Genomic DNA, 183,920 nt, shown 5'->3' on the forward strand with positions numbered 1-183,920 from the left:
GCGATCGCCAGTAGCGACAGCAAGCTGATCGCAAAGCGCATGGATGAGATCAACTCGACGAAGGTTGCAAGCCAGCGCCGATTGGTTTTCAGTTGTACACCTGTCGTGCTTATGGTCATGGTCTTTTGGAATGCAAAAGGGGCGGCTTCAGCCACCCCTCGGAACGTTGTTCGGACTGGATCTCAGTTTATTTTAGCCCGGCAATGTAATCGGAGACTGCCTGCATTTCGTCATCGGACAGACGCTTGGCAATGGTCGTCATCTGTACGCTGTTCTTGCGGGTGCCGGCGCGGAAACTGGTGAGCTGCGCCAGTGTGTACTCCTGATGCTGACCACCAAGTCGTGCGAATTGTGCAGGGATACCTGCACCGTTCGGACCATGGCAGGAAGCGCAGGCTGGAACATTCTTTTCAGCGATGCCACCACGATAGATTTTCTTGCCTGCTTCGACGGTATCCTTGTTCTTTGCCGCACCTGGCTTGGCGACCTGCGCGTCAAGGTAGGCAGCGATATTTTTCATCTCATCGTCGGTCAGCGCTTTGGCAATCGTGGTCATGATTGCATTGTTGCGATCAGGACCTTTGAAATTCATTAATTGCTTGTACAGGTAGGCTTCATGCTGACCCGCCAGCTTGGGGTTTGTTGCTATCGCTGAATTACCGGCAGCGCCGTGGCAAGCGACGCAGGCTGGAATGTTACGCGTTGCATCACCGTTGGTGTAGATGGACTCGCCTTTGACAGGATCGGCCTTGGCAGCTGGCACAGCGTCAGTTGCGTGCACTACCGACGACAAAGCCAGAGCAGCGATAAATAATGATTTCACGACGGGATAAAAAACTCGATTCATTCAAACACCCTGAGACTTAATATTAAAATGCTGCCCTGATGGCGACGGACTTGCTACTATTGCGCACCTCATTGTAGAAGCAAAGGCGGCGTAGCGCTTAGCCGCCCATTGTACAATAGCTTGCTGGCATTTCGCCCCTACCACCGTATTTTCTGTTCACTCTATGTCCCAACTCTGGCAAGCCCGTTTTTTCACCACGGTGAATCATCTCCGTGATTTGCCGACTACGCAAGTTCCTGAAATTGCCTTTGCAGGCCGTTCCAACGCTGGCAAGTCAACGGCAATCAATATCCTGTGCAATCAGAAGAAGCTCGCCTTTGCGTCAAAAACGCCAGGCCGCACGCAGCATATCAACTATTTCTCGATTGGTGGCGCGCAGATTAATCAGCATCGCAAAGACGTCACTAAAGTTGATGAAATCCGCGCCCTGCTGGTCGACTTGCCTGGCTACGGCTATGCTGAAGTCTCTGGTTCAGCCAAGCTCCACTGGCAGGAATTGCTGGGCGATTACGTACAGCGCCGCGAACAACTTGCCGCACTGGTGCTCATCATCGATGTCCGCAGACCGTTTACTGATCTGGATATCCAGATGCTCGAATGGTTTGCGCCAACCGGCAAGCCTATCCACTGCATCCTGACCAAAGCCGACAAGCTCAACCGCAATGATGCTGCGAACGCACTGCGTCTTGCACGCGGTATTCTGTCAAGCTATCTGGATGCTGAAGGCAAGCCGTTCCCGTTCACGGCGCAACTTTTTTCCGCGCTGAAGAGAACGGGGCTGGAAGAAGCCGATGCGCGAATCTGCTCCCTGGTTGGCCTCACAACCGAAGCAGTTTTACCGACGGCAGAAATAGCTTCAGATGACACCGCACCGATCGGCTAAGCGCTGAGTGGTCGAAAAAAACCCTGGAGAAAGGGGAATATCTCCAGGGTAAAAATGCCTTATCGCAATCATCACAATTATCGATACGGCCCCGCTCAGGGAGGAGAAGCGGGAGGCAAAAAAATTACCTGCCGTTTTGAGGCTATTCCAGAATAAAAGTTCCGGCCACAAGCCGAGCGGATCTGAAGGTGCCCGATCACCAGAGCGAGCCCATTTCTGCGCCACGATTAATCGACACGTCAACCTTGAGCCCACATCATGTCTACTCTCCTCAAACCCAGTCAATTTCCGGCCATTCGCATGCGTCGCATGCGCAAGGATGCCTTTTCGCGTGCCATGATGCGCGAAAATGTGCTGACCGCCGCGGATCTGATCTATCCGGTATTCATTCAGGAAGGTCGCAATCAACGCGACAAAGTGACCTCGATGCCTGGCGTCGAACGGCTGTCGATTGATGAGTTACTGGGGGTTGCCGAAGAATGTGTGGCACTCGGCATACCTGTGCTTGCCTTGTTTCCGGTGATCAGCAGCTCGTTGAAAACACCGGATGGCATCGAGGCGACGAATCCCGACGGGCTGGTACCACGTGCTGTCAGAGAGTTGAAACGTCGCTATCCCGAGCTGGGCATCATGACGGATGCGGCACTCGACCCGTACACCAGTCATGGCCAGGATGGCGTCATCAATGCTGCGGGCTATGTGCTCAACGATGAAACCTGCGAACTCCTCGTGAAACAGGCACTCACGCAGGCAGCAGCCGGGGTCGATATCGTCGCACCGTCCGACATGATGGACGGGCGAATCGGCGCGATCCGGAACGCGCTCGAAGCTAACCAGTTCATCCACACACGGATCATGGCCTATTCCGCGAAGTATGCCTCGGCGTTCTACGGTCCATTCCGGGACGCGGTTGGTTCGGCAGCCAATCTCGGAAAAAGTGACAAGGCGACTTATCAGATCGATCCGGCCAACAGTGACGAGGCGTTGCGTGAAGTGGGACTGGATCTGGCGGAGGGAGCAGACATGGTCATGGTCAAGCCAGGCATGCCGTATCTCGACATCGTGCGTCGTGTCAAAGACGAATTCAAAGTGCCCACGTTTGCCTATCAGGTCAGTGGTGAATACGCGATGCTCAAGGCCGCGGCTCAGAACGGCTGGCTCGATCACGACAAGGTCATGATGGAGTCCATGATCGCCTTCAAGCGGGCTGGCGCCGATGGCGTACTCACTTACTTCGCCCTGGACGTCGCGCGACGGTTAAAACTCGGGTAATTGCGTCATGCGTGTGGAGCGGCCCGTAACTGGCCGCTCCCAGTCGCCGCTTTGCCAACGTGCGCTGTACAGGAAAAGCATTCCATGGATTTTTTTCATATTACGACGGACCACGTTACGCAGTATGTCGCGTCTCCGACATCGCTACCGGAAGACGGCTTTCTGTGGATCGACGTCACCAGAGAGGACATCGCTCCCAATATCGAGGCGTGGCGCGACGAGATTGCCCGCGTTACTGGTGTAACCATTTTTGACCTGCATTTATCCGATGTGATGAATCTTACGCATTCATCGTATTTCGATTCGACGCACGACTACGACATGGTCGTCTTTCGTAAGTTGGCGCTGCCGACTAACACTGCCGCTGCCACCGATCTGCCGGCGCCGCGAGAGAATAAAGACGACACCGGACGAATTCCATCCGCGCTCAAGAAGCTCCTGACGCATCCAGTCACATTCATTGTTGCAGACCAGCTGCTCATTACCGTCCATGCCCGGGATGCCCGCACCATCAATACGGCTCGGGCAAAACTACTCGACTACAGGCACCAGAGCAACGGGAGTAGTCCCCGCAACGGTCGCTTGCCGGCGTCACCGCAGGAATGGATGTTGCGGTTGCTAAATCTGATGGTGGATCAATATCTCGACCTGAGACAGCCACTCACTGTACAAATCGACCGCTGGCAGCGTGCGCTATTGAATCCGCGACGTCCGTTCAACGACTGGCTTGCCTTGCTGGATGCACGTATCGCGTTGAGGAAGCTAGACCACTTATGCGAGGAACAACACGACGCGTTGCAGGAGTTGCGGGATCAGTTGATCGATACGTATCGGGAGACCGACAATGACCGTACCAAGGACCATCTGCTGGTACGGGTCAACGATGTCATCGAACATGTCGGCCGCGTATTGAATCACGCACGTCGGCTGGAATCGTCGCTTGAGTCTGCGGTACAAATCCATTTCTCGGCAATGTCGCATCGCACTAGTGAAATCATGCGCACGCTGACGGTCATCACCGCGTTATTCATGCCACTCACTCTGGTTACCGGAATATTCGGTATGAATTTCGACGTGATGCCGCTCTTGAAGAACAAGGAAGGCTTCTGGCTAACGATGGGAGGAATGGCGGTAATCGTAGTGGGACTTCTGCTGTTTTTCCGACGCAAGCGCTATCTTGATGAGTAACCAACGAGTATAAAAAACGCAGCCGCGGCTGCGTTGGATTGCCAGACATCCTATTTGTTCGGCTGGGGCGTCATCCGCAAATACGGGGTTGCGGCAGTAAAGCCTTTCGGATATTTCTGACGAATGACTTCCGCGTCCTGAATTGACAAGGGAATGATGACGTCGTCACCATCGCGCCAGTTGCCAGGCGTCGCTACGGTGTAGTTATCGGTAAGCTGAAGCGCATCGATCACTCGCAACACCTCGTCAAAATTGCGCCCGGTGCTCATCGGATACGTCATCATCAGTCTGATCTTCTTCGCCGGATCGATCACGAACAACGCACGGACCGTCATCGTCTCTGACTGGTTCGGATGGATCATGTCGTACAACGTCGAAACAGACTTGTCAGCATCTGCAATAACAGGGAAGCCGACAACCGTTTTTTGCGTTTCTTCAATATCCTTGATCCATTGCACGTGCCGATCAGCAGCATCCACCGACAGAGCGATCGCCTTGACGTTACGCTTGTCAAATTCTGGCTTGAGTTTGGCGGTTAGTCCCAGCTCCGTCGTACACACTGGTGTGAAATCAGCCGGATGGGAAAACAGCACCACCCAGGATTTTCCAGCCCAGTCATGAAATTTAAGTCGCCCAATTGAACTATCCTGTTCAAAATCCGGTGCAACGTCACCTAATCGTAATGTCATAACAGTCTCCTCGAATAAGAATTTCACTATCACGCCTGCCAAGGCGTTTTTAAAAAAATACTAACGAATGTCGAAAACAATCACGCCGTCTTGCTTACCATTGGCAATTATTCTGCCCGGGGTAATGACACACTAAATCGCTCGGCGTTTTGGTATCCAATTACCCGCGTTCCTGATAATTCTTCGCGGTTACGGAAGAAAATAATGCCTGGCGGACCAAACAGTCCGAACCGTTTGAGCAATGCCTTGTCATCGACATTGTTGTCAGTCACGTCAGCCTGCAGCAGCACCATTTGCTCAAGACGAGGTTGAATTGCCGGATCTGCGAACGTCAGTTTCTCCATTTCTTTACAGGACACGCACCAATCTGCGTAGAAATCCAGCATCACCGTCTTGCTACCGGCTTTCTCTAATGCCGTATTGAGTTCAGCCAGAGATTTCACCTTCAAGAAGGTAACTTTCACGTGCGGAGTCGATGACAAATGCGCAAGAGGAGCAAGAACGTCGCGACCACCGCTGGCAACACCAACCAATTGCATCAAGCCAAATGCAGCAAATACCATCCCGACACACTTAGACATCCAGCCAGAGCGCTTTTGGGTCAGCAAATACATGCCGTACCCGATCCCGATGAGGGCCCAGGCCAACATTTGCACCACGGGAGTTAGTACCGGGCTCACCATCCATAAAGCGACTGCGAGCATCAATACGCCAAAAAATTTCTTAACCGACTCCATCCATGCGCCTGCCCTCGGCAACAAAGTGCCGGCAGACAAACCGAGCAAAAGTAGTGGCACGCTCATGCCAACCGCCATCGAAAATAGCGCCCCGCCACCGATCAAAACATCACGGGTTTGACTGATATACACCAGTGCACCAGCTAACGGCGCAGCGACACAGGGACCGACGATCAGAGCTGATAGCGCCCCCATAATAAAGACGCCAACTAACTTTCCGGATCGCTGGTTGCCTGACGCCGATATCAAGTGCTGCTGGAAAACTGTCGGCACCTCCAACGCGTAGACCCCAAACATCGATAACGACAGTCCCACCATCAGAAACGCAAAGCCCGATAACACCCATGGATTTTGTAGCGTCGCTGACAAACCTTCGCCGATCAACCCAGCCGCGACCCCTAGCGCCGTGTAGACAACCGCCATGCCAAACGCGTAAGTTGCCGACAACAGGAACCCACGCCCTCGGCTAACTCTCACACCTTCGCCAATAATAATGGATGACAAAATCGGGACCATCGGTAGTACACAAGGCGTGAAGGACAGGCCCAGACCCAACAAAAAGAACAGTGGCAGAATCAAAATCAATCGACCACTCTTGAGCGCCGACTCGATCCGCCCCGATTCTGTCGACGATGATGTCGCCACTGACGGTGTGACCGACGGGGGTCCGTTCGGACCGGTGCTACTGCTAGCGCCTGAACTCAATCCAGAGAATAGCCCCCCCGAGCCTGCACCGAGTCGAGCGACGCTGTCCATGGGTGCGTAACAAAGCCCCGCGTCTGCGCAACCCTGGCCCGTGGCGGTGAAGGAAAACCCGCCAGCAGCTGAAAACGGGACCAGAATCGTTACTGAAGTTCGGTAGGTTTCAACATTTTTTTGAAACGTTTCATCAAATTTCACCTTTCCCGGTGGGAACTCCGCATTTTTCAACGTCGCCTGGCCTGCCTTGAATCGAAAGTGATCCCGATACATATAGTAGCCATCCGCAATTTTATAGCTCACTGCTATTACACCAGGGGAAAGAATTTCTGCTGAAAACTGGAAGGCCTTCTCGGGCTCGAGATACTCATCAGCAGCGAAAGCTACTGGTGGCGTGTAGGAGCATATAAGAATCAGACTACACCATAAGAAATGACCTAACCGTCGGTAAAGATTGACTAGCATTAACACTTTTCCAATTTGATGAGTTATCGCGGAGTAAATAAAACGAGATCGAAGCAAGCAAATTTCTTCTATCGCGCCATACTCGCACAACAGGCGAGACTGCGCTCGCGACGCCACGGCGATGAACCTGACGCCGACACTGATGGCCGAAGCCAACTGCGCGCAAGCCAATGGGAAAGCGGACTATTCCCCAGATGAGACATAAGGACAGCAGCGTATAAAAAACAAAAAAGCCAGGGATCACCTGGCTTTTTTATGTTCTTTAACGCAAAAGAAATTATGCAGCTTCTTCCATGTCGACAGCTTCTGTTTCGTCCGGACGGTCCAGCAGCTCGATGTAAGCCATCGGCGCGTTGTCACCAACGCGGAAGCCCATCTTCAAGATGCGCAGATATCCACCATTACGATTGGCATAACGCGGACCCAGTTCGGCAAACAGCTTGACGACCATTTCACGATCGCGAAGACGGTTAAAAGCGAGGCGCTTGTTTGCAAGCGTATCGGTCTTGCCCAGAGTCAGGATTGGTTCGATGACACGACGCAGCTCTTTAGCCTTCGGCAAGGTCGTTTTGATTGCTTCATGACGCAACAGGGACACTGTCATGTTGCGCAGCATTGCAAGACGGTGGGATGATGTGCGATTTAATTTACGAAGACCGTGACGATGACGCATAGTAAAACCTTTCAGTTATCAATTAAATCCAGCTCTTCGATCGACAGGGCATGTTGCCTGGTCGCGGGCCGGTAGTGTGTTCATAAAAAAGCCGAGGCCATATTATGGACCCCGGCAGTACCAAATAACAGCTTATTTTTCCAGGCCGGCTGGTGGCCAGTTTTCGAGCTTCATGCCCAATGTCAGACCGCGGGAAGCCAATACTTCCTTAATCTCGTTCAACGACTTGCGACCCAGATTTGGCGTCTTCAGCAACTCGTTTTCGCTACGCTGGATCAGGTCACCGATGTAATAGATGTTTTCGGCCTTCAGACAATTCGCTGAACGCACCGTCAACTCAAGGTCGTCTACCGGGCGCAGCAGGATCGGATCAACTGAAGGAGCACGCGAAGGCGCCTCGGCAGCGGCTTCCGTTCCTTCAAGAGCCGCGAACACATTCAACTGATCGACAAGCACACGAGCCGATTGACGAATCGCTTCTTCCGGTGAAATAACACCGTTTGTCTCGATGTTGATTACCAACTTGTCCAGATCAGTTCTTTGCTCTACACGCGCCGACTCAACGAAGTAAGACACACGACGAACAGGAGAAAACGATGCATCCAAAATGATGCGACCAATCGTCTTGTTGGTATCTTCCGCCAAGCGACGGACGTTTCCTGGCACATAGCCACGGCCTTTTTCGACCTTGATCTGCATGTCAAGCTTACCGCCAGCGGTCAGATGCGCAATCACGTGCGAAGGGTTGATCAGCTCAACATCGTGCGGAAGGTCGATATCAGAAGCAAGTACCTCGCCCTCGCCTTCTTTTTTTAACGTCAACGTCACTTCATCGCGATTGTGCAGCTTGAATACGACACCCTTCAAATTCAACAGCAAATCGACGACGTCTTCCTGCACGCCATCCAGCGAAGAATACTCGTGCACGACACCAGCGATTGTCACTTCTGTAGGCGCGTAACCAACCATGGACGACAAGAGGACACGACGCAGCGCGTTACCTAATGTGTGGCCATAGCCACGCTCGAAAGGCTCCATGACGACTTTTGCATGACCTGCGCCCAGCGCTTCAACTTCGATAATGCGTGGCTTTAACAAACTATTCTGCATGAAATGTCCTTTTCAATACCCCCGGCTCATTACACCGGTAAGGCTGACGGCAAGACCAAAAGGCCCACTGAAAATCAGTGGGCCATCAATAATCTATTAACGGGAATACAGTTCGACGATCAGCGATTCATTGACATCGTGAGCGATTTCGCTACGATCAGGAACAGACTTGAATGTTCCTTCCATCTTCTTAGGGTCAACTGATACCCATGTTGGCATGCCAATCTGCTCGGCCAGTGACAGCGCTTCAACGATACGCACTTGCTTCTTTGCTTTTTCACGAACAGCAACGACATCGCCAGCTTTGACTTGATATGAAGCGATGTTGACCACGATTGCGTTGACTGTGAATGCTTTGTGCGAAACAAGCTGACGCGCTTCAGCACGGGTGGAACCAAAACCCATACGGTAAACAACGTTGTCCAGACGAGCTTCGAGCAACTTTAACAACGTCTCGCCAGTATTACCTTTGCGCCGATCAGCTTCGGCGAAGTAGCGGCGGAATTGACGCTCCATCACACCGTACATGCGCTTTACTTTTTGTTTTTCACGCAGCTGATTGCCGTAGTCGGAAGTACGCGCACCAGAAGTGCGGCCATGCTGACCTGGCTTCGAGTCAAGTTTGCATTTTGAGTCCAGCGAACGACGAGCACTCTTCAGAAAGAGGTCCGTACCTTCACGACGGGAAAGCTTTGCCTTAGGGCCAATATAACGTGCCACGGTGATTCCTTTGAAGTATGACGCCCCTGAGAGAAGTAACCTTCCCTACAAAAGCGCTAGTCTGGTTTTCATGCAACCAAACGGTGGGCTTAATAACGAAAACCGCCAAATGATTTGGCGGTAGGTCACACAGTCTAACAGAACAGAATCAAATACGACGACGCTTCGGAGGACGGCAGCCGTTATGCGGAACAGGAGTCACATCCTGAATCTGGGTAATTTTGATGCCCAGATTGTTCAGCGCACGAACTGCAGACTCGCGACCAGGTCCAGGGCCCTTGATGCGAACTTCAAGATTCTTCACACCGCACTCAACTGCAACCTTGCCAGCCGCTTCAGCAGCAACCTGGGCAGCAAACGGAGTCGATTTACGCGAACCCTTGAATCCAGCGCCACCTGACGTTGCCCAAGACAACGCATTACCCTGGCGATCGGTGATCGTAATAATTGTGTTATTGAACGACGCGTGGATGTGCGCGATTCCCTCAGCAACATTCTTTTTAACTTTTTTACGAACGCGCGCAGCAGCGGCGTTGTTTGGGGCTTTTGCCATGATTATTTCCTTGAATCCATCAAATCAAACAAGTGTCTGATTATTTTTTCAGCGACTGTGCTGCCTTACGAGGACCTTTGCGAGTACGCGCGTTTGTGCGAGTACGCTGTCCGCGGCAAGGTAAACCCTTACGATGGCGCAAACCGCGGTAGCAACCCAGATCCATCAATCGCTTGATGTTCATGGATACTTCACGCCGAAGGTCGCCCTCGACTACAAACTTGGCGATTTCGTCACGAAGTTTCTCAAGTTCGCTGTCGTCAAGATCTTTAATCTTCTTAGTAGAAGGAACACCCGTAGTTTCGCAGATTTTCACTGCGCGCGGGCGACCAACACCATAAATTGCCGTTAAGCCGATTACGGTGTGCTGATGATTTGGGATATTTACCCCTGCAATACGTGCCATTCGTTATTCCTCAATAAATAACGTTAATTAACCTTGGCGCTGTTTATGGCGCGGTTCGATGCAAATGACACGAACTACGCCTTTGCGCTTGATGATCTTACAGTTGCGGCAGATCCGCTTAACTGATGCGAGCACTTTCATATTAGCCCTCTCTCTTTCAGTTCTATATAAAATTTAAAACTACTTGGTTCTAAAAACAATGCGTGCTCTGCTCAGATCATAAGGCGTCAGCTCAACCGTCACCTTGTCGCCAGGAAGAATGCGAATATAGTTCATACGCATTTTTCCAGAAATATGACCCAGAACGACATGCCCGTTTTCTAACTTGACTCGGAAAGTCGCATTGGGCAGATTCTCAAGAATCTCGCCTTGCATTTGTATTACGTCGTCTTTTGCCATTCGGTATGCTCGGTCTCCTGGGCGCTTAGCGAGTCGGAATTCCGCCCTTGAAATTCGCTTTACGAAGCAGTGATTCGTATTGCTGCGACATGACGTAGTTTTGAACCTGCGCCATAAAATCCATCGTTACCACCACGATGATCAATAAAGATGTCCCGCCGAAATAAAACGGAACCTTGTATTTTGCGACCAGAAACTCCGGCAACAGACATACCAACGTTATGTACACCGCACCTGCAAGGGTCAACCGCGTCAGGATCTTGTCGATGTACCGCGCTGTCTGATCACCTGGACGAATACCCGGAACAAAAGCCCCACTCTTCTTCAAGTTGTCAGCCGTTTCCTTGCTGTTAAAAACCAGCGCGGTGTAGAAGAAGCAAAAGAAAACAATTGCAACTGCATACAATAACGCATGTATCGGCTCGCCCGGCGCCATCGACGCTGAAAGATCCTTAAGGAAGCGGACAAATGGGTTCGTCGTGTCGCCAGATGTGAACCAGCTCGTAATCGTCGCTGGAAACAGGATTATCGATGAAGCGAAAATAGGAGGAATTACACCAGCCATGTTCAACTTCAAAGGCAAATGGCTGCTCTGTCCACCGTAGATCTTGTTACCGACCTGGCGCTTCGCGTAATTGACCAAGATCTTTCTCTGGCCCCGCTCAATGAACACGACGACAAACGTTACGGCCGCAACGATCAGACAAATAAAGATCGCCGAAAAGGCGTTCATGGAGCCGGTACGAACCAATTCAAACAACCCGCTCAGTGCCGTAGGCAAACCTGCCGCGATACCTGCAAAAATGATGATCGATATACCGTTCCCAAGGCCACGCTCTGTAATTTGCTCACCGAGCCACATAAGAAACATCGTTCCTGTGACCAGAGTGACGACGCAAGTGAACCTGAATGTCAGACCAGGATCCAATACCAGACCGGCTTGAGACTCTAGCGCCACCGCAATGCCAAGAGCCTGAAACAGAGCAAGAAACAATGTTCCGTATCTTGTGTACTGAGTGATCTTTCGGCGACCCGACTCACCCTCTTTTTTCAATGCCTCAAGTTGCGGCGAAACGATCGACATCAGTTGCATGATGATCGACGCCGAAATGTACGGCATGATTCCAAGAGCGAACACGGTAAAACGCGACAACGCACCACCTGAGAACATGTTGAACATTCCCAGAATCCCGCTCTGGTTCTGTTTGAACAGTTGCGACAGCTGGAGAGGATCGATACCAGGAACCGGGATGTGCGCTCCGATTCTAAACACCACCAATGCCGAGAGCAAAAACCAGAGCCGACCCCAAGGAAAACCGCTTGAGGCACTCTTAGCAATCTGAGGACTAGTTGCCAATTACAGCTCCAATCAAACTGGGAGATTACGCAACGGAACCACCAGCGGCTTCAATAGCAGCCTTGGCACCTTTGGTGACGATCAAGCCTTTTACGCTAACACCCTTGGTAAGGTCACCAGAAAGAATGACTCGAACCACACGTGCGAGATCAGAAATGACGCCAGCTTGCTTCAAAGAGAGAATATCTACTTCGCCAACAGGCAAGCGCTCCAGATCCGATAAACGGACTTCGGCCTTGTAAGGCGTAGCAAGCGATTTGAAACCACGCTTAGGCAAACGCCGCTGCAGAGGCATCTGACCACCCTCGAAACCAACCTTGTGAAAGCCACCGGCACGGGACTTTTGTCCCTTGTGTCCACGACCAGCCGTTTTTCCGATACCGGAACCAATTCCGCGACCAACACGACGCTTGTAGTGCTTGGCGCCGTCTGCCGGTTGAATACTGTTCAATTCCATAATTTTTCCTATTCGTAAGCAAAAGCCTACGAAATGACTTTTACGAGATATGAAACCTTGTTGATCATGCCGCGAATCGCAGGCGTATCTTCGAGTTCCGACACCGAATTAATTCCACGCAACCCAAGTCCTCGAACAGTAGCGCGATGCGTCTCGCGCGTCCCGATCAGTCCCTTGACCAACGTTACCTTTACAGTATTTGTCATAGCATTCACCTTAGCTCAGAATATCTTCAACTGACTTGCCGCGTTTTGCAGCGATGTCAGATGGAGTATTCATTTTGGCCAGGCCATTCAACGTTGCCCGAACCATGTTGTACGGATTCGTTGAACCATTTGACTTGGCAACAACGTTGGTTACACCCATCACTTCGAAAATAGCGCGCATAGGGCCGCCTGCAATAACGCCAGTACCCTCTTTTGCTGGTGCCATCAGAACAGATGACGCACCATGCTTACCCGTTACGGTGTGCTGAAGAGTACCGTTTTTCAAGGTGACCTTGATCATCTTGCGACGAGCTTCCTCCATCGCTTTTTGCACGGCCACTGGCACTTCTTTCGATTTGCCTTTGCCCATACCGATGCGGCCTTCTCCATCGCCAACTACTGCAAGTGCGGCGAAGCCCATGATCCGACCGCCCTTGACCACTTTGGTCACGCGATTAACAGCGATCATTTTCTCGCGCATGCCATCATCTGGCTTTTCGCTTTGCATCTTGGATTGCATTTTTGCCATGATGAATTTTCCTTAGAACTTCAGACCAGCTTCACGAGCCGCTTCGGCAACTGCCTTGACACGGCCGTGGTATCTAAAACCCGAACGATCGAACGCAACTTCTGCGATTCCAGCCGCAAGAGCCTTTTCTGCAACACGCTTGCCAACCAGCGCAGCAGCGGCAGCGTTGCCACCTTTGCCAGACTGACCGGCCAGCTCAAGGCGGACTTCAGCCTCGAGCGTTGAAGCCGATGCAAGTACAGTTGCATCCGAGCCGATAACACTTGCATAGATGTGCTGGTTGGTCCGGTGCACAGCGAGGCGAGTTACTTTTAACTCTGCGATCTTTGCACGGGTTTGGCGTGCGCGGCGCAGACGTGATTGTTTCTTATCCATCGTCAACCCCTATTACTTCTTCTTGGTTTCTTTAATTGTTACCACCTCGTCCGAATAACGGACGCCCTTGCCTTTGTAAGGCTCAGGAGGGCGGTAAGCGCGGACTTCGGCGGCAACCTGACCAACGCTCTGACGGTTGATTCCCTTAATGAGAATCTCAGTCGGCGTTGGGGTCACACACGTAACACCCTCAGGCATTTCATGCACAACCGGGTGCGAGAAGCCAAGCGACAAATTCAACTTGGCACCTTGTGCCTGGGCACGATATCCCACGCCGACCAAATTGAGCTTCTTTTCGAAACCCTTGGTCACACCGGTAACCATATTACCGACAAGCGCGCGCAGCGTTCCCCACATTGCATTTGCTTCACGGCTCACATCAGCTGCAGTAAACACCAGTGAACCGTTGACGTTCTCGATCTTTACCAGACCGTTGAGCGACTGGATCAGTGTACCAAGCGGACCCTTGACGGTGATCGCGTGATCGGAAATGATCGCCTCGACACCGGCCGGCAGTGCCAATTGCATTTTACCTACTCGTGACATCTTGCACTCCTTAGGCGACGTAGCAAATAACTTCGCCACCGACACCGGTTGCGCGCGCTTTGCGGTCTGTCATGACGCCTTTAGGAGTGGAAACAATTGCCACACCCAGCCCGTTCATGACGTTAGGAATATCATCCTTGCCCTTGTAAATGCGTAGCCCGGGACGGGAAACGCGCTCCAAGCGCTCAATAACTGGACGACCAGCGTAATACTTCAAACCGATTTTCAGTTCCGCTTTGCCATCTGCTTCGGCAACAACGAAATCTTCAATGTAACCCTCGTCCTTCAGGACGTTGGCAATTGCAATTTTGACCTTGGACGACGGCATGGATACCGAGGTCTTCTGCACAACCTGCGCATTGCGGATACGGGTCAGCATATCGGCGATAGGATCGCTCATACTCATTGCATATTCTCCTATTACCAGCTTGCTTTTGTCATACCGGGAATCTCGCCACGCATGGCGACTTCACGGAGTTTGATACGGCCCAGACCGAACTTGCGGAAAGTGCCACGTGGACGACCAGTCAACGCACAACGATTGCGTTGTCGAGTCGGAGCCGAATTGCGCGGCAGTGCCTGCAGCTTCAGCCGAGCTTCGTATCGCTCTTCATCCGACTTTGATTGGTCATCAATGATTGCCTTCAACGCAGCACGCTTACCGGCGAATTTCTTCACCAGGTCTGCACGCTTTTGTTCGCGGTTAATCAATGCGAGCTTTGCCATGGCAACCTCAGTTTCTAAACGGGAATTTAAAGGCGGCGAGTAGCGATTTCGCTTCGTCGTCGGTCTTGGCTGTGGTGGTAATGCTAATATTCATACCACGCAGCACATCAATCTTGTCGTACTCAATCTCGGGGAAAATGATCTGCTCTTTCACGCCGATGTTGTAGTTACCGCGACCGTCAAACGCACGACCCGAGATACCACGGAAATCGCGCACACGTGGCAGAGCCACCGTGACTAGCCGATCGAGAAACTCATACATATGAGCGCCGCGAAGAGTAACCATGCAACCAATCGGGTAACCTTCACGGATCTTGAAACCCGCAATTGCCTTACGTGCTTTGGTCACTACAGGCTTTTGACCCGCAATTTTCGTCAGGTCACCGACGGCATGCTCGATAATCTTTTTGTCAGCGATCGCCTCGGACAACCCCATGTTCAGAGTGATCTTCAAAATACGAGGGACTTCCATCACCGACTTGTACGAGTACTTGGCGGTCAGATCGGCAACAATTTTTTCTTTGTAGAACTCTTGGAGACGGGCCATGATCTTTAAACCTTTACAGCTTCACCGCTGGACTTGAAAATGCGAACGAGACCGCCGTCGACAGTTTTAAATCCCACACGGTCAGCTTTGCCAGTTGCCGCGTTAAACAGCGCAACATTCGACACATGAATTGGCATCAGCTTATCAACGATGCCGCCAGTGATACCAGTCATCGGGTTGGGCTTGGTCGCTTTTTTAGCGACATTCACTCCATCAACCAGGACGTGCTCAACATCGACGCGCTTCAGAACTAGTCCGCGCTTGCCTTTGTCCTTGCCAGCCAAGACGATAACTTCGTCGTTTTTCTTAATCTTATCCATCGTTACTCCTTACAAAACTTCAGGAGCAAGGGACACGATTTTCATGAACCGCTCAGTGCGCAGCTCACGTGTCACAGGCCCAAAAATACGCGTGCCAATTGGCTCGAGCTTTGCGTTGAGCAGCACCGCTGCATTGGTATCAAATTTCACCAATGAACCGTCCTGTCGACGAACGCCTTTAGCTGTACGAACCACGACTGCGTTGTAGATCTCGCCTTTTTTGACGCGACCACGAGGCGCTGCAACTTTCACAGTAACCTTGATCACATCGCCAATTCCCGCGTAACGACGCTTGGAACCACCGAGAACCTTAATGCACATCACTTCGCGCGCGCCGGTATTGTCGGCTACTTCTAGCCGGCTTTCAGTTTGAATCATAATATTTTCTTTCCCAACTTAACCCGAACAATCCGCACAATGCGGCATTACGGTCAGTCTTGGTCCCGCCAGGAAATCCATGTAGGACTCGCCTGATTGGGTGGACTATTTCCAAAACCTCGAACTTTATGTTCACCTAATTCCTACCCTGTAAGTAGGAAGTACTGCGAAGTCCAGCATTATGTCACCATTATGCTGGACTTACAACTACTGCTTAAACTATTTGTGCTGCTTGAACTACCCGGGTTACTGTCCAGGCCTTAGTCTTGGAAATCGGACGGCCTTCCTGGATTTCAACCGTATCACCGGTTTTGGCCGCATTAGCCTCATCGTGTGCATGGTATTTGTTTGAACGCATGATGATTTTCCCGTACAGGGGGTGTTTAACATGACGTTCGATTAGCACAGTTACTGTCTTGTCCATTTTGTCAGACACCACTTTGCCAATCAGCGTGCGCTTGAGCGCTACTTTCACTGGATCGTTCATTATTTGGCGTCCTTCGAATTCATGACAGTTTTTACACGAGCAATATCACGGCGTACTTTTTTAAGCTGAGACGTATTATTCAACTGTTGAGTGGCAATCTGCATACGCAGACCAAATTGCGCCTTCAACAGTGCATTCAGTTCAATTGTCAAAGCCGCTTGATCCTTGCCCTGGAGTTCAGACGTTTTCATATTCACTCCTTTTATTGGCCGACTTGACGAACGACGAACGTAGTCAACAGCGGCAATTTAGCAGCCGCAAGACGGAACGCCTCGCGAGCCAATGTTTCATCGACGCCATCCATCTCGTACAGCATCTTACCTGGCTGGATTTCGGCAACGTAATACTCCGGATTACCTTTACCATTACCCATCCGGACTTCAGCCGGCTTTTGAGAAATCGGCTTATCCGGGAAAATACGGATCCAGATCCGACCGCCACGTTTAATGTGACGCGTCATTGCGCGACGTGCAGCTTCGATTTGGCGTGCCGTAATGCGCCCGCGACCGATCGCCTTCAGGCCGAACTCACCGAAAGACACTGCTGTCCCTCTTGAATGCGAAATACCTTTGTTACGACCCTTTTGTTCCTTACGGTACTTCCTGCGTGCTGGTTGCAGCATGATTATTCTCCTGCTTTCTCAGCCAAAGCCGGAACCACTACATCAGCAGGACCGTCAGGCTTTTTTGCACGAACACGCTTTGCTGCGGGCGATGCACCAGGAGCCGTAGCACCAGGTTGACCATCGGGACGCGCAGTACGTGGACGTGAGCTTGGTTTTCCATCATCGCGACGCGGACCACGACGCTTCTTGTCTTCGTCCGAAACGACATCGATATTTGGGGTTTCACCATTTGCCAGGCGATCGCCTTTATAGACCCAGACCTTGATACCAATGATGCCGTAGGTAGTCAATGCCTCGCCAAAGCCATAATCAATATCGGCACGCAGCGTATGAAGTGGCACGCGACCTTCGCGATACCATTCTTTACGAGCAATTTCGATACCATTTAGACGACCAGACGACATGATCTTGATACCCTGAGCACCAAGCCGCATCGCATTTTGCATCGCGCGCTTCATAGCACGTCGGAACATAATGCGCTTCTCAAGTTGCTGGGCGATCGAGTCAGCGATCAGTTGTGCGTCAGTCTCTGGCTTGCGAATTTCTTCGATGTTCACGTGCACCGGCACGCCCATCATTTTCGCGAGCGCTGTCTTCAGCACTTCAATGTCTTCACCTTTTTTACCGATCACGACACCTGGGCGTGAGCTGTAAATCGTGATCCGTGCATTTTTTGCAGGACGTTCAATAACGACGCGGCCTACGGACGCGTTTTTCAGCTTGGTTTTCAGGTATGCGCGAACTTTAAGGTCTTCGATAAGCATAGTGGCAAAATTTGCATTGCCAGCATACCAACGTGAACCCCAGTTGCGAGTAACGGATAAACGAAATCCTGTTGGATGTATCTTCTGTCCCATCGTGACCCCTTAGTTACCGACAGTCACATAGATGTGACAGGATTGTTTCGAGATACGATCACCACGGCCTTTTGCACGCGCTGTAAAGCGCTTCAAGACCGAACCTTTTTCGACATATATAGTTGTAACTTTCAACTCATCAATATCGGCACCGTCGTTGTGCTCTGCGTTAGCAATTGCAGACTCAAGCACGCGCTTGATAATCACAGCGCCTTTTTTAGGGCTGAATTGCAAAATGTTTAACGCTTGATCGACTTTTTTGCCACGGATAAGATCGGCAACCAGACGGCCCTTTTGGGCCGAGAGGCGCACACCGCGGAGGGTAGCTTTAGTTTCCATCATCGGACCTTATTTCTTAGCCTTCTTATCGGCTGCGTGACCCTTGAACGTCCGGGTCAATGCGAATTCACCAAGTTTATGGCCAACCATGTTTTCAGAAACATAAACCGGCACGTGCTGCTTGCCGTTATGCACCGCAATCGTCAGACCGATAAAGTCCGGCATGATTGTCGAGCGACGTGACCAGGTTTTAATTGGCTTTTTGTCTTTGATCGCCTGCGCAGTCTCAACCTTCTTCACAAGGTGGGCGTCACAGAACGGCCCTTTTTTCAATGAACGTGTCATTTTTTATCCTTATTTCTTGCCGCGGCGCGAGATGATCATTGACGTGGTGCGCTTGTTGCGACGCGTCTTCTTGCCCTTGGTTTGCTGACCCCATGGCGAAACTGGGTGACGACCGGCAGCTGTCTTACCCTCACCACCACCGTGTGGATGATCGACCGGGTTCATGACCACACCGCGAACGGTAGGACGGACACCGCGCCAGCGCATTGCACCGGCTTTACCGATTTTGCGCAGGTTATGCTCGCCGTTACCGACTTCACCAACAGTTGCACGGCACTCGACGTGCACGCGACGCACTTCCCCTGAACGCAAGCGAACTTGCGCGTAGGTACCATCACGTGCCATCAGCACCACACCGGCCCCGGCAGTACGAGCCATCTGTGCACCTTTACCAGGCAGCATTTCGACGCAGTGCATCGTCGTACCGACTGGAATATTGCGAATTGGCAAGCAATTTCCCGACTTGATCGGCGCTTCGGAGCCGTTCATCAGCTGATCGCCGATTGCCATACCCTTGGTAGCAATGATGTAATGACGCTCGCCATCGGCGTAGCACAACAAAGCAATATTGGCAGTCCGGTTCGGATCGTATTCAATACGCTCGACCTTTGCAGGGATACCATCCTTGATCCGACGGAAATCAATGACGCGATAATGCTGCTTGTGTCCACCACCGATATGACGGGTGGTGATATGGCCGTTGTTGTTACGACCGGCACTTTTCGATTGTGCTTCGATCAAGCCTGCGAATGGACGACCCTTGTACAGATCGGCATTGACAACCTTGACCATGCCACGACGGCCAGGTGAGGTTGGTTTGACTTTAACGAGTGCCATTATTTAGCCTCCTCGGTGAAGTTGATTTCCTGACCAGGCTTGAGGCAAACGAATGCACGGCGCGTATGATTGCGGCGTCCATTGAATTTACCCGAGCGCTTTTGTTTACCTTGGCGATTCGCGACCTGCACGGACTCAACCTCGACTTTGAAAAGCAACTCAACCGCTGCTTTTACTTCAAGCTTGGTTGCGTCGGGCATGATCAGAAAAACTACTTGTTCATTTTTCTCGGCGACGAAAGTTGCTTTCTCCGAAATTACTGGAGCCAACAGAACCTTCATCAAACGCTCTTCGCTAAATTTCAGATTCGCGCTCATGCCAACATCTCCTCAATCTTGGCCAATGCAGCCTTGGTAATCACAATTTTCTTGTAGAACACCAATGACACTGGATCAGCGTGACGCGGCTCAACAATCAGCACGTGCGGCAAATTGCGGGAAGCAAGCAGCAGGTTTTCATCGATGCTGTCAGCGATAATCAACACTGACTCCAGCAGGCCCATTTCTTTCAACTTCACCGACAACAGTTTGGTCTTCGGAGCCTCGAGAGCGATCTCTTCAATCACTGACAGACGACCTTCACGGGCCAGCTGCGACAGGATCGAGCAAAGACCAGCGCGATACATCTTCTTGTTAACTTTGTGCGAAAAGTTCTGGTCAGGCGAATTAGGGAAAATCCGACCGCCGCCACGCCACAAAGGTGATGACGACATACCAGCACGGGCGCGGCCCGTACCTTTTTGACGCCAAGGCTTCTTGGTGGTGTGATGAACTTCTTCACGATTTTTTTGCTTGCTGTTACCACTGCGAGCGTTGGCTTGATAGGCAACGACGACCTGGTGGATCAGCGCTTCATTGTAGTCACGACCGAAAACTGTATCGGGCGCAGCCACATCGGAAGCCGCTTGACCTTGGTCATTAAGGAGCTTGAGTTCCATTGATTAAGCTCCTTTCTTGGCTTTAATTTTTACGGCAGGCGATACAACAACCTTGCCATTTTTTGCACCAGGCACGGCACCTTTGATCAGCAACAACTGACGGTCGGCATCAATGCGGGCGATTTCGAGGTTCTGGGTCGTGACAGTCACGTCACCCATGTGGCCGGTCATGCGCTTACCAGGGAAAACTCGACCTGGGTCCTGCGCCATTCCGATGGAACCTGGCACATTGTGCGAACGGGAGTTACCGTGTGTGGCGCGACCCGAGCTAAAGTTGTAACGCTTGATGACACCGGCGTAACCCTTACCAATCGAGATGCCTTGCACATCGACTTTTTGACCAACTTCAAAGAGACTCGCAGCAACGATATCGCCAGCTTTCATTTCTAAAGCTTTAGTGGCATCGATACGAAATTCTTTAAGAACGGTACCAGCTTCAACGCCTGCTTTGGCATGATGCCCAGCAGATGCTTGATTGACACGCGAAGCACGTCGGTGACCGAATGCGACCTGAACAGCGGAATAACCATCTGTTTCAGGCGTTTTGATTTGAGTGACACGGTTGTTAGAAACGTCGAGTACGGTAACCGGAATTGAATCGCCGTCATCCGTAAAAATACGCATCATACCAACCTTGCGACCAACTAGGCCAAGGCTCATTGTTTTCTCCATTCCCGCCTACGATTGGGCAGGGCTGTTGTTTGTACTACTAAATAACGTAGGGGAATTTGGTAAAACCACATTCCCCTACCGAAGCCGGAAATTATAACTGCAGTCTGATTCTTCTACAACAAATAATTCGAGAAATCGACATACCTCAATAATTTAATTATTGCAATTTAATTTCTACGTCTACACCTGCTGGCAGATCCAGTTTCATCAGTGCATCGACTGTCTTGTCCGTAGGGTCGACGATGTCCATCAAGCGAACATGCGTACGAATCTCGAATTGGTCGCGCGATGTCTTGTTGACGTGCGGCGAACGCAAAACGTCGAAACGCTGGATACGGGTTGGCAGTGGCACCGGACCCTTGACAACTGCACCGGTACGCTTCGCTGTTTCGACGATTTCCAGTGCAGACTGGTCAATCAGACGATAGTCGAATGCTTTGAGGCGGATGCGGATTTTCTGGTTTGGGCTAGACATGATGATCCTTAAAAGAACGAGCCGCGAATGATCTCATTCGCGGCGATATGCCACCTATGCAAATAGGCAGCCTGGGGAATTACTCAATAATTTTTGCAACGACGCCAGCACCAACGGTACGACCACCTTCACGGATGGCGAAGCGCAAACCTTCTTCCATCGCGATCGGGTTAATCAGCATAACCGTGATCGACACGTTATCGCCTGGCATGACCATTTCTTTGTCTTTTGGCAACTCGATCGAACCGGTCACGTCCGTGGTACGGAAGTAGAACTGTGGGCGATAGTTGTTAAAGAAAGGAGTATGGCGGCCGCCTTCGTCTTTCGACAGAACATAGATCTCGCCGGTGAAATGCTTATGCGGCTTGATCGAGTTCGGCTTCGCCAATACCTGGCCCCGCTCGACGTCTTCACGCTTGGTACCGCGCAGCAGCACGCCAACGTTATCGCCAGCTTGACCCTGGTCGAGCAATTTCCGGAACATTTCCACGCCCGTGCAGGTCGTCTTTTGTGTGTCGCGGATGCCGATGATTTCCAGCTCTTCGCCGACTTTGACAATGCCGCGCTCGATACGCCCGGTCACAACGGTACCGCGACCCGAGATCGAGAATACGTCTTCAACTGGCAGCAGGAAAGCACCGTCAACTGCGCGCTCTGGCGTTGGAATATAGGTGTCGAGAGCGTCGGCCAGCTTCATGATTGCCTGCTCGCCCAACGGACCTGTATCGCCTTCCAGTGCCAGCTTGGCTGAACCCTGGATGATCGGCAGGTCGTCGCCTGGGAATTCGTACTTGACTAGCAGTTCGCGCACTTCCATTTCGACCAACTCAAGCAGCTCGGCGTCATCCACCATGTCGCACTTGTTCAGGAAAACGATGATGTACGGAACACCAACCTGACGCGCCAGCAGGATGTGCTCGCGGGTTTGTGGCATCGGGCCGTCTGCAGCTGAACACACCAGAATGGCGCCGTCCATCTGTGCAGCGCCAGTAATCATGTTTTTCACATAGTCGGCATGGCCTGGGCAGTCAACGTGCGCATAGTGGCGCGCTGCTGTTTCATATTCGACGTGCGCGGTGTTGATCGTGATGCCGCGTGCTTTTTCTTCCGGTGCTGCATCGATCTGGTCGTAGGCTTTTGCTTCGCCGCCGAATTTCTTCGACAGCACGGTAGCAATCGCTGCCGTCAGCGTGGTCTTGCCATGGTCGACGTGGCCAATTGTGCCTACGTTTACGTGCGGTTTGGTCCGCTCGAATTTACTCTTTGCCATTTTTTTCTTCCTTCAAAAAGAACGATTTATCTATCTATGCTGTGGCCCGCCATTGAATCTGCGGACCACCCAAACTTGATTATTTGCCTTTGGAAGTGACAATTGCTTCGGTCACATTCTTCGGCGCTTCCGCATAATGCTTGAATTCCATCGTGTAGGTTGCGCGACCTTGGGTTGCTGAACGCAACGACGTCGAATAACCGAACATTTCCGAAAGCGGCACTTCTGCCTTAATGATTTTGCCACCGCCGCCGGCAATCTCGTCCATGCCCTGCACCATTCCGCGACGTGATGACAAGTCACCCATTACCGAACCGGCATAATCTTCAGGCGTTTCTACTTCAACCGACATCATAGGCTCAAGGATGACCGGGCTAGCCTTGCGGCAACCGTCCTTGAACGCCATTGATGCTGCCATGCGGAAGGCATTCTCGTTCGAGTCTACATCATGGTATGAACCGAAAAACAATGTTACTTTTACGTCGACTACCGGGTAGCCGGCCATTACGCCTGCCGTCAATGTTTCGCGAACACCTTTTTCAACTGCAGGGATGTATTCGCGTGGGACGGTACCGCCCTTGATTGCGTCAACAAATTCGAAACCAACACCTGGCAATTGCGGCTCGATTTTCAGAACCACGTGACCGTACTGACCGCGACCACCGGACTGCTTGACGAATTTGCCCTCAATCTCTTCGCAAACTTTGCGAATCGTTTCGCGGTAGGCAACTTGCGGCTTACCGACAGTTGCTTCGACACCGAACTCGCGACGCATACGGTCAACGATAATTTCCAGGTGCAACTCACCCATACCGCCAATGATGGTTTGACCTGATTCCTCATCCGTCTTGACGCGGAAAGAAGGATCTTCCTGGGCCAGACGATTCAAAGCCAGACCCATTTTTTCCTGGTCTACTTTGGTTTTCGGCTCAACGGCCTGAGAAATCACTGGCTCAGGGAACACCATCCGCTCAAGGGTGATGATTGCCGAAGGATCACACAAGGTCTCACCAGTGGTAGCGTCTTTCAGCCCAACCGCAGCTGCGATATCGCCTGCATGCACTTCCTTGATTTCTTCGCGCTGGTTTGCATGCATCTGCAAAATACGTCCGAGGCGTTCTTTCTTGTTCTTCACCGGATTGAAAACCGTATCACCGGATTTGATCATGCCTGAATACACACGGAAGAAAATCAGCTGGCCGACGAACGGGTCCGTCATGATCTTGAATGCCAATGCCGAGAATTTCTCGGTGTCTTCTGCTTTGCGTACGACTGGCAGGTCATCTTCGTCCAAGCCCTTGACTGGCGGGATGTCAGCAGGTGAAGGCAGGTACTCGATCACGCCATCCAGCATTGCCTGAACACCTTTGTTTTTGAACGCCGTGCCACACATCATCGGGACGATTTCTGCAGCAATGGTCCGTTGACGTAGTGCCGCCTTGATTTCAGCTTCCGACAGGTCGCCTTCATCGAGGTATTTATTCATCAGTTCTTCGGTCGCCTCAGCGGCCGCTTCGACCATTTTCTCGCGCCATTCTTTGGCTTGCTCAACAAGCTCTTCAGGAATTTCGCGATAGTCAAACTTCATGCCCTGCGAAGCGTCATCCCAGTAAATCGCCTTCATCTTGACCAGGTCGACCACACCAAGGAAGTTCTCTTCGGCGCCGATAGGGATCTGAACAGGAATCGGATTCGCTTTCAGGCGAGCACGCATCTGATCGTAAACTTTGAAAAAGTTCGCGCCGGTACGGTCCATTTTGTTGACGAATGCCAAACGTGGAACACCGTATTTGTTAGCCTGACGCCAGACAGTCTCAGACTGGGGCTGGACTCCACCGACTGCACAGTAGACCATGCACGCACCGTCTAGAACGCGCATTGAGCGCTCGACTTCAATCGTGAAGTCGACGTGGCCTGGCGTATCAATAATATTGATGTGATGCTCAGGGAAGTTGTTAGCCATACCTTTCCAAAAACAGGTAGTTGCAGCGGAAGTAATCGTGATTCCGCGCTCTTGCTCCTGCTCCATCCAGTCCATGGTGGCCGCGCCGTCATGAACTTCACCGATCTTGTGATTTACACCGGTGTAAAACAGTACGCGTTCAGTCGTCGTGGTTTTACCTGCATCAATGTGAGCAGAAATACCGATGTTCCGATAACGCTCAATGGGGGTCTTGCGGGCCATAGTTAATCCTAAATCTTTTTAATGAACAAAACCGAGCGCCATCTATTCAATGTGCCCGGCCTCGAACAAGTTACTTTATCGATTTACGCTGCGTGCTCATGGCAACAACGCCGATCGGTTGATTAGAAGCGGAAGTGCGAGAACGCCTTGTTCGCTTCTGCCATGCGATGCACTTCATCGCGTTTTTTCATTGCACCGCCACGACCCTCAGCAGCTTCAAGCAACTCTCCACCCAAACGTTGCGGCATCGATTTTTCGCTACGCTTGTTTGCAGCTTCGCGCAACCAACGCATCGACAACGCCATGCGACGTACAGGACGGACTTCAACTGGCACCTGGTAGTTTGCACCACCAACACGGCGCGACTTCACTTCAACCAGCGGCTTGCAGTTACTGATCGCAGCAGAAAATACCTCGAGGGCATCTTTTCCCGATTTCGCTGCAATGTGCTCGAACGCACCATAAATGATGTTTTCAGCAACCGACTTCTTACCCGACAACATCAGCACGTTGACGAACTTGGCAACATCAACATTACCAAACTTTGGATCCGGCAAAATATCCCGCTTGGGGACTTCACGACGACGTGGCATTTCGATTCCCTTCAATCTTCAGTTGAATGTGCATCTCATTGGAGATCACATTCGCGGACAGCCATCATAGCTACCCACTTACTCGGCCCAGATGGGACCGACACAGGCTCCGTGACAATTCAACGGAACAATTAATATTACTTCTTGCCAGCCTTGGCACGCTTGGTACCGTACTTCGAACGCGACTGCTTACGATCCTTGACGCCCTGGGTATCCAGTGCACCGCGAACCATGTGATAACGCACACCCGGCAAATCCTTGACACGGCCGCCGCGCAGCAGTACCACACTGTGCTCTTGCAAGTTATGGCCTTCACCACCGATGTACGAAATAACTTCGAAACCGTTGGTCAAGCGTACTTTGGCAACCTTACGCAAAGCCGAGTTTGGCTTTTTTGGGGTTGTCGTATAAACGCGCGTGCAAACGCCACGTTTTTGCGGGCTGTTTTCCAGCGCCGGCGATTTGCTCTTGACGCGTGCGGAAACACGCGGCTGGCGAATCAGTTGATTGATGGTTGGCATCGCTCTAAACCCAACTAAAATACTTCTATGAATAGATCCCGAAAACGGTTGTCCGGGGACTTTAAACTTGCGCTACGAGTACTTGGCTCGCTACGATCTCTTCGATTTTGGCAACACCTTGCGGCCTGCCAAACCTAACTTGCGGATAAAATCGAGAACTCGCGAGTATAGGCTCAGCTTATTCAGACGTCAATCATAGTCTCCCGTTAATTTTAGGATGACTGGCGAACAAAATCAGCTGCGTGCGGCTCTGGCGCCGATATGATCGACCGAAAGGAAGTGCTCAGCGATGCGAACTGACGGGTACGAATGGTCACGACCTACGAAGAAAACTTCACACCGTCTATTTTTCCTGCAGATATTTTGCGGCGCGCAAAAATTGACCACACAAAAAAAACCGGCACCAGAAATTCAGGGTGCCGGTTTTTCGAGCAGGGAGATCTTATGATTCGCTGTCGGTGCTATCAATCACATCAGCCATCTGAGCTTCGAATTCCGCGTTACGAGCAACCTTCTCGGCTTGCAACAAGGCTGTACGCTCTTCGGCTTCCCACGTTTCTTTTTCCCGGCGTGCACGATGGAACGCTAGGCCGGTACCAGCAGGAATCAGTCGACCAACGATGACGTTTTCCTTCAGACCGCGCAGACCGTCGCGTTTGCCCATGATCGCCGCTTCGGTAAGTACACGGGTTGTTTCCTGGAACGATGCAGCAGAAATGAACGAGTCCGTCGACAACGATGCCTTCGTAATACCGAGAAGCACGTTTTCATATGTCGCTGGGATTTTACCCGCCGCATTGACGCGATCGTTCTCATCCAGCAATTCCGAACGCTCTACCTGCTCTCCGGTAATGTAATTCGCATCGCCGGCATCAACGATTTGTACGCGACGCAGCATCTGACGAACAATCACTTCAATGTGCTTGTCGTTGATCTTCACGCCTTGCAAGCGATACACATCCTGCACTTCATCCACGATATATCGGGCCAGTGCTTCAATACCCAGCAAGCGCAAGATGTCCTGAGGATCGGCAGGACCATCAACGATCATCTCGCCTTTATTGACTACCTGACCGTCATGAACCAGCACCTGCTTGTCCTTGGTAATCAGGAACTCGTGCTTGTTGCCATCCATGTCTGTAATCTCAAGACGCTGCTTGCCCTTGGTTTCCTTACCAAATGCCACAGTACCCGTGACTTCCGCAAGCATACCGGCGTCTTTCGGCGAACGCGCTTCAAACAATTCGGCAACACGCGGCAATCCACCGGTGATGTCACGTGTTTTTTGCGATTCGGTTGGGATACGCGCCAACACTTCACCGACAGACACATGCTGTCCGTCTTTGACGGTAATCAGTGCACCGACCTGGAATCCGATGGTCACTGCGTGCTCTGTGCCGGCGATCTTGACTTCTTCGCCTTGCTCGTTCAACAGTTTGACTTGTGGACGCACTGTCTTGCTTACCGAACCACGACGCTTCGCATCAATAACCACCATCGTCGACAGACCCGTAACTTCATCCACCTGACGTGCAACCGTCGAACCTTCTTCGACGTTCTCGAAACGTACCGTACCGGCATATTCGGTAATGATCGGACGTGTCAGCGGGTCCCAGGTAGCCAATGGGGTACCTGCCTTGAGCAGCAAACCGTCATGCACGCTTAACGTCGCGCCGTATGGCACTTTATGACGCTCACGCTCACGACCATGGTCGTCAGTTATCAAGACTTCACCTGAACGGGAAATAACGATCTGACCGCCCTTGCCGTTCGTGACATAACGCATGGTTGCCGTGAAACGCACAATACCGTTCGACTTGGCTTCCACCGACGATGCCACCGCGGCGCGCGATGCAGCACCACCGATATGGAACGTACGCATGGTCAGCTGGGTACCCGGCTCACCAATCGATTGCGCAGCAATCACGCCGACGGCTTCACCGGCGTTGACCAGGACACCACGCCCAAGGTCACGGCCATAACACATGCCGCACAGACCATAGCGAGTGTCACAGGTCAGCGGAGTGCGTACTTTGACCTCGTCTATGCCCAGACGTTCGATTTCCTCAACACCGTCTTCATCCAACAAGGTACCGGCAGGGAACAACGTTGCCTGGGTTTCAGGGTTGACGATGTCGTTAGCCGCGACGCGACCGAGGATACGATCCCGCAATGCTTCGATAACTTCACCGCCCTCGACCATTGCCTTCATCGATGCGCCATTTGACGTGCCGCAGTCGTCTTCGATGACAACCAGATCCTGGGTCACATCGACAAGACGACGTGTCAGGTAACCCGAGTTCGCAGTCTTCAACGCCGTATCTGCCAGACCTTTACGCGCGCCGTGTGTCGAAATAAAGTACTGCAACACGTTCAAGCCTTCGCGGAAATTCGCGGTAATAGGCGTTTCGATAATCGAGCCATCCGGCTTTGCCATCAATCCACGCATACCTGCCAACTGACGAATCTGTGCGGCTGATCCGCGGGCACCGGAGTCGGCCATCATGTAAATCGCGTTAAACGATTCCTGGGTCGATTCTGTACCGTCACGGCGAATGACGTCTTCAACCTTCAGTTGATCCATCATGGCTTTGCCGACGTCGTCACCGGCCTTGCCCCAGATGTCGACAACCTTGTTATAGCGCTCACCAGCGGTGACCAGACCCGACGAATATTGCTGTTCGATCTGCTTGACTTCCTGCTCGGCCGTCGCAATCAGCGTGACTTTTTGTGGCGGCACAAGCATGTCGTCGACGCAAATCGAGATACCAGCGCGAGTCGCCAAACGGAAACCGGATTGCATCAGTTGATCGGCAAACACCACCGTGGCACGCAAACCGCACTTGCGGAATGACGTGTTAATCAACTTGGAAATCTCTTTCTTTTTCAGTGCGCGGTTAAGCACGCTGAACGGCAATCCCTTAGGCAGGATTTCCGACAGGATTGCGCGACCAATTGTGGTCTCGTAACGGGTGACTGTCTTTTCGAACTCGCCGGTCTCCAGATTCTTCGGGTACTCGGTAATACGCACGGTCACACGGGAAGTCAGTTCGACTTCTTTGTTATCGTATGCGCGAATGACTTCTGACACGTCAGGGAACATCATTCCCTCGTTTTTGCCATTGATCTTTTCGCGGGTGGCGTAGTACAAGCCCAGCACGATATCCTGCGACGGCACAATCGACGGCTCGCCATTCGACGGGAACAAAATATTGTTCGACGCTAGCATCAGCGTCCGTGCTTCCATCTGCGCTTCAATCGACAGCGGCACGTGAACTGCCATCTGGTCGCCGTCAAAGTCGGCGTTGAACGCGGCGCACACCAGCGGATGCAACTGGATGGCTTTGCCTTCGATCAACACTGGCTCGAACGCCTGGATACCCAGACGATGTAAGGTTGGGGCGCGGTTAAGCATGACCGGATGTTCACGAATCACGTCTTCCAGAATATCCCAGACAACCGGCTCCTGGATTTCAACCAGTTTCTTTGCTGCTTTGATCGTGGTGGCCAGCCCCATCAATTCGAGCTTGTTGAAAATGAAAGGCTTGAACAGTTCAAGCGCCATCAACTTCGGCAAACCACATTGATGCAATTTCAGTTGTGGACCCACAACGATGACCGAACGACCGGAGTAATCGACACGCTTGCCCAGCAAGTTCTGACGGAAACGACCGCCCTTACCCTTGATCATCTCGGCAAGTGATTTCAGAGGACGCTTGTTGGCGCCGGTCATTGCTTTACCGCGGCGACCGTTATCGAGCAAGGAATCGACTGCTTCCTGCAACATCCGTTTTTCGTTACGCGTAATGATTTCCGGAGCGCGCAATTCCATCAGGCGCTTCAGACGGTTATTACGGTTGATGACCCGGCGATACAGATCATTCAAGTCGGAGGTCGCAAAACGGCCACCATCCAGCGGCACCAGCGGACGCAATTCTGGCGGCAACACTGGCAGAACTTCCATGATCATCCAGTCAGGCTTGATGCCTGAACGCTGGAATGCCTCAAGGACTTTCAGGCGCTTCGCGTATTTCTTGATCTTGGCTTCGGACTTGGACTCTTTGAGCTCCTGGCGCAGCATTTCAGCGTCGCGATCGATATCAATCGAACGCAGCAATTCGCGGATACCTTCGGCGCCCATGAATGCAGTGAAATCGTCGCCGTATTCTTCATACTTGGCGGCGTAATCGTCTTCGGACATGATCTGGCATTTTTTCAGCGGCGTCATACCTGGATCGGTAACGACGTAGGCTTCAAAGTACAAAACGCGCTCGATGTCCCGCAAGGTCATGTCTAAGACCATACCAAGGCGTGACGGCAGCGACTTCAGAAACCAGATATGTGCGGTTGGGGATGCCAACTCGATGTGACCCATACGCTCGCGGCGAACCTTGGCAAGCGTCACTTCGACACCGCACTTTTCGCAGATAACGCCACGATGCTTCAGTCGCTTGTACTTACCGCAAAGGCATTCGTAGTCCTTGATCGGACCAAAAATCTTTGCACAAAACAGGCCGTCACGTTCTGGTTTAAAGGTACGGTAGTTAATGGTTTCCGGCTTTTTTACTTCGCCGTAGGACCACGAACGGATCTTTTCCGGGGAGGCGAGACCAATTTTGATCGCGTCAAATTGTTCATTTTGCTGAACTTGCTTGAATAAATCGAGCAGTGCTTTCATGTATCACTCCAGGTTGGCGTGAAAAACGCGTGATGACTGACGAGGGTATGCCGCGACCGCTTGGCGACCCAGTTCGTATCGACGGGAGAGCCCTGATGTTGGTCAGAGTTCCGCTGATACCGGGTACGGTGTGACAGTTCCTTACTACTAGATAAGTTCTCTGGCTCAGTGCAAACTTACTGATATTCCAGCAGAAAAAAACGCAATGTTAATTGAAAACGGAGTTTGCACTACACGGATGTGTATTGCAAACTCCGTTTTTAGAAATTAATCCCGCTCGAGATCGATATCGATACCGAGTGAACGAATTTCCTTGACCAGCACGTTGAACGATTCAGGCATACCGGCGTCGATTACATGGTCGCCCTTGACCAGGTTTTCATACACTTTGGTACGACCATTCACGTCATCCGACTTCACGGTCAACATCTCCTGCAAGACGTACGATGCGCCGTAAGCTTCGAGTGCCCACACTTCCATTTCACCGAAACGCTGACCACCGAACTGCGCTTTACCGCCAAGTGGCTGTTGCGTCACCAGCGAATAAGGACCAGTCGAACGTGCATGCATCTTGTCATCAACCAGGTGATGCAACTTCAGCATGTGCATGTAGCCTACCGTGACCGACCGCTCGAATGCTTCGCCAGTACGACCGTCATACATCGTCACCTGGTTTTTCGACGGCGTCATACCGAGTTGCTTGGCAATGTGATCCGGGTAAGCAAGATCAAGCATGCGATGGATTTCTTCCTCGTTGGCGCCATCGAAGACCGGTGTCGCAAACGGCACACCATGCTTCAGATTAGATGCCAGCTCCAGGATTTCGTCATCGCTGAAACTATCCAGATCTTCGCTCTTGCCAGACTCGTTATAAATCACCGCGAGGAACTTGCGCAGCTCGATAACTTTGGCTTGCGCCTTCAGCATTTCACCAATCCGCAAGCCCAAGCCTTTGGCAGCCCATCCAAGATGGACTTCCAGAACCTGACCAACGTTCATCCGGGATGGCACACCGAGTGGATTCAATACGATGTCTGCCGGCGTGCCGTCAGCCATGTACGGCATGTCTTCGATAGGCACGATACGTGACACCACGCCTTTGTTGCCGTGACGACCCGCCATCTTGTCGCCTGGCTGCAGACGACGCTTCACGGCAAGGTAGACCTTGACCATTTTCTGCACGCCTGGTGGCAATTCATCGCCTTGCGTCAGCTTCTTGCGTTTTTCTTCAAAGGCAAGGTCGAACTGATGACGCTTCTCTGCAATCGATTCCTTGATGGCTTCGAGTGCTGCTGCGGCATCGTCGTCGGCGGGACGAATATCGAACCAGTGGTATTTGTCCAGGTCGGCAAGATACTCTTTGGTAATCTTCGCGCCTTTAGCCAACTTCTTCGGACCACCGTTCACGACTTTACCGACCAGTACACGTTCGAGACGCTGGAAACCGTCGCCTTCGACGATGCGCAGCTGGTCATTCAAATCAAGACGGTAGCGTTTCAGCTCATCGTCAATAATTTGTTGTGCACGTTTGTCACGCGGGATTCCTTCGCGCGTGAATACCTGCACGTCGATCACGGTACCAATCATGCCGGACGGCACACGCAACGATGTGTCTTTCACATCGGATGCTTTTTCACCAAAGATGGCGCGCAGAAGTTTCTCTTCTGGCGTCAGCTGGGTTTCTCCTTTTGGCGTTACCTTGCCGACCAGCGTATCACCGGCTTCGACTTCAGCTCCAATGTAGACGATGCCGGATTCATCGAGCCGTGCCAGCTGGTTTTCAGCGAGATTGGAAATATCGCGTGTGATCTCTTCAGCACCTAGCTTGGTATCCCGTGCAACAACCGACAGCTCTTCGATATGAATCGACGTGTAACGGTCATCCGCAACGACCTTTTCAGAGATCAGAATCGAATCTTCAAAGTTGTAGCCATTCCACGGCATAAACGCCACGAGCATGTTTTGACCAAGAGCCAACTCACCAAGGTCCGTCGATGCACCGTCAGCAATCACGTCATGCTTGGCGACACGGTCACCCACCTTGACGATTGGACGCTGGTTGATGTTCGTATTCTGGTTTGACCGTGTGTACTTGATCAAATTATAAATATCGACACCAACTTCACCAGCGGTTGCTTCTTCGTCGTTAACACGAATCACCACACGACCGGCATCAATGTAATCAACCAGACCACCACGCAAGGCTTGAACGGTGGTTCCGGAGTCGACTGCAACAGTACGTTCGATACCTGTTCCGACCAGCGCCTTTTCAGGACGCAAGCACGGCACCGCCTGACGTTGCATGTTGGCACCCATCAGTGCACGGTTTGCATCGTCATGCTCCAGGAACGGAATCAACGACGCTGCAACCGACACGATCTGACCAGGAGCCACGTCCATGTATTGCACGCGTTCCGGCGATACCAGAATCGTCTCGCCCGCTTCACGTGCCGAGACGAGCTCGTCTGACAGCTGACCAGTCTTGTCGATGGTCGCGTTCGCCTGAGCGATGATGTAGCGGCCTTCTTCGATCGCTGACAGGTAATCAATCTGGCTGGTGATCTTGCTGTCGAATACTTTGCGATACGGCGTTTCAAGGAAACCGTATTCATTCAACCGTGCATACAGCGCCAGCGAGTTGATCAGACCAATGTTTGGTCCCTCTGGCGTTTCGATCGGACAAACCCGACCGTAGTGTGTCGGATGAACGTCACGGACTTCAAAGCCGGCACGTTCCCGTGTCAGACCGCCAGGTCCCAGTGCAGAAACGCGACGCTTGTGCGTGATCTCGGACAACGGATTCGTCTGGTCCATAAACTGCGACAATTGCGACGAACCGAAAAATTCACGAATCGCAGCTGAAATCGGCTTCGAATTGATCAGGTCGTGCGGCATCAGGTTGTCAGCTTCCGCTTGACCCAGACGCTCTTTCACGGCGCGTTCAACACGCACCAGACCAGCACGGAATTGATTCTCCGCCAGCTCACCGACGCAACGCACACGACGATTACCGAGGTGATCGATGTCATCGACTTCGCCGCGACCATTGCGCAACTCGACAAGGATCTTAATTACGGCAAGGACATCATCGTTGGACAATGTCATCATGCCGGTCAGCTCATCGCGACCGATACGACGGTTGAACTTCATGCGGCCAACAGCCGACAGGTCATAACGGTCTTCGTTATAGAACAAGCCGTTGAACAGCGCTTCAACCGAGTCTTCGGTTGGCGGCTCGCCTGGACGCATCATGCGGTAGATCGCGACTTTGGCAGCCATCTGGTCAGCCGTATCGTCCATACGCAGGGTTTGCGAGATGTATCCACCCTGGTCGAGGTCATTGGTGTACAGCGTTTGAATATCAGTGACATTCGCTTCGCGCAAACGCGCCATCAGCTCTTCAGTCAGCTCGTCATTCGCACTCGCGACAACTTCGCCGGTATCAGAATCAATGATATTTTTTGCCAGGACGCGCCCGAGCAAATAATCTTCAGGGACCGTAATGTGCTTGATTCCAGCGGCTTCGATTTCACGGACATGCTTGGCGTTGACCCGCTTGTCTTTGGCGACGATCGATTTACCCGCCTTGTCGTTGATGTCAAAACGCGCAACTTCACCGCGCAGACGCTCACCGACGAATTCCATTTCGCCGCCTTCGGCGCGCAGTGCGAAGTTGTCGAAGACAAAGAAATTCGCGAGTATCTGTTCCGGCGTCATGCCGATTGCCTTCAGCAGGATCGTGACTGGCATCTTGCGGCGACGGTCGACACGGAAAAACAGAATGTCTTTCGGATCGAACTCGAAATCCAGCCATGAGCCGCGGTAAGGAATGATTCGGGCTGAGAACAGCAACTTGCCCGACGAGTGGGTCTTGCCGCGATCGTGTTCGAAGAACACGCCTGGCGAACGGTGCAACTGCGACACAATGACGCGTTCCGTACCGTTGATCACAAACGAACCAGTCGTCGTCATGAGTGGCAATTCACCCATGTAGACTTCTTGCTCCTTCATCTCCTTGACCACCGGCTTGGTTGGCGATTCCTTGTCAAGAATCACCAGACGCACTTTCGCCCGTAGCGGCGACGCGAATGTCAATCCGCGCTGCTGGCATTCCTTGACGTCGAACGGCGGATCGCCAAGAATGTACGAAAGAAATTCGAGACGCGCGAAACCATTGTGCGAGACGATCGGGAAAATCGAGGTGAAGGCCGACTGCAGGCCTTCGTTCCGGCGTTGCGATGGAACTTTGTCCGCTTGCAAAAAGCTAAGGTAGGACTCGAGCTGCGTCGCCAGCAGGAACGGAACGTTGTGGACGTTAGCGCGTTTCGCAAATGATTTACGAATACGCTTCTTCTCAGTAAATGAGTAGTGCATGAACACTCCGTGAGTGACAGGAAGGATGGACAGTTCAGACCTCGACAGCAACATGCGGTACCTGCATGCGCCAACAACGACGAAACCTCAAGTGACAACCCTGCTAAATCGAGTTACTTTTGTCTCCTATTTGCGGTGGCCCAGCATAGGTTGAGCACCATAAATTTGGAAACGACAAAGGAGCCAAAGCCGAACCCTTCCTGAAAAGGGTTCCGCGCTTTGACTCCGGCGCTGCAGAACTGCGCTGACGGACCGAGTTTACTTGATTTCGGCTTTCGCGCCTGCATCTTCCAGCTTTTTCTTGGCTGCTTCAGCATCAGCTTTCGATACTGCTTCTTTAACTGGCTTCGGTGCACCGTCAACCAGATCTTTAGCTTCTTTGAGGCCAAGGCCGGTGATTTCGCGAACAGCTTTAATTACGCCAACTTTGTTAGCGCCGAAATCGGTCAAAGTAACCGTGAATTCTGTTTGCTCTTCAACAACTGCTGCAGCACCAGCTGGACCTGCAACTGCCATTGCAGCTGCCGACACGCCAAATTTCTCTTCGAACGCTTTGACCATCTCGTTCAATTCCATTACTGACATCGCGCCTACGGCTTCGAGGATATCGTCTTTGCTAATTGCCATTTGAAACTCCTAAATTGTATTGATAAGTACATCTGATCAGTATTAACGCAAAACGTTGGTTCTTCCCGGTAGAAACTACCGGAAATATCAAGCAGCTTCGACTGGCGCTTCGGCTTCTGCCTCGGCGGTCGGTGCGGCTTCGCTTCCTTCGTTTTTCTTGGCTGCGAGTGCGGCCAAAGCGCGTGCAAAACCCGATACCGGCGCTTGCATGATCCCCAACAACTGGGACAGCAGAACTTCGCGGCTTGGGATACTGGCTAACGATGATACGCCTGCTTTATCAAGCGCTTTACCACCATAATTACCTGCCTTGATAACCAGTTTGTCGTTGGTTTTTGCAAAGTCTTGAAGAACTTTTGCAGCAGCAACGGCATCATCCGAGATTGAATAGATCAACGGACCGGTCATTTCAGAAGCAAGGCCAGAAAATGCAGTGCCTTCAACAGCGCGACGAGCAAGCGTATTTTTCAATACGCGCAAGTACACACCTTCAGCACGTGCTTTTGCACGCAGTTGCGTCAAGTGACTAACCTGGATGCCACGGTATTCGGCCACGACGATCGTCTGCGCTGTTGCGACTTTGGCAGAGATTTCGGCTACAACGGCCTTTTTGTCATTCAGATTGAGACTCACGGTCAACCTCCAAAAATGATACTCAGCTACTACATAACCGCGAGTGGTTACTTGCCTTGCATCGGTTCGAACACGGCGTCCGAAGTTAGGAGTTCCGACTGGCGTACCAGCTTAGAGACTACAAAACTTGTTCGGGCTCACCATCTGCGTTGGGAACTGCCTGGGCAGCGTTTTAACGGGAAGCATTAACAGCATGTTTCTCGCCCAACGGTCTTTGATTGTCTGAACGCACGCCAATACATTGACGTCCGATTCAGCCCAAAGATCTGCTCCGCGCCGACGTGGCACGGAGTCTTAAACTTTTACTCAGGCAGTCAACGATGCCTGATCAACACGCACACCGGCACCCATAGTGGATGACAGCGACACCTTGCGCAGGTAGACACCTTTGCTTGACGTTGGCTTTGCTTTGGTCAACGCATCGATCAACGCAACCAGGTTCGACTTCAGTGCTTCGTCGGTGAACGACTTGCGACCAATAGTTGCGTGAATGATACCGCCTTTATCAGTACGGTACTGCACTTGACCAGCTTTTGCGTTCTTGACAGCCGTTGCGACGTCAGGAGTTACCGTACCCACTTTTGGGTTAGGCATCAGACCGCGAGGACCAAGAATCTGGCCCAGCGTACCAACGATACGCATCGTGTCAGGTGACGCAATCACGATATCGAAAGGCATGTTACCAGCCTTGATCTGCTCGGCAAGATCTTCCATGCCGACGATGTCCGCACCGGCGGCTTTCGCCTGCTCGGCCTTTTCACCTGTCGCGAACACAGCGACGCGTACACTTTTACCTGTACCAGCGGGCAATACCACTGAACCGCGAACAACCTGGTCCGACTTCTTGGCATCCACACCCAATTGAACCGATACATCGATCGACTCGTTGAATTTTGCAGTTGCCAGCTCTTTGATCAGTGCTACGGCATTGTCAAAAGGATAGGCCTTGGTGCGATCTACTTTTGCCTTGATTGCTTTTACGCGCTTCGATAACTTAGCCATTAGATTTCCTCTACCGTGATGCCCATGGAACGTGCGGAACCGGCGATGATGCGCACAGCTGCGTCCATGTCAGCAGCCGTCAAATCCGGCCGTTTTTGAGTTGCGATTTCTTCCGCTTGCTTGCGGGTGATGCTACCAACCTTGTCGGTATGCGGCTTCGGCGAACCCTTGGTGATTCCGGCAGCTTTTTTGATCAGGATCGTTGCTGGCGGCGTCTTCATCACGAAGGTGAACGACTTGTCAGCGAATGCCGTGATCACGACTGGAATCGGCAGACCTGGCTCGAGACCCTGGGTCTGGGCGTTAAACGCCTTGCAGAATTCCATGATGTTCAAACCGCGCTGGCCCAGTGCTGGACCAATCGGAGGGGACGGGTTTGCTTTACCAGCTGGCACTTGCAGCTTGATAAAACCAATAATCTTCTTTGCCATTGTGGCTCCTTCGTAGGTGAGTGATAGCGCCTTTTTGATCGCAACTGCATTTTCGCGATTTACTAAGGCTCCTCTTTCAAATCCACCGGAATTCGTGCGTGATGCACAGTGTCCCGGCTTGACACATCAATACTCTGTTGGCAATCAACCGATTGCCTTGGTCGGGTTAAACTTTTTCGACCTGTCCGAACTCCAGCTCAACCGGCGTAGCGCGACCAAAGATGGTGACCGAAACCCGCACACGCGACTTCTCGTAATTCACTTCCTCGACGTTGCCGTTAAAATCAGTGAACGGACCGTCCTTGATACGAACCAGCTCACCGACTTCATACAAGACTTTAGGCCGAGGCTTTTCAATGCCTTCTTGCATCTGCTGCATGATTTTATCAACTTCATGCGGCGGGATAGGTGTTGGCTTGTTCGATTTACCGCCAATGAAACCCGTCACCTTGCTTGTGTTTTTGACGAGATGCCATGTTTCGTCGGTCATTTCCATTTCCACCAGCACGTAGCCTGGAAAGAAACGACGCTCTGTCACTGATTTCTGGCCGTTCTTGACTTCGATCACTTCTTCAGTTGGAACCAGAATCTGACCGAATTTATCATCCATTCCAGCGCGAGTAACCCGCTCTGTTAGTGCACGCTGGACGCTTTTCTCCATGCCAGAGTAGGCATGGACTACATACCAGCGTTTTTTGCTTGTCAGCGCCGTCACTGCAGCGCTTTCTGGCACTACAGGAGACCCTTCATCTGCATTTTCGCTCGTCATTTTTTCCAACCCAGAATTACGTCATACAGCAAAAATTCCAATAGCTTGTCTGTACCCCACAGAAAGAGCGCCATCACCAGTACGAAACAAAAGACAATCGCAGTAATCTGCATTGCTTCTTTACGTGTAGGCCAGACTACTTTTTTAGTTTCACGCACAGCTTCGCTGGCGAAATTCAAAAAATCTTTTCCAGGCGTGGAGGACCAGGCTATCGCAATAGCGACAAGAAGCCCGCACACAAGAGCGCTCGCACGCACCATGCCGGACTTGTCTGCCAGAACATAGAAACCAACTACACCTGCAATGACCGCACAGATCGCCAATGCGACTTTCAGCTTGTCGCTCGACGCGCTAACTGTTTGCACAGGTTGATTAGACATACTCTATTTACTTTCGGTACCCTACACCAGAATCGGTGGCAGGGGCGGAGGGCCTCGAACCCCCAACCTTCGGTTTTGGAGACCGACGCTCTGCCAATTGAGCTACGCCCCTACGTTTGAAAATGAGAACATGAAAACCGGTACAGTACGTTGCTTCCGTCTATACCGATCTCCATGCTCAGTTATTACTCAATAATTTTTGCAACGACGCCAGCACCAACGGTACGACCACCTTCACGGATGGCGAAGCGCAAACCTTCTTCCATCGCGATCGGGTTAATCAGCATAACCGTGATCGACACGTTATCGCCTGGCATGACCATTTCTTTGTCTTTTGGCAACTCGATCGAACCGGTCACGTCCGTGGTACGGAAGTAGAACTGTGGGCGATAGTTGTTAAAGAAAGGAGTATGGCGGCCGCCTTCGTCTTTCGACAGAACATAGATCTCGCCGGTGAAATGCTTGTGCGGCTTGATCGAGTTCGGCTTCGCCAATACCTGGCCCCGCTCGACGTCTTCACGCTTGGTACCGCGCAACAGCACGCCAACGTTATCGCCAGCTTGACCCTGGTCGAGCAATTTCCGGAACATTTCCACGCCCGTGCAGGTCGTCTTTTGTGTGTCGCGGATGCCGATGATTTCCAGCTCTTCGCCGACTTTGACAATGCCGCGCTCGATACGTCCGGTCACAACGGTACCGCGACCCGAGATCGAGAATACGTCTTCAACTGGCAGCAGGAAAGCACCGTCAACTGCGCGCTCTGGCGTTGGAATATAGGTGTCGAGAGCGTCGGCCAGCTTCATGATTGCCTGCTCGCCCAACGGACCTGTATCGCCTTCCAGTGCCAGCTTGGCTGAACCCTGGATGATCGGCAGGTCGTCGCCTGGGAATTCGTACTTGACTAGCAGTTCGCGCACTTCCATTTCAACCAGTTCAAGCAGCTCGGCGTCGTCCACCATGTCGCACTTGTTCAGGAAAACGATGATGTAAGGAACGCCAACCTGACGCGCCAGCAGGATGTGCTCGCGGGTTTGTGGCATCGGGCCGTCTGCAGCTGAACACACCAGAATGGCGCCGTCCATCTGTGCAGCGCCAGTAATCATGTTTTTCACATAGTCGGCATGGCCTGGGCAGTCAACGTGCGCATAGTGGCGCGCTGCTGTTTCATATTCGACGTGCGCGGTGTTGATCGTGATGCCGCGTGCTTTTTCTTCCGGTGCTGCATCGATCTGGTCGTAGGCTTTTGCTTCGCCGCCGAATTTCTTCGACAGCACTGTTGCAATTGCTGCCGTCAGCGTGGTCTTGCCATGGTCGACGTGGCCAATCGTGCCCACATTCACGTGCGGTTTGGTCCGCTCAAACTTGCTTTTTGCCATCTTGGACTCCTAACGATTTGAGAGAATGTTCAGGCACGCGCCTGTTCGACTTGTTGCTGCATAGAACGCATGCAAGCTTGAAACTGGTGCCCTTTACGTGGATTGAACACGTGGCCTCTCCCTTACCAAGGGAGTGCTCTACCACTGAGCTAAAAGGGCTACTGCGCAGACGACATCTGAGATCATCGACTACCAAAAACTGGAGCGGGTGAAGGGAATCGAACCCTCGTCATAAGCTTGGAAGGCTTCAGCTCTACCATTGAGCTACACCCGCGAGGGTCACCACTACTTCTGCATTCACAACCTGTTCGGCACTACTTGCGATACTTGAGCCTAGAATTCAGGCCATTTTTTTTGCAATACTGGTGGAGGGGGCTGGATTCGAACCAGCGTACTCGTAAGAGGGCAGATTTACAGTCTGCTGCCATTAACCACTCGGCCACCCCTCCGTGGGGAACCCCAAACTATATTGGAGAGAACGCCCATTGTCAATCATCACACCGCAATGCTTATCGACCTGAAACCTGTACAAGATTCCAAATTGCGAGGCGCATCATACTATGAAGTCGCAATGGCAATGCGCACTATTTTCAATATTCGTACGAAAAATTTTCACCGTACCAGCAGTCAAACGTTTCGCGTCGACGAACACATGCGTGCCACCCTCGCTGCGAAGAATGCGTGGTGCAAAATCGAACTGTTTATCAAAAACGGGTCTCTCGGGCAGCCCGCAAGAAGCTGTCAAGAATGGGAGTGCAGTCCAGCAGCTCAACGCCTCCTGCACGGTGAAATTCAGGGTGCCACTGCAAGCCCATGACGAAGGCAGCCTTGCGGTAACGGATAGCCTCAATAATGTTGTCCTCGCCCGAAACGGCCTCCACATTTAGTTCACGCCCCACATCACGAACGGCTTGGTGGTGAATGGAATTTACCAGCGGCGAGGTCTGTGTCGCAAACAGTTTGCGGAGAGATGATCCGTCAGGGAAGCGAACCGTGTGGCGGTTGCTGTCATACAAATCATTGACATGCGCAATCGCGGCGGGCACGTCGGACGCGATATCTTGATACAGCGTGCCACCAAAGGCCACATTGATTAGCTGGCATCCGCGACAAATTCCGAGAACAGGTTTATCCGCTTCGATAAATTCGTGCAGCAATTCAAGCTCGTACATATCTCTGGCGCGGTCTCCACTCCATTCCGGGCGGGTGGCTAGCTCGGAGTAACTCTGTGGCGATACATCCGCCCCACCCTGCAAAACCAGGCCGTCAAGGTGCTTGGCGTAATCACGTAGTCGGATATTGCTTGGGTGCAGCAGCCCGTTGGTATTGACTGTTGGAATCATGAAGACCATCACATCACGCGACATCACCCAGTGGGCAATGGATTCCTCAAGATACTGCAAGGTTTTGCCGCGCAATCCCTTTGCGCCAACCTCCGGATGAAAAATACGGGCGGACACACCGATTTTGAGCGTCCTGTGGGAAAGCTTTTTTCCGATCCGGTCAGTCAATGCGCGAATTCGTGCACCGAGGACGTTCAGGGAATGCGTCCAGGGTGTTTCGTTTTGCGCGCGCTCCCAAGGCAAGGGCTCGCGCAGTGCCGGTGGCGCTGTTGCACTCGAAAGGGGTGGATCCGCAGGGGGCGGGGATGAGGCGGTTGTATTTTGTTCTGGGGGAATGGGCATGTAGTCAATTTCGTGTGGGAAATCAGTAGACAGCGCTTAATACTAAATTATCCCGGCTGTCCCGTCTTTCTTCTCGATTGATTTTCACAGTGCGCAGACACACATAGATCAGAATAACAATGACTTACGGTGGCAGTGGCCTGACACGGGAGTCCATTGTCAGTTTCTGCAAACGATCGGTGAGGCGCCGATAGGTGTCGGGACTATTCATTTTCAAATAGGCCAGCCCATCAATCATTTTGTCGATAGATTGCTCGTCAGGTATGACCATTCCAGCTTTTGCAGCGTCAATTTGCTGCGACAGCGCCTTGAAGGCTGCCAGGGCGTGCCGCTCGTCCGGTGTTAGCCCATTGATCGGCATGTGGTTGATCAACACGCTCATGACGTCGTTCAAGCGCCCCAACTGGCGACCGTAGCTGGCAACGTTTTCAATAATATTTCGCTCCATCTCGGGATCACCAGATTTCATCGACACATTGAACAAGCCAATCTGACCGGATGGCTTGAATAAAAAACTCCAGGGATTGATGCTTTGTTGCAAGCTGGACGACATTAATCCGTCCAGCCATGGGTTGCCTGTCATGATAAATACTCCCTCAACATAGTGTCACTATTGAACGGAAATCAACGTCGGGCCTGTCTTTGCGCCCCCAATGCAATTAATACGCTGATACCTTGCGTGCAAGCGCGACTGCTTTTCGCACCGGATACAGCCTCGTTGTTGGCTGCGCTGATTCAAATTTGACATGGCGAATCTCAACGCATGAAGACATCGCCCAATATTTAGGTGTTTTTTTCCGCACCGCGTCGATCACATGGAAGTTTGAGGTTGGCATGCACTCCCAAGCTGCCGGGCAAGAGGCAAACCCATGAGCTACCCGGATCGTTGTATCGAGACAGCACAGAAACAGGCAAGTGCGACATACTTCGGCTCGCCGTAAATTCTGTGCGACGCCCATCACGCAGACAAAGCTGCGTCCTTGCCATAAATGCCGGGTTTTGCTGCCCTGCCACACCCCTACCCGAACCGGATTCATCCGCATCGAGACAACCATGGAACATAGCCTGCTCGTCAACGCCTTGATTTACCTCGTCGCTGCAGTAATTGCCGTGCCCATCGCGCAACGTCTGGGCCTGGGTGCTGTCCTCGGCTATCTGCTGGCAGGCATTGCCATCGGCCCGTGGGGACTCGGTCTGATCAATGAAGTCGAGGACATCCTGCATTTCTCCGAGTTTGGTGTCGTCTTGCTCCTCTTTCTAATCGGGCTAGAGCTCGACCCGCAGCGTTTATGGTCTCTGCGCCGTCAAATCTTCGGCTGGGGTACGGCACAAGTCGGCTTGATCACACTTGCGCTGCTTGTAGCCGGCGTCAGCCTTGGCGTCGACTGGCGCACCTCCCTCATCGCCGCACTCGGTCTCTCACTGTCTTCAACGGCAATCGCGCTGGCCACGCTGGGTGAGCGCAACCTGATGGCAACACCCGCAGGGTCTGCAAGTTTTGCCATACTGCTGTTTCAGGATATGGCAGCAATTCCGATGATCGCCATCGTCCCGCTACTCGGAGCAAGCAGTGCTTCGACACATGGCGGAAACTGGCTGGCAGCAGCGAAGGTCATCGGTGTCATCGTGGCACTGATCGTTGGTGGTCGCTATCTCGTGCGTCCCATTTTGCGCATTATTGCCAAAACCGGGATGCGAGAAATTTTTACGGCTTTTGCCTTGCTGCTTGTCATTGCCATCGGCTTGCTCATGCAATGGGTCGGCATGTCGATGGCACTGGGTACATTTCTGGCCGGCGTTTTGCTGGCAGACTCCGAATATCGGCATGCACTGGAAACCGATCTGGAGCCGTTCAAGGGACTACTGCTGGGACTGTTTTTTATTGCCGTCGGCATGTCCGTTGATTTCGGACTATTTCGCGCGCAACCGTGGGTCATCCTCGGATTGGTAACAGCATTCCTGTCGATCAAGACGCTGTTGCTGTACCTGCTCGCCAAGTGCTTTGGCATCCCGCGTGGACAACAGGCGTTGTTCGCATTCATGCTTTCACAAGGCGGCGAGTTTGCTTTCGTGGTGTTTGGCGCGGCGGCCACCGCCAAGGTTTTTTCTCAAGATATTGCTTCCCTGCTCGTGGTCGTGGTCGCACTGTCGATGCTGGTAACACCGCTGTTGCTGGTGTTCCATGATCGGATACTCGCACCCCGGCATCGCGCCGAATCACGGCGACCTGACGATCCGATTCAGCCACAGGACAATCCGGTCATCATTGCCGGCTTCGGTCGATTCGGCCAGATCGTCGGCCGCCTGCTACATGCCAACCGGATTGGCGTCACGGTGCTGGACCATGATCCGGATCAAATTGATTTTCTGCGTAAATTTGGCTGGAAGGTCTTTTACGGAGACGCCACCCGGATTGATTTGCTCACCATCGCAGGCGCCGCCAAGGCACGCGCTCTGGTGGTGGCGATTGATCAGGTCGAAGACAGCCTTGCACTGGTCGATGCCGTTCGCGCAGCGTTTCCCGACTTGCCGATTCTGGCACGGGCGCGCAACGTGACGCATTATTATGAATTGATGGATCGTGGCGTGACCGTGCTGGAACGGGAAACCTTCGAGGCCGCGCTGCAGCTGGGTCGACAGGTGCTGCATCAACTTGGTTTCGGTGCGTTCCAGGCGCGCCGGGCTGCGAACAAATTTCGCAACCACAACATCAAAACCCTGTTGGCGGTGTATCCGTTTTACAAGGATCAGACCAAGATGGTGTCGATGGCAAAGCAGGCGCGGGACGAGCTACAAGAGATGTTTTCGCGTGACGCCCAGCTGCGTGAAGGCGAGCCACGCGATCACTGACACTACGCCGTGGATGTGTGCACCGCTGGCCCGGATGCCCCCTCCGCTTTTGCAGCAGGAATGGAACCGACAACGACCATGCCGTATTTTTTCATGATTTTGTGATGCAAGCCAACCAATGATGACAACCGTGGATTGGCCGAATCAAGCCGGCGCGCGGTATCGATCAGTACTTTTGCCTGTTCGCCAAGTCGCTCGTCCCAGCCCAGATGGTCCAGATATTTGAGGATGGCGACCGCCGCGTTGAAAACAACTTGCGGATTCTCGGGTAATTTTTTGACGGCTTCCATCATGGCTGCAACAGCGCCGACATAATCCCCCTGGCGGGCTTTTTCTGCCCCTGAAGAAACCAGATCAACGACAATGCGCCGACTTTCCCTGGACGCACTTTCAGCCAGATCCGCACGTCCGGATTGCTCGAAGACGCTCATCGCTTTTGCCATGGCGGCACCGTTGGAAGCGTTATTCATGACGTCGACCATCACCTCGGAGGCGCTGCTGTCCATGTTATGGTCCAGACAGTTCTTTGCCAACATCATTTTCATGTCAGTCGACAAACCAACATTTTCGCGACACGCTTCGACGGCCTTGGTCAATTCCTCGCCGGCGCGCTTGTCGTCACCAGTCTGCTTGAACAGCATCGCGGCTGAGATCGCATGACAGGCTTTGCCCTTGCCTGTCCCGGACGACGATTTTTCGAGGTCCCGGATCAAGGTAGCAGCCTGGCTGGTATCGCCCTTGTGCACCAGCGTTCTGATTAAACGAACATGATCTTCGGGGTCGCGAAACTCCGAATAACGCGCTTTGGTAACGACCTGCTGAAACGCTTTTTCGGCAGTACCAACATCGCCGCCTTCCAATGCGACTTCCCCCAGTTTGCGCAACCGGCGCAGTGCATGGGGTGAGATGTCCACCGCACTTTGCAACACCGCCTGAGCGGACGATAAATTGCCGTTCGCTTCATGCGCCTTGGCCAGCCAGTCATAGGCATCCATGAATTGACTGTTCTCGGCAACCAACGAGACGAGCAAGGCCTCCGATTCGGCGAATTTTTCTTGCATGAATAATGTTTTTGCCAATCCCAGGCGGGCCCAGGCAACCGTACGCATTTCGCACAACATGACATAAAGCGGCTCTGCCAACTGGGGTGAGCCAACCGAAATATATAGCTCTGCCCGCAGCCGAATGAAATCGGCCAGATAGCGCGGCTCCTTTGTCTCGCCCTCAATGCAGGCCACAATCGCCTGATCACTGTCACCACGTTCCATCAAACGGTGAACCTTCTCGAATACGGCACGCTTTTCGACAGCACGGGTGATACGCTCCATCAGCGTGTCGGTGGTAAATGGCTTGAGAATATAATCCGTCGGTGCCAGCTCCGCAGCACTCACGACTTTTTCATAAGCGCGCTCCGCCGTCACCATGAAAAAAATCGTGGAAAGTGAGATCAGTTTATTGTGGCGTACGTCCTCAAGGAATTGTTGACCATCCTGGCCATCCCCAAGGTCATACTCGCACAAGATAATGTCGAAAGAGCGCGCCTGAAGCTGGCGGATTGCGGTTCCGGAACTCACGGCATGGTCAATTTTTTTTATTTCGCACAACGTCAGCATGTTGTGGAAATTGCCGCGCATGCCCGGTTGCGGCTCAATGATCAATGCCGTCAGGTTACGAAATTCTTTCATTTTTTCCTGACGATTCAAGAGACACGAAAACAATTCAGTATAGTACGTTGCTCATCCGGAACCAATTACAGAAGTTTCCGCCGAACATTTTTGTTTCAAATTCGCATATTCAGCGTCGCTGTTATTTACCAAAAATTCCAGGGCAAACCCTGTACACGCCAGCCCAACGACGCCACTGGACATCAGGCCAATTCAATTTTATCGGCAATACCTGGCCATGCTAACGTCCATCATGGTCACAGGTCCGAGGAGCAAACATGCAGATTCACACGCCATTCAATTGTTTCATGTTGATGTTAGGTCTTGCCTCAATACATCCTGCAGCAATGTCCGTTACACCGCAAAAACCAATCGCGCCAATTGCCACGCCAGCGACGCCTGTCATCGACCAATTTACGGTCAAGCCAGGTAACAAGACAGACCTCGGGACCGAACTCAAATTCTCCCTATTCGGTACACCCCGAGGTAAGGCCACCGTATCCATCGACGATGCGATCAAAGAACTTGCGCTTCAGGAAATACAGCCAGGCGTCTACGAAGGTACTTATACGCTACGCGCCATGGAAAACACCTCGGGTAGCATCAGTGCCATTGCCATGCTGGAGTCCGGCGGCACGACCGCCCAAGCCCGCCTGACCCAAGCGCCGATAAACGAAAGCAAGCCGCTTATCGCCAAAAACATTTCGCCGCGTGATGGCGAAACCGTTGTCACCAATCCGGTCTTGATTTCTGCAACATTCGATGACGTCGGCGGAATCGCCATCGATACCAAAACCGTCCGCATACTTCTGGCGGGCGAGGATGTCAGTCGCAATTCTGCAGTCACCCCGCAATTTTTCAGTTATCGCAGCGAGCTTCAGCCAGGTAATTACGTCGTCGACGTCAGTGCGAAAGATGTCGCTGGCAGATCAATGCGCCAAACCTGGTCGTTCAACGTGGCAGCAGTCGCCGTTCCCGTGACGACCGTACTTCCGATGCAAATTACAAGTCATTCGAACAATGCGCAAGTCGGCGCTGAACCCATTGAAATCCGCGGCCACACCGCGGCCGACACTCGATTGGAGGTACAGGTGCAGGCAGTAGCGGCAATTGCAGGCTTTTTCAGTCTGAGTCAGAAAGTGTTCACACAGACACTGACATCGGATGCGAAAGGAAACTTCGTCTTTGTTTTCCAGCCAAAAGTGACGGTAGCCGGCACGCGTTACGAAGTCACGATCAACGCCAGCAAAGCTGACTTGACCAAAGAGTTCAAGCTGAACCTATTTCAGCAAAAATAGACACGCCCTCACACATCGCCGATCACTGCCAGCACGCGCTCTACCGGATCAAGCAATGCAGCCGCCGCCAACCGGATCTGCTCGGTCATGTGTTGCAATTGTTCGATCTCCGCATTGGCTTTATCGATGCTGATCTTGATTTGCTGTACGAGTTCAGGAGTGCAAAACGCCCTGTTGCGGGCGGCGACCTCGACCAGATGAACGACACGGGCGCGAGTTTCAGCAATGTGCGAATTGGCGGTGGCCCGAAAGTCAGCTTCCAGCTCCAGCGCCGATACGCCCAGGGCACGACTGTCGTCGACCAACTCGCGGATCTCGCTGCGCGATCGTTCTTCTGAAAGAAGTACCACTTTTCTGGGATCGCGACGAGGTGAGATGTTTCCCTCGGCTGAGGCTGCCATACCAACCCTGGATTGCTGCAGAGTGAGCAATCGTGCTGTATTTTCTGAGATTTTTTTGAGCAGCAGCTCGAACAGAACGCGCTGCAATTCGAGTTGTGAGAAGACGGCGCCGAAAGCGGCACCACCATTACCTGTTGAAAGCATCGTCAGACCTCGGCTTTCCCCGCAGACGCGGCGTGGTTGATTTACGGTTTATTAATAGTAACTATCAGTATCAATAAAGTAAATTCAGCGGGCCTGATTTCCCTGACTATCGGTCTGGACAGCGCAATTTACAACGCGGGTGCGGCAGGCGCTGCCCGCATGCGCCATGCGGCGACGATAGCAACGGCACACAACACGGTCACAAACAGGAAGGTTTCATCGAAAGCGAGAATACGACCGGACGAGTCACTACCCGGCACCGCAGCACCGCCGCGATGACTTGCCAGTCGCCATTCCAGCACGATGCCAACCATGCTTACACCGATCGCACCACCCAGCTGGCGCAGAAAGTTGAGGGTACTGGCACCTTGCGCGATCAAACCGTGCTCGACCCCGCGCATGGCGCCCAGGCTCAAGGCTGGCAACACGAAACCCAGGCCGATACGGCCGATGATGGTCCATGCCACCAGCGTTAGATAGCTGGTTCCCGACTGGCCAAAAGACAGCAAACAAAAAGACACCGCCAGCAGGGCAAGACCGCTAGCCACCAGTCTGTTGGGCGGATAGCGGTCCGACATTTTACCTGCCAGCGGAATGGTAATTGCCAGCACAATTCCCGCTGGCAGCAATACCAGCCCAGCTCGCGACGGTGAATATTCCATCGCCATTTGCAGATACACCGGTACCAGATAGGTCGAGCCAAACAAGCCCATGCCATAGATGAACGCCACTACCGAACCCATCGCGAACTGCCGATAACTGAACAGTTTCAGGTTCATCAGCGGCGCCTCTGTGCGCTGTTGCCACAAGATGAAGCCGATGAAGGAGAGCAGGCCTGTCACCAGCAGACCAGCGGCAAGGCGCAGATCGTCATGCAGATGCACCAGGCCATTCAGGACAGTCACCGTGCACAGGCCGGCGAGTAACAAGCCGCGCCAGTCCAGCGCACGGACCTCACCCATCATCGGTGAATTGGTCGACAGATATCGACGGATCAATACAAGCACCACCAGGCAAAACGGTACCACCACGAAAAAAATTGATTGCCAGCCAAAATGTTCGACCAGCACACCACCCACGCTGGGACCCACCGCCGGTGCAAGCACCACGCCAAAACCGAAAATGCCCATCGCCTTGCCCTGCTCTTTCAAGTCGAAGGCACGCAAGATCACGATGGCGGGTATCGGCTGCAGAACACCGGAAGCGAGCCCTTCGAGCACTCGCATCGACAGGAGCATCGGATAATTCACACTGAAGCCACCAATGACACCACCGATCAGCAACGCCACGATCGCCACCGTATAGGTGCGTCGCAGACCATAGCGCAGCAGCAACCAGGGCGTCGTCAGCATCGACAGGGTCATGGCAAGCATGAAACCCGCTGACACCCATTGCGCGCGTTCCTGGCCGATATGAAAATGCTGGCTGAGGTCCGGGATGGCGACATTGACGATGGTCGAAGACAGGATGGATGCCATCGTCCCGATCATCACCGTCAGCAGGATTAGCCATTTGTGCCTGTCACCGTGGCGCAGGCGAAGTTCTTCAAAGGTGCTCGACATTACGCAGGTTTCATTTTAATAATTCGGCCGTCAGGATGACCAGTGCCGAGACGACAAGCGTGGAGCCGAATGGCAGACAGAAGGGAAAACCGAAAAGCGTGAAGCGCACGTCGCCGGGTATCCGGCCGATGCCGAGCTTGCTCAGCCACGGCAACAGCACCGGAAAAATGATCAAACCGACAAAAATCACAGCCACCCAGCGTATCATTGCATGCCTCTCAACAACGGCAAACCTGCCGAGTGGCCTATCTTAGCGGATCAATCGCATCACCACGAATAGCAACAGCGACAACAGGACCGTCGAGGCAAACGGCAGAAAGATATTCTTGCCGAACAAACGGAAACGAATATCGCCAGGCAAGCGGCCGAGACCGATTTTTTCGAGCCAGGGCAAGGCTGCCGATAATACGATCAGGCCCACAAAAATGGCAAGGAACCAGCGAATCATGAGGCGTCCTTCACAGGCGATGACTGCGGTCGTTGCGCACGAAGCGCTCCGGCAGACGCAGCTTCTTGCCAACCACCAGCACCTTGAACAGCTCGCCCATCTCCGCGGGCGACGTGAGTTTTTGCACGGCGTTGGCTTGCGGCAGATAACGACGACCATCCTCCGGCGCGGTGCGCAACAGCAGGTCGCCAAGACCCGCTTCCAGCAGAAATGAGGCCTGGCTCATGTACCCCAGCAGTTCCAGACCGCCTTCCACCGCCGCCGTCGCCATGGCGGTGAAATCGACATGCGCAGTAATGTCCTGCAAACCCGGCAGGAAAAACGGATCGCCATGGGCGTGGTGCCGGTAGTGGCACATCAGGGTGCCGTGATCGCGCTGGTCAAGATAATATTCGCGCGCCGGAAAACCATAGTCGATGAGGATGGCAGCGCTGCCCTGGCCCGATTCCTCGAAACCAGCACACAGGATCTCGGCCAATGAATGCATGAAACCGATGCCGACCGGATGCACCTCGGTGGCGTAGCCGACCGGCAGCGTATCGGCTTCCGGGATTTGTGCCACCAGTGCCGGATCGCACAAGTGTTCGCGGAACACAAAATTGCGCGCCGACAAACCGATGCCGCGCTCGCGCCAGCCATGCTCGGTCTTGACGACCAGATGGGTCGGCATGGCATCCAGTACTTCGTTGCCAATCACGACGCCGGCAAAGGCCGACGGAAAATGATCCAGCCAAACTACTTGCGGAAAGTCCTTGAGCATCTGCTGCTGGCGCGCACGCAACTCGCCGGACAGCTCCACGATCGAATACCGGTGTAACGAGACACCCAACGCGGCCAGTTCGGTCAACATGTCGAATGCCAGCTTGCCGGTGCCGGCGCCAAATTCGAGCAGTTGCGGCGCGGTCATTGGCAGCAGGTCGACGACTGCCCGCGCCAGCGTCGCGCCGAAAAGCGACGTGATTTCGGGCGCGGTTGTAAAATCTCCGTCTTTTCCCAGCTTGGCGGCACCGCCACTGTAGTAACCGAGATCCGGCGCATACAGCGCCAGCTCCATGTAGCGCGAAAATGAAATCCAGCCCGAATTGTGGCGGATATCATTGGCAATCAGAGTTTGCAGGGAGCGCGACGCGCACAGCGCGTCGTAAGAAGGTTCGGGCAGTTGCAATTGCATGGCGTTATGTAGACATCTCAGCTGAAGGCACAACACTATGACCACAAATCGACAAAAAGTTGCACTCATCACGGGTGCCGCCAAACGCATAGGCCGCACCATCGCGCTGGAACTCGCCGAGCGTGGCTGGGACATCATTGTGCACTACCATCGCTCCGCTGACGAGGCCGCTGCCACGGTACGCGAGATCGAATTGCTGGGACGGCGGGCCTACGCCCTGCAATGCGACCTGTCGGATGAAGACGCCGTGAAAGCCTTGCTGCCGGCGGCAGCGGCCCTGTTTGGCGAGCGCGGGCGACTGGCTTGCGTGGTCAACAATGCGTCGCTCTTCGAGAAAGATGGTGCTGCCGATTTTTCATTGCGCGTCCTCAATGCCCACATGCATGCCAACCTGGCCGCACCGATCCTGCTGGCGCAAGCACTGCATGCGGCCACGCCGGATGGCGAACAATCCGTGGTGGTCAATTTGCTGGACCAGAAATTGTTCAACATGAACCCGGATTTTTTGTCATACACCTTGTCGAAAGCCGCACTGCAAACAGCCACCACCATGCTGGCACAGGAACTCGCGCCAAAATTGCGGGTAGTTGGCGTGGCACCCGGCATCACGCTGATTTCCGGTGACCAGACTCAGGCAGCGTTTGAACGCGCCCACCAGATCACACCCCTTGGTCGCTCCAGCAGCGCCGACGACATCGCCGAAGCCGTATGCTACGTTGTCCACGCAAAGGCGATCACCGGCACCACCTTGCTGGTCGATGGCGGCCAGCACCTGATACCGCTGCAGCGCGATGTCATGTTTGTTGCCTGAACCAGCACCGGTATCCTCTACGACCTATTTCAACCCGTTCCACCAACGACTGCCACCATGCCCTCTTTCTTGTCCCATCCAGCCCTGACCGATTGCCGCCGCCTCTTTTTGCGCAACTATGAAGTCCTCATCAACATCGGTGTCCACGATTTTGAAAAGAAAGCCGAGCAGCGCGTGCTGATCAATGTCGACCTGTTTATTCCGCTGGAACTATCGACACCGAAGGGCGATCTGCTCGATGAAGTGGTCGATTACGATTTCATCCGCAGCACGATTTCAAAGCGTACCGAAGCCGGCCACATCCATCTGCAGGAAACGCTGTGCGATGACGTCGCCGCGGCCATGCTGCTGCATCCGAAAGTGCACGCCGTGCGCGTATCGACCGAGAAGCCAGATGTGTATCCGGATTGCGAATCAGTCGGTGTCGAAGTGTTTCGGGTCAAGGCTGTCTAAGTGAATACCATGAACACCATCAGCACCGGGCAGGACACAGCACACACGGCTGCAACGCTGGCCGATCCAGCGGAACTGGCGGCGCTGTCAGCCAGGCAACGCGAAAAAATTACCTACGAAAATAACAAGCTGCACAAACGCCTGTGCCGCCAGGTTGGTCAGGCCATCGGTGACTTCAACATGATCGAAGAAGGCGACAAGGTGATGGTGTGCCTGTCCGGTGGCAAGGACAGTTATGCCTTGCTCGATATCCTGATGACGCTCAAGCAACGCGCGCCGATCAACTTCGAACTGATCGCAGTCAATCTCGACCAGAAGCAGCCGAATTTTCCGGAACACATCCTGCCGGCCTACCTGACCGAACTCGGCGTGGCGTTCCATATCGAAAACCAGGATACCTACAGCATCGTCAAACGCGTGATTGCCGAAGGCAAGACCACCTGCTCGCTGTGTTCCCGTTTGCGGCGCGGCATTCTGTACCGCGTCGCCGATGAACTCGGGGCGACCAAGATTGCGCTCGGCCACCACCGGGATGACATCCTCGAAACCTTTTTCCTGAATATGTTTTTTGGCGGAAAGCTGAAAAGCATGCCACCAAAACTGCAATCCGACGACGGCAAGCACATCGTGATCCGGCCGCTGGCCTATGTAAAAGAAGCCGATACCGAACGGTATGCCGAGGTCAAGGGCTTTCCGATCATTCCCTGTGACCTGTGCGGCAGCCAGGAAAACCTGCAGCGCAAACAGCTCAAGAACATGCTGCGCGATTGGGACAAAAAGCATCCCGGTCGCACCGACAACATCTTTGCCGCGCTGTCGACGGTCGCGCCATCGCATCTGATGGACCGCAACCTGTTCGATTTCGCCGGGTTGGCGGTGACCGGCATGCCGGTGGCTGATGGCGATATCGCCTTTGATGACGAACCCTGCGCAACACCGACGGCGATGCCAGGCGTGATTACGTTGCATTCGGGCGACTAAAGCGGGCGTATCAGGTTTTTGCCTGCAACTCTTTGTAATGTTGCAGGAATAACCGGACGACCTTGGGTTGTAATGGACTTCTTATCCGAATGCCTCGCCGATCGCCCAAGGTGTCCCGCCATGAAACTCAACGTCTTCCCTTGTATTGCCCTGCTGGTATTGACCGCCGTGTCGACCCCAGCAAGCGCAGATCCGTCCGGTCGCGTCGGCCGGATTTCCGACACGCAGGGTGCTGTCACTTTTCGCAGCGCGGGGTACACAGACGCAGCGATACGCAACTGGCCCATCACCTCTGGCAACAGCCTCGCTACCGACACCGCATCCCGTGCCGAAATCCGGGTTGGTTCGGCTGCCGTGCGACTCGATGGCAATACCGATCTGGATATCGTGGAACTCGACGATACCCGCTTCCATCTGCGCATCCATCGCGGCAACGCAGTGATCCATATTCGCAATGCCGACCTGGCACGTGATGTCGAGATCGACACGCCACAGGGACGCATTTTGCTGTCCGAGCCGTCGCAACTGCGTATTGATGTGCGCGACGACGCGCCCGTCACGATGTTGAGCGTATTGTCAGGATCGGCCAGCTTCGATGCGCCCGACAGCCGATTTTCAATTGCTGCGGGCCGGCGCGCCGAAGTCGCGGGCAATGAATTGCGTGTGATTGAATTGCGCACGGCCTTGCGCGACGATGACTTCGACCGATGGAGCGCCCTGCGCGAGCGCAACGATGTGCGCTCGGTATCGGCCAACTATGTCTCCGCTGAAACCACTGGCTACGAGGAACTCGATACCCATGGTGACTGGCGCGTTACCAGTCTGTACGGACCGGTCTGGTCGCCACGCGTGATCCAGACAGGCTGGGCACCCTACCGCGACGGGCGCTGGACCTGGGTCGCGCCGTGGGGCTGGACCTGGGTCGACAGCGCGCCATGGGGCTATGCACCGTCCCATTATGGCCGCTGGGTGTGGCTGGATCAGCGCTGGGGTTGGGCACCCGGCAACGTGGTGGCGCGGCCGGTATGGGCGCCAGCTCTGGTTGGTTGGGTCGGCGGGTCAAGCCCGCAAAGGGCCTATGCGGTTGGCGTGGCACCTTCTGTGGGCTGGTTTCCGCTGGCGCCGCGCGAGGCCTATGTGCCGGCTTACCGGGTATCACCCCGCTACATACAGCAAATCAACACCACCATCGTCAATCATGTCGTGGTCAATAACAGCGTGCAGGTTTATCAGAACCGCAACGTCAGCAACGCCGTCACCGTGATGCCGCATGCCCGGTTCATTGCACAAAATATCGTGCAGTCCGCACCGCCAGACAACGATCGGACCCGACTGGCCCGTGCCGCACCCGCAGTGGCTGTCATGCCGCAGACCATGACGACTCTGCCATCGCCACAGCCTCTGCCGGCAGCGCAACCACCGGCAAGGCAACCTGATTCCGCAGCGTGGCAAATTGAACGCAATCAGCGCAGGGAGGCACGACAAGCACGCAATGCGGATGCGCTTCCCGATCAGGATCAGGCTCGCCGCCATCAACAATCCGGTCTGGAACGGCGCGAATCACCGCGACCATCGCCCCAGGTCGCTGCCACGCCAGCGATACAAACTGCCGTGGTGGCGGCGGCACCGCTGACTACCCGTCGGGTCGACGTACAGCGACCGGCAAGCCCGCCTGGACAGGTGCGCGAACACCGCAGTGAACGCGACAAACCGCAGCACCGGCACGACCATCCGGAGCGATGACTACCGCTTGCACTGACTTAGCTGGCGGCCACTGCCAGATCCGCCAGCATCTTTTGCACATCCTGTATTTTCCGCACTGCATGCGCTTTTTGCTGCGGCGTACTCAGGTTGGCCATCGCCACGACCAGGCCGACGGCACCCTCCGTGGATGCCTCGAAAAACGCCGCATTCTCGCTCCGCGCCGTGTGTTCGTACTGCGCGCTCACATGCTCTTTGAGCCAGCGCATGGCGACGTCACGGGCAGGTTTTTCGGTACGGATTTTTTTCAGTAGGGCGATCAGAATGCGCTGACGCCGTGTACGGTCGAGGCCGACCAGCTCGTTATTGAGTGGTCGCGCATCCGACACCCGACGGAGTTGTGCCTCCTGCTCGCGCGTGAAGTCACCGAACCAGTACTCCGCTTGCTTCATGGCTTTTTTGAAACGAAATTGTTGACGCTCCTCAATGTCTCCACGCAAGTAATCTTTACGATAGCTTTCGGCATTGGAAGCGAATTTTTTTTCGATCGTGACGATCTGCTCGGCATCCAGCGACAAGCTCAGATCGGCTAACGCCGGCAACGCCTGATCGAACATGATGACGGCACGTTTTTTCATGGCGGCGTATCGGGCCGTGGCAATCGTCGGGGTCAGATCACTTTGCAGGTCGCGCTGGACCTCACCCAGAAGTTGGGCGTAGTCCGGCAACTGGGTTTCACGATGCCAGTCAAACAGGGCATCAATCTGCGGCCGCACTTGCGACCGCTGTACCGAATCGAAGCCGACATAACTGTTCAACCACCAATAAGACAGCGTCTCGCCGTTATTGTAAGTAAGACGCAAAGCACTGCAACCAGCCAGGAGAAGGACCAGACCCAGAACGGCGACTTTCGACCGCAAGAAACGCGTATGACGCGTGTTAAGATTTTGAACTTTATTCAATCAGGCACCTATGAACGTTGTCATTCTGGCCGCCGGCATGGGAAAACGCATGCAATCGGCACTGCCCAAAGTACTGCACCCGCTGGCCGGCAAATCATTGCTGGCCCATGTCGTCGATACTGCCCGTACACTTTCGCCGTCGCGGCTTTGCATTATTTACGGACATGGTGGTGATGCCGTACCGGCTGCCTTCGACGCCACGGACATTGTCTTCGCCAAGCAGGAACCGCAACTCGGCACCGGTCACGCTGTCATGCAGGCGCTACCGTTTCTCGACGATACCACTCCGACGCTGGTCCTGTATGGCGACGTCCCGCTGACCACCAGTGACTCGCTGCGCCGCCTGCTTGCCTGCGCCGGCACCGACACACTCGGCATACTCACGGTCGACATGGCCGACCCGACCGGCTATGGCCGGATGGTGCGCGAGAACGGCCAGATCGTCCGGATTGCCGAACAAAAAGATGCCAGCGCCGACGAGCTGGCGCTGACCGAAATCAACACCGGCATCCTGGTCGCGCCAACCTTGCACCTGAAACGCTGGCTGGCGTCCCTCTCCAATAACAATGCACAAGGCGAGTACTACCTCACCGACATCGTGGCCTGCGCCGTGGCCGACGGTGTGGCGGTGCACTCGGCACAGCCCGGGGCAGTTTGGGAAACCCTGGGCGTCAACAGCAAAGTGCAGCTGGCAGAGCTCGAACGTGTCCATCAGCGCAACGTCGCCCACAGCCTGCTGGAACAGGGCGTCACGCTGGCGGACCCGGCACGCATCGATGTCCGCGGCACGCTCATTTGCGGGCGCGACGTCAGCATCGATGTCGGCTGTGTTTTTGAAGGGACGGTGGTCGTCGCCGATAACGTCCGGATCGACGCCCATTGCGTCATTAAAAACGCCCGCATTGCGGCCGGCGCACACATCAAACCGTTCTGCCATATCGAGGATGCCGTGGTGGGTGCTGCCGCCATGATCGGGCCGTATGCCCGCTTGCGTCCCGGCGCCGAACTGGCCGATGGTGTCCATGTCGGCAACTTCGTCGAAATCAAGAACAGCCAGCTCGGTGCCGGCAGCAAAGCCAACCACCTGGCCTATATCGGCGACGCCACCATAGGCGCACGGGTCAATGTCGGCGCAGGCACGATTACCTGCAACTACGACGGCGTCAATAAATTTCGCACCATCATCGAAGACGATGTCTTCATCGGCAGCGATACCCAGCTGGTCGCGCCGGTGCGGGTCGGCGCAGGTGCCACCATCGGTGCCGGCACCACCCTGACCAAAGACGCGCCAGCCGGCAAGCTGACCCTGTCACGCAGCAAACAACTCACCATCGACGGCTGGCAACGGCCCATCAAACAAAAGAAATAAGGGAACTCTCTATGTGCGGTATCGTCGGCGCAGTCTCCACGCGCAACATCATTCCTGTCCTGCTCGAAGGCCTGAAACGGCTGGAATATCGCGGCTACGATTCCTGTGGCGTCGCGGTACTCAATGGCGGCCTGCAGCGCGCCCGCAGCGTAGCGCGTGTATCCGAACTGGAAAGCCAGATCGCGCAGTCGGGCCTCGAAGGCAGCACCGGGATTTCGCATACCCGCTGGGCCACGCATGGCGCGCCGGTGACGTTCAATGCACATCCGCATTTTTCACCGGACCAATCGGGCGTCAACCGGATTGCGCTAGTGCATAACGGCATTATCGAAAACTACGAAGAAATCCGCACCGAACTGAAAGCGCTGGGTTACGTCTTCGAATCACAGACCGACACCGAAGTGGTCGCGCATCTGGTCAACCACCTGTATGACGGCGACCTGTTCGGCACCGTGCAGCGGTCGGTCAAGCGACTCACCGGCGCGTATGCGATTGCCGTGTTCTGCAAGGATGAACCACACCGTGTGGTCGGTGCGCGCTTTGGCTGCCCGCTGATCGTCGGCATCGGCACCAATGAAAATTTCCTGGCGTCGGATGCGATGGCGCTATCCGGCTCGACCGACCAGATCCTGTATCTCGAAGAAGGCGACGTGGTCGACCTGCAGCGCAATGCAGTACGCATCACCGACAAGAACGACCAGCCGGTCGAGCGCGTGATCCACACGGTGAGTGCCTATGCCGGTGATATCGATCTTGGCCCGTATCGTCACTACATGCAAAAAGAAATTTTCGAGCAACCACGCGCCATCACCGACACGCTCGAAGGCGTGCAGGGGTTCGTACCGGAACTGTTCGGCACAAGCGCCGGTGCCGTCTTCAAGGACATCGACGCGATCCAGATTCTGGCCTGCGGTACCAGCCTGTATTCCGGCATGACTGCGCGTTACTGGCTCGAATCACTGACCGGCCTGCCAACCCAAGTCGAGATCGCCAGCGAGTATCGCTACCGCACGCCGGCAGTCAACCCGAATGCGCTGATTGTCGTGATCTCGCAATCCGGCGAAACTGCCGACACGCTGGCCGCACTCAAGTATGCAAAAGAACTTGGCCACCGGCATTCGCTGGCGATATGCAATGTCGGCACCTCGGCGATGGTGCGCGAGACCGAACTGTCGTACCTGACACGCGCCGGCACCGAAATCGGCGTGGCCTCCACCAAGGCATTCACGACACAGCTGACTGCCCTGTTCCTGCTGACACTGACGCTGGCAAAAATGCGCGGCAGGCTGTCGGACGAGCAGGAACATGCCCATCTGAAAAACCTGCGTCACCTGCCCACCGCGATTCAAAGTGTGCTCGCGCTCGAACCGCAGATCATTGCCTGGGCCGATGCCTTTGCGCGCAAGGAAAATGCGCTTTTCCTGGGCCGGGGCATGCATTATCCGATCGCCCTGGAAGGCGCCCTGAAGCTCAAGGAAATTTCGTACATCCATGCCGAAGCGTATCCGGCCGGTGAACTCAAACATGGCCCGCTGGCACTGGTGACAGAAGAAATGCCGGTGGTCACGGTGGCACCGAACGATAGCCTGATCGAGAAACTGAAATCGAACATGCAGGAAGTCCGTGCCCGTGGCGGCCAGCTGTACGTTTTCGCCGATGCCGATTCGCATATCTCGTCGAGCGAAGGTCTCCACGTGATCCGCTTGCCCGAGCACTACGGTTTGCTGTCGCCGATTCTGCACGTGATACCGCTGCAATTGCTGGCGTACCACACCGCGCTGGCACGCGGCACCGATGTCGACAAACCACGCAACCTGGCGAAATCGGTGACGGTGGAATAACCAGGGAGGATGCTGACGTTCGGTCACTGCGGCACCGCCACATCCTGCTCGACGGCCGCACCAGTGAAGCATCCCGACACGGCGACCTGCTTCAGGCGGCTTCAGGTGTCGAGGATGTCACCGTCGTCGTGCATCGTTGGCGGCAGACCTGATTCGATCAGCAGGTCTCCTGTGGATGGACATTGCACAGGAGACCAAACTGCTCCCATGACACTTCGGCGAAGCTGGTCAATCACACCGCCTGCGGCATGATTGATCCTGCACAGACCGACTCAGACCGGCGTCGGTCGGCCCAGACCGTCCATCCGCCGAAAAGACAAACCGGACACGCCACCGCCTGCAGTAAAATGACAACGGCGAAACCGGCAACGCCAGACCCCTGTGGTCGGCAATCTTCCCGACACCCGGCATCGACCAGAGCCAACGCTTCCCGCGCAACGCTCTTCCGCCCAACTTTCACAGGCCCTCACGACCGACCGTGACTCCAGCACAACCACCTTCGGCACTGCACCTGCTGCTGCGGCAAGCCACCAAAGAACCGCATCACGTGCTGGATCACCACCCGCTGTTGTCGTCACTGCTCGCGCCGCAAGCAAACCTCAATCAGTACGGTGACGCACTGGCCGCGCTGCACGGCATGTACGCCCAGACCGAAGCAGCCATCCTCGGCTATCTGCAGCACTGTCCCGACCTGTTCGATTACCTGCCACGCCGCAAATTGCCGGCACTGGAAGCCGATCTGCACGTACTGAAGCGGATGCCGTATGCCATCACAACGCCCTGCCCTGCGATCGATTCGGTCGGCGCGTTGTTCGGCATGCTGTACACGGTTGAAGGCGCTACGCTGGGCGGCCAGTTCATTGCCCGCAAGCTGGGCACGGTGCTCGGCGACGGTTTTCCGCGGCAGTTTTATACGATCTACGGAGACCACGGGCAAAGTCAGTGGCAAGCGTTCCTGCACTGCGCAGACACCCGCTGCCCGCCCGAGCAACACGCGGCAGCAGCCACGGCGGCAGTGGCGCTGTTCAGCACCTTCAAGGCACATCTCGACACGTGCCAGCGCCCCATCGAGTCAAGCGTGCCTGGCTGATACACCTCTGCCACACAGCACGGCCGGCACTCTATTCAACGCGTGGAAACGCCATCCGCTGGTACCGTGGATCGTGCCAGAATGCGCGCTTTCACGGTAGGTAAATCCAGCAGGGCGCGGATCAGCAGTAGCGGTCGAATCGGTTTTTCGATGCAGGCCTGAAAGCCCGACTGCAGTGCGCGGATGTGGTCTTGCGGCCGCGCATAGGCTGTCACAGCGATTGCTGGCAAGCGCTGCTCGGACAACCCGATCCCGAGGCGCACCTGTCCAATCAGCTGATAGCCATCGGTCACCGGCATGCCGATATCGCTCAGCAGCACGTCAGGTACTTGCCGGCGAATTTGCTGTAACGCCTCGTTGGCGGATTGTGCCGTTGTCACTGTCGCACCGTGATCCGCCAGCAGGCGGCGACCGAGTTCCAGCACGTCGGCGTTGTCATCCACCAGCAGAACCAGCACCCCCCGTAGTTCGCCCAGATCCTCTGATGTCACCACGTTGCCTGGCCAGGAATTATCGGTGATATCGCGCGCCGGAGCCATCACCGGGCTGACGACCGGCACGACTCCCGAACTAGCCAATGGCAATATCGCCGTGAAGCAGGCGCCATGCCCTGGCCCTGCGCTGTAGACGTGGACCGCGCCACCGTGCAGTTCCAGCAGGTTCTTGACAATCGACAGACCCAGCCCCAATCCGCCATGCACCCGGGCAGAGCTGCCGTCGGCCTGACTGAACCGGTCAAACAAATACGGCAGGAAAGCCAGGTCGATGCCCTTGCCATTGTCGGTGACCGACACGAACACGCTATCGCCACCAGTGGCGAGAGTCAGCATGACCCTGCCACCCGGCGCGGTGAATTTAACCGCATTGGCCAACAGGTTCCAGAGGATCTGCTGCAAGCGCGCACTGTCGCCCAGGACCATGACCGGCGCCTCCCCCGCGAGTGCGAGATCGAGCGTGATGCCTTTGGTCAGTGCCGTTGGCGCGACGCTATCGATGGCTGCAGCCGCCGTGGCGTTGAGATCGAGCAGTGCGCTTTCCATGCGCAATTTGCCGGACACGATACGGTTCATGTCGAGCAGATCGCCGATCAACTCTGCCTGGTTGCTGGCGTTGCGGGCGATGACATCGATGCCCTTGCGGTACAACTCCGTGCTGGGCGGTGCGCGTTTGAGCAGGTTGGCCCAGCCCAGAATCGCCGACAACGGCGTGCGCAACTCATGGCTCAGCGTAGCCAGGAATTCATCCTTGATCAGCGCCGCCCGTTCGCTTTCGATACGCGCGGCGCGCTCTGCTTCGAGCAACTGTTCCCGCTGTTGTTCCAGATAACGCCGCTCTGTCACATCGTGGGTAATGCCGAGAATATTTTCAATCTGGCCGCCACCAGCACGATGCTCTGCCACTAACTGGCATTCGAAATACCGCAAGCCGGTCAAGGCCGGATAGTCAAAGGCGACCCGTTGGGTCTCGCCGGTCGCGAATACCTGCTGCATCGCCTGTTCCAGCAAGACACACATGACCTCCGGCATACCGAGTTCGCGATTGTTCTTGCCGATGAACTCGGCGGGCATGCGACCGGTGGCGCGGGTGACGGCCGCATTCACGAACACGTGGCGGAACTGGCGGTCGAAGCGTGTCAGGATGTCGGGCGAATTGTCGGTCAGGCTGCGCAGCTCGCTCTCTTTTTTGCGCAGTACATCCAGCCGTTCCCACGCGGCGCCCACCAGGCTTACCACCAACCCCATGAAATCACATTCCTCGGCCCCGAAGAACCGGTGCCCGCACGAAGCAAACGCCAGCGTGCCGATCACCCTGTCGGCGACCTGCAAAGGATACGACGCTAACGCTTGTACACCGAGGCCGCGCAGGATGGCCGTATCGGCATCATCGCTGTGTTGCATGTCACTGCGAAATACGGGTTCACCGCGCTCGACCGCTTTGCCGTACACACTTTGGCTGGTGTCGAATAACAGGAAATGCTGGCGTGTCTGATGGTTAATCCCGGCATCGGCATTGAGCCGCAACATCGGACCATGCGCGCCAGCCTCGACCAGATGACTAAAAAAGATATCGGCATGCACCAGCAGGCGCACCCGCTCGAACAGCGCCTCCATCGATTCGCTGGAGGCACCAGTCGCCGCGTGCTCGATATCGGCAATGACTTGCTGGCGCGCCCGTTCACGGCGCAGTTCAACCTTCATCGCATGGCGTTCGATGGCATTCTCGACCGCCCGTGTCAGGCTCTCGGTACCCAGCCATGACTTGCCGACGTAGTCCTCGGCCCCGGCACGCAGGACCTCCCGGTTCAACGCCATGCGCGACGAGCCGGTCAGGATCACCACCGGAACCAGGAGCGTGTTGTCGCTATCGCGCGGCAGGCTTGCCAGCACTTCGAAGGCATCGGCATCAGGCAAATCGAAATCCAGCACCATGCAGTCCAGCGCAGGCAACTGCGCACACAGGTGCAGTGCGTCGGCGGCCAGCGACGCTTCGATAAATTCGTAACGCCGGTGCGATCCCTTGAGTAGCGCCGCCTTGGCGTCGGCACGGTCATCGGGATTGTCGTCAACGAATAGAATTCGCCACGGTTGGCAAAGGGATTCGGTCATCGTGCAACTATCGTCGACGGCGGTACCAGCCAGTGCGCAAAAATGTCGGTCAGGATTTGCAGGCAATCGTCAAAACGCACCGTCTTGACATGGAAAGCATCCGCGCCGGCAGCCAGAAACGCGGCCTGGTCACGCGGATTGACACTCGCTGTAAAGACCACCACGGGCATCTGTCCATGTACCGGATGCTGACGCAGTTCCTGCAAAAAAGTCAGTCCATCGACACCGGGAAAGTTGAAGTCCAGCAGCATGAACACAAAGTCGCCGGGTGACGACGCATCGAGCATGCGCAACGCCGCATCGGTATCGATGGCATTGACGAACTGTGCCGTGACCTGTGCGAGCCGGGCCGCTACGCAGACGGTTTCAAAGTCGTCTTCAGAATCGTCGACGACCAGCACGGTGGGCTGCTGCAAATTACCGGGATTACGCACGGCGTCGTTCCGCCAGCACTACCGGCGGTCCTTCCAGCGTAAAGTAAAACGTCGTCCCGACACCCGGCGTCGAGTCGAACCAGATGCGGCCGTTGTGCTGCTCCACAAGCTTGCGTGCAATCGCCAGTCCGGCGCCGCTGCCGCCACCAAACGCGTCGCGCGGATGCAGCCGCTTGAAAATCTGGAACACCCGTTCCTGGTGCCTGTGCTCGATACCGATGCCGTTGTCGCGGACGTAGAACAGCAGCGCCTCCTTCTGCACCGGCGACGACGCCAGTGGCCATGGGGCCGCCGGGTTGATGTCCCCGGCATCGACATAGCCGATCTCCAGCAAGGGCGCGGGCTTGTCGTTGTACTTCACGGCATTTGAAATCAGGTTGGCAAAAATTTCGCGCGCACGGACCCGGTCGCACTGCACCACCGGTAGCGGTCGCGGCAGGCGCACCTGCACGCCGCTCTCGGTCAGGCGTGATCCCAGCATGTCGAGTGCCTCGCCCACCACGACACCGAGGTCGACCGGCTCGTAGTCGAGCGAGAGCCGGCCAACGCGGGCAAAGTGCAGCAGCGCATCCAGCAGGCTGTCCATGCGCACAGTCAGGCGCAGCAAGGTGGAGAAGCGTTCATTGGTCAGCGTGTCCGACGTGCCACTGGCATCGTTCTCTTGCTTGAGGTAATACGCATTTTTGTAAATGCCGCGCAGCGGCTCTTTCAGATCGTGGCCGGCGACATAGGCAAACGCATCGAGCTCGTCATTGCTGCGGGAAAGCTCACCGTTGAGCCGATCGAGTTGTTCGGCGCGTCCAACCATCAGGTCGCCTATCCATTGGCGCAACTTCAACGCCGCATCGATCTCTACCTGTTTCCAGGGCTGCGAGCGTCCGCGCACCTCCTCCTGCCAGATATCGAAACTGCGACGCGGCGTCAGGCGCATGCCGTTCGGGCCAGCCATCTGCGGCTTGTCGTACGGATTGCCACTCCAGGTGAATGTCTGCATTTGCTCAGGGCGGAACCAGATAATCAGGTCACTGGTGAGCGAACCCGATACCGCCACCGCCAGCATGCCGCTGGCCATGTCGGCAAATTGTGCCGCCAGCGGGTATGCCGCGCCGAGCGCATCGGTGACGACGATGCGCTTGCCATCCCGCAGCAACCGTTCACGGAGCCAGAGCGCCAGCTGTTGCAACTGAAATTCGGGCGGGGTGCGACCCACCACCAGCCACTGATCACGGCACAGTGTGGCGACACCGCTAGCCTCGATCCCATCGAGCAAACCTGGCGCGCCCTGCGTCAGCTCCGCCATGTCGCCGGTGCCCACCATGCGCGTCATCATCGCGTGATGCGTCGTGTCGATGCGCAACTGATACTGCGCGTGTTCGCGCGACTCGGCGGCGGCAATTTCCAGCGAGGCAATCTGGCCGATGAACTCGGCCGCAGCGCGCAGGTCGTATGGCATCGTCGTGGGTGTGTAGTTGTGGCAAACGATGAGTCCCCACAAGACGCCATCGCGCAGGATCGGCATCGTCAGCGTCGCCGCCACGCCCATGTTGGCGAGGTATTCGGTGTACATCACCGATGCACCGCGCAACGCGCAATAAGTCATGTCGAGCGGACGGCCCGAGGCCGGGTCCAGCAGCGGTACGATTTCGCAGAGTTCGGCGCTGGCGTCGGGCAAGGGACGGATGCTTATGCGCTTGAAAATTTCTCGTGCCGGCTTCGGAATGTCACTGGCCGGATAACGCAGGCCGAGCCACGAATGCAGATCGTCACGGTGTGCATCGGCCACGATTTCGCCGGACTCGTCATCATGAAAGCGATACACCATCGCCCGATCCAGCCCGGTGGCGCCGCGTACTTCCTGGGCGATGGCGTCGCAAAATCCGGCGAGCGAGGTACTGGCACGCAGCCGCGTCATGGTCTTTTTTACGCGCGTGTAGTAATCCCGGTCCGGCGCCGCCGCCGCGGTCTCACGGCCCGTCGGTTCCAGTTCGACGATCAGCATGCCACCCGACAGATGCACGCTGATGTCCAGCGGCGCATCCTCCGGTGCCATCCCCGGCAAACGCGTTGTGACTGCGTAGGTCGGATTGTTGACGAGCTCTTCGCCATCCAGCAGTTGCCGGATGCGCTGGGCCGGACCCGCACCGATGATGTCGGCCAGCGGCTGGCCTAGCGTGGCGTCCACCGCGCGCGCGGTCCAGCGTGCGCAATTTTCACTGACCTGGGTCACGATGCAGGTATCGGGATGCATTGCCAGCAACAAGCCATGACTCTGGATACAACCGGGGGTCTGCACCGGCTCGTCATCACAGCTCATGACGGAGACGCTATGGCGCTTGATGCTGTAGGGGAATGGCAGTTCGGTGGTTCGGGTCATTCGACGGTTCCAGTCGTTGTGTGCTGTGCGTACGGTGCGCAGGGTCACCCTGAATCAAGACACATGTCGACACCAGAAATCGCAGTTTTCCCGATCAGTTCAATGCGGTATTGGACTACCTGCCTTGGTCAATGAGTATTGCCCGAGATACATGCCAGTGGGACTTTTTCAACCTAGTGCGCATTGCATGAAAAGTCAGTCACTTTAAAGTATTTACGATCTATAGATTTCGGCTCGGCGATCGGAAGTGGCTTCACGTGACCCTCGGCACCAAGCCGGAGAGGATGTTACCTGCTTCGCGACCGCAACGATCAACCCAGCCACCGTCGTCGTGTCAAATCGATCACCGAGACCATGTTATACACTGAGTTCAGAACGACGCACTGTTAGCCTCAAGCCCATCTGTCATTCGCGCTTGATTGCCAACGACACTCGCGCCTCACCGCAGTCATTCGGAAAAATTTCATGAATCAACAATCTGCCAGTACTTGCTGCAGTCATCACGCTGTAACGACACCCACGACACCCACCACACCGGCGCCACCGGCCGACAAACCCTACACCGACCCGGTATGCGGGATGCACGTTGCGGCCAACCCTGAAAAAACGGTACGCCATGACGGCACCGATTATCATTTTTGCAGTCAGAAGTGCGTGACAAAATTTCGTGCCGATCCGCAGCATTACCTGACACCACAGGCAGTTGTGGCCATGCCGGCCGGGACCCTCTTTACCTGCCCGATGCATCCGCAGATCGAGCAGGTCGGACCAGGCACTTGCCCGCTGTGCGGCATGGCACTGGAGCCGCTGGAAGCCAGTGCCGACGAGGACACGACCGAACTCGACGACATGACCCGACGCTTGTGGATCAGCGTCGCTCTGACGGTACCGCTGATGGCGCTGACGATGGGCGACGAGCTGATGCCCACATCGTTGCACCAGATGCTGGGCATGACGTGGTTCAACTGGTTGCAGGCCATGCTGGCGACGCCGGTGGTGCTGTGGGCCGGATGGCCGTTTTTCCAGCGGGCCGCGGCATCGTTCGCCTCGTGGAACCTGAACATGTTCAGTCTGATCGGCCTCGGGACCGGTGCAGCGTTTCTGTTCAGCGTCGTGGCGCTGCTGTTTCCGGGCGTGCTGCCGGCGGCCTTCCTGATGGATGGCATGGCGCCGTTGTACTTCGAAGCGGCAGCCGGCATCACGACCCTGGTACTGGTCGGACAGGTGCTGGAACTGCGCGCCCGCGCGCGCACCAATAGCGCCATCAAGGCGTTGCTGGCGCTGGCGCCGAATACCGCTGTGCGACTGCGTGCCGATGGTACTGAAGAGGAAGTCGCGCTGGACCTGGTGGTTCCCGGCGACCACCTGCGAGTCAAGCCTGGCGCCCGCATTCCGGTCGATGGCGAAGTTCTGGAAGGCCGCTCCAACGTCGATGAATCGATGATCAGCGGCGAGCCCGTCCCGGTCGAAAAAACCACCGGCAGCAAGGTCGTCGCGGGTACGGTCAACCAGACCGGATCATTCGTGTTCACGGCGCAAAAAGTCGGTGCCGATACCCTGCTCGCGCAAATCATCAGCATGGTCAATACGGCCAGCCGGTCACGTGCTCCGATCCAGAAACTGGCCGACTCGGTGGCCGGCTGGTTCGTGCCAGCCGTGATGCTGGCGGCGGTGCTGGCGTTCGTGATGTGGACCTGGCTGGGGCCGGCACCGGCGCTGGCGCATGCGCTGATTGCGGCAGTCTCCGTGCTGATCATTGCGTGTCCGTGTGCGCTCGGGCTGGCAACACCGATCTCGATCATGGTCGGCATCGGTCGCGGCGCACAGCAAGGCATTCTGATCAAGGATGCCGAGGCGCTGGAATTGATGGAAAAAGTCACCGCGCTGGTCATCGACAAGACCGGGACGCTGACCGAAGGACGGCCACGTGCACAGGAGGTAGTGGCCGCCGAAGGCTTCAGCAATGAAGATGTGCTGGCAGCGGCTGCCGCGCTGGAAACTCACAGCGAACATCCGCTGGCGCACGCCATCGTGGAGTACGCCCAGGAGCAGAAGGTCCCGGTCAGCGCGGTCGAGGACTTTAGCGCCATCACCGGCATGGGCATCCGTGGCACGGTCGCTGGTCGCCGTGCAGCATTCGGCAATGCTGCCCTGATGGCGCAGGAAGGCGCCGACCTCGGCGTCCTGCAGGAGCGTATCGATGCATTGCAAGCACTGGCCCATACCGTGATGTTGCTGGCGATCGACGGCAAGCTGGCGGGCCTGATCAGCGTGACTGATCCGATCAAGGCCACGGCGGGTCCGGCCATTGCACAGCTCAAGGCGGCCGGACTGCGGATCGTTTTGCTGACCGGCGACAATCCGGCCACCGCCGCAGCCGTCGCCAGCCAGCTCGGCATCACCGAAGTCCATGCCGAAGTCATGCCCGAAGACAAATACCGTCATGTGCAGGCCTTGCAGGCCGAAGGCTGTATCGTCGCCATGGCAGGCGATGGCATCAACGATGCGCCAGCGCTGGCGCAAGCCAATGTCGGTATCGCCATGGGTACCGGCACCGAAGTCGCGATGCAGAGTGCCCGCATCGTGCTGGTGAAAGGCGACCTGTCCGGGATTGCCGAAGCCCGCTTGCTGAGTCGCGCGACGATGCGCAATATTCGCCAGAACCTGGTCTTTGCGTTCGGCTACAACCTGCTGGGTGTACCGATTGCGGCGGGCGTGCTGTATCCGTGGTTCGGGCTCTTGCTCAGCCCGATGATCGCCAGCGCGGCGATGGCACTGAGTTCAGTGTCGGTGATCACGAATGCGTTACGTCTGAAGGCCCGGGCGCCGGGTCAGAAATCCGCGTCCCCCGACCCGGCTTAATGGGTCAGCGATACAAAGAGCGGCGTCCCAGGCAAGTCGCTAACCACGTGGCCTGTCCCATGATCACATGGGATCTGGACGCAGGCTGTTAAAGCGATTCCAGAAACGCGATCACCGCAGCACGGTCGGTCACCGACAGTGCTTCGAACCGGGTACGACTATTGTTCGCTTCACCGCCGTGCCAGAGTACGGCTTCGGTCAGCGTTCGTGCCCGACCGTCATGCAAATAGCGCGCTTTGTCTGCGCCGCCTTGCACGAAGCGTAACGATCCGATTCCCCAGAGTGGCGCGGTGCGCCACATGGCCGCAGCAGCGTTGCCCTGTTTGAGGTTGTCGGCCAGGTCCGGGCCCATATCATGCAGCATGAAATTGCTGTACGGATGAATCACCTGGTTGCGCAATTCGCCTAGCGGATGGGTATTCCCGGTCTTGAGTGTCGGCGTGTGACACGCCACGCATTGGGCGTCGGCGAACAGCTTGCTGCCAGCCGCGATCTGCTGCGAATTGATGTCGTGGCCGGGCAGCGGCGTCACGCCGACCGGATAGCCGCTGCGCAAGCTACGCTGTGCCGGTACCGCAATCAATGCCATGTAATTCGATAGCGTCCTGATCTCGGATTCCGTGACACCGGCAGACCCGTCCGGGGTACGACAATCCGCTGCGCCGCGCTGGCAACTGCGCGACGGAAAGACCGGGGATGTCACGCCGATGTCCTTGATCAACGCATCGCCCAGCTGATGGCGCAGGCTTACCGTTTGGGCTTTCCAGCCGTAGCGGCCCAATCGTGTCTGGCCAGTTTCCGGATCGGTATTCCAGCTGGGGATGCCACGCACGCCATCGCCGTTGGTGTCGTTCGGATCGGCCAGCGCCAGCAAGGTGGATTCCGATAGCGCCTCGATCAATCCCATGCCGATTACCTGTGGCGCTTGTCTGACCGAGAAAAACGCGGGTATCGTGCTCTTGAATGCATAGACCGGCTTGACCAGTTCGATGCGTTCGCCTGATGGCAGGGCACGGACCGTGACGTCATTGCGTAGCAGGCTGACGCCGAAATCACTGGCGCTGGACGACAAGGCCAATTGCTGCACGTTGAACCCGTAATTGGGGTCCGCAACCTGCGCGCCAGCGGTACCAGCGGCTGCCGTCAGGACCGACATGGTCGCCAGCGGCGCACCGATGGCCGGTGCCACGCTGCGTCCGTTGCTGGTGTGACAGCCGATGCAGCGCGCGCCATTGAAGCGCGGACCGACCTGCCCGATGTGTGCCGAAAATACCGGATTGTCATCGGGATGTTCGGAATGCTTGCCGTCGATAAACGAGGTGTGGAACAGGCGGCGGCCACGGACAAATTCCCTGGTGTTGTCGATGCCAATATTGTTGGCCATTTGCTGGAACACCCGGTTTGCTTCATCGGAATAGTTGTACGACAACGTGGTCTGGCCACCCAGCAGAGTTGCCTCTGGCAGTGGCGCGGAATCCAGGCGTGGCTCGATGCCGTACCAGGGCTGGACACCGACGCCGACGACATAGAGCTGTTCGAACGAGTAATAGCGCGGACCTCCCCCATCGACCAATGCCTTGAAATTGGCGTCATGCGGCAGGAACGGAGCGGGTGCAAGTTCGATCCGGTCGCCAATCTTGAGCGGGCTATGGGGATCGGTACGCCAGTTGGCATCAAAATTCATGGTGCAATCGGCCGACCTGCCTTCATGGCAAATGTTCTTCCCACCCTCGGCGGCGTTCGGAAAATAGTAGTTCAGGTTCCAGCCGTAATCGAATGCATCGGCGTTCAAGCTACGGAACATGCTGAAAGTGGTGCCTTCGAAAGTGCCCTCGTTGACGTGCAGGCGAACTTCGATTTTTTTGCCGCCAGCGGGGATGCTGTCGCGAATTTCGAGGCCGAAGGTACGGTTCTGAAAATAGAAGGTGGGAAAGGTCAGGTAACGGCCCTGTCCCTTGTCTGCCTCGAACCACGATTCGCCGCGCTCGCGGGCATGACGCTCGGTCGGACGCATGCCGATCATCGTCACCAGCGTGCCATCCGCTTCCGTGTATTGAAGTCGTTCGCGGATCTGCGTGTCATCCGCAAACAGCGGTACGTAGGCCGGCGTGACCAGGCCCTGACCAGTGGTGCCTTGCGGAACCGGTGCAGCGACCGGAGCAGCTGCCACGCCCGGTGGTGGCGTCGGTGTTGTGCTTGCCTTCACCGGCTGCGGCGGCACTGCCACCGCAGCGCCACCGAGTTCGACGTACAGATCACCCAACTCGGTCAGTTCGCCATCGGCACCGAGCAAATTGGCATTTGGTACCGCATTGTTTCGGCCGGAGAACCAGGCGTAACGCGCCACCGCAGGTTCGCTTTCCAGATACTTGACGGCGGCAGTCATGTAAGCCCGTTGCACGTCGACAGTAATCTGCTCGTGCGGCCTGTCACCGCAGGCGAACTCGGTGATCCAGATCGGCTTGTTGTACTTCCTGAAACGATCGACGTACGCTTTTAAAGCAGGTACATCACAGGCATACCAGTGCACCGGAATGAAATCGATCTTGCAGCCAGCGCATGCCGCGAGGAAGGCATCGAGATAGGCCACCGGATCAGAGAAGGTCACGCCGCCCTCGGATACCGGGTCACCGCTGTAGTTGACTGAAGGCGAACCGATTTGCAGGTCCCTGGTCCTGGCGACGGATTCCAGCACGGGCCACAGCGCCGCTGCTTGAGTTGGCGTCTTGTTCGCCTGCGAGATGAAATTGGGTTCATTGAAGCCCAGCAGATATTTCGCGCCTTGCGGTATCTGCTGATTTAACTGCACCACGGTTGGCGTGCCGCCCCAGGCCATCGGCACGAAACTCACGTCCAGCGCTTGGTAGATTGATGCCACGGCAGTTTCCGGAGCGGGTGCCCAGTTAGCCCACCAACTGATTCCTTTCGACAGTGCTTTCATGTCGGCTGCCGAGTGAGCACCGTATGCAATGCCGCGCTTCACGCTTTTTGCAGCTAGCGCTGTCAGTGGGAGGGCTGCCGTAGCACTGTTACTGGCGCTTTCAGTCGCAGTCGGATTGGCAATTGCAGTGGGGTTGGCGGCTGCCGGAGGGTTGGCGGTTGCCGGAGACTGTCCGGTGGCTGGCGTTGCCGTTGTCGAACTTCCCCCTCCACACCCAACCATGCCCAGGATAATGGCGAACGGTAAGTAACGTGTGAATGACCAGGTTACTCGCGGCGGTTTGCGGTGTTGCATCGCGTACTCCTTGAATTAGCCGATTGGCATGCAGTGGATGTTCGCCACTCATAACCTTAAAGCACTACAAAGATACCGATAGTAGGTATTTGTACGGAAACGAATCTGACAAATCGCAAGTTTTTGCAATTTGCGCAAGGCAATCTGTTTTTACAGTACCGGATCAAATGCCGGCCGCAAGCGCGCAGGATGGCGCCTCAGCTGGCAACCCGGCATCGACAAAAACATGCGACCATCCAGCGCTCGATGACTCCCCGCAGAGCACCTGCACCCGCCATGGAACTCAATCCGCTCGACACCACCCCGCCGGCCTCTGCACGGAGCGATCGCGCCGCCTTGCGCCTGAACATGCTGGTGGCCATCACTGTGGCGGTACTCGCCACCTTCATGGGCATCTGCAAGGTCAAGGATGACAACATCGTCCAGACCATGCAGCAAGCCCAGGCCAACAAACTCGATCACTGGGCGTTTTACCAGGCACGTAACATCCGCGAAGAAGTCGCCAAATCGACACTGGTGCAACTGAAGCTGGCCGCACTCGGGCGAACCGGGACGGACCAAGCCGCCTACAACGCGGCGATCGCCAGTTATGAAAAAATCGCCATTGACCAGCGCCAGAAAAAAGAAGAATTGCGTGCCCTGGCCGACGACGACCAGAAGCAATACGACGGTGCGAATTTCCATGACGACCAGTTCGATCTGTCGGACGCTTTGCTGGCGATTGCGATCTCGCTGCTGGCGGTCACCGCGCTGACCCAGCAACGGTGGCTGTATGTCGCCGCGCTGGTGCCGACCGGATTTGGCATCGCCATGGGGTTGGCCGGATTGCTGGGCTGGAGCTTGCATCCGTCCGGATTGATCCGGTTGCTGTCATGAGCGGCACCGAATGGCAATGGGCGGACTTCGACCAGCTCGGCAACCGTGACGTGTACGCAATGCTGGCATTGCGCCAGCAGGTGTTCGTCGTCGAGCAGGCCTGCCTGTTCCAGGACATCGACCAGGCAGACCAGCCATCACGCCATTTGCTGGCATGGCAGGTGCACGACGGCGTGCGACAACTGGCAGCGTACTTGCGCTGCGTGCCGCCCGGAATCAAGTTTGCGGAAGCGTCGATCGGGCGCGTGGCCAGCGCGCCCTGGGCACGCGGCAGCGGACTGGGCCGGGAATTGGTGGCGCAGGGTGTCCAGCGCACGCTGCTGGCGTTTCCCGCCCAGGGTATCCGCATCGGCGCGCAACGCTACCTTGAGGCGTTTTATGCCAGCTTCGGCTTCGTGACCTGCACCGCGCCGTATCTGGAAGACGGCATCTGGCACATCGACATGCTGCATGCCGTGCAGACCAGCATCAGCTAAGTTTTTTCTGCCACATCAACGCGTCACCATGTTCGGCATCGAGCTGGTAACCGGCGTACCCCATCTTCAGATAGACCTGTTGCGCATGCCGGTTGCCCTGCAAGACTTCGAGCGTGATCTTGCAACAGCCACGCTCGCGTGCGACCTGTTCGATGCGCATCATCATCTGCTGCGCCAGGCCACGACCGCGAAAGGATGCGCGTACCGTCATGTCATGAATGTTGATCAGCGGCGCGCAGCGGAACGTCGAAAATCCCTCGAAGCAGTTGGCCAGTCCGACCGCCTCGCCATCGACAAAGGCCAGCACGCTGAAGGCGCCCGGCCGCGCAGCCAGTGCCGCAATCAAATGGCGCATCACGTCATCGTCAAGCGGCGTGGCGCCACCGAACGGGTCGCGGGCGTAATCATCGAGCAATGCCAGTACGGCCTGCGCGTCGTCGGGATCGTCATATCGGGCCAGTGCAATGCGGATGTCCGGGGTGGCGCTAGCGTCCGTCATCGGGTCACCACATCGCGAAACATTGGCGCGAGCCGCGCCAGCAAGCGGTTCTGCATGGCGGGTGTAACCCCTTCGCGATCCATCGCCAGTTGCAGATCCTCGACCAGCGCGTAAAACTGCGCAGCCGTGATATCGAGGCCGTCATGAATCGTCGCCATATCCTTGCCGCTGTACTTGCAGGCTCCACCACTGAGGTCACAAAACTGCTCGGCCAGCTTCTGTTTGAAGTGAACCATGTCGATATTGGGGTCCTGCAGACTGTTGCCGAGTCGTACATCCGCCAGCAACAATGGCACCAGCGTGTCGACCAGGCGATCGATTCCGCTTTGCCGGCCCAATCCCTGGAACAGCTCATCGGCGGCCCATGCGGGCGCGCCCATGGTCAGCGACGACAACAGCAGCAGCGTTGCCAGCCGGGATACAAACCAATTCATCAGAGGCCTCCTTGCAGGGATAGATACACGCCATTCTGGCGGCGCGGATTGAAGATCGTCAGGTCGCCCAAGGTGACCCACCCCAGCACCATCGAAAAATTCTTGACCGGGAAGTAGCCGACGAATACATCCGCATAGGCCTTTTCGGCATCGACCGACAGGTTATGCGGCTTCATGCGGTATTCGGCACCGACCACCAGCTTGCGGTTGACCAGATAGACCACCGAGGTTTCGAGCATCGGCTGATAACGGTCGTGCAGGTCGCCGCCAAAACCAAGCAATCCGAGCTGGTTCGCCTTGGTCGCACGCACCGTTGCATTCAATAACAGGCTTTGCGCCAGCAGTACCTTGGTCGCCGATAACGTGACGTCGATGCCGTGATTGCTGCGCGCACCCAGCTGGGTCACATCGGTCACACCCAATGCCTCCAGTCCATGTACGCCATTGTTGCGCTTGAACTGGATGCCCAGCGCGATTTGCGGCATTGCGCGGTCCTGGTCCACCAGCGCGTCGCCAGACAGCTTCAGCTTGAGGCCGACGATATCCTGGGTAATCGCGAGATCGGCCAGAGGCGCCTTGCTACCCTGCAGCTTCTGACTGGCCAGCGAGACTTCGAAGCGATCCGCGATGCCGATAGCGATGCCGGCCGAATCGATGGCGTAATCCTGGGTACGCACTCCCGTGGTATGCACGTTGGCGCCGTAACTGTCACGTGAACCGTAGCCGGTAATGAGTGCCCACGGCGTCAGGCCGCCGCCACCGGCACCCTCGATCTGGCTGGCACCACCGAGCGCCAGCAACCGGCCCTGATCGGGCATCGTCAGCGTCTGTGCCTGCGCCGGTGGCACACTGCCCGACAGCACGCTGGCTACCAGCACAGCCACCGGCACTCTACCCAGATAATTCCTTGTCATGCTGTTCCCGTTTTTCTATCAATGCCAGATGCGGAGCAGGCATCATAGGCCTGCTCATCCACCGTAATTATGCCGAATTTTCAGAATTATTATTCTTTCAAGCAATTAAAATCGTCCATCGCTCCTAAATCGACACGAATAGTCACGCTATCAACGCCATCGAAAGCCGCTGCCGATACGCGCAAGGGTTCGGATAGAATACTCACTGCCCTTTTTGCTGATGCCGCCCTCCCCCATGATAGAACTCGCTAACGATGACGCCGTCGCCACTTCACTAGTGATCACGAACGGATGAGTGCCGTCCAGTCGCCGATGATGGATTCGCTGTTACGACACATGATCGAGCTGACGGGTCAGCGCGACCACAATCTACTGGATGTCGCTATCATTTCAGCGGTGCACGAGATGCTCGAGGCTTCCCAGGTGCGGGTGCTGGACATCGTTCCTAGCGAGGAGGGCGACATGTTGCGGCCGCGCGCCTGGATCAGACACGGTGAAGTCATGGCGCAGGACGACAGCGGACAACCCGTAGCCGGCGGCACCCCCATGTCAGGGTATCCGGTGCTGATCGATTGCCTTGCGCAACGACTTAACCGGATCGAAGAAACCCGCGCTGATGGCGAACACGTCCTGTGGGTACCACTCTGGCAAGGTGACAAAGCCCCTGCCTGCCTGCAAATTTTCAGCACAGCGCCCTTCGCCGCCAGTACGCTGAACATGATGGAAGGCATCCTGAGCGTGTATCGCAATTACCAGAATCTGCTCGAATACAGCGAACGCGACTCGCTCACGGGACTGCTGAACCGCCGCACCTTCGACGACAAGTTTTCGCGCATGGTGTCCTTCAACCGTGCAGCTGACGAGGAACAGGCGCAGAGCCTGGAACGGCGCCATCCGGGCGATCTCGAAGGACAATGGCTGGCTGTCGTCGACATTGATCACTTCAAGCGCGTCAATGATCAATACGGGCATCTGTATGGCGACGAGGTATTGATCCTGGTGGCCAATCTATTGCGCTCGTCATTCCGGACTCAGGACCGGGTGTTCCGTTTCGGCGGCGAAGAATTCGTGGTCCTGCTGTGCTCGGTGTCGCTCACCGATGCGCGCAACGCGTTTGAACGCTTTCGCGCCAATATCGAAGCCCATTATTTCCCGCAGGTCGGCACCGTCACGGTCAGTCTCGGCTTTGTCGCCATCACTGACGAAACCCCCGTGGTCGTGCTCGGGCATGCCGATCAGGCGCTGTATTACGGCAAGTCGAATGGCCGCAATCAGGTGTGTTTTTATGATGAGCTGGTCGAACAGGGCTTGCTGCAGTCCGGCGTTGTCAATGCGGATGCGGAATTCTTTTTTGATGACGCGAATGACGATCAGATGCGTTGAAGCAGGTAAAAAAAACCGGCAGCTGATCGCTCAGACATTGATCGCCACCATCGATTGCATGTGGCAGCAATCCGTTTTGCAACTACCCCTGCAGCACCGGCAACTGCAGCATCGCTTCGAGACCGCCACCCGGTAGATTATTGAGCACCAGCGTCCCGCCATGGCTCTCGACAATATTGCGGGCGATCGTCAATCCCAGGCCGGTTCCGCCGGTATCGCGCGAGCGCGAGATTTCGAGCCGGAAGAACGGATCGAAGACCGATTCCAGCTGGTCCGGCGGCAACCCCGGTCCGGCATCACGAATCCGCACCACCACCCGTTCCTGTTCCCGCACTACCGACACCCGCGCCTGGCGGCCGTACTTTACGGCGTTATCCAGCAGGTTGGTCAGGCAGCGGCGCAGCGCATTCGGTTGCGCCATCACCACCACGCCGGACGGTCCGAGCAACTGCACGTCCTGGCCCGCATCGCTGGCGTCGGCACAGGCGCTGTCGATCAGCGAATCCAGATCCAGCCGCTGCAGCGGCTCCTGCGAATCCATGCTGCGCGCCAGCTCCAGCCCCTCGCGCACCATCGACTGCATCTGGCCCAGGTCATCGATGAGCTTGGTGCGCAATTCGTCATCGCCGACCTTTTCGAGGCGCAGGCGCAAGCGCGTCAGCGGCGTCTGCAAGTCATGCGTGATGGCTGCCAGCATGTGGGTGCGGTGTTGCACCTGACGCCGGATGCGTGCCTGCATTGCATTGAAGGCGGTGGCGGCCTGGCGGATTTCGGTGGGGCCGGTTTCGGGCAGAGGTGGCCGGTCGAGGTCACTGCCGAGATCGCTGGCGGCATCAGCCAGCCGGCGGATCGGGCGTGCGGTCATGCGCGCCACGAACCAGGCCAGCAAACCGATCAGGACAAAAAACAGGGCCAGATAGATCGTCGGCACGCCCATCACCGGACGCGTCTTGCTGCCCGGCTGCGGACCACCCGCACGCAGCTGCACCCGCAACAGCTGGCCGTCGCTCAGGGCCACCAGCACCACCTGGCAGTCCCCGGGATTGCTGCGTTCGAAACGCGGCAGGCGCATCGGACGCGGCTGGCAGCCAGCCTGCTGTTGCAACATGATCTGGCGATGCATGCCGAGCCGCGATCTGAGCAAGTCGACCAGCGCACCATCACTGCCACCGAGCGCCTCCAGGTCATCGGCCATCCCCGCTGTCACACCAAAATTGGCGGCGGTCTGCAGGATCACCGGCCGCACTTCGGGTGCGGCGTGATCCAGCGCCAGCACCAGTTGCTCGATCCGCTCGGCGGTATGACCAAGGCGCATCCCGTCGATGGCACCCGCGCGCTCGCGCTCGGCCAGCACGGCCGTGAGGCCGATCGCCACCAGTATCCCCGCCAGCAGGATCACGAAGACCCGGTTGGCGATCGACCCCAGCAAATTGTTCACTGCCGGCTCTCGATCGTGACCGTGGCCGACAAGACGTAGCCTTCGTTCCGTACGGTCTTGATGACGCGCGGCGTGCGGGCGTCATCGCCCAGTTTCTGACGCAGGCGGCTGATCTGGATATCGACCGAGCGGTCGAACGGATCGGCATCGCGACCGCGCGTCAATTCCAGCAATTGATCGCGGTTGAGGACCCGGTTCGGATGTTCCAGGAACACTTTAAGCAGGCGGAATTCGGCACCCGACAAGGCCACCACGGTGCCATCCTGCATCACCAGATGGCGCGCCATCAGGTCCAGTCGCCAGTCATCGAACAGCATGCTGTGCGCTTCGCTGAGTGCCATGTTGGGCGGCAGCGCATTGGTCCGGCGCAGCACGCTGCGGATGCGCGCAAACAGTTCGCGCGGCTCGAACGGCTTGGCCAGGTAATCATCGGCCCCCATCTCCAGGCCAAGGATCCGGTCCAGCGGTTCGCCACGCGCCGTCAGCATGATCACCGGCAAACTGGATTGGGCGCGCAGGTTACGGCACAGCGTCAGGCCGTCTTCGCCCGGCAGGGTCAGGTCGAGCACGATCAGGTCGATGCGCGCGGTATCGAGCATCTTGCGCATCTCGACACCGTTGCTCGCCGTGAAGGTGCGAAAGCCATTGCCATCGAGGTAATCCGCCAGCAAGGTGCGGATCTCGCGGTCGTCGTCGACGACCAGAATCTGAGTGGGATTGTCCATGGCGTGATTATCGCTATCGGAGGTCGCCACCAACAGGAAAATTTGTAGCGGCGGGTGACGGAGGCTGCGGCGGACATACTGCGTTACACGGGAACCGCCAGATCACAGATGGGCTGGAAAGCCATCCCTGTCAAGGTGGGCGCCGGACAGCAAACACAGTGACGGTGACATTGCCGAATCGTTGGGCTGCCAAGCTCAACTTGCGTCAACTATGCACCGACGTCCGATACTTCGCACCGACGAGATGTATTCGTCAATAACACAGGAGATTGTGATTGACGGATGTTGGGCTTGGCAGCCCAACAGTCAGTGGTTTGCGTGGGGAAATTTGCGGCCCAACGAAGATCTTGAAGGAGCGGACTGGAAAACCCGACGTAAGCAACTCAACTACGTCAGGATTTTCCTCCATCAACTCGGGGCACATCCTTGTCTGGTTCAGATGCATCACCCGGGTCCAATGCCTCATGTACCGCCTCAATGACGCTCTGCGCCAAATCAACGTCGGCATCATCTGTACGGTGTGTCCCGGATATTCGGACTGATGCGTCAAATCCGGATAGCGCCAGGCGGGGAGCGCGTCGGCCAGACCCGATCATGCTTTCAACAAGGATTGATTGCACCGGATTAATTGCAGTCAGTGTTGACAACCATTTATTCCCGTCGAAATCACGTTTTTTTGATTAGTCCTGGTTTTTTTCGATGAGATTTTTATCTTTTTCTGAAAAAATGATTACGCCAATGCGCTAGCTGTCGCAACCATCCACCCAGCATTCGCCCTATCCGCCAGCCCCCGCCATCGGTTATCCTCAACGCCTTCCGACATCACACCGAGACCAATACATGGCCAACTACGTCTACACCATGAACAAGGTGGGCAAGATCGTCCCGCCGAAGCGCCAGATCCTGAAAGATATTTCGCTGTCCTTTTTCCCCGGCGCCAAGATCGGCGTGCTCGGCCTGAATGGTTCGGGCAAATCGACGCTGCTGAAAATCATGGCCGGGATCGACAAGGACATCATCGGCGATGCCGTGCCAATGCCGGGCCTGAACATCGGCTACCTGCCGCAGGAACCATTGCTGGACCCCGAACAAACCGTGCGCCAGGCCGTCGAAAGCGGCCTCGGTGAAGTCTTCGAAGCCAAAGCCAAACTCGATGCGGTGTATGCCGCGTATGCCGACGAAGACGCCGATTTCGATGCGCTCGCCGCCGAACAGGGCCGGCTAGAAGCGATCATCTCGACCTCCGCCGGCGACAACCCGGAACAGCAACTGGAGATGGCCGCCGATGCGCTGCGCCTGCCGCCGTGGGATGCCAAGATCGGCGTGCTGTCGGGTGGCGAAAAACGCCGCGTGGCACTGTGCCGGTTGCTGCTGTCCAAGCCCGACATGCTGCTGCTCGACGAGCCGACCAACCATCTGGATGCCGAATCGGTCGACTGGCTCGAGCAATTCCTGCAGCGCTTCCCGGGTACCGTGGTGGCCATCACCCATGATCGCTACTTCCTCGACAATGCCGCCGAATGGATACTGGAACTCGACCGCGGCCACGGCATTCCGTGGAAAGGCAATTACAGCTCCTGGCTGGAACAGAAAACCAATCGCCTGAAACAGGAAGAAGCCACCGAATCGTCGCGCCAGAAAACCATGAACCAGGAACTCGAATGGGTGCGCCAGAATCCGAAAGGCCGGCAAGCCAAGAGCAAGGCCCGGCTGGCGCGCTTCAACGAATTGTCCGAGCACGAATACCAGAAGCGCAACGAGACCAGCGAGATCTTCATTCCGGTGGCCGAGCGCCTGGGCAATGAGGTCATCGAATTCAAGAATGTCACCAAGGCCTTTGGCGACCGCTTGCTGATCGATGACCTGAGCTTCCGGATTCCGGCCGGTGCCATCGTCGGCATCATCGGCCCGAACGGGGCTGGTAAATCGACGTTGTTCAAGATGATCATGGGCTTAGAGCAACCCGACAGTGGCGAAGTGGCGATCGGCCAGACCGCGCGCATCTCGATGGTCGACCAGTCACGCGATACGCTGTCGGATAACAAGACCGTGTTCGATGACGTTACCGGCGGCGCCGACATCCTCACCGTGGGTCGCTTCGAAATGCCGTCGCGGGCCTATCTGGGACGCTTCAACTTCAAGGGCGGCGACCAGCAAAAAATGGTCGGCACCCTGTCCGGCGGTGAACGCGGCCGACTGCATCTGGCCAAGACGCTGCTCAAGGGCGGCAATGTGCTGCTGCTCGATGAACCGTCCAACGACCTCGACGTCGAGACTCTGCGCGCACTGGAAGATGCGTTGCTGGAGTTCGCCGGCAGCGTGCTGGTGATCTCGCATGATCGCTGGTTCCTGGACCGGATCGCCACGCATATCCTTGCCTTCGAAGGCAATTCGCATGTGGCTTTCTTCGACGGCAATTACCAGGAATACGAAGCCGACAAGCGCAAGCGCCTCGGCGAAGAAGGTGCCAAGCCGAAGCGGATACGCTACAAGCCGTTGACGACGTAATCCTGCTGCCACGCCTGCTGCACTTCCTCCTGCGCTACCGGCCCCGTGCCGCTAGCGCAGACTTACCGACAGTGTGGTTGACCGTCCCCGAAAGTCCGATTTTTCATGTCCCGCTCCACCAGAAAACCTGCACGCCAGATGCCATTGCAACCCGATCTCGGCATGCCCGAACAGGGCTGGCGGCAGCGTCTCTACATCATCATTTTTGAATCCGATACGGTCGCCGGAAAGCGCTTCGATCTGATCCTGCTGGGCGCGATCGTGCTCAGCCTGCTGGTGGTGGCGCTCGACAGCGTGGCGGTGGTGTACCAGCGCCATGGCGCCGTGCTCGATGCGCTCGAATGGTTTTTCACGGCGCTGTTCACGCTGGAATATGTCGCACGTCTCGCCTGCGTGCGACGGCCGGTGCGGTATGCCCGCAGCTTCTTTGGCGTCATCGACCTGGTGTCGGTGCTGCCGACCTATCTGGCATTGGTCCTGCCCGGCGCGCATGCCTTCCTGGATATCCGTATCCTGCGCTTGCTGCGCATCTTCCGCATCCTGAAGCTGGCCGCCTACATCGAGGAATACCAGATGCTCGGCCAGGCGCTGGCAGCCAGCCGTCGCAAAATCCTGATCTTTCTGACCTGCGTGCTGATGGTGGTGATCCTGATGGGCACGATGATGTATGTGATCGAAGGCGCGGCCAATGGCTTCACCAGTATTCCCACCTCGGTCTATTGGGCGATCTCGACGGTGACCACGGTGGGCTTCGGCGACATCACCCCGAAAACCGATCTCGGCCGGGCGCTGGCCTCGGCCATGATGCTGCTCGGCTGGGGCATCCTGGCGGTACCGACCGGCATCATCAGTTCCGAACTGACGGCGCGGCGCTTTTCTACCCATGCACCGACGCGTACCTGCCCGGAATGCCTGACCGAAGGGCATGAACCGGCTGCGCGCTTTTGCAAGGATTGCGGCACGACCTTGTGAGCAAAAAACCACTCACACACAAGCGACTGTCCAGTGATGTGCATCCATGTATTAAATATTGTTAAATACACAAACATTGAATGGCATTCAGACAATAAAGTTGTACCCTTGGCAATCAATAGAAATATTGATTCCATGACATCGACAGGTCGGGTTTGGACGCAAGGTCGCCAGCAAGTTGACCAGGCGCTCGGGCCACACGGGTGATCCGAGCCGTGCGCCAGCACATTTCCAAGGGCAACAAAATGAAAACACGTCAATTGCTAGCGGCTGCCATCCTGGCCGCATTCTCCGTCGCGGCCACTGCGGGACCCACCTCCCCCACCACGTTCGACTTCTCGAACCTGAAATACAACGGTGGCAATGCCAGCTTCCTGCCCAATGAAGTCTTGAACACCGGTTACTGGAGATGCACCGGCGGCGACTTGTGCAGCTCCAATATCGATGCAAAAACCGCCCTTGGCGGCGACCTGAAATACACGCTCAATGGCATCACGGCAACGGCGACGGCCACGTATAACGGCGCGGTCGCCACCGTCATGCAGGATCACGAGGATGCCTACAATCCGAGCAAATACATCGGTGCGGGCCTGGGCGTGTATCACAAGACGGGCGACACCAGCGACGACAACGTCACCTTCGGCGAGACCCTGAAACTGACGTTCTCCAAAGTGGTCACGCTCAGCGGGATTTCACTGCGCTCCGACGGCCACAACACCACGTTTGATGCCAATTCCACTTTCGTCCTCAATGGCACGACCAAGCTCAAGCTGTCGCACGACATTGGCAACCTGTCGATGACGGGCAAGGTATTCACATTTTCGTTCGACAACTCTCTGCGTGCCAATTCGACCAAGCTGAGCGGCGACCAGTTCTATCTGGGCGGCGTGACGGTATCGGCAGTGCCGGAACCGGAAACCTACGCCATGATGCTGGCCGGACTCGGGCTGCTGGGATTTGCAGCGCGACGACGCAAACCGGTGGCCTGATCCCGCACTTCCTGCACCACTGACCATGCCGCGCAGCCCCAGGGTTGCGCGGCATGGTGTCTTTGCCAGCTTGTCACCAACGCCACGCCACTGCACCTGCCTCGCTGCGGCATAATGCAGGCCTCACCAGCACCCCTCTTTTCCTTCATGCAATCCACCGCCGTACCCGCACCAGCACGCACCCTGCTCAGCGAGCAAGTTGCGCTGCCGATCCTGTTCATCCTGCTGGGTTCACTGTTCGCCACCTGGGCGGCGCGTATTCCTGCCCTGCGCGATGCATTGCAGCTCAATGCAGCCGAGGTCGGACTGGTCTTGCTGTGCAGTGGCATCGGTGCGGTGCTGTCGTTTCCGCTGGCGTCGTGGCTGGTGTCGCGGCATGGCGCCCGGCGTGCGGCGCTGTGGTCCGGCATGCTGGCGCTGGCGCTGGTGCCGTGTCTGGCGCTGGCACCCCGCCAGGGCTGGCTGATGCTGGCGATGTTCGGCATGGGCGCGGGTGCGAGCTGCTTCGATGTCGCCATCAATGCCATCGGCGCCGAAGTCGAACGGGCCGCCGGACGCTCGATCATGTCGCTGCTGCATGCCTGGTTTTGCCTGGGTACGTTTGGCGGTGCGCTGCTGGGCAGCGCGATGGCCGGTTTGCAGGTCACGCCGTTGCTGCATTTCAGTGTGCTTTGTGGCGCGTTCGCGTTGCCGCTGTGGCTGAGTTACCGCGCCCTGCCGGCCGACCGGATCGATCCGGATCAGGAGCGCAAACATTTTATGCTGCCGCATGGCGCGCTGGTGACGCTCGGCCTGATCGCTTTTTGCGGTGCCATGATCGAAGGCTCGATCGGTGACTGGAGCGGCATCTATCTGACCGATCACCTCGGTGCTGCAGCGGGCGTGGCACCGCTGGGCTTTGCGGTATTTTCGGGAGTGATGCTGCTGGCGCGACTGGTGGGCGATCCGCTCAAGGACCGCTTCGGTGCGCGTCCGATCCTGGTCGTCGGCGCGGCAATCGCCACCGCCGGCGTGGTGCTGGTGATCGCGGCACCGCAACTGGCGTTGGCCTTTGCCGGCTTTGCGTTGCTCGGGGTCGGCGTGGCAGCGGTGTTCCCGTTCATCTTCAGCGCCGCCGGCAAGGAAGGTCCGAACGCACTGGCCGGGGTCGCGACGATGGGCTATAGCGGCGGGCTGATCGGGCCGCCGGTGATCGGTTTTCTGGCGCATGGCATGGGCCTGCAGGTAGCGCTGGGGTTCATCGGGGTACTGACGTTGATGGTGATGCTGGCGGCCGGCAAGGCGCGGCTGCTGGATTGATTTTTTCGGGGATGATGATGCTGAGTTCAACACAACTTGCCCAGTTCGGGCAGGACGGTTACCTGCTGCTGCGACAGCGTGTGCCGCTGGCGCAATGCGCGCAACTGCGCGAGGTCGTCGCGCAGCAATTGCAGGCGGCAGACGCGCCGCTGGAATACGAAACCGACGTCGGTTACGCCGGCGCCCCGGCCTCGCCGGATGCCCCGGGCGGTCGCACGGTGCGGCGCCTGCGCGGCGCCTGGAACCGGCATCCGCGCTTGCGGGAATGGGCGGCCGAACCGGCACTCGTGGCCACGCTGCAGCAGTTGTTCGGACAACCGGTCGTGCTGAATCTGGCGCATCACAATTGCGTGATGACCAAGCATCCCGAGTTCGGCACCGCCACCGGCTGGCATCGGGATATCCGCTACTGGTCGTTTGCCGACGCCAATCTGATCACGGCCTGGCTGGCACTCGGACCGGAATACCCCGGCAATGGCGGCTTGCAGGTCATCCCCGGTTCGCACCGCTGGCACATCACGCCGCAGCAACTCGACGACCTCGACTTCCTGCGCCCTGACCTGCCGGGCAATCAGGCTCTGATGGCACAAGGCATCTCGCTCACGCTGGCGGCAGGCGATGTGCTGCTGTTTCATAGCGGGCTGTTTCATGCGGCGGGTGCCAACCTGTCGGGCGAACAGAAATGGTCGGTGGTGTTTGCGTATCACGGACAGGACAATCTGCCGGTGCCGGGCTCGCGCTCGGCGGCTTCCGGGGAAGTCGCGCTGGAACAAAATTAAACGAAAAAAAACCTCCGGCATGACGCCGGAGGCTGAAATCCACATCGTTAGATGCGGGCAGGGAAGTGGTGCAGCGCCGAGTGATCAGCTACGCAGACTGGCGTCCGTCGATGGCGCGCCGTAGTACGTTTCAATCTGATTGATCCAGCCTGGATCGGCCATGTCGGGCCATTCATCGTTGTCGAAACCGGGTGCGTTTTCCAGCTTTTCCTTGGTGGCATCCAGGATAAAGCGCTTGTTCACCGTGTCGAGCGTGAGGGCTTTCCATGGCACCGCAAAGAGTTTTTCGCCCATGCCCAGAAAACCACCGAATGACAGCACGGCATAGGCAACGTTACCGCTGCGCATGTCGAGCATGATTTCCTTGATGTCGCCGAGTTGTTCATCCTGACGGTTATAAACGTCTTCGCCCAGCAGCGTATCGGCGCCCATTAATTCGGGACCGGGGCCTTTGCCGGCGCTGTTGTCATACATGCCTAATGTGTCGCGATCTGTGTAGCTCATGGTGTTTTCCTCCAGAAGAGGGCCAACGATAAGCTGCCCGGAGGGCCTGGTCTGTTAGATACCACACACAAGCGCACACACAAGCGCACACACAAGAGCGCACCCATTCCTGCCCGGAAATGGCCAATGCAGTCCCGCGCGATCAGATCAGCGAGAAGGTTGCGGCAGCTTCTTGTGGGCATCGAAGTAATACGTCATCCGCTTGCGCGGACTGAGGTAGGCATGCACCTCTTTCGACAACTGCGCCGGTTTCAGGCTGGCCACCACATTCAGTGCAGGCTCGTGTTGCAGGTCGAGGATGGTGGCTTCATCCTTCGGCACGGCGGGGTCATAAATCAGCACCCAGGGCCGCAACGGCTTGGCCGAATTGACCGACACCACCATGCCCAGCGTGTCATCCGATAACCGCACCACGGTGCCGGGCGGATAGATGCCCATGCAGCGGATAAACAGGTTCAATGGCGCAATATCGAACTGACCGCGCTGCTGCGTAAACATCTGCGACAGGGCTTCATGCGGGCTAAGCGACTCGGCCGGATTGTGCTGGTTGCACAGGTTATCGTAATCATTGACGATGGCCACCAGCCGCGCCAGTGGCGAAATCTGGTTGCCTTTCAGATGGGCCGGATAGCCGCTGCCGTCGACGTGTTCATGATGCTGTCTGACGATGTCCATGGCCTGTGCAGACAAGCCCAGCTTGGCCGCAATCACTTCGCCATAGGCGCAGTGCTGTTCCAGCAAATTGCGCTCGGCGCGGTTGTAGGGCTCGGTCTTGTGCAGGATGCGATCGGGGATCTCGCTCTTGCCGATATCATGGAACACGCAGCCGATGCCGAGCTGGCGGATATCGCTGGCTTGCATGCCAACTTCCCTGGCCAGCAGCATGGCCAGCACCGACACATTCAGCGAATGGAAATACAGGTCTTCGCCGATGGTTTTGTCGTTCATCAGGTGGATCGCAATATCCTTGTGCGAGAGGATCGAGTCGAGCATCTGGCTGACCAGTTTTTCGGCCCCGGCGCGTGCTTCCTGCGGCCGCGAAAACAGGTTGTTGCCGATCTCCTTGAGCGTACCTGCGGCCTCCAGGAACCGGGCTTCGCATTCCGCCGTTTCGGCCCGCTGCTGGCGGATGCGTTCGCGGCGGGCTTGCCGCTCTGCGGCCTGTTGCACTTCTTCCGGCGTGGGCGCCGGCGGCGCCGGTGTGGCCACGACTGGTGCGACTACCTTGCCCGGCAACGGCGCGACGTCGGATTTTGCCGGATCGATGCGGATTTTTTTCAGGCCCAGCTTCTGGATCGCCTTGATCTGAGCGGCGTTTTTGATCTTGAAATTACTCAGCGGAAAATCATGCTCCAGCCAGTTCATGTCCAGGCACACGTACAGGCCGACGCACAGGCGGTCGGCGCCGATGTAGCTGGTTGCCGCCTGGCTGGTGTCCTTGCCGGTGTCCTGTTCGTCGTTCATGGGTTCCTGACTAAGTGGCTGAATTGCCGGTCAAACCGGAGCGGCCTGCAGTACCTCGGTACGCTGTTCCAGCCAGGCCTGCGCCGCACCGCTCACATGCGGCAGCAAGCGTTCGCGCACGGTGGCGTGGTAGGCATTGAGCCAGGCCAGTTCATCGCTGCGCAGCAAAGCGAGGTCGAGGCAACGGCTGTCGATCGGGCACAGCGTCAGCGTCTCGAAGCGCAGGTACTCGCCGAACTCGGTGATCATCGCCGGCACATTGAGGACCAGGTTTTCCACCCGCACGCCCCACTTGCCCGGCCGGTAAATCCCCGGCTCGATCGAGGTGATCATGCCCGGCTCCATCGCGGTGTGCGGCTCCGGCATGGCCGAGGCAGCGATGACCTGCGGGCCTTCGTGCACATTCATGAAGTAACCCACGCCATGGCCCGTACCGTGACCGTAATCGATGCCGGCCGACCAGATCGGCGCACGTGCAATCGCATCCAGCATCGGCGAACGCGTGCCCCGCGGGAACTGGGTACTGCTCAGTGCAATCACGCCCTTGAGCACCAGCGTGACATCGCGCCGCTGCGCCGCTGACGGCTGGCCTATCGGCACGATGCGGGTGATATCGGTGGTGCCGCCGAGGTACTGGCCACCGGAGTCGATCAGCAGCAAGCCGTCGCCGGCGATGGTGGCATGAGCTGCCGGCGTGGCGTGGTAGTGCGGCATCGCGCCATTGGCATTGAAGCCGGCTATCGTGCCAAAGCTGGGGCACACGAAGCCGGGCCGGCGGGCTCGCGCAGCGGTGATGTTTTCATCGATCGTGAGTTCGGTCACCACCTCGGACCCGGACGCCAGCGCGGCATCCAGCCAGGCAAAAAATTCGCACAGCGCTGCGCCATCCTGCTCCATCGCCGCACGCACATGGGCCGCTTCGGCGTCGCTCTTGCGCGACTTGGCGAAGGTAGTCGGGTTGATCGCTTCGACCACCCGGATACCGGCGGGCACTGCCTGGCGCAAGCCGAGCGTGATGCGGCGCGGGTCCAGCAACAGCACCGCGTCAGCTGGCAACGCCGCCAGTGCATTGGCGGCATTCGCATACGGCGCCACATGCACGCCATCGGCTGCCAGCGCCGTCGTCACCTCCAGCGGCACCTTGCCTGCTGCCACGAACAGCGTGGCGTGGTGCAGGCCGACCAGCGCATGTGCGACAAAGATCGGGTTGTAGTTGACATCGGCGCCGCGCAGATTGAACAGGTAACCGATATCGTCCAGCGTCGACAGCACATGCCAGCCAGCGCCAGCGGCGTGCATCGCTGCCCGCAGCTCAGTCAGCTTGGTCGCGCGGGTCTTGGTGGCGTGCGGCGGCAGGTGTTCGTAGACCGGCGGCAGTGGCAACGACGGCCGCTCGGGCCAGACCTGATCCAGCAAATCGAGGTCGGTGCGCAGCACCACACCGCGCGCCTGCAACGCTTGCTCCAGCATCCGCGCTCCCGCCAATCCCAGCACAGCCGCATCGGCGGCTACCACCTGACCCGCAGTCATGTGCTGCGCCAGCCAGTCGATGTGCTGCAGGCTGTTGCCGGCGGGGATTTTCATCAGGCCGATACCGGTACCGGCCAGCTCGGCTTCGGCTTGCGACCAGTAACGGCTATCGGCCCACAGACCGGCGAAATCGGCGGTCACGATCAGCGTACCGACCGAGCCCGTGAAACCGGACAGCCATTCGCGGCCCTTCCAGCGTTCGGGCAGGTATTCGGATAAATGGGGGTCGGAGGATGGCACCAGACAGGCGTCCAGTTGATGATGCTGCATAGCAGCGCGCAATGCGTTGATGCGTTGATGGATGACAGAGCGGGAGGCGTGCAAGGTTTCCATGAGGCGAAGTCTGTGAATGGACAATGAACCATCATACAGAGGGCGCGTCGGGATTGCCTATCGTCAAGCGCGGGGGGTGTGGTTAGCGGGTGCGATCGGTGCGGGTGGCGCACCGACTTGGCTTGCATGTTGGCGTGTTGATCGCTGCGCTGGCAGGTAAAAATGAACAGAGTGGAGTTAGCATTACTGACCGGGGTTTATGCCCGGCGTCGTGGCCGTATCGGTAACCTGGTTTTTTCTAAGAAACTCTTTGACCTCTTTGGCTCCTTGCACAAGAGCGTCACGCTGTGCGACAAGGGTCCGTATCCCATCTTTGAATTTTGCTTTTGATGCAGCTTCGCTATCGGAAGACTCGTTGTTCGGTTCCTCCGACGCATTTTCAAATTCTGGTGTTTCGTCAATCAGAACTTTTAATTTCCCAACAACATCATTGATTTCTGTAATCTGCGTTTCGAAGTCTTCTAGCATTTGCGATAACATAACTGGATCCCTTTTTCTAATTGCGTTTTTAACTGAATTATTAATTTCAATTACGGCTGTATCTGACCCTCGTTCGCCAGATGACTCTCCATTACCAGATGACTCAACGTCTTGCGGATCCATGAACTCTTTAACAAAATTGATGACTGAAAGTTCGTCCATACCTTCAAGTGCCGCAGCGATTGCGAATTCGCGTTTTAAAAAGCGTTTTTGATCGCCCACGGAGTAAAGTGGTTCATCCCTCGAAAATAATTGCGCTCTTCCTTCAATTGGAATGAGCTCTTCATCCGACCTTGGAGTCCATTCCTTATCGCTTTTAATCGAATAATTATTACTCACAAATTTCATCAAAACTGGATCGATCAGTTCAGCGTCTACCGTTTTTGCGTCCGCTTCCCCCGAGCTTTCATCGAGCCATTTTTCGATTACTCGTTTTAAATCATTCGCTGACTTTCCTTTGCGGTTCGCCTGGATATACATAGGCAGATTCTGTATCCCTTTACTCTGAGATGGAGGCATAATTAAGCCGGAAGAAGGCTCCTCATTTTCTATCGATTTGACAACAGAATTTGCACCTGGTCCTGAAGACGCCGGATTTGCTTTCCCCACCATCAATCTCTCCTCGATACCGCAGAGCGGCCAATTTGATGTAATTCAACTCAGAAAATTCTACTTTACTATCTTAGAATTATTTATCACATTTTTTATTTCAGATTATAACTTCACCACAGGCGCTTGAAACTGCACTGAAACGCTTTCAACGACTATCTTCAAAAATTAATTCACACATAAGATACATGGAGCGTTTTAATTATATTACTGCAAAAAAAGAAGGTATTTCTACTCACTTGAACGACGATGCACTTTTGAATAAGCTCTATTTTCTATCTGACTTAGCCTTCATATAATCGGCAGCACTCGTTGGGAACAACACCTCTTTGTTCACTACCTGTTTCAATCTCGCTTCATCAGCTATCATTTTCTGACGAAGTCTTTTCAAATCTTGAACCGAATAATTATTCAACTGAACAGATTTATGAATGCGGCTTTCACTTTCAAACCTTTCGATTTCAGCGGCATACTCAGGATCCAGCTCTAAAAATTTTTCCGGCAAACTTGTGAGTATATTAAAATTTTCATTTACCTTATCAGTAGATAAATTTATCTCACCAATAAGCTGATTTTCTTCAACTTTTACCTCGGCACTTTTGTCATTCAAATAATTACTACCGATAATATTTTCAACTATTTCTTTTTCAGCATTCAGTGCCATTTCGCTCATTTTTTGGGCTTCCAAAGCTGCCTCAAGCGCATCTTGCGTTGTTCTTACGTTTCTTAAAGACTGATTCAATTCGTTTAAAGTTGTTACTGCTACATCTCCGTGGAGAGGGCTACCGCTTTCAAGCAATTTAGAGAAATTGCGCGGGATTTGTGGCATCGATAGCGCTTGCGCCGAAGGCAGGACGGTTAGCGCCTTCTTATTCATATCAAATACGATCATCTCGGCCTGAATATTTGCCAGGATCACCGTGTTCTTGAGCAAGAGCAAACGGCCTTGGCCCTCCAATACCGCACTATCAGACATTTTTTGAGTCAAACTCTGGAACGAATCCGCTATTGTTTTATCATCTGTCAGCTTGTTGATCAGCGCGTCCAAAGTTTTTATCTGATTTTGTTTATTTTGATCGAGTTGGCTACTCAAATCATCAGGCAAACTTAACCTAAGATTTTTGATATGAACCATACATTCGTCCAACATATTACCTATAGTCTCACTTTCTTTAATTAATGACTCCAGCGATGAATCTGGAGGCAATACGACTTTTTCCGGTATATGTCTCCCTTGTGATGGTGATGAGTCTATTAACTCAGGTAACACCGGCCCCGCATCATCAGCTTGAGGCGACGGTGTACCGGTTTGCATTTGTACGTTGTCCATAAAAAGAGAATCATCTCTTAGTACGGAAGTTTGACTTTCAAGTGAGTATTTTCTGCTAATACTAGTATCCGGTTTGTCAGTAACTGAAAAATATTTTGTGATTTTTGACTGATTAGTTGAATCTCGTTGATTTTCAGGATTTTTCTCTCCATCATCTATATTTGATGGCAATGCTGATTTTTTCGATACTGGCGAATCCTGACTTCCCCTAGGAGAATCATCAAGAGTCGCTTGGCTGGTTAGCGTCGGGGATTCGGCGATTTTTGTAAGTGTAGTTGTCGATGAAGGCTCACCGACAGCGGGCTGCACATTCAGGGCTTGTGCAATTATTTCGGCGCGCATCTGAGCTTGTTGCACAGCCGACTTATTGTTATATAAAGCAGTTAAGCGATTGGATAGATCGCTATCCGACGTCGGTGATGCACGATTCTTTAAAGTCGTTTCGTTATTTTTCACATCCATTTGATCGCGGATCAATGCTTTTTCAAATTCAAGATGGATTGGCTCACGCGGACCATTCTTCAAATCCAATAAAAGATTTTGGGTGAGTTGACTGTAATTCCATAACGTTTCATAGATATCCGCTATAGTTTCATGGATTAATTTTAATTTCGACGATTCCAGCGGCAGGCGTGATGTGCCGGCTTGATTTACTGTTGATTCATCAGCTTGAAAGTCTTGGCAATTTCCTACATCCGAAACGGGAGATTCGACACCCGGTTCCTGCACTGCTGCATTTACGTCGTCGAGATCCCATTCATGTGAGAATCTTTGCGAATTCGGAGATTCATTAAGGCCTAAATCGGTATTTTCACTGCTGTAACTTTCTACAGATTCAATATCATCTTTGTCGCTCTGTTCAAATTGCTGGGAGCGATCATGCTCGACACCGCTGCCTGTTACAGGAGATGGCCGCTGCGATTGATTATTTCGGAATATACCTGTTCGCGATTCAGAACCAATGTTGGATAGCGAAGATGATTCTGGCGCTGCAGGTGGCATGGCAGACTGCGCTGCAGATGGCGATTTAGGGCCTACTGCAGTAGGGCCTTCAGGTTGTGCTAAAGCCTGTACTGAAGCTACTACCGAAAGTGATCCAGCCACTACGTTAGCAAATGCGGTTGCGACTAAGGATTTGGCAGCTGCTGCAGCTTCGGTAGCGTCATCAACACTGGCATCGGAACCAACAGTTGCAGGGACTGCGGGCACGGCAGTCCCTGTGTCTGCACCTGTTTTTACAAGCTCCGCTTTGGAGAATTCCCCAACAATCCAAGCAAACCGATCCTCAGAGTGCTTACGATACTCCGCTTTACGTTTGCTTTTGAAATTACCTCTAAAATCAACATAAGCTTGAAAATTTTCGCTATTAACCTTTTTTAAAATAGTCGGATCAACCCTAACTTCTGCTATCAGTTGTTTTAGGTACTGATTAAATTTCTGTGACGCATCCTTGTATATTAATTTTTGCCGCCATGGAATTTCTTTTTTTAGTTTAAGTAGTTCATTAATTTCAGCATTTTCCTTGTTTTCAGCGCGATTGGCCGGGGGGGTTTCCGAACTTGCCGGGCTCTGCAAAAATTTCATCTCTATCGCCGCATATTTACCATCGATGAAACGTTTATCACCATCAATATTCGCTGCATTGCGAACCAACTCAACATAATCAATTTTGTAAAATTTTTCTTCCTCAATTTTTTTTTCGTCTGCAGGCAAACTATTGATCTTCTCACGGCAATTCATGATTGAATGTTCTACCAAGCCATAAACATCTTTTTCATCTAAATGATGCCTCACTGTATTGACAGTATCTTTCTTGTCATGGTCTATCAAAGCATCAAGAATACGCGCACAAATTGATAATTCGAGCTCATTTGGAAGTACTTTAGAGTCGGCTTCAAGATTAGACGGACACTTTGCCCAGATTTTTTCGAATGTTTCATCTTTTACGATTTCGCTGAAATTAGTTTCACTTGATAAAGCTACCTTTAGGTAAGCAATTTTTTTATCAATCCCTTCATTGCTTAACAGTGTAAAACTCACTGAGCGCGAATCCGGCGTCCCTTCGGCTACTGCCTGACCAAGAGGGAGATTTTTTTTTCCTTTTTGTAACGGTTTTGATGTCAAATTAGCTCTTTTTGAGTCAGAACTAGTTTGACTGTTGTCGCCTGGCATTTTTGAATTGGAATTCAAAAATAGATTAAATCTTGATCGTGCTTTTCTGAAAACTTGAGTAGCGCTGCCAAAAATATTTCTTTCTGTTTTCGAATCAATGCTCGCTGAAGAGTTTCGATCATTAGAAATAATCTGCTGATTTTTTTCTCGTTGAGTCAAAGTATGATTATCGGAAAGGCTTGATAGGTTACTGGATGATTTTGAAATCTGAGGCATAACTACTCCAAGTTGTGTACCCTAAGTGTCGACTGCACTGTGATGGCGATGAACTTAAGTGGCGTGATTGCCGCGTCAGTTCCATGCCAAAAAGACAATCTGAACGGATGTTATTGGTAAGGAAATATGTGCCCGCAAACTATCACCTGGGGCACCGAAACCAGGAGGTGCAATCGGATGTCTTCTGCGACGGGAGACAGATCAAGAGAAATAGTCCGTTATTTCGCGATGCAAACGACGAATGTACTCAGTGCGGAAAGCGAATAACGCATCAATACGGGGACTCACCGCATCAACAGAACCCTTACTCCGTATCCACCTTCCCCACCCGTCCAAGCTGCTGCATCACCCAACTAGTCCGCCGCTCCATCATCTGCGCAACTAGTTCCGAGTCCTTGCTACGCGCCGCCTGAAAAACGCCAGACCGCGCCATGCGTTGATCCAGCAACGGTAGTAATTTGGCTTCCTGCGCACCCGATTGCGTAACAACCGCCTTGGCAGCAGCCAGCTTTTTCTGATCAAGGCGTTGAAGGCTATCGAGTGCATGCGCCAGCGCACCCAGGCAATCCTGCTCGAATTTCAGGCTGGCAAGGATCTCGCCTGGTAGCAGGGCATGCAGGGGCCCGGTTTTCGGACTGAGTCGTCGGGTTGGACGAGAGAGTGCCTTGTGTTGTTGCAGTAGGGTATTGGTATCGTGTATCGCCGCGCGGACAACTTCGTTTGCATCCTCGGCAAGCTTGACCGCCGCCAGTTCCGCAGGGTGTGTTCGGGTGGCGCCAGCGAATTTCATGAATGCAACGCTGTGTAGCGGTGAGATAAGGGTGCTGCGGACTTGCTGTTCCATACGGCCGGGCGCCGAACGCGATGCCGTTGCCGCAGCGGATGTGGTCGGTGGCGCCGCAAGGTCCGAGGATGGTGATGATGGGGGTGTCGATTCCGCAGGGGAGGCTGACAGCCCGGGCAGGAAACGACCAATCAGCTTGCTGAGACCATTTGACATGACGTGTTTGCGCGAGGCCACGACAGGATGGCGACTCACAGGGGATAGTGATTAATACTTTTGAGTGACCAAACTAAAAGAACGGTTCCGTCGAGCCGGAGATTTTTTCAGAACCACAACGACGCGCTGAACACCGCATGCCCACCCGTTGCGCAGCCGTGTTGCAAGGTACTAATGCTTATATGTTGTGCCGCGATCCGTACTGCACTCGGAGCGGCACGCAGCGTCCATCAAATGCTATCCAGCCCGCGCCGCCGCAATCGCATTCCCCGCCCGACTCACCGCCTTGCGCCCCAGATGCTGCGAAATAAACTGCCCCGCATCGACCACCGCATGCAGATCAATCCCGGTAGTAATACCCAACCCCTGCATCAGATACAGCACATCTTCGGTAGCGATATTGCCGGTCGCTCCTTTTGCATATGGACACCCGCCAAGGCCAGCCACCGACGCATGGAAAATCGCAATGCCGACTTCCAGACTGGCATAGATATTCGCCAGTGCCTGTCCATAGGTGTCATGAAAATGTCCCGACAGCTGCGCCAGCGGAAACTCTTGCGCGGCGCGCTGCATGACAGCCTGCACGCGGTGTGGCGTGCCCACGCCGATGGTGTCGGCGATGTCGATTTCATCGCAGCCCAGTTCACGCATCCGGCTGACCACATCGGCCACGCTGTCCAGCGCGACCTCGCCCTGATACGGACAACCGAGCGTACAGCTGATGCTGCCGCGCAGGCGCAGGCCGTTCAGTTTTGCGGCAGCCGCGACCGGACGGAAGCGTTCGAGCGATTCGGCGATCGAGCAATTGATGTTCTTTTGCGAAAACGCTTCCGAGGCCGAACCAAAGATCACGACTTCATCAGCGCGCGCCAGCAGCGCCGCCTCGAAGCCCTGCATGTTCGGTGTCAGCGCCGAATAGAGTACGCCGTCGCGGCGCGCGATCTGCGCCATCACCTCGGTCGAGGTGGCCATTTGCGGCACCCATTTCGGCGAGACAAACGAGGCCGCTTCGATGTTGCTGAAGCCGGCACCGGTCAGCATGTCGACCAGCGCGATCTTGATGGCAGCGGGGATGGTCTGCTGTTCGTTTTGCAGGCCGTCACGGGGGCCGACTTCGACGATTTTGACGTGGGTGGGCAGGCTCATTTCAATATCCTTTCGTGCGGTCGACCAGGCCGGCAATCGGCTGGCCGCGCTCCATCTGTTTGAGTTTGGCGGCAATCTGGCGCACGCTGTCGCCGCGCAAGGTCAGTGCCGCGATGTGCGGGGTGATGGTGATGCGCGGCTCGTTCCAGAACGGATGGTCGGAGGCCAGCGGCTCGTCGCGGAACACGTCCAGCGTGGCACCGGCCAGATGGCCGTCTTCCAGCAAGTCCAGCAGATCGCGTTCGACCACATGCGCGCCGCGGGCAACGTTGATCAGGTAGGCACCCTTCGGCAGCAGCGCCAGCGTGGCGCGGTCGAGCAGGCCGGTGGTCTCGGCGGTCAGCGGCAGCACGCACACCAGCACCTGCGATTGCGCCAGGAAGTCATCGAGTTCCTCGGCACCCGCGTGCGAATGCACGCCGGGGATTTCCTTGCGGCTGCGGCTCCAGCTGCGCAGCGGAAAATCGAAGTGCGCCAGCGCGTCGGCGATGCGCGCACCCAGCACGCCCATGCCCAGTATGCCGACCGAAAAATCTTCCTTGCGACGCGGCTTCAGAAAGCGCCATTGATGGTCGCGCGCCTGCGCATTGAATTCGTCGAAGCGGCGGAAATAGCGCAGCACCGCATGCGTGACGTATTCGGCCATCTGTATCGCCATGCCGGCGTCATCAAGCCGGATCACGGGGACGCCGGCCGGCAGCGCATCGCCCAGTTGCAGGATGGCGTCGACACCCGCGCCGAGGTTGAAAATCGCCTTCAGCCCGGTGCGGCCCTGCAGCATCGCGGCCGGCGGTTTCCAGACCACCGCATAATCGGCCGGCGCGCTGTCGCCCTCGGACCAGACACGCACGTCTGCCAGCGGCAAGGCCTTGTGCAATTCGGCGAGCCACTGGTCGGCAGCGCCGCCGTCGGCATAAAACAGGATCTGCATGGAAGGCTCCTAGTGGGTGGCGAGGGTGGCGACTGCGGTATTGAACGACAGCAGTGGCGATCCTTCGGTGACCTGGTCGCCCACGGCATACAGCACTTGTTCGACCACGCCAGCGGCCGGGGCGGTGATGGTGTGTTCCATTTTCATGGCTTCCATGATCAGCATCGGCGCGCCTTTTTCAACCACATCGCCAGCCGCCACCAGCACGGCGACGATCTTGCCCGGCATCGGTGCGGTCAGGCGGCCACCTTCGGCTTCGGTTTCGCCGGAATGCGCCAGCGGGTCGGTCCAGGTCAGAGCGGCATGGCTGCCTTGCTGATAGACATGGAACTGCTCGCCATCGCGCACCACCGTGCCGCGCACGGTGCGTTCGCCCAGTTGCAGCGTGATCGCGTCGCCGACATGGCTGGTGATTGTCATGAGCGCGCTGGCGTCTCCCACATCGAGTTGAAAGCCATCACGCAAGTAGGTTGTACGCACTGCATGGGTGCCGGCGTCGTCCGTCAACTCCAGCGTGCGCTGCAGTGGCACGTTCATGCGCCAGCCATCGGCGCTGGCCCACGGACTGGTGGCACCGGATCGTTCGGACTGCAGCAATGCGGCAGCCGCCAGCGCCAACACTGGCAGGCTGGCCGCTTGCGGTGCCGGGAACAGCGCGGTCTGGTTGTGCTCGATCAGGCCGGTATCGAGCGTGGCGTTGGCGAACGGTGCGCTCTCGACCAGGCGCTTGAGAAAGGCGATGTTCGACGACAGACCGACGATCCGATATTGCGACAACGCCTCGCTCATCTGGCGCAGCGCAGCGTCGCGGTCCTTGCCCCAGACGATCAGCTTGGCAATCATCGGATCATAAAACGGCGAGATCGCATCGCCCTCGCGCACACCGCTGTCGATGCGCACCACGCTGTGTTCGCGCAGGTTGGTGGGCGTGCTGAAACTGATCGCATCGGGTGTGCCCAGATGACGCAGCGTGCCGATCGATGGCAGGAAACCCTTCTCCGGATTTTCGGCATAGATGCGGGCTTCGAGTGCGTGGCCGTTGATGGTCAACTGGTCTTGCCGCAGCGGCAGTGCTTCGCCGGACGCGACGCGCAATTGCCATTCGACCAGGTCGAGGCCGGTGATCATTTCGGTGACCGGATGTTCGACCTGCAGGCGGGTGTTCATCTCCATGAAATAGAACGAGCCATCCTGATTGGCGATGAATTCGACGGTACCGGCACCGACATAATTGACCGCCTTGGCCGCAGCGATGGCGGCGTCGCCCATGGCGGTGCGGCGCGCCAGCGTCATGCCGGGGGCCGGTGCTTCTTCCAGCACTTTCTGGTGGCGCCTCTGCACCGAACAATCGCGTTCGAACAGATACACGCAATCGCCCTGAGTGTCGGCGAAGACCTGGATTTCGATGTGGCGTGGCGCGCTCAGGTACTTTTCGACCAGCACCTTGTCGTCGCCAAAACTGTTGATGGCTTCGCGCTTGCAGGAGGCCAGCGCGGCCTTGAAATCGGCACTGGCCTCGACGATGCGCATGCCCTTGCCGCCACCGCCGGCGCTGGCTTTGAGCAGCACCGGGTAACCGATCTTATCGGCTTGCGTGAGCAGGAAGTCGGCATCCTGATTCTCGCCGTGGTAACCGGGCACCAGTGGCACGCCGGCCTTGTCCATCAATTCCTTGGCCGCGGATTTGCTGCCCATGGCGCGAATTGCTGATGCCGGCGGGCCGATGAAGACCAGACCGGCGGCGGCGCAGGCATCGGCGAAGCCGGCGTTTTCGGACAGAAAACCGTAGCCCGGATGGACTGCCTGCGCGCCGGTGGCGAGTGCCACTTCGATGATCTTGTCGGCTCGCAGATAGCTTTCCTTCGCCTCTGCCGGACCGATCCTGACTGCTTCGTCGCATAGCGCGACGTGGCGTGCATGGGCGTCGGCGTCGGAATAGACCGCCACGGTCTTGATGCCGAGACGACGGGCGCTGGCAGCGACCCGGCAAGCGATTTCGCCACGGTTGGCGATCAGGATTTTGGTGAACATGGTGGTCTCTTTGTTGTGGTTATTGTTTGGAATGTCTGGTGTGTTTCTGTACCTGTGTCATCGGGCGGTCGCAGCGGTCACGGTGCGCGACCATTGCGCTTCGTCGTTCTTTTCAACCATCTCGGTACACGACCATCGCGCTTCGTGGTTCGTTTTTGGGGTCAGAGTAATTTTCGCGATACCCCGCTGCGAAAAAAAACTCTGACCCCAAAAACTGCTGCTGTCGTACTTCGACCCTGCCCCAAAAACTGCTGCTGTCGTACTTCGACCGTCGCAAACCACCGAACGAGCCACCGGGGTCAGAGTTTTTTTTCGCGATGCCTTTCCGCGAAAATTACTCTGACCCCGCTGGCGGATTCCGGAGTACACGACCATCGCGCTTCGTGGTTCGTTTTTGGGGTCAGAGTAAATTTCGCGATACCCCGCTGCGAAAAAAAACTCTGACCCCAAAAACTGCTGCTGTCGTACCCCAACCGTCGCAAACCACCGTGCCAGCCACCGGGGTCAGAGTTTTTTTTCGCGATGCCTTTCCGCGAAAATTACTCTGACCCCGCTGGCGGATTCCGGAGTGCACGACCATCGCGCTGCGTGCGCCTTTTGCAAAAGTCACACAGCACGCGACAACATTCAATGGCACCCTTCCGCCTCGATCTTCGTCGCCCGCGTCCGCATCCCCAGCTTCGCCAGCAAGGCCTGGTCTTCCTCGACTTCCGGATTCCCGGTCGTCAGCAATTTGTCGCCATAAAAAATCGAATTCGCGCCAGCCAGAAAGCACAGCGCCTGCACCGCTTCACCCATCTGCCGCCGACCCGCCGACAAGCGCACCCGCGCCGTCGGCATCGTGATCCGCGCCACCGCAATCGTGCGTACGAATTCCAGCGGGTCGAGCGCTTCGGTGCCGTGCAATGGCGTGCCTTCAACCTGCACCAGATGGTTCACCGGCACCGACTCCGGATACGGCGTCAGGTTGGCCAGTTGCGCCACCAGCCCGGCACGTTGCAGCCGTGATTCGCCCATGCCGACGATGCCGCCGCAGCAGACCTTGATGCCCGCGCCGCGCACGCGACCAAGCGTATCGAGGCGGTGCTGGTAATCACGGGTCGAGATCACGTTGCCGTAGAACTCGGGCGCGGTGTCGAGGTTGTGGTTGTAGTAATCGAGTCCGGCATCCTTCAATTTTTCGGCCTGGCCAACACCGAGCATGCCCAGCGTGGCGCAGGTTTCCAGCCCCAGCGCCTTGACTTCGCGCACCATTTCTTCGACCTGTTCGAGGTCGCGGTCTTTCGGTTCGCGCCATGCTGCACCCATGCAGAAGCGTGTCGCCCCGTGCGCCTTGGCCTGACGGGCAGCCTCCAGCACGGTGGCCAGCGGCAGGATTTTCTGGGCAGTGACGCCGGTGTCATAGCGTGCGGCTTGCGGGCAGTAACCGCAGTCTTCCGGACAACCGCCGGTCTTGATCGACAGCAGCGTTGCCAGTTCGACTTCAGTCGGATCGAAGTGTTCGCGATGGATTTGCTGGGCCCGGAACAGCAGGTCGTTAAACGGCAGATTGAAGAGTGCGAGCACATCCTCGACCGGCCAGGTGCTGGCGACGATGGTCGGTGTGACGGCCTGAAAAGCCAGCGTGTGTGAAGTTGTGTTGGAAGTCATTGGATACAGATCCTGTAAGAGAGAGTCACGCTCAGGCTAACCAGCCCGGTTTGCGCTTCTCGAGAAATGAGCGAACGCCTTCGCGGCCTTCATCCGAAGCACGGATGGCGGCAATGCGCTCGGCGGTGTCGGCAATGAGCGCATCGGTGACGGGTGCGCCACCGATGTCGCGCACCAGCCGCTTGGCCTCGCGCACGGCATGCGGACTGGCCGACACCAGTGCCTTGACGATGGCAGCAACAGTGGCGTCGAGTTGGTCGGCTGGAACTGCTTGCTGGACAAAACCGATGCGCATGGCCTCGGCCGCATTAAAGCGTTCGGCGGTCAAAAAATAACGTCGAGCCGCATTCTCGCCCATGGCCTTGATCACGTACGGAGAAATCGTGGCCGGGATCAGCCCCAGCTTGACTTCCGACAGACAAAAATTCACATGATCAGCAGCCAGCGCGATATCGCAGGCGGCCACCAGCCCCATGCCGCCGGCGTAGCAGTCGCCCTGCACACTGGCCACCACCGGCTTCGGACAGAAGTAAATTGTGCGCAACATCGTGGCCAGGCACTGCGCATCGGCGAGGTTTTCGGTCGGGCTGTAGCCCGCCATCTGCTTCATCCAGTTGAGGTCGGCACCGGCACAAAAAGCGACGCCGCTGGCGTTCAACACAATGGCGCGCACGGTATCGTTGGCGCCGAGTTCCAGAAACGCGGTGGTGAGTTCGGCGATGCTGGTGTCATTGAATGCATTGCGCACGTCGGGACGGTTCAGCGTGACCGTGGCGACGCTGTCGGCATGGTTGACGAGGAGTGTGGAATAGGCGCTCATCATCACATCCGGAAGACGCCGAACTTGGTCTCGGCTATCGGTGCATTGAGTGCCGCGCTCAGGCCCAGGCCGAGTACCTTGCGGGTATCGGCCGGGTCGATCACGCCGTCATCCCACAGGCGCGCCGAGGCGTAATACGGATGGCCCTGCTGCTCGTACTGGTTGCGGATCGGCTGCTTGAAGGCTTCTTCCTCGTCGGCGCTCCAGCTGCCGCCCTTGCCTTCGATGCCATCACGCTTGACGGTGGCCAGCACGCTGGCGGCCTGATCGCCGCCCATCACCGAGATGCGCGCATTCGGCCACATCCACAAAAAGCGCGGCGAGAAAGCACGTCCGCACATGCCGTAATTGCCCGCGCCAAAACTGCCGCCGATGATGACCGTGAATTTCGGCACGGCGGCGGTGGCGACGGCGGTGACCATCTTCGCGCCATTGCGGGCGATGCCTTCGTTTTCGTATTTGCGGCCGACCATGAAGCCGGTGATGTTCTGCAAAAACACCAGCGGAATCTTGCGCTGGCAGCACAGTTCGATGAAGTGCGTACCCTTCAAGGCCGACTCCGAAAACAGGATGCCGTTGTTGGCAATGATCCCGACCGGCATGCCGTGGATATGCGCAAAACCGCACACCAGCGTGGTGCCGTAGCGCGCCTTGAACTCATCGAATTCGCTGCCATCGACGATGCGGGCAATGACTTCGTTGATGTCGAACGGCTTGCGGGTATCGACCGGGATCACGCCATACAATTCGTCGGCCGGATACTTCGGCTCGACGCTGGCGCGCAGCGCGCCCTGCGCGATTTTTTTGCGGTTGAGGTTACTGACGATGGTGCGTGCCAGCGACAGCGCATGGAGGTCGTTCTGAGCCAGATGATCGACCACGCCGGACAGCCGTGTGTGGACATCGCCACCGCCGAGGTCTTCGGCCGTGACGACTTCACCAGTGGCGGCTTTCACCAGCGGCGGACCACCCAGAAAAATCGTGCCCTGATTCCTGACGATGATCGATTCATCGCTCATGGCCGGTACATACGCGCCGCCGGCGGTGCAGGACCCCATCACCACCGCGACTTGCGGAATGCCCTTGGCCGACAGCGTGGCCTGATTAAAAAAGATGCGGCCGAAATGGTCGCGGTCGGGGAACACGTCATCCTGATTCGGCAGGTTGGCACCGCCGCTGTCGACCAGATAAATGCACGGCAAATTGTTCTGGTCGGCGATCTCCTGCGCGCGCAGGTGCTTCTTGACGGTCAGCGGGTAATAGGTGCCGCCCTTGACGGTAGCGTCGTTACAGACGATCACGCATTCGAGACCCGAGACGCGGCCGATGCCGGTGATGATGCCGGCCGAGGGCGCAGCGTTGTCATACACATTGTGCGCCGCCAGTTGCGAGAATTCGAGGAACGGCGTGCCGGGATCGAGCAGCATCATCACGCGGTCGCGCGGCAGCAATTTGCCGCGGCCGACATGCTTTTTGCGGGCATCGTCACCGCCGCCGAGGGCGATTTTTTCGACGGTACGCTTGAGGTCGTCGACCACTGCCTGGATGGCTGCGGCATTGGCCTTGAAATCATCGGCGCGGGGATTGAGTTTCGATTCGAGGATCATGATGCGGGTGTACTTTCCGGAAAACTGCCATCCAAATAAAACCAGCATCCCTCCTCGCGCACAAAGCGACTGACTTCGTGCAGGCGGTGGGCGCGGCCGTTGATCTTGTAGCGGGCGACGAATTCGACGATGGCGCTGTCGCCATCGGTGCTGCTGTTGCGGAGGGTCAGACCAAGCCACTGCGTGCTGTCGCCGGCGGTGGCCAGATCGGCCGGACGGGTGCGGGCGGCCCAGGTCGCGCCGATGTACTGCTCATCGTTGCGGGTGTAGGCGGTGTAACGCGAACGCATCAGCTGTTCGGCGTCCGGCGCGGGGATGCCGCCGTCGATGTAACGGCCGCAACAGCTGGCATAGTCGGGGCCGCCACAGGGGCAAGCCGGTTGGGCATTCATGGGGTGGTCTCCTTTTTTTGGGTCTTGCCGCTGTGAGCGGATTGGCCTCTGCAGGTTGAAACGGTTCAGGCCAGCGCCCGCCCGATCAGAATTTTCTGGATATCGCTGGTGCCTTCATAAATCTGGCATACCCGCACATCCCGATAAATCCGCTCGACCGGAAAATCCGTCACATAGCCATAGCCGCCATGAATCTGGATCGCATCCGAACAGACGCGCTCGGCCATTTCGCTGGCAAACAGCTTGGCCATGGCGGCTTCCTTCAGACACGGCACGCCGGCATCTTTCAGGCTGGCGGCATGCCAGACCAGCTGGCGCGCTGCTTCGAGTTGCGTGGCCATGTCGGCCAGCTTGAACTGCACTGCCTGATGCTCGTAAATCGTCTTGCCAAAACTGGTGCGGTCCTTGGCATACACCAGCGCCGCATCGAACGCCGCGCGCGCCATGCCGACGGCCTGCGCCGCGATACCGATGCGCCCGCCTTCCAGGCCCGACAACGCGATGCGATAGCCCTGGCCTTCTTCGCCGATCAGGTTGGCAGCGGGAATCCGGCACTCCTCGAACAGGATCTGTGCGGTATCCGACGAATGCTGGCCGAGTTTGTCTTCGAGACGGGCGACGATGTATCCCGGCGCAGTGGTCGGCACCCAGAACGCGCTGATGCCCTTCTTGCCGGCGTCCCTGTCGGTGACAGCCAGCACGATGGCGACGTCGGCATGCTTGCCGCTGGTGATGAATTGCTTGACGCCGTTGATGACGTAGTCGTCGCCCTCACGCACGGCGGTGGTACGCAGGCTGGACGCATCGCTGCCGGCATGCGGCTCGGTCAGGCAGAACGCGCCGAGCATGTTTCCCTGCGCCAGCGGACGCAGCCATTGCTCTTGTTGGGCCGGGTTGGCGTACATCATGCCGATGCTGCAGACCGGGCAGTTGTTGACCGAGATGACGGTGGAAGTGCCGCCGTCACCGGCCGCGATTTCTTCGATCACCAGCGCCAGCGCCACGTAGTCGAGACCGGCGCCGCCGAGTGCTTCCGGCACCGCGACCCCGTATGCCCCCAGCTCCGCCAGACCGCGCAATTCTTCTTGCGGGAAGTGATGTTCCTTGTCCCAGCGGGCGGCATTGGGCGCGAGGCGTTCCTGCGCAAAGCTGCGCAGTGCATCGCGGATCATCTGGTGTTCAGGGCTCAGGTGCATGGTGGTCTCGATCGTGGCTGTGGATGGGCGTGGTGCGCTGCGGTTACCAGCTCAGCGGTGCGCCGTCGTAATTGAAAAATTTGCCATTGTCGGCTTTGGTCAAACCGGCCAACGTGGCGCGGATGCCGGCAGCGCTATCCGCCACCGCCAGGTCGGCGCCATCGCCGCCCATGTCGGTGCGCACCCAGCCCGGATGCAGCGCGACGCAAATCGCGCCTTGCGCACCGAAGGTCAGCGCGGTATCGGCCAGCAGCGAATTCAATGCGGCCTTGCTGGCGCGGTACAGCCAGCCACCGGCATTGGTACGCAAGCTGATCGATCCCATCCGCGACGAGGTGACCGACAGGCGGCCATTGGCCCGCGCCACGGCCGGCCCGACCAGCGGCAGCAAACGCATCGCACCCAGCACGTTGGCGTGCATGACGGCATCGAAGTCGGCGTCGGTCGGTGGCTCCAGCCCGTCGGTGCGCGGGCCGTAAACACCGGCGTTGATCATGCCGATAGCGAGTTTTTCGGTTGCCAGCTTTTTGCCGAAGGCAGCACACTGCGCCGCGTCATTGACATCGAGCTGCACCACCTCGCAGCCGAGCGACTCCAGTTGCGCGCCATCCTGCGGCTTGCGCACGCTGGCAATCACGCGCCAGCCGTCGGCGCGGTACTGCCGCGCCAGTTCGAAACCGATGCCGCGCGAGGCACCGATGATCAGGGCGGTCTGCATGCTCATACCATCTCGATGGCGACGGCGGTTGCTTCACCACCGCCGATGCACAGCGTCGCCACGCCACGCTTGCCACCGGTTTTTTTCAGGGCGCCGAGCAGCGTGACGATGATGCGCGCACCCGATGCGCCGATCGGATGACCCAGTGCACAAGCACCGCCATGGATATTGACCTTGCTGTGCGGAATATCCATTTCGCGCATGGCGGCCATCGGCACGGCAGCGAAGGCTTCGTTGATTTCGAACAGGTCGACATCCTGCAGAGTCCAGCCGGTTTTCTTGAACAGCTTGTCGACCGCGCCGATCGGTGCCGTGGTGAACCAGTTCGGCGCCTGCGAATGGCGGGTGTGGGCGACGATGCGGGCAATCGGCGTGCAGCCCAGTTGCCTGGCTGTCGATTCGCGCATCAGCACCAGCGCAGCAGCACCATCGCTGATCGACGACGACGAAGCGGCGGTGATGGTGCCGTCTTTCTTAAAGGCCGGTTTCAGCGTCGGGATCTTGTCGATCCGGGCTTTGGTCGGGCCTTCATCCTTGTCGATGACGGTATCGCCATTGCGACCGGATACGGTGACGGGAGCGATTTCCCAGGCGAACGAGCCATCGGCCGTGGCGGCTTGCGCACGTTGCACCGAAGCGATCGCAAACGCATCCTGCTCGGCGCGGGTGAACTGGTATTTGTCGACGCACTCTTCGGCGAAGGTGCCCATCGAGCGGCCCTTGTCATAGGCGTCTTCGAGGCCATCGAGCATCATGTGGTCGTACATCATGGCGTGGCCGAGGCGGTAGCCGCTACGCGCTTTCGGGATCAGATAGGGCGCGCCGGTCATCGACTCCATGCCGCCGGTGACGACCACATCATTGGTGCCGGCCAGCAGCGAATCAACGCCGTACATCGTGGCCTGCATGGCCGAACCGCACATCTTGGTCAGCGTGACGGCGCCGGCTGACACCGGGACGCCGGCCTTGATGGCTGCCTGGCGCGCAGGTGCCTGGCCTTGTCCGGCCATCAGGCAATTACCGAAAATTACGTCGTTGACCAGGTCCGGGCTGATACCGGCGCGTTCGATGGCAGCGCGGATCGCGACAGCGCCGAGGTCGTTGGCCGAGACCGTTGAAAAATCACCCTGAAAGGCGCCCATGGGCGTACGTGCGGCACCGACGATAACGATAGGATCTTGCATGTTGGTTCTCCTGTTCAGGCAGCGTGCGCTGCGGGGGTTGTGGTGAATGAGATTGGCGGTTTGTAACTGAAGCGCAGTTCCTGCGGATACGGAAACACGTCATCGACATGGCCATCGAGGATGCGTTGCTTGTGGCCTTGCCAGTACGCGGCGGTGAGCAGGTCAGCGTGGTGCTTCATGAAATATTTACGCACGGTCGGATTGCCCAGCAAAAACGTGCCGAACTGTTCCGGGAAGACGTCGTACTTGCCGATCGGGTACCACGGCTCGGCCGACATTTCGTCCTCTTCATTGCGCGGCAGCGGGATCGTGCGGAAATGGCAATCGGTGATGTATTCGATTTCATCGTAATCGTAGAACACCACACGGCCATGGCGGGTCACGCCGAAGTTCTTGTAGAGCATATCGCCCGGAAAAATATTCGCCCGGATCAGTTCCTTGATGGCGTTGCCGTATTCCAGAATGCCATGTTCGACTGCGGCTTCGTCGCCGCATTTCTCGGCATTGCCGAGCCAGATATTGAGCGGGATCATGCGCCGTTCGATGTACATGTGATGAACGATGATGGTGTCGCCTTCTTCTTCGATCAGCGATGGTGCGACCAGCTTCAGTTCGGCCAGCAAGTCGTCATCGAAACGGGCGCGCGGAAACGCCACATCCGAATATTCCAGCGTATCGGCCATGCGGCCAACCCGGTCATGATTCTTCACCAGCACGTACTTTTCGCGCACCAGCGCGGGCGTGGTTTCCTTTGGTGGCGGGAACGCATCCTTGATGACCTTGAACACATACGGAAACGACGGCATCGCAAACACCACCATCACCAGTCCCTTGATGCCGGGCGCAATTTCGATGCGGTCGGACGAATGCTTCAGGTGCTGCAGGTAGTCGCGGTAGAACAGCGACTTGCCGTGTTTTTGCAGGCCGAGCATGGTGTAGATTTCGCTGCGCGGTTTTTTGGGCAGCATCGACCGGACGAACTGCACATAGCCGGACGGCACTTCCATATCGACCATGAAATACGCGCGGGTAAATGAAAACAGCACGGTAATCATCGCCGGATCGAACAGCACGGTATCAAGCACCAGCTCGCGTTTGCGATTGTGCAGAACCGGAATCACGAACGGAATTTCCCGATGACCGTTAATCCCGCGACCGACGATGTACGCGCCCTTGTTGCGATAGAACAGGCTCGACAGCACCTGAATCTGCTGGTTCAGCTCGGGCTGGGCCGCACCGAACATCTGCTGCAGGCGCAACTCGATCTGGCTGACATCGCGATCCAGATCGGCAAACGGACAATCCAGTTGATAGTCCGCCACCATGCGCTTGAGGGTGGTGTGCAGACCGTCCCGAACCGGGTAATACACCCGATAGGTCGGGGTCTGGTCGGTGGTCTCGATGTACTCGGTTGAAATCACCGGCCGCACGAAAATGAAATCGTTATGGAAATACGCGCGGTGCAGGATCTTGCAGCAGACCGAATTGAAAAACGTCTCGGCCAGTTCGGGTTGCTTGTGATCGGTCAGCAATCCGATGTAATGCAGCTTGACCTCGCGCCAGACCGCGTCGGTCAGTTCACCATCCTCGTATTCGTCTTCCAGTATCGCCACGCACTCGACGACCCGCTTGTCGTAAAACGCAATCCGCTCGCGCAACCGGGTTTGCTGCAGCTGCCACGCGCCACGTTCGAAATGCCGCTTCGCATCCAGGCTGGTGGCACGGAACAAGCGGTAATGCTTGTCGAAACCATCGAGGATCGTGCGGGCGATATCGAACGCGATTTGCGACGACAGCAGTTTGGGAAAAGCCACGGTCATGGGAAACTCCGGAGGGTGCAGGCGGGGACGATAGTGTAGCGCCGTGCAGCGGTGGCCGGGGATGTGAGCGTGCCAGTGCGGCGAGTATCGGATGACGTGATGGCAGGTGATCGTTGTGCGTGGGGATGTTGGGCTTTGCAGCCCAACCTACGACGACGCATTGTTGCGGTTGCGGTGGCGGTGGCGGTGGCGGTGGCGGTGGCGGTGGCGGTGGCGGTTGTCTTTGAAGTGGCCGTTGTCTTTGAAGTGGCCGTAGAATTCCGCATAAAAAGATCGCTGCCAAATATCGTGTCCGGGCAGGGGACAAGAGGGCCGCACTGTCTGAGCGAAGCGAGTTTGCGGCCCTCCCCCTGACCGGACACGATATTTGGGAACCCGAAGGGCAGCGGTCTTGCGGTCGCCTTTTTCTTGGTTACTTCTTTTTGGCGAAGCAAAAAGAAGTAACCGGCTGCCGGGCCGCCCCCGGCTTGGCCCCACGGAGCACAACCCGTTTCAGTTACCGAAGGACCGCACAGGAAGCTTGACGCATGTTGGGCTTCGCAGCCCAACCTACAAAGCCGAGGCACACGTTGGCCCTCGCAGCCCACCCGACAAAGCCGAAGCTCGCGTTGGCACCCGCAGCCCACCCGACAAAGCCGAAGCACGCATTGGCCCCCGCAGCCCACCCGACAGAGCCGAAGCACGCGTTGCGCTGCGAAGCCTGACCCAACATGCACAGGTGCAATCACCGCCCCCTCCACCCTACCGAGTTTCCGAAAACAACTCCCGCCCGATCAACATCCGCCGAATCTCGCTGGTCCCCGCCCCGATCTCGTACAACTTCGCATCGCGCCACAACCGCCCAGCCGGATAATCATTGATATACCCATTCCCGCCCAGCGCCTGTATCGTCTCCCCGGCCATCCAGGTCGCCTTCTCCGCCGAGTACAAAATCGCCCCCGCCGCATCCTTGCGCAACGCCCGCACCGCTTCCGGCGTGTGCGCCCGATCGCACGCCTGACCGACCGCGTACACGTACGCTTTGCACGCCATCATGGTCGAGTACATATCGGCGATCTTGCCCTGCATCAGCTGGAACTCGCCAATCGGCTGGCCGAACTGCTTGCGCTCATGGATATACGGCATCACCACATCCATGCACGCCTGCATGATGCCGAGCGGTCCGCCCGACAGCACCGAGCGCTCGTAATCGAGACCCGACATCAGCACATTGACGCCCTTGCCCAGACCGCCAAGCACGTTCTCGGCCGGCACTTCGCAATCCACAAAAACCAGTTCACCGGTATGCGAACCGCGCATGCCGAGCTTGTCGAGTTTCTGGGCCACCGAGAACCCCTTGAAATTCTTTTCGATCAAAAACGCGGTCATGCCGCGCGCGCCGGCTTCTAGGTCGTTCTTGGCATACACCACCAGCACATCGGCATCCGGTCCGTTGGTGATCCACATCTTGGTGCCGTTCAGAACCCAGCGGTCGCCCTTCCAGTCGGCCCGCAATTTCATGCTGACCACGTCGGAACCGGCGTTCGGCTCCGACATCGCCAGCGCACCGATGAATTCGCCGCTGACCAGCTTCGGCAGGTATTTGGCTTTTTGTTCGGCGCTGCCGTTGCGCTTGATCTGGTTCACGCACAGGTTCGAATGCGCGCCGTACGACAAACCGACCGAGGCCGAGGCACGCGAGATTTCTTCCATCGCGATGATGTGCGCCAGATAGCCCATGCCGGTGCCGCCGTATTCCTCGTCGACGGTGATGCCGAGTACGCCGAGGTCGCCCATTTTTCTCCACAGGTCCATCGGGAACTGGTCATTGCGGTCGATCTCGCCGGCACGCGGCGCGATCTCTGCGGCGGCAAATTGCTGGATGGTGTCGCGCAGGGCGGCGATGTCGTCGCCGTGATCAAATGTCAGGCCGGGCAGGTGGAGCATGGCGTCCTCGGGTTATCGGTTGGGTTCGAAGTCAGGGTCAACTGCAAGTCAGTGAAGCTGGCCCCGGATCAGGTTGCAAATAGTACAGTTAATTGACGTTAACGTAAACGTCAATCCAGCGGGTCTGTTTGTGCTGGCAGCTGCCCGGATTTGCGCGCCGCTTTTTTGATCGAGCGGCCTTCCAGCACCTTGCGGCATTGCAGTTCGTGCGCCGTGATTTCGGCCAGCGTGACGTCGATATCTTCACGCTGCATTTCGAGTGTTTCGCGGTGCCGGGCCAGCACGGTCAGAAAATGTTTCATCTGGGCGGCGGAGTCTTTTGGCGACTCGTACATGACGACCAGGCTTTTGATTTCGGACAGCGTCAGGCCGAGCCGCTTGCCGCGCAGCGTCAGTTTCAGGCGCGTGCGTTCACGTGCGGTGTAGACGCGGATGCGCCCGCTGGCCCCTTCGCGGGTCGGGCTGAGCAAGCCCTGGTCTTCATAGAAACGGATCGCCCGCGGGGTGATGTCAAATTCGCGCGAGAGTTCGGTGATGGTGTAGGTGGACATGGTGGCTAGTTTTGGGAAGGCAAGTTTTACGATTAGAATTAGCCGGTTCGATTTACGTTAACGTCAATCATTGTAGGCGACGACACGCTCCGCAGTCATGCCTCTTTTTACAGAAAAATCCGCCATGAATTCTCTTGAAGCCCAGCTCGATTATCCGTTCGCCGACACCTTGCCCGCCAGCGGCGAATTGCGCGATGTTGCCGCAGGCGTGCGATGGTTGCGGATGGGTTTGCCGTTCGCCCTGAATCACATCAACCTGTGGCTGCTGGAAGATGAATTCGACAGCGAGCACGGTCCCGTCAAAGGCTGGACCGCGATCGATTGCGGGATCGCCGATGACGCCACACGCGCCGCCTGGGAAGTGATTTTTGCCACCGGCCTGCGCGGCTTGCCGATCCTGCGGGTGCTGGCCACGCATTGTCATCCGGACCATGTCGGTCTGGCTGACTGGCTGTGCAATCGCTGGCAGGCGCCACTGTGGATGACCGCTGGTGAATACGGTTTTGCGCGGATGATGTCGGCCGGCCTGCCGGGTGTGGATGGCACGGCGATGCTGCCGCACTTCCAGCGGCATGGACTCGATGATGCCGCGCTGCTGGCGCAACTGCAGGGTCGCAAGAATTATTACCCGACGCTGGTGCCCGCCGTGCCGCTGGCCTACACCCGCTTGCAGGAGGGCCAGTCGGTGCGTATTGGTACCCATGCGTGGCGCGTCATCAGCGGTTTCGGCCATTCGCCGGAACATGCGTCGCTGTATTGCGAAGACCTGCAAGTGCTGATTGCAGGCGACATGGTGCTGCCACGGATTTCTACCAACGTGTCGGTATTTGCCATCGAACCCGAAGCCAATCCGGTGCAGCAATATCTGGACTCGCTGGCGAAGTTCGCCGACCTGCCGGCCACGACGCTGGTGCTGCCCTCGCATGGCAAACCGTTTCGCGGACTCGACGTGCGTATCCGCCAGCTCAATGACCATCATGCCGCCCGACTGGCGGAAGTGGTGGAGGCCTGCGCGACGCCGCAATCGGCAGCGCAGATCGTGCCGATGATGTTTCCGCGCGCGCTGGATGCACACCAGCTGACGTTTGCGCTGGGCGAGGCACTGGCGCATTTGCACAAGCTCTGGTTTGACGGGGTCTTGCGGCGGACCACGGGTACGGATGGCGTCTACCGGTTCGTGCGGGCGTGACATCACTTCGGTGCCGGATAAATCTATCGGGCTGAGAACGGCCAACCCGATCGCTGCCTGGTAACGCGCGCAGCAGCCTGCTCGGGGAACCATTGCAGTTGACACGGGTCATCAGATCACCGTCCGTCGACCTTGATCTCGGCATCACGTTGACAGCGTTGTTTACCCGGAAAATCACGGACGGTTAGCGCGAAATTGCAACTGAGAAATAATTCCAAAATAAAACTTTAGAGCTTACTATTGCAAATGGATTCTTGTTCCTGCAACGCGAATTTAACAATCCGCATTGCTTTTCGTGCAGGTATCGCCTGAACGATGGTCATGGTCAGCGAGCCTGTAAGCCCTTTTGTTGTGTGTTGACGCTGGAGAAAAAATGACATCCCTTTTCAAAGTCGCCGTCCTGACCTTGCCCCTGTTATTTGCCGCGCATGCCGGTGCTGCCGAACGCGGCACGGAAGCCGAAGCACAGGCGATGGTCGGCAAGGCCGTTGCCCTGATCAAGTCGGCTGGGCCCGAGAAAGCCTACAAGGCGTTTACCGAGCATCCGGATGGCACCTTCAAGGATCGCGACCTGTACATTTTTGTCTACGATTTTGAAGGTAACTGCATCGCACAGGGCGCCAATCCGAAAATGGTGGGCAAAAACCTGATCGCGATGAAGGACGTTGATGGCAATGCGTTTATCAAGGGCATGATCGATACGGTCAAGACCAAGAAAAAGGGCTGGTACGGTCCCTACAAGTTCAACAACGCCGAGTCCAAGTTGATCGAACAGAAGAAATCCTATTGCGAGCAGGGCGCTGGCGACACCATGGTCTGCGTCGGCACCTATCTGGCGGCGAAGTAAGCGTTCGAACCAGACCGGTCAACCTGCGCTCCCGGCAGGCTGACCGTGCAGATGCACTCGCAAGCGAATGACACGTTCGAGCAAGTCAATGTCGCAGTCAAGGATAGGCAACATGAATCTACATAATCTGCGCATCGGCGCGCGGCTCGGCATCGGTTTCGGCATTACGCTGGCGATGCTGGTACTGGTCATCGTTGCCGTGGGCACGATCAGCGAACGCAACCGCGATCGGATGACGACCCACCTCACGGCCACCAACACCAAAGCCAATCTGGCTGTTGCCATGAAAAGCGCGTTGCTGGAAGGTGCAGTTGCCATGCGCAACGTGGGTCTGCAGTCGGAAGTAACCGCCATGCAGGAGGAAGCCGAGCGCGCCACGCAGCAGCGCAAACGCTATGTTGCAGCACGCGACAAGCTGACCGCCACCGGCCTGTCGGATAGTGAAAAAAATATCCTCGCGAACATCGAAGTGCTGGATCAGAAAATCCAGGCATCATTTTCAGAAGCCATCGGACAAGCGCTGGCATTCAATGCCGAGGGCGCGGCCAAGGTAATCGCGGTCAACATCGAACCCCCTAGCCGGCTGATTCTGGCCGACATCAACAAGCTGGTCGACCTCCAACTGGTGGCGACCCAGCAAACACTCGATGCGACCGTCGCCGATGGCAATGCGTTGCGTCTGCTGATGGGAACGATCGGCGTGATCGCGCTGGCGATCGGTCTGATCTGTGCCTGGGTTCTTACCCGTAGCATCACCCACCCGCTGCGCGATGCGGTCGCAGTGGCACGCCGGGTCGCCGCCGGTGACCTGTCAGCCCAGGTTGTTGTCAGCGGCAAAGACGAGATCGGTGAACTGCTGCACGCGCTCAAGGAAATGAACGACAGCCTTGCCAACATCGTCGCCGAAGTACGCACGGGCACCGACACCATCGCCACGGCATCGAGTGAAATTTCGGCAGGCAACCTCGATCTGTCCTCGCGCACCGAGCAACAGGCTGCCGCGCTGGAAGAGACGGCTTCGTCGATGGTGGAACTGACCACGACCGTGAAACAGAATGCCGATAATGCGCACCAGGGCAATGTGCTGGCAGCCAGCGCATCGGCCGTCGCGGTGCAGGGCGGTGCCGTGGTGGCAGCCGTGATTCGTACCATGGGTGCCATTACCGAGTCGGCTCACAAGATCGTCGACATCATCGCCGTCATCGATGGCATTGCCTTCCAGACCAATATCCTGGCATTGAACGCTGCCGTGGAAGCTGCCCGGGCCGGTGAACAGGGCCGCGGGTTTGCCGTCGTCGCCGCCGAAGTCCGCAACCTGGCACAACGCAGCGCGACTGCGGCCCGTGAAATCAAAGCCCTGATCGGCGACTCGCTGGAGAAAGTCGACGCCGGCAGCAAGCTCGTCAACCAGGCCGGCAGCACCATGGCCCAGGTGGTCACCAGCGTCAATAGCGTGACCGACATCATGGCCCGTATCGCGCGCGCCAGCCAGGAACAGAGCACCGGAATTGAACAGGTCAATCAGGCTATCGGCCAGATGGATCATGTCACCCAGCAAAACGCCGCGCTGGTCGAGCAGGCCGCTGCTGCAGCGGCATCGATGCATGACCAGGCCGCCTCGCTGGCCGGTGTGGTGAGTGTCTTCAAGGTCGACCGGATTGCGGCAGTCGCGCCACCGGTGCAGCGACTGCAAGCCAGACCGCCGGCACGCGCATCCCGGGTAGCACCAGCCACCCAGCGCAAACTGGTGCCGCAGGATGCCAGCGACGATTGGGAACAGTTCTGACGTGCCACCGCCGCCGTCGCTACCGACCGTCGCGGTGGCAGACGATTCTGGCAAAGAAAATGCCGTTTAATTCCTGAAAACAATGCGGACGGAAAACGGATTCGGTTACCTCTGCGGTTACCTCTGCCTACCTGCGAAAAAATAATTGTTTTTGCCGAATTGTTTGCGCTCTTGTCGTGTCACAGACAGGCAACCTCGTTGCATCCGTGATCACTGTCAAGGGGCATACCGTGCAAGAAGAATTCATCAGGCAATCCGGGTTAACCGACATCAATAGCTACCCGCAATGGGCCCGCAACATCCTGCAGGCGACGCAGGAAAAAAAGCGCCAGGTCGTCCACCATGACGTCTTTGCGATGATGAAAGAGGGTCGTCTGCCATCGCGTGCCATGCGCAATTTTCTGATTGCAGGCTGGCCGGTCATTGAACAGTTTCCGCAGTACATGGCCGTCAATTTATGCAAGATCCGCTATGGCCGCTCGCGCGGCGAAGACCTCGCCCGCAAATACCTGCTGCACAATATTCGCGTGGAGCAAAACCACGCCGACCACTGGGTGAACTGGGCCACCGCATGCGGTGTCGCGCGCGCAGAGTTGCTGACAGTCACGGCCCCAATCGAGAGTCTGGCCCTGAGCCATAGTTGCTGGCATACCTGCGAACGTGATTCGCTGGCCACCAGCATGGCCGCCACCAACCTGGCCATCGAAGGCGCGACGGGTGAGTGGTCGACGCGGGTGTGCGCATCGACCGTGTATGAAAACACGTTCGATCAGGACGTACGCCACAAGGCCATGCGCTGGCTGAACATCCACGCCCGGTACGACGACACCCATCCCTGGGAAGCGCTCGATATCATCTGCACCCTGATCGGCAACGTCGCCATACCGAGCTACCAAAGCTTGCTCGAACTGCGTGTCGGGCAGAGTTATGACTACATGACCATGTCGCTGGACCAATGCCTTGCCCAACCCAAAAAATAAGGAGATTCACCAGCGTTGCATGACCACGCTCCCGCCACGGTGAAGTCAGTCCGCCATGCAACGTTTGCGCAATCTGGATGACAACGCCGACGGCACTTGTCCGAAATCAAAAGCCGTGCCCTTGCGAATGCTACTTTCGTCGCAGGTGTTCTGTTCCGGATGTACGTGATGCAGTACCGGTTGCTGGCGGTGACGATCAGGCAAGGAGGAATCATTTTGCATCCCCAAGTAGAGCCCGCAGAGACAGCGCAGACATCGGAAACCGCTGAACGCAGTCGCCTCGACGCACTGGACAAATATCGGATCCTTGATTCCGAACCGGAGGCCCGCTTCGACGATATTTGCAGACTGGCGGCGCTCGTCTGCGCGGCACCCACCGCGTTCATCGGCTTCGTCGCCGAGCATCGGGAATGGTTCAAGGCCAGGTCAGGCTGGCACATTGATGAAATCAACCGTACCGATTCGATCTGCAACGATGTCATCGCCAGCAATGACATTGCCATCACCATCATCGAAGACACGCTGCTGGATCCGCGCTACTGCGACAAGGCGCTGGTCATCGGAACGCCGTTCATTCGCTTTTATGCAGGCGCGCCGATACGCACCCGTGAAGCGCATGCGATCGGTGTTCTGTGCGTCATCGACAAAGTGCCACGCACCTTGTCGGCCGAACAGAGCGCGGTACTTGGCATGCTGGCCAGGCAAATCGAGGCACTGCTGGAACTGCGCCGCAATATCGTCGAACTGGAAGCCGTGATTGCCGAGCGTGATGATGTCCAGGGCTTGCTGCTGCAGGCACACGGCGATATCGAGGCCACCCTGGCCGAATTGCGCCGATCGGTCGAAGCGACCTATTATCTGATGCACACGAAAGCCAATGCAACGATCGACGGCATCCAGCTGTCGCAGTATTTCGACACCGACTTTCCGGGGATTTTTTTCATCATCAACGCGCAAGGGTGCCTGGCAGGCTGGAACAAGCGTGTCGAAGAGGTTACCGGCTACTCGCATGATGAAGTCCAGCATCGCCGTGCCATCGATTTTTTTGATACCGACGAATTGAAAGCGGTCGTGCAGGGCAAGATCGAGACCGCATTCGAGGAAGGCAGTGCCGATTTCGAGGCCAACCTGATGACCAGGAGCGGCGTCAAAATTCCGTACTATCTGGCCAGCGCGCGCGTGGAAATCGAAGGCCAGCCCTACCTGTCCGGCATGGGCATTGACATCAGCGCAACCTATCGCTCCGAAGAAGCGTTCGAGTTGCGCAACCGGGCGATGCAGGCTTGCCAGAATGCCGTCATCATCACCGACCTGAATTCCCGCGTCGAATATGTGAATCCGGCTTTCGAGACCATGACCGGTTACGCCAACGCCGATATCCTCGGCAGGAATTGCAGTGTCCTGCAACGCGACGATACCGAACAACCCGAACTGGACAATTTGCGTCAGGCCGTGCGGGCCCAGACCGAAGGCAGCGCGGTCCTGCGCAATTACCGCAAGAACGGCGAGTTGTTCTGGAATGTGGTGCACATCGCACCGGTGCGCAATCATGCCGGCATCGTCATGCATTTTGTTGGCGTGCTCAATGACGTGACCGAAATGAAGCTGTATGAAGGACAACTGGAACATCGCGCCAACTTCGATGCGCTAACCCATCTGGCGAACCGCAATTTGCTCAGGGATCGTCTGCGCCAGGCCATCATTCATGCTCAGCGCCATAAAAAAATCGTCACCGTGGGCTTTGTTGATCTTGACAATTTCAAGCTCATCAACGACCGGCACGGACACCATGCCGGCGACGAAGTGCTGCGGACGGTAGCCGATCGCCTGAAGGCCTGCATCCGTGCCCAGGATACGGTGGCGCGCTATGGCGGCGACGAGTTCGCGTTTGTCCTCACGGAACAGGCCGGTGAAGACAATGTCGCGTTCCTGATGCAGCGCCTGTTACGTGCCATCGCCCTGCCCTTCATGGTCGGTCAACAGACCATGAAGGTCAGTTGCAGCATCGGGATCAGCCTGTATCCGCGCGATGGTCTTGATAGCGACACCCTGCTGCGGCTTGCCGACGTGGCGATGTATCGCGCCAAGGAAAGCGGACGCAACACGTTTCAGTTTTATACCAGCCAGGTCAACCAGAAAGTCCTCGATCGAATCACGCTGGAGACCCGGTTACGACACGCTCTGGAAAATAACGAATTTCAGGTGGAATACGAACCGCTGTTTAATCTGAAGAGCGGGCTTATCGTCGGTGCCGAGTCACGGCTGATCTGGACACCGACCGACAGCAAGGCGGTCGAGCCCGCCGAATTTCTCGCACTGGCCGAACAGACCGGCCTGATTGTGCCCATCGGTGAATGGATGATTCATCGCGCCTGTCTGGACAACAAGGCGTTGCAGAAAAATGGCCTGCGCCCGATCCGCGTCGGCGTCAAAATTTTCGACTCGCAGTTCAATTCGGCCGGCTTGCGCAAGGTCATCGACCACGCGATCACGATGTCGGGCATGGACGCACGCTATCTCGAACTCGATGTGACCGAAACCCTGCTCATGCAAAACCCGGACGCGTCGATCACACTGCTCGCCGAATTGAAGGAGTGCGGCCTGCAGCTGACCGCCGATGATGTCGGCAAAGGCTATTCGAGCCTGGCGTATTTGCCACGATTTGGACTGGATCGACTGACCATAGCTGCGTCGCTGGTCAACGACATCGGCGGTGATCCGGAGCAGGCACGCGTTGCGCGGTCGGTCATCTCGCTAGGGCACAGCCTGAACCTGATCGTGATGGCAGAAGGTGTACGCAGCGCCGAACAGCTGGCGTATCTGAAGGCAAACGATTGCGACGAAATCAAAGGTGAACTAGTCGGCCCGGCGCTTCCGTTCGACCAGTTGAGTATCCTGCTGCAGCAAGATCAGCGCGTTGGCATGGCATAAACCAGATCACCACTATCTGTGGAAGGGGTCGATGCAAATGACTGGTGGCGCGCGCTCGCTCCACTCACTGGAACGACAGCGTGCTTGCAGTACTCAGGCCAGACGAGGATCAAAACGGCAAGACAACACCGCCACTGCGCGCCCCATTGCGGCATGGATGTCGGCTTCCTTGTACACCGACTTTCTGATGAGGCTGCAAGCGCATGAAATGCCTATTCATCGTTTGTTAAACGTCCGCCAGATTGACTCCTCTGCTGTTTTTTCAGTCTGGGAGTTGATTTTCCGCTGGGTCAGCGAACGAAAAACCGGTTACAAGAATTTTTGAACTGATTATTTTAACCAAATAGCTTATGTTCGCTTGCGAACATAGCAAGCTTGCGCAAGCTTGCGTCTCCGAATTGTGCAGTTTAACCTTCACTGGATGGGTGCAATAACGTTGTTCAGCTGGCAGATGTAGTAAAAAAACCAACCCGACAATCAGCGCAATTCCGGGCCCGACAACAAAAAGTTATCAGCCAAAACAGGTTCCTGCTTCGCAGAGACTGACTGAAACAACATGATATGGAATAGCCCGACGTGATGAAAGCATCTATCGAACGAGAAGATTTTAGCGAGCGCTTGCAGCTTGCGTTGCGCAACGCCGACTATTCGCCAGACAGCCCAACGCAGCTTGCGCGAGAGTTCAATGTTCGCTTCACTGGCGGACCCATTACCGTCCACGCCGCGCGCAAGTGGTTAGGCGGAGAAGCCATTCCGACGCAGGAAAAACTGCGCACGCTGGCACAGTGGCTCGGTGTGCCAGCAGAGTGGCTGCGCTTCGGTGGCGGCGACGCAAAACCCGGTGAGCCCTCCGAGATGACGGCGCGCTTTGAATCGGCCGACGTCAAGCTGATCGCCGACCTGCAGCGCCTCGATGAAACCCACCGCACCATCGCACGCGAGATCATTCGCTTGCTGGTACGGGTCAATCGGCCAGGCTGACCTGATCGACCCCTTTGCCAGTGCCGGGCATCAGTCCCGGCACGGTTCGCAGCAGGGAGTGCCTGAACCGGCCGGGATGGGTTCAGGCCTCCCGACGCAGCTGTTCCAGGTACCGCATGCCAGCAATCGCGCGGCTGCCGTACCACGACAGCATTTCTCCATCCACCAGCAATACCGGTTTGCCGATCTGGCGCTCGAGGCTGTCCGCATGTGCCTCGCTAAAACGATACGGTTCGCTCGACAGGAGTACCAGGTCGATTCCGTCGTTGAGCTGGTCTGACCAGTCGAACGCCGGATAGCGCTGGACGCTGCCGGGCACTGCCACTTGCACCCAGTCGATCCGGGCCAGCATGCGCGCGATGTAGGTGTCTGCGGATACCGTCATCCAGGGATCTTTCCAGATGCAATACAGCACCCGCTGCGGCCTGCCTGCGCCCAGTGCGGCAGCGGCTGCCTCGAACTGCGTGCACAGCGCTTCGGCGCGTTCGCTGCAGCCGAATATCCCGCCCAGCATCCGGTACAGTGCCAGGTTGTCGACCGGCGCCAGCGGATGCGTGACGACCACGTGCGGAATGAATTGTGCGAGGGCGTCGACGGTCGGTTTTTCGTTTTCGTCGATATTGACGATCAGATGAGTCGGTGCCAGCGAACGGATTTTTTTGGTGTTGACATCCTTGGTACCGCCCACCTTGGCAATCGTGCGTACGGTCTCGGCAGGATGGATGCAAAAGCCGGTCCGGCCCACCAGCCAGCTGGCCAGGCCGAGATCGCACAGCAGCTCGGTAATCGATGGCACCAGGCAAACGATCCTGGGCGGGTGTGCCGGGTCCACGGCGGCGTGTGCAACCCCGGCCGAGTCAATGAACAGCATGGTCACTACGCGCCTTGTGGGGTGCTTTGGAAAAGGCCAGGTCATACAGCGCACGGGGCATGAGCCGCAACAGTCTGGCGACGATGGCCATCTGCCACGGCAGTACCCGATACCGGTTGCCGGCGGCAATCACGGCGAGCGCCTGTGCCGCAAATTGTTCAGCGGGCATCAGAAAAGGCATCGGATAGGCATTCGCCCGAGTCATCGGTGTATCGATATAGCCCGGTGCAATGGTGACGACGCGGATGCCGCTGTCGCGCAATTCGACCCGCAGGGATTCGCAATAGCTGATGACGGCGGCTTTCGAGGCACTGTAGGCACCTGCTCCCGGCAAGCCGCGAATGCCGGCCAAGCTGCCGATGCCGACGAGTCGCTGGCCGGGACGCGGTTGCGACTGCATGGCCGCGATGAACGGTGCGAACGTGGCGACGGTTGCGATCAGGTTGGTGTCGATGACGCGCTGGAATACGGCCAGGTCGGCCGCCTGGTCGGTCAGGGTTCCGACCGAGATACCGGCATTGGCGATGACGATATCGATACCGCCCTGCGCAATGAAGTCCTGTGCGGCAGCCGCCAGCGCAACATGGTCAGTCACATCCACCGGATAGACCCGGTGCTGCGCGGCATTGGGCAATGTGGCGACCAGTTGCTCCAGCAATTCGCGCCGTCGTGCAACCAGACCAAGCTGGGCGCCTTGCTGCGCATACTGCCGCGCCAGGGCAGCGCCCAACCCGCTCGATGCGCCGGTAATGAAGACGCGTTGTGTGCTCATGGGCACTCCGGTGATGGTTGAAAAAAGCCCGCGCTCTTGCGAGTTGCGGGCTTGCTTGCAGGATCAATTACAGGCCTGACTTCGTGCTGATTCAACAATCGCCGGCAGATTATTTTTTGGCTGGTGCCGCAGTCGCCTTGTGTTCGGCCTGCGCCTTGGCGACCAGCGCGTCCATCACCTGCAGGGTGGCGGATGCCAGTACCGGCTCGGGTTGGCGGCCGCCCATGGCGGTGCCGACGATCGATGGCGACGTGATGTACTTGCCGTCAATGGCGACTGTTGGCACGCCATCGATCTTGTAGGCTTCCTGCAGACTCAGCGCGCGCTTGACCTTGCTTTGCATGCCGAAGGAATTATAGGTATCGGCAAACTTCTGCTTGTCGATGCCCTGCTTGCCGATGAAGTCGAGGATGGTTGCATCGGTGTCGATCGCCTGGCGCTCGACGTGAATGGCATTGAATACCTTGCGCTGCATCTCTTCGGACTTGCCCATCGCTTCCAGTGCGTAGTACAGCTTCTGCTGTGGTACGAAGGATTCGCGGAAGCTGATCGGGACACGCTTGAAGACGATATTGTCGCCTTGCTTTTTGACCCATTCAGCCAGCGACGGCTCGAATGCGTAGCAATGCGGACAGGCGTACCAGAAAAATTCCGTGACTTCGATTTTTTTGCCGCTCTCGGTAGGCTGGGCACGCTCCAGAGTGCGGTATTCGGCGCCGCTTTGCGGGGCGACCGGACTGGCGCTGGCAACGGAGGCGGCCAGGCCCAGCGTCAGACCAAGGCCCAGCGTGGCAACCAGACGGGGAAAGGATGTCGTGAGACGTTTGGTGAATGTCGTGAATTTAGCGATGCGCATATAACTCCTCAGGGATTTTTCGGGGTGCGAACGACGGCAACATCGACGCCGTTATCAGTCAGTTTGCCGCGGATACGGTTCATCGTGTCGAGCTGGCTGAACGGGCCGATCCGGACCCGGTAGAACGTACCGTTATCGCTCGGACGCTCGGTAATGCGGGCTTCAAATCCGAGCAGGGCCAGCTTGGCACGGGCATTTTCTGCATCGGCCTGTTCACGGAACGCGCCGGCTTGCAGGGTATAGATCCATTTGTCGTCACCATCGCCCTTGGCCTCGGGCGCTTGTGCCGGCTCGGGCTTGCGACCTTTTTCAGCGACCGGCGGCAGGCTGGCTTCCTTGGCAGCTGCGTTTTTTTCGGCTTGCGGATCTGCACTGTTGGGTGGTGTCGGTGCAGGCGCTGCCAGCTCGCGTGCCGCTTCCCTGGCAGCGGCCTTGTTGCCGTACAGCGGCTTGTTCGGATCGCTGGCCTGCGCCGGCGTGAGCTCGGAGCGGTCGGTCTTGGTGACCTTGTTCAGGAACGGCAAGGTGGTTTTGTTGATGGTCAGTGCGACCCCGACTGCAATGCCGAGGCCCACGATCAGGCCAAGGATCAGGCCGAGCAGCGTGCCGCCGGTTTGCTTGCCGAATTGCTTCATGGATGGAGTCTTCATACGTGGAGGTTACATCCTCAAGGGTGCGGAAACACCGATCAGTGACAGACCGTTACGCAATACCTGGCGGGTGGCCAGCAGGAGTGCCAGTCGGGCCATCCGGGTTGGCAGGTCGTCGACCAGTACGCGCTCGGCATTGTAGTAGCTGTGCAGTTCGCCGGCCAGATCGCGCAGGTAGAACGCGACCTGGTGTGGACCAAGTTCGTCGAGCGCATGTTCGAGCGCCTCGGGATAGTCGGCCAGACGGGCCAGCAACGCGGTTTCACGCGGAGCGGTCAGCGGCGACAGGTCGACGCCGTCCAGCGTGGCTTCGTCGCCGCCCCACTGGGCCAGCACCGAACAGATCCGGGCATGGGCGTACTGCACATAGTAGACCGGATTTTCGTCAGACTGCGCCTGAGCCAGATCGACATCGAAAATGAACTCGGTATCGGCCTTCCGTGAGATCAGGAAAAACCGCACCGCGTCGCGGCCGCGGGTCAGGTCGCGTGGCTGGCCGATCTGCTCCGGTGCGACTTCGCCGCTGGACCATTCGATCAGGTCGCGCAACGTGACGTACGAACCGGCGCGCTTGGAGATCTTGACCTCTTCGCCGTTCTTCATCACGGTCACCATCTTGTGCAGCACGTAATCGGGATACCCGGTCGGGATACCGAGATCGACCGCCTGCAGGCCGGCACGCACGCGGGCGATGGTGCCGTGGTGGTCGCTGCCCTGAATGTTGATCGCGTTGCCGTAGCCACGCTCCCACTTGACAATGTGATAGGCCACATCCGGCACGAAATACGTGAAGGTGCCGTCGGACTTCTTCATGACCCGGTCCTTGTCGTCGCCGTAGTCGGTGGTACGCAGCCACAGCGCGCCATCCAGTTCGTAGGTCTTGCCGGCCTTGATCAGGGTATCGACGGCAGCCAGTACCTTGCCATCGCCGTACAGCGACGATTCCAGATAATAGTTGTCGAATTTCACGCCGAAGGCCTGCAGGTCCAGGTCCTGTTCATGGCGCAGGTACGCCACGGCGAAATGGCGGATCGCCTCCAGATCCTCGACATTGCCGCTGGCGGTGGCCGGTTCGCCATCGCTGGCCGAGACGGTTTTACCGGCCAGGAAATCGAGTGCAATCTCGCCGATGTAGTCGCCGTTATAGGCGGGCTCGGGCCAGTTTGCGTCACCCGGCTTGAAGCCGCGGGCGCGTGCCTGGACCGAGGTCGCCAGCGTGGCGATCTGCACGCCGGCGTCGTTGTAGTAGAACTCGCGCATCACGTCATAGCCCTGGGCCTCGAACAGTGCCGACAGCGCATCGCCGAGCGCGGCCTGGCGTCCATGGCCGACATGCAGCGGACCGGTCGGATTGGCGGAGACGAATTCCAGCAGCACCTTGCGGCCGACACCGAGCGCACCGCGACCGTACTGGCCGGCTTCCTGCAGCACCGTGCGCACCACTTCCTGACGCGCCGCCGTGGCCAGGCGCAGGTTGATGAAGCCGGGCCCGGCAATCTCGACCGCCTCGATCAGGCCATCGCGGGCCGGGTCGGCCAGCAACGCGGCAACCAGCAGCTGCGCCAGTTCACGCGGATTTTTTTTCAGGGGCTTGGCCAGTTGCATGGCGATATTGCAGGCGATGTCGCCGTGGGCCGGATCACGCGGACGTTCCAGCACCACGGTCGGTTGCAGGTCGGTGCCGGCGACCAGAGGTGCCAGGGCGGTGTGGAACAGGTCGACGATGCGTTGTTTTTGGAGAGCGAGCATGGATGAGTGGGGTCGAATGAGGGACAGCGAACCGGGTGCCGCTGTCATGAAAACACGGACTCTGATTATACCGACGCGACTGTCAGCTGCCTAACTTGTCGCGGCAGTATGTTTCCAGGAAGCGCTGCAGCTGGAACGCCTGCGGCAACCAGGGCTGGTCGGACAAGGCCGCCGGGTTCCGGAAGACGTAAGTCTGGACCATGATCGTGTCACCGGATGTGGTGCTGGCGGCAACGCGAATACGGCGATAGCCATCGCCCTCGAAATGGTCCAGCGCCGCCAGGTCAGCCGCATCCACGTTCAGATACACCAGGCCATCGACGCTGCCACCCGGCCGAGGCGTGATGCCCGGATAGGTATCGCCGCGCACGGCATAGCGCTGATAGTCGGCGATGCGGGCCGGTTCGGCGATGTACTCGCCGCGGACTACGCGCTGCCAGACGACGGGGAACATCAACGAACCGTAGGTGAATACATGGACTGGCATGGGGATTTTGGCGAATGGGCGAGTGACTATTTTGCCATGCCGGGAGCGGTGAATAGGGACGGGAGCGGTAAATAGGGACGGGCGTGGTCAACATGAATGTTGGGCTTCGCATCTGGCACGTTGAGGGTAGGTGTTGGGGCGGGCACCGCAGCTCGTCACCATTCATGCGCGCTTTGCGCGCTTCCACGGAGCGGATGCCTGTTTGTTTCAAACGCAAACCAGCTCGCGCTAGCGTGGCGGCCTGACGTAGGGCGCTGCGATTTCCGCCTTCATTCGATATCCGACGCTCCCCGCCAGGCCCATCGTATTTTCTGCGGTCCGTGAACGCGCGATTTCCAGCGTGCCACTGACCCACACGGTATCCATCATCTGTACATTTTGCAGCGGCTTGTCTGCGAAAACATGGATGATTTGATTGGCAGGTGGTGGCGGCGTGTGTATGCATGCCCCAAAGTAGGGGACCAGCAAAAATTCATTCACCTTGCCTCGCTCGCCCTCCAGGGGAACGACAAAACCCGCGATACGAATGCGTGCGCCGTTCATGGTTGGTTCGGTGGGCGCGCTGTCCCACTCGTCGCGCAGTTTTTGCAGTGCATCCATTGCGCGGGGATCGGCATCGTTCAATTCTCCTACGGTGGCGTTCAAGGTTTTCATGGGGTCCCATCCCTTTGGTGCCAGAGCGAACCACGACACTTCCTTGAATGGCGCCTGTGACGCTGACACAGATGTTACGGGCTGCTTTGGCGGTGCCGTTTGCAAACGCTCGCCGATACGATAATTGGTATTACTGCCATCGAATGCTCCTACTGCAGCGCGCGTACGCTCGGTGACATTGGTAGCCAGCGAGGAAACGAACCTGACCAGCCCCGGAGTCATTCCTGCTCCCATGCCCAATACCAGTCCCGACATCACCAGCAATACCAGCAAAATTAAAAGTCGTCTCATCACAGCTCCTATAATCGCGGCGTCAAGCCATCGGCAAGTGACAGCCTGTAGGCGCAATATCCCGGCACCAGACTCACCAGAAGACCGGTGCCAATCACGGCGCCCAACAGCGGCAGCTCGTTCGCCGCCAGCAAAATTGGCTGAATCATCAGGCCGTAGTGGGCCTGCACAAGCGGTGCGCCAAGCATGGTGGCAAGGTCCAGTAGCGCCACCCCCAGCAAGGTGCCGATAACCGTCATCACAAGGCTTTCCAGCATCAGCATCAGAAACACGTCACGCGGCCGTGCACCAACCGAGCGCAGGATCGCAAGCTCTCGACGCCGCTCGGCGAGGCCCGCCAGAATCACGGCAACCAATCCGCTCAAGCCCACCAGCACCACCAGCGCCGAGACGGCGAACAGTGTCTTCTCAACGATGCCGACCACCTGCCACAACTGATCGAGCGCGACACCCGGTAGCACTGCCAGCAATGGCTCTTCAGTGGACTCGTTGATGAAGCGCTGCATCTTGAACACGCCGGCGCGGCTTTTAAGGCCAACCAGTGCGGCGGTAATCTGTTTTGGCGTGAGGTCGAACTTGCGCACATGGTCGGCCGGAATCGACAGGCCGGGTAACTGCGCGCCCCCTTGCCAGTCGAGATGGATGGCCTCCATCGCTTCCAGACTGATGTGCGCAGTACGATCGATGGGCGTACCGGTACGACTCAGGATGCCCACTACCGTGAACGGTTTGTCCGCATGCTCGCTCAAACCGTTGTCGTTACTACCGTGGTTCAACGTGATTTTGTCGCCAAGCCGGTAGCGCAGCCGTTGCGCTATTTCTGCGCCGAGCACCACATCGAACACGCTTTCAAACTGTTTGCCTTCGACAAACGACAGCGGCCGAGAAGCCCCGTAGCGAAAGTGCTCGAAATACGCTGATGACGTGCCGAGTACCGGGAATCCGTGATGCGAGTCTCCTAAAGACAGAGGAATCGCCCACGCTACCGCTGGATGCGCGGCGATGCCCTGGAAACTGCGCCAGCCAATATTGTTTGTTGCTGCGCCGATCCGGAATACCGAATACAGCATCAATTGCACCGGGCTGGTCCGCGCGCCAATGACGAGATCGGTGCCGGACACCGACTGCGCAAACCCTGTGCGAGCATCGTTCCGGATGCGCTCGACCCCGACCAGCATCATCACCGAAAGCGCAATCGCAACCAGCGTCAAGCTCAGGGTCAGGCGCCGATTCCAGGCGCTTTTCAATGCAATCGCGTAGAGATGAAGCATTAGTTGCTCTCCTCGATCACCGCGCGATTGAGATCGGGCAGTGCCACTTCGCGCGTGAAGTGCGTCGCCAGCCGATGGTCGTGGCTGACGAATAACAAGGTCGCTTGCGCGGCGTCGCATTCGTGAAAAAGCAAATCCAGAAAATCTTTTTGTCGCGCCGCATCCAGCGACGACGTCGGCTCGTCGGCGATGATCATTTCCGGTCGCCCGATCAAGGCTCTTGCAGCGGCGACGCGCTGTTGCTGGCCGACACTCAAGCTGGTGACCGCGCGATCACGTAGTTCCGGGCCGAGACCCAGCTGCCGGAGCAAGCGGCTGGCTTCTTCCCGCACGGTCAAACCCGCGGCGGTGGCGCGCGCTCTGCGTCGAGTCGAAAACCAGCAAGGCAGCAACGTATTCTCGACTACCGACAAATAAGGAATCAGATTGAATTGCTGGAAAATGAAGCCAATGTGATCGACCCGAAAGCGGTCACGTGCGCTGGCCGACAGCGCCGTGAGATCGGTGTCGAGCAGACGTATCGTGCCTTGCTGCGGCGCCAGTACCCCACCCAGCAACGCCAGCAGCGTGCTTTTGCCGCTACCGCTCGGACCGTGCAGAAAAACCCGTTCCTCCGCAGCGAGGGCGAAGTGCGCAATATTTATACACGGCACTGACACGCCCGGCCATCCGTACGACAGGGCATCGAGCATCAGGATGGGGTGATCAGACATTGCGCATCACCAGAACAGGCGACGTTGTTTCGGCGTCAGTTTCGCAGCTGACTGGCCGCGCGGCCCGACTACTTGTACATCGAGTTGATGCAAGCCGGAAAACGCATTGAACAAATTGACGTTCAGATCTTTTAAAGCGGCTGGCATGCGGCAATGGAAGCTGACTGCGAATTCGATCCCGGCGTGTTCGCCATCTTTTTCGGCGCCACCTTTTTCGGGTACTCCGAGCTGCAACACCGGCGCCGTGAGTTGCACCGGCCCCGCCGTGCATTGCGCTGCCGCCGTCAAGGCAAACAACTTTTCCGGTTGACGCAGTTTCTCAATCATCTGCTGCACTGCCTGCTTTTGCTTGTCGGTGTCAGGCGCACGTTCGAAGCCGAGCAGATTGCCCAACGGGCTGTCCAGATCGATTGATACGGTGTTCTGATCTTGTGTCACTTGCAGCATGGCCAGGCCATGTACGTGGGCACCAGGTTCAGCCGAAAACGCCTGGGTACTCGCCATCAAGGCCATCAAACCAAGTCTGATTATCGATTGCTGCGTCATCGTGTTTTTTCCTTTCAATACCATCGTATTTTCTGCATCGGGCTATGCACGCAGCGTGACAAACGGTGGCGCGACGGCTCCCGCTTGCTGCATGACGTTGAATCTTTTTGCGACGTTGCCTGCGCCAGACGCAGCGCGAAGTCGGTCACGTCAATCAGAGAAACCATCATCACATCGTCCAGCGAACTGACATTGATGTGCGCCATCATCGTCTGCCTGATTCGGCGTTATGGCAGCGATTAACCATCGCTTCTACCCACGCAGCATCGATCTCACCAGCATGTTTTGCGCAGATGCTGCGGTCGGCATGCAACAGTGTGGTGTAGGGCAACACCCCGTTGACATTGCCGAAGCGCGCCAAGATGCCGCGTGGCTCGGCTGGCGCATGCAATAGCTGTACGGGCGAACGCAATGCCCGCGCTACCGACTCTGGAGCGGTCAATGTGTCCGATGGCCGCTGTACCGCAACGGCCATCACACGCACCGAGCCGGCGTGTGCAAGCCCGGCCAGAACTGGCATTTCACGCACACATGGTGGGCAGTCGCTACGCCAGAAATTGATCAACGTCGCTTGCGCCGGCAATCCGGAGAGGCGAACGAACCCGTGCTCGCCGGCCAACTCGAAGTCCATGGACGGGGCCACTGCCTGCGCACCGCCAAAACTGCAAGCGGCAAGCACAGCACACGCAACCCGGCCCCTTGTTCTATGCAGGCTCACAGGGCAAACTTCACGCCGGCGTACACGAAGCGACCCCGGTTCGGCCCCCAGATGTGGGTCACATCAAGCGCGCCGCCGCGATCAACCCACAAAAAACTTTCCTTGTCCGATTGCTTGAAATCGAACAGATTATCCAGGCCAACGAATGCGCTCCAGCGCTTGTTGACGCGATACTCGCCGCGTAAATCGACCACCCAGAAGCTCGGACTACGGTCACGCTTCGGCGTTCCGTCCAGGTTGTATCGGGGATTGTTCGCGTAGTCGTAAAACCTCGCCAGATCTTGCGAGCCAGTCCACGTTGCGCGGGAAAATACATCCCACGGACCGCTGGCATAGTCGAGTCGCAAATACACACGTTTGTCGGGGCGCGCGAACGCAAGTGTGCCGGGATCGAAAGAGTAGCGGGTTCGCTCCAATCCGAGCGTGCCTTCCAGCGCGGACGTGATCTTGTAGGTCGCGGTCACATCGCCGCCAAGCAGCGTGACCGGATTGTCCGCCGAGGTGAAGCGCGTGACTGACTGACCCGTCACCGGATCAGTCTGGTTCGGGTCCAGCAGCGCCATGTCGTGGATGCGGTTCCAGTTCACACTGCCGACCCACGACAAACGATCAGCCGCATACGCCAGGGTGTAGGACGCGTTGTGCGACACCTCCGGCTTGCTGATCTGGCGGTCCACTCGTGTGGTGTCGAGAATGCCGTGGTCCTGCTCGAAGAAAGAGGTCGGTGCGCGAAATCCCTTGCCGACAGCAATACGACTGTTCAAGTGCTCGTCATGGTTCCACAGCAAATTCAGGCGCGGACTGGTGATGGTGCCGAACACGTTATGTTTGTCGATGCGCACCGAACCGTTCGCCTCCAGCTTGCCATCGAACAGGCTGTGGTATGCCTGTAAAAAGACACCCGGGGTGCGATAGACGTAATTGTCGATGCCGTCGTTGCGCATGCCATCGCTGCTTTGGCCCTTGCTGTTCAAATTTTCATAACGATAATTGAACCCGCCAGTCACCAGGGTCTCGCCTAACGGCTGCTGTGTGCTGAGCTCGACATAGGTCTGCCTCTGGTCCGCAATGTACGTGGATTTTTCATAGAAAGAATCCTGTCGATGCTTGGCGTAGCCGAACGCTAAACGCATGCTGCCCTCGCCAAGCCGCTTCACGCCGCTGGCAATGAATTGCGTACGATCGGTGAAAATGATTTCCGACATGCCGGCACGGCCATCGTTGTAGACCGTCCCTGATTGACCGTTCGACAGGGTATCTGGTCCGGCGCCATCTGGCGTTACCCAGCCGCGCGAATCGGGCGAACCGTGCGCTCCCTTCGACCAGTCAAACGGGTTTCCGGCGCCATCGCCCTTGATGCCGGCGGCGTCGCGGCCCAGCGCTCCGCCGTTGCGTTTTTCGCTCACCACGTCCAGCCTGCCACGCACCTTGAACCCGCCTAGGTCATCGGCAAAGAACCCAAGCCCGCCGAGATTGCGTCGATAGCCGCTGTATTCCGAAATATCGTTGCCGTCGCCGTCGACGGTATTGTGTTGATTGCGGCTGACATTGGCGGTGACTGCCCCGCCGGTGAAGACGCGCGCGCCGAACCAGGCTGACTGCAGCTGCCCGTAGGAACCGATCTGCTGCGTGTACTGCAGCTCGTTTGTCATGGGACGGCGCGTGACGATATTGACCGATCCGGACAACGCCTCAGGTGCGATCAGGCTGGCCCCTGCACCGCGCGCGATATCGATGCGTTCGATGCCGCCCAGGCTGACACTGTCCAGACCATACGCCGACGACACCGATGAAAAGATCGGAATGCCGTCGATCATCACGGTGGTGTACCGTCCCGGCAAATTGTTCAGTACGACGTTGCGCACATTGCAGATCGAGCATTCGGTCTGCATCGCAATACCGGGGCGTTTGTCGAGCGCCTCTGTCAATGTGGTGGCACCGCTTTTTTCGATGTCACGTGCGCTGATGGTTTCGGTGGTGACGACGTCTTCACGCAGGATTGTCTTTGCCGTGGGGCGCTTGCTGGTGACAACGACAGGCTCAAGCTGCTGATCATGTGCCCGTACCGGAAGTGAGAATCCCGCGATGAGCGCCAGCGCCAATGGTCTATTTAAAAAAAATCGTCGCATCATATGCAATCTCTCTTTCATTTCGGGGGCGCTGCCACGCACAGGAAAATCAGCCATCTGCTGCCCCCTCGTTTTGTTTTTGTCGATTTCTGCGGGAATGCGCCGGGCGGGGAACGAATCAAAAAATCGTGCCCGTTCTTGCGGAAGAAACGCCATCCCGGCAGCGGTTATCGACCCTCGTTGCGTCGTCCTTCGCGCAGCTGAAAAACCAGCTCGCGCTGCCACTGACAAGGCGTCGTTTCTTTTTTGCGTCAACTCTTGTGTCAGTCGGTCAGGCAATTTGCAAGGCCGTTCAGGAATAAGTCGCCGGGGAGCTTGCGGCCGATGAAAACGATGACGGTTTCTGGCGTTTCGTTGATCAACCATGGTTTGCCAACCCGGGAGGCTTTGAGCATGTGCACTCCTTGAAACACAAAGCGTTGCTCAATTTCCTTGACGTAAAGAATGCCCTTGTAACGCAGCAGATCCCTGCTGTACACCGTAAGAATTCGAGCCAGAAAATCTTCAAGCCTGTCCGGATCGAACGGCCGCAGAGATCGAAATACAAACGAGCGTATGTCTTCGTCATGTTCGTGGCTGACGTCGTTGAGAAAATCCGGTTCGATGTCGAGAATCGCCTGCAGATTGAACCCCTTGATGTCAAGAATCTGATCGAGTTCGGTTTCTCCGAAATGCACTTTGCGTACTGGTGCACGCGCATTGATGCTCCGCAAGCGTGCGATCAGAGCTTCGGTTTCTTGCTCAGACACCAGATCGGTTTTTGATAACAGAATGCGGTCGGCAAACCCGACTTGCTCCTGCGCTTCATGATGTTGCTCGAGTTGTTGTGTTGCGTGCATGGCATCGACAACAGTGATGATGGCGTCGAGCGAAAAGTACTCGCCGATTTCCTCTTCGACAAAAAAGGTTTGCGCTACTGGCGCCGGATCAGCAAGCCCGGTGGTCTCTATGATTACGCGATCAAACCGCACTTCGCCCCGTTCGCGTTTGTCGGCCAGTTCGCCGAGTATGCGGACCAGGTCGCCACGCACCGTGCAGCAAATGCAACCGTTATTCATCTCGACGATTTGCTCTTCGCTGTTGACCAGCAGTTCGCTGTCGATTCCGGCCTCGCCGAATTCGTTTTCGATCACGGCGATTTTCTGGCCGTGGTGTTCACTCAATATACGATTCAATAGCGTCGTTTTTCCGCTACCAAGAAATCCGGTCAGTATGGTGACCGGGACCGGGCGTGACATGGTGTCGATCGATGACATGGCGCTACTCCTGAAGTGGGAAACGGGAAGATCCCGGACGGCGAATCAGCCATAGATACGCCATGAGTAATCCGAAAAAAAGAACGAATCCAGTGACGGTCAATGTCATGTCGCCGAGTTCAATGCCGGGAAAGAAATGCGTTGCAATGCCGTATGACGCGATGCCATACGACAGCGTCACCACGATCCAGCCAACCTTGCGGCGGTAGGCCAACGCTTCGTCTGCACGCGCGACCTGCCGTAGCAGGCGCACCATCAAACGGCTATCGAGCGTGTCGGTGATCACCATGCCGCTGGTAAAGGCCAACCCCACCAGCAAGGCCATTGCTACGCCGGAATGCGCGGTTGCCGCGTAGCCCCATGCGGCAGCCTGGGTCGCCGTATCGAACACCAGTGCGAACACGACACCCACGGCAAAAATCGCCAGCGGATGAGACCTCTCGCGCAGCCGTTGAGGAACGAAACGCGTTTTCCAACCGGCGACGCGATAGTCGTTTCGGCTCAACAACGCGCGCAGATTGCATGTACCGACCAGGATCAGCAAGGCGACAGGCAACCAATCCAGCAATCCCCTGATCGCGGCCGGTATTGGCACATTGCCGGCCAGCGTACCGAGCACCACGGCAATCAGCGTCACTGTCAGCCCGTGCCCCAGCGCAAACAGCGTGCCGGTCCAGCGCGCCATGTCCGGTCGCACCTGTACGCTCCGGTACGTCATGCTGTCGATCATCGCGATGTGATCGGGATCGAAACCATGCCGCAAGCCAAGCACGAACATCAGCGACAATCCTGATATCGATATCAGTTCAGTGTCCATACGAACCTTTTTTTGCAACTGAGTTGCATGTGTTGACCGAACAAATTGCGTGTTTGCGCTGTGCCGTACAGATGCGGCAGAAAGACCGGTTCTTGAAATGTGCAGTGAAGAGATGCGCACCACCAAACGCAGCCAGTACTATCTCGGCGACTTCTCCGAAGAGCGGCCCGATCAGCAGTACTGCGACGCTAAAATAGAGAAGGCCAAGCCCGCCCAACACGAGTACCTGCCATCGCCGATGGGTGACGAATCCAGGAATCAGCGCCAGCAACACCGGCAAGGTCACCAGCACGACCAGGTACTGGTGAAACACCTGGCTCTGCTGCCCCAATCCAAGCATCAGGAACAGCGACAAAAGCAGCGGTGCGCCCAAGCAATGCAGCAGGCACAGGATCGATGCCGTCATGCCGAAATAGTCGGCAATTCCAACCATCTTGTTCAATTCGCCATCTCCTGTTGGGTCTTGTTTTTCGCAGCTTCAATGAAATGATCGAGCGTCTGTGCGACGAATTCGGCGTCCATGTCGCGCACGATAAAAACCAATTTTGTTTCACGCCAATCGTCGGGCCAGCGGGCCAGGGTCGACGATGGAAAAAACATGTGCTGCACGCCATGAATAACGCGCGGCTTGTCTTCGCCTTCGACATCAATAATCCCTTTGATTCGCAGCAAATGTTCGCCGCACACCATGGCCAGCATTTCTAATGCGAGCAATAATCCATTCCAGGGCAATGGCTCGTTGAAGGTGATACAAAACGCCCCGATGTGATCGCCGTGCCGGTTGATTTCCTCGGTGAGCAGCATTGCCTTTTTGCTTAAACCGACACCGCGCCGGACTTGGACCCGCCTGTAAGTTTCGGCTTTTAGCCACTGCTGTACATCCAGGGTTTTGCTCAGTGAATCGTAAGCGACGGCATCAAGAATCGCCTGAGCATCACAATTTTCTTCGCCTGTCCGCGATAGGTCCGCACCGGGATTGATCTCGCGTAACCGAGTGCGCAGAGCATCGATCTGATTTGTGGTGGCCAGATCGGTTTTGGTGATCAGTATTCGGTCCGCGACTGCTGCCTGTTTTACCGCTTCGGTATGACGATCCAATTGTTCCGCACCGAACAGACCGTCTACACAGACGATCACGCCAGCCAGACGGTAATGCTGCAACATCGTCGGATGGCTCAGCAAATCATGAAGAATCGGCGCCGGATCGGCCAGACCGGTGGTTTCGATGATGACGCGCTTGAAATAAGGGACTTTCTTGTCGTTGCGTTGCCAAAACAGGGAACGCAACGCGCCAGACAAAGCGCCGCGTACTGTGCAGCAGATACAACCGTTGTCTAGCACCACCGCACTGTCCGTTGCTGCTTCGATCAAATAATGGTCGAGCGCGATTTCGCCGAATTCGTTGATAAGAACTGCGCTATCAGCAAGTGCCGGTGTTTTTAGCAAACCGTTAAGCAGCGTGGTCTTGCCGCTACCCAGAAAACCGGTCAGCACGGTCAGTGGAATTTTTTCCATGCGATCTCAACAAGTTGGCTGCACGTCAATATGCAACACAGTTGCATATTGTGCGTAAAATTTTTTTGTCATGCGCACTTTGCGCACAACCCTTTCACAGTCATTTCAATTTCCAGGCTGCGGTACCCATTCGGCAATGGCGGCACGTTGTTAGCTGCACCAAGATCATTTAGACAGATCACTTCAGCGCAGCGAGTGCACTTGAAGTGCGCATGCTGATGGTGTTCGGCATCCTTATTGTTGAACAAAAAAAGCCACACCCGATCAGCACTTACCACCTTGTGCACCAAACCGTTCGCGGCTAACCAGTCGAGCGCCCGGTACAGCGTCACCCGGTCGATTTTCTCGTCCTGATCCAGAGTGGTCTCGATCTGATGATGGGTTACGGCGCTCTGCTGTGCCAGCAGTACAGCCAGCACTCTGATCCGCGCCACTGTCGCCCTGGCATCGATTCGTCGGATGCAGTCTTCTGCCTGATCAAAAAAAGATTGTTTAGCCATAGCTTCAACATGCAACACGATTGCAAAACCGAACTTTAAAACAATCGCCAGCCATTTGCAACAGCGTTGCACATAAACAGAAAAAATTGACGCGGTCCGTCTTTATCCTCTCGGCGGCTTTGCTCACGCGAGCTTGAATGTAAGTTGTCTGTCTGACGCTGCTGGTGCGACCCACGCTACGCAACCTCGCTACCACGCGACGCGCACCAGAGCGCAAACCATTCCTCCCGCGTCAATACGATCCGTGTCGCTGCCACGGCCTCGGCAATGGCCGTGATCCGTCCCGATCCGGTCAGCACCAGCGGGTGTGACGGATGTCGCAAGATCCAGGCGTAGGCGATCACGGCTGGCGTCACGCCTCTCGATGCGGCAATCTGCGCCAGCTTCGCGCGCACCCGCCGGACCTGCGCGCTGTCATCACTGAACAACCTGCCGCCACCGAGTGCCGACCAGATCATCGGCGCGCAGCGCAACTGCTGGGCCTGGTCGAGCGTGCCGTCATCGAGTGGTGGCAGGTGCAACAGCGACAGCTCGACCTGGTTGGTCACCAACGGAAAGCGCGCCGCCAGCAACGCGAACTGCGTCGGCGTGAAATTGGACGCACCGAAATACCGTACCTTGCCATCGCGTCGCAACTGGTCGAAGGCATCCGCCACTTCGTCGGCATCCATCAGCGGATCGGGGCGATGTATCAGCAGCAGGTCGAGATAGTCGGTGCCCATCATCCTGAGCGAGTGCTCGACCGACGCGATCAGGTGCGCCCGGTCGGTGTCGTAATGCTTGACGCCGTGTGCCGGACGGTTCGGGTGGACCAGCCGGATACCGCATTTGCTGACGATCTGCAGTTGCTGGCGCAATCCCGGCGACAGCGCCAGTGCTTCACCGAACAGCGCCTCCGAGGTATAGCCGCCGTAGATATCTGCCTGGTCGATGGTGGTCACGCCGAGCGCGATGGCCTGTTCGACCAGCAACAGCCGCTGGGCGGGCGTACGTTGCCATTCGGCTAGCCGCCACAATCCCAGCACCACCCTGGAAAAATCAGGACCACCGGGCGCAAGCGTGATCCGTGGCGCCTGCTGCATCACCATTCCTTGAGGATATCGGCACGCTTGGCCTGATATTCCTGCTCGGTGATCAGATCTTGCGTGCGCAGGCGCTTCAGGCTTTTCAGGCGCTCTTCCTGCGCTGCATAGTAGCGATCGTCGCGCGTTGCTGGTGCCGCCATCAATGGCGCTGGCAGGGCTGGTGCCAGCACGGTTCCGGCCGCTACTGGCAGGACGGCCCAGTCACTGCGCGGATGGCGCATGCCATCGGCCGCCAGCACCACCGCCGAGGCGGCGCTGCGGCTGGCAAACCGGAACGTACGCGGCAAGCGCGTGGCCCGGTAGCGACCAACGAAGTCGACATGCGTCTCGCCCATCACGATATTGAGGCCGTCTTTGTCGAGAAAGGCGCGACCGCTGTTACCGAGTTTTGCACCGAGCAAACCACTGTTGCCTTGACTGACAACGAAGAACAGGACGTCCTGTTGCGCCGTCGCTTTGGCCAGTGCCGCGGCCAGGCCGCGCGCCAGCGTGGTTGCGCTGTCGTCATCGAACAGTGCGACGGCGCTGCCGTTGCGCTCGATTTTCAGCGCCAGCAAGCCGCGACTGACCAGATCGACCGGCAGCCGTTGCGGTTGCAGGTTGGCCGTTGCGGTATTGGCCGACAGATACACCTTGTCGAATTCACCCTCGCTCCAGACCATGTCGCGTGGCGAGCAGGTCGGACAGGCGTCATACGTCACGCCTTCGCTGGCCGCACTGGCCACGGGCGCCGAGATGGCGAGCGCGATGCCGACCAGCAGGGGCAAGGCTGACGAAGACGCAGCACGGCGCAACGACCGACGCAATACATTGATGAATGGCAGGACACGCATGGGTTCTCCGGAATGAAAGAGTGAGACCGCGATGGAAATGATCTTCAGAACAAATCCCGAACACGGCAATACGGAATGAAAGGTTTTTCCTTGTCAGGAAAACGAAAAATGTACTTCAATTACTTGTAGTATTAGTACAAATATTTTACACCAGGTCTCTGCTTTGTATTGATGTCCAGCGCTATTTGGGCATTTAGCCCAGAGAAGCAGTGAGCGCAGCGGGACCCGAAGCCAAAACACCAACGGCACCACGCCAAATATTTGCTATTTATTTAGTAAAACTACAAACAAATGCGAATATAATATCTTGTGAGCTACAAATATTGGCAGACAACAGGCCGCATTACTGCGACTTACCCACTCAGAGCCAGATGTAGTTTCACTAGATTTTCCGGCATTGCGATGAGCAATCCAAAAAATCTGCGTACGGCAATTCGGGCCGCATGCAGCGTGCAAAGTGATGTCAAGACGTCACGCTACTTAAAAAACTTGGAGAAGACATGAACCGTATTTTGAAAACCTTGCCCGCTGCGATCACGCTGGCACTCACCGCTTCGGTGGCACAGGCGGCACTACCGATCGATTTCGGTGGTTATTTCCGTTCCGGTTTCGGTACTAGCAGCGAAGGCGGCAAGGAAGCCTGCTTCGGACTGGCGGGCGCCGGATCAAAATACCGTCTGGGCAATGAGTGTGAAACGTACGGCGAGCTGGCTTTCGGCGGCGAAGCGTTCAAGGGCGAGAACGGGTTCAAGATTCGCCTGAACACGCGCCTGGCATTCGTACTGCCACAAAACAAGGATTTCGAACAATACAGCCCGGCCTGGCGCGAAGCCAATGCGATCGCCGAAAACATCGGTTCCGGCGCATTCTCGAAAGCCAAGGCCTGGGTCGGCAAGCGCTTCTATGATCGCCAGGATGTACATATTTCGGATTACTACTACTGGGATAACAGCGGCCCAGGCGCGGGTCTCGAAAACATCGATCTTGGCGGCGCCAAGCTGGCCTACGCGATTGTCCGCAACGCCTACACCAACGACGCTGCGCCCACAGCCAATGACGACAAGCGCACGGTCCTGACGCACGACATCCGTTTTTCGGAAATCAAGACCAACCAGGATGGCGCACTGACCGTCGGTGCCGAGTTCATGCAAAAACGCGACGCACCGGGTGCCACCGTGTCTACGCCCGGTGGCAACCTGTTCTCGGTCCTGCATACCCAGACCAATCTGTATGGCGGCTTCAACAAGATCGCCCTGCAATACGGTACCGGCAGCGGTGCAGGCACCGGCGGTGTGAACTTCGGTGCCAATACGAATGACAAGGTCACGCGCATCACCGAACAGATCATGCTGCAGCCAGAAGGCACCAAGTGGTCCGGCATGGGCACATTCGTCTTTGAAAACGCCGAGACCAGCACGGGCAACAAGAAGTGGATGTCGGCTGGCGTACGTCCGGTCTATCACTTTGCCGACAACATGAGTATCGCGACCGAACTGGGCTACGACCAGGTCAAGCCGGATGGCCAGGCCACCCGCAAGCTGACCAAGCTGACGATTGCACCGCAACTGAGCGCAGGCAATGGCTTCTTTTCACGTCCGGCGCTGCGTGCGTTTTATACCTACGCCAAATGGAATGATGCGGCCCAGGCTGCCGCAGGTGCGGGCACATCGCTATCGCGCACCGGTGTGTTTGGCGGCAGCACCAACGGCAGCTCGGTAGGCTTCCAGGTAGAGACCTGGTGGTAAATCGCTAAATAGAACGTTGAACGGTTGATGACGGGCCGCAGCGGTACATCGCTGCGGCTTTTTTGCTTTTCGGGATACCGAACCGGGTGTGCATGGCATGCGCGCCGACCCGACATCTCCGGACAGTCGCGGCTTCTGTCAAGAAAAGTTTCTTAATAGAAAAAAGTGTGGTGTTACGCCAAATTCGGTTTGAAAGCCTTTTTTTACGTCGCTGCACTCGTTATCATCATGTCCAACAAAGGTTTCCATCGAATGCCAAATGGCAGCAAGAGGGAAACACATTTACCTTCCTGCACCGGAGACCACCATGATCAAGCCGCACTTCTTCGCCGCCGCCCTCGCTGCCCTTTGTCTGTCACCGGCTGCCGCCCTTGCCACGGATCTGGCGCTGACCGCTGATCTGGGCACGACCGGCCTCGGACTGCATGTCAGCACACCACTGCGGCAAAACCTGAATGCGCGCGTGGGTTTCAATTATCTGAATTACTCCTACAACGGCAGCACCAGTGACCTGAGCTACGACTTCAAACTCAAGCTCAATACCTTCGATGCCCTGCTCGACTACTTTCCGGGCGACAGCGACTTCCGTCTCACCGGCGGACTGGTCTATAACAACAACAAGATCGACGCCATCGGCAAACCAACCGCAACCGGCACCTACACCATCAATGGCACGACCTATTCCGCGGCCAGCGCCGGCCAGCTCGATGGCAAGATCGACTTCCGGAAAGTCGCGCCGTATCTGGGCATCGGCTGGGGCAATCCGGTGCGCAAGGATACCGGCTGGGGCTTTTCGGCGGATGCCGGCATCCTGTTCCAGGGCACGCCTGGCTCGTCGCTGACCAATAGCGGCTGTACCGCGACACCGGCACTGTGCAGCCAGCTGGCCACCGACGTCGACGCCGAAAACATCAAACTGCATGACAAGGTCAATGACCTGAAGCTGTATCCGGTGTTGCGCATCGGCGCGAGCTACCGCTTCTGATCGTGCGCAGGGCGTCATCGACATCGCCCTGATGGAACCAGACCCGACGCAGCCCCACTTAATGAACTTCGGTATCCGCCGAAGTTCATTGAAGAGAATGCAGCATGGACGCCATCAGACGATTATCGCAACAGTATCGCCAGCAGGCGGTTGATGCCGGGTCGCCCGATACGACCACCGCACCGCTGATCCCCGCCGGCCCGGGCAGTTCCCCCGCCACCGCAGGTTCGGCCAGCATGCGCGGCCGCGTTCACGACCTGCTCGGCAGGAATCGCCCGATCACCCGCCTGTTGTCTTCCTATGGTCTGGCCACGCCCAGGCTCAGGCATTTTTCGGATGCGCAGGTCGATACCGTCGGCGCGGCACTGGCCTATCTGGTGCCGCAGCCAACCACCAACTCCCATGCGATGGAACAACACATCGTCAACGCTTGTACCTTCGGCACGGGGCATCAATTTTCGGCAGTATTGAGGCTGATCGAAGAGGGCATCATCAATCCGCACAGCGTGGGACCGGCGCAGGCCAACCTGCTGTGCGAAATGGCGGCGCATGGCACAGAGTCGGCGGAACCGAATGCCGTCTCGCTGGACACGCGCGTGCGGATGCTGGTCAGGCATGGGGCCGATCCGTATCGCTGCGACAGCCGGGACCGGTCGCCACTGGAGGTGGCATGGTCCGACAACCGCGACGACGGTGCCACCGTCGGGGACGCGTTGCTCAGCGCGGGTTTCAATCCGCGCGTGACCGACTTCCGGGGAACGACCATGCTGCATCGTGCCGCGGTAGACGACAATCTGACCTTGATGGGCCACTGGTTTGCCGCCGCACTGCCAGTCAATCTGCGCGACCCCGATCGAGTAACACCGTTGATGGCTGCCGCAGCAATGAACCGCGCCGTTAGTGTCAGAGCGCTACTGACGCATCCGGACATCGAGGTCGACGCGGTCGATCGGGAGGGGTTTACAGCGCTGCATTGCGCCATCTTTTCTGGCCAGCTCGATGCGGTTGCACTACTGCTGGAGCATGGCGCGAATCCGCTCCTCAGAACCACCTGCTGGGCGACACCGCTCAAACTGGCCGAGACGATCGCCGCGTCGCGTGACCTGCCGGCGCTGTTTGATCTGGTGCAACGTGCCACCACCGCGGGTCAACGCTGAGGCTCTGAACGACCCCGAATTATTTTTGGCCGCGATGGAACCAGCGCCATCCTGTCTCCACTTACGAACAGTTTCGGCATGGGCCGAACTGTTCATAAAGAGGCACACCGTGTTACCAGTCCGTGATCGTTCTCCCGCATCCGCATCGCATCATCCAGCCCTGCCAGCACCCGCGCCCCAGGCCATGTCCGTTTCATCCCAGTCAGCTGCATCACGTAACACGTCCGGCGACGCGTCTGCAGCCCGCGCCGATGCAACCCGCTCCCGCATCTGCTGCGACTGGGGCAATCCGACGCGTGAAATGATCGCCGCTTACGGCTTGTCGACGCCGATGTTTCATGGCGGCTTTTCCGAAGTCGCCGCCAATGAAATCCGGATTGCACTGACCACCCTGGGGCCGGCGACCAATGACGCGGCAGGCACCCAGCGCTATATCAACAACGCCGTCAACTGGGGCCATACCCCGAAGTTCAATGCCGTCATGACTCTGGCAAAGCACAAGCTCATCGACCTGAACCGCAAGCTGAACAAAGCCGATGAAACCATGCTCTTCGAAATCGCCTGCAACGGCGAATCGAATCAGCGTGGACGTCTCTTCCCGGCCAACGAATACACCTCGCTGGCCGACCGGGTCGCCGCGATGGTGCGCCATGGCGCGCAACCCAACCGCGAAGGCCCGGAGAACGGCCTGCCACTGGGTATCGCCTACACCCGGAACCAGTTTGAGGATGCGGTCGAGATTGGCGACGCATTGAAGGCCGCTGGCGCGAATCCCCTGCACTTCCTCGGCAACGGCCTGACGATGCTGCACGACGCGGTTGGCTCTGGCAATACCAACCTGATCGGTACCTGGATCAATCTCGGCCATCCCGTAGCACCGTTTTCCGACCAGGGAAAGATTACGCCCGCGATGATTGCCGCATTGACCGACCAGGGTGACGCACTGGACATGTTGCTGACACGTGACCGCGCGCACATCGATCTCATCAATGAAGGAAACGGCCAGACGGCATTGCAGTTCGCCATCGAAAACGGCGCTACCAGCACCGTCCTGGTACTGCTGAAACACCGCGCCGACATACTCAGCGGCTTTGGTACCGAGAGTACGCCATACAAAATGGCAACCCGGTACGCCATCCTGACCGGTGACCAGAGCATGATGGCCATGCTGCAAGCGAGTGCCGCCGCGAGGTATATTCCGGAACAGTTATTGCATCACTGATACGGATTGCGGCCTGAGCCCGGGCCGACTGGCTCAGGCCGTATGCGAAATCACCGGTACCTGCGGTGCGCCATCGTCGTCCAGCCGCGCCGCCTCCAACCCCGGCGCCGGCGCGGTGTGATTCAAAATCCCGCGCTTGGCCTGACGCTGCAATTCGGCGAACGGGCTGGAGCGGTTCAGCGACACACCCACCGCCAGCATGTCGATCAACAGCAGCAGCAGAATGCGCGAGACCATCGGAATGTGTGCTGCGCTGCCTTCGTCATGCTCGACCGCCAGCGTCAGATGGGCGCGCTTGGCAAGCTGCGAGTTGGCCGGCGCCAGCGCGATCACGGTGGCGCCACTGGCCAGCGCCGCTTCGACTGCAGGCGCCAGATGGCGCATCTTTCCCGAATTGGAAATGATCACCGCCACATCGCGTGGCCGCAGCATCGCAGCCGAGACTTCCTGGACTTGCGGATCGGTCGCCGCCGAGGTCGGAATCCCGAGCCGGAAAAATTTTTGCTGCGCATCATTGGCCACCAGGCCGCAACTGCCAAAACCATAAAAATCGATACGGCTGGCCTGGCTGAGGGCATCGATGACCGCGCTCAATGTCTCGGCGTTGAGGTTGTCGCGCACTTCCAGCATCGCTGAAATGGTGTTGTCGACCACTTTCACGCCCACATCCAGCGACGAGTCTCCCACATGCACCTGGCTGTGCGACACCGGCACCGTGCCGGTCACGCCCGACGCCAGCTTGAGCTTGAAATCGGCCAGCCCCTGGCACCCGAGCGAGCGGCAGAAGCGGATCACGGTCGGCTGGCTGACTTCGGCCCGGCGCGCGATTTCGGAAATCGGATCGTTCATCACGGCGCGCGGATGGGCCAGAATCAGGCTGGCGACTTTCTGTTCGGCCGGTGAAAAGGTCGAGCGTGATTTGCGGATGCGTTCCAGGATCGGAATCGCATTGCCGCCACCCAGGTGCTCGGACAGGATCGCCGCGACACCCACAAAGGCCGGATACGGCGCGGTAATCACGAAGGTCGGAATCTGGCTCAGGTAATCGCCGAAACGCCCCTTGGCTTCAAAGCGGGCCCGGAACGGCGAACGCGCAAAGTACTCGCCGAGATGCGGCACCACGCCGCCGCCGATGTAAATCCCGCCGAGCGTGCCCAGCGTCACCGCGACATTCGATGCCACGGTACCGAGCATGCCGCAAAAACAGTCGACCACTTCGAGGCAGAGTGCGTCCGCGTCGGCACCTGCCAGCGCACGCCGGATGATCTCTGGCGTCGTCAGCGGTTCGACCGCACTGCCGCTGCGTGCGGCCAGCGCCTGATAGATCAGTTCGATGCCGGGACCGGACACCAGCCGTTCCGCCGAGACATGCGGATACCGGGTCCAGCAATACTGCAGGACCGCGATCTCACGCTGGTCGGTCGGTGAAAACGTGACATGGCCGCCTTCGCTGCCCAGTGCGATCCAGCGTCCTGCCGTCGGAATCAGTCCGCCCACACCCAACCCGGTACCGGCCCCGACCAGGCCGATCACGCCGCCGGCCCGGCTCTTGCCATTGCCAATCGCCTCCAGATGCGCCGGTTCCAGATGCGGCAGCGACATCGCCAGCGCGGTGAAGTCATTGACGATCAGCAGCGTGTCGAGATTGAGGCGACGCCGGGTCGCCTCGATCGAAAATGCCCAGTGATGATTGGTCATCTTGATCTCGTCGCCCTGCACCGGGTTGGCAATGGCGATGGCCGCATGGCGCACCGTCGGATGCTGCGTCTCGGCCAGGTAGGTTTCGACGGCCAGTGCGAATTCGGCATGATCGGCACAGCGCAATACGCGGATCGATGCGATCTGGCCGGGTGCGCGTTCCAGCGCAAAGCGGGCGTTGGTGCCACCAATGTCGGCCAGCAGACGCGGCCCATCCAGATAATCGGTGGTGTTTGTAGCCTGTGAATCGCGGGAATTAGCTGGCGCTGTGGAAGACATGGAGTGTGGCTTTCTGATGAGCGATCAACAAGGCAAGCGGTCCTGCCTCGATGAGTTGTTCTGGTTGGGCATGGCCTGCTTCGACAGCGCGAACCAGGTGGACAAGACGGTCAAGCGTGGCGCGTTTTTCGGCGCCGCTCGACCAGATATAACAGTGGCGCTGATCAATCAGCGCCTGCAGCGACAGACCAACGCGCGGATGGGGCGCAACGCCGGGTTGCAAAGCGATGTAGCGCTCGGTGGTCGTGCGGGCGTCATCCCATTGCGGCGCATCGGCAAACAGCGACGCCGTATGGCCATCATTGCCCAGACCCAGAATGACCACCGAGGCGGTTGCCAGCGCCGGATTGCGGTTGGCACTGGCAGCCGACTGGCGTGCCGCACTCCAGCCGTCAGTAGTGCGCACCACGGCCACATCGACCAGCGGCACCCAGCGTGACAGCGCGGCCGGACCGACCAGCAGATGCTGCGCGACCAGCGTTGAATTGGAATCGGCATGCCCGGGTGGAACGCAGCGCTCGTCGACCAGCGAGACATCGATCTGCGACCACGGCAGCGCAAGCGCTGCCAGCACGCCAAACAGCGGCAGCGGGCTGCGTCCGCCCGACACCAGCAACAGCGCACGCGGCGCACTTTCCAACGTCAGCCGAAGATCGATGGCCACTGCGTCGGCCAGCGCCTGCGCGGCCAGGGCGGTGTTGTCGAACAGGTGAAATTGCACGGTCATTAACGTTCCTCCGGCCAGGCAAAGCCGGCGCGATACAGTAGTGCACTCGATGATGCCGGTCCCCAGGTACCGGCCGCATACGACTTGGGCGGCAGGCTGCTGTTATCCCAGGCGGTGAGCAAGGGCTCGACCCATTTCCAGGCGGCTTCCTGTTCGTCGCGCCGCACGAAGAGTGCCAGATTGCCGCGTATCGCATCCAGCAACAGGCGCTCGTAGGCTTCGGCACGCGGGCGCGTCGACGCCTTGTCCAGCGCCAGATCCAGCACCACCGGTTGCAGGTGCATGCCGTCGCCGGGTTGCTTGCCCAGGCAATGCAACTGGATCGACTCTTCCGGCTGCAACTTGATGACCAGCCGGTTCGCCACGTCGCTGGCGAGACCCGGCGGCATCGGCAGGATCGCGTGCGGTACCGGCCGGAACGTGATGACGATTTCTGCCGTGCGTTGCGGCAGGCGTTTGCCGGTACGCAAGAAGAACGGCACGCCGGCCCAGCGCCAGTTGTTGATTTCGGCTTGCAGCGCGACGAAGGTTTCGGTACGAGAACCCGGCGCGATGCCCGGCTCCTCCAGAAAACCCGCCACCGCACTACTGCGGATCGCGCCCGAGCCGTATTGTCCGCGCACTGCCTTCTGTTCGGCATCGAACGGAGACAAGGGTTTGAGGGCGCGCAAGACGCGCAGCTTTTCGTCGCGCACCGCATCGGCATCGAACGACGTCGGCGGTTCCATCGCAACCATGCACAGCAATTGCAGCAAATGGTTTTGCACCATGTCGCGCAGCGCTCCGGTGGCATCATAAAACGCGCCGCGTCCTTCGACTCCGAGTTCTTCGGCGATCGTCAGTTGCACATGCGCGATCGATTCACGCCGCCACAGCGGCTCGAACAGCGAATTGGCAAAGCGCAGCGCCATCAGGTTCTGGACCGATTCCTTGCCCAGGTAATGATCGATACGGTAGATCTGGTTTTCGGCGAAGACCCGGGCCACGGCATCATTGATCTTGCGTGACGACGCCAGGTCGGTGCCCAGCGGCTTTTCCAGCACCACGCGCGCTTGCGCGAGGTCGATGCCGCAAGCGAACAGATGCGCGCAGATCGGTTCGAACAGGGCGGGCGCGGTGGCCAGATAAAACACCCGCACGCCGCTGGCCTGTTCCAGGTGCGCCGCCAGCGACTGATATGTAGCGACATCAAATGCGTCGATTTGCAGGTAATCGATACGCGCCAGAAAACCGTCCCAGGCAGGATCGGCGGGGGCGTCGCGCACAGCGATGCGGGCGCGCACGCTCTCAAGAAACGCAACGCGATCCATCGCTTGCTGCGCCAGGCACAGGATCTTGCCTTCGGCGTGCAGCTTGCCACTGCGATGGGCGGCAAACAGCGCCGGCAGGATCTTGCGCATCGACAAATCGCCGGTACCGCCGAACAGGACAAAGGTAAATGCGGGGTCAGGTTGCATCAGGTTCCGCTCCAGCTTGTGTAATAAATAAAAACTTATCGTGCAATTTTAATGTAGCATTACTACAATTACAAGGCACCAAGGGCTTTATAGCCGCAACATCCTCATTAAATATCAAGAAGTTGTGTAGTTTTACTAGTTCGATGACTAGCTTACCAAAGACTGCTGGCGACAACGAGGTCGATGTCACCAGCATGTCAGCAGCGCATGTCACCCGCATTACCCCATAGCGGCAACCAGACCGCCTTTGTTTCACTCATTCAGGAGACACCTCATGACCATGCATCACATCATCAAATCGCTGTTCGCTGCCACTGTCCTGCTGTCCGCAACCGCTGCGGTACAGGCTGCCGAAGTCGAAGTGCTGCATTACTGGACCTCCGGCGGTGAAGCCAAGTCGGTCGCCGAACTGAAAAAAATGATGGAAGCCAAGGGCATCAGCTGGAAGGATTTTGCGGTCGCCGGCGGTGGTGGTGAAAACGCCACCACCGCGCTGAAAGCCCGCGTCATCGCCGGCAGTGCACCGACCGCGGCCCAGATCAAGGGACCATCGATTCAGGAATGGGGCCAGGAAAACGTGCTCGCCAATATCGATGCCGCCGCCACCGAAGGCAAGTGGGATGCCACGCTGCCGAAGGTGGTCTCCGACGTCATGAAGTACAAGGGCCACTATGTTGCGGCACCGGTCAATGTGCATCGCGTGAACTGGCTCTGGGTCAATCCGGAAGTCCTGAAAAAAGCCGGTGCAACAACGCCCACCAACTTCGATGAGTTCTTTGTCGCTGCCGACAAGATCAAGAAAGCCGGCCTGATCGCCATCGCCCACGGCGGCCAGCCATGGCAGGATGCCACCGTGTTCGAATCGGTTGCGCTCGGCGTCGGCGGTGCGGATTTCTACAAGAAGGCACTGGTGAACATGGATCAGGCAGCACTGACCAGCCCGACCATGCTCAAGACCTTCGATACGCTCGGCAAGATCAAGACCTACATCGACAAGGATGCGCCTGGTCGCGACTGGAACCTGGCCACGGCGATGATCATCAACGGCAAGGCCGGCATGCAATTCATGGGTGACTGGGCCAAGGGCGAATTCACCGCAGCGGGCAAAGTGGCTGGCAAGGATTACCTGTGCGTGGCCGCACCGGGCACCGAAAAAGCCTTCACCTTCAATATCGATTCACTGGCCATGTTCCAGGTCAAGGATCCGGCCACCCAGAAAGCCCAGCTGGTGCTGGCCAGCACGATCATGAGCCCGGAGTTCCAGGAAGTCTTCAACCTGAACAAGGGCTCGATCCCGGCCCGTGCCGGTGTCTCGCGCGCCAAGTTCGATGCCTGTGCGATCAAATCGATGGATGACATGGATGCGGCCAACAAGGTTGGCGCACTGGTGCCCAGCATGGCACATGGCATGGCCGTCAATTCGGCCAAGCAAGGCGCGATCACGGACGTGATTGCCAAGTTCATGAATTCGACGATGAGCTCGAAAGACGCTGTGGCCGCCCTGGCCAAAGCGGCAAAAACCAGGTAATCGAATTCAGCAAGACCCGACGCGGGCACGATGACCTCGTGCCCGCCTGTGCATGCCCTATTCTGGCCCCCATTCCTACCCCGTCATCACCCTGCAGGAGCCTCTCATGACCACCCAATCCGCGCCCCGGCAAGCGCACCCCCGACCCCACGGCAGCAGTCGCCTTGCCGCCATTGCCGATGCGTGGTTGCCGCGCCTCGTGCTGGGCCCGACCGTGCTGGCGTCGCTGGTGTTCGTCTACGGGTTCATTTTTCTGACCGGCTATCTGTCGCTGACCGACTCGCGCCTGATGCCCAATTTCACGTTCACCGGTTTCGGCCAGTACACCACCCTGTTCGAGATCGATCGCTGGTGGGTCGCTGCCGCCAACCTGGGTATTTTCGGTGGCCTGTTCATCGCGTTTTGTCTGGCCATCGGCCTCGGAATGGCAGTCCTGCTGGACCAGAAAATCCGCGCCGAAGGGGCTTTGCGGGCGATTTATCTGTACCCGATGGCGCTGTCGTTCATCGTCACCGGCACCGCCTGGAAGTGGATCCTGAACCCCGGCCTCGGCCTCGAAAAACTGGTGCATGACTGGGGCTTCCCCAACTTCACGTTCGACTGGCTGGTCAATTCCGACCTGTCGATCTACACCGTCGTCATCGCCGGTGTCTGGCAATCGTCGGGCTTCGTGATGGCACTGTTCCTGGCCGGCCTGCGCGGCGTCGATGACAGCATCATCAAGGCCGCCATGGTCGATGGCGCCAGCCTGCCGACGATCTATCTGCGCATCGTGATCCCGGCCCTGCGTCCGGTGTTTTTCAGCGTGCTGCTGGTGCTGGCGCACATCGCCATCAAGAGCTTTGACCTGGTCATGGCGCTGACCGCCGGCGGCCCCGGCACCTCGTCGGATGTACCGGCGATCTTCATGTATCAGTTTTCGTTTTCGCGTGGCCAGCTCGGCCTGGGTGCGGCGTCGGCCATGATGATGCTGGCCACCGTGCTGGCGGTACTGGTGCCGCTGATGTACATGGAAACCAAAGGAGCGCGTCATGCACGCTGAACAAAAAGGCTTCCCCGGCATCGGCCGCATCCTGATCTACATCCTGCTTGGCCTGGTGGCGCTGTATTACCTGATGCCGCTATACGTGATGCTGACCACCTCGGTCAAGACGCTAGCCGAAATCCGCAGCGGCAATCTGCTCGACTTGCCGATGTCCCCCACCGGCGCGGCCTGGGCCAAAGCCTGGAGCGGTGCCTGTACCGGCGTGCGCTGCGAGGGACTGGCGCCATTTTTCTGGAACTCGGTGGTGATGGTGGTGCCGGCAGTGCTGCTGTCGACGCTGCTGGGGTCGCTCAATGGCTATGTGCTGGCGCACTGGCGCTTTCGCTATTCGGAAATCGTCTTCACGGCACTGATGGTCGGCTGTTTCATCCCGTTCCAGGTGGTTATCCTGCCGATGGCGCGCCTGCTCGGGATGTTCGGTTTGTCCAATACCACATCAGGTCTGGTAATCGTCCACATCATTTATGGCGTGGCCTTCACGACACTGTTCTTCCGCAATTATTACGTGTCGGTGCCGGAAGAACTGGTGAAGGCAGCGCGCATCGATGGCGCAGGATTTTTCATGATTTACCGGCGCATTATTTTTCCGTTGTCGCTGCCGATTTTCATGGTCTGCTTCATCTGGCAATTCACGCAGATCTGGAATGACTTCCTGTTTGGCGTGGTGTTTGGCGGCTCGGATGCGCAACCGATCACGGTGGCGCTGAACAACCTGGTCAACACCTCGACCGGAATCAAGGAATACAACGTCAACATGGCAGCGGCAATCATCGCTGCACTGCCAACACTGGTGATCTACCTGATCGCCGGCAAATATTTCGTGCGTGGCCTGACGGCCGGCGCAGTCAAAGGTTAAGGAACCACGATGGCCAGCTTATCGATTCGCAATGTGCGCAAGGTGTATCCGAACGGCGCTGAAATTTTGAAGGGCATCAATCTCGATATCGAGGATGGCCAGTTCGTCATCCTGGTCGGCGGCTCCGGCTGCGGCAAGTCGACGCTGCTCAACATGATCGCCGGCCTGGAAACTGTCACCGAAGGCGAGATCCTGATCGGCGACAAGGTGGTCAATGACGTGCCGCCGAAGTCACGCGATATTGCGATGGTGTTCCAGTCGTATGCGCTGTATCCGACCATGACGGTGCGCGAGAATATCTCGTTCGGCCTGGGCATCCGCAAGGTGCCGAAAGACGAACAGAAAAAGATCGTCGAGCGCGTCGCCGAGACACTGCAAATGACGCATTTGCTGGACCGCAAACCGGCCCTGCTATCGGGCGGCCAGCGCCAGCGCGTTGCCATGGGCCGGGCGATTGCGCGTGACCCGGCGCTGTTCCTGTTCGATGAACCGCTGTCGAATCTGGATGCGAAACTGCGCGTGGAAATGCGCGCCGAAATCAAGCTGATGCACCAGCGCCTCCGCACCACCATCGTGTATGTCACGCATGACCAGATCGAAGCGATGACACTGGGTGACCGCATCGCCGTGATGAAGGATGGCGTGGTCCAGCAATACGGCAGCCCGCAGGAAATTTACGACCAGCCGCAGAACCTGTTCGTGGCCGGTTTCATCGGGTCGCCGTCGATGAATTTCCTGCGCGGCAAGCTATCCGTTCAGGGCGCGGATACCGTGTTCGAACTCGATCACGCTGGTGTCATCACCGCCCTGCCGCTGCCGGAGAGCTTGCTGCAATCCGGCACCCTGACGGCGCGCATCGGCCAGGACGTCATTCTCGGCATCCGTCCGGAACACATCACCGATGCCGACAGTGCCCGTAACAACGCCGCCAACGCGACGTATCGCCCGACCGACGTCAATTGCACCGTCGAGATGATCGAGCCGACCGGCCCGGACACCATGGTCTACGTCTGGTTCAACAAGACCCGCGCCACCTGCCGCACCCACCCGCGCGCGGGCGCTGCACCCGGTGGCGTGGTTGCGCTGGCGTTTGACTTGTCGAAGGCGGTGTTGTTCGATCCGGTCAGTGAAGAGCGGATTGCGTGACAGGGTGAGGAGGATGGGCAATCGCCGTTGCGCGGTGCCGATGTGCACCGGCGCCGACATGACGACCGGAGGCCTGCAAGCGGGAGTCCGGCAATCTCCACTATCATGGGTGTCCTCGTTGCACGAACGAACAGGCCAGGCGTGGAGTGCGAAAGCATCCTGCCGTCGGCCTGCGTGTCGCGCCAACATCATCTGAACAGGAGAACGACATGAGCACAGCACACATCGGTTTCCTTGGGTTGGGCAGCATGGGTGCGCCGATGGCGCGCAACTTGCTCGACAGCGGCCTTGCCGTGACCGTCTATAACCGGACCCGGTCTGTCGCCGAGGCTTTCGGTAGCGCCGGCGCCAGCGCCAGCATCGCAGAGACACCCGCTGGCGCCGTTGTCGAAGGCGGTATCGCCATCACGATGCTGGCCAACGATGCGGCTCTCGAAGACGTCACACTGGGTCCGGACGGCATCCTGCAACAGCTCGGCAAGGGCGGCTTGCACATCTCGATGAGCACGGTCTCGCCCGAGACCTCGAAAAAACTGGCCGCCCTGCATGCGGAGCGCGGCAGCCTGTTTCTCAGCGCACCGGTATTTGGCCGACCCGAGGCGGCCGCCGCAAAAAAGCTGTGGATCTGCCAGTCCGGCAGCAACGCCGCCAAGCAACGGGCAAAAGCGATCCTCGATATTCTGGGCCAGGGCATCCACGATTTTGGCGAGGACCCGGGCGCGGCCAACGTGGTCAAGCTGTCCGGTAATTTCATGATCCTGGCAGCCATCGAAACCATGGCTGAAGCGCAGGCACTGGCCGAAAAAAATGGCATCGATCGCACCATGCTGGCCAACTTTTTTGGCCAGACGATCTTCTCCTGCCCGATTTATCAGAACTACGGTCGCACGCTGGCCGAGCGCGCTTTCGAGCCGGCCGGCTTCAAGCTCGAACTCGGCATGAAGGATGTGCGCCTGGTACGCGACGTCGCCGAAGCATCGATGGTGCCGATGCCGCTGGCCGACCTGCTGCATGCCCGCCTGCTCACCAGCCTTGCAAAAAAACGCGGCAAACAGGACTGGACCGCGATCGAACTGGTGACGGCCGAAGACGCAGCGCTTCGTTAAACTCCTGCAGGTATTTCACACCGTGCAGTGGACCTCGCAGGAACATCAAGCCGGTGTTCCTGCTGCACCCTGCACGGCTTTCTCCCCATTGTTCAAGGACTCCCTCATGACTGATTCATCGACCTACACACCCCCCCAAATCTGGACGGCCAACAAGGAAAACGGTGGCCGCTTCGCTGCCATCAACCGTCCGGTCGCAGGTTCAACCCACGAAAAGGAACTGCCTGTTGGCGTGCATCCGCTGCAGCTGTATTCGATGGGTACGCCCAACGGCGTCAAAGTGACGGTCCTGCTGGAAGAGCTGCTGGCCGCCGGCCACGCTGGCGCGCAATACGATGCGTGGCTGATCCGGATTCAGGAAGGCGACCAGTTCGGCAGCGGTTTCGTGGACATCAATCCGAACTCCAAGATACCGGCACTGGTGGACCGCAGCGGCGCAGCGCCGCTGCGCGTCTTCGAATCCGGCGCCATTCTGGTGTATCTCGCCGAAAAGTTTGGCGCGTTCCTGCCAACCGACCCCGCCCGGCGTGCCGAATGCCTGTCATGGCTGTTCTGGCAGATGGGCAGCGGGCCGTTCCTCGGCGGCGGCTTCGGTCACTTTTATGCGTATGCACCGACCAAAATCGAATACGCGATCGATCGCTACGCCATGGAAGTCAAGCGCCAGCTGGACGTGCTCGATCGACGCCTGGCCGACAACCAGTACGTTGCCGGCGACGAGTACACGATCGCCGACATGGCGATCTGGCCCTGGTACGGCAGCCTGGCAAAAGGATTGCTGTATGACGCCGGCGAATTCCTGCAAGTGCAGGACTACAAGAACGTCCAACGCTGGACCAACGAGCTCGCCGCCCGTCCGGCCGTCAAGCGCGGACGCATGGTCAACCGGACCATGGGCGAGCCGTCCAGCCAATTGCACGAGCGTCACGATGCCAATGACTTCGAGACGAAGACACAGGACAAGTTGGTGGCGCCGACCTGATTGCGCCGAATCGGCTCACCTTCGGGTCTGGGCCAGGTCATGACTGACAGGGTGAGGGCGATCTTGCCAATGTGCTGGTTCGAGCCAGCCCCGACAATGTAATAGTATCTATTCAAAATCAATTCATTTGTGTTCAAATAGGGGATTCTTTACCAATGGCGGAACCCCTTTTTTTATCTATTCACAATGTATGAAAAATCCCGGAAAAATCGACAAAATAGCGGCTCTGCGCAGCATCTTGTCGCGTCATCCGGCTGATGCGAAAGCGCTGTCATCCGCATTGGGAATCAGCCAGCCTACATTCTCGCGACTCTGGCCGGCAGCCGGCAATGACATCTGCGTTCTTGGTGCCGCGCGCGCGACGGTGTACGGCCTGAGCCGCGATGTGCGTGACCTCGGCAGCAAATTGCCGGTCTATCGCATCGACACAGTCGGTGTGATAGACCATTTTTGTGACTTGTACGTCCTCGCCGGAGGCTGGTATGCCTACCAGCAGAGCGACAGTGGGCCAATAACCCTTTGCGAAGGATTACCGTACTTTCTTCAGGATTTGCGACCTCAAGGTTTTTTGGGCCGCACTGTCCCGAAAGAACATGCTGATCTTGATTTGCTCATGGATGTCACGAAGTGGAGTGACGATGACGTGCTTTACTACCTTGCGCGCCGCGGCGAGAACAGCACTGGCGACCTGATCGCAGGAAACGAATCCTACCGCCGTCACATTCAGCAACTCGCAGAGGGTGCCAACGACATCGTTGCAGATGCTGATCGACTCCGGCGCTACCCCGAGCTTGCCGGAAAGGCCTTGGCAGGGGATGTGGCAGGATCATCAGCCGGCGGAGAGCAGCCAAAGTTTCTTGCCACGATTTCAGGCGATGCAGCGGATCGGCCGAGCCGGCATGTCATTGTGAAGTTTTCAGCGGCAATCGATACGCCCGGAGGGAGGCGATGGGGCGACCTGCTCATTGCGGAGCACCATGCCCTGCAAACGCTCGAGCGAAACGGCATTGCATCAGCAAAGTCCGAGATCCTGATATCTCAACATCGGGTGTTCCTGGAATCGACGCGATTTGATCGGATGGGATCTCACGGCAGGCTCCCCTTGCTTTCGCTAGCGGGCCTGGCGGGGGAAACGGGTGCCCTCGACAAATCGTGGACCTACGTTGCAAACCTGCTGTTTAACCGGCGCCAATTGACTTCTTCGGATTTCAGCACCATCCGGTTGCTGGACCTGTACGGCGCACTCATCGGCAATACGGACAGGCATCAGGGAAATCTGTCGTTGAGCTGGGGTATTGGAGAACCGTTCCGCTTGCTGCCTTGCTACGACATGCTGCCGATGCTGTACCGGCCAACGACGCAAGGCGAAGTGGTTGAGCGCCGACTGTCTCTTGCAGCGATGGACAAGCTGGACCTGCAGCAATTGCCACGTGCAGCCATGCTGGCCACGCAGTTCTGGGAAGCCGTGCTTGCCGACGAGAGGGTGTCGGACGATTTCAAGGTGGTGGTGCGAAAGCATCTGGACGATGCTGCGCCGATGCAGTCGTAGGGTGAAGCTTCTAACGTAGGCTGCCTGAAGGTTTGTTCATTGATCTCCATCTGGTTTTTTTGCTCGACGCGAAGGGGCTTGCTCGTCATTGCGAACTTCACGTGGGCGACACGATTGGCGTGTCGGTGTTGATCGTTGACTGGGTCGGACCGATTTGTGTCGCGGTGAAGATGATGCCGACCGCCAATTTGCCTACCGTTTAGGGTGAGGATTCGCAGAAAAATACCACCCATGCCCCACAAATTCTTGAAAAACCTGCGAAACGTCAATGTCTACCCAAATCCTCATACCGGGAAAACCAGTGAAGATCCTTGTCAGGCCTTGGGTTACGGGGTTTCCGGTCAGGCACTTACATATAGCGACCAGCCTTTGAAATCGCTCCGACCAGATTTGACGCGATTCTCGGACAGGGAGAACTGCATCTATCGGATTGATCAAACCGGCATTAGAGGTAACTGGCCAAGACGCTCAACACGGCCTTGGCGTGCAAAATAGCTACGGAATAAGGCGTTGCCGTATCCAGCCGGCCACTTGCCGCTCCGTCATGTCGCCGGCGGCGACGGCAAACATGAAGTTGATAGCGTCGACCTCCTTGAATACAAGCGTCTCGCCGTTGATCGCCAGGAAAAGGCGACCGACGACCCAGGCGGAACGCTTGTTGCCGTCGCTGAACCCGTGGCTGGAGGCGATGCCGTAGATGTAGGCCGCCGCAAGGTCGGCTACGTCCGGCGGCGGATTGCCGTAGGCATTGAGGTTCTGTGCCCGATTGAGCGCCGACTCTACGGCGTTGAGGTCACGTATGCCGGCCAAGCCACCGTGCACGGCGAGCTGCTTATCGTGGACCGCAAAAACCGTATCGCGTTGCACCCATTGCCAGGTCACTTAGCGAGCACCCGCAGAATCTCGCGGTCGTCGTGCATGATCGCCTCGGCCAAGGCCATCTGGCGCGCGAACTCAGGGCTGTACGGCGTGATGCGCATTGCGCCGTCCGGGGCCTCGGTCAGGTAAAGAGTATCGCCCTTCTGCACGTTCAGGATGCGCTTGGCCTCCTTGTTCAGGATCAGCCCCTCAGATGCACCTACCGTGGTCACTTTGAATGTGAGCATGATGCCCTCCTTTTATCTATATAAGTTTTATTGTATAGACGGCTTGGAGCGTGTCAAGAAACTTGACCAACCGTATCCGGCTACACCCTTCCTCCAGTATAGGTCTTCGCGCGCGAGCGTCTTTCCGATGAACTTTACGACAGCAAGGAAAAGCCGGAGCAGGCCGTCCGGTTTTTTGCAAGACGCGCATAGGCTTGCTCATCATTGCGAACTTCACGTGGCCGACACGGTTAGCGTGTCGGTGTTGATCGTTGACTTGGTCGGACCGATTTGTGTCGCGGTGAAGATGATGCCGACCGCCGATTTGCCTACCGTTTAGGGTGAGGATTCGCAGAAAAATACCACCCATGCCCCACAAATTCTTGAAAAACCTGCGAAACGTCAATGTCTACGCAAATCCTCATACCGGGAAAACCAGTGAAGATCCTTGTCAGACCTTGGGTTGCGGGGTTTCCGCTCAGGCACTATGTAGACGGCGGCGCAGCTTGATCCGGCCACTGAGGAACGGATAGTGTGAAAGTGCGCGACGCCACACTCGCCTGAAAAAACGCCACGTCCTTCAGTGACATCGCCGGATCGCCCGGACGCAAACGCTCACCTCGCCCCCGAGATCCGAGTGTTTTTATCAGCAGGCAATAGTGACGTCGGCACCCCCGGCGTCTCATTCCCTTTTCCGCAGCGATCGACGTGATATGTGAATTAGCGGACATACAACTCGCGCACACACATCCTAAATTTATGGTGGTGCAGGGCTCGCATGTTTTTTTGCAAGCCGGCATGTCGCAAAAATCGGGATGGATAGTCGGGATGGATACCGCGCTTCACGATAGTCGGCATGACATTGCGCACAGCGGATCAGCGCACGCAAATATCGCGCGCTGATCCATTTCCCCATAAATCAAGGAAACACAATGACCTCAACAACTCCTCGTAAAGGCAAGACTGCATCCCTGTCATCCAACGCCAAATCCAATGCCGTGCCACCGTCCCCCTTCCCTGCCAGCGAACTCGGCCCGGCTGGCGACCTGCACCAGCCGCTGTCCGGCAGCCACCCCGGGTTGACCACCAACCACGGCCTGCCGGTGTCGGATAACCAGAATTCTCTGAAAGCGTTTTCGCGTGGACCAGTTCTGCTGGAAGATTTTATTCTGCGCGAGAAGATCTTCCACTTCGACCATGAACGCATACCGGAGCGGGTCGTGCATGCACGCGGCAGCGGTGCCCACGGCTACTTTGAACTGACCGACTCGCTGGCCGACTTCACCACCGCAAAAGTCCTGACCGAGACGGGGATAAAGACGCCGCTGTTCACGCGCATCTCCACCGTGGCCGGTGGCTCCGGTTCCGCCGATACGCCGCGTGACGTGCGCGGTTTTGCGGTCAAGATGTACACCAAAGAAGGCAACTGGGATCTGGTGGGCAATAACATTCCGGTATTTTTCATTCAGGACGCCATCAAGTTTCCCGACCTGATCCATGCCGTGAAGATGGAGCCGGACCGCGGCTTCCCGCAGGCTGCCTCGGCGCACGATACCTTCTGGGACTTCATTTCACTGACTCCCGAAGCGATGCACATGGTGATGTGGATCATGTCCGACCGCACGCTGCCGCGTTCATTGCGCATGATCGAAGGCTTTGGCATCCATAGCTTCCGGCTCGTCAATGCTGACGGCAAATCGACCTTCGTGAAGTTCCACTGGCGACCCCGGCTCGGCCTGCAATCGACGCTCTGGGATGAAACCGTCAAGATCGCCGGTGCCGATCCCGACTACCATCGGCGCGACCTGTTTGAAGCGATTACGTCAGGCGCCTTCCCCGAATGGGATCTCGCGGTACAGCTGTTTTCGGAAGACGAAGCGGCGGCCTTTCCGTTCGATCATCTCGATGCGACCAAGCTGATCCCCGAAGAACTGGTCCCGCTGCGCGTGATCGGCAAGATGGTGCTGGATCGCTGGCCGGACAATTTTTTTGCAGAAACCGAGCAGGTCGCCTTCTGCCCATCCCATCTGGTGCCCGGCATCGATTTCTCCAACGATCCGCTGTTGCAGGGGCGCTTGTTCTCGTACCTCGATACGCAGTTGTCGCGGTTGGGCTCGCCCAACTTCCATCAGATTCCGGTGAACGCGCCGACATGCCCGTTCGCCAACCAGCAGCGCGACGGCCACATGCAGATGCAGCCGCAACAGGGCCGGGTCGCCTACGAACCGAATTCGCTGGCCGCCGATTCGGCACGCGAAAACCCGCAAGGCTTCCGCAGTTTTCCGGCCACCGAGAGTGGCGAACGCGGGCGCATCCGGCACGACAGCTTTGCCGACCATTATTCGCAGGCGCGTCTTTTTTATCGCAGTCAGCTGCCGGCGGAACAGGCCCACCTGGCGTCTGCGCTGGTGTTCGAACTGTCCAAAGTGGCGGCATTGCCGATCCGGCAGGCGATGGCCAGCCACCTGCAGCACATCGACGACGAATTGGCCCGGCGTGTCGTCGACGGCCTGGGACTGGAGGCCATGCCGGCGCCAGCGCCGCTAGCCCGTCCGGTCACCGACATGGCGCTATCGCCCGCGCTGCGCCTGATCGGCAAAGGGCAACCCACGCTGAAGGGCCGCTGCGTGGCGATACTGGTCAATGATGGCTCCGACGGCAAGGTGATTACGTCGCTGAAGAAAGCTATTTTTGGTGCCGGTGCGCGCATCAAAATTCTGGCGCCCAAGGTGGGTGGCGTGACACTGGCCGATGGCACCCTGCTGCCAGCCGACGGCCAGCTGGCCGGCAATCCCTCGGTGCTGTTCGATGCGATCGCGGTCGTGCTGTCAGACGCAGGCGCGCAGATGCTGAGCGGCGAGAGTGCGGCGGTCGATTTCGTACGCGACGCATTCGGGCACCTGAAAGGGATTGCCGGCGATACGGGTGCACAGGCGTTGCTGACAAAGGCCGGTGTCGTGCCGGATGACGGCGTGACCGATGCGCATGACGCTGCGCGGTTTGTGGAAGCGGCCATGACGCGTCAGTGGGATCGGGAGAAATTGGTGCGGACGCTGGCTTGATGACGGCTGGCAGAGATGCGGGCCAGTGATCTCGCTGCCCGCTCGCCAGGGTAAAACGGCTAGCCAGCGTCAAGCCCGGAGTTTGTGCATCGGTCGCACGCTCCATGGCAGAGCGCAACAGACCGTCAAACTCGCGCAGGCTGGACGGCTCAGGCTTGAGTTTGCGAATCTGCACCAGGTTGGCCAAGGCGTCTGAGCGCATCGCTATCTACCGTCAGAAAAATTTTAGGTTGCTCTAATACCCGCATCAAAAAATGCTGATGGTCATGCCGCCGTTTTCTGAATTCATCTAGCGTATAGATCGTCGGATTAATCGGACGACCTAATGTCTGCTGGCGTGGCGACAGTACCGACAACAGCGTCCCATAGCTGATCGCGTCGCCCACCAGCATCAGGTCAACATCGCTCGCTGCCGTCTCGGTTCCCTTGGCGATGGAACCGTAGACAAAAGCGACCTGCACGGCATGCATCAGCGGTGCGAGCGCGGCTTGCAATACAAGTCTGTCGTGGCTGGAAGGACTGGGATTGCCACCACTGGAAGCGATGGCCTCCGGTTGTCTGGTGTGCGGTTTTGATGGTCACGGCGGGTCCGATTTTGCCAGCGCTGACAACGGACTCTGGATCGCCGAGGGCGACCACGACGGCTATGCCCATGCAGTCGCCCGATGCCTGGCAATGGCGCAGGATGGTCGCACCGATACCGAAGGCCAGCGACGCATCGCCGCTGGCCAGCTCACCGCCGCAGCCTATTCACGCGAGCGCTTTGACGCGGAGTTACAGACTGCCTGGCGCGCTTTGCTGGGACCGGATTGGGATGAGTATCAGGCCGGTCCTGCCCGACGTTGACACCGCAATCCTGTGCCTCCATGCCGCGCTGGCCGGGCACCACTTGCGCTCGTTACCCGGTCAGGAAATTCGTCGGTCCCGGTCCCGCAACCGCCGCCGTGGAGCCGGCCTCTCCCGTCTCATCCTTCAACGCCACCCCCGACACCTGCCGCCGAAATGCCTCCACAAGCAGGTACTGCAACTTGTCCGCCGCCGCCGCGTAGCCCAATCCGGCTGGTCGCACATTCGAGATGCAATTGCGGTACGCATCCGTCAACCCGACGTGCGGTTGCCAGGTCAGATACAGGCCCATGCTGTCCGGCGCACTCAGACCGGGCCGCTCGCCGATCAGCACGACCACCATCTGCGCGCCCAGGCGTTCGGCGATCTCGTCGCCGATGGCCACGCGTCCCTGTTCGACGATGCACAACGGCGCGATCGTCCAGTGCGCCGTCTGTGCAAACACCCGCGCCAGAAACGGCGCGGCATTCTGCATGATCGCGTGGGCCGACAAGCCGTCGGCGATGACGAAGGCCAGGTCATATGGGCCAGCTGCCAGTAACGTGCGCGATGCGGCATCAAGCTGGCGGCCCAGATCGGGGCGCTGCAAATACACCGTGCGATCCGGCGCGGCGCTGTGCAACGCCAGACAGGGTCGGCCAATGGCCTGCGTGAGTTGCGGCACATCCAGCGCCAGGTGCACGGCATCGCGCGCCTGTGCATGGGCAAGCTGGAAGGCCAGATGCGCGGTGGTCGGCAGGCTCACGCCGGCGCGGCCCAGCGCGATCCGTGCGTCCGTAAACTTTTTCAGCGCCTGCCACGGATTGGCTGTCACGACCGGTGTCGACTCGTTCATGGTGCCAGCCGCAGCAAGGCGTTTTCGAATGCCGCCGGCAATTCTGCCGCCAGCCGGAACGACGGCCCCGGGCGGGTGATCTGCATGCGCTCCAGCCAGGCCGCGAACTCGGGTGCCGGTTGCATCCCCAGCGTGCGGCGCAGGTACAGCGCGTCGTGGAACGATGTGCTCTGGTAGTTCAGCATGATGTCGTCCGATCCCGGTATCCCCATCACGAAATTGCAACCCGCCACGCCCAGCAGGGTCAGCAGCACATCCATGTCGTTCTGGTCCGCTTCGGCATGGTTGGTGTAGCAGACATCGCATCCCATCGGCAGCCCGAGCAGCTTGGCGCAGAAGTGGTCTTCCAGTCCGGCGCGGATGATTTGCTTGCCGTCATACAGGTATTCGGGGCCAATGAAACCCACCACCGTATTGACCAGCAACGGCTTGAAATGACGCGCCACCGCATAGGCCCGCGTCTCGCAGGTTTGCTGGTCGACACCATGATGCGCATGGGCCGACAACGCACTGCCCTGCCCGGTTTCGAAATACATCACGTTGTCGCCGACCGTGCCGCGCTGCAGCGACAAGGCGGCGCTGCGTGCTTCGGCCAGCAGGTCGAGGCTGACGCCAAAGCTGCGATTGGTCGCTTCGGTGCCGCCGATCGACTGGAACACCAGGTCGACCGGCGCACCGCGATCGATCGCGGCGATGGTGTTGGTGACATGCGTGAGTACGCAGGACTGGGTCGGAATGCCGTATTGCCGGATGACCTCGTCCATCATCGTCACCAGCCGGATGACTTGCGGCACATTGTCCGAGGCCGGGTTGATGCCGAACACCGCATCGCCGCTGCCATACAGCAGGCCATCGAGCAGGCTGGCGGCGATGCCGCTGATGTCATCGGTCGGATGGTTCGGTTGCAGACGTGTCGACAGGTGGCCGGGCAGGCCGAGGGTGTTGCGAAAGGCGGTCACCACGCGGCATTTTTGCGCGACCAGGATCAGGTCCTGGTTGCGCATGATTTTCGAGACCGCGGCCGCCATCTCGGGTGTGATGCCGGGTGCCAGCGCCGCCAGCACGGTGCTATCCACGTCGTCGCCCAGCAGCCAGTTGCGGAAGTCACCGACCGTCAGGTGACTGACCATGGCGTAGGCTTGCGCGTCATGACTGTCGATGATCAGGCGGGTGACGTCATCGTCTTCGTACGGAATCAGCACCTCGTTGAGAAACGTCGAGAGCGGCAATTCGGCCAGCGCCATTTGCGCCACCGCCCGCTCTTCGGCGCTGTGTGCGGCCAGGCCGGCAAGCTCGTCGCCGGAGCGCGCCGGCGTGGCTTTGGCCATCAGGTCGCGCAGGTCACGAAAACCGTAGGTGACACTGCCGGCGGTATGCGTGTAGCGATGGGTGTGGGCCATCACTGCGCCCCGGCCTGTGCAATGGCGTCGGCGCGCTGCTGGCCGGTCATGCGGAAATAGCCATAACCGAGCAACATGAACCCCACGAAAATGCCGAAGATCAGCGGGTTGTAATAGATCATCGTGCCCATGCACACCAGCGCGCCGAACAGTGCAAAAGCCGGGAAATACGGATAGAACGGCGCCCTGAATGGCCGCACCATGTCGGGTTCGGTGCGGCGCAAACGGAACAGGCTGAGCATGCTCAGGATGTACATCAGGATCGCGCCAAACACGGCCATCGTGACGATGTTGGCGGTCAGGGTCTGACCACCGATCTTGATCAGTTCGTCGCTGAAGATCGCCGCGATGCCGATGACACCACCGGCCAGAACGGCCCGGTGCGGCGTCCTGAAGCGCGGATGCACGCCGGCGAAATACGACGGCAGGTAGGCTTCCCGTGCCAGCGCAAAGATCTGTCGCGAGTAGCCCAGGATGATGCCGTGGAACGATGCCACCAGCCCGAACAGCCCCAGCCAGACCAGCATGTGCAGCCAGCCGCTGCTGTCGCCGACGATCATTTTCATGGCTTGCGGCAGCGGATCGTTGATGTTGGCCAGTTTGGTCCAGTCGCCCGCACCGCCGGCAAACACCATCACGCCGATGGCCAGTACCACCAGCGTCAGGATGCCGGTGATGTAGGCAATTGGGATGGAACGGCGCGGGTCTTTGGCTTCTTCGGCAGCCATCGCCACACCTTCGATCGCCAGAAAAAACCAGATCGCAAACGGGATCGCGGCAAACATCCCCGGCACCGAGGCGATGCTGAAATTGTCACTGCCCGACCAGCCGCCTTTGGTGAAATTGGCCAGCGAAAATCCCGGTGCCACCACGCCCATGAAGACCAGCAATTCGAAGATCGCCAGCAGCGTCACGGCCAGTTCGAAGGTCGCGGCAATCTGTACGCCGACGATGTTGAGCGTCATGAAGATCAGGTATGCGCCGAGCGCCGCCATCTTCGGGTCCAGCGCAGGAAATTGCACGTTCAGGTAAGCACCGATGGCCAGTGCGATGGCGGGTGGCGCGAACACGAATTCGATCAGCGTGGCAGCACCCGCCAGGTAGCCCCCGGTCGGGCCGAAGGCACGCTTGCTGTAGGCGAAGGGGCCGCCGGCATGCGGGATCGAGGTGGTCAGTTCGGTGAAGCTGAAAATGAAAGTGGCATACATCGCCGCAATGAATAGCGAGGTGATGGTAAAGCCGAGTGTGCCGGCGGTGGCCCAGCCATAGCTCCAGCCAAAGTACTCGCCCGAAATCACGAGACCGACCGCAATGCCCCACAGTTGCAGGGTGCCGAGCACGGGTTTGAGATCATGCATTTGGCCTGCTGCGGAAGTGGCGTTCATGGTGTGGGTTCCTGTGCTGTCGCGGCATCGGCTGCAGGCCCGTCGACTGGCGGACATGGCACGTGCGTGCAATGACTATACAGTCTGCGGAGCGCAGACCTCGGATCGGTAACGCGGTGTGTGATCGCAGTTCGGCAAGGCTGGATGGCTGGCGCTGCCCTGCGCGTGATCTGACTGCTTGCGAAATAAATCCATCTGCGTTTTTTTGACCCGCGCCAGCAATCCGGGTTCATTGAAAAGTTACTGTCCGACGGCGCTTTTGCTATATCGTGTTCGTGCCTTCCTACAGGAAATTCAGGCGCTGTCCTATGCCTGCAACGCGGCGATCAGGCTAATCTGTTGCACGATCCGCAACTTATTTTTCAAGGAAACTTTACGATGAACGCTATTGCCCTTTTTCAGGTCGCGCTGCTTGCTTCGGTACTCGCCGGCTGTAATAAAAAAGAACTCCCGGTAACGCCGGAACCATCCACTTCCGTGGCCACGCCGGCCGCACAATTACCGGTTCAGCCAGCCGCCATGGCACCACAGAACAGCATGCCGGCCACCAGTGACAGTGGCAACGCCAACGGCCCGTCTCAAGCAAGTCCGTCGACGCTGACGAATGCGCAGGAATCGTCGGCGATGCCGTTGCCAGGTCAGGCCAACGACCATTCGACGACAGTGGCACCCGTCGCCAAATAACGACCGCAGGTCGGTTACCGACCTGATTTTTTACTGGAGCAAAGCATGACCAGACCAAACCTCAATGCCCCTCCCGAAATTGATGACAACGACGAAGTCGAGGCGGAACAAGAAGTGCGTGACCAGCTGGAACCGGATCTGGAACGGCGCGGCTCACTGGACAAAGACGATCCGAGCGATCTGCTCGACGAATCCGATCCGGTGCCGCCGGAAGGTAGCTGACAGCGCAGCTAACAATGCAGTGCAGTAGTCCGCGCAAACCGGCGCAATAAAGCACATCGTTTTGCGCCTGGACGCCGGCGTGTTCAATGTGTCATCGTGCGGTAACGAAGTCTTGGTACGTTCGGGGTTCCTCAAATATAACCGGATAGACAAGATGACACGCAGATACCACACCGCCGCCGGGCTCAGCGTTGCGCTACTACTTGCCGCCTGCGGCAGTGCCTCGCAACAAAGCGACTTGACGGTGGCAACGCCGCCGCCACAGAACGTCATTTTCTTCCTGGGCGATGGCATGGGCATGACCACCATGACCGCGGCGCGTATTTATGCCGTCGGTGAAGATGGTGAGTTGACCATGGACACACTGCCGGAAACCGCCTTCGTCAAGACCTTCTCGAACGACGCGCAAGTGACTGATAGCGCACCGTCGATGTCGGCTTACATGACCGGCGTAAAAATGAACAATGAAGTGCTGTCGATGTCCTCCGACACGCGCGCGATCGACCCGATCGCCGACGCCAATGGCAACAAGCTGGCCAATAATTGCGGTGGCAGTAACGGCAACCCGGTCCCTACGCTGGTCGAACTGGCCAAGGCCAAAGGCTGGTCCGCCGGCGTGGTCACCACCACCCGCATCACCCACGCGACCCCTGCTGCAACCTATACCCACATTTGCCACCGCGATCTGGAAAACGATATCGCGACGGCCATGGTGCCGGGCGGTGCCGGCTACAACACCGCACTGGGCACCAGCGGCCTGGATGTCGTGCTGGGTGGCGGCAAGCAATTTTTCACGCCGTTCAAGGATGGCGGCAAGCGCGCCGATGGTCGTGACCTGATCGCTGAAATGAAGGCGAAAAATTACACCGTCGCCAGCAATGCCACCGAGTTCAATGCGGTCGATGCCAGCAAGACCGAGCGCCTGTTCGGTCTGTTTACCTCCAGCCACATGAGCTACGACCTGGACCGCGATCCCGCCAAGGAACCTAGCCTGGCCGACATGACCACCAAGGCCATGGATGTCCTGTCGAAGAACAGCAAGGGCTATTTCCTGATGGTCGAAGGCGGCCGCATCGATCACGCGCTGCATGAAACCACCGCCAAGAAGGCGCTGCAAGATACCCTCGCATTCGATAACGCCATCAAGGCTGCGATCGACAAGGCGAAAATCAGCGATCCGACCCTGAAAAACACCTTGATCGTCGTCACCGCCGACCATGACCACACGCTGGTACTGAACGGCTACGCAAAACGCACCGGCAAGACGTCCGCTGGTAACGCCGGCGTACTCGGCCTGGTGAAAAACTATGTCACTGGTGCCACCGAAAAAGACCTCGACGGCGCACCGTACTCGATCATCGGTTTCGGCAATGGCGAAAACCGCACCCAGGCTAGCCGCGCCAGCATGGCCAGCCTCGACGACACCACCACCAGCGCCAACACCTACCACCAGGAAGCCACCATTCGCGTCGCTGCCGGCAGCGAGACCCACGGCGGCACTGACGTCTTCCTGGGAGCCATCGGCAAGGGCGCCGACACCTTCCTCGGCACCATCGACAACACCAAGGTGTTCGGCCTGGTCAAGAACGCCGCCGGCCTGTAACCCTTAGAACTGGATAAACACATGAAAACTACTTTGAATCTTTCACTGCTGGCTGCCGCCGTCTGCGCGCTGTTTGCCAACACGGCCAGCGCCGCCGACGCCAAGAACATCATTTTCTTCCTCGGCGACGGCATGGGTCCGGCCACCGTCACTGCCTCACGCATCTACAAATACGGCGAAGACGGCAGCCTGACCATGGACAAGCTGGAGCGCACCGCCCGCATCAAGACCTTTTCCAACGACGCCCAGACCACCGACAGCGCGCCATCGATGGCGGCCTACATGACCGGCGTCAAGATGAACAACGAAGTCATTTCGATGTCGCAGGAAACGGTCGCGACCCCGCCGGGCAAGGATGTCAACAATAATCTGGGTATCAACAATTGTGCCGCCACTGGCAACGGTGTCGCCGCTGCAACCATCCTCGAACTGGCCAAGGCCAAGGGCAAGGCAGTCGGATCGATCACCACCACCGAACTGACCCACGCAACCCCGGCCGCGACCTTTTCGCACATCTGCAACCGCAACGCGCAATACGCCATCGCCGCGCAAGTCGTGCCGGGTGGCGTCGGTTATAACGCCGCGCTGCTGGATGGTGTCGACGTATTGATGGGCGGTGGTCGCAACCACTTCACGCCATTCGATGCCGCCAGCAACAAGACCGGCCGCGCCGATGGCCGCAATTTGCTGACCGAACTGAACGCCAAAGGCTACACGGTGGCCGCCACCAAAGCCGAGATGCTCGCGGCCCCGGCCGGCAAGAAATTCATCGGCGTGTACAGCACCAAGAGCCATCTGGAATATGAGCTGGACCGCAGCGCCACGCCGCCAGTCGGCGAAGGTGCAACGCAACCCAGCCTGGCGGACATGACGGTCAAGGCCATCGACCTGCTGTCGCAAAACAGCAATGGCTATTTCCTGATGGTCGAAGGCGGCCGCATCGACCACGCGCTGCACGGTACCAACGCCAAGCGCGCCATCGTCGATACCATCGCCTTTGATGACGCCGTCAAGGCCGCGCTGGACAAGATCAAACTGACCGACCCGACGCTGGCCAACACCCTCATCGTCGTCACCGCCGACCATGACCACACGCTGACCTTCAACGGCTACGGCAAGCGCGGCAATCCGATCCTTGACATCAACCGCAACTACAAGGATGGCAAGCCGAGCCTGGACGCTGACGGCAACACCTATACCACGCTGGTATTCGGTAACGGCCCGAACCGCCCGGCCCTGCGCACCACCGTCGACAGTGCCACCGCGCTGAGCGACAACTACCTGCAGGAAACCGGCGTGCGCCTGGCCAGCGAAACCCACGGCGGCGGTGACGTCAAGCTGTTCGCCACCGGCTCCGGCGCCAAAACCTTCAAGGGAACGATGGACAATACGAAGGTATTCGGCCTGCTGAAGACGGCATTCGGATTCTGATTTACGATCGACAGCAAGGGGCCAGCCTGGCATTGCGAGGCCGGCCCCTGTTTCATTTGCAGGTAAAGGAACGTTCCGCATGAAATTATTCTTACTCGCCGCCAGCCTGGCGTGCACCCTGGCGCAAGCGGCCACACCAGCCCCCGATCTCGATCTGAACGTGTCGTACTACAGCCGGGTCCTGACACCGGAAGGCGTCACCCGCGAAAGCCGCTACGACGAAAAAATGCTGCGCCGGCCCGGCCATGTCTGGGTCGAGCGTGTCTTGCCGAAGGTGGCCGCAGCAACCGCATCCGCCAAACAGAAGGTCGCATTCAAGGTCGAACAGCATGAACACAAGGAGTTCAATCCGGTCGTGATCCCGCGCCACGTCATCCTTGAAAAGAACAAGGTCCGGCTCGAGTATGTCGACGCACACGACCGGCAAGTCATCGCCATCCCCGTCACCGACTACGAGAACGTCAATTTCGACGGTTCGTGGGACAACAGTTTCTACCTGCTCGATCCGAAGCTGGTGACGGCGATTCCGCTATCGAAGCAAGCCTCCGACATTCCTGGTGCGCGCTGGAGAGAGATTGAAAAGAACGGCGTCTTTCAACGCGTCTTGTGGGACGAGAAAAAACAGATTGCGCTCACCATCGAAAGCGGTGACCGGGCCGGGACTTTTTACCGCCGGGTGGATGTCATGCCGCAGGTGAGTGCAGCCGGCGAGTTGCCGTGGAATCAGACCAAAGGCTACAGCCAGAAGGAGTATTCCGACTTCCTAGATTGAGCGATGTTGACGTGGTGTCGACGCCATGCCGCCCCGGACAGAGAAACCGCGGGGCCGGCGGACAAACATGCCATCCCTCCGGGCGCATCGATTTTCAGACGATCCAAGATCGCATCGGCAGGCATGTCCGTACGTGATACGGACATGCCGCAAGCCTTATTGCCCCACCGGCAAATTACCGCCATTGCCCAGCCCGCCGGACACCGACTGTGCCGAATAATTGCGTGTCGCCTTGACCAGCTGGTTATACGAATCCATGAACGCCGCAGCCAGTACTTTACCCTGCGGCGTATTGCTGAAACCGCTGGCACCAGCACCACCGAGTCCGCCGAGTACGCCACCAACCACGCCAAAATCCCAGTTTTTGGCACTGCCTTCGGCAGCGGCCAACTGGACGCCGGAGCGGTTGTCGGTCATCAGCAGCGTGGTTGATGCTTCGTTCGATTTCATGCTGCCGCCGACAATCGCACCGACCGAGCCCAGCAGGCCACCTGCCAATGCACCCAATCCGCCCGTGCCTTTTTCAGAAAAGGTGATCGATGGCGTGATGGTGTAATCGGCCGCGACCATCTGGCCCTTGCCCATCTTGCTGGTGCTGCGCAGCTCGCCGGAGGCGGCCAGCGCACGCTCGTTTTGCATGCTGGCCATGGCCTTGCCGCGCTCCACCACGACGAAGCAATTCGATTGCTGAACGAGCATGCGCAGCAACGGGATCGTCGATTGCAGCTGGTATTGCTGTCTGAACTGGTAGAACCACGGCTGGTGCTCGTCTTCCAGGATCGACAACGTGCCGATCGACTTGCTGCAGTGTTCCAGCGCCGTGTTGGCACCTTGGGAAGAAGCGCCGCTGGTCGAGCCGGTAGCGACGGTTTTGGCGCTGGTATCGCCGATGGTCGGCATGGTGCCGGCGCAGCCGGTCAATGTCAGCGATGCGAGCGCGACGCCTGCAAAAAGATAGTTCATGGTTGCCCTGATGTGTGTTGTTTGTCGTTCGAGAAAGTCTGCTTTTGCAGTAGTGAGCCCGTGCGGTTCGAGGAACCGGACTGGCATCCTGATCAGTTGAGCACAGGTCCCAAAAAAGTGAACAGTGAATGTTTTTTAGACCACTTTAATGTGTCGGCTTCGCTACGATCGTGGCGATATACCAGTTACAACACGACCCTGCGCGACGGAACAATATTTTTTAAAAGCAATGTTCTCTGGCAGAGGGCAGCCCCTAATTTCTATGCGGCAATGACATTTTTCGCGTATTCATGCTACCTTCCGTGTCGCGTGAAAATATTCGGACGAAAGCCATTTTGCCCGTGATAACGCTTTACTTTCTGTACAGACTTGGGGATGCACAATGATCACCGAACAGCGTTGCCCCATTCCGGAAAACGAAACAGCGCGTCTCGCCGCAGTCCATTCCCATCACATTCTCGACACCGAACCCGAAATCGAATTCGATGCATTGACCCGCGTCGTCGCACATGCCTTCGATGTGCCCATCGCAGTCATTGCGATGATGGATACCGACCGCCTGTGGTTCAAGTCCAAGGTGGGTCTGGATGTTCCGCAACTGGACCGCAAAGTGGCTTTTTGTGCGCATGCGATCGTGGCGCCGAAGTCGGCGCTGGTGATTCCTGATCTGCAGGACGATATACGTTTTGCCGACAATCCTTTGGTGACCAACGCACCTCACCTGCGGTTTTATGCCGGCGTTCCGTTGGTTGACACGACCGGTCATGCCTTGGGTACGATTGCGATCATCGACGTCCAGCCTCGCGTTTTGAACCATGCCGAGCAAGCCAGCCTGCTTGACTGTGCAACGCTGGTCATGACCGCACTACAAGGCCGACTCCGTGCCTCGGTACTGGAACAGATGGCAATGACGGATTACCTGACGGCGCTGCCAAACCGGGCCCAATTTGATAACGCCCTGTCAGGTGCGATGTCCCGCGCCATGCGATCCGGGGTGCCGTTCAGCGTCCTGTGCCTTGACCTCAACGGATTCAAGAATGTCAACGACCGCTTCGGCCATGCCGCCGGGGATGAGGTGTTATGCGAGGTCGCCCGGCGTCTCAGTGGTCAGCTGCGCCAGGGCGATACCCTTGCGCGCCTCGGTGGCGATGAATTCGCCATTGTTACGCAGGAAGGTGACCACGGCGCCGTTGCCGTGCTGGCGCAACGTCTGGTGGCATCGGTCGGACAACCCATCATGCTGTCGAGCGGTGACACCATTCATGTCGGCATATCAGTCGGTATTGCCCCGTATCGGGCCGGCATCACCTCGACGTTGTTTCTGCTCGATCAAGCGGACAAGGCGCTCTACGACACCAAGCACCAGAACGCAAAATTGGTCTGACCGACGCAAACGCCGGTTCCGGCTCAGGTCGCGCCATTTGTCACCATGAATGCGGGTGACGTGCGCAGATGCTGTTCGAGCGCCAACGGCGCCATTGGCCGTCCCGAATAATAGCCTTGCACGCAATCACACGAATGCCCCGCAAGAAAGTCCAGCTGGCCTGCAGTTTCCACACCCTCCGCGACGACGTTCAGCTTCATGGTGTGGGCCAGTGAAATGATGGCCAGCGTGATCGCGGCAGAGTCGGCATTGCCCGGAATGTCCTGGATAAAGGACTGGTCGATCTTCAGCACGTCGATCGGAAACCGCTTCAGATAACTCAGGCTGGAATAGCCGGTGCCAAAATCATCAATTGAGATACGCACCCCCATCGCCTTGAGTTCGTTGAGGATCACGATGGCTGCCTCAACGTCGTGCATCACCAGACTTTCGGTCAATTCCAGTTCCAGATAGTGTGGCGCCAGCCGGGCATGCTGCAGGATATTGCCGATCCGCGCGACCAGGTCTTTTTGCCGGAACTGAGACGCGGAGATATTGACCGATACGCGGATCTTGCCCAATCCGGCGTCATGCCAGGCACGTGTCTGCAAGCAGGCGGCGCGCAGCACCCATTCACCGATCGGCACGATCAGGCCGATTTCTTCTGCCAGCGGGATAAATTCGGACGGCGGAATCGGCCCCATGGTCGCATGGTCCCAGCGCAGCAATGCTTCGGTGCCGACGAAGACGCCCTCCCCGATGGTAAATTGCGGCTGGAACTGCACCGAAAATTCGTCGCGCTGAAGTGCACAGCGCAGGCTCGATTCCAGCGCCAGCCGATGCAGAATACTGTCATTGAGCTCTCTGGTGTACGACTGGAACGTATTGCGGCCCTGCTCTTTGGCGCGATACATCGCGGCATCGGCGTTCTTGAGCAGAGTGTCGACATCGACACCGTCGATCGGGTAAATGCTGAAACCGATACTGCAGGAGATGTGAAGTTCGTGCTGATTGCACAGGACCGGTGTCGAAACCGAGTCGAGTATTTTTGGCATGATCGACGCAATCGCCATGTAATTGGAACGTTCGAGTACCAGGACAAACTCATCGCCACCATGCCGCGCGACCGTGTCACCCTCGCGCAGGCACGCTTCCAACCGCCGTGCCACCGTCTTCAGCAGTGCGTCGCCGACGTTGTGACCCAGACTGTCATTGACCCCTTTGAAGTTGTCGAGATCGATCATGACCACCATGACTTCGTGCTGGTAACGTTGCGCCGCGACGATCGCCTGGTGTAGCCGCTCCAGCAGCCGATGCCGGTTCGCCAGCCCCGTGAGCTGATCAAAATTGGCCTGGTAATCGAGTTTTTCTTCGCTCGTCTTGCGCTCGGTGATGTCCTTGACGCTGCCTTCGAAGCAGGTCAGCACGCCCTCGGCGTCCACCACCGCATGCAAGTCTTCATTGACCCAGATGCGGTCACCGTCCTGGCGAATGACTAGCGACTCGTAATTGATAACGGCATGGCGTTGCTGAACGTGCCGAAGCAAATCGCGGCCTCGCTGCGGATCGTCGTACTGGGAAAAGCCTGTCCGATTGAAGTCGGCGAGAAGATCCTCGACGCTGGCAAATCCGTAAATACGCGCCATCGCCGGATTGGCCGCAAGCAAAGCGCCGTGCGGACTGATCTGGAAAATACCATCAACCGCATTCATGAAAATACTGCGATATTTTTGTTCTGCCTCTTGCAGTGCCTCTTCCGCCCGTTTGCGCTCTGTCAGGTCCATCACGACCATGTAAGTGGCTGCCGCCTGGCCGTCGATCTGCAGCTGGCTGGCGGAGAGATAAACCGGAAGCAGAGCACCCTTGGCAGTCCGCAGTTTGGCTTCGCTTTTTTCGCTATGGCGGGATTGCCGCATCTGCCGCAATCCCTCCTGGTCGGCGTCATCGACGAGATTGTCGATTTGTCGGCCCAGCACATCGTCTAGCGGCAAGTCCAGCATCTCGGCGAAACGCCGATTGGCATACAGGATAATTCCTTCGGCAGAAATCGCAATCGCGCCTTCGTTCATGGCCTCGATCATGATCCGGTAACTGTACTCGGATCCGGTCAATGAAAAAATTCGCTGGCCACGCTCGCCACTCACGACCACGGCATCGACACGGCCCTGATGGATGGCGTCCAGTGTTTCTTCGGCTTCGTTCAAGCGGATCCGCAAACGACGAAGTTCGCGTGCGGCTCCGGCAGGAATGTGTGAACGTTGCTTCATGACAGCGCCCCATTCAGTATGGTGATCAGGCATTGGATCAACCACGTCGTGCATGCTGACAAGACAAACAGATAATGCTGGCTGAACATCATCACCTGTCGGTTGTCCTCGACTGTCTTCGTGGCAGGACCGGGCCTGGCGAACCTCATCGTGATCCTTCGTGATTTTTTCACGATTTTTTCGTCCTTCTTTCGCACATCCGACCGGTATTCACGCACATCACCGACCTTACAAATCCAGGCTCTTCAGAACGCGTTCGGTATTGGACAGGTCACCGATGATTTTTCGTTCCGGTTTTGGCTGACTGCGCACCAGCGTTGGAATAGCCAGGATCTGATTCCGTTTGGCTAGCTGCGGATGCAGGAACAAATCGATGACTTCGATCTGGTAGCGGCCTCGCAAGTGCTGCTCGCATATCGCGGTCAGGTTGACATAGGCATTCAGCGATCGGCTCGATTGTCCGGCCACGTATAACATCAGCTTCCACGTTTCGCGTTCTGGCATGAGCGTATTTGGTCTGCGTGCAGTAATTGAATCGTTCATGGGTCCGACCCCGTCACCGACTTGGCACCGGTACTAGTGGCATCGGCGATGCCGGACGTGACAATCGGCGCCGCATCAAACTGTCGACCATGCACGCTGGCTTCGCGGCTGGCCATCAAGGCATGCTCGATGGCGATCGCCTCGTCGGACAACGCGGTCAGTTCGGCCGTCGTGTCGTCGAATTCGGCCCGCATCGCCGTAATGTTGGCTTCCATCTGTTCGCGCTGACGTTTGTGTTCGCGCAGCTTGCGCTGCACGGCGCGTTGGGCGCTCAGTCTGCGGGCCTTCCCTTGGGCTTCCTGCTCAACGCGTGCGGTACCGATGACCACGCCGGTGGGCGCGACACAGACATCAATGAGCTTGATGCCATGACCATCGAGGATGAATTCACGGAGCTGGTTTGAGTGGGCCATACCGCGCGATTTTAGGATTTGCAGTACGCGGTTGCGCTCGCTCTGGTGTTCAAAATCCTGCAATGAAAGCCAACTGTCGATCAGCGAAGAAATTTGCTGGTTGGTGGCGTACGGCGGATTTCCGCTGTGGATCAGGTCCGTCAATACGGCTGTGATCTGGCCGTGTTTCAAGGAGTCGATCAGTCGCGTGAGCATGGACCTGGCCTCGTTGCCGGAACCGACTGCCGTGAAATTCGATATCGGATCGACAACGACGCTGCGTGGTGCAAATTCTTTCACCAGCGCATCGATCTTTAGCAGATGCATTTCCAGGCCGTGCAGCGCCGTCCGTGTCGCATAAAATCGCAGCAGTCCCTGCTCCACCCATGGCGCCAGATCGATCCCGATAGAGCGCATGTTGCGGATGATCTGTTGCTCGGATTCTTCGAACGCAACATACAGGCACCGTTCACCACGCCGGCAGGCAGCATCGACGAAAGCAACCGCCACGCTGGATTTTCCGGAACCGGTCGTGCCAGAGATCAGGATCGACGAGCCCTGAAAATAACCGAGCCCGCCCAGCATGGCATCAAGCTGCGGTATGCCGGACGACATCCGTTCGCTGGAGACCGCGTACTGCAAACCCAGTGCCGACACCGGCCGAATCGAGATGCCCTGTTCGTCGATCAGGAACGGATACTCGTCGGTACCATGGCGGCTGCCACGGTATTTGATGATGCGCAGGCGTCGGGTCGCGACCTGCTCGCGAATGCGCAGGTCCAGAAAAATGACACAGTCGGCGATGTACTCCTCCAGCCCGTGGCGCGAGATCGCTCCTTCACCGCGCTCGCAGGTGACGATGCTGGTAACGCCTTTGTGTTTCAGCCAGAGGAACAGTCGACGCAGCTCGGCACGCAACACGGCGGTATTGGACAAGCCGGAAAACAGGGTATCGATGGCATCCAGCACAACCCGTTTTGCACCGAGCTGGTCAATCGCTTCGCCGAGCCGAATGAACAGGCCTTCGAGATCGTACGGACCGGTCTCACGGATCTCCGATGAATCGAAAAGCACGGCATCGATGCTGATCAAGTGACGACTGGCAAGATCCGGCAAATCGAATCCCAGCGACGCAAAGTTATGGTCCAGCTCACTAGCGCTCTCTTCGAACGAAACGAACACGCCCGGATCGTTGTACGACAAGGCACCGTGCACCAGGAATTCCATACCAAAAATCGTTTTGCCGCAGCCAGCATCACCACACACCAAAGCCGGGCGCCCCTTGGGCAGGCCGCCATTGGTAATGTCGTCGAATCCACATATGCCGGTTGGACATTTCGCCAGCTCGACTGTGTGTTCACTCTGTTGCGTATCTTCTGTATGCCGGGTCTGTCGCACTCTGCGCCTCCGGTGCATGCGGCGCTTGTTGCGTCGCGAATTACGTCATATTTCGCTATGCCAAAAGATGCTTTTCGACACCCTTGGTGACAGCAAAAATGACGTACGGCAAGCCGGTGTGTTCACCGTGCAGCCATCTGGTTGTTCCCCTCCGCGAGATTATCAATACGCCACGCATTTTGGTACGGATTTCTTGGTCGACGTACTTGGTATACCGAGGGTAGGAAACCTGGAGGCAACGCGCTGACGGCGTGGCCCGCCTATCGTGTCAGGCAGGCACGATGAATGCATCAGCAAAGCGGCCGCTCTTGATCCAGACGCGGCATCCGTGCGGACCAACGCGCGCGCGCAAGGACGCCCCCGCCGGCAAGCGCAGCCACGACTGCGCAACCAGGACATCACCGCACTCCGCGAAATCGCCATCGAGCACCAGCAGCTCCAGCGGAGCGGTACAGGCCAGCACGATCTCCGCGCCGGCAGCCCAGCGTTCGAGCCGGACTTCTTCACGCTGGTCACGAAACAACGGCAGCCACTCGACCCCGGGTTGCCCCGGTGCCGGCACATACGCCCGCTCGCTGCTGGCGATGCGCACCGGCGTCCGGTCGGCCGGATCGAATTGCCAGAGTTTGACGAAGATCGTGCAACCGGCCCGTGAGCCCGGCGTGTGATGCGAGGTCGGCGGATTGCGCACATAGGTGCCCGCGGGACAGTCGCCGTGCTCGTCACTGAAGACGCCATCGAGCACCAGAAACTCTTCACCACCACCATGCACATGGGCCGTGAACTGGCTCCCGGGGGCGTAGCGCACGATCGAGGTGGCGCGCGCGACTTCGTCACCGATGCGGTCGAGCATGCGCCGCTCGATACCGGCTACCGGCGAGGCGATCCACGGCAGTTGCGCTGCATGGATCAGTGTGCGTCGGGTGAAATTGGCGTTGAGTTCCATGGTCACTGTCAGTGCGTCAGGACGCCATCACGCCAGGTCGTGCAGCGATGCGCGCGCGCCATGCATGCAGATGCGGCAGATCGGCGGGAATGGCGATCTTGGCAAAATCGGCGAAACCCAGTCCGACGAATGCGGTGATGTCGGCCATCGAAAAATTCTCGCCGGCGAGGTAAGCCTGGGTGCCCAGGACGCGATCAAAATACCGCATGCCGGCGATGGCGCGGTCACGGCTTTTTTCGCCCCATTCACGGTTCTGGTACAGCTCGATCTTCGCGCCCAGACCCGGGGTGGCGTGGTGAAAATACGTGCCGACGGCATCCATCAATTCGGCTTCGGCACGGCGTTGCATCATCTGGATCACGGCACGCTCTTTGGCCGTGACGCCGGTCAGTGTCGGGGTGCCATCGATGTTGTCGATGTACTCGGTAATGGCGGTGCATTCGGCGATCGTGGTGCCATCATCGAGTTCCAGCACAGGCACGGCGGCGGACGGGTTCTTGGCCACGAATGCGGGCAGCTTGTGCTCTCCGGCAGGGACATTGACCGAGACGAATTCGACCCGGTCGGTCATGCCTTTTTCAGCGAGGGCGATGCGCACGCGGGCGGGATTCGGGAAGCCTTTGAAATCGTAAATCTTCATGGGAGTTTCTCCGTGATGAGGGGGGACTGTATGGGGCTGCATGGGATTGCGGCTGGCGGTATTTTTGCCAGGCCAACGGAGTGTACAAGGATCGTGTGAGGCGCGTATCGGACGGCAATTGCTGCCCGATGCCGCCTTACAGCAGGTCTTCCGGCGCCAGCGGCGCGATCAGCCACAGCCCGAAGGCGAACAAGGCACCGACGTCCGGCTCGCTGGTGTAAATGACTTCGACGCCATCGTCGACGGCCACCCATTCGAGGTCGCCGGTCTTCGCCGACAGGCGCAAGCGATACGAACTTTCATCGTGGTCGGCCTGCATCAGGGTGACCAGTTCACCGGCCAGCGCCGGGCTGTCGATCACCAGTCCCATTTCGGTATTGGTGCGCGCCGAACGGGCATCCAGATTCAGCGAGCCAATGAACAGGCGTCGCCGGTCTACCATCACGACTTTGGCATGCAGGCTGGCGTGGGATGAACCGAACAGGTCGAGATGTCCGCGCTGGCGTGCCCGCACCGGACTGAGTTCGTACAAATGCACGCCCAGCGCCAGCATCTGGCGCCGGTATTTGGCGTAGCCGACATGCACCAGCGGTGCATCGTTGGCCGCCAGCGAATTGGTCAGCACGACCATGCGAATGTGACGGTCGGCAAGACGTTGCATTGCGGCAATACCAACCTTGCCAGGAACGAAATAGGGCGAAATTACCGTCACCTCGGACTGCGCACTTTGCATCAGGCGCACGACGTTGCTGGTGACGGTGTCGTTGCTGCTTTGCTCGGTCAACCCAGCCACCTTGTCGGGCGAATCGGCGACCACGGTGGCACTGGCCCAGGCCAGCGCCAGTTTGCCGCGATCGATTTCGTCTGCCAGGGGCCCGTATCCAAGCGGGTCGGGGACCTCGGTCGCAACCAGCGAATGCGCTTTCTCCGTCTGGGGCGACTGCTCATCGTCACTGAGCCGGAAGCGGGCAAAGGCGCTGATTGGATAGGCATAGTCGCTGTTCCAGAACTGGTCGAACACTACCGAGAGCTGCGGCACGATTGCGCCCGCTGCGAAGACATCGAGATCAATGAAATTGTTGGCCATGCCTTGCATGAAATATTCATTGCCAATGTTGCGCCCGCCGGTGATGGCCATCGCATTGTCGGCAACGAACAACTTGTTGTGCATGCGGTGATTGACCCTGCCGAAGTCGCCGATCGAGGCCAGTGCGCGCGTGAACAGACGGTTGCGTCCGCCGGCAAACGGATTGAACACCCGCACTTCGAGATTCGGATGGGCCGATAGCCGTGCCAGCATCTCATCCCTGCCCTCGGTGGCGATGTCATCGAGCAGGATGCGCACGCGCACACCGCGCAAGGCGGCGGCAAGCACTTCGTGTCCGAGCGCGCGGCCGGCCTCATCGTCATGAAACAGGTAGTACTGCAGGTCGAGCGAACGCTGGGCCCGGCGCGCTAGAGCGACCCGGGTATCGAACGCATAGCCGCCCGTAGGCAACAAACGAAAACCCGACAGTGCATTCGGTGGCAGAGAGGCCTGAACCACCTGGCCGAGCAGCGTGTCCTGCGGCTTGTCGAACGCAACCGACGCAACCCGGTGGTCATTGGCCGGCAGCGCGACACAGCCGGACAGCACGAGCAGCAGCGCCAACGTCGCGAAAAAGGACGGCTTCACGGCACCGCCCTGTCGCCGGTCTGGTGCGCTCTGGCAGTGGTTTTGGCCGCGGCGCGTGGCTTGTCGGCAAACACCGCCTTGCAAGGATCGGTACCGGGATTGGCACCATCCCACAGCGCCGTGCCGACGATGCTCAGGCCACCCGTGACAATCGCCGCACCGAGCCTGCCCAGTGCAGACGGCGTGCCAACCGGATCGAGCTTTATTTGCGGTTTGACCAGCGGGCCGGTGATGCTGACATCACCAGCCAGCGCCGACAGGCCGAGGCTGATCCCGGATCGGGCGCGTACCCGGCCACGCAGATCCAGCGTTTGCTGGCGCAGGTCGATGGCGCCGCCAGTGAGCAACTGGCTGGCCTGGCTGCGCGCACCCACCAGTTGATCAGCACTGGCGCGGCCACGCGCAAAGGCAAGGTTGGCACCGACGCAATCGAGCTGAATCCGGTTTTCGTCACGGACAGAAAAGAGCGGTATCAGACCCGTCAGCAACGCCTCGGCCTCGGCCCCGGTACGGCTGGTGATGACGGCAGGTCCGAGCCGGATACTGACCGGACCGGTGAGCGACGCGGCCATCTCTTTCATCGAGTCGCCGCTGGCATCGACCACCGCGGTGAGCTGGATCGGACCACCCGTCAGCGGCGCGGCATGGCCGGTGGCGACGATCCATTTTTGCAGGGACACGTCGTGCAATTGCAGGTCGAGATGGGCCTGCCGGGATGGCGCCGACAGGGTCAGGTCCGCGCTGGCGTGGCCATCGAGCAGACCGGCCTTGATCGCGCTGACGTGCAGCTGGTCGCCGTCGAGCAGCATGCGGGTGCTGACATTGGTGAGTTCAATGCCGGGACGCGTTTTAAGACTGGCAACCTGCACCTCTGCGGTGCCCTGAAAATCGGTCAATGCCGCCAGCACGCGCCACGGAAACAGATGCGTGCGAAACAGTTCACCGGGCGGTGCCGGCGGCAGCGGCGGACGTCCCGCATCCGTCAAAGTCTGGACCCAGTCCAGACGCGGTATCGACAACTGCGCGTCGACCGTTGGTCTGGCACTGGCCGGATCGAACTGGGCGCTACCGGTGACCTGCAATTTGCCCAATCGACCATCGATGGCCGTGGCGCTGATCTTGCCACCGGACTCGCGCAGGTCGGCGCTCAGTGCAATCGGTGCGATGGTGCGCGAAGGAATATTTAAAAAAGCCAGCAAGTCGTTGGGCCGCTCGGCCTCCAGCCGCACCTTGAAAGCGGCGTTGGTCAGCACCGCCTGCAACGGCATGCGACCGTCCAGCATCAGTCGCGCCGATCCGGTCTGCAGCGTGATCTGACCATTCGACAGCGTGGATAAATCATCGAGCCGGGCCGTGGCGATCAGGTCGCGGTTATCGCGTTTGAGCAGCGCATCGAGTCGCACCGCGCGCCAGCCAGGCTGCGTGTCGAGGTGCAACCGCTCGATGCGGGTGATGCCGTCATCGAAGCGCGCGCTGCGGTAGCGCACCGCGACATTCTGCAGATCCAGCGCGGTCATCCGGCTCAGGTCGGACAGACCGGCGCCGGTGCGGGGTCGCTGAGGCAGGGTCCAGCTATATGTGCCCCGGGCATCGCTGTCGAGGTCGAGTTGTACGCCGCTCGCCGTCAACGTTTGCAGGTGCACCTGCCCCAGCAACAGCGGCCACACGGCCAGTCGTACCGATACCTGCTCGGCCTGCAGCAACAGCGGTGCGCGCGCCCAGGCGGGATTGGCGACAGTCACTTTGCGCACATCGATACCGGGCATCGGCAGCAGGTGCAACTCCAGCGCACCAATGCGGACCTCGCGGCCGCTAGCCTCGGACAGACGTTGTTCGATCGGGCTGATCCAGCGCTGCCCATTGAACAGGAAGTACGCTCCGATGGCGCCGACAATGAGTAGCACCAGCACTGCAATGGCTGCGCGTACTACCAATCGTGAGGTTCTGCGAACTGATTGCATCGGCGTTCTTTAGTGCAAGAAAATGGCAAGTCTAACGTAATGCCGGAGGCATGGTGTCTTCGGGCAACTACCCGGCAATCCTGAAGTCGTCGCCAGGTAAACAACAAATGCCCGAAATACGCAGAGCTGCGTACTTCGGGCACTTTGCTCGCCAGTCAGGCAAGACCGCCAAGCTTACTTGGTTTGGTCCTTGATGAATTCCTTGGCATCGCCCAGACCTTTTTGGGCCTTGCCTTCTACTTGCTTGCCGAGACCCTTGGCTTGCTGTTCCTTGCTACCGGTCAGCTTGCCAACTTCTTCCTGTACCTTGCCTGCGATGTCTTTGGCTTCGCCTTTTAGCTGATCTTTGTTCATGCTGATTCTCCTGAAAATTGGTCAAGTGGCAGGACGTGCGGCACGACGGTACTGATTGCTTGTCTGTGCGCAGGTTGATTCCTGTTGCTGCAAACGATACGGGGACTGCGGCCCCGCTTCTGTGCGCTGCTTCACATACTTGTTCGATTGATAGCACGGCTCTTGACCGGCACGATCGGCGGGTCCTTGATTTCGGGATTCGGATGCGGTGCTGGATCGCCCTCGGGAACCGGCTCGTCGCCGGGCAACGGTTCCTCTTCCGGCACCGGGGCGCGATGGGCATGGACCGGGTGGATGGCAAGTTGAAACATGGTGGGTTCCTTGACAGGCTTGGGGTGACCAGGGCGGGTGATGCAGAACAATGTGAGCGAACCTGAAACCGATTGGTTTGCGTCACCCGTTCATCGGTAAAATACGCTGTCGCGTCGCTTCCCAACGTGCGCTTGCTCACACTTCACCGACATTCATCCCCATGGCCAAACCCAATTCCGATAACCGGTTCACCAACATCGCGATCACGCTGATCCTGCTGTTGCTGGTAGCGGTCTTTGCTGCCCTCTGGTTTTATCGGATACGCACGCCCGTTGCAGATACCCGCGTCAATTACGCCATCGTCGGTCCGCTGGTCATCAGCACGGACGACTATTCGCTGGGCACCCGGATCGCGATACAAACCACCCTGAACGATACTGAATGGGCCGCCAAGAACCAGCCGGCGATGCGTACCCTGATCGAAACCACCCTGCGCTCGGTCGACCCTGAACAGGTCCGTAAATCGGGCGGATTGGCGGCGCTGCAGTTACTGCTTAAGGACATCGTCAATCAGGGGCTGCAAACCAGGAAGGTCGAGCAGATATTGCTCACCGACTTCTTGCTGCAAACCGACGTCTGAGCGCCCCCGCCAACTTCAGGAGAGAGCCATGCAATACCGCCATTACAAAGGCGGCGTCTACACGCTGATCGGCCCGGCCACGCTGGAAGCCGACCTGACGCCGATGATTGTCTACCGTGCCGCGGACGGCTCGCTGTGGATTCGACCGGCTGCAGTGTTCCATGAAATGATCGACATCGACGGGGTGCAGGTGCCGCGTTTTGCACCGATGCCATGACGATGTGCACGCGCTTTTGTTGCCGGGCATTTGGCGCTTCTGCTACAGTCCGGCCATGAAAAAACTGACCTTGGACCGCATCCTGCAATCGCAGGGATTCGGCACCCGCAAATGGTGCCGCCAGCTGATCGACGCCGGCGAAGTATCCGTCGCCGGCGCCGTGATCGACGACTACCGCACTGCCTTTGACACGACCGGATTGACCTTCAGGCTGTTTGACGAAGACTGGGACTTCCACGAGCACGTCTTCCTGGCGCTGCACAAACCACCCAACTTCGAATGCTCGCGCAAGCCCAGCCATCATCCGGGCGTGCTGACGATCCTGCCGGAGCAGTTCACCTGGCGCGACGTGCAACCGGTCGGACGGCTGGACCACGACACTACCGGCTTGTTGCTGATGTCGGACCACGGCCCGTTCATCCATACCCAGTCATCACCGAAATCGCATATCCCGAAAGTATATGTCGCCACCACCGCCGACCCGGTCACACCGGAACTGGTGGCCCTGCTGCTGGCGGGCGTACAGCTCAACGATGAACCGGCACCACTGGCGGCAGTACGCTGCAGCGCAGTCGACAGCCACCGCATCGAAATCGTGCTGGAGCAGGGCAAATACCATCAGGTCAAACGCATGCTGGCAGCCGCTGGCAACCATTGCGCGGCATTACAACGGGTAGCGATCGGGCGACTCACGCTGGCGGGGCTGGGGCTGGAAGAAGGCGAATGGTGCTATCTCGATGCAGCGGAGCTGGCGTTGCTGGTGGCAGGGGAATAGCGCGGAAGTCACGCTCAACGACGCCGCCAGTTGTGCAGATTGGGCTGCGAAGCCAGCCCTTTCAAAGTGGGCGTTGCCTGAAAATTTCACCAAAAAAAACTACCGACTGGTAGTTGCGAAGCCCAACATGCGTCAGGTTGCTTTGCGGGTCGCCACGAGGCGCGGTCTGCGGTCTGCGGTAGCTAAAACGGGTTGCGCTCCGTGGAGCCAAGCCGGGTGCGGCCCGGCAGCCGGTCACTTCTTTTTGCTTCGCTGTTTCGTAGGTTGGGCTGCAAAGCCCAACATGCGTCAGGTTCCTTTGCGGGTCGCCACGACACGCGGTCTGCGGTCTGCGGTAGCTAAAACGGGTTGTGCTCCGTGGAGCCAAGCCGGGTGCGGCCCGGCAGCCGGTCACTTCTTTTTGCTTCGCCAAAAAGCAGTAACCAAGAAAAAGGCGACCGCTAGACCGCTGCCCTGCGGGTTCCCAAATACCGTGCCCGGTCAGGGGGAGGGCCGCAAACTCGCTGCGCTCAGACAGTGCGGCCCTCTTGTCCCCTGCCCGGACACGGTATTTGGCAGCGGCCTTTTATGCGGAATTCAACGTCAAAACCAAGCCCAGCCTTGGTGATTCGATCATGGTTGGGCTCGCTTTGCGCGAGAAAGATGACTTGTAAAAGCCTTGTCGGTTTTGGTTTTGATGTTGGTTTTGACGTTGGTTTTGACGTTGGTTTTGACGTTGGTTTTGACGTTGGTTTTGACGTTGGTTTTGACGTTGGTTTTGACGTTGGTTTTGACGTTGGTTTTGACGTTGGTTTTGACGTTGGTTTTGACGTTGGTTTTGAAGTCGATGTCGATATCGACGAGGAAGCCTTCTCGCGCAAAGCGAGCCTAACCAACGTTCAATCGTCAAGGCTGGGCTTGGTTTTGACCTTGAATTCCGCATAAAAAGATCGCTGCCAAAAACCGGGTACGGCAAGAGGATCAGAAGCCCGCACTGTCTGAGCGTAGCGAGTTTGCGGGCCTCCCTCTTGCCGTACCCGGT

Annotated in this window: 173 protein-coding genes and 4 tRNA genes (1 of these 177 cut by a window edge); 51 read left to right on the forward strand and 126 right to left on the reverse strand. The window is 57.6% G+C overall.

What is annotated here, in order from left to right; genetic code table 11:
- Together ABD720_RS17240 and ABD720_RS17245 are read right to left on the reverse strand one after the other, a co-directional pair.
- Window positions 1-119, reverse strand: the start of a protein-coding gene (locus tag ABD720_RS17240) for a cytochrome c biogenesis protein ResB (protein WP_344765207.1). The gene continues 1,978 nt to the left of window position 1, outside the view; only the first 119 of its 2,097 coding nucleotides appear in the window; the start codon lies at window positions 117-119; the stop codon falls past the left edge of the window.
- Window positions 120-187: 68 nt separating this feature from the next.
- A complete protein-coding gene (locus tag ABD720_RS17245) occupies window positions 188-847 on the reverse strand; it encodes a c-type cytochrome (protein ID WP_344765209.1) in 660 nt (219 codons plus the stop codon).
- Window positions 848-1,010: 163 nt separating this feature from the next.
- On the opposite strand from ABD720_RS17245, the gene yihA reads away from it, so the two are divergent.
- The 3 genes from yihA (at window position 1,011) to ABD720_RS17260 (ending at window position 4,190) form a co-directional block, all read left to right on the forward strand.
- Window positions 1,011-1,730 (forward strand): ribosome biogenesis GTP-binding protein YihA/YsxC, encoded by a 720-nt coding sequence (yihA, locus tag ABD720_RS17250; RefSeq protein ID WP_344765211.1) that lies wholly within the window; start codon window positions 1,011-1,013, stop codon window positions 1,728-1,730.
- A 258-nt stretch (window positions 1,731-1,988) separates the two neighbouring features.
- A complete protein-coding gene (hemB, locus tag ABD720_RS17255) occupies window positions 1,989-3,002 on the forward strand; it encodes a porphobilinogen synthase (protein WP_344765213.1) in 1,014 nt (337 codons plus the stop codon).
- 84 nt (window positions 3,003-3,086) lie between these two features.
- A complete protein-coding gene (locus ABD720_RS17260) occupies window positions 3,087-4,190 on the forward strand; it encodes a magnesium transporter CorA family protein (protein WP_344765215.1) in 1,104 nt (367 codons plus the stop codon).
- 50 nt (window positions 4,191-4,240) lie between these two features.
- Here ABD720_RS17260 and ABD720_RS17265 read toward each other — a convergent pair whose 3' ends face one another.
- The 50 genes from ABD720_RS17265 to ABD720_RS17510 form a co-directional block, all read right to left on the reverse strand.
- Window positions 4,241-4,879: a peroxiredoxin gene (locus tag ABD720_RS17265; protein ID WP_344765508.1), complete on the reverse strand. Its 639-nt coding sequence runs from the start codon at window positions 4,877-4,879 to the stop codon at window positions 4,241-4,243.
- Between the two features lie 107 nt (window positions 4,880-4,986).
- Window positions 4,987-6,780: a protein-disulfide reductase DsbD gene (dsbD, locus tag ABD720_RS17270; RefSeq protein ID WP_344765218.1), complete on the reverse strand. Its 1,794-nt coding sequence runs from the start codon at window positions 6,778-6,780 to the stop codon at window positions 4,987-4,989.
- A gap of 277 nt (window positions 6,781-7,057) precedes the next feature.
- A complete protein-coding gene (gene rplQ, locus ABD720_RS17275) occupies window positions 7,058-7,453 on the reverse strand; it encodes a 50S ribosomal protein L17 (RefSeq protein WP_344765220.1) in 396 nt (131 codons plus the stop codon).
- Between the two features lie 132 nt (window positions 7,454-7,585).
- The gene (locus tag ABD720_RS17280; protein WP_344765222.1) at window positions 7,586-8,563 is read right to left on the reverse strand and encodes a DNA-directed RNA polymerase subunit alpha; all 978 of its coding nucleotides are present in this window, start codon (window positions 8,561-8,563) and stop codon (window positions 7,586-7,588) included.
- Window positions 8,564-8,659: 96 nt separating this feature from the next.
- Window positions 8,660-9,283, reverse strand: a complete 624-nt coding sequence (gene rpsD, locus ABD720_RS17285; protein ID WP_344765225.1) for a 30S ribosomal protein S4 — start codon at window positions 9,281-9,283, stop codon at window positions 8,660-8,662.
- A gap of 148 nt (window positions 9,284-9,431) precedes the next feature.
- Entirely contained in the window at window positions 9,432-9,836 is a 405-nt protein-coding gene (rpsK, locus tag ABD720_RS17290) for a 30S ribosomal protein S11 (protein WP_151632719.1), read from the reverse strand.
- Window positions 9,837-9,876: 40 nt separating this feature from the next.
- A complete protein-coding gene (rpsM, locus tag ABD720_RS17295; RefSeq protein WP_344765230.1) occupies window positions 9,877-10,242 on the reverse strand; it encodes a 30S ribosomal protein S13 in 366 nt (121 codons plus the stop codon).
- A gap of 27 nt (window positions 10,243-10,269) precedes the next feature.
- Window positions 10,270-10,383: a 50S ribosomal protein L36 gene (rpmJ, locus tag ABD720_RS17300; RefSeq protein WP_012081231.1), complete on the reverse strand. Its 114-nt coding sequence runs from the start codon at window positions 10,381-10,383 to the stop codon at window positions 10,270-10,272.
- A 39-nt stretch (window positions 10,384-10,422) separates the two neighbouring features.
- The gene (gene infA / locus ABD720_RS17305) at window positions 10,423-10,641 is read right to left on the reverse strand and encodes a translation initiation factor IF-1 (protein ID WP_005663428.1); all 219 of its coding nucleotides are present in this window, start codon (window positions 10,639-10,641) and stop codon (window positions 10,423-10,425) included.
- A gap of 25 nt (window positions 10,642-10,666) precedes the next feature.
- A complete protein-coding gene (secY, locus tag ABD720_RS17310) occupies window positions 10,667-11,998 on the reverse strand; it encodes a preprotein translocase subunit SecY (RefSeq protein WP_344765233.1) in 1,332 nt (443 codons plus the stop codon).
- Window positions 11,999-12,023: 25 nt separating this feature from the next.
- Entirely contained in the window at window positions 12,024-12,455 is a 432-nt protein-coding gene (gene rplO / locus ABD720_RS17315) for a 50S ribosomal protein L15 (protein WP_344765235.1), read from the reverse strand.
- A 26-nt stretch (window positions 12,456-12,481) separates the two neighbouring features.
- Window positions 12,482-12,661 (reverse strand): 50S ribosomal protein L30, encoded by a 180-nt coding sequence (gene rpmD, locus ABD720_RS17320; RefSeq protein ID WP_344765237.1) that lies wholly within the window; start codon window positions 12,659-12,661, stop codon window positions 12,482-12,484.
- A 10-nt stretch (window positions 12,662-12,671) separates the two neighbouring features.
- Window positions 12,672-13,190, reverse strand: coding sequence for a 30S ribosomal protein S5 (gene rpsE, locus ABD720_RS17325; RefSeq protein ID WP_009665904.1), 519 nt, complete (start codon window positions 13,188-13,190; stop codon window positions 12,672-12,674).
- Between the two features lie 12 nt (window positions 13,191-13,202).
- Window positions 13,203-13,565, reverse strand: coding sequence for a 50S ribosomal protein L18 (gene rplR / locus ABD720_RS17330; protein ID WP_344765239.1), 363 nt, complete (start codon window positions 13,563-13,565; stop codon window positions 13,203-13,205).
- A gap of 12 nt (window positions 13,566-13,577) precedes the next feature.
- Window positions 13,578-14,111 (reverse strand): 50S ribosomal protein L6, encoded by a 534-nt coding sequence (gene rplF / locus ABD720_RS17335; protein ID WP_344765241.1) that lies wholly within the window; start codon window positions 14,109-14,111, stop codon window positions 13,578-13,580.
- A gap of 10 nt (window positions 14,112-14,121) precedes the next feature.
- The gene (gene rpsH, locus ABD720_RS17340) at window positions 14,122-14,517 is read right to left on the reverse strand and encodes a 30S ribosomal protein S8 (RefSeq protein ID WP_322123682.1); all 396 of its coding nucleotides are present in this window, start codon (window positions 14,515-14,517) and stop codon (window positions 14,122-14,124) included.
- Window positions 14,518-14,531: 14 nt separating this feature from the next.
- Window positions 14,532-14,837 carry a 30S ribosomal protein S14 gene (gene rpsN, locus ABD720_RS17345; protein ID WP_344765245.1) on the reverse strand — a complete coding sequence of 102 codons (306 nt, stop codon included), beginning with the start codon at window positions 14,835-14,837 and terminating at the stop codon, window positions 14,532-14,534.
- 7 nt (window positions 14,838-14,844) lie between these two features.
- Window positions 14,845-15,384 carry a 50S ribosomal protein L5 gene (gene rplE, locus ABD720_RS17350; RefSeq protein ID WP_040723959.1) on the reverse strand — a complete coding sequence of 180 codons (540 nt, stop codon included), beginning with the start codon at window positions 15,382-15,384 and terminating at the stop codon, window positions 14,845-14,847.
- A gap of 5 nt (window positions 15,385-15,389) precedes the next feature.
- The gene (gene rplX, locus ABD720_RS17355) at window positions 15,390-15,704 is read right to left on the reverse strand and encodes a 50S ribosomal protein L24 (protein ID WP_344765249.1); all 315 of its coding nucleotides are present in this window, start codon (window positions 15,702-15,704) and stop codon (window positions 15,390-15,392) included.
- A gap of 9 nt (window positions 15,705-15,713) precedes the next feature.
- Complete coding sequence (gene rplN / locus ABD720_RS17360; protein ID WP_009665817.1) at window positions 15,714-16,082, reverse strand: 50S ribosomal protein L14; 369 nt, start codon at window positions 16,080-16,082, stop codon at window positions 15,714-15,716.
- Between the two features lie 214 nt (window positions 16,083-16,296).
- Entirely contained in the window at window positions 16,297-16,569 is a 273-nt protein-coding gene (gene rpsQ / locus ABD720_RS17365) for a 30S ribosomal protein S17 (RefSeq protein ID WP_344765251.1), read from the reverse strand.
- A complete protein-coding gene (rpmC, locus tag ABD720_RS17370; protein ID WP_344765253.1) occupies window positions 16,569-16,760 on the reverse strand; it encodes a 50S ribosomal protein L29 in 192 nt (63 codons plus the stop codon). Before rpmC ends, rpsQ begins: the two co-directional genes overlap by 1 nt.
- Before the next feature lie 11 nt (window positions 16,761-16,771).
- A complete protein-coding gene (gene rplP / locus ABD720_RS17375) occupies window positions 16,772-17,191 on the reverse strand; it encodes a 50S ribosomal protein L16 (protein ID WP_040723969.1) in 420 nt (139 codons plus the stop codon).
- Between the two features lie 2 nt (window positions 17,192-17,193).
- Window positions 17,194-18,051: a 30S ribosomal protein S3 gene (gene rpsC / locus ABD720_RS17380; protein WP_344765256.1), complete on the reverse strand. Its 858-nt coding sequence runs from the start codon at window positions 18,049-18,051 to the stop codon at window positions 17,194-17,196.
- Between the two features lie 9 nt (window positions 18,052-18,060).
- Window positions 18,061-18,393, reverse strand: a complete 333-nt coding sequence (rplV, locus tag ABD720_RS17385; protein WP_009665822.1) for a 50S ribosomal protein L22 — start codon at window positions 18,391-18,393, stop codon at window positions 18,061-18,063.
- Window positions 18,394-18,399: 6 nt separating this feature from the next.
- Entirely contained in the window at window positions 18,400-18,675 is a 276-nt protein-coding gene (gene rpsS / locus ABD720_RS17390) for a 30S ribosomal protein S19 (RefSeq protein WP_008113170.1), read from the reverse strand.
- A gap of 9 nt (window positions 18,676-18,684) precedes the next feature.
- The gene (gene rplB, locus ABD720_RS17395; RefSeq protein WP_344765259.1) at window positions 18,685-19,512 is read right to left on the reverse strand and encodes a 50S ribosomal protein L2; all 828 of its coding nucleotides are present in this window, start codon (window positions 19,510-19,512) and stop codon (window positions 18,685-18,687) included.
- The gene (rplW, locus tag ABD720_RS17400; RefSeq protein WP_344765261.1) at window positions 19,512-19,829 is read right to left on the reverse strand and encodes a 50S ribosomal protein L23; all 318 of its coding nucleotides are present in this window, start codon (window positions 19,827-19,829) and stop codon (window positions 19,512-19,514) included. The genes rplB and rplW overlap by 1 nt, the downstream gene beginning before the upstream one ends.
- Entirely contained in the window at window positions 19,826-20,449 is a 624-nt protein-coding gene (rplD, locus tag ABD720_RS17405; RefSeq protein WP_344765263.1) for a 50S ribosomal protein L4, read from the reverse strand. The genes rplW and rplD overlap by 4 nt, the downstream gene beginning before the upstream one ends.
- A 3-nt stretch (window positions 20,450-20,452) precedes the next feature.
- Window positions 20,453-21,121 (reverse strand): 50S ribosomal protein L3, encoded by a 669-nt coding sequence (rplC, locus tag ABD720_RS17410; protein ID WP_344765265.1) that lies wholly within the window; start codon window positions 21,119-21,121, stop codon window positions 20,453-20,455.
- Between the two features lie 157 nt (window positions 21,122-21,278).
- Complete coding sequence (rpsJ, locus tag ABD720_RS17415; RefSeq protein ID WP_322123690.1) at window positions 21,279-21,596, reverse strand: 30S ribosomal protein S10; 318 nt, start codon at window positions 21,594-21,596, stop codon at window positions 21,279-21,281.
- Between the two features lie 79 nt (window positions 21,597-21,675).
- On the reverse strand, window positions 21,676-22,866 hold the full coding sequence (gene tuf, locus ABD720_RS17420) for an elongation factor Tu (protein WP_344765268.1): 1,191 nt from the start codon (window positions 22,864-22,866) through the stop codon (window positions 21,676-21,678).
- A gap of 79 nt (window positions 22,867-22,945) precedes the next feature.
- Window positions 22,946-25,051, reverse strand: coding sequence for an elongation factor G (gene fusA, locus ABD720_RS17425; protein WP_344765270.1), 2,106 nt, complete (start codon window positions 25,049-25,051; stop codon window positions 22,946-22,948).
- A 122-nt stretch (window positions 25,052-25,173) separates the two neighbouring features.
- Complete coding sequence (gene rpsG / locus ABD720_RS17430) at window positions 25,174-25,644, reverse strand: 30S ribosomal protein S7 (protein ID WP_344765272.1); 471 nt, start codon at window positions 25,642-25,644, stop codon at window positions 25,174-25,176.
- 137 nt (window positions 25,645-25,781) lie between these two features.
- Window positions 25,782-26,165, reverse strand: a complete 384-nt coding sequence (gene rpsL / locus ABD720_RS17435; RefSeq protein ID WP_009664973.1) for a 30S ribosomal protein S12 — start codon at window positions 26,163-26,165, stop codon at window positions 25,782-25,784.
- 442 nt (window positions 26,166-26,607) lie between these two features.
- Complete coding sequence (rpoC, locus tag ABD720_RS17440) at window positions 26,608-30,843, reverse strand: DNA-directed RNA polymerase subunit beta' (RefSeq protein ID WP_344765273.1); 4,236 nt, start codon at window positions 30,841-30,843, stop codon at window positions 26,608-26,610.
- Window positions 30,844-31,110: 267 nt separating this feature from the next.
- Complete coding sequence (gene rpoB / locus ABD720_RS17445; RefSeq protein ID WP_344765274.1) at window positions 31,111-35,217, reverse strand: DNA-directed RNA polymerase subunit beta; 4,107 nt, start codon at window positions 35,215-35,217, stop codon at window positions 31,111-31,113.
- A gap of 258 nt (window positions 35,218-35,475) precedes the next feature.
- Window positions 35,476-35,844, reverse strand: a complete 369-nt coding sequence (gene rplL / locus ABD720_RS17450) for a 50S ribosomal protein L7/L12 (protein ID WP_344765275.1) — start codon at window positions 35,842-35,844, stop codon at window positions 35,476-35,478.
- Window positions 35,845-35,931: 87 nt separating this feature from the next.
- Window positions 35,932-36,477, reverse strand: coding sequence for a 50S ribosomal protein L10 (rplJ, locus tag ABD720_RS17455; protein WP_344765277.1), 546 nt, complete (start codon window positions 36,475-36,477; stop codon window positions 35,932-35,934).
- 306 nt (window positions 36,478-36,783) lie between these two features.
- On the reverse strand, window positions 36,784-37,479 hold the full coding sequence (gene rplA / locus ABD720_RS17460) for a 50S ribosomal protein L1 (protein WP_344765279.1): 696 nt from the start codon (window positions 37,477-37,479) through the stop codon (window positions 36,784-36,786).
- Window positions 37,479-37,910 carry a 50S ribosomal protein L11 gene (gene rplK, locus ABD720_RS17465; protein WP_344765281.1) on the reverse strand — a complete coding sequence of 144 codons (432 nt, stop codon included), beginning with the start codon at window positions 37,908-37,910 and terminating at the stop codon, window positions 37,479-37,481. The genes rplA and rplK overlap by 1 nt, the downstream gene beginning before the upstream one ends.
- Before the next feature lie 166 nt (window positions 37,911-38,076).
- Window positions 38,077-38,679 carry a transcription termination/antitermination protein NusG gene (nusG, locus tag ABD720_RS17470; protein WP_344765282.1) on the reverse strand — a complete coding sequence of 201 codons (603 nt, stop codon included), beginning with the start codon at window positions 38,677-38,679 and terminating at the stop codon, window positions 38,077-38,079.
- A complete protein-coding gene (gene secE / locus ABD720_RS17475) occupies window positions 38,676-39,059 on the reverse strand; it encodes a preprotein translocase subunit SecE (protein WP_344765284.1) in 384 nt (127 codons plus the stop codon). Before secE ends, nusG begins: the two co-directional genes overlap by 4 nt.
- A gap of 36 nt (window positions 39,060-39,095) precedes the next feature.
- Window positions 39,096-39,171: transfer RNA gene (locus tag ABD720_RS17480), tRNA-Trp, on the reverse strand.
- Window positions 39,172-39,244: 73 nt separating this feature from the next.
- Window positions 39,245-40,435, reverse strand: coding sequence for an elongation factor Tu (tuf, locus tag ABD720_RS17485; RefSeq protein ID WP_344765268.1), 1,191 nt, complete (start codon window positions 40,433-40,435; stop codon window positions 39,245-39,247).
- Between the two features lie 84 nt (window positions 40,436-40,519).
- A tRNA-Thr gene (locus tag ABD720_RS17490) sits at window positions 40,520-40,594 on the reverse strand.
- 41 nt (window positions 40,595-40,635) lie between these two features.
- Window positions 40,636-40,709, reverse strand: a tRNA-Gly gene (locus ABD720_RS17495).
- Between the two features lie 89 nt (window positions 40,710-40,798).
- Window positions 40,799-40,884, reverse strand: a tRNA-Tyr gene (locus ABD720_RS17500).
- 255 nt (window positions 40,885-41,139) lie between these two features.
- Window positions 41,140-42,120 carry a gamma-glutamyl-gamma-aminobutyrate hydrolase family protein gene (locus ABD720_RS17505; RefSeq protein WP_344765286.1) on the reverse strand — a complete coding sequence of 327 codons (981 nt, stop codon included), beginning with the start codon at window positions 42,118-42,120 and terminating at the stop codon, window positions 41,140-41,142.
- Between the two features lie 124 nt (window positions 42,121-42,244).
- Window positions 42,245-42,703, reverse strand: coding sequence for a hypothetical protein (locus ABD720_RS17510; RefSeq protein ID WP_344765288.1), 459 nt, complete (start codon window positions 42,701-42,703; stop codon window positions 42,245-42,247).
- Window positions 42,704-43,173: 470 nt separating this feature from the next.
- On the opposite strand from ABD720_RS17510, the gene kefC reads away from it, so the two are divergent.
- A complete protein-coding gene (gene kefC, locus ABD720_RS17515; RefSeq protein ID WP_344765290.1) occupies window positions 43,174-44,970 on the forward strand; it encodes a glutathione-regulated potassium-efflux system protein KefC in 1,797 nt (598 codons plus the stop codon).
- Between the two features lie 2 nt (window positions 44,971-44,972).
- On the opposite strand, the gene ABD720_RS17520 is transcribed toward kefC, so the two are convergent.
- Window positions 44,973-46,673 carry a response regulator gene (locus ABD720_RS17520; protein ID WP_344765292.1) on the reverse strand — a complete coding sequence of 567 codons (1,701 nt, stop codon included), beginning with the start codon at window positions 46,671-46,673 and terminating at the stop codon, window positions 44,973-44,975.
- Window positions 46,674-46,912: 239 nt separating this feature from the next.
- On the opposite strand from ABD720_RS17520, the gene ABD720_RS17525 reads away from it, so the two are divergent.
- Window positions 46,913-47,932, forward strand: coding sequence for a hypothetical protein (locus tag ABD720_RS17525; protein WP_344765294.1), 1,020 nt, complete (start codon window positions 46,913-46,915; stop codon window positions 47,930-47,932).
- An 8-nt stretch (window positions 47,933-47,940) separates the two neighbouring features.
- Here the strand turns inward: ABD720_RS17525 and ABD720_RS17530 are convergent, their stop codons facing one another.
- From ABD720_RS17530 to ABD720_RS17550, 5 genes are all read right to left on the reverse strand, one after another.
- Window positions 47,941-48,477 (reverse strand): hypothetical protein, encoded by a 537-nt coding sequence (locus tag ABD720_RS17530; RefSeq protein WP_344765296.1) that lies wholly within the window; start codon window positions 48,475-48,477, stop codon window positions 47,941-47,943.
- Between the two features lie 128 nt (window positions 48,478-48,605).
- Window positions 48,606-50,039, reverse strand: coding sequence for an MDR family MFS transporter (locus ABD720_RS17535; protein WP_344765298.1), 1,434 nt, complete (start codon window positions 50,037-50,039; stop codon window positions 48,606-48,608).
- Between the two features lie 10 nt (window positions 50,040-50,049).
- Entirely contained in the window at window positions 50,050-50,247 is a 198-nt protein-coding gene (locus ABD720_RS17540) for a DUF2905 domain-containing protein (protein WP_344765300.1), read from the reverse strand.
- A 42-nt stretch (window positions 50,248-50,289) separates the two neighbouring features.
- Window positions 50,290-50,487 (reverse strand): DUF2905 domain-containing protein, encoded by a 198-nt coding sequence (locus ABD720_RS17545; protein WP_344765302.1) that lies wholly within the window; start codon window positions 50,485-50,487, stop codon window positions 50,290-50,292.
- Between the two features lie 10 nt (window positions 50,488-50,497).
- Window positions 50,498-51,658, reverse strand: coding sequence for a class I SAM-dependent methyltransferase (locus ABD720_RS17550; protein ID WP_344765304.1), 1,161 nt, complete (start codon window positions 51,656-51,658; stop codon window positions 50,498-50,500).
- Between the two features lie 37 nt (window positions 51,659-51,695).
- Between ABD720_RS17550 and ABD720_RS17555 the strand changes: the two genes are divergently transcribed.
- The 4 genes from ABD720_RS17555 to ABD720_RS17570 all read left to right on the forward strand — a co-directional run bounded on the left by ABD720_RS17555 (window position 51,696) and on the right by ABD720_RS17570 (window position 55,646).
- Window positions 51,696-52,469 (forward strand): SDR family oxidoreductase, encoded by a 774-nt coding sequence (locus ABD720_RS17555; protein WP_344765306.1) that lies wholly within the window; start codon window positions 51,696-51,698, stop codon window positions 52,467-52,469.
- Between the two features lie 57 nt (window positions 52,470-52,526).
- Window positions 52,527-52,922, forward strand: a complete 396-nt coding sequence (locus ABD720_RS17560) for a dihydroneopterin aldolase (protein WP_344765307.1) — start codon at window positions 52,527-52,529, stop codon at window positions 52,920-52,922.
- A gap of 9 nt (window positions 52,923-52,931) precedes the next feature.
- The gene (ttcA, locus tag ABD720_RS17565; RefSeq protein ID WP_344765309.1) at window positions 52,932-53,903 is read left to right on the forward strand and encodes a tRNA 2-thiocytidine(32) synthetase TtcA; all 972 of its coding nucleotides are present in this window, start codon (window positions 52,932-52,934) and stop codon (window positions 53,901-53,903) included.
- Between the two features lie 120 nt (window positions 53,904-54,023).
- Complete coding sequence (locus ABD720_RS17570; protein WP_344765311.1) at window positions 54,024-55,646, forward strand: DUF6600 domain-containing protein; 1,623 nt, start codon at window positions 54,024-54,026, stop codon at window positions 55,644-55,646.
- A 17-nt stretch (window positions 55,647-55,663) separates the two neighbouring features.
- Here ABD720_RS17570 and ABD720_RS17575 read toward each other — a convergent pair whose 3' ends face one another.
- The gene (locus ABD720_RS17575; protein ID WP_344765313.1) at window positions 55,664-56,467 is read right to left on the reverse strand and encodes a DUF6279 family lipoprotein; all 804 of its coding nucleotides are present in this window, start codon (window positions 56,465-56,467) and stop codon (window positions 55,664-55,666) included.
- Window positions 56,468-56,576: 109 nt separating this feature from the next.
- Between ABD720_RS17575 and glmU the strand changes: the two genes are divergently transcribed.
- From glmU to ABD720_RS17590, 3 genes are all read left to right on the forward strand, one after another.
- Entirely contained in the window at window positions 56,577-57,935 is a 1,359-nt protein-coding gene (glmU, locus tag ABD720_RS17580) for a bifunctional UDP-N-acetylglucosamine diphosphorylase/glucosamine-1-phosphate N-acetyltransferase GlmU (RefSeq protein ID WP_344765315.1), read from the forward strand.
- A gap of 11 nt (window positions 57,936-57,946) precedes the next feature.
- On the forward strand, window positions 57,947-59,776 hold the full coding sequence (gene glmS / locus ABD720_RS17585) for a glutamine--fructose-6-phosphate transaminase (isomerizing) (RefSeq protein ID WP_344765317.1): 1,830 nt from the start codon (window positions 57,947-57,949) through the stop codon (window positions 59,774-59,776).
- Window positions 59,777-60,254: 478 nt separating this feature from the next.
- Window positions 60,255-60,866: a biliverdin-producing heme oxygenase gene (locus ABD720_RS17590; protein ID WP_344765319.1), complete on the forward strand. Its 612-nt coding sequence runs from the start codon at window positions 60,255-60,257 to the stop codon at window positions 60,864-60,866.
- A 35-nt stretch (window positions 60,867-60,901) separates the two neighbouring features.
- Here the strand turns inward: ABD720_RS17590 and ABD720_RS17595 are convergent, their stop codons facing one another.
- The 3 genes from ABD720_RS17595 to ABD720_RS17605 are packed head-to-tail and all read right to left on the reverse strand — an operon-like array spanning window position 60,902 to window position 66,280.
- Window positions 60,902-63,472, reverse strand: a complete 2,571-nt coding sequence (locus ABD720_RS17595) for a response regulator (protein ID WP_344765320.1) — start codon at window positions 63,470-63,472, stop codon at window positions 60,902-60,904.
- The gene (locus ABD720_RS17600; protein WP_344765321.1) at window positions 63,469-63,906 is read right to left on the reverse strand and encodes a response regulator; all 438 of its coding nucleotides are present in this window, start codon (window positions 63,904-63,906) and stop codon (window positions 63,469-63,471) included. The genes ABD720_RS17595 and ABD720_RS17600 overlap by 4 nt, the downstream gene beginning before the upstream one ends.
- Window positions 63,899-66,280: an ATP-binding protein gene (locus ABD720_RS17605; protein WP_344765323.1), complete on the reverse strand. Its 2,382-nt coding sequence runs from the start codon at window positions 66,278-66,280 to the stop codon at window positions 63,899-63,901. Before ABD720_RS17605 ends, ABD720_RS17600 begins: the two co-directional genes overlap by 8 nt.
- Window positions 66,281-66,745: 465 nt before the next feature.
- Here ABD720_RS17605 and ABD720_RS17610 point away from each other — a divergent pair, with 465 nt between their 5' ends.
- Window positions 66,746-69,142, forward strand: a complete 2,397-nt coding sequence (locus tag ABD720_RS17610) for a heavy metal translocating P-type ATPase (protein ID WP_344765325.1) — start codon at window positions 66,746-66,748, stop codon at window positions 69,140-69,142.
- 88 nt (window positions 69,143-69,230) lie between these two features.
- On the opposite strand, the gene ABD720_RS17615 is transcribed toward ABD720_RS17610, so the two are convergent.
- A complete protein-coding gene (locus ABD720_RS17615) occupies window positions 69,231-72,377 on the reverse strand; it encodes a di-heme oxidoredictase family protein (RefSeq protein ID WP_344765327.1) in 3,147 nt (1,048 codons plus the stop codon).
- Window positions 72,378-72,653: 276 nt separating this feature from the next.
- Here ABD720_RS17615 and ABD720_RS17620 point away from each other — a divergent pair, with 276 nt between their 5' ends.
- On the forward strand, window positions 72,654-73,253 hold the full coding sequence (locus tag ABD720_RS17620; RefSeq protein WP_344765329.1) for a DUF4337 domain-containing protein: 600 nt from the start codon (window positions 72,654-72,656) through the stop codon (window positions 73,251-73,253).
- Complete coding sequence (locus ABD720_RS17625; protein ID WP_344765332.1) at window positions 73,250-73,729, forward strand: GNAT family N-acetyltransferase; 480 nt, start codon at window positions 73,250-73,252, stop codon at window positions 73,727-73,729. The genes ABD720_RS17620 and ABD720_RS17625 overlap by 4 nt, the downstream gene beginning before the upstream one ends.
- Here ABD720_RS17625 and ABD720_RS17630 read toward each other — a convergent pair.
- From ABD720_RS17630 to ABD720_RS17640, 3 genes are read right to left on the reverse strand one after another with little or no spacing between them, the layout of a single operon-like run.
- Entirely contained in the window at window positions 73,722-74,228 is a 507-nt protein-coding gene (locus ABD720_RS17630; RefSeq protein ID WP_344765333.1) for a GNAT family N-acetyltransferase, read from the reverse strand. The two genes, ABD720_RS17625 and ABD720_RS17630, sit on opposite strands and share 8 nt — an antisense overlap.
- Window positions 74,225-74,662 carry a group I truncated hemoglobin gene (locus ABD720_RS17635; protein ID WP_344765335.1) on the reverse strand — a complete coding sequence of 146 codons (438 nt, stop codon included), beginning with the start codon at window positions 74,660-74,662 and terminating at the stop codon, window positions 74,225-74,227. The genes ABD720_RS17630 and ABD720_RS17635 overlap by 4 nt, the downstream gene beginning before the upstream one ends.
- Entirely contained in the window at window positions 74,662-75,576 is a 915-nt protein-coding gene (locus ABD720_RS17640; protein ID WP_344765336.1) for a DUF3034 family protein, read from the reverse strand. The genes ABD720_RS17635 and ABD720_RS17640 overlap by 1 nt, the downstream gene beginning before the upstream one ends.
- 291 nt (window positions 75,577-75,867) lie before the next feature.
- Here ABD720_RS17640 and ABD720_RS17645 point away from each other — a divergent pair, with 291 nt between their 5' ends.
- The gene (locus tag ABD720_RS17645) at window positions 75,868-76,959 is read left to right on the forward strand and encodes a GGDEF domain-containing protein (RefSeq protein ID WP_344765338.1); all 1,092 of its coding nucleotides are present in this window, start codon (window positions 75,868-75,870) and stop codon (window positions 76,957-76,959) included.
- Window positions 76,960-77,041: 82 nt separating this feature from the next.
- Here ABD720_RS17645 and ABD720_RS17650 read toward each other — a convergent pair whose 3' ends face one another.
- Both ABD720_RS17650 and ABD720_RS17655 read right to left on the reverse strand, forming a co-directional pair.
- Window positions 77,042-78,397, reverse strand: a complete 1,356-nt coding sequence (locus tag ABD720_RS17650; protein WP_344765340.1) for an ATP-binding protein — start codon at window positions 78,395-78,397, stop codon at window positions 77,042-77,044.
- A complete protein-coding gene (locus ABD720_RS17655; protein WP_344765342.1) occupies window positions 78,394-79,122 on the reverse strand; it encodes a response regulator in 729 nt (242 codons plus the stop codon). The genes ABD720_RS17650 and ABD720_RS17655 overlap by 4 nt, the downstream gene beginning before the upstream one ends.
- Before the next feature lie 840 nt (window positions 79,123-79,962).
- On the opposite strand from ABD720_RS17655, the gene ettA reads away from it, so the two are divergent.
- The 5 genes from ettA to ABD720_RS17680 all read left to right on the forward strand — a co-directional run bounded on the left by ettA (window position 79,963) and on the right by ABD720_RS17680 (window position 85,669).
- Window positions 79,963-81,630: an energy-dependent translational throttle protein EttA gene (gene ettA, locus ABD720_RS17660; protein WP_344765344.1), complete on the forward strand. Its 1,668-nt coding sequence runs from the start codon at window positions 79,963-79,965 to the stop codon at window positions 81,628-81,630.
- A gap of 105 nt (window positions 81,631-81,735) precedes the next feature.
- Window positions 81,736-82,602, forward strand: a complete 867-nt coding sequence (locus ABD720_RS17665) for an ion transporter (protein WP_344765345.1) — start codon at window positions 81,736-81,738, stop codon at window positions 82,600-82,602.
- A 245-nt stretch (window positions 82,603-82,847) separates the two neighbouring features.
- Window positions 82,848-83,591: an FxDxF family PEP-CTERM protein gene (locus ABD720_RS17670; protein WP_344765348.1), complete on the forward strand. Its 744-nt coding sequence runs from the start codon at window positions 82,848-82,850 to the stop codon at window positions 83,589-83,591.
- 147 nt (window positions 83,592-83,738) lie between these two features.
- On the forward strand, window positions 83,739-84,890 hold the full coding sequence (locus ABD720_RS17675) for an MFS transporter (RefSeq protein WP_344765350.1): 1,152 nt from the start codon (window positions 83,739-83,741) through the stop codon (window positions 84,888-84,890).
- A gap of 11 nt (window positions 84,891-84,901) precedes the next feature.
- Window positions 84,902-85,669: a phytanoyl-CoA dioxygenase family protein gene (locus ABD720_RS17680; RefSeq protein ID WP_344765352.1), complete on the forward strand. Its 768-nt coding sequence runs from the start codon at window positions 84,902-84,904 to the stop codon at window positions 85,667-85,669.
- An 84-nt stretch (window positions 85,670-85,753) separates the two neighbouring features.
- On the opposite strand, the gene ABD720_RS17685 is transcribed toward ABD720_RS17680, so the two are convergent.
- The 19 genes from ABD720_RS17685 to ABD720_RS17775 all read right to left on the reverse strand — a co-directional run bounded on the left by ABD720_RS17685 (window position 85,754) and on the right by ABD720_RS17775 (window position 111,279).
- A complete protein-coding gene (locus tag ABD720_RS17685; RefSeq protein WP_344765353.1) occupies window positions 85,754-86,173 on the reverse strand; it encodes a PRC-barrel domain-containing protein in 420 nt (139 codons plus the stop codon).
- 147 nt (window positions 86,174-86,320) lie between these two features.
- On the reverse strand, window positions 86,321-87,637 hold the full coding sequence (locus tag ABD720_RS17690) for a cyclic di-GMP phosphodiesterase (RefSeq protein ID WP_344765355.1): 1,317 nt from the start codon (window positions 87,635-87,637) through the stop codon (window positions 86,321-86,323).
- 30 nt (window positions 87,638-87,667) lie between these two features.
- On the reverse strand, window positions 87,668-89,500 hold the full coding sequence (locus ABD720_RS17695) for an aminopeptidase P family protein (protein WP_344765357.1): 1,833 nt from the start codon (window positions 89,498-89,500) through the stop codon (window positions 87,668-87,670).
- 183 nt (window positions 89,501-89,683) lie between these two features.
- Window positions 89,684-90,592: a hypothetical protein gene (locus ABD720_RS17700; protein WP_344765359.1), complete on the reverse strand. Its 909-nt coding sequence runs from the start codon at window positions 90,590-90,592 to the stop codon at window positions 89,684-89,686.
- Window positions 90,593-90,857: 265 nt separating this feature from the next.
- Window positions 90,858-94,307, reverse strand: coding sequence for a hypothetical protein (locus ABD720_RS17705; RefSeq protein WP_344765360.1), 3,450 nt, complete (start codon window positions 94,305-94,307; stop codon window positions 90,858-90,860).
- A 304-nt stretch (window positions 94,308-94,611) separates the two neighbouring features.
- Window positions 94,612-95,097: a hypothetical protein gene (locus ABD720_RS17710; protein ID WP_344765361.1), complete on the reverse strand. Its 486-nt coding sequence runs from the start codon at window positions 95,095-95,097 to the stop codon at window positions 94,612-94,614.
- 447 nt (window positions 95,098-95,544) lie between these two features.
- A complete protein-coding gene (locus ABD720_RS17715; RefSeq protein ID WP_344765363.1) occupies window positions 95,545-96,453 on the reverse strand; it encodes a hydroxymethylglutaryl-CoA lyase in 909 nt (302 codons plus the stop codon).
- Window position 96,454: 1 nt separating this feature from the next.
- Window positions 96,455-97,384 (reverse strand): 2-hydroxyacid dehydrogenase, encoded by a 930-nt coding sequence (locus ABD720_RS17720; RefSeq protein WP_344765365.1) that lies wholly within the window; start codon window positions 97,382-97,384, stop codon window positions 96,455-96,457.
- A 9-nt stretch (window positions 97,385-97,393) separates the two neighbouring features.
- Window positions 97,394-99,415, reverse strand: coding sequence for an acetyl/propionyl/methylcrotonyl-CoA carboxylase subunit alpha (locus tag ABD720_RS17725; RefSeq protein ID WP_344765367.1), 2,022 nt, complete (start codon window positions 99,413-99,415; stop codon window positions 97,394-97,396).
- A gap of 627 nt (window positions 99,416-100,042) precedes the next feature.
- Window positions 100,043-101,065: a biotin synthase BioB gene (gene bioB, locus ABD720_RS17730; RefSeq protein WP_344765368.1), complete on the reverse strand. Its 1,023-nt coding sequence runs from the start codon at window positions 101,063-101,065 to the stop codon at window positions 100,043-100,045.
- Between the two features lie 31 nt (window positions 101,066-101,096).
- Window positions 101,097-101,888, reverse strand: coding sequence for an enoyl-CoA hydratase/isomerase family protein (locus tag ABD720_RS17735; protein WP_425548003.1), 792 nt, complete (start codon window positions 101,886-101,888; stop codon window positions 101,097-101,099).
- The gene (locus ABD720_RS17740) at window positions 101,888-103,495 is read right to left on the reverse strand and encodes a carboxyl transferase domain-containing protein (RefSeq protein WP_344765509.1); all 1,608 of its coding nucleotides are present in this window, start codon (window positions 103,493-103,495) and stop codon (window positions 101,888-101,890) included. Before ABD720_RS17740 ends, ABD720_RS17735 begins: the two co-directional genes overlap by 1 nt.
- Window positions 103,489-103,884, reverse strand: coding sequence for a YchJ family protein (locus ABD720_RS17745; RefSeq protein WP_344765370.1), 396 nt, complete (start codon window positions 103,882-103,884; stop codon window positions 103,489-103,491). The genes ABD720_RS17740 and ABD720_RS17745 overlap by 7 nt, the downstream gene beginning before the upstream one ends.
- A gap of 65 nt (window positions 103,885-103,949) precedes the next feature.
- Complete coding sequence (locus ABD720_RS17750) at window positions 103,950-105,080, reverse strand: acyl-CoA dehydrogenase family protein (RefSeq protein WP_344765372.1); 1,131 nt, start codon at window positions 105,078-105,080, stop codon at window positions 103,950-103,952.
- A gap of 43 nt (window positions 105,081-105,123) precedes the next feature.
- The gene (locus ABD720_RS17755; RefSeq protein WP_344765510.1) at window positions 105,124-105,798 is read right to left on the reverse strand and encodes an SDR family oxidoreductase; all 675 of its coding nucleotides are present in this window, start codon (window positions 105,796-105,798) and stop codon (window positions 105,124-105,126) included.
- Between the two features lie 2 nt (window positions 105,799-105,800).
- Window positions 105,801-106,982: an acetyl-CoA C-acyltransferase gene (locus ABD720_RS17760; protein ID WP_344765374.1), complete on the reverse strand. Its 1,182-nt coding sequence runs from the start codon at window positions 106,980-106,982 to the stop codon at window positions 105,801-105,803.
- Window positions 106,983-106,996: 14 nt separating this feature from the next.
- A complete protein-coding gene (gene aceK / locus ABD720_RS17765; protein WP_344765376.1) occupies window positions 106,997-108,802 on the reverse strand; it encodes a bifunctional isocitrate dehydrogenase kinase/phosphatase in 1,806 nt (601 codons plus the stop codon).
- 741 nt (window positions 108,803-109,543) lie between these two features.
- Entirely contained in the window at window positions 109,544-110,728 is a 1,185-nt protein-coding gene (locus tag ABD720_RS17770; RefSeq protein WP_344765378.1) for an isovaleryl-CoA dehydrogenase, read from the reverse strand.
- A gap of 110 nt (window positions 110,729-110,838) precedes the next feature.
- Complete coding sequence (locus tag ABD720_RS17775) at window positions 110,839-111,279, reverse strand: MerR family transcriptional regulator (RefSeq protein ID WP_344765380.1); 441 nt, start codon at window positions 111,277-111,279, stop codon at window positions 110,839-110,841.
- 124 nt (window positions 111,280-111,403) lie between these two features.
- On the opposite strand from ABD720_RS17775, the gene ABD720_RS17780 reads away from it, so the two are divergent.
- The 7 genes from ABD720_RS17780 to ABD720_RS17810 all read left to right on the forward strand — a co-directional run bounded on the left by ABD720_RS17780 (window position 111,404) and on the right by ABD720_RS17810 (window position 119,993).
- On the forward strand, window positions 111,404-112,468 hold the full coding sequence (locus ABD720_RS17780) for an MBL fold metallo-hydrolase (protein ID WP_344765382.1): 1,065 nt from the start codon (window positions 111,404-111,406) through the stop codon (window positions 112,466-112,468).
- 373 nt (window positions 112,469-112,841) lie between these two features.
- A complete protein-coding gene (locus ABD720_RS17785; protein ID WP_344765384.1) occupies window positions 112,842-113,315 on the forward strand; it encodes a cache domain-containing protein in 474 nt (157 codons plus the stop codon).
- A 112-nt stretch (window positions 113,316-113,427) separates the two neighbouring features.
- The gene (locus tag ABD720_RS17790) at window positions 113,428-115,101 is read left to right on the forward strand and encodes a methyl-accepting chemotaxis protein (RefSeq protein WP_344765386.1); all 1,674 of its coding nucleotides are present in this window, start codon (window positions 113,428-113,430) and stop codon (window positions 115,099-115,101) included.
- Between the two features lie 206 nt (window positions 115,102-115,307).
- On the forward strand, window positions 115,308-116,081 hold the full coding sequence (locus ABD720_RS17795) for an iron-containing redox enzyme family protein (protein ID WP_344765387.1): 774 nt from the start codon (window positions 115,308-115,310) through the stop codon (window positions 116,079-116,081).
- Window positions 116,082-116,297: 216 nt separating this feature from the next.
- Complete coding sequence (locus tag ABD720_RS17800) at window positions 116,298-119,012, forward strand: sensor domain-containing phosphodiesterase (RefSeq protein ID WP_344765388.1); 2,715 nt, start codon at window positions 116,298-116,300, stop codon at window positions 119,010-119,012.
- A gap of 31 nt (window positions 119,013-119,043) precedes the next feature.
- Complete coding sequence (locus ABD720_RS17805) at window positions 119,044-119,337, forward strand: hypothetical protein (protein WP_344765391.1); 294 nt, start codon at window positions 119,044-119,046, stop codon at window positions 119,335-119,337.
- A 254-nt stretch (window positions 119,338-119,591) separates the two neighbouring features.
- Entirely contained in the window at window positions 119,592-119,993 is a 402-nt protein-coding gene (locus tag ABD720_RS17810; RefSeq protein WP_344765393.1) for a hypothetical protein, read from the forward strand.
- Between the two features lie 82 nt (window positions 119,994-120,075).
- On the opposite strand, the gene ABD720_RS17815 is transcribed toward ABD720_RS17810, so the two are convergent.
- The 20 genes from ABD720_RS17815 to ABD720_RS17910 form a co-directional block, all read right to left on the reverse strand.
- Entirely contained in the window at window positions 120,076-120,864 is a 789-nt protein-coding gene (locus ABD720_RS17815) for a helical backbone metal receptor (protein WP_344765395.1), read from the reverse strand.
- Window positions 120,851-121,636 (reverse strand): SDR family oxidoreductase, encoded by a 786-nt coding sequence (locus ABD720_RS17820; RefSeq protein WP_344765396.1) that lies wholly within the window; start codon window positions 121,634-121,636, stop codon window positions 120,851-120,853. Before ABD720_RS17820 ends, ABD720_RS17815 begins: the two co-directional genes overlap by 14 nt.
- A 109-nt stretch (window positions 121,637-121,745) precedes the next feature.
- Window positions 121,746-122,492: a thiol:disulfide interchange protein DsbA/DsbL gene (locus ABD720_RS17825; protein WP_344765397.1), complete on the reverse strand. Its 747-nt coding sequence runs from the start codon at window positions 122,490-122,492 to the stop codon at window positions 121,746-121,748.
- Window positions 122,493-122,500: 8 nt separating this feature from the next.
- Window positions 122,501-123,127, reverse strand: coding sequence for an SPOR domain-containing protein (locus ABD720_RS17830; protein ID WP_344765398.1), 627 nt, complete (start codon window positions 123,125-123,127; stop codon window positions 122,501-122,503).
- 24 nt (window positions 123,128-123,151) lie between these two features.
- Window positions 123,152-124,891, reverse strand: a complete 1,740-nt coding sequence (argS, locus tag ABD720_RS17835) for an arginine--tRNA ligase (RefSeq protein ID WP_344765400.1) — start codon at window positions 124,889-124,891, stop codon at window positions 123,152-123,154.
- A gap of 82 nt (window positions 124,892-124,973) precedes the next feature.
- Window positions 124,974-125,378, reverse strand: coding sequence for a gamma-glutamylcyclotransferase family protein (locus ABD720_RS17840; protein ID WP_344765402.1), 405 nt, complete (start codon window positions 125,376-125,378; stop codon window positions 124,974-124,976).
- Between the two features lie 228 nt (window positions 125,379-125,606).
- Window positions 125,607-126,323, reverse strand: coding sequence for a DUF3299 domain-containing protein (locus ABD720_RS17845; protein WP_344765403.1), 717 nt, complete (start codon window positions 126,321-126,323; stop codon window positions 125,607-125,609).
- Between the two features lie 8 nt (window positions 126,324-126,331).
- Window positions 126,332-127,594, reverse strand: a complete 1,263-nt coding sequence (locus ABD720_RS17850; RefSeq protein WP_344765405.1) for an ABC transporter permease — start codon at window positions 127,592-127,594, stop codon at window positions 126,332-126,334.
- Window positions 127,594-128,307: an ATP-binding cassette domain-containing protein gene (locus tag ABD720_RS17855; protein WP_344765407.1), complete on the reverse strand. Its 714-nt coding sequence runs from the start codon at window positions 128,305-128,307 to the stop codon at window positions 127,594-127,596. Before ABD720_RS17855 ends, ABD720_RS17850 begins: the two co-directional genes overlap by 1 nt.
- Before the next feature lie 6 nt (window positions 128,308-128,313).
- Window positions 128,314-128,853 (reverse strand): DUF2796 domain-containing protein, encoded by a 540-nt coding sequence (locus ABD720_RS17860; protein ID WP_344765409.1) that lies wholly within the window; start codon window positions 128,851-128,853, stop codon window positions 128,314-128,316.
- Window positions 128,854-128,867: 14 nt separating this feature from the next.
- Window positions 128,868-129,062, reverse strand: coding sequence for a hypothetical protein (locus ABD720_RS17865; RefSeq protein ID WP_344765411.1), 195 nt, complete (start codon window positions 129,060-129,062; stop codon window positions 128,868-128,870).
- Window positions 129,059-129,484, reverse strand: a complete 426-nt coding sequence (locus ABD720_RS17870; RefSeq protein WP_344765413.1) for a TlpA family protein disulfide reductase — start codon at window positions 129,482-129,484, stop codon at window positions 129,059-129,061. Before ABD720_RS17870 ends, ABD720_RS17865 begins: the two co-directional genes overlap by 4 nt.
- A gap of 83 nt (window positions 129,485-129,567) precedes the next feature.
- Window positions 129,568-131,673 carry a TonB-dependent receptor plug domain-containing protein gene (locus ABD720_RS17875; RefSeq protein ID WP_344765414.1) on the reverse strand — a complete coding sequence of 702 codons (2,106 nt, stop codon included), beginning with the start codon at window positions 131,671-131,673 and terminating at the stop codon, window positions 129,568-129,570.
- Window positions 131,674-131,963: 290 nt separating this feature from the next.
- The gene (locus ABD720_RS17880; RefSeq protein WP_344765415.1) at window positions 131,964-132,956 is read right to left on the reverse strand and encodes a CobW family GTP-binding protein; all 993 of its coding nucleotides are present in this window, start codon (window positions 132,954-132,956) and stop codon (window positions 131,964-131,966) included.
- Window positions 132,957-132,960: 4 nt separating this feature from the next.
- A complete protein-coding gene (locus tag ABD720_RS17885; protein WP_344765416.1) occupies window positions 132,961-133,773 on the reverse strand; it encodes a HoxN/HupN/NixA family nickel/cobalt transporter in 813 nt (270 codons plus the stop codon).
- Window positions 133,763-134,206, reverse strand: coding sequence for a MerC domain-containing protein (locus ABD720_RS17890; protein ID WP_344765511.1), 444 nt, complete (start codon window positions 134,204-134,206; stop codon window positions 133,763-133,765). Before ABD720_RS17890 ends, ABD720_RS17885 begins: the two co-directional genes overlap by 11 nt.
- A 5-nt stretch (window positions 134,207-134,211) precedes the next feature.
- Window positions 134,212-135,288: a CobW family GTP-binding protein gene (locus ABD720_RS17895; RefSeq protein WP_344765417.1), complete on the reverse strand. Its 1,077-nt coding sequence runs from the start codon at window positions 135,286-135,288 to the stop codon at window positions 134,212-134,214.
- 68 nt (window positions 135,289-135,356) lie between these two features.
- Entirely contained in the window at window positions 135,357-135,788 is a 432-nt protein-coding gene (locus ABD720_RS17900) for a Fur family transcriptional regulator (protein WP_344765418.1), read from the reverse strand.
- 176 nt (window positions 135,789-135,964) lie between these two features.
- Entirely contained in the window at window positions 135,965-136,870 is a 906-nt protein-coding gene (locus tag ABD720_RS17905; RefSeq protein ID WP_344765419.1) for an aldo/keto reductase, read from the reverse strand.
- Entirely contained in the window at window positions 136,870-137,706 is an 837-nt protein-coding gene (locus tag ABD720_RS17910; protein WP_344765420.1) for a hypothetical protein, read from the reverse strand. Before ABD720_RS17910 ends, ABD720_RS17905 begins: the two co-directional genes overlap by 1 nt.
- Before the next feature lie 500 nt (window positions 137,707-138,206).
- Here ABD720_RS17910 and ABD720_RS17915 point away from each other — a divergent pair, with 500 nt between their 5' ends.
- From ABD720_RS17915 to ABD720_RS17930, 4 genes are all read left to right on the forward strand, one after another.
- The gene (locus tag ABD720_RS17915) at window positions 138,207-139,451 is read left to right on the forward strand and encodes a maltoporin (protein ID WP_344765421.1); all 1,245 of its coding nucleotides are present in this window, start codon (window positions 138,207-138,209) and stop codon (window positions 139,449-139,451) included.
- 307 nt (window positions 139,452-139,758) lie between these two features.
- Window positions 139,759-140,436: a hypothetical protein gene (locus ABD720_RS17920; protein WP_344765423.1), complete on the forward strand. Its 678-nt coding sequence runs from the start codon at window positions 139,759-139,761 to the stop codon at window positions 140,434-140,436.
- A gap of 104 nt (window positions 140,437-140,540) precedes the next feature.
- Window positions 140,541-141,593: an ankyrin repeat domain-containing protein gene (locus tag ABD720_RS17925; RefSeq protein ID WP_344765425.1), complete on the forward strand. Its 1,053-nt coding sequence runs from the start codon at window positions 140,541-140,543 to the stop codon at window positions 141,591-141,593.
- Window positions 141,594-141,777: 184 nt separating this feature from the next.
- The gene (locus tag ABD720_RS17930) at window positions 141,778-142,815 is read left to right on the forward strand and encodes an ankyrin repeat domain-containing protein (protein ID WP_344765427.1); all 1,038 of its coding nucleotides are present in this window, start codon (window positions 141,778-141,780) and stop codon (window positions 142,813-142,815) included.
- A gap of 33 nt (window positions 142,816-142,848) precedes the next feature.
- Here ABD720_RS17930 and ABD720_RS17935 read toward each other — a convergent pair whose 3' ends face one another.
- From ABD720_RS17935 to zwf, 3 genes are read right to left on the reverse strand one after another with little or no spacing between them, the layout of a single operon-like run.
- On the reverse strand, window positions 142,849-144,792 hold the full coding sequence (locus ABD720_RS17935; protein ID WP_344765429.1) for a glucokinase: 1,944 nt from the start codon (window positions 144,790-144,792) through the stop codon (window positions 142,849-142,851).
- Window positions 144,770-145,519: a 6-phosphogluconolactonase gene (pgl, locus tag ABD720_RS17940; protein WP_344765431.1), complete on the reverse strand. Its 750-nt coding sequence runs from the start codon at window positions 145,517-145,519 to the stop codon at window positions 144,770-144,772. The genes ABD720_RS17935 and pgl overlap by 23 nt, the downstream gene beginning before the upstream one ends.
- Window positions 145,519-146,976, reverse strand: a complete 1,458-nt coding sequence (gene zwf / locus ABD720_RS17945; protein WP_344765433.1) for a glucose-6-phosphate dehydrogenase — start codon at window positions 146,974-146,976, stop codon at window positions 145,519-145,521. The genes pgl and zwf overlap by 1 nt, the downstream gene beginning before the upstream one ends.
- A gap of 274 nt (window positions 146,977-147,250) precedes the next feature.
- Between zwf and ABD720_RS17950 the strand changes: the two genes are divergently transcribed.
- From ABD720_RS17950 to yjjJ, 7 genes are all read left to right on the forward strand, one after another.
- A complete protein-coding gene (locus ABD720_RS17950) occupies window positions 147,251-148,504 on the forward strand; it encodes an ABC transporter substrate-binding protein (protein ID WP_344765435.1) in 1,254 nt (417 codons plus the stop codon).
- A gap of 106 nt (window positions 148,505-148,610) precedes the next feature.
- Window positions 148,611-149,546: a carbohydrate ABC transporter permease gene (locus ABD720_RS17955; protein WP_344765437.1), complete on the forward strand. Its 936-nt coding sequence runs from the start codon at window positions 148,611-148,613 to the stop codon at window positions 149,544-149,546.
- Window positions 149,536-150,405, forward strand: a complete 870-nt coding sequence (locus ABD720_RS17960; RefSeq protein ID WP_344765439.1) for a carbohydrate ABC transporter permease — start codon at window positions 149,536-149,538, stop codon at window positions 150,403-150,405. The genes ABD720_RS17955 and ABD720_RS17960 overlap by 11 nt, the downstream gene beginning before the upstream one ends.
- A 9-nt stretch (window positions 150,406-150,414) precedes the next feature.
- On the forward strand, window positions 150,415-151,551 hold the full coding sequence (locus ABD720_RS17965; RefSeq protein ID WP_344765441.1) for an ABC transporter ATP-binding protein: 1,137 nt from the start codon (window positions 150,415-150,417) through the stop codon (window positions 151,549-151,551).
- A gap of 209 nt (window positions 151,552-151,760) precedes the next feature.
- Window positions 151,761-152,657 carry an NAD(P)-dependent oxidoreductase gene (locus ABD720_RS17970; RefSeq protein ID WP_344765444.1) on the forward strand — a complete coding sequence of 299 codons (897 nt, stop codon included), beginning with the start codon at window positions 151,761-151,763 and terminating at the stop codon, window positions 152,655-152,657.
- Between the two features lie 106 nt (window positions 152,658-152,763).
- A complete protein-coding gene (gene yghU, locus ABD720_RS17975; RefSeq protein ID WP_344765446.1) occupies window positions 152,764-153,639 on the forward strand; it encodes a glutathione-dependent disulfide-bond oxidoreductase in 876 nt (291 codons plus the stop codon).
- 190 nt (window positions 153,640-153,829) lie between these two features.
- Entirely contained in the window at window positions 153,830-155,188 is a 1,359-nt protein-coding gene (yjjJ, locus tag ABD720_RS17980; protein ID WP_344765448.1) for a type II toxin-antitoxin system HipA family toxin YjjJ, read from the forward strand.
- A 495-nt stretch (window positions 155,189-155,683) separates the two neighbouring features.
- On the opposite strand, the gene ABD720_RS17985 is transcribed toward yjjJ, so the two are convergent.
- Window positions 155,684-156,070 carry a type II toxin-antitoxin system death-on-curing family toxin gene (locus ABD720_RS17985; protein WP_344765450.1) on the reverse strand — a complete coding sequence of 129 codons (387 nt, stop codon included), beginning with the start codon at window positions 156,068-156,070 and terminating at the stop codon, window positions 155,684-155,686.
- Window positions 156,067-156,294: an AbrB/MazE/SpoVT family DNA-binding domain-containing protein gene (locus ABD720_RS17990; protein ID WP_344765452.1), complete on the reverse strand. Its 228-nt coding sequence runs from the start codon at window positions 156,292-156,294 to the stop codon at window positions 156,067-156,069. The genes ABD720_RS17985 and ABD720_RS17990 overlap by 4 nt, the downstream gene beginning before the upstream one ends.
- 911 nt (window positions 156,295-157,205) lie before the next feature.
- Between ABD720_RS17990 and ABD720_RS17995 the strand changes: the two genes are divergently transcribed.
- A complete protein-coding gene (locus ABD720_RS17995; RefSeq protein ID WP_344765453.1) occupies window positions 157,206-159,335 on the forward strand; it encodes a catalase in 2,130 nt (709 codons plus the stop codon).
- Window positions 159,336-159,484: 149 nt separating this feature from the next.
- Here ABD720_RS17995 and ABD720_RS18000 read toward each other — a convergent pair whose 3' ends face one another.
- Window positions 159,485-159,829 carry a nucleotidyltransferase domain-containing protein gene (locus ABD720_RS18000; protein WP_344765454.1) on the reverse strand — a complete coding sequence of 115 codons (345 nt, stop codon included), beginning with the start codon at window positions 159,827-159,829 and terminating at the stop codon, window positions 159,485-159,487.
- A 25-nt stretch (window positions 159,830-159,854) separates the two neighbouring features.
- Between ABD720_RS18000 and ABD720_RS18005 the strand changes: the two genes are divergently transcribed.
- Window positions 159,855-160,181 carry a hypothetical protein gene (locus ABD720_RS18005; RefSeq protein ID WP_344765512.1) on the forward strand — a complete coding sequence of 109 codons (327 nt, stop codon included), beginning with the start codon at window positions 159,855-159,857 and terminating at the stop codon, window positions 160,179-160,181.
- A 52-nt stretch (window positions 160,182-160,233) separates the two neighbouring features.
- Here ABD720_RS18005 and eutC read toward each other — a convergent pair whose 3' ends face one another.
- From eutC to eat, 3 genes are read right to left on the reverse strand one after another with little or no spacing between them, the layout of a single operon-like run.
- A complete protein-coding gene (gene eutC / locus ABD720_RS18010; protein WP_344765455.1) occupies window positions 160,234-161,016 on the reverse strand; it encodes an ethanolamine ammonia-lyase subunit EutC in 783 nt (260 codons plus the stop codon).
- On the reverse strand, window positions 161,013-162,416 hold the full coding sequence (locus tag ABD720_RS18015; RefSeq protein ID WP_344765456.1) for an ethanolamine ammonia-lyase subunit EutB: 1,404 nt from the start codon (window positions 162,414-162,416) through the stop codon (window positions 161,013-161,015). The genes eutC and ABD720_RS18015 overlap by 4 nt, the downstream gene beginning before the upstream one ends.
- Window positions 162,416-163,801 carry an ethanolamine permease gene (gene eat / locus ABD720_RS18020; RefSeq protein ID WP_344765458.1) on the reverse strand — a complete coding sequence of 462 codons (1,386 nt, stop codon included), beginning with the start codon at window positions 163,799-163,801 and terminating at the stop codon, window positions 162,416-162,418. Before eat ends, ABD720_RS18015 begins: the two co-directional genes overlap by 1 nt.
- 378 nt (window positions 163,802-164,179) lie before the next feature.
- On the opposite strand from eat, the gene ABD720_RS18025 reads away from it, so the two are divergent.
- From ABD720_RS18025 to ABD720_RS18045, 5 genes are all read left to right on the forward strand, one after another.
- Complete coding sequence (locus ABD720_RS18025; protein ID WP_344765460.1) at window positions 164,180-164,485, forward strand: hypothetical protein; 306 nt, start codon at window positions 164,180-164,182, stop codon at window positions 164,483-164,485.
- Between the two features lie 45 nt (window positions 164,486-164,530).
- Window positions 164,531-164,707: a hypothetical protein gene (locus ABD720_RS18030; RefSeq protein ID WP_344765462.1), complete on the forward strand. Its 177-nt coding sequence runs from the start codon at window positions 164,531-164,533 to the stop codon at window positions 164,705-164,707.
- A gap of 154 nt (window positions 164,708-164,861) precedes the next feature.
- Window positions 164,862-166,310, forward strand: coding sequence for an alkaline phosphatase (locus tag ABD720_RS18035; protein WP_344765464.1), 1,449 nt, complete (start codon window positions 164,862-164,864; stop codon window positions 166,308-166,310).
- Between the two features lie 21 nt (window positions 166,311-166,331).
- Window positions 166,332-167,741, forward strand: coding sequence for an alkaline phosphatase (locus ABD720_RS18040; protein WP_344765466.1), 1,410 nt, complete (start codon window positions 166,332-166,334; stop codon window positions 167,739-167,741).
- A 79-nt stretch (window positions 167,742-167,820) separates the two neighbouring features.
- Entirely contained in the window at window positions 167,821-168,513 is a 693-nt protein-coding gene (locus ABD720_RS18045) for a hypothetical protein (RefSeq protein ID WP_344765468.1), read from the forward strand.
- A gap of 156 nt (window positions 168,514-168,669) precedes the next feature.
- Here the strand turns inward: ABD720_RS18045 and ABD720_RS18050 are convergent, their stop codons facing one another.
- The gene (locus tag ABD720_RS18050; protein WP_344765471.1) at window positions 168,670-169,476 is read right to left on the reverse strand and encodes a CsgG/HfaB family protein; all 807 of its coding nucleotides are present in this window, start codon (window positions 169,474-169,476) and stop codon (window positions 168,670-168,672) included.
- A gap of 382 nt (window positions 169,477-169,858) precedes the next feature.
- On the opposite strand from ABD720_RS18050, the gene ABD720_RS18055 reads away from it, so the two are divergent.
- The gene (locus tag ABD720_RS18055; protein ID WP_344765473.1) at window positions 169,859-170,860 is read left to right on the forward strand and encodes a GGDEF domain-containing protein; all 1,002 of its coding nucleotides are present in this window, start codon (window positions 169,859-169,861) and stop codon (window positions 170,858-170,860) included.
- A gap of 23 nt (window positions 170,861-170,883) precedes the next feature.
- On the opposite strand, the gene ABD720_RS18060 is transcribed toward ABD720_RS18055, so the two are convergent.
- The 9 genes from ABD720_RS18060 to ABD720_RS18100 all read right to left on the reverse strand — a co-directional run bounded on the left by ABD720_RS18060 (window position 170,884) and on the right by ABD720_RS18100 (window position 181,326).
- A complete protein-coding gene (locus tag ABD720_RS18060; RefSeq protein WP_344765475.1) occupies window positions 170,884-173,106 on the reverse strand; it encodes a putative bifunctional diguanylate cyclase/phosphodiesterase in 2,223 nt (740 codons plus the stop codon).
- A 228-nt stretch (window positions 173,107-173,334) separates the two neighbouring features.
- Window positions 173,335-173,610 (reverse strand): circadian clock KaiB family protein, encoded by a 276-nt coding sequence (locus ABD720_RS18065; protein ID WP_344765477.1) that lies wholly within the window; start codon window positions 173,608-173,610, stop codon window positions 173,335-173,337.
- Window positions 173,611-173,645: 35 nt separating this feature from the next.
- Window positions 173,646-175,457, reverse strand: a complete 1,812-nt coding sequence (gene kaiC / locus ABD720_RS18070) for a circadian clock protein KaiC (RefSeq protein ID WP_344765480.1) — start codon at window positions 175,455-175,457, stop codon at window positions 173,646-173,648.
- Between the two features lie 250 nt (window positions 175,458-175,707).
- Window positions 175,708-176,385, reverse strand: a complete 678-nt coding sequence (locus ABD720_RS18075) for a cupin domain-containing protein (protein ID WP_344765482.1) — start codon at window positions 176,383-176,385, stop codon at window positions 175,708-175,710.
- 16 nt (window positions 176,386-176,401) lie between these two features.
- Window positions 176,402-177,025, reverse strand: coding sequence for a glutathione S-transferase family protein (locus ABD720_RS18080; RefSeq protein ID WP_344765484.1), 624 nt, complete (start codon window positions 177,023-177,025; stop codon window positions 176,402-176,404).
- Between the two features lie 136 nt (window positions 177,026-177,161).
- The gene (locus ABD720_RS18085; RefSeq protein ID WP_344765485.1) at window positions 177,162-178,700 is read right to left on the reverse strand and encodes a phospholipase D family protein; all 1,539 of its coding nucleotides are present in this window, start codon (window positions 178,698-178,700) and stop codon (window positions 177,162-177,164) included.
- The gene (locus ABD720_RS18090) at window positions 178,697-180,661 is read right to left on the reverse strand and encodes an AsmA family protein (RefSeq protein ID WP_344765487.1); all 1,965 of its coding nucleotides are present in this window, start codon (window positions 180,659-180,661) and stop codon (window positions 178,697-178,699) included. The genes ABD720_RS18085 and ABD720_RS18090 overlap by 4 nt, the downstream gene beginning before the upstream one ends.
- 174 nt (window positions 180,662-180,835) lie before the next feature.
- Window positions 180,836-181,015 carry a CsbD family protein gene (locus ABD720_RS18095; protein ID WP_344765489.1) on the reverse strand — a complete coding sequence of 60 codons (180 nt, stop codon included), beginning with the start codon at window positions 181,013-181,015 and terminating at the stop codon, window positions 180,836-180,838.
- A gap of 131 nt (window positions 181,016-181,146) precedes the next feature.
- Window positions 181,147-181,326, reverse strand: a complete 180-nt coding sequence (locus ABD720_RS18100; RefSeq protein WP_344765491.1) for a hypothetical protein — start codon at window positions 181,324-181,326, stop codon at window positions 181,147-181,149.
- Between the two features lie 161 nt (window positions 181,327-181,487).
- Between ABD720_RS18100 and ABD720_RS18105 the strand changes: the two genes are divergently transcribed.
- The 4 genes from ABD720_RS18105 to ABD720_RS18120 all read left to right on the forward strand — a co-directional run bounded on the left by ABD720_RS18105 (window position 181,488) and on the right by ABD720_RS18120 (window position 183,823).
- Window positions 181,488-181,907 (forward strand): flagellar basal body-associated FliL family protein, encoded by a 420-nt coding sequence (locus ABD720_RS18105; RefSeq protein WP_344765493.1) that lies wholly within the window; start codon window positions 181,488-181,490, stop codon window positions 181,905-181,907.
- A 28-nt stretch (window positions 181,908-181,935) separates the two neighbouring features.
- A complete protein-coding gene (locus ABD720_RS18110) occupies window positions 181,936-182,124 on the forward strand; it encodes a DUF1653 domain-containing protein (protein ID WP_344765495.1) in 189 nt (62 codons plus the stop codon).
- Between the two features lie 55 nt (window positions 182,125-182,179).
- The gene (locus tag ABD720_RS18115; RefSeq protein ID WP_344765496.1) at window positions 182,180-182,899 is read left to right on the forward strand and encodes a pseudouridine synthase; all 720 of its coding nucleotides are present in this window, start codon (window positions 182,180-182,182) and stop codon (window positions 182,897-182,899) included.
- Window positions 182,900-183,541: 642 nt separating this feature from the next.
- Window positions 183,542-183,823, forward strand: a complete 282-nt coding sequence (locus tag ABD720_RS18120; protein WP_344765497.1) for a FliH/SctL family protein — start codon at window positions 183,542-183,544, stop codon at window positions 183,821-183,823.
- Window positions 183,824-183,920 lie beyond the last annotated feature (97 nt).

This window comes from Actimicrobium antarcticum, assembly GCF_039536745.1.
Lineage (GTDB): Bacteria > Pseudomonadota > Gammaproteobacteria > Burkholderiales > Burkholderiaceae_D > Actimicrobium > Actimicrobium antarcticum.

Coding starts and splice junctions, on each gene's coding strand:
- ABD720_RS17245 (WP_344765209.1), bottom strand. CDS start 847: ATGAATCGAGTTTTTTATCCCGTCGTGAAATCATTATTTATCGCTGCT.
- yihA (WP_344765211.1), top strand. CDS start 1,011: ATGTCCCAACTCTGGCAAGCCCGTTTTTTCACCACGGTGAATCATCTC.
- hemB (WP_344765213.1), top strand. CDS start 1,989: ATGTCTACTCTCCTCAAACCCAGTCAATTTCCGGCCATTCGCATGCGT.
- ABD720_RS17260 (WP_344765215.1), top strand. CDS start 3,087: ATGGATTTTTTTCATATTACGACGGACCACGTTACGCAGTATGTCGCG.
- ABD720_RS17265 (WP_344765508.1), bottom strand. CDS start 4,879: ATGACATTACGATTAGGTGACGTTGCACCGGATTTTGAACAGGATAGT.
- dsbD (WP_344765218.1), bottom strand. CDS start 6,780: ATGCTAGTCAATCTTTACCGACGGTTAGGTCATTTCTTATGGTGTAGT.
- rplQ (WP_344765220.1), bottom strand. CDS start 7,453: ATGCGTCATCGTCACGGTCTTCGTAAATTAAATCGCACATCATCCCAC.
- ABD720_RS17280 (WP_344765222.1), bottom strand. CDS start 8,563: ATGCAGAATAGTTTGTTAAAGCCACGCATTATCGAAGTTGAAGCGCTG.
- rpsK (WP_151632719.1), bottom strand. CDS start 9,836: ATGGCAAAAGCCCCAAACAACGCCGCTGCTGCGCGCGTTCGTAAAAAA.
- rpsM (WP_344765230.1), bottom strand. CDS start 10,242: ATGGCACGTATTGCAGGGGTAAATATCCCAAATCATCAGCACACCGTA.
- rpmJ (WP_012081231.1), bottom strand. CDS start 10,383: ATGAAAGTGCTCGCATCAGTTAAGCGGATCTGCCGCAACTGTAAGATC.
- infA (WP_005663428.1), bottom strand. CDS start 10,641: ATGGCAAAAGACGACGTAATACAAATGCAAGGCGAGATTCTTGAGAAT.
- rplO (WP_344765235.1), bottom strand. CDS start 12,455: ATGGAATTGAACAGTATTCAACCGGCAGACGGCGCCAAGCACTACAAG.
- rpmD (WP_344765237.1), bottom strand. CDS start 12,661: ATGACAAATACTGTAAAGGTAACGTTGGTCAAGGGACTGATCGGGACG.
- rpsE (WP_009665904.1), bottom strand. CDS start 13,190: ATGGCAAAAATGCAATCCAAGATGCAAAGCGAAAAGCCAGATGATGGC.
- rplR (WP_344765239.1), bottom strand. CDS start 13,565: ATGGATAAGAAACAATCACGTCTGCGCCGCGCACGCCAAACCCGTGCA.
- rplF (WP_344765241.1), bottom strand. CDS start 14,111: ATGTCACGAGTAGGTAAAATGCAATTGGCACTGCCGGCCGGTGTCGAG.
- rpsH (WP_322123682.1), bottom strand. CDS start 14,517: ATGAGTATGAGCGATCCTATCGCCGATATGCTGACCCGTATCCGCAAT.
- rpsN (WP_344765245.1), bottom strand. CDS start 14,837: ATGGCAAAGCTCGCATTGATTAACCGCGAACAAAAGCGTGCAGACCTG.
- rplE (WP_040723959.1), bottom strand. CDS start 15,384: ATGGCCCGTCTCCAAGAGTTCTACAAAGAAAAAATTGTTGCCGATCTG.
- rplX (WP_344765249.1), bottom strand. CDS start 15,704: ATGGATAAGATTAAGAAAAACGACGAAGTTATCGTCTTGGCTGGCAAG.
- rplN (WP_009665817.1), bottom strand. CDS start 16,082: ATGATTCAAACTGAAAGCCGGCTAGAAGTAGCCGACAATACCGGCGCG.
- rpsQ (WP_344765251.1), bottom strand. CDS start 16,569: ATGAACGATCCAGTGAAAGTAGCGCTCAAGCGCACGCTGATTGGCAAA.
- rpmC (WP_344765253.1), bottom strand. CDS start 16,760: ATGAAAACGTCTGAACTCCAGGGCAAGGATCAAGCGGCTTTGACAATT.
- rplP (WP_040723969.1), bottom strand. CDS start 17,191: ATGCTGCAACCAGCACGCAGGAAGTACCGTAAGGAACAAAAGGGTCGT.
- rpsC (WP_344765256.1), bottom strand. CDS start 18,051: ATGGGACAGAAGATACATCCAACAGGATTTCGTTTATCCGTTACTCGC.
- rplV (WP_009665822.1), bottom strand. CDS start 18,393: ATGATGGAAACTAAAGCTACCCTCCGCGGTGTGCGCCTCTCGGCCCAA.
- rpsS (WP_008113170.1), bottom strand. CDS start 18,675: ATGACACGTTCATTGAAAAAAGGGCCGTTCTGTGACGCCCACCTTGTG.
- rplB (WP_344765259.1), bottom strand. CDS start 19,512: ATGGCACTCGTTAAAGTCAAACCAACCTCACCTGGCCGTCGTGGCATG.
- rplW (WP_344765261.1), bottom strand. CDS start 19,829: ATGAGCGCGAATCTGAAATTTAGCGAAGAGCGTTTGATGAAGGTTCTG.
- rplD (WP_344765263.1), bottom strand. CDS start 20,449: ATGGAACTCAAGCTCCTTAATGACCAAGGTCAAGCGGCTTCCGATGTG.
- rplC (WP_344765265.1), bottom strand. CDS start 21,121: ATGGAGAAAACAATGAGCCTTGGCCTAGTTGGTCGCAAGGTTGGTATG.
- rpsJ (WP_322123690.1), bottom strand. CDS start 21,596: ATGTCTAGCCCAAACCAGAAAATCCGCATCCGCCTCAAAGCATTCGAC.
- tuf (WP_344765268.1), bottom strand. CDS start 22,866: ATGGCAAAGAGTAAATTCGAGCGGACCAAACCGCACGTAAACGTAGGC.
- fusA (WP_344765270.1), bottom strand. CDS start 25,051: ATGGCCCGCAAGACCCCCATTGAGCGTTATCGGAACATCGGTATTTCT.
- rpsG (WP_344765272.1), bottom strand. CDS start 25,644: ATGCCACGTCGTCGTGAAGTCCCCAAGCGGGATATTTTGCCGGATCCA.
- rpsL (WP_009664973.1), bottom strand. CDS start 26,165: ATGCCAACCATCAATCAACTGATTCGCCAGCCGCGTGTTTCCGCACGC.
- rpoC (WP_344765273.1), bottom strand. CDS start 30,843: ATGAAAGCACTGCTCGATTTATTCAAGCAAGTTCAGCAAAATGAACAA.
- rpoB (WP_344765274.1), bottom strand. CDS start 35,217: ATGCACTACTCATTTACTGAGAAGAAGCGTATTCGTAAATCATTTGCG.
- rplL (WP_344765275.1), bottom strand. CDS start 35,844: ATGGCAATTAGCAAAGACGATATCCTCGAAGCCGTAGGCGCGATGTCA.
- rplA (WP_344765279.1), bottom strand. CDS start 37,479: ATGGCTAAGTTATCGAAGCGCGTAAAAGCAATCAAGGCAAAAGTAGAT.
- rplK (WP_344765281.1), bottom strand. CDS start 37,910: ATGGCAAAGAAGATTATTGGTTTTATCAAGCTGCAAGTGCCAGCTGGT.
- nusG (WP_344765282.1), bottom strand. CDS start 38,679: ATGACGAGCGAAAATGCAGATGAAGGGTCTCCTGTAGTGCCAGAAAGC.
- secE (WP_344765284.1), bottom strand. CDS start 39,059: ATGTCTAATCAACCTGTGCAAACAGTTAGCGCGTCGAGCGACAAGCTG.
- tuf (WP_344765268.1), bottom strand. CDS start 40,435: ATGGCAAAAAGCAAGTTTGAGCGGACCAAACCGCACGTGAATGTGGGC.
- ABD720_RS17505 (WP_344765286.1), bottom strand. CDS start 42,120: ATGCCCATTCCCCCAGAACAAAATACAACCGCCTCATCCCCGCCCCCT.
- ABD720_RS17510 (WP_344765288.1), bottom strand. CDS start 42,703: ATGACAGGCAACCCATGGCTGGACGGATTAATGTCGTCCAGCTTGCAA.
- kefC (WP_344765290.1), top strand. CDS start 43,174: ATGGAACATAGCCTGCTCGTCAACGCCTTGATTTACCTCGTCGCTGCA.
- ABD720_RS17525 (WP_344765294.1), top strand. CDS start 46,913: ATGCAGATTCACACGCCATTCAATTGTTTCATGTTGATGTTAGGTCTT.
- ABD720_RS17530 (WP_344765296.1), bottom strand. CDS start 48,477: ATGCTTTCAACAGGTAATGGTGGTGCCGCTTTCGGCGCCGTCTTCTCA.
- ABD720_RS17535 (WP_344765298.1), bottom strand. CDS start 50,039: ATGTCGAGCACCTTTGAAGAACTTCGCCTGCGCCACGGTGACAGGCAC.
- ABD720_RS17540 (WP_344765300.1), bottom strand. CDS start 50,247: ATGATACGCTGGGTGGCTGTGATTTTTGTCGGTTTGATCATTTTTCCG.
- ABD720_RS17545 (WP_344765302.1), bottom strand. CDS start 50,487: ATGATTCGCTGGTTCCTTGCCATTTTTGTGGGCCTGATCGTATTATCG.
- ABD720_RS17550 (WP_344765304.1), bottom strand. CDS start 51,658: ATGCAATTGCAACTGCCCGAACCTTCTTACGACGCGCTGTGCGCGTCG.
- ABD720_RS17555 (WP_344765306.1), top strand. CDS start 51,696: ATGACCACAAATCGACAAAAAGTTGCACTCATCACGGGTGCCGCCAAA.
- ABD720_RS17560 (WP_344765307.1), top strand. CDS start 52,527: ATGCCCTCTTTCTTGTCCCATCCAGCCCTGACCGATTGCCGCCGCCTC.
- ttcA (WP_344765309.1), top strand. CDS start 52,932: ATGAACACCATCAGCACCGGGCAGGACACAGCACACACGGCTGCAACG.
- ABD720_RS17570 (WP_344765311.1), top strand. CDS start 54,024: ATGAAACTCAACGTCTTCCCTTGTATTGCCCTGCTGGTATTGACCGCC.
- glmU (WP_344765315.1), top strand. CDS start 56,577: ATGAACGTTGTCATTCTGGCCGCCGGCATGGGAAAACGCATGCAATCG.
- glmS (WP_344765317.1), top strand. CDS start 57,947: ATGTGCGGTATCGTCGGCGCAGTCTCCACGCGCAACATCATTCCTGTC.
- ABD720_RS17595 (WP_344765320.1), bottom strand. CDS start 63,472: ATGACCGAATCCCTTTGCCAACCGTGGCGAATTCTATTCGTTGACGAC.
- ABD720_RS17605 (WP_344765323.1), bottom strand. CDS start 66,280: ATGACCCGAACCACCGAACTGCCATTCCCCTACAGCATCAAGCGCCAT.
- ABD720_RS17610 (WP_344765325.1), top strand. CDS start 66,746: ATGAATCAACAATCTGCCAGTACTTGCTGCAGTCATCACGCTGTAACG.
- ABD720_RS17615 (WP_344765327.1), bottom strand. CDS start 72,377: ATGCAACACCGCAAACCGCCGCGAGTAACCTGGTCATTCACACGTTAC.
- ABD720_RS17620 (WP_344765329.1), top strand. CDS start 72,654: ATGGAACTCAATCCGCTCGACACCACCCCGCCGGCCTCTGCACGGAGC.
- ABD720_RS17625 (WP_344765332.1), top strand. CDS start 73,250: ATGAGCGGCACCGAATGGCAATGGGCGGACTTCGACCAGCTCGGCAAC.
- ABD720_RS17630 (WP_344765333.1), bottom strand. CDS start 74,228: ATGACGGACGCTAGCGCCACCCCGGACATCCGCATTGCACTGGCCCGA.
- ABD720_RS17635 (WP_344765335.1), bottom strand. CDS start 74,662: ATGAATTGGTTTGTATCCCGGCTGGCAACGCTGCTGCTGTTGTCGTCG.
- ABD720_RS17640 (WP_344765336.1), bottom strand. CDS start 75,576: ATGACAAGGAATTATCTGGGTAGAGTGCCGGTGGCTGTGCTGGTAGCC.
- ABD720_RS17645 (WP_344765338.1), top strand. CDS start 75,868: ATGAGTGCCGTCCAGTCGCCGATGATGGATTCGCTGTTACGACACATG.
- ABD720_RS17655 (WP_344765342.1), bottom strand. CDS start 79,122: ATGGACAATCCCACTCAGATTCTGGTCGTCGACGACGACCGCGAGATC.
- ettA (WP_344765344.1), top strand. CDS start 79,963: ATGGCCAACTACGTCTACACCATGAACAAGGTGGGCAAGATCGTCCCG.
- ABD720_RS17665 (WP_344765345.1), top strand. CDS start 81,736: ATGTCCCGCTCCACCAGAAAACCTGCACGCCAGATGCCATTGCAACCC.
- ABD720_RS17670 (WP_344765348.1), top strand. CDS start 82,848: ATGAAAACACGTCAATTGCTAGCGGCTGCCATCCTGGCCGCATTCTCC.
- ABD720_RS17675 (WP_344765350.1), top strand. CDS start 83,739: ATGCAATCCACCGCCGTACCCGCACCAGCACGCACCCTGCTCAGCGAG.
- ABD720_RS17680 (WP_344765352.1), top strand. CDS start 84,902: ATGATGATGCTGAGTTCAACACAACTTGCCCAGTTCGGGCAGGACGGT.
- ABD720_RS17685 (WP_344765353.1), bottom strand. CDS start 86,173: ATGAGCTACACAGATCGCGACACATTAGGCATGTATGACAACAGCGCC.
- ABD720_RS17690 (WP_344765355.1), bottom strand. CDS start 87,637: ATGAACGACGAACAGGACACCGGCAAGGACACCAGCCAGGCGGCAACC.
- ABD720_RS17695 (WP_344765357.1), bottom strand. CDS start 89,500: ATGGAAACCTTGCACGCCTCCCGCTCTGTCATCCATCAACGCATCAAC.
- ABD720_RS17700 (WP_344765359.1), bottom strand. CDS start 90,592: ATGGTGGGGAAAGCAAATCCGGCGTCTTCAGGACCAGGTGCAAATTCT.
- ABD720_RS17705 (WP_344765360.1), bottom strand. CDS start 94,307: ATGCCTCAGATTTCAAAATCATCCAGTAACCTATCAAGCCTTTCCGAT.
- ABD720_RS17710 (WP_344765361.1), bottom strand. CDS start 95,097: ATGAAATTCGCTGGCGCCACCCGAACACACCCTGCGGAACTGGCGGCG.
- ABD720_RS17715 (WP_344765363.1), bottom strand. CDS start 96,453: ATGAGCCTGCCCACCCACGTCAAAATCGTCGAAGTCGGCCCCCGTGAC.
- ABD720_RS17720 (WP_344765365.1), bottom strand. CDS start 97,384: ATGCAGATCCTGTTTTATGCCGACGGCGGCGCTGCCGACCAGTGGCTC.
- ABD720_RS17725 (WP_344765367.1), bottom strand. CDS start 99,415: ATGTTCACCAAAATCCTGATCGCCAACCGTGGCGAAATCGCTTGCCGG.
- bioB (WP_344765368.1), bottom strand. CDS start 101,065: ATGACTTCCAACACAACTTCACACACGCTGGCTTTTCAGGCCGTCACA.
- ABD720_RS17735 (WP_425548003.1), bottom strand. CDS start 101,888: ATGATGAGCGCCTATTCCACACTCCTCGTCAACCATGCCGACAGCGTC.
- ABD720_RS17745 (WP_344765370.1), bottom strand. CDS start 103,884: ATGAATGCCCAACCGGCTTGCCCCTGTGGCGGCCCCGACTATGCCAGC.
- ABD720_RS17750 (WP_344765372.1), bottom strand. CDS start 105,080: ATGCACCTGAGCCCTGAACACCAGATGATCCGCGATGCACTGCGCAGC.
- ABD720_RS17755 (WP_344765510.1), bottom strand. CDS start 105,798: ATGCAGACCGCCCTGATCATCGGTGCCTCGCGCGGCATCGGTTTCGAA.
- ABD720_RS17760 (WP_344765374.1), bottom strand. CDS start 106,982: ATGCAAGATCCTATCGTTATCGTCGGTGCCGCACGTACGCCCATGGGC.
- aceK (WP_344765376.1), bottom strand. CDS start 108,802: ATGACCGTGGCTTTTCCCAAACTGCTGTCGTCGCAAATCGCGTTCGAT.
- ABD720_RS17770 (WP_344765378.1), bottom strand. CDS start 110,728: ATGCTCCACCTGCCCGGCCTGACATTTGATCACGGCGACGACATCGCC.
- ABD720_RS17775 (WP_344765380.1), bottom strand. CDS start 111,279: ATGTCCACCTACACCATCACCGAACTCTCGCGCGAATTTGACATCACC.
- ABD720_RS17780 (WP_344765382.1), top strand. CDS start 111,404: ATGAATTCTCTTGAAGCCCAGCTCGATTATCCGTTCGCCGACACCTTG.
- ABD720_RS17785 (WP_344765384.1), top strand. CDS start 112,842: ATGACATCCCTTTTCAAAGTCGCCGTCCTGACCTTGCCCCTGTTATTT.
- ABD720_RS17790 (WP_344765386.1), top strand. CDS start 113,428: ATGAATCTACATAATCTGCGCATCGGCGCGCGGCTCGGCATCGGTTTC.
- ABD720_RS17805 (WP_344765391.1), top strand. CDS start 119,044: ATGCAAATGACTGGTGGCGCGCGCTCGCTCCACTCACTGGAACGACAG.
- ABD720_RS17810 (WP_344765393.1), top strand. CDS start 119,592: ATGAAAGCATCTATCGAACGAGAAGATTTTAGCGAGCGCTTGCAGCTT.
- ABD720_RS17815 (WP_344765395.1), bottom strand. CDS start 120,864: ATGCTGTTCATTGACTCGGCCGGGGTTGCACACGCCGCCGTGGACCCG.
- ABD720_RS17820 (WP_344765396.1), bottom strand. CDS start 121,636: ATGAGCACACAACGCGTCTTCATTACCGGCGCATCGAGCGGGTTGGGC.
- ABD720_RS17825 (WP_344765397.1), bottom strand. CDS start 122,492: ATGCGCATCGCTAAATTCACGACATTCACCAAACGTCTCACGACATCC.
- ABD720_RS17830 (WP_344765398.1), bottom strand. CDS start 123,127: ATGAAGCAATTCGGCAAGCAAACCGGCGGCACGCTGCTCGGCCTGATC.
- argS (WP_344765400.1), bottom strand. CDS start 124,891: ATGCTCGCTCTCCAAAAACAACGCATCGTCGACCTGTTCCACACCGCC.
- ABD720_RS17840 (WP_344765402.1), bottom strand. CDS start 125,378: ATGCCAGTCCATGTATTCACCTACGGTTCGTTGATGTTCCCCGTCGTC.
- ABD720_RS17845 (WP_344765403.1), bottom strand. CDS start 126,323: ATGAGACGACTTTTAATTTTGCTGGTATTGCTGGTGATGTCGGGACTG.
- ABD720_RS17850 (WP_344765405.1), bottom strand. CDS start 127,594: ATGCTTCATCTCTACGCGATTGCATTGAAAAGCGCCTGGAATCGGCGC.
- ABD720_RS17855 (WP_344765407.1), bottom strand. CDS start 128,307: ATGTCTGATCACCCCATCCTGATGCTCGATGCCCTGTCGTACGGATGG.
- ABD720_RS17860 (WP_344765409.1), bottom strand. CDS start 128,853: ATGACGCAGCAATCGATAATCAGACTTGGTTTGATGGCCTTGATGGCG.
- ABD720_RS17865 (WP_344765411.1), bottom strand. CDS start 129,062: ATGATGGCGCACATCAATGTCAGTTCGCTGGACGATGTGATGATGGTT.
- ABD720_RS17870 (WP_344765413.1), bottom strand. CDS start 129,484: ATGGACTTCGAGTTGGCCGGCGAGCACGGGTTCGTTCGCCTCTCCGGA.
- ABD720_RS17880 (WP_344765415.1), bottom strand. CDS start 132,956: ATGTCATCGATCGACACCATGTCACGCCCGGTCCCGGTCACCATACTG.
- ABD720_RS17885 (WP_344765416.1), bottom strand. CDS start 133,773: ATGGACACTGAACTGATATCGATATCAGGATTGTCGCTGATGTTCGTG.
- ABD720_RS17890 (WP_344765511.1), bottom strand. CDS start 134,206: ATGGTTGGAATTGCCGACTATTTCGGCATGACGGCATCGATCCTGTGC.
- ABD720_RS17895 (WP_344765417.1), bottom strand. CDS start 135,288: ATGGAAAAAATTCCACTGACCGTGCTGACCGGTTTTCTGGGTAGCGGC.
- ABD720_RS17900 (WP_344765418.1), bottom strand. CDS start 135,788: ATGGCTAAACAATCTTTTTTTGATCAGGCAGAAGACTGCATCCGACGA.
- ABD720_RS17905 (WP_344765419.1), bottom strand. CDS start 136,870: ATGCAGCAGGCGCCACGGATCACGCTTGCGCCCGGTGGTCCTGATTTT.
- ABD720_RS17910 (WP_344765420.1), bottom strand. CDS start 137,706: ATGCGTGTCCTGCCATTCATCAATGTATTGCGTCGGTCGTTGCGCCGT.
- ABD720_RS17915 (WP_344765421.1), top strand. CDS start 138,207: ATGAACCGTATTTTGAAAACCTTGCCCGCTGCGATCACGCTGGCACTC.
- ABD720_RS17920 (WP_344765423.1), top strand. CDS start 139,759: ATGATCAAGCCGCACTTCTTCGCCGCCGCCCTCGCTGCCCTTTGTCTG.
- ABD720_RS17925 (WP_344765425.1), top strand. CDS start 140,541: ATGGACGCCATCAGACGATTATCGCAACAGTATCGCCAGCAGGCGGTT.
- ABD720_RS17930 (WP_344765427.1), top strand. CDS start 141,778: ATGTCCGTTTCATCCCAGTCAGCTGCATCACGTAACACGTCCGGCGAC.
- ABD720_RS17935 (WP_344765429.1), bottom strand. CDS start 144,792: ATGTCTTCCACAGCGCCAGCTAATTCCCGCGATTCACAGGCTACAAAC.
- pgl (WP_344765431.1), bottom strand. CDS start 145,519: ATGACCGTGCAATTTCACCTGTTCGACAACACCGCCCTGGCCGCGCAG.
- zwf (WP_344765433.1), bottom strand. CDS start 146,976: ATGCAACCTGACCCCGCATTTACCTTTGTCCTGTTCGGCGGTACCGGC.
- ABD720_RS17950 (WP_344765435.1), top strand. CDS start 147,251: ATGACCATGCATCACATCATCAAATCGCTGTTCGCTGCCACTGTCCTG.
- ABD720_RS17955 (WP_344765437.1), top strand. CDS start 148,611: ATGACCACCCAATCCGCGCCCCGGCAAGCGCACCCCCGACCCCACGGC.
- ABD720_RS17960 (WP_344765439.1), top strand. CDS start 149,536: ATGCACGCTGAACAAAAAGGCTTCCCCGGCATCGGCCGCATCCTGATC.
- ABD720_RS17965 (WP_344765441.1), top strand. CDS start 150,415: ATGGCCAGCTTATCGATTCGCAATGTGCGCAAGGTGTATCCGAACGGC.
- ABD720_RS17970 (WP_344765444.1), top strand. CDS start 151,761: ATGAGCACAGCACACATCGGTTTCCTTGGGTTGGGCAGCATGGGTGCG.
- yghU (WP_344765446.1), top strand. CDS start 152,764: ATGACTGATTCATCGACCTACACACCCCCCCAAATCTGGACGGCCAAC.
- yjjJ (WP_344765448.1), top strand. CDS start 153,830: ATGAAAAATCCCGGAAAAATCGACAAAATAGCGGCTCTGCGCAGCATC.
- ABD720_RS17990 (WP_344765452.1), bottom strand. CDS start 156,294: ATGCTCACATTCAAAGTGACCACGGTAGGTGCATCTGAGGGGCTGATC.
- ABD720_RS17995 (WP_344765453.1), top strand. CDS start 157,206: ATGACCTCAACAACTCCTCGTAAAGGCAAGACTGCATCCCTGTCATCC.
- eutC (WP_344765455.1), bottom strand. CDS start 161,016: ATGAACGAGTCGACACCGGTCGTGACAGCCAATCCGTGGCAGGCGCTG.
- ABD720_RS18015 (WP_344765456.1), bottom strand. CDS start 162,416: ATGGCCCACACCCATCGCTACACGCATACCGCCGGCAGTGTCACCTAC.
- eat (WP_344765458.1), bottom strand. CDS start 163,801: ATGAACGCCACTTCCGCAGCAGGCCAAATGCATGATCTCAAACCCGTG.
- ABD720_RS18025 (WP_344765460.1), top strand. CDS start 164,180: ATGAACGCTATTGCCCTTTTTCAGGTCGCGCTGCTTGCTTCGGTACTC.
- ABD720_RS18030 (WP_344765462.1), top strand. CDS start 164,531: ATGACCAGACCAAACCTCAATGCCCCTCCCGAAATTGATGACAACGAC.
- ABD720_RS18035 (WP_344765464.1), top strand. CDS start 164,862: ATGACACGCAGATACCACACCGCCGCCGGGCTCAGCGTTGCGCTACTA.
- ABD720_RS18040 (WP_344765466.1), top strand. CDS start 166,332: ATGAAAACTACTTTGAATCTTTCACTGCTGGCTGCCGCCGTCTGCGCG.
- ABD720_RS18045 (WP_344765468.1), top strand. CDS start 167,821: ATGAAATTATTCTTACTCGCCGCCAGCCTGGCGTGCACCCTGGCGCAA.
- ABD720_RS18050 (WP_344765471.1), bottom strand. CDS start 169,476: ATGAACTATCTTTTTGCAGGCGTCGCGCTCGCATCGCTGACATTGACC.
- ABD720_RS18055 (WP_344765473.1), top strand. CDS start 169,859: ATGATCACCGAACAGCGTTGCCCCATTCCGGAAAACGAAACAGCGCGT.
- ABD720_RS18060 (WP_344765475.1), bottom strand. CDS start 173,106: ATGAAGCAACGTTCACACATTCCTGCCGGAGCCGCACGCGAACTTCGT.
- ABD720_RS18065 (WP_344765477.1), bottom strand. CDS start 173,610: ATGCCAGAACGCGAAACGTGGAAGCTGATGTTATACGTGGCCGGACAA.
- kaiC (WP_344765480.1), bottom strand. CDS start 175,457: ATGCACCGGAGGCGCAGAGTGCGACAGACCCGGCATACAGAAGATACG.
- ABD720_RS18075 (WP_344765482.1), bottom strand. CDS start 176,385: ATGGAACTCAACGCCAATTTCACCCGACGCACACTGATCCATGCAGCG.
- ABD720_RS18080 (WP_344765484.1), bottom strand. CDS start 177,025: ATGAAGATTTACGATTTCAAAGGCTTCCCGAATCCCGCCCGCGTGCGC.
- ABD720_RS18090 (WP_344765487.1), bottom strand. CDS start 180,661: ATGCAATCAGTTCGCAGAACCTCACGATTGGTAGTACGCGCAGCCATT.
- ABD720_RS18095 (WP_344765489.1), bottom strand. CDS start 181,015: ATGAACAAAGATCAGCTAAAAGGCGAAGCCAAAGACATCGCAGGCAAG.
- ABD720_RS18100 (WP_344765491.1), bottom strand. CDS start 181,326: ATGTTTCAACTTGCCATCCACCCGGTCCATGCCCATCGCGCCCCGGTG.
- ABD720_RS18105 (WP_344765493.1), top strand. CDS start 181,488: ATGGCCAAACCCAATTCCGATAACCGGTTCACCAACATCGCGATCACG.
- ABD720_RS18110 (WP_344765495.1), top strand. CDS start 181,936: ATGCAATACCGCCATTACAAAGGCGGCGTCTACACGCTGATCGGCCCG.
- ABD720_RS18115 (WP_344765496.1), top strand. CDS start 182,180: ATGAAAAAACTGACCTTGGACCGCATCCTGCAATCGCAGGGATTCGGC.
- ABD720_RS18120 (WP_344765497.1), top strand. CDS start 183,542: ATGACTTGTAAAAGCCTTGTCGGTTTTGGTTTTGATGTTGGTTTTGAC.